182 protein-coding genes, 1 tRNA gene and 1 pseudogene are annotated in these 193,650 nt (G+C 43.0%); 93 read left to right on the top strand and 91 right to left on the bottom strand.

Annotated elements, in window-relative coordinates; all coding sequences use genetic code 11:
• The first annotated feature begins 242 nt into the window (after positions 1-242).
• Entirely contained in the window at positions 243-713 is a 471-nt protein-coding gene (tnpA, locus tag RB622_RS14790; protein WP_308047338.1) for an IS200/IS605 family transposase, read from the top strand.
• A 59-nt stretch (positions 714-772) separates the two neighbouring features.
• Here tnpA and RB622_RS14785 read toward each other — a convergent pair whose 3' ends face one another.
• The gene (locus RB622_RS14785) at positions 773-1,384 is read right to left on the bottom strand and encodes a hypothetical protein (RefSeq protein ID WP_308047337.1); all 612 of its coding nucleotides are present in this window, start codon (positions 1,382-1,384) and stop codon (positions 773-775) included.
• Between the two features lie 84 nt (positions 1,385-1,468).
• Between RB622_RS14785 and RB622_RS14780 the strand changes: the two genes are divergently transcribed.
• Positions 1,469-2,242, top strand: a complete 774-nt coding sequence (locus RB622_RS14780; protein WP_308047336.1) for a glucose 1-dehydrogenase — start codon at positions 1,469-1,471, stop codon at positions 2,240-2,242.
• A 47-nt stretch (positions 2,243-2,289) separates the two neighbouring features.
• Positions 2,290-3,672 carry an aldehyde dehydrogenase family protein gene (locus RB622_RS14775; protein ID WP_308047335.1) on the top strand — a complete coding sequence of 461 codons (1,383 nt, stop codon included), beginning with the start codon at positions 2,290-2,292 and terminating at the stop codon, positions 3,670-3,672.
• Between the two features lie 108 nt (positions 3,673-3,780).
• Here the strand turns inward: RB622_RS14775 and lysA are convergent, their stop codons facing one another.
• Together lysA and pyrF are read right to left on the bottom strand one after the other, a co-directional pair.
• Entirely contained in the window at positions 3,781-5,016 is a 1,236-nt protein-coding gene (gene lysA, locus RB622_RS14770) for a diaminopimelate decarboxylase (RefSeq protein WP_308047334.1), read from the bottom strand.
• Positions 5,017-5,069: 53 nt separating this feature from the next.
• Positions 5,070-5,897 (bottom strand): orotidine-5'-phosphate decarboxylase, encoded by an 828-nt coding sequence (gene pyrF / locus RB622_RS14765; RefSeq protein WP_308047333.1) that lies wholly within the window; start codon positions 5,895-5,897, stop codon positions 5,070-5,072.
• A gap of 109 nt (positions 5,898-6,006) precedes the next feature.
• Between pyrF and rfbC the strand changes: the two genes are divergently transcribed.
• The gene (gene rfbC, locus RB622_RS14760) at positions 6,007-6,549 is read left to right on the top strand and encodes a dTDP-4-dehydrorhamnose 3,5-epimerase (protein WP_308047332.1); all 543 of its coding nucleotides are present in this window, start codon (positions 6,007-6,009) and stop codon (positions 6,547-6,549) included.
• 61 nt (positions 6,550-6,610) lie between these two features.
• On the opposite strand, the gene RB622_RS14755 is transcribed toward rfbC, so the two are convergent.
• The 4 genes from RB622_RS14755 to RB622_RS14740 all read right to left on the bottom strand — a co-directional run bounded on the left by RB622_RS14755 (position 6,611) and on the right by RB622_RS14740 (position 10,110).
• Positions 6,611-7,291, bottom strand: a complete 681-nt coding sequence (locus RB622_RS14755; protein ID WP_308047331.1) for a type 1 glutamine amidotransferase domain-containing protein — start codon at positions 7,289-7,291, stop codon at positions 6,611-6,613.
• A 202-nt stretch (positions 7,292-7,493) separates the two neighbouring features.
• Positions 7,494-8,150, bottom strand: a complete 657-nt coding sequence (locus RB622_RS14750) for a response regulator transcription factor (RefSeq protein ID WP_308047330.1) — start codon at positions 8,148-8,150, stop codon at positions 7,494-7,496.
• 4 nt (positions 8,151-8,154) lie between these two features.
• Positions 8,155-8,955, bottom strand: coding sequence for an ATP-binding protein (locus RB622_RS14745; protein WP_308047329.1), 801 nt, complete (start codon positions 8,953-8,955; stop codon positions 8,155-8,157).
• A gap of 765 nt (positions 8,956-9,720) precedes the next feature.
• Positions 9,721-10,110 carry a hypothetical protein gene (locus RB622_RS14740; protein WP_308047328.1) on the bottom strand — a complete coding sequence of 130 codons (390 nt, stop codon included), beginning with the start codon at positions 10,108-10,110 and terminating at the stop codon, positions 9,721-9,723.
• A 1,032-nt stretch (positions 10,111-11,142) separates the two neighbouring features.
• On the opposite strand from RB622_RS14740, the gene RB622_RS14735 reads away from it, so the two are divergent.
• The 3 genes from RB622_RS14735 (at position 11,143) to RB622_RS14725 (ending at position 12,767) form a co-directional block, all read left to right on the top strand.
• Positions 11,143-11,418: a SelT/SelW/SelH family protein gene (locus tag RB622_RS14735; RefSeq protein WP_308047327.1), complete on the top strand. Its 276-nt coding sequence runs from the start codon at positions 11,143-11,145 to the stop codon at positions 11,416-11,418.
• Positions 11,419-11,747: 329 nt separating this feature from the next.
• Entirely contained in the window at positions 11,748-12,152 is a 405-nt protein-coding gene (locus RB622_RS14730) for an Hsp20/alpha crystallin family protein (RefSeq protein WP_308047326.1), read from the top strand.
• 279 nt (positions 12,153-12,431) lie between these two features.
• Positions 12,432-12,767, top strand: coding sequence for a hypothetical protein (locus RB622_RS14725; protein ID WP_308047325.1), 336 nt, complete (start codon positions 12,432-12,434; stop codon positions 12,765-12,767).
• A 95-nt stretch (positions 12,768-12,862) separates the two neighbouring features.
• Here RB622_RS14725 and metG read toward each other — a convergent pair whose 3' ends face one another.
• The gene (gene metG, locus RB622_RS14720; protein WP_308047324.1) at positions 12,863-14,935 is read right to left on the bottom strand and encodes a methionine--tRNA ligase; all 2,073 of its coding nucleotides are present in this window, start codon (positions 14,933-14,935) and stop codon (positions 12,863-12,865) included.
• A gap of 329 nt (positions 14,936-15,264) precedes the next feature.
• Between metG and RB622_RS14715 the strand changes: the two genes are divergently transcribed.
• The 11 genes from RB622_RS14715 to RB622_RS14665 all read left to right on the top strand — a co-directional run bounded on the left by RB622_RS14715 (position 15,265) and on the right by RB622_RS14665 (position 27,279).
• A complete protein-coding gene (locus RB622_RS14715; RefSeq protein WP_308047323.1) occupies positions 15,265-15,771 on the top strand; it encodes a hypothetical protein in 507 nt (168 codons plus the stop codon).
• Between the two features lie 203 nt (positions 15,772-15,974).
• Positions 15,975-16,514 carry a peroxidase-related enzyme gene (locus RB622_RS14710; protein ID WP_308047322.1) on the top strand — a complete coding sequence of 180 codons (540 nt, stop codon included), beginning with the start codon at positions 15,975-15,977 and terminating at the stop codon, positions 16,512-16,514.
• A gap of 43 nt (positions 16,515-16,557) precedes the next feature.
• Positions 16,558-17,118: a peroxidase-related enzyme gene (locus tag RB622_RS14705; protein ID WP_308047321.1), complete on the top strand. Its 561-nt coding sequence runs from the start codon at positions 16,558-16,560 to the stop codon at positions 17,116-17,118.
• A gap of 32 nt (positions 17,119-17,150) precedes the next feature.
• Complete coding sequence (locus RB622_RS14700; RefSeq protein WP_308047320.1) at positions 17,151-19,919, top strand: TonB-dependent receptor; 2,769 nt, start codon at positions 17,151-17,153, stop codon at positions 19,917-19,919.
• A 19-nt stretch (positions 19,920-19,938) separates the two neighbouring features.
• Positions 19,939-21,189, top strand: a complete 1,251-nt coding sequence (locus RB622_RS14695; protein WP_308047319.1) for an MFS transporter — start codon at positions 19,939-19,941, stop codon at positions 21,187-21,189.
• Between the two features lie 87 nt (positions 21,190-21,276).
• Positions 21,277-22,428, top strand: a complete 1,152-nt coding sequence (locus tag RB622_RS14690) for a DUF3179 domain-containing (seleno)protein (RefSeq protein ID WP_308047318.1) — start codon at positions 21,277-21,279, stop codon at positions 22,426-22,428.
• A 102-nt stretch (positions 22,429-22,530) separates the two neighbouring features.
• Complete coding sequence (locus RB622_RS14685; RefSeq protein WP_308047317.1) at positions 22,531-23,100, top strand: peroxidase-related enzyme; 570 nt, start codon at positions 22,531-22,533, stop codon at positions 23,098-23,100.
• 81 nt (positions 23,101-23,181) lie between these two features.
• Positions 23,182-24,294, top strand: a complete 1,113-nt coding sequence (locus tag RB622_RS14680) for an AAA family ATPase (RefSeq protein WP_308047316.1) — start codon at positions 23,182-23,184, stop codon at positions 24,292-24,294.
• Positions 24,287-24,778 carry a hypothetical protein gene (locus tag RB622_RS14675; protein WP_308047315.1) on the top strand — a complete coding sequence of 164 codons (492 nt, stop codon included), beginning with the start codon at positions 24,287-24,289 and terminating at the stop codon, positions 24,776-24,778. Before RB622_RS14680 ends, RB622_RS14675 begins: the two co-directional genes overlap by 8 nt.
• Positions 24,779-24,795: 17 nt before the next feature.
• Positions 24,796-25,794, top strand: a complete 999-nt coding sequence (locus RB622_RS14670; protein ID WP_308047314.1) for an NAD-dependent epimerase/dehydratase family protein — start codon at positions 24,796-24,798, stop codon at positions 25,792-25,794.
• Between the two features lie 78 nt (positions 25,795-25,872).
• Positions 25,873-27,279 (top strand): tetratricopeptide repeat protein, encoded by a 1,407-nt coding sequence (locus RB622_RS14665; protein WP_308047313.1) that lies wholly within the window; start codon positions 25,873-25,875, stop codon positions 27,277-27,279.
• Positions 27,280-27,320: 41 nt separating this feature from the next.
• On the opposite strand, the gene RB622_RS14660 is transcribed toward RB622_RS14665, so the two are convergent.
• Positions 27,321-28,316 (bottom strand): glycosyltransferase family 9 protein, encoded by a 996-nt coding sequence (locus RB622_RS14660; RefSeq protein WP_308047312.1) that lies wholly within the window; start codon positions 28,314-28,316, stop codon positions 27,321-27,323.
• A gap of 185 nt (positions 28,317-28,501) precedes the next feature.
• On the opposite strand from RB622_RS14660, the gene RB622_RS14655 reads away from it, so the two are divergent.
• Both RB622_RS14655 and RB622_RS14650 read left to right on the top strand, forming a co-directional pair.
• Complete coding sequence (locus tag RB622_RS14655; protein ID WP_308047311.1) at positions 28,502-29,791, top strand: pitrilysin family protein; 1,290 nt, start codon at positions 28,502-28,504, stop codon at positions 29,789-29,791.
• Positions 29,792-30,323: 532 nt separating this feature from the next.
• Positions 30,324-31,256 carry a glycosylase gene (locus RB622_RS14650; RefSeq protein ID WP_308047310.1) on the top strand — a complete coding sequence of 311 codons (933 nt, stop codon included), beginning with the start codon at positions 30,324-30,326 and terminating at the stop codon, positions 31,254-31,256.
• Between the two features lie 22 nt (positions 31,257-31,278).
• On the opposite strand, the gene RB622_RS14645 is transcribed toward RB622_RS14650, so the two are convergent.
• Complete coding sequence (locus tag RB622_RS14645; RefSeq protein WP_308047309.1) at positions 31,279-31,599, bottom strand: hypothetical protein; 321 nt, start codon at positions 31,597-31,599, stop codon at positions 31,279-31,281.
• 77 nt (positions 31,600-31,676) lie between these two features.
• A complete protein-coding gene (locus RB622_RS14640) occupies positions 31,677-32,921 on the bottom strand; it encodes a pitrilysin family protein (protein WP_308047308.1) in 1,245 nt (414 codons plus the stop codon).
• 95 nt (positions 32,922-33,016) lie between these two features.
• Between RB622_RS14640 and RB622_RS14635 the strand changes: the two genes are divergently transcribed.
• Positions 33,017-34,186, top strand: a complete 1,170-nt coding sequence (locus RB622_RS14635; protein WP_308047307.1) for an ABC transporter substrate-binding protein — start codon at positions 33,017-33,019, stop codon at positions 34,184-34,186.
• An 85-nt stretch (positions 34,187-34,271) separates the two neighbouring features.
• Here the strand turns inward: RB622_RS14635 and RB622_RS14630 are convergent, their stop codons facing one another.
• The 4 genes from RB622_RS14630 to RB622_RS14615 form a co-directional block, all read right to left on the bottom strand.
• Positions 34,272-35,417 (bottom strand): amidohydrolase family protein, encoded by a 1,146-nt coding sequence (locus RB622_RS14630; RefSeq protein WP_308047306.1) that lies wholly within the window; start codon positions 35,415-35,417, stop codon positions 34,272-34,274.
• 87 nt (positions 35,418-35,504) lie between these two features.
• Positions 35,505-35,996, bottom strand: a complete 492-nt coding sequence (gene ispF / locus RB622_RS14625; protein ID WP_308047305.1) for a 2-C-methyl-D-erythritol 2,4-cyclodiphosphate synthase — start codon at positions 35,994-35,996, stop codon at positions 35,505-35,507.
• 286 nt (positions 35,997-36,282) lie between these two features.
• On the bottom strand, positions 36,283-36,759 hold the full coding sequence (locus tag RB622_RS14620) for a hypothetical protein (protein WP_308047304.1): 477 nt from the start codon (positions 36,757-36,759) through the stop codon (positions 36,283-36,285).
• A gap of 10 nt (positions 36,760-36,769) precedes the next feature.
• A complete protein-coding gene (locus RB622_RS14615; protein ID WP_308047303.1) occupies positions 36,770-37,231 on the bottom strand; it encodes a hypothetical protein in 462 nt (153 codons plus the stop codon).
• 364 nt (positions 37,232-37,595) lie between these two features.
• Here RB622_RS14615 and RB622_RS14610 point away from each other — a divergent pair, with 364 nt between their 5' ends.
• Entirely contained in the window at positions 37,596-38,252 is a 657-nt protein-coding gene (locus RB622_RS14610; protein ID WP_308047302.1) for an HAD family phosphatase, read from the top strand.
• A gap of 127 nt (positions 38,253-38,379) precedes the next feature.
• On the opposite strand, the gene RB622_RS14605 is transcribed toward RB622_RS14610, so the two are convergent.
• The 3 genes from RB622_RS14605 to RB622_RS14595 all read right to left on the bottom strand — a co-directional run bounded on the left by RB622_RS14605 (position 38,380) and on the right by RB622_RS14595 (position 42,011).
• Positions 38,380-40,038, bottom strand: a complete 1,659-nt coding sequence (locus tag RB622_RS14605) for a hypothetical protein (RefSeq protein ID WP_308047301.1) — start codon at positions 40,036-40,038, stop codon at positions 38,380-38,382.
• A complete protein-coding gene (locus tag RB622_RS14600; RefSeq protein WP_308047300.1) occupies positions 40,035-41,258 on the bottom strand; it encodes a hypothetical protein in 1,224 nt (407 codons plus the stop codon). Before RB622_RS14600 ends, RB622_RS14605 begins: the two co-directional genes overlap by 4 nt.
• Positions 41,259-41,393: 135 nt before the next feature.
• The gene (locus RB622_RS14595; protein ID WP_308047299.1) at positions 41,394-42,011 is read right to left on the bottom strand and encodes a C40 family peptidase; all 618 of its coding nucleotides are present in this window, start codon (positions 42,009-42,011) and stop codon (positions 41,394-41,396) included.
• A gap of 325 nt (positions 42,012-42,336) precedes the next feature.
• Between RB622_RS14595 and RB622_RS14590 the strand changes: the two genes are divergently transcribed.
• From RB622_RS14590 to RB622_RS14545, 10 genes are all read left to right on the top strand, one after another.
• Positions 42,337-42,948 carry a fumarylacetoacetate hydrolase family protein gene (locus tag RB622_RS14590; protein WP_308047298.1) on the top strand — a complete coding sequence of 204 codons (612 nt, stop codon included), beginning with the start codon at positions 42,337-42,339 and terminating at the stop codon, positions 42,946-42,948.
• A 30-nt stretch (positions 42,949-42,978) separates the two neighbouring features.
• Positions 42,979-44,931 carry a M23 family metallopeptidase gene (locus RB622_RS14585; RefSeq protein WP_308047297.1) on the top strand — a complete coding sequence of 651 codons (1,953 nt, stop codon included), beginning with the start codon at positions 42,979-42,981 and terminating at the stop codon, positions 44,929-44,931.
• A 2-nt stretch (positions 44,932-44,933) separates the two neighbouring features.
• Positions 44,934-45,392, top strand: a complete 459-nt coding sequence (gene bcp / locus RB622_RS14580) for a thioredoxin-dependent thiol peroxidase (protein WP_308047296.1) — start codon at positions 44,934-44,936, stop codon at positions 45,390-45,392.
• A gap of 132 nt (positions 45,393-45,524) precedes the next feature.
• On the top strand, positions 45,525-46,382 hold the full coding sequence (locus RB622_RS14575; protein ID WP_308047295.1) for a transketolase: 858 nt from the start codon (positions 45,525-45,527) through the stop codon (positions 46,380-46,382).
• Positions 46,383-46,446: 64 nt separating this feature from the next.
• Positions 46,447-47,403 (top strand): AAA family ATPase, encoded by a 957-nt coding sequence (locus RB622_RS14570; protein WP_308047294.1) that lies wholly within the window; start codon positions 46,447-46,449, stop codon positions 47,401-47,403.
• Positions 47,397-47,969 (top strand): hypothetical protein, encoded by a 573-nt coding sequence (locus tag RB622_RS14565; RefSeq protein WP_308047293.1) that lies wholly within the window; start codon positions 47,397-47,399, stop codon positions 47,967-47,969. The genes RB622_RS14570 and RB622_RS14565 overlap by 7 nt, the downstream gene beginning before the upstream one ends.
• A 21-nt stretch (positions 47,970-47,990) precedes the next feature.
• Positions 47,991-48,947 (top strand): transketolase C-terminal domain-containing protein, encoded by a 957-nt coding sequence (locus RB622_RS14560; protein WP_308047292.1) that lies wholly within the window; start codon positions 47,991-47,993, stop codon positions 48,945-48,947.
• Positions 48,948-49,185: 238 nt separating this feature from the next.
• Positions 49,186-49,728, top strand: coding sequence for a sigma-70 family RNA polymerase sigma factor (locus tag RB622_RS14555; protein WP_308047291.1), 543 nt, complete (start codon positions 49,186-49,188; stop codon positions 49,726-49,728).
• Positions 49,729-49,783: 55 nt separating this feature from the next.
• Complete coding sequence (locus RB622_RS14550; protein ID WP_308047290.1) at positions 49,784-50,224, top strand: hypothetical protein; 441 nt, start codon at positions 49,784-49,786, stop codon at positions 50,222-50,224.
• Positions 50,225-50,244: 20 nt separating this feature from the next.
• Positions 50,245-50,724 (top strand): hypothetical protein, encoded by a 480-nt coding sequence (locus tag RB622_RS14545; protein WP_308047289.1) that lies wholly within the window; start codon positions 50,245-50,247, stop codon positions 50,722-50,724.
• 73 nt (positions 50,725-50,797) lie between these two features.
• On the opposite strand, the gene RB622_RS14540 is transcribed toward RB622_RS14545, so the two are convergent.
• From RB622_RS14540 to hisB, 4 genes are all read right to left on the bottom strand, one after another.
• A complete protein-coding gene (locus tag RB622_RS14540; protein ID WP_308047288.1) occupies positions 50,798-52,375 on the bottom strand; it encodes a SulP family inorganic anion transporter in 1,578 nt (525 codons plus the stop codon).
• A gap of 44 nt (positions 52,376-52,419) precedes the next feature.
• On the bottom strand, positions 52,420-53,064 hold the full coding sequence (gene can, locus RB622_RS14535; protein ID WP_308047287.1) for a carbonate dehydratase: 645 nt from the start codon (positions 53,062-53,064) through the stop codon (positions 52,420-52,422).
• A gap of 137 nt (positions 53,065-53,201) precedes the next feature.
• On the bottom strand, positions 53,202-53,477 hold the full coding sequence (locus tag RB622_RS14530; protein WP_308047286.1) for a hypothetical protein: 276 nt from the start codon (positions 53,475-53,477) through the stop codon (positions 53,202-53,204).
• A gap of 369 nt (positions 53,478-53,846) precedes the next feature.
• The gene (gene hisB, locus RB622_RS14525; RefSeq protein WP_308047285.1) at positions 53,847-54,971 is read right to left on the bottom strand and encodes a bifunctional histidinol-phosphatase/imidazoleglycerol-phosphate dehydratase HisB; all 1,125 of its coding nucleotides are present in this window, start codon (positions 54,969-54,971) and stop codon (positions 53,847-53,849) included.
• 206 nt (positions 54,972-55,177) lie between these two features.
• Between hisB and RB622_RS14520 the strand changes: the two genes are divergently transcribed.
• From RB622_RS14520 to RB622_RS14505, 4 genes are all read left to right on the top strand, one after another.
• Positions 55,178-55,771 (top strand): riboflavin synthase, encoded by a 594-nt coding sequence (locus RB622_RS14520; RefSeq protein WP_308047284.1) that lies wholly within the window; start codon positions 55,178-55,180, stop codon positions 55,769-55,771.
• Positions 55,772-55,841: 70 nt separating this feature from the next.
• Entirely contained in the window at positions 55,842-56,639 is a 798-nt protein-coding gene (locus RB622_RS14515) for a PASTA domain-containing protein (protein ID WP_308047283.1), read from the top strand.
• Positions 56,617-58,497, top strand: coding sequence for a T9SS type A sorting domain-containing protein (locus RB622_RS14510; protein ID WP_308047282.1), 1,881 nt, complete (start codon positions 56,617-56,619; stop codon positions 58,495-58,497). Before RB622_RS14515 ends, RB622_RS14510 begins: the two co-directional genes overlap by 23 nt.
• Positions 58,498-58,528: 31 nt before the next feature.
• Positions 58,529-58,834 carry a rhodanese-like domain-containing protein gene (locus RB622_RS14505; RefSeq protein WP_308047281.1) on the top strand — a complete coding sequence of 102 codons (306 nt, stop codon included), beginning with the start codon at positions 58,529-58,531 and terminating at the stop codon, positions 58,832-58,834.
• Positions 58,835-58,877: 43 nt separating this feature from the next.
• Here the strand turns inward: RB622_RS14505 and miaA are convergent, their stop codons facing one another.
• The gene (gene miaA / locus RB622_RS14500; protein WP_308047280.1) at positions 58,878-59,801 is read right to left on the bottom strand and encodes a tRNA (adenosine(37)-N6)-dimethylallyltransferase MiaA; all 924 of its coding nucleotides are present in this window, start codon (positions 59,799-59,801) and stop codon (positions 58,878-58,880) included.
• 50 nt (positions 59,802-59,851) lie between these two features.
• On the opposite strand from miaA, the gene RB622_RS14495 reads away from it, so the two are divergent.
• Positions 59,852-60,517, top strand: a complete 666-nt coding sequence (locus tag RB622_RS14495) for a DUF4230 domain-containing protein (RefSeq protein WP_308047279.1) — start codon at positions 59,852-59,854, stop codon at positions 60,515-60,517.
• 124 nt (positions 60,518-60,641) lie between these two features.
• Positions 60,642-61,238, top strand: a complete 597-nt coding sequence (locus RB622_RS14490; RefSeq protein ID WP_308047278.1) for a hypothetical protein — start codon at positions 60,642-60,644, stop codon at positions 61,236-61,238.
• 278 nt (positions 61,239-61,516) lie between these two features.
• Here the strand turns inward: RB622_RS14490 and gldN are convergent, their stop codons facing one another.
• The 8 genes from gldN to sucD form a co-directional block, all read right to left on the bottom strand.
• A complete protein-coding gene (gene gldN / locus RB622_RS14485; RefSeq protein WP_308047341.1) occupies positions 61,517-62,557 on the bottom strand; it encodes a gliding motility protein GldN in 1,041 nt (346 codons plus the stop codon).
• A 54-nt stretch (positions 62,558-62,611) separates the two neighbouring features.
• On the bottom strand, positions 62,612-64,204 hold the full coding sequence (gldM, locus tag RB622_RS14480; protein ID WP_308047277.1) for a gliding motility protein GldM: 1,593 nt from the start codon (positions 64,202-64,204) through the stop codon (positions 62,612-62,614).
• A gap of 88 nt (positions 64,205-64,292) precedes the next feature.
• Entirely contained in the window at positions 64,293-65,108 is an 816-nt protein-coding gene (gene gldL / locus RB622_RS14475) for a gliding motility protein GldL (RefSeq protein ID WP_308047276.1), read from the bottom strand.
• Between the two features lie 116 nt (positions 65,109-65,224).
• Positions 65,225-66,295: an SUMF1/EgtB/PvdO family nonheme iron enzyme gene (locus tag RB622_RS14470; protein ID WP_254561961.1), complete on the bottom strand. Its 1,071-nt coding sequence runs from the start codon at positions 66,293-66,295 to the stop codon at positions 65,225-65,227.
• 376 nt (positions 66,296-66,671) lie between these two features.
• On the bottom strand, positions 66,672-67,646 hold the full coding sequence (locus RB622_RS14465) for a type IX secretion system membrane protein PorP/SprF (protein WP_308047275.1): 975 nt from the start codon (positions 67,644-67,646) through the stop codon (positions 66,672-66,674).
• A gap of 135 nt (positions 67,647-67,781) precedes the next feature.
• Complete coding sequence (locus tag RB622_RS14460) at positions 67,782-68,564, bottom strand: uroporphyrinogen-III synthase (protein ID WP_308047274.1); 783 nt, start codon at positions 68,562-68,564, stop codon at positions 67,782-67,784.
• A 42-nt stretch (positions 68,565-68,606) separates the two neighbouring features.
• Positions 68,607-69,788 (bottom strand): DUF4271 domain-containing protein, encoded by a 1,182-nt coding sequence (locus tag RB622_RS14455; RefSeq protein ID WP_308047273.1) that lies wholly within the window; start codon positions 69,786-69,788, stop codon positions 68,607-68,609.
• Positions 69,789-69,846: 58 nt separating this feature from the next.
• Positions 69,847-70,725, bottom strand: a complete 879-nt coding sequence (gene sucD, locus RB622_RS14450) for a succinate--CoA ligase subunit alpha (RefSeq protein ID WP_308047272.1) — start codon at positions 70,723-70,725, stop codon at positions 69,847-69,849.
• A 104-nt stretch (positions 70,726-70,829) separates the two neighbouring features.
• On the opposite strand from sucD, the gene RB622_RS14445 reads away from it, so the two are divergent.
• The gene (locus RB622_RS14445; protein ID WP_308047271.1) at positions 70,830-71,432 is read left to right on the top strand and encodes a hypothetical protein; all 603 of its coding nucleotides are present in this window, start codon (positions 70,830-70,832) and stop codon (positions 71,430-71,432) included.
• 24 nt (positions 71,433-71,456) lie between these two features.
• Complete coding sequence (gene azu / locus RB622_RS14440) at positions 71,457-72,029, top strand: azurin (protein ID WP_308047270.1); 573 nt, start codon at positions 71,457-71,459, stop codon at positions 72,027-72,029.
• Between the two features lie 67 nt (positions 72,030-72,096).
• Here the strand turns inward: azu and RB622_RS14435 are convergent, their stop codons facing one another.
• A complete protein-coding gene (locus RB622_RS14435; RefSeq protein ID WP_308047269.1) occupies positions 72,097-72,642 on the bottom strand; it encodes a TlpA disulfide reductase family protein in 546 nt (181 codons plus the stop codon).
• A 199-nt stretch (positions 72,643-72,841) separates the two neighbouring features.
• On the opposite strand from RB622_RS14435, the gene RB622_RS14430 reads away from it, so the two are divergent.
• Positions 72,842-74,188 carry a tetratricopeptide repeat protein gene (locus tag RB622_RS14430; RefSeq protein ID WP_308047268.1) on the top strand — a complete coding sequence of 449 codons (1,347 nt, stop codon included), beginning with the start codon at positions 72,842-72,844 and terminating at the stop codon, positions 74,186-74,188.
• A 63-nt stretch (positions 74,189-74,251) separates the two neighbouring features.
• Here the strand turns inward: RB622_RS14430 and RB622_RS14425 are convergent, their stop codons facing one another.
• The 3 genes from RB622_RS14425 to RB622_RS14415 are packed head-to-tail and all read right to left on the bottom strand — an operon-like array spanning position 74,252 to position 75,914.
• Positions 74,252-74,962 carry a superoxide dismutase gene (locus RB622_RS14425; RefSeq protein ID WP_308047267.1) on the bottom strand — a complete coding sequence of 237 codons (711 nt, stop codon included), beginning with the start codon at positions 74,960-74,962 and terminating at the stop codon, positions 74,252-74,254.
• Positions 74,963-74,988: 26 nt separating this feature from the next.
• Positions 74,989-75,603: a recombination mediator RecR gene (recR, locus tag RB622_RS14420; RefSeq protein WP_308047266.1), complete on the bottom strand. Its 615-nt coding sequence runs from the start codon at positions 75,601-75,603 to the stop codon at positions 74,989-74,991.
• Positions 75,604-75,638: 35 nt separating this feature from the next.
• Positions 75,639-75,914, bottom strand: coding sequence for an ATP-dependent Clp protease adaptor ClpS (locus tag RB622_RS14415; protein ID WP_308047265.1), 276 nt, complete (start codon positions 75,912-75,914; stop codon positions 75,639-75,641).
• Between the two features lie 106 nt (positions 75,915-76,020).
• Between RB622_RS14415 and RB622_RS14410 the strand changes: the two genes are divergently transcribed.
• The 4 genes from RB622_RS14410 to RB622_RS14395 all read left to right on the top strand — a co-directional run bounded on the left by RB622_RS14410 (position 76,021) and on the right by RB622_RS14395 (position 79,584).
• Entirely contained in the window at positions 76,021-77,478 is a 1,458-nt protein-coding gene (locus RB622_RS14410; protein ID WP_308047264.1) for a sodium:solute symporter, read from the top strand.
• Between the two features lie 109 nt (positions 77,479-77,587).
• On the top strand, positions 77,588-78,076 hold the full coding sequence (locus RB622_RS14405) for a GtrA family protein (RefSeq protein ID WP_308047263.1): 489 nt from the start codon (positions 77,588-77,590) through the stop codon (positions 78,074-78,076).
• Positions 78,077-78,376: 300 nt separating this feature from the next.
• A complete protein-coding gene (locus tag RB622_RS14400) occupies positions 78,377-78,955 on the top strand; it encodes a hypothetical protein (RefSeq protein ID WP_308047262.1) in 579 nt (192 codons plus the stop codon).
• A gap of 230 nt (positions 78,956-79,185) precedes the next feature.
• Positions 79,186-79,584 carry a hypothetical protein gene (locus RB622_RS14395; protein WP_308047261.1) on the top strand — a complete coding sequence of 133 codons (399 nt, stop codon included), beginning with the start codon at positions 79,186-79,188 and terminating at the stop codon, positions 79,582-79,584.
• A gap of 65 nt (positions 79,585-79,649) precedes the next feature.
• On the opposite strand, the gene RB622_RS14390 is transcribed toward RB622_RS14395, so the two are convergent.
• From RB622_RS14390 to galE, 7 genes are all read right to left on the bottom strand, one after another.
• Complete coding sequence (locus RB622_RS14390; protein WP_308047260.1) at positions 79,650-80,015, bottom strand: MGMT family protein; 366 nt, start codon at positions 80,013-80,015, stop codon at positions 79,650-79,652.
• Positions 79,966-80,568 (bottom strand): DUF3109 family protein, encoded by a 603-nt coding sequence (locus RB622_RS14385; protein WP_308047259.1) that lies wholly within the window; start codon positions 80,566-80,568, stop codon positions 79,966-79,968. Before RB622_RS14385 ends, RB622_RS14390 begins: the two co-directional genes overlap by 50 nt.
• Before the next feature lie 13 nt (positions 80,569-80,581).
• Positions 80,582-82,780: a LysM peptidoglycan-binding domain-containing protein gene (locus RB622_RS14380; RefSeq protein WP_308047258.1), complete on the bottom strand. Its 2,199-nt coding sequence runs from the start codon at positions 82,778-82,780 to the stop codon at positions 80,582-80,584.
• Between the two features lie 35 nt (positions 82,781-82,815).
• The gene (locus RB622_RS14375; RefSeq protein WP_308047257.1) at positions 82,816-83,460 is read right to left on the bottom strand and encodes an O-methyltransferase; all 645 of its coding nucleotides are present in this window, start codon (positions 83,458-83,460) and stop codon (positions 82,816-82,818) included.
• 105 nt (positions 83,461-83,565) lie between these two features.
• Positions 83,566-84,432, bottom strand: coding sequence for a glucose-1-phosphate thymidylyltransferase RfbA (gene rfbA, locus RB622_RS14370; RefSeq protein ID WP_308047256.1), 867 nt, complete (start codon positions 84,430-84,432; stop codon positions 83,566-83,568).
• A gap of 81 nt (positions 84,433-84,513) precedes the next feature.
• On the bottom strand, positions 84,514-85,569 hold the full coding sequence (gene rfbB / locus RB622_RS14365; RefSeq protein WP_308047255.1) for a dTDP-glucose 4,6-dehydratase: 1,056 nt from the start codon (positions 85,567-85,569) through the stop codon (positions 84,514-84,516).
• Complete coding sequence (galE, locus tag RB622_RS14360; protein ID WP_308047254.1) at positions 85,566-86,585, bottom strand: UDP-glucose 4-epimerase GalE; 1,020 nt, start codon at positions 86,583-86,585, stop codon at positions 85,566-85,568. Before galE ends, rfbB begins: the two co-directional genes overlap by 4 nt.
• A gap of 214 nt (positions 86,586-86,799) precedes the next feature.
• On the opposite strand from galE, the gene RB622_RS14355 reads away from it, so the two are divergent.
• A complete protein-coding gene (locus RB622_RS14355) occupies positions 86,800-87,636 on the top strand; it encodes a transglutaminase-like domain-containing protein (protein ID WP_308047253.1) in 837 nt (278 codons plus the stop codon).
• Positions 87,637-87,643: 7 nt separating this feature from the next.
• Here RB622_RS14355 and RB622_RS14350 read toward each other — a convergent pair whose 3' ends face one another.
• On the bottom strand, positions 87,644-88,279 hold the full coding sequence (locus tag RB622_RS14350) for a 4'-phosphopantetheinyl transferase superfamily protein (RefSeq protein WP_308047252.1): 636 nt from the start codon (positions 88,277-88,279) through the stop codon (positions 87,644-87,646).
• A gap of 235 nt (positions 88,280-88,514) precedes the next feature.
• On the opposite strand from RB622_RS14350, the gene RB622_RS14345 reads away from it, so the two are divergent.
• The 3 genes from RB622_RS14345 to folB all read left to right on the top strand — a co-directional run bounded on the left by RB622_RS14345 (position 88,515) and on the right by folB (position 90,866).
• Positions 88,515-89,417, top strand: a complete 903-nt coding sequence (locus RB622_RS14345; protein ID WP_308047251.1) for a WD40 repeat domain-containing protein — start codon at positions 88,515-88,517, stop codon at positions 89,415-89,417.
• A gap of 102 nt (positions 89,418-89,519) precedes the next feature.
• Positions 89,520-90,509 carry a DivIVA domain-containing protein gene (locus RB622_RS14340; protein WP_308047250.1) on the top strand — a complete coding sequence of 330 codons (990 nt, stop codon included), beginning with the start codon at positions 89,520-89,522 and terminating at the stop codon, positions 90,507-90,509.
• Positions 90,510-90,515: 6 nt separating this feature from the next.
• The gene (gene folB / locus RB622_RS14335; protein WP_308047249.1) at positions 90,516-90,866 is read left to right on the top strand and encodes a dihydroneopterin aldolase; all 351 of its coding nucleotides are present in this window, start codon (positions 90,516-90,518) and stop codon (positions 90,864-90,866) included.
• 91 nt (positions 90,867-90,957) lie between these two features.
• Here the strand turns inward: folB and RB622_RS14330 are convergent, their stop codons facing one another.
• Complete coding sequence (locus RB622_RS14330; protein ID WP_308047248.1) at positions 90,958-92,175, bottom strand: saccharopine dehydrogenase family protein; 1,218 nt, start codon at positions 92,173-92,175, stop codon at positions 90,958-90,960.
• A 232-nt stretch (positions 92,176-92,407) separates the two neighbouring features.
• On the opposite strand from RB622_RS14330, the gene RB622_RS14325 reads away from it, so the two are divergent.
• Positions 92,408-92,890, top strand: coding sequence for a DUF456 domain-containing protein (locus RB622_RS14325; protein ID WP_308047247.1), 483 nt, complete (start codon positions 92,408-92,410; stop codon positions 92,888-92,890).
• A gap of 164 nt (positions 92,891-93,054) precedes the next feature.
• Here RB622_RS14325 and RB622_RS14320 read toward each other — a convergent pair whose 3' ends face one another.
• From RB622_RS14320 to RB622_RS14310, 3 genes are all read right to left on the bottom strand, one after another.
• Positions 93,055-94,455 carry an efflux RND transporter periplasmic adaptor subunit gene (locus tag RB622_RS14320; RefSeq protein WP_308047246.1) on the bottom strand — a complete coding sequence of 467 codons (1,401 nt, stop codon included), beginning with the start codon at positions 94,453-94,455 and terminating at the stop codon, positions 93,055-93,057.
• A 65-nt stretch (positions 94,456-94,520) separates the two neighbouring features.
• Entirely contained in the window at positions 94,521-96,017 is a 1,497-nt protein-coding gene (locus tag RB622_RS14315) for a TolC family protein (RefSeq protein WP_308047245.1), read from the bottom strand.
• A 112-nt stretch (positions 96,018-96,129) separates the two neighbouring features.
• The gene (locus RB622_RS14310; RefSeq protein WP_308047244.1) at positions 96,130-97,365 is read right to left on the bottom strand and encodes a nucleoside recognition domain-containing protein; all 1,236 of its coding nucleotides are present in this window, start codon (positions 97,363-97,365) and stop codon (positions 96,130-96,132) included.
• A 253-nt stretch (positions 97,366-97,618) separates the two neighbouring features.
• On the opposite strand from RB622_RS14310, the gene RB622_RS14305 reads away from it, so the two are divergent.
• Positions 97,619-98,092: a hypothetical protein gene (locus RB622_RS14305; protein ID WP_308047243.1), complete on the top strand. Its 474-nt coding sequence runs from the start codon at positions 97,619-97,621 to the stop codon at positions 98,090-98,092.
• Between the two features lie 18 nt (positions 98,093-98,110).
• Here the strand turns inward: RB622_RS14305 and RB622_RS14300 are convergent, their stop codons facing one another.
• Positions 98,111-98,464 carry a DsrE family protein gene (locus tag RB622_RS14300; RefSeq protein WP_308047242.1) on the bottom strand — a complete coding sequence of 118 codons (354 nt, stop codon included), beginning with the start codon at positions 98,462-98,464 and terminating at the stop codon, positions 98,111-98,113.
• Positions 98,465-98,826: 362 nt separating this feature from the next.
• Between RB622_RS14300 and RB622_RS14295 the strand changes: the two genes are divergently transcribed.
• The 3 genes from RB622_RS14295 to RB622_RS14285 all read left to right on the top strand — a co-directional run bounded on the left by RB622_RS14295 (position 98,827) and on the right by RB622_RS14285 (position 100,632).
• Positions 98,827-99,282, top strand: coding sequence for a DUF1569 domain-containing protein (locus tag RB622_RS14295; protein ID WP_308047241.1), 456 nt, complete (start codon positions 98,827-98,829; stop codon positions 99,280-99,282).
• 113 nt (positions 99,283-99,395) lie between these two features.
• The gene (locus RB622_RS14290) at positions 99,396-99,833 is read left to right on the top strand and encodes an Rrf2 family transcriptional regulator (RefSeq protein WP_308047240.1); all 438 of its coding nucleotides are present in this window, start codon (positions 99,396-99,398) and stop codon (positions 99,831-99,833) included.
• A 556-nt stretch (positions 99,834-100,389) separates the two neighbouring features.
• Positions 100,390-100,632: a hypothetical protein gene (locus RB622_RS14285; RefSeq protein ID WP_308047239.1), complete on the top strand. Its 243-nt coding sequence runs from the start codon at positions 100,390-100,392 to the stop codon at positions 100,630-100,632.
• Between the two features lie 306 nt (positions 100,633-100,938).
• Here the strand turns inward: RB622_RS14285 and RB622_RS14280 are convergent, their stop codons facing one another.
• From RB622_RS14280 to RB622_RS14245, 8 genes and pseudogenes are all read right to left on the bottom strand, one after another.
• Positions 100,939-101,259, bottom strand: a complete 321-nt coding sequence (locus RB622_RS14280) for a BclA C-terminal domain-containing protein (protein WP_308047238.1) — start codon at positions 101,257-101,259, stop codon at positions 100,939-100,941.
• Positions 101,259-101,432 (bottom strand): hypothetical protein, encoded by a 174-nt coding sequence (locus RB622_RS14275; protein WP_308047237.1) that lies wholly within the window; start codon positions 101,430-101,432, stop codon positions 101,259-101,261. The genes RB622_RS14280 and RB622_RS14275 overlap by 1 nt, the downstream gene beginning before the upstream one ends.
• A 33-nt stretch (positions 101,433-101,465) precedes the next feature.
• Complete coding sequence (locus RB622_RS14270) at positions 101,466-101,618, bottom strand: transposase (RefSeq protein ID WP_308047236.1); 153 nt, start codon at positions 101,616-101,618, stop codon at positions 101,466-101,468.
• Between the two features lie 467 nt (positions 101,619-102,085).
• Positions 102,086-102,256, bottom strand: coding sequence for a helix-turn-helix domain-containing protein (locus RB622_RS14265; protein ID WP_308047235.1), 171 nt, complete (start codon positions 102,254-102,256; stop codon positions 102,086-102,088).
• A pseudogene (locus RB622_RS14260) lies at positions 102,232-102,599 on the bottom strand (recombinase family protein). Before RB622_RS14260 ends, RB622_RS14265 begins: the two are co-directional and overlap by 25 nt.
• 125 nt (positions 102,600-102,724) lie before the next feature.
• Positions 102,725-104,092, bottom strand: coding sequence for a hypothetical protein (locus RB622_RS14255; protein ID WP_308047234.1), 1,368 nt, complete (start codon positions 104,090-104,092; stop codon positions 102,725-102,727).
• A gap of 359 nt (positions 104,093-104,451) precedes the next feature.
• Entirely contained in the window at positions 104,452-104,616 is a 165-nt protein-coding gene (locus RB622_RS14250; protein ID WP_308047233.1) for a helix-turn-helix domain-containing protein, read from the bottom strand.
• Positions 104,597-104,941, bottom strand: coding sequence for a recombinase family protein (locus RB622_RS14245; protein ID WP_308047232.1), 345 nt, complete (start codon positions 104,939-104,941; stop codon positions 104,597-104,599). Before RB622_RS14245 ends, RB622_RS14250 begins: the two co-directional genes overlap by 20 nt.
• A gap of 424 nt (positions 104,942-105,365) precedes the next feature.
• Between RB622_RS14245 and RB622_RS14240 the strand changes: the two genes are divergently transcribed.
• Complete coding sequence (locus RB622_RS14240) at positions 105,366-106,391, top strand: DUF4238 domain-containing protein (protein ID WP_308047231.1); 1,026 nt, start codon at positions 105,366-105,368, stop codon at positions 106,389-106,391.
• A 354-nt stretch (positions 106,392-106,745) separates the two neighbouring features.
• Here RB622_RS14240 and RB622_RS14235 read toward each other — a convergent pair whose 3' ends face one another.
• The 6 genes from RB622_RS14235 to RB622_RS14210 form a co-directional block, all read right to left on the bottom strand.
• On the bottom strand, positions 106,746-108,203 hold the full coding sequence (locus RB622_RS14235) for a TlpA disulfide reductase family protein (protein WP_308047230.1): 1,458 nt from the start codon (positions 108,201-108,203) through the stop codon (positions 106,746-106,748).
• Between the two features lie 164 nt (positions 108,204-108,367).
• A complete protein-coding gene (locus RB622_RS14230) occupies positions 108,368-109,027 on the bottom strand; it encodes a glycosyl transferase family 90 (protein WP_308047229.1) in 660 nt (219 codons plus the stop codon).
• Positions 109,028-109,461: 434 nt separating this feature from the next.
• A complete protein-coding gene (locus tag RB622_RS14225) occupies positions 109,462-110,412 on the bottom strand; it encodes a HipA domain-containing protein (RefSeq protein ID WP_308047228.1) in 951 nt (316 codons plus the stop codon).
• Complete coding sequence (locus RB622_RS14220; protein WP_308047227.1) at positions 110,405-110,737, bottom strand: HipA N-terminal domain-containing protein; 333 nt, start codon at positions 110,735-110,737, stop codon at positions 110,405-110,407. Before RB622_RS14220 ends, RB622_RS14225 begins: the two co-directional genes overlap by 8 nt.
• Complete coding sequence (locus RB622_RS14215; protein WP_254562007.1) at positions 110,734-110,964, bottom strand: helix-turn-helix domain-containing protein; 231 nt, start codon at positions 110,962-110,964, stop codon at positions 110,734-110,736. The genes RB622_RS14220 and RB622_RS14215 overlap by 4 nt, the downstream gene beginning before the upstream one ends.
• Before the next feature lie 458 nt (positions 110,965-111,422).
• A complete protein-coding gene (locus tag RB622_RS14210; protein ID WP_308047226.1) occupies positions 111,423-111,758 on the bottom strand; it encodes an XRE family transcriptional regulator in 336 nt (111 codons plus the stop codon).
• Between the two features lie 640 nt (positions 111,759-112,398).
• On the opposite strand from RB622_RS14210, the gene RB622_RS14205 reads away from it, so the two are divergent.
• Positions 112,399-112,554: a hypothetical protein gene (locus tag RB622_RS14205; RefSeq protein ID WP_308047225.1), complete on the top strand. Its 156-nt coding sequence runs from the start codon at positions 112,399-112,401 to the stop codon at positions 112,552-112,554.
• An 11-nt stretch (positions 112,555-112,565) separates the two neighbouring features.
• Here the strand turns inward: RB622_RS14205 and RB622_RS14200 are convergent, their stop codons facing one another.
• The 3 genes from RB622_RS14200 to RB622_RS14190 all read right to left on the bottom strand — a co-directional run bounded on the left by RB622_RS14200 (position 112,566) and on the right by RB622_RS14190 (position 113,997).
• Complete coding sequence (locus RB622_RS14200) at positions 112,566-113,486, bottom strand: site-specific integrase (protein WP_308047224.1); 921 nt, start codon at positions 113,484-113,486, stop codon at positions 112,566-112,568.
• Positions 113,476-113,808, bottom strand: coding sequence for a hypothetical protein (locus RB622_RS14195; RefSeq protein ID WP_308047223.1), 333 nt, complete (start codon positions 113,806-113,808; stop codon positions 113,476-113,478). The genes RB622_RS14200 and RB622_RS14195 overlap by 11 nt, the downstream gene beginning before the upstream one ends.
• 115 nt (positions 113,809-113,923) lie before the next feature.
• Positions 113,924-113,997 (bottom strand) — tRNA-Ile (locus tag RB622_RS14190).
• A 122-nt stretch (positions 113,998-114,119) separates the two neighbouring features.
• Between RB622_RS14190 and RB622_RS14185 the strand changes: the two genes are divergently transcribed.
• From RB622_RS14185 to lpxA, 4 genes are all read left to right on the top strand, one after another.
• Positions 114,120-115,352 carry an HD domain-containing protein gene (locus tag RB622_RS14185; protein ID WP_308047222.1) on the top strand — a complete coding sequence of 411 codons (1,233 nt, stop codon included), beginning with the start codon at positions 114,120-114,122 and terminating at the stop codon, positions 115,350-115,352.
• 92 nt (positions 115,353-115,444) lie between these two features.
• A complete protein-coding gene (lpxD, locus tag RB622_RS14180; RefSeq protein WP_308047221.1) occupies positions 115,445-116,482 on the top strand; it encodes a UDP-3-O-(3-hydroxymyristoyl)glucosamine N-acyltransferase in 1,038 nt (345 codons plus the stop codon).
• A gap of 96 nt (positions 116,483-116,578) precedes the next feature.
• Positions 116,579-117,970, top strand: a complete 1,392-nt coding sequence (locus RB622_RS14175) for a bifunctional UDP-3-O-[3-hydroxymyristoyl] N-acetylglucosamine deacetylase/3-hydroxyacyl-ACP dehydratase (RefSeq protein ID WP_308047220.1) — start codon at positions 116,579-116,581, stop codon at positions 117,968-117,970.
• Positions 117,967-118,779, top strand: coding sequence for an acyl-ACP--UDP-N-acetylglucosamine O-acyltransferase (gene lpxA / locus RB622_RS14170; protein ID WP_308047219.1), 813 nt, complete (start codon positions 117,967-117,969; stop codon positions 118,777-118,779). The genes RB622_RS14175 and lpxA overlap by 4 nt, the downstream gene beginning before the upstream one ends.
• A 61-nt stretch (positions 118,780-118,840) precedes the next feature.
• Here the strand turns inward: lpxA and RB622_RS14165 are convergent, their stop codons facing one another.
• From RB622_RS14165 to tsaD, 3 genes are read right to left on the bottom strand one after another with little or no spacing between them, the layout of a single operon-like run.
• Positions 118,841-119,704: a hypothetical protein gene (locus RB622_RS14165; protein WP_308047218.1), complete on the bottom strand. Its 864-nt coding sequence runs from the start codon at positions 119,702-119,704 to the stop codon at positions 118,841-118,843.
• 10 nt (positions 119,705-119,714) lie between these two features.
• Complete coding sequence (locus tag RB622_RS14160) at positions 119,715-120,512, bottom strand: MOSC domain-containing protein (RefSeq protein ID WP_308047217.1); 798 nt, start codon at positions 120,510-120,512, stop codon at positions 119,715-119,717.
• Positions 120,513-120,531: 19 nt separating this feature from the next.
• Entirely contained in the window at positions 120,532-121,530 is a 999-nt protein-coding gene (gene tsaD, locus RB622_RS14155) for a tRNA (adenosine(37)-N6)-threonylcarbamoyltransferase complex transferase subunit TsaD (protein WP_308047216.1), read from the bottom strand.
• A gap of 72 nt (positions 121,531-121,602) precedes the next feature.
• Between tsaD and RB622_RS14150 the strand changes: the two genes are divergently transcribed.
• On the top strand, positions 121,603-126,186 hold the full coding sequence (locus RB622_RS14150; RefSeq protein WP_308047215.1) for a translocation/assembly module TamB domain-containing protein: 4,584 nt from the start codon (positions 121,603-121,605) through the stop codon (positions 126,184-126,186).
• Here the strand turns inward: RB622_RS14150 and RB622_RS14145 are convergent.
• On the bottom strand, positions 126,176-126,703 hold the full coding sequence (locus RB622_RS14145; RefSeq protein ID WP_308047214.1) for an acyl-CoA thioesterase: 528 nt from the start codon (positions 126,701-126,703) through the stop codon (positions 126,176-126,178). The two genes, RB622_RS14150 and RB622_RS14145, sit on opposite strands and share 11 nt — an antisense overlap.
• A 79-nt stretch (positions 126,704-126,782) precedes the next feature.
• Entirely contained in the window at positions 126,783-127,175 is a 393-nt protein-coding gene (locus tag RB622_RS14140; protein ID WP_308047213.1) for a hypothetical protein, read from the bottom strand.
• A 341-nt stretch (positions 127,176-127,516) separates the two neighbouring features.
• Here RB622_RS14140 and pafA (RB622_RS14135) point away from each other — a divergent pair, with 341 nt between their 5' ends.
• Both pafA (RB622_RS14135) and pafA (RB622_RS14130) read left to right on the top strand, forming a co-directional pair.
• The gene (gene pafA, locus RB622_RS14135) at positions 127,517-129,190 is read left to right on the top strand and encodes an alkaline phosphatase PafA (protein WP_308047212.1); all 1,674 of its coding nucleotides are present in this window, start codon (positions 127,517-127,519) and stop codon (positions 129,188-129,190) included.
• 105 nt (positions 129,191-129,295) lie between these two features.
• Positions 129,296-130,930, top strand: coding sequence for an alkaline phosphatase PafA (gene pafA, locus RB622_RS14130; RefSeq protein ID WP_308047340.1), 1,635 nt, complete (start codon positions 129,296-129,298; stop codon positions 130,928-130,930).
• 80 nt (positions 130,931-131,010) lie between these two features.
• Here pafA (RB622_RS14130) and RB622_RS14125 read toward each other — a convergent pair whose 3' ends face one another.
• The 3 genes from RB622_RS14125 to RB622_RS14115 form a co-directional block, all read right to left on the bottom strand.
• The gene (locus RB622_RS14125; protein WP_308047211.1) at positions 131,011-131,454 is read right to left on the bottom strand and encodes an NfeD family protein; all 444 of its coding nucleotides are present in this window, start codon (positions 131,452-131,454) and stop codon (positions 131,011-131,013) included.
• Entirely contained in the window at positions 131,454-132,368 is a 915-nt protein-coding gene (locus RB622_RS14120; protein WP_308047210.1) for a stomatin-like protein, read from the bottom strand. Before RB622_RS14120 ends, RB622_RS14125 begins: the two co-directional genes overlap by 1 nt.
• Positions 132,369-132,487: 119 nt before the next feature.
• Positions 132,488-133,648, bottom strand: a complete 1,161-nt coding sequence (locus RB622_RS14115) for an acyl-CoA dehydrogenase family protein (protein ID WP_308047209.1) — start codon at positions 133,646-133,648, stop codon at positions 132,488-132,490.
• Positions 133,649-133,864: 216 nt separating this feature from the next.
• Between RB622_RS14115 and RB622_RS14110 the strand changes: the two genes are divergently transcribed.
• Positions 133,865-135,175: a UDP-glucose/GDP-mannose dehydrogenase family protein gene (locus tag RB622_RS14110; RefSeq protein WP_308047208.1), complete on the top strand. Its 1,311-nt coding sequence runs from the start codon at positions 133,865-133,867 to the stop codon at positions 135,173-135,175.
• Positions 135,176-135,301: 126 nt separating this feature from the next.
• The gene (locus RB622_RS14105; RefSeq protein ID WP_254563162.1) at positions 135,302-136,303 is read left to right on the top strand and encodes a UDP-glucuronic acid decarboxylase family protein; all 1,002 of its coding nucleotides are present in this window, start codon (positions 135,302-135,304) and stop codon (positions 136,301-136,303) included.
• Positions 136,304-136,394: 91 nt separating this feature from the next.
• On the opposite strand, the gene frr is transcribed toward RB622_RS14105, so the two are convergent.
• The 4 genes from frr to dusB form a co-directional block, all read right to left on the bottom strand.
• Positions 136,395-136,955 carry a ribosome recycling factor gene (gene frr / locus RB622_RS14100; RefSeq protein WP_308047207.1) on the bottom strand — a complete coding sequence of 187 codons (561 nt, stop codon included), beginning with the start codon at positions 136,953-136,955 and terminating at the stop codon, positions 136,395-136,397.
• A 27-nt stretch (positions 136,956-136,982) separates the two neighbouring features.
• Complete coding sequence (gene pyrH, locus RB622_RS14095; RefSeq protein ID WP_308047206.1) at positions 136,983-137,702, bottom strand: UMP kinase; 720 nt, start codon at positions 137,700-137,702, stop codon at positions 136,983-136,985.
• 63 nt (positions 137,703-137,765) lie between these two features.
• Positions 137,766-138,287, bottom strand: a complete 522-nt coding sequence (locus RB622_RS14090; protein WP_308047205.1) for an acetyl-CoA carboxylase biotin carboxyl carrier protein subunit — start codon at positions 138,285-138,287, stop codon at positions 137,766-137,768.
• Positions 138,281-139,270, bottom strand: a complete 990-nt coding sequence (dusB, locus tag RB622_RS14085; protein WP_308047204.1) for a tRNA dihydrouridine synthase DusB — start codon at positions 139,268-139,270, stop codon at positions 138,281-138,283. The genes RB622_RS14090 and dusB overlap by 7 nt, the downstream gene beginning before the upstream one ends.
• A 142-nt stretch (positions 139,271-139,412) precedes the next feature.
• Between dusB and RB622_RS14080 the strand changes: the two genes are divergently transcribed.
• From RB622_RS14080 to RB622_RS14065, 4 genes are all read left to right on the top strand, one after another.
• Positions 139,413-140,345, top strand: a complete 933-nt coding sequence (locus RB622_RS14080) for a CPBP family intramembrane glutamic endopeptidase (RefSeq protein WP_308047203.1) — start codon at positions 139,413-139,415, stop codon at positions 140,343-140,345.
• A gap of 68 nt (positions 140,346-140,413) precedes the next feature.
• The gene (locus RB622_RS14075) at positions 140,414-140,635 is read left to right on the top strand and encodes a DUF2007 domain-containing protein (RefSeq protein ID WP_308047202.1); all 222 of its coding nucleotides are present in this window, start codon (positions 140,414-140,416) and stop codon (positions 140,633-140,635) included.
• Positions 140,607-141,440 carry a phosphatidate cytidylyltransferase gene (locus RB622_RS14070; RefSeq protein ID WP_308047201.1) on the top strand — a complete coding sequence of 278 codons (834 nt, stop codon included), beginning with the start codon at positions 140,607-140,609 and terminating at the stop codon, positions 141,438-141,440. The genes RB622_RS14075 and RB622_RS14070 overlap by 29 nt, the downstream gene beginning before the upstream one ends.
• Before the next feature lie 182 nt (positions 141,441-141,622).
• Positions 141,623-142,372: a carboxypeptidase-like regulatory domain-containing protein gene (locus tag RB622_RS14065; protein WP_308047200.1), complete on the top strand. Its 750-nt coding sequence runs from the start codon at positions 141,623-141,625 to the stop codon at positions 142,370-142,372.
• 95 nt (positions 142,373-142,467) lie between these two features.
• Here RB622_RS14065 and RB622_RS14060 read toward each other — a convergent pair whose 3' ends face one another.
• The gene (locus tag RB622_RS14060) at positions 142,468-143,277 is read right to left on the bottom strand and encodes a UDP-2,3-diacylglucosamine diphosphatase (protein ID WP_308047199.1); all 810 of its coding nucleotides are present in this window, start codon (positions 143,275-143,277) and stop codon (positions 142,468-142,470) included.
• A gap of 170 nt (positions 143,278-143,447) precedes the next feature.
• Here RB622_RS14060 and RB622_RS14055 point away from each other — a divergent pair, with 170 nt between their 5' ends.
• Positions 143,448-144,806 (top strand): OmpA family protein, encoded by a 1,359-nt coding sequence (locus RB622_RS14055; protein ID WP_308047198.1) that lies wholly within the window; start codon positions 143,448-143,450, stop codon positions 144,804-144,806.
• Between the two features lie 58 nt (positions 144,807-144,864).
• Positions 144,865-145,602 carry a hypothetical protein gene (locus tag RB622_RS14050; RefSeq protein ID WP_308047197.1) on the top strand — a complete coding sequence of 246 codons (738 nt, stop codon included), beginning with the start codon at positions 144,865-144,867 and terminating at the stop codon, positions 145,600-145,602.
• A gap of 12 nt (positions 145,603-145,614) precedes the next feature.
• Here the strand turns inward: RB622_RS14050 and RB622_RS14045 are convergent, their stop codons facing one another.
• The gene (locus RB622_RS14045) at positions 145,615-146,115 is read right to left on the bottom strand and encodes a DUF4494 domain-containing protein (RefSeq protein WP_308047196.1); all 501 of its coding nucleotides are present in this window, start codon (positions 146,113-146,115) and stop codon (positions 145,615-145,617) included.
• Between the two features lie 350 nt (positions 146,116-146,465).
• Between RB622_RS14045 and RB622_RS14040 the strand changes: the two genes are divergently transcribed.
• From RB622_RS14040 to RB622_RS14015, 6 genes are all read left to right on the top strand, one after another.
• Entirely contained in the window at positions 146,466-147,101 is a 636-nt protein-coding gene (locus RB622_RS14040; protein ID WP_308047195.1) for a hypothetical protein, read from the top strand.
• A 21-nt stretch (positions 147,102-147,122) separates the two neighbouring features.
• A complete protein-coding gene (locus tag RB622_RS14035; RefSeq protein WP_308047194.1) occupies positions 147,123-147,887 on the top strand; it encodes an exodeoxyribonuclease III in 765 nt (254 codons plus the stop codon).
• A gap of 124 nt (positions 147,888-148,011) precedes the next feature.
• Positions 148,012-148,596: a Uma2 family endonuclease gene (locus tag RB622_RS14030; protein WP_308047193.1), complete on the top strand. Its 585-nt coding sequence runs from the start codon at positions 148,012-148,014 to the stop codon at positions 148,594-148,596.
• A gap of 72 nt (positions 148,597-148,668) precedes the next feature.
• On the top strand, positions 148,669-149,229 hold the full coding sequence (locus tag RB622_RS14025) for a pseudouridine synthase (RefSeq protein ID WP_409021447.1): 561 nt from the start codon (positions 148,669-148,671) through the stop codon (positions 149,227-149,229).
• A gap of 95 nt (positions 149,230-149,324) precedes the next feature.
• Positions 149,325-151,946: a DNA mismatch repair protein MutS gene (gene mutS / locus RB622_RS14020; protein ID WP_308047191.1), complete on the top strand. Its 2,622-nt coding sequence runs from the start codon at positions 149,325-149,327 to the stop codon at positions 151,944-151,946.
• 54 nt (positions 151,947-152,000) lie between these two features.
• Positions 152,001-153,191, top strand: a complete 1,191-nt coding sequence (locus tag RB622_RS14015; protein WP_308047190.1) for a nucleoside permease — start codon at positions 152,001-152,003, stop codon at positions 153,189-153,191.
• A 1,692-nt stretch (positions 153,192-154,883) separates the two neighbouring features.
• Here the strand turns inward: RB622_RS14015 and RB622_RS14010 are convergent.
• The 7 genes from RB622_RS14010 to RB622_RS13980 all read right to left on the bottom strand — a co-directional run bounded on the left by RB622_RS14010 (position 154,884) and on the right by RB622_RS13980 (position 165,343).
• The gene (locus RB622_RS14010; protein WP_308047189.1) at positions 154,884-155,387 is read right to left on the bottom strand and encodes an RNA-binding protein; all 504 of its coding nucleotides are present in this window, start codon (positions 155,385-155,387) and stop codon (positions 154,884-154,886) included.
• Positions 155,388-155,432: 45 nt separating this feature from the next.
• Complete coding sequence (locus RB622_RS14005; protein WP_308047188.1) at positions 155,433-156,266, bottom strand: ATP/GTP-binding protein; 834 nt, start codon at positions 156,264-156,266, stop codon at positions 155,433-155,435.
• A gap of 147 nt (positions 156,267-156,413) precedes the next feature.
• On the bottom strand, positions 156,414-159,863 hold the full coding sequence (locus RB622_RS14000; protein ID WP_308047187.1) for a family 16 glycoside hydrolase: 3,450 nt from the start codon (positions 159,861-159,863) through the stop codon (positions 156,414-156,416).
• 81 nt (positions 159,864-159,944) lie between these two features.
• Positions 159,945-161,219 (bottom strand): Gfo/Idh/MocA family oxidoreductase, encoded by a 1,275-nt coding sequence (locus RB622_RS13995; protein WP_308047186.1) that lies wholly within the window; start codon positions 161,217-161,219, stop codon positions 159,945-159,947.
• A gap of 310 nt (positions 161,220-161,529) precedes the next feature.
• Entirely contained in the window at positions 161,530-162,537 is a 1,008-nt protein-coding gene (locus RB622_RS13990; protein ID WP_308047185.1) for a ScyD/ScyE family protein, read from the bottom strand.
• A gap of 100 nt (positions 162,538-162,637) precedes the next feature.
• Positions 162,638-163,510: a cytochrome c gene (locus RB622_RS13985; RefSeq protein WP_308047184.1), complete on the bottom strand. Its 873-nt coding sequence runs from the start codon at positions 163,508-163,510 to the stop codon at positions 162,638-162,640.
• Positions 163,511-163,783: 273 nt separating this feature from the next.
• Complete coding sequence (locus tag RB622_RS13980; protein WP_308047183.1) at positions 163,784-165,343, bottom strand: acyl-CoA carboxylase subunit beta; 1,560 nt, start codon at positions 165,341-165,343, stop codon at positions 163,784-163,786.
• A gap of 104 nt (positions 165,344-165,447) precedes the next feature.
• Here RB622_RS13980 and porQ point away from each other — a divergent pair, with 104 nt between their 5' ends.
• From porQ to RB622_RS13965, 3 genes are all read left to right on the top strand, one after another.
• Entirely contained in the window at positions 165,448-166,485 is a 1,038-nt protein-coding gene (gene porQ / locus RB622_RS13975; protein WP_308047182.1) for a type IX secretion system protein PorQ, read from the top strand.
• A gap of 161 nt (positions 166,486-166,646) precedes the next feature.
• Positions 166,647-168,125: a hypothetical protein gene (locus tag RB622_RS13970; RefSeq protein ID WP_308047181.1), complete on the top strand. Its 1,479-nt coding sequence runs from the start codon at positions 166,647-166,649 to the stop codon at positions 168,123-168,125.
• Positions 168,126-168,216: 91 nt separating this feature from the next.
• Positions 168,217-170,049 (top strand): cytochrome c peroxidase, encoded by a 1,833-nt coding sequence (locus RB622_RS13965; RefSeq protein ID WP_409021476.1) that lies wholly within the window; start codon positions 168,217-168,219, stop codon positions 170,047-170,049.
• Between the two features lie 417 nt (positions 170,050-170,466).
• Here the strand turns inward: RB622_RS13965 and RB622_RS13960 are convergent, their stop codons facing one another.
• From RB622_RS13960 to clpB, 3 genes are all read right to left on the bottom strand, one after another.
• Positions 170,467-171,969, bottom strand: a complete 1,503-nt coding sequence (locus tag RB622_RS13960; RefSeq protein ID WP_308047179.1) for an ATP-binding cassette domain-containing protein — start codon at positions 171,967-171,969, stop codon at positions 170,467-170,469.
• A gap of 178 nt (positions 171,970-172,147) precedes the next feature.
• Positions 172,148-172,699 carry a type 1 glutamine amidotransferase domain-containing protein gene (locus RB622_RS13955; RefSeq protein ID WP_308047178.1) on the bottom strand — a complete coding sequence of 184 codons (552 nt, stop codon included), beginning with the start codon at positions 172,697-172,699 and terminating at the stop codon, positions 172,148-172,150.
• Between the two features lie 234 nt (positions 172,700-172,933).
• Positions 172,934-175,540 (bottom strand): ATP-dependent chaperone ClpB, encoded by a 2,607-nt coding sequence (clpB, locus tag RB622_RS13950; protein ID WP_308047177.1) that lies wholly within the window; start codon positions 175,538-175,540, stop codon positions 172,934-172,936.
• Between the two features lie 273 nt (positions 175,541-175,813).
• Here clpB and RB622_RS13945 point away from each other — a divergent pair, with 273 nt between their 5' ends.
• Both RB622_RS13945 and RB622_RS13940 read left to right on the top strand, forming a co-directional pair.
• The gene (locus tag RB622_RS13945) at positions 175,814-176,521 is read left to right on the top strand and encodes a glutamine amidotransferase-related protein (protein WP_308047176.1); all 708 of its coding nucleotides are present in this window, start codon (positions 175,814-175,816) and stop codon (positions 176,519-176,521) included.
• 115 nt (positions 176,522-176,636) lie between these two features.
• Complete coding sequence (locus RB622_RS13940) at positions 176,637-177,158, top strand: phosphoribosyltransferase family protein (RefSeq protein ID WP_308047175.1); 522 nt, start codon at positions 176,637-176,639, stop codon at positions 177,156-177,158.
• 134 nt (positions 177,159-177,292) lie between these two features.
• Here RB622_RS13940 and RB622_RS13935 read toward each other — a convergent pair whose 3' ends face one another.
• On the bottom strand, positions 177,293-179,236 hold the full coding sequence (locus RB622_RS13935; protein WP_308047174.1) for a KUP/HAK/KT family potassium transporter: 1,944 nt from the start codon (positions 179,234-179,236) through the stop codon (positions 177,293-177,295).
• Between the two features lie 94 nt (positions 179,237-179,330).
• Positions 179,331-180,680: an Nramp family divalent metal transporter gene (locus tag RB622_RS13930; protein WP_308047173.1), complete on the bottom strand. Its 1,350-nt coding sequence runs from the start codon at positions 180,678-180,680 to the stop codon at positions 179,331-179,333.
• Between the two features lie 150 nt (positions 180,681-180,830).
• On the opposite strand from RB622_RS13930, the gene RB622_RS13925 reads away from it, so the two are divergent.
• The 11 genes from RB622_RS13925 (at position 180,831) to RB622_RS13875 (ending at position 193,372) form a co-directional block, all read left to right on the top strand.
• Entirely contained in the window at positions 180,831-181,493 is a 663-nt protein-coding gene (locus RB622_RS13925) for a metal-dependent transcriptional regulator (protein WP_308047172.1), read from the top strand.
• Between the two features lie 19 nt (positions 181,494-181,512).
• Positions 181,513-182,589: an LptF/LptG family permease gene (locus RB622_RS13920; RefSeq protein WP_308047339.1), complete on the top strand. Its 1,077-nt coding sequence runs from the start codon at positions 181,513-181,515 to the stop codon at positions 182,587-182,589.
• A 115-nt stretch (positions 182,590-182,704) separates the two neighbouring features.
• Positions 182,705-183,655, top strand: coding sequence for a glycosyltransferase family 2 protein (locus tag RB622_RS13915; protein ID WP_308047171.1), 951 nt, complete (start codon positions 182,705-182,707; stop codon positions 183,653-183,655).
• A complete protein-coding gene (locus RB622_RS13910; RefSeq protein WP_308047170.1) occupies positions 183,648-185,063 on the top strand; it encodes a DUF6056 family protein in 1,416 nt (471 codons plus the stop codon). Before RB622_RS13915 ends, RB622_RS13910 begins: the two co-directional genes overlap by 8 nt.
• Entirely contained in the window at positions 185,056-186,756 is a 1,701-nt protein-coding gene (locus RB622_RS13905; protein ID WP_308047169.1) for a hypothetical protein, read from the top strand. Before RB622_RS13910 ends, RB622_RS13905 begins: the two co-directional genes overlap by 8 nt.
• Before the next feature lie 21 nt (positions 186,757-186,777).
• A complete protein-coding gene (locus tag RB622_RS13900; protein ID WP_308047168.1) occupies positions 186,778-188,238 on the top strand; it encodes an MBOAT family O-acyltransferase in 1,461 nt (486 codons plus the stop codon).
• Between the two features lie 162 nt (positions 188,239-188,400).
• Positions 188,401-188,781 carry a co-chaperone GroES family protein gene (locus RB622_RS13895; protein WP_308047167.1) on the top strand — a complete coding sequence of 127 codons (381 nt, stop codon included), beginning with the start codon at positions 188,401-188,403 and terminating at the stop codon, positions 188,779-188,781.
• Positions 188,782-188,852: 71 nt separating this feature from the next.
• Positions 188,853-189,875 (top strand): aldo/keto reductase, encoded by a 1,023-nt coding sequence (locus tag RB622_RS13890; RefSeq protein WP_308047166.1) that lies wholly within the window; start codon positions 188,853-188,855, stop codon positions 189,873-189,875.
• A gap of 81 nt (positions 189,876-189,956) precedes the next feature.
• Positions 189,957-190,430, top strand: coding sequence for a hypothetical protein (locus tag RB622_RS13885; protein ID WP_308047165.1), 474 nt, complete (start codon positions 189,957-189,959; stop codon positions 190,428-190,430).
• A 45-nt stretch (positions 190,431-190,475) separates the two neighbouring features.
• Positions 190,476-191,798, top strand: coding sequence for a DEAD/DEAH box helicase (locus tag RB622_RS13880; RefSeq protein ID WP_308047164.1), 1,323 nt, complete (start codon positions 190,476-190,478; stop codon positions 191,796-191,798).
• Positions 191,799-191,950: 152 nt separating this feature from the next.
• Complete coding sequence (locus RB622_RS13875; protein WP_308047163.1) at positions 191,951-193,372, top strand: DUF4173 domain-containing protein; 1,422 nt, start codon at positions 191,951-191,953, stop codon at positions 193,370-193,372.
• Positions 193,373-193,650: the final 278 nt, after the last annotated feature.

Raw genomic sequence — 193,650 nt, 5'->3', positions numbered from 1 at the left:
CTAAGGAGTCGGTAAAACGATTGAGAATTCTTTTTGCTATAAACAGGGTGCTCCTAAAGGGGCGTGGTAGCAAAAAGGAATATGTTTTAATGAATTGTTTTTGTTTGGATGTTTTTGGCCACGTCGTGGCTACCTGTTTATAGAAGAAGCTTGGATTTATAGATGATTTTGGCTCCATAGGAGCCTCCTGTCAGATTTTAGAAAAAATAATATGCATCATTCACACACTAACCATATAAAAAATGCCAAATACTTATTCCCAGATTTATCTGCAATTCGTGTTTGCGGTAAAGAACAGAGAAAGTTTAATACCGAAAATGCATAAAGAAGAGTTGCAGAAATATTTCACCTCTTTGGTTCAAAATCGAAAGGCGAAAATGTTAGCCGTTAATTGTATGCCGGATCATGTCCATATTTTCGTTGGTTTTAAACCCGTGACATCAATTTCAGATTTTGTAAAAGAAATAAAAGTAGAAAGCAATGAGTTTGTTAATGCGAAAAAATGGACCAATTTTAGATTTGGATGGCAGGAGGGATATGGAGTTTTTTCTTATTCACATTCCCATATCGATGTGGTAGTTAAATATATTTTGAATCAAGAGGAACATCATAGGAAAAGAACATTTAAGGAAGAGTATTGTGATTTTTTGAAAAAATTTAATGTCTCTTTTGAGGAGAAGTATTTGTTTGATTTTTTCGATAGTTTGCCTTAGGCGACTCCTAAGAAGTCGGTGGGTTGTTGAAGTGTTTTTTTGCTATAAACAGGGCGCTCCTAAAGGGGGCGTGATAGCAAAAAGGAATATGTTTTAATGAATTGTTTTTGTTTGGATGTTTTTGGCCACGTCGTGGCTACCTGTTTATAGAAAAAGCTTGGATTTATAGATAATTTTGGCTCCGTAAGAGCCTCCTTTTGGTCGAGGCTTGGGAAATATAAAAATTTGAAGGGCCCTAAAGAGGCGACTCCTAAGGAGTCGGTAAAACGATTGAGAATTCTTTTTGCTATAAACAGGGTGCTCCTAAAGGGGCGTGGTAGCAAAAAGGAATATGTTTTAATGAATTGTTTTTGTTTGGATGTTTTTGGCCCGGTCGTGGCTACCTGTTTATAGAAAAGGTTCAGATTTATCAATGTATTTGGTTCCTTAAGAGCCTCCTTTTGGTCAAGGCTTGGGAAATGTAAAAATTTGAAGGACCCTAAAGAGGCGACTCCTAAGGAGTCGGTAAAACGATTGAGAACTTTTTTTGCTATAAACAGGGCGCTCCTAAAGGGGCGTGATAGCAAAAAGGAATATGTTTTAATGAATTGTTTTTGTTTGGATGTTTTTGGCCACGTCGTGGCTGCCTGTTTATAGAAAAAGCTTGGATTTATAGATAATTTTGGCTCCATAGGAGCCTCCTGTTCTTGTCAAAAAATTGAATTACAGATATATAAACTCAATTACTATTATTCAATCCCTTAATACATTAACCAATGCGTTTAGAAAATAAAGTCGCCCTCATCACGGGTGGAAGTGGCGGAATCGGGCGGGAAACTGCTCTTTTATTTGCCAAGGAAGGAGCTAAAATTGTTGTAACGGACGTGAATGACGCAGCCGGACAGGAAACGGTAGATTTGATCACCGCTGAAGGTGGTGATGCTTTTTATCTTCATGCAGATGTTTCGAAAGCGGCTGATTGTCAAGCCATGGTTGCTTTTACAGAAGAAAAATTCGGGAAACTGAACATCTTGTTCAATAACGCCGGTATCATGCACAGTGATGATGACAACGCCGTTACAACCGAAGAATCGATCTGGGATCTGACGATGAACATCAACGCAAAAGGTGTTTTTCTGGGATGTAAATATGGTATTCCGGCACTTCAGCGCGCGGGCGGTGGGTCGATCATCAATACGGCATCTTTTGTAGCTATTCTTGGAGCGGCTACGCCACAGGTTGCGTATACGGCCAGTAAAGGGGCTGTTTTGGCATTAACACGCGAATTGGCGATCATCCATGCACGTGAAAATATTCGCGTCAATGCCTTGTGCCCGGGACCTTTGCGTACGGAATTACTGATGAAGTTTTTAAATACCGAGGAAAAAAAACAACGTCGTCTGGTACATATTCCAATGGGGCGTTTTGGAGAAGCGAAGGAAATGGCGTCCGCTGTTTTGTTCCTTGCTTCCGACGAGTCATCATTTGTAACGGGCACTGACTTTTTGGTTGATGGCGGTATAACGTCTGCTTACGTGACACCGCTTTGATAAAAGTCGGGGTGAGGTTTTCCTGAATCTTTTCTAACTTTTGATTTATGCAAACAACAATAAGCCCGGTTGATGGGTCGGTATATCTGGAACGGCCGCTGGCATCCAATGAAATGATTGAGAATGCTTTGGCCAAAGCAACCGAAGCGCAAAAAGAGTGGAAAAAAACGACAGTTGCCCAGCGCGCAGCTTTTTGCCATAAAGCCGTTGAGTATTTTCTGAATAACGCCGACGAAATTGGTTTGGAACTTACCTGGCAAATGGGAAGGCCGGTCCGTTATACCGCCAACGAAATCCGGAGAGGTTTTCAGGAGCGGGCAAAATACATGATCGGCGTAGCGGAACAGACTCTGGCCGATGTGGAAGTAGAGGAAATTGAGGGTTTCAGGCGGTTTATTCGCCGAGATCCGGTTGGCGTTGTTTTTGTCGTTGCGCCCTGGAATTACCCTTATCTGACTTCCGTCAATTCGGTGATTCCTGCAATCATGGCAGGCAACACCGTTATTTTGAAGCACGCGCAGCAAACACCGCTGTGCGCGGAACGTTATGCCGCAGCTTTTGCTTATGCAGGTTTGCCGGAAGGCGTTTTTCAATATTTACATTTAAGTCACGAACAGGTGGCTCGTGTCATTGCTGATGAAAGAACTTCCTATGTTGCTTTCACAGGTTCTGTGGAGGGCGGTCATGCCGTGCAGAAATCAATCAATGAGCGGTTTATCGTAGGCGGACTAGAATTGGGCGGGAAAGATCCTTCTTATGTGCGCGCTGATGCGAACCTCGCGGATGCGGTTGAAAATCTGGTGGATGGTTCGTTCTTTAATTCCGGGCAGTCATGTTGCGGGATTGAGCGTATTTATGTCCACGAAGATGTGTACGATAAGTTTGTCAAGGAGTTTGTTGCGATGACAAAAACCTACATCCTGGGCGATCCGTTAAACGCCGATACGACTTTGGGGCCTATGGTCCGGACTTCGGCGGCTGTTTTTGCACAGAAGCAAATCGACGAAGCCGTAGCGCAGGGAGCGAAAACATTGATAGATCCGGCACTATTTCCTGCACATAAAGAGGGAACGCCTTACATGGCTCCTCAGGTTTTGGTTGATGTAGACCATACCATGCAGATCATGACGGAGGAGAGTTTTGCTCCGGTCGTTGGGATTATGTCCGTGAAAAGTGATGAGGAAGCGATTAGACTTATGAATGACAGTCAATATGGACTGACAGCGTCTATCTGGACGAATGATATTGACGCGGCGTTAGCCATCGGTGAACAGGTGGAAACGGGAACCTGGTTTATGAACCGCTGCGATTATCTTGACCCCGCTTTGGCCTGGACAGGCGTGAAAAATTCAGGAAGAGGTGTTACGCTTTCAAAAGTAGGTTACGAAGCATTGACAAAAGCAAAATCTTTCCACTTGAAAATTGGGTAGGTTTTTTTAGGTTACACAGAGCGGACGCCGCGCGGAACCACAGAGGTAAAAGGAGGTGCACAGAGTTTTATGAAAATAAACTCAGTGCACCTCTTTTTTGTCTCCGCGTTACTCTGCGAAACCTACCTGCGTGCGTAACAAGTCTTCCAGAGTCTCGCGCCTTCTCACCAGTTTGGCCTTGCCGTTATCGACTAAAACTTCAGCCGGACGGAAACGAGCGTTATAGTTGGAGCTCATCGTGTAACCATAAGCGCCTGCATTCAGAAACGCAAGAACATCCCCCTGACGAACTTCGGGCAAAGGACGGTCGGTCGCGAAAGTGTCGGTTTCGCAGATGTAGCCAACGATTGTATATTCTTTTTCAACGCCTGCCGGATTGGATACATTCAAAATATGATGGTAGGAGCCATACATCATCGGTCTGATCAGATGATTTAAACCTGAGTCGATGTGGACAAATGTACGGGCCGGGTCTTCCTTCACCACGGTTGTATTTACTAACAAATTTCCGCACTCACTTACCAAAAACTTACCTGGCTCAAACCACAATTGCAGCTCACGGCCATATTTTGCACAGAAGTTTTTGAAACGTTCAGAAATCTTGTTTCCCAAAAGCTCCATGTCTGTGATCGGGTCGTTTGGTTTGTAGGAAACTTTAAATCCGCCACCCAAATCAATAATTTCGAGGTCAGGAAATTGTAAAGCGGCTTCAAAAACGATATCGGCCACCTGTAAAAAAGGCTCTGCATCTTTAATGTCTGATCCTGTGTGCTGGTGCAATCCAATCACTTTGATGTCGTATTTTTTTACCACTTCAAGAATCTGATCCAGCAGCAAAACAGAAATTCCGAACTTGGAATCTGCGTGTGCCGTCATGATCTTGATATTTCCACCCGCGGCCACATTCGGTTTCAAACGGATCAGACACGGTTTTGTATTGCCATACGTCTGTCCAAACCATTCGAGCAAAGGAATACTGTCGATATTGACAACAGCACCTGCTTCTACGGCCGTTTTTACTTCGTGAAAAGGTACACCACTGGGTGTAAAAGTGATATGCTTGGTATCAAAGCCGGCCAGTTTTCCTATTTCCAGTTCTCCTGGGGAAACAACATCGAGCTCCACACCGATTTCGCGCATCAAACGCAAAATGGCAAGGTTGGTATTGGCTTTACACGCAAATTTGATCTTCATGTTAACACCGGAAAAAGCATGCTGCAATTCCTGTACTTTCCGGCGGATGGTGCCGCCATCGTAAACATAAAGCGGACTGCCGAACTCTTCAACAAGCTGGACCGGGTCGATATTTTGTATGGTATATGTACTTTGTTCTGAAAGCTGCATTGGGAATAAATTGAATGGATTTGTAAAAATATTCAGAAATGACCGGTCTTAGCCTACTTGCAATACTGATCAAGATAAACCGCCATTTCTTTTTGTAAAGCCTGTGCCTCTTCCTTCGCTTTTTGAGCAAAATCAAGTCCGTTTCCGGCATAAATAATGCTTCTGGAAGCATTGACCAGTAATCCGCAGCTTTTATTCATACCATAACGCGAAACCTCTTCCAGATTTCCGCCCTGTGCGCCTACACCGGGTACAAGCAGGAAATGATCAGGGACAATGGTTCGGATATTGGCCAGATCATGTGCCTGTGTTGCGCCAACGACATACATCATCCGGTCTGCGCCGGCCCATGTTTGCGAGGTTTTTAAAACCTGCTCGTATAAAAATCCGTCTTTGGTTTCGATCCTTTGAAAATCGGCCCCACCGGAATTCGAGGTTAACGCAAGCAAAATCACCCACTTGTCCTCAAAATCAAGAAACGGCGTAACGGAATCACTCCCCATATAAGGAGCGACAGTCACAGAGTTAAAATTTAACCCGGAAGAAGCGGGATCGAAGAAAGTACGCGCGTACAGACCCGAAGTATTTCCGATATCACCTCTTTTGGCATCTGCAATCGTAAAATGACTTTTTGGAATATATTCCATCGTCTTTTGCAGACTTTCCCAGCCTTTTGCTCCCAGCGCCTCATAAAAAGCGATATTGGGTTTATATGAAACGCAGTAATCCGCCGTGGCTTCAATAATCTGTTTATTGAATTCAAATACGGGATCGCTCTCTTTTAACAAGTGAGCTGGGATTTTACGTATATCTGTGTCAAGTCCTATGCAGAGATAAGATTTCTTTTGGGAGATGTGGTCAAAAAGCGCTTCGTATGTCATGTTATTTCGAAATAATGTGCCGAAATTACAACCTCTGCAAATAGATTCATAAATTTGGGGGCACATTAAATACTATGGCTCTTTAAAAAAGAAAATTCAAACAATCATTATGCAGATCCGAGAAACATCCATTGCCGGTTTAGTTGAAATTATCCCACGTGTTTTTGAAGACGACAGAGGATTCTTTTTTGAATCTTACAATGAGGAATTGTTTAGAAAATTAGGCTTGCCAACAAACTTTGTACAGGATAATCAGTCATTTTCCATAAAAGGAGTTGTCAGAGGTCTGCATTTTCAGAACGCACCTTTTGCGCAGGGAAAGCTGGTCCGCGTGATCTCGGGAAGGGTTTTGGATGTGGCCGTCGATATTCGTCCTGATTCGCCTACTTTTGGAAAACACGAGGTTTTTGAATTGCGCAGCGATACCAACAACATGGCCTACGTTCCGGAGGGATTCGCGCATGGTTTTGTGGCTCTGGAAGATTCTGTATTTAGTTATAAATGTACCAATGTCTATAACAAAGGCGCTGAGTCGGGTATTTTATGGAATGATCCTGATTTGGGCATTGACTGGGGAATCGAAAATCCGATCGTTTCGGAGAAAGATCTGATCCTTCCAACACTGAAGTCTTTGTTTGAAAAACAATTGTAAGAGATTTTATATTGGGAGAAAAAAGCAGATCGGGTATATTCTCTGTCTGCTTTTTGCTCCTTTATTTTTCAAAAAGCTCTTCAAGAGCCTTTGAAGCTACTTTTTTGGCCGAATTTGGATTTTGGCCTGTAATAAGCCTTTCGTCCATTTCAATAAATTCGACGAACGGGATCATGGCCTTGGTGTAATGCGCCCCTCTTGCTTTTAGCAGGTCTTCCAGGTAAAAAGGAACTTCACTTACGAAGCTCATCAGGGTATCTTCCACATGTGCGTATCCGGTCACGTATTTGTCATGGATCAGGTAAGAGCCGTCGGAAAGTTTTACGTTTAAAAGGCCGCTTACGCCGTGGCAAACTGCCGTGACCATGCCATTGTTCTCATAAATTGACCTCGTTATTTCCTGTAATTCGGTGTTATCGGGGAAGTCCCACAGACCGCCGTTTCCTCCTGTAAAATAGATAAGCCGGTAATCCTTCGGGTTTATATCGGATGGTTTTAACGAATTCTCAAACTTTTCCAGAAACGTACTGTCGGCCAAATACTTCTGATTTACCTCGTCTTTTAAATCCATACTTCTTTCATCCACGGGAATTTTTCCGCCTTTCGGACTCACAAGGTCTATCAATACTCTTCGCCTGGTCATTACTTCATAAAAATGCGTCAACTCGCTCAGCCATAACCCTGTTTTTCCCGACTTGGTTGGATAACTATCGTGGTTGGTACAAACAATAAGTACTTTCATTTGAGCAATGATTGAATGAGAGAATGACAGAATTAGCCGAAAGTTCTGATTTTCAAGACATACCAAACTTTTTTTTTTATGGTTTGGAAAGATAAAAAAAAAGGAAGTAATATGTTGATAAAGGCAAAGATTTCCAGCAGAAGGCTTGCGTGAAAATTTTTGACGGGCAGTCTAAACACTAACTCCTAATCGCTAAAAGCTATCAAAGCAGCTGATTTTTGTAGGCAAAAGCTACGGCGGCGGCGGTGGATTTTGTGCCCGTTTTTTCAAGCACACGCAGGCGGTGACCTTCAACGGTGCGGACACTGATAAAAAGTTTATCGCTTATTTCAGTGGTTGACAGCCCGTCACAGATTAACTGAAGCACCTCTTTTTCACGGGCGGAAAGGGCCACGTTGCATGAATTCGGGAAAAACGGATGTTTATTGGGTTGGCGGTTCACCATTTTGCGGTGCATCGCTTTGGAGACAAAATCATTGTAATAAAAACCTTCCTCGGATACGCGGCGGATTGCTTTTTCAACTTCGTCCGGGCTGGTATCTTTCAATAAATAACCCTGAACGCCTTTTTCAAGCATGTGAATAACGAAACGATCCTCGTTGTACATGGAAACGACGATGATCTTGATTTCAGGGAAACGCTCAAAAGCGAGCTCTGTGGCCTGAATTCCATCCATAACGGGCATTTGCAGGTCCATGAAAACGATATCGGGTACGTTACCCGGCAACTTGTCCAGAAGTTCCTGTCCGTTGGCCGCTTCGAGGACGAAATCAAAGTCAGGAATGTTACTCAGCATGGAAATAAATCCTTTTCTGAATAATTCGTGATCGTCTGCTATGCCCAGTTTCAAGGTTTTCATGGTGTCAAATTGTCATTCGCTCACGGCGAAATGGATGTAATGGCTCTGGTTTGTTTCCGGACGCGTGAACCACCGGTATCTGAGCAAATGCCCGACAGCCACCGGATTTCGGTTTTTCATACGCAATGGTGCCGTCCACAATAGCGAGCCGGCTTTCAATACCCAACAGTCCGAGGCCAGCCAGATTGTTTTCTTTGATCATTTCAGGATCGAAACCGATACCGTTGTCCGTTACAATAAGACCAATGAATTTACTATTTACCTGCAAGTTAATTTCAATCTGTGAACATTTCGAATGCTTGATCGAATTGTTTACAAGTTCCTGCATAATCCGGTAAATGGTGAGCTCAACTTTCTGACTCTGACGCGGCGCATCCTCGGTATTGGCACGAAAAGAAAGTCTGAGGTTATTATCTTCTTCCAGTTTGTTGATAAATTCTTCAATCGCTGCTGCTAGACCAAATCGTTCCAGCGTGGTTGGTACCAGATCGCGGGTGATTCTGCGGACATGCAATATCGTCTCCTCCACCAGCGACTGCGATTTTCGCATAATCTGATCTTCCTTGATGTCAGATTCTGCTACCAGCTTACTAAGCTGATTCAGACTCAGCTTAGTAAGTGATAACATCGTTCCAATATCATCGTGAAGATCCTGTGCAATGCGTCTGCGTTCGTTTTCTTCGGAATTCAGTGCGGTGTCAAGGAGCTTCCGCTGATGATCCTTTTCAATTTCACGAAGTTTCTTTTCCTGATGTAGTTGCCGTTTTTGATAAAACATGACGAAGAGGATGACAAAAAATGCCATTGTTAACATAGCTATTATAGATATTATAATAGCTAATTTGAGCTCTTCAATGTTCTGCATAATATCTAGGCGAAAAAAAGCTTACTCCGATACAAAGAAAAATATTAGTTACTATTTCAAAAACGTACGGAACATAACTTACAAAACCAATATTTAACCAGTTCTCCCATTTGAACACATATGTCAAAAATGGTGCAACAAATGCAAAACTGGCGTAAAAAAGTAGCAACCCAGAGCAAATCCAAAAAAAAGGGAATGACAGTAGATTCGGAATTTTTAGTGATCTGATAGTCTCGTAAAAATAAATAAGGATCCAGAAAAGCATTAACAAACTTTCTAAGGTAGTAGCATATGCTACCATTCTATGCCCGTGTAGATCTAAAATATCCGGATTAACTGAAACAATATCCCAAACTGAAAAAATCAAAAATACTATCATTATATTTAGAATCCACTTTCTCAATATTTTAGATTCGAATTTATAATAAAACATTCCACTTAGAAGCACGTAACGAACTGGAATGCCGACGTTATAATAGATGATATTGTTCCATCTAAATGTGGCGTAATGTAACATTATAATATCGGTAGAAATCTTGAATATCAAGAAAATCAATAATAAACGAAATGACGGATCTACACCTGCTTTACGGTAACAAATAAATGCTAATGGCAATAAAGTACTGAAAACGGTTATACATGCAAGAGGTTGATGGGCAAAGTAAGAGATGTATTTTTCAACCATTTTGCAATGTTGTTTTAATTTTAGCAATGATTTGGACAAACAGGACCTCCTGTCATTCCATCATCATCACCATTAGGCATATCTTTCAATCCCATACCCTTTGTGATGTCTTTACCGTCTGCGGATACAGGGACAATAATCAGTCGGGATGTTGGTTTCCCTTTTCCGATTACCGGCTCATCTCCATTATGGTCTTCCTCTCTGTTGCCGTAATATACGCGAAAACCGACACAACTTTCACCGTATGATTGTATTAATTTGTTGAATGTGTGGATACCGAAAAATTCAGCTTTGATGTAATTTTCACCTCTGGATGCGATTTCTTTTTCTTTCGCATGGTGTGGTTCTGTTAGGGATTTAATCTCCAATGAGGAAATAAGCCTGCCTTCGTGACCTGTAAACTTTGCCATAATTGTACTTGAAAAAGGGAGAGAGTTAATAAATAAAATTAATGATACGCAAAATTAGTCCGAAGCAAAATGATTGGCAAGACGAGCAGAAATGTCTAGTTTGCTATCTGATTATAAATATCTGATTGTTAGTATTTTATATGGTTTTCCTAAAATAAAACACGTAATTCTACTTACTAGATCAGGGATAATTACCAGTTTCGGCAATAGGATTTACGCGATTGAAAAATCAGGGATAATCACGCTAAAATGCAAGCCTGGCGCACTGTACTTTTGTATCAGTCATGAAAAATACATTACCAGAACATACTTATTAGGGTTAAAAAGGTTAGGCTAGTACAGAAATCCGGGATGAAAGTTCATCCCGGATTTTTTGGTTTAGTGTTTGTAAAGCTGGAACGGGCCAAAATCCCGAAGGGATGGATTTATTGTAGCAAACAAATGTCGCCGCCCCAATCAAAACCCCATCGGGGTGGCAGATGGGGTGGAATACTTATGTCACCCTTTCAGGGTTCTGATCCGGATCTTAGTACGTCTTTTCTACAATAATTTCATCCCTTCGGGATTGTTCCTGATCTGAGGACATTGGACGGATAGAAATGATTTTTCGATGTTGTCTGTTTGTCATTTTTATTTACCGCGTAGGGGTTTCTTGTTTTAGCGTTTGCAACGCTAGAATAGGATACATAAGTAAAGCTGGAACGGGCCAAAATCCCGAAGGGATGGATTTATTGTAGCAAACAAATGCCCCTTCTCAATCAAAACCCCATCGGGGTGGCAGATGGGCGGGAATATTTATGTCACCCTTTCAGGGTTCTGATCCGGATCTTTGTACGTCTTTTCTACAATAATTTGATCCCTTCGGGATTGTTCCTGGTCTGAGGACATTGGACGGATAGAAATGATTTTTCGATGTTGTCTGTTTGTCATTTTTTATTTACGGCATCGTTAGTCAAAAATCCGAAGAGACCGAATGAGAGAAATCTTTTTGATAAAGAACCTTTGTTAACTTTATCAAAAAAATAACCCAAAATGAAACCGACAATAACCATAGAATATTGCCCTAAATGTGGCTGGCTTTTACGTGCAGCCTGGATGGCGCAGGAGTTGCTTACCACTTTTGCAGCGGATGTGCATGCCGTCACACTGGTGCCTTCGGAGGTTGCAGGCCGCTATACCGTGAAGGTGGATGACCATCTTTTGTGGGACAGGAAAAGAGAGGGACATTTTCCGGAACCGAAGGAAATGAAGCAGCGCGTCCGTGATCAGATCGCTCCTGCGCGCGATTTAGGTCATAATGATCGTTGAGGATATCATTTTCGTATATCCGGTATAATCGATTGAAAATATTATTAATTGAAGATTAAACCTTTATGATCTTTCGGAGTCTATGAATCAGATAGGTTTAAAGACAGAATGGCATTTCATGCAATTGTTGACTGTAAAAATGGCAGTAACTATAATTTTGATAGTGGTATAATCTTATTTTATTATCGACTTATTTTGTTAATGATCTGATTAATAGTTGTTTAGTTTGGTTTATTGCATTGTCAATACTTGTTTTAACACCAATTGGGAATTTCTGGTACGGATTTTTTTGTTTGATGTATAAATGTGAATACAAAACGCTAAGCACCATGGAAAACAAGATAAAAATACCGCGGGAGATGTTGATGCATATTGATTTTACCAATACCATCAACGGAGGAAACAGCGAACCGGTAGTAAACCTCAAAAAAGGTACTGATGGTTATGAAGTAACAGTAAAAGCGCCGGGCATCGAGTCCGAAGATTTAGAGCTTGAAATTGTTAAAGACAAAATGCGGTTATACCACCTTTTGCCAATATTTGCTCAGCATGAAGGGCAAGAAGAACAATGGAAAACGATCCGTTTTATCAGCACACTGACTATTCCGGACGGCGTAGACGCTGATAACATCACGGCAAGATATGATGCCGTCAAACGTCATTTGGTCCTTTTTCTTCCATTTAATCACCAACAAGATGATTTTCGCAGAAAAGTGGATATTGAGCGCTGGTAGGCGGCCCGGGATAGGGATTTCTATAATATAAAGGCCTTGCAATGACGAATTGCGGGGCCTTTATTTTTCGGTAATTCCGAAATATTTGGATGTTTATTTTTGTAAATAATAACCTGGTTTACAGGTATTAAGCGTTATTTTACTCTTTAAACCAGAAATTATTGCATCCTGCCAATACTTCATGTTAAGATATAGTAAACCTGAAATTTTTATTGAAAAAATAAGGTGACATATCTGTATATTCGTGTACGTATTACCTCCTATATTCAAGTTAACGTTATGAAAAAGTCAAACATCTTTGCCTATATTGAACTTTCAAAGTTGGCAGACGGTCTCCGCGTATCCGGCTCCGGTGCAAAACCGAAGGAGCAGCTCAAATCTCAGGCAGCCTATTTTAACATCATTGAGCCTAAATATTTTTCGGACGAGCTTATCGGCGAATGGGAAAATATTCTCGGGCACACTAAAAAACTCGGCGCAAAACTGAATGCAGAAGGACGGGTTATTTCCAACGCTGTAACGCACACGATTGAAAACATGACAGAGTCAGAATGCCGGGTTCTGGTGGACCGGGTGAACGCTTTGTATGACAAGCTGAAAAAAGAATTTGAATAGAAATCAGTCACTACTGACCTGATCTACCCTATTTAAAAAGGAAAACCCTGATGTAGCAATACATCAGGGTTTTCCTTTAGACTTATATTTCCGGACTAGTTAACCGTTCCTCCGTTCCAAATCTCTTTACCGGGTTGAACGAAAGCCAGGCTGCCGTCTTTGTCTTCTGCCATCAGGATCATGCCGTGACTTTCCATGCCCATCATTTTACGGGGAGCGAGGTTGGCCAGGTATAAAACTTTTTTACCGATTATTTCTTCTGGTTTGAAATGTTCTGAAATTCCGCTGAGTACCGTACGCTGTTCGCTGCCGATATCCACTTTCAGTTTCAAAAGTTTCTTGCTTTTGGGCACACTTTCCGCCTCCACAATTGTAGCGACGCGAATATCCATTTTAGCAAAGTCGTCGTACTGGATTTCAGCTTTCACAGGAGCGACCACTTTTCCTTCCAGTTCATTGGCGCGTTTTGCGTCATGCAGTTTCTGGATTTGTTTTTCGATGACATGATCCTCGATTTTTTCAAAAAGAAGTCCCGCTTCGCTGATCGCTTGTCCTGCCGCTAATAAGTCGGCTTTTCCTGCATCGGCCCAAGTTTTATTTGCAACGCCCAACTGCGTACGAATTTTTTCAGCAGTAAAAGGAAGCACGGGTTCGGATACGATCGATAAGGAAGCAGAGATCTGAAGGGCGATATTCATGATCGTATTGACACGTTCCGGATCCGTCTTAATCGCATGCCATGGCTGGGTATCGGCCAGGTATTTATTTCCCAAACGGGCCAGGTCCATTATAAAGGTAAGCGCCTCACGGAAACGATAGTTTTCCATCGCGTCCCCGATTTTTGCCGGGAATGCCGCCAGTTCAGCCAAAACAGCCTGGTCAGCCTCGGTCAATTCACCAAGTGCAGGCACTTTGCTGTCGCAGAATTTCTGGGTTAGTACAACGGCACGGTTGATGAAATTACCAAAAATACCGACAAGCTCACTGTTGTTACGTGTTTGGAAATCTTTCCAGGTAAATTCGCTGTCTTTCGTTTCAGGCGCACTGGCAGTAAGCACATAACGGAGGACATCCTGTTTGTCAGGAAGTTCTTCAAGGTACTCATGAAGCCACACAGCCCAGTTTCTGGATGTCGAAATTTTATCGCCTTCCAGGTTCATAAACTCATTGGCAGGAACATTATCCGGCAATATCAGATTACCTTCAGCAATTACTGTTGCCGGGAAAATGATGCAATGGAATACAATGTTGTCTTTCCCGATAAAATGCACGAGTTTGGTCTCCTCGGCGCCTTCTTTATTTTTGTTCCACCATTTTTTCCAGCCTTCATCCGTGCCATTTTTCTGGATAAGCCAATCTTTGGTGGCCGAGATATAGCCAATAGGCGCCTCAAACCACACGTAAAGCACTTTTCCGTCGGTGTTTGGCAAGGGAACCGGAATACCCCAATCCAGATCGCGGGTCATGGCTCTTGGCTTCAGGCCTTCTTTAAGCCAGGACTGGCATTGTCCCAGTACATTCGTTTTCCATTCAGGATGGCTGTTGATGAATTCTTCCACCTGAGGTTGTAATTTGTCAAGCGGCAAGAACCAGTTTGTAGTCGGGCGCATCACAGGTTTGGCACCTGAGAGCATGGAATGAGGCTCAATAAGTTCCGTAGGACTTAATGCTGAACCACAACGTTCGCATTGATCGCCGTAGGCATTCGGATTGGCGCAAACCGGACAAGTGCCAACGATATAACGATCTGCTAAAAACTGCTGGGCCGTTTCATCATAATATTGTTCAGTGGTTTCTTCTATGAAAACACCTTTGTCATGTAAGTCTTTGAAAATTTCCTGCGAGGTCTCGTGGTGGACCTTTTTGCTGGTGCGTGAGTAAACATCGAAGGAAATACCCAATTGTTTGAAAGACTCGTCAATCTGGGTGTAATATTTATCAACAACCTGCTGAGGCGTCATGCCTTCTTTTTTTGCACGAATGGTAATGGGAACACCATGTTCGTCGGTCCCGCTTATAAATGCCACGTCTTTGCCGTTAGCGCGCAAATAACGCACGTAAATGTCGGCTGGTATGTAACATCCGGCAAGGTGGCCAATATGAATAGGTCCGTTGGCATAAATCAGTGCCGCGGTGACGGTATAGCGTTTAGGGTCAATAATTGCCATTAATTTTTTACTCTTATTTAGTTTATTGTACAAAGTTAGTGAAATCGGCTTGAGAGCGGTTACGTTATAAGTAAGAAAGTATGAAGTGGTGGTGGACTAGAAGTCAAGACTGGGCGTCCCCGTTTTTAAAACGCATCTTGTTTAAGTAACAAACGGTTATAATTTGGAAGCGCAAATACCTCACTCAATTAAATTTGATTTCTGATATTCCTGTTACTTGCAAATTCTATTCATTCTGATATATTTGTATAATTATAAGGAATAATTTTACTTTTGTAATTTTGGGCCGGATTCTATCCATATTGCTTTGCTGCCTTTTGCTATATAACATGATGGGCTACTCCGTGGTTTATCTGTTTGAGGAAAAGTATGCGGTAAGCACTGGAAATGAAGATCATATTGAGCGGCATCCTTATTCCAAAGACATTGTTATCAAGGTTCCTGTATCGATTCCTTACCAAACGAACTGGGATAACCCGGAACCCGCAGAAGGCAAAATTCAGCATGGCGGTGAATATTATCAGATGAAAACAAAGCAGCTGATCAATGACACGATGTATGTGCACTGCGCGTTTGACCAGAACGCCCGTGACCGGTTTATGACCCTCGTTTCCCATATTAATGATGAAATCGCCGGAAATAGTGCCGATACACATAAAAAATCACCTTCAACCGTTTTAAAAAGTTTTCTTAAAGATTATATGGCTTCCACCCGGAAACATATTTTCTATGTTATGGAATGGTCTGCACCGGCAACAATTGCCGCGGATCAGTATCATTTCACTGTGCAAAAAACCTCCCTCAGTATCCCTTCACCGCCACCCGATCTGGCGTAATTTTTCTTTTTCTCATATAACCAGAGCCGATCTGTTTGCAGATTGTGAATGAGCAGTATTGTTGCTGTTTTATCATTCGCTGCTATACGATTCGCGGGAAAATTTATATAAATAACTATTTTATTTTGAGCTAGTTGTCGTAGTTTTTGCTGCGATGATTCATCCGTTGGCTGTTTTCCGGCGGGCTAATTTCACATTCTCAAATGGCACATATATCCTTACCAAACGAAGAACTGCCTGGTATTGTAGGATTGTTCGGTTTTAAACCTGAAGCAGCAAAAACACTTTGCGCGCTTGCGGAGGTACTTTTAAGAGGACCTTCTTCTTTAACCAGCGGAGAGCGTGAGCTGATCGCGTCTTACGTATCCAATCTTAACAATTGCCATTTCTGCCATACGTCACATGGCGCGGCGGCGATGGCTCATTTGTCCTGTGATGTAAATCTGCTGGATGACATCAAGCAGGATTTTATACAGATCCCTGTTTCACCAAAATTACGTACACTATTATCGATCGCTGCAAAAGTACAGAAAGGCGGAAAGCATGTTTTGGAAGAAGATGTAAAAGTGGCCCGTGAAGAAGGGGCGACTGATCAGGAAATCCATGATACCGTATTAATAGCGGCTGCTTTTTGTATGTTCAATCGGTACGTGGATGGTTTGGGAACCTGGGCGCCAAAGGAAAACGAAGCGTACCGCGAAATGGGTGAGCGCATGGCTTTTGTAGGTTATGACCGATATTGATTTACTCCATTTGCAAAACATTTAACATAAAATAATAAAGACGATGCCTCATATTCCCTTGCCATCACATTTGCCGGGTATTACAGGTTTACTGGAATACAGGCAGGACACGGCCGCTCCCATTCGTGAACTTACCCAGTTATTGCTTCGGGGCGATTCGACGCTTAGCCAGGGCGAACGGGAGTTGATCGCAACGGTGGTTTCTTTTAACAATGAATGTGTTTTTTGTACCACAGCACATACAGCGGCGGCCGATCTGCTTTTGGGAGAGTCGGAAACTTGTGAAATGGTCAAGCAGGATATTGATACGGCGCCGGTAAGCAGCAAAATGAAAACGCTGCTGAAAATTGCCAAACTGGTCCAAAAAAGCGGAAAAGAGGTTACGCCCGAGGCTGTTGCGGCAGCAAAATCAGAAGGCGCAACGGATGAGGAAATTCATGATACGGTATTAATCGCTGCGCTTTTTTGTCTGTACAACCGCTACGTGGACGGACTGGCGAGCGTTACACCGACAAACCCGGAGTTCTATGAATATTTGGGAGAAAGAATTGTCAACCATGGCTATAACCGTTTGCCGCAAGGCTACGAACACTTGAAAAACTAATAAATTATAACCAGCATACTCACCCGGATTTTATGAAGAGAAACCTCTACCTGAATGTATTTATCCTGATCCTGTCAGTCATATCTATGGCAAATGCCCAAACCATTAAAATTTCCGGATTTGTCCAGGATTCGGAAACCAAACAGCCACTGGCGGGAGCCTCGGTTGTGGTGAAGGGAAATATTGCCGGAACGATAACGGACGCTACTGGAAAATTTGAAATAACAACCGCCGCGTCAACTTCCCTGGTGATTTCTCTGGTGGGATATGAACGTCAGGAGCTGAAAGTGAGTAACCAGTCTTCGGTGACGATTGCGTTGAAATCGTCGGCAGAAGAACTGGATCAGGTGGTAATTTCGGCCTCACGGGTTGAGGAGAATATCTTGCGGTCGCCGGTGAGTATTGAGAAAATGGATTTGAGAGCTGTGCAACAAACACCTTCGGCAAATTTTTATGACGGATTGGTTAACATGAAATCCCTGGATATGGTGACAAGCAGCCTCACCTACAAGCAAATCAATACCCGCGGATTTAACACAACCGGCAATGGGCGCTTTTTGCAGTTGGTGGATGGCGTGGACAATCAGCCGGCGGGTTTGGGCTTTGCCATGGGAAATTTATTTGGCCCGCATGATATCGACGTTGAAAGCGTCGAGCTGATTCCGGGTGCTGCTTCTGCGCTTTATGGGCCGGTCGCATTTAATGGCATGTTATACACACGCACGAAAAATCCTTTCGATTATCAGGGTTTAAGTGTTCAGACAAAACTCGGAGTAAACCATCTGAGCGATGGCACAGGTCTTGGCGCCAAACCGATGTACGATGCAGCGCTTCGTTACGCCAAGTCGTTCAATAACCGCCTGGCTTTTAAAGTTAATGCTTCTTACCTCAAAGGAACGGATTGGTATGCCAATGATTACACCGATATCGACCCCAACACATCGGTTGAAAACAGAGGCCCTAATAATCCGGGTAAAAATGCACTGAATATTTATGGTGACGAAGTGGCGCAAAGTCTGGTGGGTATCGGACGCGTGTCCAGAACGGGCTATGAGGAAAAAGACCTGGCAACCTACGGTGTTTACAGCCTGAAACTGAATGGCGCTTTGCACTACCGTATAACTGATAAAATAGAAGCCATTTATCAGGGGAATTTTAACCAGGGAACGGCGCAATACACAGGCAGCAACAGATTTGTGATCAATGATTTTAAATTGATACAACACCGTCTGGAATTAAAAGGGAGTAATTTCTATGTCCGTGCTTATTCCAACAAAGAATTATCGACGAACTCCTATAACACGCGGGCACTGGGACAGCAGATCAACCGTACCTGGGTTCAGGATTTGAATGGTGCTACCGTGACACCGGATAAAGCCGATGCGACCTGGTTTACGAGATATGCCGCTGCTTTTAACGGAACAATCAATGGCGTTACCCCAAAGGACAATAGTGCGGCGCGCGCCTTTGCTGACCGGGGAAGAGCATTACCAGGCAGTGCCGAATTTGACAATGCAAAAGACAGACTGATAAAAACCAGAGGTTTGGCGGGAGCGGGGATACTGAGCGAAAGCAAATTGCAGCATATCGAAGGGATGTACGATTTCAGCTCTTTTTTGAAAGTTTTCAATTTACAGGTAGGGGGGAATTATAGGAAATATTTCCTGAATACGGGCGGGACGTTATTTGATGATAAAGATAAAAACCTGACCAACGACGAGTACGGCGCCTTTGCACAAGCCTCCAAATCGCTGCTGAAAGATCATTTGAAGCTGACTTTATCGGGGCGTTATGATAAAAATGAAAACTTTGAAGGAAGATTCACGCCACGCGCTTCGGCAGTGTATTCGGTTGGGGATCATAATTTCAGGGCTTCGTATCAAACCGGTTTTCGTAACCCGACGAGCAGCGATCAGTATATCAAGTTAAATGTCGGCCCAATCATTATTCTGGGAGGGGCTCCGTCCAACGCGGTGGGACTGAATGCTTATGAAAATTCATTTACAGCGGCATCGGTGTCGGCATTTGGGGCAGCTTTCGGAAAAGAAGTGCAGCAAGGTGTTCCTTTCCCGCAGGCGGTCGCGAACAATAAGGATAAATTGGTGAAGTCCAATGTGCCTTTTATTAAATCGGAAAAAGTAAAAAGTTATGAGGTAGGTTATAAGGGTTTGTTTGGAAAAAAGCTGCTGGTCGATCTGAGCTATTATTACAGCCAATACACGGACTTTATTATCAATACCGTGGTTATTCGTCCTAATTCCGATGTTTTACTGGCTGATGGATCTGTAAACGTGGCCGCAGCGGGAGATATTCCTGCGGGTAAAATTCAGGCATTTCAGTTGTATACCAACGCTGCTGATAAGGTTTCGATTCAGGGAGTAAGCGCAGGGTTGACTTATTCTTTCCCAAAATCTTACCGCGTTAATGCCAATGGAACCTGGGCAGGGTTTAATATTCTGGATGCAAATCCCAACAATATCCCCGCGTTTAATACGCCAAAGTGGAAAACAAATCTGGTGCTGAGCAATTCGAGATTGACTGAAAATTTAGGTTTTAGCGTGGCTTGGCACTGGCAAAGCGCATTTGACTGGTATGGCAGTTTTACGGAATTGCGTCCTGGCAAGATAAACGCATACAATTTGCTGGATGCTCAGGTCAGTTATAAAATTCCGTCGTTAAAAACGACCGTTAAACTGGGTGCAGCAAACCTGACGAACAAGTATATCATGCAGGCTTATGGCTCACCGGCTGTTGGTGGCTTGTATTATGTGAGTTTGAATTTTGATCAGATGTTCCGATAGCCTAACCAACCCCCATGATATGGAAACGCTTGAACTACACAAAGTGAATAACCCGACGCTGACCAGAAACTGGATTGCATTCGGGTTATGCATGCTGAGTTATATACTTTGCGGGACGGTTTCTACACTGATGTCGGTTTATCTCCCCGTTGCAATTCCCGACTTGCTGAAAAGAAAGGTTTCGCAGGCTGAACTTGGAGAGATCGGTGCTTTTGTTAACGCTACCTTTCTGTATGGCTGGATGTTTGGCGGATTACTTTTCGGCGTGATCAGTGATCGGATTGGAAGAACAAAAACCCTGGCATTAACAACGGGACTTTATGGCGTGGCCACCTGTCTTGTTGTGATTGTACCCAACTGGTATTCGCTCATGGGGCTGAGATTTGTTGCCGGTATGGGTGTTGGTGGCGTATTACTGGTATCAACCGTTTATATCTCCGAGATCTGGGAAAAGCGTACGAGGCCCGTGATGCTTGGTATTCTGGCGGTGTCTTTCCCAATCGGCATTGTGGCGACAGGAAGTTTGAATATATTTTTTGCTGCCTGGCGCCCTGCCTTCGGGCTGGGGATTATTCCGGTTGTTGTGGCGCTGCTGATACTGTTTTTAACGCCGGAATCCAATTCGTGGCAGCTGACTAAAACACAGCTGGTGCTTGATCCCGAAAATATTTTTGATAAAAGAAATCGCCCGAATCTCATTGCCGGATCGATTATTTTTGGATCGGTACTGATCGGACTTTGGGGGATATTTTCATGGTTACCTACCTGGGTACAGTCGCTTCTGGCTGCCGGCGAAGACGGTCAGAAACAAAGAGGCCTTACCATGGTACTTCTCGGACTTGGCGGCATAACCGGAGGAATTCTTTCCGGTTTTCTGATCCGAAATTTCGGGAGCAAAAGAACGCTGATGTTTACTTTTTCCGGTTGCATCGTGATCTGCGGATTGTTATTTATTACCAATCACACATTCAGCAACGTCATCTATCTTGAAACGGCCGCGCTTTCGCTGTGTTTTGGCATAAGCCAGGGAGCGTTATCAAGTTACATTCCTGAACTGTTTCCGGTCATTATCCGGGCGACGGCCACAGGATTTTGTTTCAACATAGGTCGTTTTTTTACTGCTACTGCTGTCTTTTTTATCGGGGCTTTGGTTACAATCCTCGGTGGTTTTGGTAATGCATTAATGGTCTTTTCGATACCATTTCTCATTGCTCTGGCCGCCGCCTGGCTGATCAAAGATCCTGATACGAATATAAAGAACTTATCATAGGTTAATTAATTCAAGCAAACGGGCTTGTCATTTGACGAGTCCGTTTCTCTAAATTACATAAACTTATGAATATCAACATGATTTACCATGAAGAAACTATTTTACCTGGGTGTTATTGGCCTTATTTTGTTCGAAATAGCCAAAGTATATTTCATCATGCCCATGCCCGGTGCAAGCCAGCATGTGAACAGTATTGATCTTGCTTATTTCCTCCATAATCAGCGATGGATTTTTAGGGGTTTATTTGTCCTGTTGATTGTCGCAGGTCTTGCCGGTGCTTTTAAAACCAATAAAAAGTGGCTGCCGGTGCTGATGATGCTATTGGTCGCCGCTATAACCTACGGTACTAATTTTGAAATGGCTGCCGACACCATGTTTTATCAGCCCAAAACTTTGCTGCTGAAAAACGGTAAAGAAAATAAAGTGGATAAGGAACGCCTGGTAATCGGTGTTGAGGAAAATGGGGAAGCCAAAGCTTATCCGATCCAGTACATCGGTTATCACCATCAGGTTCAGGACCAGCTCAATGGTAAACCTATTATCGTTACTTATTGTACCGTTTGCAGGACCGGGCGGGTTTTTGAACCTGTTGTAAATAACAAACCCGAACTTTTCAGACTGGTAGGGATGGATCATTTCAACGCGATGTTTGAGGATGGTTCGACGCATAGCTGGTGGCGGCAGGCGAACGGCGAAGCCATTGCAGGCCCCTTAAAAGGACAAATTTTACCGGAACTGCACAGCATACAAACGTCGCTTGAAGAATGGATCAAATTACATCCGAACACATTAATCATGCAGCCTGATCCGGATTTTCAAATGAAATATGACTCGATGAGCAGGTATGAAAGCGGAAAAGGTAAATCTGCACTGACGAAAACGGATTCTCTTTCCTGGAAGGAAAAATCGTGGGTTGTCGGTATTCAGGTTGGTAAACAGAGCAAAGCTTTTGACTGGAATCGTTTGAAAAAGGAGCGTGTCATTAACAGCGAAGTGGGCGGCAGTCCGATGGTTTTGGTTTTGGCGACGGATAATAAAAGTTTTTTTGCTTTTATCAGACCGACGAAAACAGAAGCCTTTTCAATTAAAAATGACACGCTTTTCAGTAATAACCGGCCATATAATTTGCTTGGGAAAAGTCTTGCAACGGAATCGACAGACGCGCTTACGCCAATCAATGCTTATCAGGAATTCTGGCACAGCTGGCAGACTTTCCATCCCAACACAGAAAGATATTAAAGAGATGAAGGGTTATTAGCCATCATTTTTGCTTCCGGCGACGGCTGTTTAATGCATGACAGCCGTCGCTTTCAACGTTCAACCTTTACATTTTTAACTGACATGGCGTACATTCAAATCCCTGAAGAAAACCAGCTTCCCGGCATACGCGGCCTGATGGCATTTAGTCCGGAAACTGCGAAACCATTGAACGATCTGGCCGAAGCATTGTTGAGAAAAACGGATAACGACTTGTCCAGAGGAGACCGGGAGCTGATCGCCACGTATGTTTCTTATCTTAATGAGTGTCTTTTTTGTCAAAGTGTGCATGGAGCCGCGGCGCAGTGTTATCTGGGAGATGATGGGTCGTTGATTGGGGAAATAAAGGAGGATTTTAACAAAGCCTCCGTTTCGAAAAAAATGAAAACCTTGTTGTCGATAGCCGGAAGTGTTCAGAAGGGCGGTAAATATGTAACAACACAGCAGATTGAAAAAGCAAAAAGTGCAGGTGCAACAGATTCGGAGATTCATGATACCGTGTTAATTGCAGCAGCCTTTTGTATGTTTAACCGATACGTTGATGGTTTGGGAACCTGGGCTTCGTCCGATCCTGAAAGTTATATGCCACGCGGCCTCCGAATCATGGAGGAAGGATATGCCGGGTATGATCCGATGAAGAGTTTGGTGAAATAGGAGGGCTTTCTGCGAAGTTTAAAAAAGAAGGATTTTACGTATCTTTCGCTGGTTAAGAAAAATAATGTAAGAGACTTTCTCATGAATAACTTTATCAGTCAACTTGAAATTAAAAACTTTAAATCAATCAAAGAGCTTAAACTTGATTGCAAAAGAGTCAATGTTTTTATTGGTAAACCTAATGTAGGGAAGTCGAATATTTTAGAGGTAATGAGTCTTCTTAACCCTAAAAATTTGAGTACGGAAAATTCAGAAGGTGCCAATATTAGATTCGAGAACTTTAATGAGCTTCATTACGATAATGAAGAAAAAAATAATGTGCAGATGAGTATCCAAATGAATTCTCATTCTGAATACAAAATAGATCTTTTCAAGCTAATGAAGGATTATTCTGAAATAGAAAAGGGGATTTATCTTACTTATCAAGACATCACCAAATTAAAATCTGGGTCAGATATTAAATCTAATTCTCCCAATGAACGAGATATAATTAAGTCCTTTTGGCATTACAAACTATCGGATAGAGGAATGGAATACCAAAAAAATGGCTATTCAAAGAGCTTATTTTCTGAAAAACAATTAAATGATCTTTTCTCAATAAAAAAATATGAATTCAGAGATTCTGCCGACAGGACATTGGAAACCCTGGATGAAAACTTCCTTTTACCACTCGGTCAGAATCTTTTCGATGTCGTAACTAATATTGAATCACTCAAACAAAAAATCGTCGAACTGTTTAAAAATGACTACGGCTTACAATTCGTTTTCTCTAAAATCGATAAGAAATTTTTTGTTCAAAAATTAATAGACGGATACATTTATCAATATCCATATTCTTCGGTTGCAGACACTTTTCAGAGATTCATATTTTACCTTGCCGCAATAGAATCGAATACGAATTCAATCCTGATTTTTGAAGAGCCCGAAGTGCACTCCTTCCCGCCATATGTTAAGGAACTTGCAGAACGAATTGTATCAAAAGAAGATAACCAATTTTTTGTAAGTACACACAGTCCGTACATGCTGCAAACGCTTGTAGAGGAATTGGATGATACAGAGTTAAATGTTGTGCTGACCTATTATAAAGATTACCAAACACACGTTAAAGTATTGTCCGCTGCTGAGCTGCGTGAAGTGCAGGATTATAGTATCGACATTTTCTTCAATCTGAATAAATTTGAACCTAATGCCTGAACTTCGATTTATTCCCGAATGTTATGCGGATACTACTTTGGTTCGGTTTTTAACAAAAAATGATACCCGTGTTATTCATGCATCGGGTTATCCGGAAGTGGGAACGACTATGCGTAATGCCCCTGCTGATACCATGCTTATAGGGTTTGTCGATGATGACAAAAGAATACCTCCATATTTTGGCGATTTCGAAACTATTGACATAGGCGATAGAGTATTATTTAAGAAAAAAGTGGATATGGAAAGATACCTGATCGTTGTTCAAAGAGCGATTGAGTCCTTTCTTCTTTGGAATGCGGAACAAGTTGGAATTGATTTGGGGGATTTTGGGTTTCCTAGAGATATTAAGCCGCTGGGTAATCGCCTAAAAAGTATACAGATTGAAGGCGACGAAAGTTTCCAGATGTTACTTGCTGCTTTAGATAATAACAATGCTCCGGGTTTTGTTAGAATCAGATTCATTTTAGGCCAACTTATCGGTTAGAATTAAAAGAATTCCGAATGAAAATCCTTATTACCGGTGCCACAGGTTTAGTTGGAAGTACTGTTGCGAGGCAGTTTCTCGCAGAAAATCATACTGTTTTTGCCCTTTTTCGTCCGGGGTCAGACAGAAGCCTGTTAGCTGATATTGAGAACAAAATACAATGGGTTGAAGGTGATGTGCTGGATATCAGTTTCTTGGAAAAATACATTGAAGACGTTGACTATGTAGTGCACACCGCAGCGGTGGTGTCTTTCGTGCCACGCGACCGGAAAATGATGTATAAAGTCAATATGGAAGGGACGGCCAATGTTGTGAATGCCTGTCTGAAATATGGGATAAAAAAACTTTGTCATGTCAGTAGTATTGCCGCGCTCGGTCGCCCTGACTCCCGTAAAATAATTGGAGGCCAGGATCTTGTGATTGATGAAGAGCAGCGTTGGGAAGAATCTCCGGAAAATTCTGAATATGCAAAATCGAAACATCTTGCCGAGCTGGAAGTATGGCGTGGCATGGCCGAAGGGCTGAATGCCGTCATCGTAAATCCGACACTTATTCTGGGTGAGGGCGACTGGTCCAAGAGCAGCACCCAGATCTTCCGTTATGTGTATCAGGAAAAACCTTTTTATACGGAAGGAATAGCTAATTACGTTGATGTGCAGGATGTAGCCCGGGCGGTTGTGCAGCTGCTGTTTTCCGATATTGCCGGAGAAAGATTTTTGCTGAATGCGGGGAGCATTTCCTATCAATCCTTGTTTAATACTATTGCCGATGCCATGGGTAAAAAGCGGCCTTCGTTTAAAGTGGGCCCGGGTTTGGCAGCGATAATCTGGCGGGTTGAAGCTGTGCGGACCTGGCTGATGGGGACAAAGCCACTGATTACAAAGGAAACGGCACAATCGAGTGCAAGGCGTTTCCGTTATGACAACGGAAAAATAAAAAAAACGATCGGGTTTGAATTCCAGCCTATTGAAAAGACGATCGCGCGGGTAAGTGAAAGTTTGGTTGGCAAGATTTGAATAGACCGGATTTATTTTTAACTTTCTTTTATAATAGTTAGTGGTAAATTTACCCTCAACTCTAACCTACTGATCCGTATGATGGAGAAAAACTTCGGGGAAAGAAAAGATTACATGAAAGAAACACTGCTCAGGTTTGAAAGAATGCTAAAAACCAATGAGTCAGCGTTTTTTGACTTGGATACGTACGAAAAGGTTACAGAATACTATCTGGAAAAGGGGGATTGGGATAAGGCTTATCAGGCTTGTGAGCTGGGTTTGACAGATTTTCCATATTCCCTGGATTTATTGCTTAGTAAAGTACAGCTTCACGCCAATCGTGGTGAACATGATCTGGCTATGGAAATATTGGAGCGGGCATCTCTTTTTCATCCGGGAGACCTTGAAATTTCTTTCATGCAGGTTGGAATTGCCAATATGATGGGAGAATATGAGGAGGCGATTTCGATCCTGGAAGGCTTGCTGAACAGGGTAGAAGATAAGGATGAAATTTACTTCCAGATTGGCCAGACTTATCAGAATTGGGGTAAATATGATGAGGCGATTCTAAACTATAAGCTGTCGCTTCGCAACAACCTGAACAATGAAAGTGCCTTGTATGAACTGGCACATTGTCTGGATTTGATCGGGGAACTGGAAAGTCACCTGGCTTATTATCACGAACTGGTCGACAGGGATCCTTTTTCGCATCATGCCTGGTATAATCTCGGGATTGCATTCAGCAAACTGGAACGTTTCGAAGATGCCGTACATGCTTACGAATACGCCACGCTGGTTAAAGACGATTTTGCTTCTGCGTATTTCCAGTTAGGGAATTCGTACATGAGCCTGGAACAATATGAACTTGCAAAAGTACAGTACCTGAGAGCGATTGAACTCGAAGGCAAGCAAACAGAAACCTGCTGCTGCCTGGGAACCTGTTATGAGAAACTAGGTGAATTTGAAACAGCCATAAAATACTATCGTGAAGCCGTCAAACTGGATAGTCAGTGGGACGACGGGTGGTATGGGCTTGGCATTTGTTTCAGTGAGCTTGGACGTTGGTATGAGGCGGTTGGGTTTTTAAGAAAAGCAATCCAGATCACGGAATTAAATCCAGATTACTGGCTTGCTTTGGCTGAGACCGAATTCAGGGTAGGCAATGTGATTTCTGCTTTTGAAGCTTTTGAAAAAGCCGCAGAAATAGAGCCTTCTAACCCGGATATCTGGCTGAAATGGTCTTTTGTGCTTTTTGAACAAGGCAATTATGCACGTGCCTGTGATTTGATACAAGCGGCCATTGAGGAAATGCCCGAGGAGGCCGATCTTTATTACCGGATGGCCGTTTATCAGATACATTCCGGAGATTACCGGGAGGCTTTGATAAACCTGGAAGTGGCATTGACGCTGGATTACGATGCACATTTGCAGCTATTTGAATTTTTTCCTGACCTGGAAAAACAAAAAGCACTTTTCAGAATTATTGAGCAATACCGCGAGAAATAAAATCTTGTCGGAAAAATAGATAAGCAGTTTCCTGAATCCCGCTATGGTAGGACTTCAAGAAACTGTTCCGTTTTTATATCCACTGCACATTTGAAATGTCCTTCCGGACATGTTTTATGGCCATGAAGGCCGCAGGGACGACAGGTTAATTTTTCGAGCACTTCAACAATATGTGCGTCATCTGAAAGTGGGCCGAAGCCGAATTCCGGGACTGTGGAGCAATAAACCGCCGTGACAGAAGCATTGACGGCAGAACAAATGTGCATCGGTGCAGAATCATTCACGAAGTTCATAACGGACGATTGCATCAGCGCCGCAGATTGCAGAAATGAAAGTTTTCCACAAAGGTTTTGCACATTTTCCTTGGACGAAACCTGATTTTGAATGGTACCAGCCAGGTCATTATCTCCCGGTCCTCCAAGCAGCAAAATCTGATACTGAGCGGTCAATTGATTGATCAGCCTGATCCATCTTTCGGCAGGATATTGTTTTGTAAACCAGACAGAAGCAGGTGCTACACAGATATAGGGTTTCGATTGATAGGGTTTAACGAAACCATAGTCGCCGGAAGCAGGGTAAAGGCGGGGTTTCAGAAGCGCACCGGAAATTTCATTTTTTACCAGTTCGTAATTTCGCGTTACCTCATGCACGCCGTTTTCAATCTTATGCGGAAACTTGTTTGTAAAAAGAAATGAAAGGGGATTTTTATCGAAGCCTGTGGTTTTAGGTGCTTTTGAAAAGGCCGTCAGCATACCGGTCCCGGCAAACCGCTGTAAATTAATGACCCAGTCGTACTCCGTTTGTCTGATTTGTTTCAATAACTGCCAAAGGCTTTTAAACTTGCCATCCTTTTTTTTCCAGATCAGGACATTGGATAAATAAGGATGATTGTCGAACAGCCCTTCATTCCCTTTTCTGACCAGGAAGTCGATTTGAGCATCCGGCAAACCCTGATGCAGGTTTTCCAATAAAGCGGTCGCAAGAATTACGTCACCTATAAAAGCAGTTTGAATAACAAGTATGCGCCTGGGAATCATCTTATTGGAATTCTGAAATTAAAATATTTAATCTTTTTAGTAACGAGCTGTTTGTTAACTGATTATCAATAGGATATCCGATCGTAGACAGCCGACAGCCCTAAAAAAAATGTCTTTCAAACAAAAGTCTGTAATTTTGCAGACATCACCGAAAATTATTGACAGGTAATTTGTGTTCATAAGGAATGAAGAGAAATAATATGCGTAAACATGTGAATGCCGAAGCTCCATCATTAGCACTGACAGAAGAATATAAGTTACATACCCTGGCTAACGGAATTCGCATTGCACATAAACAGGTTCCTTACACGCAGATTGCGCACGTAGGAATTATGCTGGATATCGGAAGCCGTGATGAACAGCCTCATCAGCAAGGTCTGGCTCATTTTTGGGAACATATGGCTTTCAAAGGAACAGAAAAACGCAGTTCATACCACATCATCAACCGTCTTGAAAATGTGGGTGGTGAACTTAATGCGTATACAACCAAAGAAAAAATCTGTTTTCACGCATCGGTCCTGGATGATCATTTTGATAAGGCACTGGATTTACTGGCGGATATCGCCTTCCATTCGGTGTTTCCTGACAAACAGATTGAACGTGAGAGAAATGTAGTTATTGAAGAGATGTCGATGTATAACGACTCTCCGGAAGATGCCATCCAGGATGATTTTGACCAATTGGTTTTTGCAAAGCACGCGCTTGGCAATAATATTCTGGGAACGCCTGAAACGGTGAATTCATTTGGACGTGAAGAGCTTTTCCAATTTATAAATGAAAATCTGGATACGGAACAGATCGTTGTTTCCTCGGTCAGCCGTCTGCCATTTTCCAAAGTGATTCGGGTTGCGGAGAAATATCTGGGTAACATTCCACATAAAAAAACAGCACGTATTCGCCAGGCTCCGGGGATTTATTCGCCTCTTATCCAGGAAAAGGAGCGGTCGATCACGCAGGCGCAGTGTGCCATGGGGCAGCCGGCTTATGCCCTGGCGGATGACAAACGTTTGCCGTTTTTCATGCTGGTTAACTTGCTTGGAGGGCCGGGAATGAACTCGCGTTTCAATTTGTCGTTGCGCGAAAAATATGGTTTTGTGTATTCGATCGAAGCCAATTATACGCCTTATCTGGATACCGGATTTTTGGGGATATTTTTTGGGACAGAACAAAAACAGCTGGCGCGAAGTATTTCGTTAATCAACAAAGAGCTCAAACGCATCCGTGAAATTCCTTTGACAACCATGCAGCTGCACCAGACCAAGGTTCAGCTCATGGGGCAGCTTGCGATGTCGGAAGAAAGTAATATGAGTTTCATGCTGATGATGGCGAAAAGTTTGCTGGATACCGGCCGGGTTGATTCTTTGCCGGAGATCTTTACGGAAATTCAGGCCATAACGTCCGAGCAATTACAAAGCATTGCACAGGAAATGTTTAATCCGGAGAATTTTAGTTATCTGACTTTTATACCGGAATAATTTCGGGTTTTGAAAATATTAGTTTTAAAAGTCATTCGCTTCGGCGGGTGACTTTTTTTATTTATGGAAGCCAAAGTTGCGGGGCGACTCCCACGGAGTCTTGGACGATGTGGCTGATTGAATGGCTATAAACAGGATGCTCCTAAGGGAGCAATGTCTAACAACTCATCGGCAATAACCACAACGTGGTCTCCTGCATATAGCACCGGGAAAACGAGTAGATTATGTCTACTCCTAATAGATTGAACGGGATTGAATATTTCTTTGCGTAACCACAACGTGGTTTCCTGTTTATAGCATCAAGAGGAATAGGTGGATTCTGGCTCCGTAGGAGCCCCCTCGTGTACGGTATATTTTGAGATTGAATAAACCAATAGCCCGAAATTGATGAAGTATGGTACTAAGTGTAGTGAAAAATTAGTTTATATTATTGATTTTTATAATAAGCTATTAATCATCCGGTTACTGTGCTAATCGCATATAGCTAATTACCAACAGCTCCTTAATTACAAATACATGATTCGCTATCGATATGACACTGTTTAATAAATTCTGTTTGGTTTTATTTTCGATTCTGATTTTTGCTGGCTGGATTAATCGAGACAAAACTCCGAAAAATACGCCCATCAACGAATTCCCTTCCGAAATCGTAAACTTCACGCCCTATAAAAATAATCCGTTGTTCAAAGGTACTGCCGATACCGCGACCTGGGACGAGCAGATACGGGAAAGGGGTTTTATTTTGAAAGAGGAGAATACCTACTACATGTGGTATACAGGCTACACCAAAAAAACGGGCAAGCAAATCAAGTATCTGGGTTTGGCGACTTCCCCTGACGGATTGAAATGGACACGTTATCCCAAAAATCCTATTCACAAAACCCATTGGGTTGAAGATGTTTTTGTATTGAAATCGGCTGGGACTTATTACATGTTTGCAGAAAGCAAAGATGATATTGCTCGTTTAATGACCTCAAAAGACCGGGTTCACTGGGATGATAAAGGTGCGTTGGATATCCGTTTGAAAAACGGCAATCCAATCTCAAAGGGCCCATACGGTACCCCGACGGTTTGGAAAGAAGGGGATACCTGGTATTTATTTTATGAAAGGAACGATGCGGATGTCTGGCTGGCTACTTCGAAAGATTTGAAAACCTGGACAAACGTGCAGGATGAGCCGGTACTGAATGCCGGGCCGGAAGCGTATGATAAATTCGCGGTGGCTTTTAATCAGGTGATCAAATACAAGGGATTGTACTACGCTTATTACCACGCCTCCGCTTTTAAAGACTGGCGGGAATGGACAACCAATGTGGCTGTTTCCAAAGATTTAATCCATTGGAAAAAGTATGGAAACAACCCGATCCTGAAAGAAAATAAATCAAGCGGCTTTACGGTTGCCGACGGAAATAAATTTCGTTTTTATACGATGCACCCGGAAGTGAATGTATATTTTCCTAAATGAAAATAGCCGACTGTAACCGAAGCTATTTTGCTTTTAAAATCGACTGGACCTGCTCAAAATCTTTCGTTAAAAATATTTTGTAAAGTGCTTCGATTTCGGCCCAGTTGTCAAATTTGGCTTCGATTTTCTCTTCCTCGGTGTCATTAAAGATGCCAAGGACAGTTAGATTTTTATGACTTTCCAAAACGATCTCACTGTCGCCGACAAATATCCCAACCCAGAACCTCGATTCGTCGTCGTTTATTTCTATTGTCTCTTCAATGGCTGACTGGACGTCTTCCATGGTTACATCATCGTAAGAATCGCCCCAGGAAGTTTGTATATATGTTTCAGGTATGGACATGGTATTGTTTATGTTAAAAGAAAGACGATTGAGTTAACGTAAATTATCTCAATCGCTTGACTTGATATGATAAAATCTTATGCGTTTTCTTCTGCTCTGTAATAAAGCGTCGAGCCATTTTCAGGGCTCAGAATATTCCTTGCCGCTTCGTGCAGATCTTCCGATTTTAGGTTTCTGATAATTTCTGCATCGTCATTTGCCCAGTCCGCATTACCGGCATTGGCCGCAAAAGCCAGGTTCATGGCGCGGTTTAAGAGCTCAACTTCGGAGAACGCCAGCGTTGCTTCGGTTTGGTTTTTAACCTTGGTTACCTCATCATCCGTTGCTCCGTTTTTTACAATTTCCTGCAAAACTTCTTTCACCGCTTCGTCGGCCTCTTCCAACGTGATGCCTGGATTCAGGTTTCCTTTGATTAAAAGCAATCCTGGATCAAGGGACGAAGTTGTGCTGGCGCTGATGCTGTTGAAAAGTGGTTTGTCTTTCAACAACGCCTGATACAACCGCGATGATTTACCTCTTCCCAAAATATCGCTCAGCAAGTCGGAAGCATAAAATGCGTCTTCATAACGACCCGGCATGTGGAAAACCTTGATCAAGGAATTCAAGGGAACGGCAGCGGAAGTTTCTAAATGACGGGCTTCATTTTGCTTTGGTTCTTTGGGGATATTACGGACATAAGGCGCTCCCGCAGGAATTCCCGCAAACCATTTTTTAGCGAGCTGTTGTATCTGCGCCAGTTTTACCGCTCCGGCAACGACCATCACAGCGTTATTGGGTCGATAAAAACGGAAGAAAAAGTCCTGAACATCTTCCATGGTTGCACGTTCGATGTGTTCAATATCTTTTCCGATGGTAGCCCAGCGGTATGGATGTTTCTGATAAGCAAGCGGTCTTAACTTCAACCACATATCTCCATAAGGCTGGTTGAGATAACGCTGTTTGAATTCTTCGATCACAACCTTGCGCTGTACTTCCAATACGTTGGGATCAAACGAAAGGCTTAACATGCGGTCAGATTCAAGCCAGAAAGCAGTTTCTACGTTATCAGCAGGCAGCGTGATGTAATAGTTCGTAACGTCGGGGGAAGTAAACGCATTGTTTTCACCGCCCACCGTTTGAACGGGGATATCATAATTGGGGATGTTTTTTGAACCGCCAAACATCAGATGTTCAAAAAGATGCGCAAAACCGGTACGTTCTTCATCCTCATCTCTTGAACCTACATTATATAAAATATTGACCGCCGCCATTGGGGTCGAAAAGTCTTCGTGAACATATATTTTCAGACCATTGTCCAACGTAAAGTGCTCGTAGCGAATCATAAGTAACTAAATAAGTGATGGGTGCCGGTAATTCTCCAAAATAAACAAAATCGGGAGAAACCTGTACGCAGGTTTTGTGGTTATAAGCAAAGCTAATGCTCAGGTGGGACTCCACCAAACCATTTATATCGTTATCCCAGATCGTCATGAATTTTACTTTGCGAATTTTCTTTTTCATTGCATTATTTATAGTGTCGTCAAGGCCTTCTCGGGCACAGTTATTAAATGATCCTTCCACAGTTAAACTGATTCAAAAAGGACTTGATCATATTTACAACACGGAATACGCCGAGGCGAATTCCGTGTTGCATCAGGTAGAGAAAAAGTATCCAAATCATCCTGTGTCCTATATTCTGGACTCTTTTGTGATGTACTGGCAATATCTTCCGATCAAGGATAATGCGGCCAAATCGAAAGAATACATCAATAAACTGAACCAATGTCTGGATGCGATAACTAAAAGATACGGCAAGAACAGCACGGATCCCGAAGCGGTTTTTTATACCATCGTTGCGCGCGGATACATTGCGATGATGTACAATTATAACGGGGAGCTGATAAGCGCGGCGGGCGAAGCCAAAAAGGCCTACAACGCGCTGATCACCGGTTTGAAACTGACCGAGAAAAACCCTGAATTTTATTTTACATCGGGGATGTATAATTATTACGTGGAGCTATATCCGGAGGATCATGCGATTGTGAAACCGCTGATGATTTTCTTTAAAAACGGAGATAGATCATTGGGGTTGAAACAGGTGGATATTGCTACACGCCAGGGCGTGATCACGAGGGCAGAGGCTTGTTTTTATCTTTCGCATATTTATCTGGAACATGAAACCAACTTCGCCAAGGCCCTGACTTACACGCAAAAACTGGTCAACTGGTATCCGCAAAATCAGATTTTTAACATGGTGAATACGGAAGCACTGATTTTGAACGGAAAATTTGACGAAGCGGAAAAAGGAATGCACATGTTGAAAGCCAACACAAAAAGTTTTTATCCTGTGGCCTACAACACTTTCCAGGGACTGATTTATGAGAAAGATGCTAAGAATGACAGCGCGGCGCAAAAGTCATATCTGACGGCTTTGCGAACCCCGCATGACGATCAGTATACCAGAGAATATTATGCGATGTCTTACGCCGGTTTGGCACGTATCGCCAATCGCGCAGGGAATAAAACCAAAGCAAAAGAATATTATAAGAAGGTTCTGGAAAAGGCTGAGTATAAATCAATCGTGAAGGAAGCGAAAGCTTTTAAATAGTTGAAAATGGAGCGTTGAAAGTGCGCCTATTGGGCTTTCAACGCTCCATTTTCAACTGTGCGGCGGACCGCTTTCAACTAAAAAATCATTTCGGGAATAAGGATTTGTCCAGTCCGGGAATGATGGTCAGGGCGTTTTTGTAATATAATTTCTTTAACACTTCGTCGGAAAGTCCCATGCCATACATGCGCCAGAAAGCGTGATATTTTTTGTGGTAAGGGAAATATTCATCTTCCGTTTCCAGAACGCGGAAATACGTGCTGTATTCAGAAGGAATCCAGCTGTCTTTACCAAAAAGAACTTTGTCCTGCCATTTGTCAAAAAACTTTTTGGCGGCTCTCGGTTGTCTGCCCAACTCCGCAATCACGGCTCCGATTTCTACATACATGTTTGGGAAAACCGTCATCAGGCTGTCCAGCTTTTTCAGATTATTCGGATACCATCCCATATGGGCATTAATAAACGTCGTTTTTGGGTTATTCCTGAAAATCGCGTGCTGCTCAGCAATTAGTGAATCAAACGGCACTGGGTCATTTGGGCCGCGGCGGCGGTTGGGGTGTGTTTTCAGTTCCAACCAGCGTTCGTTATAGCGATCCATCGGATCCCAAAACGACGGTACGTCGGCCGTGTGGATCAATACCGGGATTTTCAGCTCTCCGCATTTTTTCCAAACAGGGCCCAGTCGCGGATCACTCACCGCCACGCGATTTCCCTTATCATCTTTAATTCCACTAAAACCAAGACTTTTGTAGATTTTAAGGCCTTTTGCACCCATTTTTACATCTTCCTCCAATTGTTTTACGGCTTTTTCTGTCCAGTCTTTATCGCCAAAACCCTTGAATTGAAGGTTTGTGAAAACAGCAAGACGTTTGGATTGGTTTTTGGCAATATTTTCCAGAGATCCTTTCAGTGTGGCTGTTCCCTCGCTCCATTCCTGCGACCATCCGCGTCCGCTGAGATTCACCATGATACCCATATTCAGGCTGTCCATCTGCGTTACAAGATATTTTAAATCCTGAGTTGGCATTTGATACTGATGGTTGTGGACGTCAATAAACGGGAATTTAGCCTTTCGTACGGGATGTTCTTCCACTTTTAACGTAGATACCGGGTCATACTCCTCAAAACCCAGCGGCTGTGGAATATTTTGTGCTTTTGAAAACTGCGGTTCCAGACTGAATATGCTGGACAGTGTTAAGGAAAACAGGAGTAAAGGTCGGGTTAATCTCATAGTGAACACATTGGCACGGATTTTACCGCATGGGTGGAAAACTGGATTTGTTACGACTATTGGATATGGAGTGAAAACCGGGTTGGATTAGTCACTTTCAGGCCGGTATATTAAAGCTACACAATGCGCGGCAATGCCTTCTTCCCGGCCTACAAAACCAAGGTGCTCCGAAGTGGTTGCTTTGATGGATATATCTTCTTCCAAAATATTCATGACCTTGCTCAGGCAGGTTTTCATTTCCGGAATGTGCGGATTTAATTTTGGTTTTTGAAGGACAATGGTCACATCCACGTTGCCGACTTCATAACCTTTTACACGTATCATATCTAAAACTTTGGCAAGCAATACTTTGCTGTCGGCACCCTTCCACTGCGGATCCGTATCGGAAAAATGATAGCCGATGTTGCGCATATTGGCAGCACCCAGTAATGCATCGCAGAGAACGTGGCAAACCACGTCGGCATCCGAGTGGCCCTTTGCTCCGTGTGTGTGGGGGATTAAAATGCCGCCAAGCCAGAAAGGCCGGTCTTCTACGAGCTGATGAACGTCATAACCTTGTCCTATTCGAAAGGGAAACATGCGAAATCTGATTAATAAATAGTAGACGCAAGTTGGTGATTGAAATCGTGAAAGACAACAGTGGGTGGGTTTTCTATCCGATTTTCTCAGCCGGTTTTATTCACTGCAAGGAGGCTGGCGCAAGGAGACCGGTCGGACGGTTTTTTTACCGTCCGACCGGTAATAAAAAAACGATAGCCTGAATGTGACGCATTTATTACATAGATAAAGCATATCATAAAAAAAACCTGTAATCCAAAATAGCAAAGCTATCCTGCATTACAGGTTTTTTTTATGATATCAGCACTTATCGCTGCCGGGACATAATTTCTGTTTTTAACTTTTCGATTTCTTCCTGCTGGCTGGAAGTTTTAAAATAATAATACAAGCCGGCAATTAAGAATATTTTCGACAACACAAAGACCGCAATGAAGGCCGGACGCCACCATTTATGCACTTTGATGTACGTGTCATTAACCTCAATATCAAGGAAATCGTCTTTCTTTTCAGCATCGACCGGGATATCATAAAAGGTATGTGCACCAGCCTTTTGAATCTCAGTTTTGGCGGTGCGCAGCTGGATAAGTTCTCGGACGGCCGCCGGTGGCGGAACAGCATTGTGAAGAAAATAACCCTGTATTTTTTTTTCAAAATCAACCAGGTAATCAGCGAATCCTGAACTGGTCAGAATCCTCTGGTTTACGTCGTGCTGCTCTTCCTCAGTGGCTAGTCCCAACACATAAGACTCCAGAATACCACTTTCAATAAATTCTTGAGTATTCAAATTTTACAAATTAAGAGTGAGGGAAAGATTTGAAAAAATCATGAAATGCTTTCAGCACTTCTGATTTTGAAATATGTAATTTTTCGGCCACCTCTTCCGGTGAAAATCCCTGCCTAAAGGCAAGGTCAAAAATAAGTTCTGGGGTGCTCTCCTGCGAAATGTTCGTTTGTTCGGTGCTGACTGTGCCGATGGTCATCAGTTTTCTTTTGGCCTCCACTGCCTTGGCCCGTGCCAGTTTTATCACACAAACGGCAAACGTAAACGGGTAACTGTTGCAGGACTGTAAAAGTGGCGAAGAAAATACATTGACAAGCACTTCCTGGGCCAGATTAGGTTGTGGAACTATTTGTAAAATAATTCCGTATGCCATGGCGCCATATTTGTCGTAGACTTCCAGAGATGTTAGTGGGCCTGATGGTTTCGATACAGACTGGTGACCAGAATTATCATTTAAACGTTCAAGTTCATTCATATTACGCTGTTTTTAGCGGATAGAGATTTTAGGGTAAGGTTTGTCTTTGATGATTAAGGCAAAGAGAATCAAATCTTTATACGGGTGAGAAAATATTGTTTTGGTACTGTTGATCGTTACTTTTGATTATAAATCATATCAAGGCTAAATTAAAAAGTTCTATTGATATATCATTATTTAATTCGTCAATTTTACAATTAATATTAATAAATGCGACAGCCTTTGATTTAAAGGTAATTTATAAAATCAAAAGTAGTTCTACAAAAATTGCACTTATTCTATTTATTGTCGATAGAATTTTGTTTTTATTACGAAAATAGTTGCTAAAATACCTTCGCAACCGCCTGATGATTAACTTTGCGGGATGAAAAACGAAATTGCAGTTATCTTTGATATGGACGGTGTTATTGTCCATACCAACCCATATCACTCCAGGGCCTTCCGGGAGTTTTTTTCTGTCCGTAACCTGGCTCCCACCGACGACGAGTTTGCACAGCATATGTTCGGGAAGAGTAACAGTTATATCCTGACTCATTTTTTACAGCGTAAAATCGAAGGAGAGGAACTACGTCTGCTAGAAGATGAAAAGGAGAGCTTGTTCCGTAAGATTTACGAACCTTTCATAGGTCCGATTGCAGGAATCATCCCATTCATTGATGATTTGTATCAAAATGGTGCGAAACTTGGTGTGGCTACGTCCGCTCCGTCGGCCAATCTTGATCTGATTTTAAGCAAAATTCCATTGCGTAAAAAAATGGGCTCCGTGCTGGCCAGTGAACACGTGAAAAAACATAAACCTGATCCGGAGGTTTATCTGACCTCAGCGAAAAATCTGGGGTTAAGTCCTGATCAGTGTGTTGTTTTCGAGGATTCGTTTTCAGGGGTATCTGCCGCCTTAAACGCCGGAATGAAAGTCGTGGGTGTGCTTACTTCGCATACGGAAGACGAGTTGCCACCGTGTAATTTTTATATCAGCGATTACACGGAATTATCGTTTGCGAAGATTAAAGCACTGTTTTGATAGAGAAGGCAAGTTTTTTGAATAATAAAGAAGTCAAGACTGGGTGTCCCCGTTTTTAAAACGGGACACCCAGTCTTGACTTCTTGCTTCTTTTCTCCCAAAGTTTGCCAAATGAGATTGATTCAATTTACAAAGTAGTCGTATCCCGCACCTGGGCATCAAACGCGCCGGTTAATACCTGTCCGTTCCTTTTAACCTGAAAAAATATCCTGTAACGACCGCTTTTCGGGAATGAATAGGGGAATGAGATCCGATTGCCGTGTTCCATATTATTCATCGCGCTGCCGTCGGTTTTGTACATCCCCATCTCTGTCATTAATAGCTCTTCTCTTTCCAGCGTCGACATGTTTTTTAATTTGTCAAGATAACGATCAATGCTGTCGCGGAAAACTTTGGGTGACGGACGTTTTATTAATCTGGTCGTATCACTTAACCGGTTTTTTAGCGTTTGTTCGGCCGCCATGGCAAATGTTCCGGTAGGATGTAAATGGATATAAACGGAGCCGTCGGAGCGCAATACCGCCACGTGCCCCATCATACCCAGATAAGGCTCCGGAAAAGTCGGTGTTCCGTCCGGATTGAAAACTTCAAAATTGAGCAGATAAGGCTTTCCTGCTTCCAGCGGGCGGTCCGGTTTGCCTTCCCATATGGCATAAGAACTATCTTTAAAAACGGTTTTCGTTCCCGGTTTTCCGCAAATGACAACGTTGTCGTCAATCGGGATTTTTCCCGGCGAATTCAGTGCATCTGTGATCACATAAGTATCTTCTTCCGCCGTTTTTTTCAAATTAGCATTTTTCAAAACATGTTCGGGAATATCCAAGGTATCGACGATCGTTTCAGCAAAGCCGGAATATTGTACGATATCAGCATAAACAAGATATTTTCCCGCCGGTAAATTCGGCAGATATGATTGAAAAGTCGTGCTGTCCTTTCTTTCGGGATGTATATGCGCAAAGGCGTCCAGGCCAGGCGTGCGCACCAGAAATACGTGCATCAGTTTTCCGTGATCAGGAATCAGTGTGCTTAGCATGCTGCCTCTTTTCCGGTCCTCCCACTTTGTTGTATCAATTTTCAGTTGAAAAACCCGCTGATCTCCGTCCTGTTGAATACTGGAAAAACCCGTTATTGGTTTGTACATGAACTCCTTGTATTCGTCCGCCCAGCTATTCCACCAGCTGCTTCCGCCATAAAGAATAAGTCCGCATACCAATGTTGCGATTCCCATATTGACCCCGCGTTTTCTTTTTTGTCTGGCAGACAACACCTCGCCCGGGCGTAAAATACCGTCGCTGACACTGGCGCCAATGGCGGTGATCATGAGTAAGAAAAGCAGAAGTCCCAAAATACTCAGCCCGATGCCAAGACTTTTCGGCATTGCTCTCTGGGCGGTGGAAACAGCGGCGATCGGCACGATGAATTCACCTTTTCCCTCTTTTCCCGAGATCTGGATCTGTACGCTCGACGATCCTCTTTCCATCAGCCAGATATCTCCCTGAAATTGTCCTGGCTGCTCTTTAACAGGCTGAATTTCGTCGGAAGAAGGGGCCCCCTTGTCACCGGACCGGAAATAGATTGGCCGTACGAATATTTTTTCTGCGTTACCCGTTTCTACAAAAACAGTGATTTTCGCCGTTCCGGGAATAACGTCAGGTGGTTTTACGTCAATTAAAACTTTATACGGACCGGCTTGTCCCTGCATCAGTACACCCGAGCTGCCAACGTGTGCGCTGGCGTTCTGGATCGTGATAAGAACTAGAATAAGAAGATAGATTAGCTTTTTCATCGTTGAATTTTGTTCATCCAGTTTCCCCATTTGAGACCGATACGTGTGGAAATCAGGCAGACGACCCATGCGATACCCATTCCTTTTAACCGTTCAGGCATCGTTTCCAGTGCCCACGGCGGGAATTTGTAACGGAATTCCCAGTTAGGATTGCTGCCGAAGTACCAGTAATGACTGCCGAAAAACCAATTTCTGGCATAAGGCGATTCAACCAGAAATGTGCCGGCATTCCATTGGGCAAGAAAAAATACGATTAGAAAGCTTGTCCCGAGAATCAAGGTTAGCATCCAGTCATTCAGGTAGGCGTAACGGTTTCGAAGTATGTCCGTAACAAAGGCAGGTAGGATCAGTAAAAGCGGAAATTTGAATCCCTGATAATGGTCGATATGGTGAATGATCGGGCCAAGCTTTGGTTCAGCCGGAAACAAAGGAATGATCCAGAGTGTTACGAGAAGCAAAATACTGTATACAGCCGTAACCGCGGTGATCGTCCATTTGTTTTTGACAGCCTTTCCCAAAGCGATCAGAAAAAGCGGAAACACGGCACTTGCGACAACATAGAATCCTGATTGATGCATTTCCCGGTTTCCGAGATTCTCTGAAAGAAGGGTAAACCACATGGTTAATAAAAATCCTGCTGAAAGTGCGAAAAGCCAGAACAGGACCTTATTGAGCATTTTCTTCCGGGCTGTTGTTCCGTTAAAAAACAGTTTAACATGATTTTTTAATGAGATCACGCTGACCATCGCGCCAAACTGAACACTGATAATACCCAGCGCCAGCACCGTATGGGGCGGTGAAAGAATCGTTATGTCAAGTCCGTAGGTGTTATGCCACCAATCGTCAAAAGGGGCGGAGGTTAACATAGCCAAAGCACCCCAAACACAAAACAGTGCACCTAATGAGCTGTAAAAGAAGCCCCAGACTTTAACGCTTTTTGTCTTTTCGACGGGATTACCCCAAAATGTAGTCCGTAATATTTCATAACCTGAAAATAAACCCGATACAATGGCGCCGAGATAAATGATCAAATGCGGGGGAGATAAAAGTCCGTCACGTCCGATGCTCATGTGCCAGCAGATATCCCAGATTAAGCCGGTAATGACGCAAAATGATGAAAAGACGGTCGCATAAACGTAGCGCGGGATTTCAGCGCTGCTTCCATGCAAAGGAATGACACGGCCGGGAGGCACCGTTGGCGGACTTATCGTAGTTTCCATTTATTTAAAGGGTTTTTGAGGGGTAACGCGAACAGAAACGGTTTGTCATATCAATGATAGTAAGCCGCTGTTTCTGATATACTTGAAAGATGCAGATGCTGTACTACTACTTGACTAACACAATGATAATTATTTTTAAAACGGGCGCATAGCCTTGACGAATCGTCCTTTAAAATAGGTTGAGAAAAGATTGTCTTCGCGAACGCCTTTTGATGTTGAAGCATGGATGAAAAAAATCTCCTGTTGGTTGCGTACGTCCGTAACAATTCCTGCGTGGGATACGTAACCTTCTTTGCCGGCTTCGGGGACGAAAAACACCCAGTCGCCCGGACGGATTTCCTGGATACTGCCAACTTCGGTCCCAAACTCGGATTGCTGCCAGGATATCCGGGGCACCTTTACTCCGATTTCTGAATAAACCGAGCAGATCAGCCCAGAGCAATCGATGCCGCTTTTGTCATTGCCGCCAGAACGATAAGGAGTACCCGAATAGGTTCTGGCAACTTCCACAACCTGAGGTATTTCTTTGGCATAATTGCCTGAAGTGCGCGAGTAGGTTGGTCTTGCCGGTTGGTTATTGGCCGGGCGTCGTGTTGGTGCGGAGCCGGGTTTTCTGTTGGCAGTGGTATTGGGTCTGCGGGACTGCGCCGTTGGTGCCGGTTTTTTGCGCAGCGTGTCGCAGGAAAATAAGGTGACGGTTAAAACGAAAAGGCAAATCGTTGTGGCTAATGAAAAGGAAATCTGCTTCTTCATGTATTAATTTTGTTGATTTACAAAAGCGGTAAAACTGGATTTTTGACCGATCGGGTATGCCGGAACACCCATTTTTTCTGCATGTTCCCGCCTTTATCACGTACAAATAACGACACTTCCTTTAAAAATTGTAGAGCCAGCCTCGGAAAAGGTGAGAAAGAATTATTTAAGGCGTTGAGCTTCAAATTTCATTCATGATTTCGCAGATGAAAAAATGAATGAAATATTATGTGGCTGTGTGCTTTGTCAGTAGTTTTGTCTTTGTTCAGGCCAATGCCCCGCGTGGATCCTGACATTGTTATCTATAAATCTCAAATCATTTTTAATGAAAATTATTTGTGTAGGCCGTAATTACACGGAACATATTGAAGAACTTAATAACGCTCGGCCCGATGCTCCGGTGATTTTCCTGAAACCGGAAACTGCCCAGGTCCGTGCCGGAGAGCCGTTTTTTTACCCTGATTTTTCGAAAGATATTCACCACGAAGTGGAGCTGGTTGTTAAAATAAACCGGGTTGGAAAAAATATCGAAGAGCGTTTTGCACATAAATATTATGACGAAATAGGCGTTGGAATTGATTTTACCGCCCGTGACCTGCAATCGGAGCTGAAAAGCAAAGGTTTGCCATGGGAACTTGCCAAGGCATTTAACGGCTCTGCGCCCGTTTCGGAATTTGTACCAATTTCTGACTTTGAAGACATTCAGAACATCAATTTTAGTCTGGAAGTGAATGGGGAAACGCGCCAGAGCGGAAATTCTTCCATGATGTTATACCGTATCAATTACCTGATTTCCTTTGTTTCAAAATATTTTATGCTGAAAAAAGGGGATCTGATTTTTACAGGTACTCCGAAAGGGGTTTCTTCGGTACAGATCGGAGATCGTTTGACAGCTTATATTGAAGGTAAAAAACTTTTGGAATTAGCAGTGCGGTAGAGGGAAGTTCATTTATCAGGATTTAAGTTCATGCAATATAACAATCTGGTTATCAGACATACCGGTTTATTACTTTTATTTTCTTTGTGCTGTATTTTTTCGGTTTCAGCACAAAAGCAATCTTATCCCAAAGGATATTATCAATTTCCGATCAGACCCGGACTTTCCAATTCGCTTGCGGGCGTGCTGGGCGATTTACGCAGTAATCACTTTCACGCAGGGGTAGACATACGTACGCAGCAAGTGGAAGGTTTGCCGGTCTATGCAGCGGCCGAGGGATATGTTTTCAAAGTGGCCGTGCAGCGCAGCGGATATGGGAATGTAATCTATCTCCGACATCCGAACGGGCAAACGACCGTTTACGGACATTTACAAAAATTCAGCGATTCGCTTGCTGCTTATGTGAGAAGTGAACAGTACAAAAAGCAGACTTTTGAAATCGATTTGTTCCCGGAGCCGGGTAAATATGCTTTCAGAAAAGGACAGTTAATTGCCCTTTCAGGAAATACAGGTGGGTCGGCCGGACCGCATTTGCATTTTGAAATCCGAGATGCGCAGGATAATTATCTGAATCCGTTGTTTTTTGGTTTCAGTGAAATAAAAGACGTAACGCCTCCAAAATTTGTCAGTCTGGCCGTTCGTCCGATGGATATCAACACCAGAGTAAATGGCAGGTTTGACAGGCAGACTTATACACCGGTTCGTCAGAAAGACGGTTCGTTCCGGATTCCGGGTACGGTTACCGCCACCGGAACTGTGGGACTGGAATTGCTCGCCCACGATATGATGACCGGGACCGGCTTCCGGTATGGTTTGCAATGCGTGGAAATCAAGATGGATGATGAGGAAGTTTTTGCCTACAACATGGAGGTTTTCCCGAATGCTGCAACGCGTGATTACAATAACCTGATCGATTACGAAACGGAACAGGAAACCGGCCAGCGCTATCTCAGATGTTACGTGCCGGATGGAAACCAGTTTGATCTGTATAAAACGGGCGCTTATAAAGGAAAAATTTTTATCAATGACACACTGACGCATGAAGTCAAAATCAAGGTTTTTGACTCTTATGAGAATTCTTCTTTGCTGACATTTAGCATCAAAGGAGAAGCTGCCAATCCGCCTTTGCCTGTTTATGATGTTGAAGTCAAACCTGAATGGATACAGACGGAGATCGTGGGCAACACGCTGAAAGTTCGCGCGAAATATTATCGGAGTTCCCTGCCGCTGGCTACCTTTTTCGTGGCTGGTAAAGAGGTTAAAAAGGTACCGGATTTATATGAAAATGAGTCGGCGGTATTTCTTGCTGATTTGAGACAGTATATTCCTGATTCGGTTCGGATTGGAAATACTACGGCCCGGACCTATTTAAGGACGAAGATTGCGCCGGGTAAAATGGCAGTGTATAAGTCAGACCGCTGGTCGGTAAATTTTGAGGCGACCAGTTTGTTTGACACGCTGTATCTGACGGGCCAGCAGAATTACAACGCGCTGACCATTAATGACAAAGGAACCGCACTCCGGGATTATGTAACGGTCACGTTCCGACCGGAAGAAACACCGGCTAATAAGGAAAGAAGCGGAATTTACCGGTATTCCGGATATAGTTACAGGTTTATCGGAGGGCAATGGAAAGGCGATGAAATCACTTTCAAAACGCGGGAACTCGGAACGTTTGTAGTGCAAACCGATACAATTCCGCCAAGGGTTCGACTGGTTGAGCACAGCAAAAAGCGAATCCGGGCTTATATCAGCGACGGCATGTCCGGCATTGATCGTTTCAGGGCATTGATCAACGGAGAATGGATATTGATGAACTACGAAGCAAAAACAGGATATATCTGGTCTGAAAAAATGGATGCGTCCCAACTTTTTGAAGGAGAACTCACGCTTGAAATTACAGACGGCGCCGGAAATAGTACTATCTTGCAGACGGATTTGGTCGAATTGGTTTCTACACCCAAAAAACGAAAAAGAAAATAAATATGGCTCTTCAGATTGGCGATCCCGCACCGGAAATTTTAGCAAAAGATCAAAGTGGCAATGAAGTAAAACTGTCTGACTACAAAGGGAAAAAGGTTATTTTGTACTTTTATCCCAAAGACGATACACCCGGTTGTACTGCCCAGGCATGTAACCTTAGGGATAATTATGGTGCGCTTTTGGATAAAGGTTATGCCGTGTTAGGCGTAAGCGTTGATGATGAAAAGTCGCATCTGAAGTTCATCAAAAAATTTGATCTTCCCTTTCCATTGCTGGCTGATACTGACCATGCGATCGTTGAGGCGTATGATGTTTGGGTAGAAAAAAACATGTATGGCAGAACTTATATGGGGACAGCACGCACAACTTTCGTCATAGATGAAAATGGTGTTATTTCTGAAATTATTCAGAAAGTGGATACTAAAAACCATACTGATCAAATTTTGAGTAAAAATGACTAATTAAAAGTCATCCATTACTGGTTTTTAATCCGTAATTCGCATCGCGTTTATGATGTAAATCATGGGAGAAGCGCCGAAATGCTTTGTCCACTTGTATTACACTCCAAAAAATAATAATAATAAAATCGAGAAATGGAAATTGAACAATTAGAAAAAGTAGCAGCACAAGTTCGCCGGGATATCGTTCGCATGGTACATGGCTGCCAGTCGGGGCATCCGGGAGGATCTTTGGGTTGTACTGATTTATTAGTAGCGTTGTATTTCGAACGCATGAAACTGAATGAAAAGGGCGGCAAAGTCGTTTTTGAAATGGATGGGCAGGGTGAAGATTTGTTCTTCCTTTCTAATGGCCACATTTCTCCTTTGTTGTACAGCGTTTTAGCCCGCAGAGGATATTTCCCTGTGGCGGAAATGGCAACATTCCGTAAACTTAATTCAAGACTTCAGGGACACCCGACACCGCATGAGCATCTGGAAGGTATTCGTATCGCTTCCGGTTCATTGGGACAAGGGATGTCTGTGGCGATCGGAGCGGCACTTTCCAAGAAACTTAATAATGATAATAGTCTTGTTTACGTCCTGATGGGCGACGGCGAGCAGCAGGAAGGTCAGGTTTGGGAAGCAGCGATGTTTGCTCCTCACCACAAAGTAGACAACCTGATTGCAATCGTTGATTTAAACGGTCAGCAAATCGACGGACCTACTGCGAAAGTAATGGACAACCGTGATCTTGCCGCTAAATATGAAGCATTTGGATGGGAAGTAATGACGGTGGAAGAAGGTAACGATATGGCTTCGGTTGTAAAAGGACTTTACGAAGCGAAAAGCAAGGCAGGACATGCCAAGCCGGTGATGATCATCCTGCACACAGGCATGGGTTATGGCGTAGATTTCATGATGGGAAGCCACAAATGGCACGGTGTTGCGCCAAATGACGAGCAATTGGCAGCAGCATTGGCTCAGTTGGAAGAGTCGATGGGGGATTATTGATAAGGCAGTCAGCTTTCGGCTGTCAGCAATCAGCTTGCAGTTTAGATAATTTGTTACCTGATAAGTGAAAATAAAGAAGCTACATATTAAGAATTTCAAATCTCTAGTCGATCTCGAAATCGTCGAGCCAAATCCCTTTACGGTATTTGTCGGCGCGAATGGGGTAGGGAAGTCGAATATTTTTGAGGCTTTGGAGTTTTTTCTCTGGAGTGAGGAATTAGATAGATTAAGAACTTTTGGCTCGGCTGAAAATATCCAAAACAAAAGTATTGATGATCTATATGGAAAGTTCATAATACAATCAGATGAATTTAGTTTAAATACAAAGGTCAAGTATTACTATTCCGATGAATTTGCTGAGGAGGGGTCTCTTAATTCGTTTGACAGAAAGGATATATTTAGAAAAATTTCTAGGTCATTTTCGAGGTATTTTGTTGGTAAAGTAGATTACCAGAAAATTAATTATTCGGATTCATCGAAACTAAATTTTGCTTGCACTAATCTTGAAAAAGTTTTGAAACGCTTATTGCAAGAAGAGAATGAAGAACTTACAGAATATCTTCAACTTTTCGTTCCGGAGTTTGAAAAAGTAGAAATTCACTCTGATAACATCGGTGGAACAGACACTCTTTTGATTTATGAAAAAGGTTCGAAAAAGCCTTTCAATAAAAACCTAATTTCCGACGGAACATACAATATCCTTTGTCTATTAACCGCAGTTTATCAATCGGATGAACCTCAATTTCTTTGCATTGAAGAACCTGAGAATGGTCTTAATCCTTTTGTCATAAAAGAATTGGTGACTTTATTTAGAAATGCTTGTGAAGAAAAGGGACACTATATCTGGTTAAATACGCATTCTCAATCATTGGTTGAGGCGTTGACGCCGGATGAAATTATTTTGGTTGATAAAGTAAACGGCGAGACAAAGATTAAACAGACAAAGGGTATGAACCTTCATGGCTTACCAACTGACGAAGCCTGGCTTTCGGGCGCTTTGGGAGGAGGAACGCCGTGGTGAAAATTGGGTTTATAACGGAAGGGCATACCGAAAAGATCATTTTAAAATCGGATGGTTTTCAGGAATATCTCAAAGTTCATAACCTCGAATTTGTACACGAAGTAATCGTAGCAGGAAGCAAAGACAATCTTACCCGCGATAAAGTAGAAAGTAATGTCAGGATATTAAGGGATAAAGGTGCCGAAATTATTTTGATATTAAGGGATCTTGATGATTGTCAGAGTATTGAAGAAGCAAGAACGAAAATTATGTCGGATGACGATATTGTAAAAGTAATTGCTATTCAGGCTATTGAGTCATGGTTTCTGGCGGACACGGATACCCTGGGTAAAATATTAGAATCAAAAGATTTCTATTTTGATAAACCCGAGGAGGAAATGTCCCCTTTCGAGACGTTAAAAGGATTACGTCTTCATTATACCAAAAGAGGTATTGGGGATAAGAAAGTTTTTGCAAGAATTATGATTAGCAATGGGTTCACAATTAGAAATGCTTCCGGGCATCCGGATTGTCCCAGCGCAAAATATTTTACAAATAAATTAGAGTCTTTAACAGTCATTAATTAAGAATTCGCAAATAAATTCATAATGAAAAAATACACCTTCACCGAAAAAAAAGATACCCGTTCAGGCTTTGGTGCCGGAATGCATGAACTTGGTCAGAAGAACCCTAACGTGGTTGCACTTTGTGCTGACCTTGTTGGCTCTTTGAAACTTGAACCTTTCATTAAAGAAAATCCTGAAAGATTCGTTCAGTGCGGTATCTCTGAGGCAAACATGATCAGCGTTTCAGCTGGTTTGACCATCGGTGGTAAAATTCCTTTTGCAACTACTTTTGCCAACTTCGCTACGGGCCGTGTTTATGACCAGATCCGTCAGAGCGTTGCTTATTCAGGCAAAAACGTAAAAATATGTGCTTCGCACGCGGGTCTTACTTTGGGAGAAGATGGTGCAACACACCAAATCCTTGAAGATATCGGAATGATGAAAATGCTTCCGGGTATGACTGTAATCAATCCTTGCGATTACAACCAGACTAAAGCTGCGACGATCGCTATCGCTGATTACGAAGGACCGGTTTATCTTCGTTTCGGACGCCCTGTTATTCCAATTTTCACTGACGCTGATCAGAAATTCGAAATCGGAAAGGCATGGATGGTAAGTGGAGGAACTGATGTAAGTATCTTCGCAACAGGCCACATGGTTTGGGAAGCAATCCAGGCTGGTGAGCAATTGGAAGCAGAAGGTATCAGTGCTGAAATTATCAATATCCACACCATCAAACCACTTGATGAAGAAGCGATTCTTAAATCTATCGCGAAAACACGTTGTGCAGTTACGGCTGAGGAACACAACCGTCTGGGCGGATTGGGCGATAGCGTTGCGCAGGTAATTGTTAAAAATGACCTGGTTCCTCAGGAATATGTTGCTGTCAACGACAGCTTCGGTGAAAGTGGAACACCGGCACAATTGATGGAAAAATACGGCTTGACGGCTGCTGACATCGTTGCTGCTGCAAAACGTGCCATTGCCCGTAAAAAATAATATGAACGGCATGGTAAATTAAAGTAGCCATGGGAACCGGAATGCCTTTGAGTCTTGTATCTAAGTAAGATAACGTTCTGCTTATGTACAAGACTCAAATTTTATTTGCCCTGGACAAAAAAATAGACTATTATTGATTCTTTAGAGTAGAATCGATAACCACCGTTGTATTTTGAAAAGGTAGAATCAATTTCGATTTGGCCTTTTATGAAACAATCAGACTAGGACTGAGTATTAAATGTCTGACGAAGAATTATTAGCTTTATTTGAAAACCCCGAAACGCGGAGAAACGCTTTCAATCAACTGGTGCGTAAGTACCAGCAAAAGGTGTATTGGCTGGTGCGGAAAATGGTGGTCGACCATGATGACGCTAATGATATCACACAGGATGTGTTTATAAAAGCATGGACGGCGCTGGATAATTTTAGAAGAGACTCAAAATTTTATACCTGGTTATACCGCATTGCAAGCAACGAGGCGATTAACTTTTTGAATAAAAAACGCAAGCGGTTTTTCGTGCCTATTTATGATGTTGAAAATGAATTAAGTGAAAAGCTGGAAGCGGATCCGTTGGTAAGCGGGGATGTAATTCAATTAAAGCTGCAAAAGGCGCTATTGAAATTACCGGAAAAACAGCGGCTCGTATTTAACCTTAAATACTATGAGGAGCTGCCTTATGATGAGATATCAGAGATTACGGGTACGTCGGTAGGCGCGTTAAAAGCATCGTATCACTGGGCCGTAAAAAAAATAGAAGACTTTTTAAACGAAACAGATTAAACCATTTGTAAGTCGTTAAGTCAAAGATTAGTAAGACAAAGAAACACGTATAGTCATGGACAAAAAGCACATACGGTTAGACGATCTAAAAAAGGAAACGCCTTTTGTAGTACCTGATGGCTATTTTGAAAATTTACCTCAACAAATTCAGTCAAGAATTCCTAATGAGGCAGTTCGCAGACCGCTGATCCGTTGGACCTGGCAAAGGTCGGTCGGACTGGTTGCTGCGATGAGTTTTTTACTCGTTATGGTTTGGGTAACATTTCCGGAACGTCAGGGATCTCTGGGGCAGGAGCCGCTCAGCAAAATCAGTGACGCCTCGATTATCAATTATCTGGAAGATCAGAACATCAGTTATTATGACTTAAGCGAACATCAGGTCGTGCAAAAAGCTTTTGATACAGATTCAACTGTGTTGTATTATCTGGATGGCCTGGACGAAGATTTTATCCGTCAGCAAGTCCTTGAAACGGTTTCCGGCTCTGAGCAAATTTGACGTTTAATGACCTAACAAAAATGAACCCATTACAGAATAAGACCAACGTTAAGAGAATAAGTTTGATGCTGCTGTTTACGCTTATTACAGCGGCAGCCGCCTGGGCGCAACGTCCGTCGGGTGAAGAGATGCAGCGGATTCAGGATGCAAAAATAGCCATTATTACAAACAGGCTTAATTTAACACCTGAGCAGGCGACCGGGTTTTGGCCGGTTTACAATGAATATTCCCAAAAAAGGAGAGAAATTCATCGTGCTCAGCGTAAGATTATCAATGATAAAAAGGCCGAAGGCAAAACAGATGAACAGGTATTGAATAACCTCAAGGAAGTCCAGGAACTGAAACAAAAAGAACTGGATCTTGAAAAGGAATATCAAACCCGCTTTCTAAAAGTTGTTTCCGCCAGCCAGGTTATCGAATTGTATAAAGCCGAACGGACATTCAACGACATGCTTATTCAGCGTCTGAAACAGCGCAAGGAGCAAAAACCTAACGAATAACAGGTCTTCATGAAACGAAAAATCCCCGCAGAATAATTTCTTGCGGGGATTTTTCATTTATATGTTGCTGGTCTTAATGTCCGCCGACAGACGAAACAGATCTGATACCTTTTGTTTCCACAGTGATATTCTTCATCGGAGCAGAATGCTCTTTGAATTCCTGGATAATTTCCAGTACATCGTAGTCGATATTCAGAGACTTGGAACCATCGATAATAACTTTCGAATTTTCCGGTAAGTGATCAAGCGTAAGCCCGATACTTCCTTTGTTCAAAAATGTCACCTCTTCTGAAAGAACCAGTGTAATAACTTCTCCGTCTCTGTGTTCCTCTTTTTTATAATGGTAAGAATGTTTGTAGTTCTTTCTCAGGATAAAATAGATCGCCACAACCATACCAATCGCAATTCCTTTTAGCAAGTCGGTGCTCAGGATGGCAATAACGGTCACGAAAAATGGAATAAACTGTTCTCTCCCCAACTTATACATGCCCTGGTAAAGGGAGAACTTGGAAAGCTTATAACCAACCATCAAAAGAATGGCGGCAAGGGAAGCCAACGGGATAAAATTCAGATATCGCGGAATTAACATGGCAGAAACCAAGAGGATAGACCCATGCACCATGGTGGCCATTTTGGACCTTCCTCCGGATGCAATATTGGCAGAACTCCGTACAATCACCTGGGTAATCGGAAGTCCGCCAATCAGCCCGGAAAGCATGTTTCCAACACCTTGTGCTTTCAACTCACGGCTGGTAGGGGTATTTCTCTTGTACGGATCCAGCTTATCCGTCGCTTCCACGGACAAAAGCGTTTCGAGACTGGCCACAATAGCCAGTGTGAAAGCCACCGTATATACTTCTATCTTGGTAAATGCACTGAAATCCGGTGTCTTAAAGAAACTCAGGAACTCGGATGGATTTGAAGCCACCGGCAGCTGTACCAAATGTTCGCCGCTCATAGCAATTTCGGGATAAAAAGCGCCAAAAAGCAAGTTGAGCACAATACCGATGATTACAACAAACAGTGCCCCTGGCAAGAATTTAAACAGCTGAATTTTTTTCATGAATGGCCTGTCAAAAAGAATGATCAAGCCAAGTGAAATGACCGAAATGATGATCGCCCCGGTACTGCTGTATCTTATCGCGTTATATATTTCTGTAAAAGTATTTTGACCATCCTTCTGCGCGAATGCTTGGTCACCCATGAAATCTGCATCGTATCCGAATGCATGAGGTATTTCCTTTAAAATTAAAGTAATACCAATGGCTGCCAGCATTCCTTTAATCACAGAAGAGGGGAAGTAATAACCGATAATTCCTGCATTCAAGAACCCTGCAATAACTTGTATCAATCCGGCAATGACGACGGCAAGCAAAAATGCTTCAAAGCTGCCAAGCGTTTCAATTGCGGTGAGTACAATAACCACCAATCCGGCGGCAGGGCCCGCTACGCCGAGGGCTGATCCGCTGAGAAAACCTACCACGATTCCACCGATCACGCCGGCTATGATGCCGGAAAAAAGGAGGTCGGGTCTACCGGTTGAGGCCAGTGCAACGCCAAGGCATAACGGCAAGGCAACAAGATATACGACAAGCCCGGCGGGAAAATCGTATTTAAGATTTGAAAAAAGATTTTTCTTATTGTCTGACATGGGAGCTATTCAAAAAATGAATTACGGTTACTTGATATTTTAGATTACACGTCCACCGTTTCTAACTTGTACACGCCTACGATTTCTTTCGAATCTTCAACGGTGATGTCGAGATCCTTGAGAATACCGTTGGCGATGTCGTACACAAGTCCGTGAACCTGAAGAGCCTTACCATTGGCCCAGGCATTCTGAACAATAGAAGTTTTGGTTAAATCATAAACCTGCTCCTGAACATTCAGTTCTACCAGTCTGTCGCTTCTTTTGGCAGGGTCTGTAATTGCGTTCAATTCAGCCTCGTGGAAGCGATACACGTCTTTGATATGGCGAAGCCAGTTGTCGATCAGGCCGACCTGCTTGTTGCCCATGGCGGTATTAACGCCCCCGCAGCCATAGTGACCGCAAACAATAATATGTTTTACTTCCAGCACATTAACCGCGTAATCCAGCACGCTAAGCATGCTGATATCCGTGTGGATCACCATGTTGGCAATATTCCTGTGTACGAATATATCTCCCGGCATCGTGCCGGTAATTTCATTGGCAGGAACACGGCTATCGGAACAGCCTATCCATAAAAACTTCGGTGATTGCCCTGCGGCAAGATTCTTGAAGAAATCAGGATTTTGGTCTGTGGTTTCCTTTACCCATTTTTTGTTATTGCTGAAAAGCTCTCTATATGAATTGATCATGATCGTCTAAATTATTTATCGTTGGAAGAAAATAAACAGCATAAAGCTGAATAAAAGTGGTTAGTGCCAATTCGGAACGAAATGGGACATAATCCTGCCTGGCATTGAAATGTCAGTACAAAAAATCGATAGATAACTTAGGCAAATTCGGGAGGGGGTGAGACAAGATTTCGGTAAATCTCGTTTTCACAAACTACGGTGTAGGAGAATACAGTTTTTAGAATAACTGAAACTGCAATTTTATTATAAGAAAGATGTGATTCGATCATAAGCTGATCATCGACCATCTTTTCTGTTTCTTCGGCATTTTCATTATCGCAAGTACCGGTGTTACAAACAACCTTTGCCTTATCCTTAGCCAACAGAAGACTTGCTACATCTGCGGCTTTGCAGATGAGGAAGGTCGTAAGCAATATCAGGCAAAGTGTTTTAAACAAAACGCAAATGGTAATGGTGAATGTTAAAATTAACAGGGAATACCGCTAAAACGTTCGATTTTCCCCTATTAGTATGCCAAAATTATAGAATTGGTATTTTTTAACAAAGCCTTATTTGATGAACGGTAAAAAAAAGGGAAGTAAAAACTTCCCTTTTTTTTAAGACTTGTAGCTTTTTTCGTGGTTCTCTAACCAACGTCCTACTAAAAAAGCAGAAGTTAAAAGAACCAGGTAAAACGCTATCATAATGATCGTCATATACATAATGATATCTGATTAGGTCTTGTTTGAATTTCGACAAAAATAAAGAAAAAAAGCGAACGCCTGTCCGCCAGCTATAAAAAATTATAAAACCCCTTTGGTAGAAGGCATAAAATCAAGTGCTTTAAGGTCACGGCGGACAGCCATTTTTATGGCTTTTGCAAAACCTTTGAAGATTGATTCAATTTTATGATGTTCGTTCTGGCCTTCAACTTTTATGTTCAGGTTGGATAATGAGGTGTCAGAAAAGGATTTGAAGAAATGGTAAAACATTTCCGTTGGCATTTCTCCAATTTTCTCTCTTTTAAATTCTGCATCCCATACCAGCCAGGGCCGGCCGGAGAAATCGATCGCTACCTGCGCAAGGGCTTCATCCATGGGTAATAAAAATCCATAACGGCTGATACCGCGTTTATCGCCGATGGCAATCCGGTAAGCGTCGCCCAGTGCCAGGGCCGTATCTTCAATGGTGTGATGTTCGTCAATATGCAAATCGCCTTCCACATGAATCGTCAGGTCGGCTCCTGAATGGCGCGCCAGCTGGTCAAGCATGTGGTCGTAAAATCCTAGTCCGGTATGAATGTCGGATCTTCCGCTTCCATCCAGGTTTAATTCAATTTTGATCTGTGTTTCCTTGGTGTTTCTTTCCACCGAAGCCTTTCTTGCAGGCAGTTTCAAATGCTCATAAATAGCATCCCAGTCTTGCGAGACAAATGAGACGGCAGCGTTCATTTCTTCCGAAACACCGTCTTTGGCAAGTTCGGAGCCGATAAAAATGGCTTTTGAACCCAGATTAACTGCCAGCTGGACATCCGTCAGTCGGTCTCCGATCACATAACTGTTGGCCAGATCGTATTCATCCGAAAAATAAGCCTGCAACAATCCTGTTCCGGGTTTTCTTGTCGGAAGGTTATCCTCGGGAAAACTTCTGTCGACATGGATCGCAGCAAAGTCTATATTTTCCCCTTTTAAAGTCTGAAGCATTTTATTTTGCGCCGGCCAGAAAGTGTCTTCAGGAAAAGAACTTGTACCAAGTCCGTCCTGGTTGGTTACCATGACCAGTTCGTAATCCGTTTCTTCCGCTATTTTGCGAAGATTGGAAATTGCTTTTGGTAAAAATTCTAATTTTTCAAGAGAATCAACCTGAAAATCTGTTGGCGGCTCGACGATGATCGTTCCGTCGCGATCAATAAATAATACTTTTTTCATTAAAATAGGACACTTAGGCTCAAACTGTTTATACAAACTTGGGTACAGGAGAAAGGCGAATGCCAGTTAACCGGCACAAAGTTCGTAAACTATATGGGATTGAAAAGCGATAAGGGAAGTAAATAATAGGAATAGGGCCTGCGGCAACAAAAAGGTGTGTAAAGAAGTTGTACATTTACGGGAGAAATCAATTCATTTTTTGCAGGATGTTTACAGGTATTGTAGAAACAATAGGAGAGGTTATCAAAGTTGAAACAGAAGGTACGAACAAAACTTTCACATTACGTTCAACGTTAACTCCGGAACTGAAAATTGATCAGAGCCTTAACCACAATGGTGTTTGCCTTACGGTTGTGTCGATTAAAGAAGATACTTATCAGGTTACGGCCGTGGAAGAAACTTTGAAAAAGACCAGTCTGGGAAAGTTGGCAGAAGGAAGCAAAGTTAATCTGGAACGTTGTATGCCGGCAAACGGCCGTTTTGACGGACATATTGTACAAGGGCATGTGGACCAGGTAGGTACGTGTACGCGCGTGGAAGAAAGAGACGGCAGCTGGTTGTATGACTTTACATACGATGCCACATTAGGGAATGTAACGGTCGAAAAAGGCTCCATCTGCATTAACGGGGTTAGTCTTACCGTTTTTAATTCAGAGAACAATGCTTTTCGGGTTACCATTATTCCGTATACCCATGCGTTTACGAATTTTCACCAGTTAAAAGAAGGCGATACCATAAACCTCGAATTTGATATTCTGGGGAAATACATACAAAGGATTCTGGGGGCACATACCGCATAGGTTATTTGCATCTTGAAATATTCCTTCTATTTTTACCGTTTTTAAGAAATTACCCGCATCATGTATTTCCATGGCAAAAATTAGCACACAATCCCGTAAGGATCTTTTCATACATATAGGCATTGTAGTATCACTTATCCTGGTATTTTTTCTAGGATTTTTCTTTATTTATTTACCGTTTACGACCAATCACGGCGAAGCCATCACGGTGCCTGATTTGCGTAAGAAAAATCTGAGCGAACTGGAAGATTTCCTGGATGCCAGAGATTTGCGTTATGAGGTCGATTCTGCGTATGTAGCCAATATGCCGCCTTTGACCGTTATCCAGCAATATCCCAAACCGGGTGCCAAAGTAAAAGAGGGGCGCAAAATATACGTTACCGTTGTTTCGCTCACGGCGCCGCTTATTAAAATGCCCAAGCTGACTGATATGACTTACAGGAGTGCGCAGATGCAGCTTAAAAGTCTTGGCCTGGAAGAAGGAACAATTTCTTACGTTCCGGATATGGCGCAAAATGCTGTTTTGAGACAAATGTATAAAGGTGCGGAAATCTTGCCCGGACAACCGATTGCCAAAGGATCAAAAATTGATCTTGAATTAGGCGAAGGCTTGGGAACGGCTCAGTTTGAATTGCCCTCTGTTATTGGAATGCCCCTGGATGAAGCCAAAATCCAGATTGTCGGTGCAGGTTTAAAGGTTGGTCAGGTGATGGAAGTTACGGCTGAGGAAGGCCAGGCTCCCGGCAGCGTGGTAAGACAAAATCCTGAATCAGGCAATAAAGTTCGTATCGGCGATGTAATTGACCTGTGGGTTGTTCCTGCGGGTGCGGAACCAAATGCCTCAAATGAAGATAGCACACAACCTTAAATCAGACATTGAAAAGAATTTTAAATTTTGGACGATAACCTTATTGCTGCTGGCAGTTTTTCAGTGTGGTAATGTTTTTGGGCAAATCGAGCTGGTTCCCATAGGTACCGGTCCCTACCCGGAAAACCGGGATCTGAAATCTGCCCGAACCCAGGCTACGCTCAGTCTGCCGTTTTTTGATGATTTTTCTACAACCGCCACCCGATATCCCGACCCCGCTTTCTGGATGTCGGGTGGTGGCGTTTATATTAATAATACGATGGCAACCACACAACCATCGGTGAATATGGCAACCTTCGACGGATTAAACGCGAACGGAACCCCGTATGAATATCTGAATCAGCTGTCATCGGGATTAACCGATACGCTGACGTCGGTGCCTATTAATCTGGGAGGCTTAACAGCCGCTGACTCGGTCTATATAAGTTTCCACTGGCTTGCGAAGGGATTGGGAGAATTACCGGACAACGATGATAGTTTAACGCTTGAATTTCTTGATAAAAACAATCAGTGGCGTTATGCGTGGAGCCAGAAAGGTATGGTGTACGACAGCTTGTTTGCACAGAAACTGGTTCCTGTGCAAAAGCCTGATTTTTTCTATGACGGGTTTCAGTTTCGTTTCAGAACTTATGGCAAACGGTCGGGTAGTTACGATACCTGGCACCTGGATTATATTTATCTGAATAAAGGGAGATCTGTAAATGATCGTTATGTACTGGATTTAGCGGTGCGAAAGCCGCTCACTTCCTTTTTTAAGCAATACACGGCCATGCCATTGAAACAATATTGGGTTAATCCCGGTCTTGCAACGGCTGCGCAGGTGGAGACGAATATTTATAATTTTGCCAAAAACCTGAATACTACGACTTATACCTTCACGGTAGCAAATGAAGTGACCGGGGAGGTTTATCAGCTTTACACATCGCCCACGACGGATATTATTGGCGGGAATGAGGTGCAAACCAAGCGGGTTGCACTTAATCCGAACATTAAGCAAAATAGTGCACTCAAAGAATTAAAGCTTAAGTATACGTTTAAGCTGAACACATCAGACCAGCAAACGACAACGATTCCTTCAGTAGATTTAAGAAGAAATGATACCATCAGTGCGCGGGCGATTCTGAGTGACTATTATGCCTACGACGACGGTACCGCCGAATATGGTGTGCAGATTAGTCAAAGACTGGCACGTGTCGTGCAGCGTTTTGCGCTTGCAAAACCTGATACATTGGCCGGACTCAATATGTCGATTGTGCCTTTCAATAAAGATGTTTCAGGACAGTCTTTCACCATTCAGGTGTGGAATAATAAAAACGGGAAGCCGGATCAGATGATTGTTCAAAAATCGGTCACGGCTAAATATCCCGAGCAAAGAGACGGCTTCGTTCAATATGCATTTGACAGTCCGGTCGCCCTGGCTGATACTTTTTATGTGGGATGGATCCAGATTAATGAGCAACCATTGAGTATAGGTTTTGACCGGAATTCTTTACTTGGGAAGGAAAACGTGTTTTTCAATTTGAGCAATGAATGGGTAAAAGAAACCGGTTTAAAAGGCAGCATCATGATTCGTCCCTACATGGGAGGAAAAGCGGCAGGCGTTGTGACTGGCAATGAACCGGCGATAGATCAGGATGCGTACTTTTTTCCTAATCCTAATAAAGGTTTGATCAACTGGAAAAGCAGTCAGGTTAAAAAAATTGAAATTTATGCTTTACAGGGTCATCTGGTGAAAACAATTATTCCTGAAACAGGAAGTCAATCGGCCTCCCTGGGAGACCTTGCTGACGGTATGTATATATTTAAAGCATCGGATGGGAAACGATCTTTGGTACAAAAAATGTTGATAGTAAAATAGACCTAAAACAGAATTATATAACTTAATGATCATGGATATTACAGTAGAAGAATTAAAAGAACGTCTGGATAACGGTGAAGAATTGAATTTCTACGACGTACGTGAAGAACATGAATTTGAAGAAGATAATCTGGGTGCAATCCTGATTCCACTTGCCGAATTGCCAGATCACGTGGCGGAACTTGAACCGTTGAAAGATTCGGAAATTATCATCCATTGCCGTTCAGGTGCAAGAAGCGGAAAGGCTCAGAAATACCTGGAATCGTTGGGTTTTACCGATGTTCGTAATGTTTTGGGAGGAATCCTTGCTTACAGAGCGCTGGAAGAAGAAGCTTAAGGTACCGATATTTGAACCGGCTCTCATGAATGACCATACCAGCTCATTCATGAGAGCCGGTTTCTTCTTTTACATAGGCAAGGATGTCGTCAAATTCATTTGCCTGAAACCATTTAAAATCTCCCTGATGCCTGAACCAGGTTAACTGACGTTTGGCATATCTTCTTGAGTTTTGTTTTAAAAGCCTCACCATTTCCTGTTCGTTGTAGCGTCCGTCAAGAAATCCGTACACTTCTTTGTAACCCACCGTTTGCAGTGCGTGGCAATCGCGGAATGCCATAACACTTTTGGCTTCGTCAACCAGTCCCTGTTTAAGCATGATGTCCATACGGGAATCAATCCGGTGATAGAGTGTGGCGCGATCTCTGTCCAGCGCAATGAGTATTTGCTTGAAGGGCCTTTTCTGGCTATTTTTTTGCTGATATTGGGAAATCGGGATACCCGTTGTGTGAAAAACTTCCAGTGCACGTACGACCCGCTGCGGATTGTGAATTTCTTTTGTCGCCGAAAAATCCGGATCGATTTTTTTAATCTCCTCCTGCAAGCCTAATAATCCTTCATTTAAGAGACGATCAGTCAATAGCTGCCGCAGACCTTCCTTTGGGGCTGGGAGGGCGTCCAGTCCTTCGCAAACAGCCTTGATGTATAAACCTGAACCACCTGTCATGATCACATGGTCGTGTTCTTTAAAAAGTACGTCGAGCAGCGTCAGTGCGTCGCGCTCAAAATCTCCGGCACTATAAGATTCCGTTATGGAATGCGAATTGATAAAGTGATGTGTTGCCTGTTGTAATTCATGGGCATCGGGTTTTGCCGTGCCGATGGATAACTCGCGAAAGATCTGGCGGGAATCGGCCGAGATAATTTCTGTTTTAAAAGCCCGGGCAAGCCGGATCGCGAGCTCAGTTTTCCCGACCGCGGTTGGACCGGCAATGATAATCAGGTATTTTGCCTGGCTGTTTGGCATTCTGGACTTTTTATGTGATTTTAGTAAACACAAAAATACACATCATGGACATGAGCACACTACTTTTTTTTATTTTATCATTGTTATTGGGAGGAAGCCTGGGTGCGGGGACCTATTATTTTTTATCCGGCAGGCATTTGACACGTTCTGAACCGGAACGTGAAGCGACCGTGTTATTGGAAAGAATCGAAAAAGTTTTTAAGGTTGTGATGGCAGAAGGTTACTTCACCGAAATTTATAATTACCAGCACGACAAAAATATCTGGAACTTGATAAAGGATAAAAAAAAAGCACTGGTTATTGCCAAGGCGAAGGTGCTGGTGGGATATGACTTTGGAAAATTACGTTACCACATGGAAGGAGCCGAGCGGAAGATGGTGATTGATTTTTTCCCGGAACCGGAAGTACTTTCGATGGACACGGATTACAAATTTTATGACATTGAGCAAGGCTGGCTTAATCGTTTTCAAAGTGACGATTATACTTCTATCCTGAATGAGGCAAAACAAACCATGAATGAAAAGGCGCTGCAAAGCGATTTACCGAGGATTGCAACGAACCAGGTTCAGTTGATGATGTTTCAACTGGCGGCTACGATGAATTGGAAAGTAGATATGCAGCTGCCGGAGGCGAACAAAAATCTGTTGGAAGAATATTCGACGTATAAACCCATTGAAGCGGGCGTGGATTCTTTGAACAGGAAGTCAGATAGCTAATTTTTGTGACTGTTATTTAAAATAATGTTTCGCAAGATCATCATTTCCCAGTTTTACAGCGTATACCATGTAAATTCAATCTTTTTACTTTATATCTATTTCTCATTCTTAAACTTTTACGGTCATGTTTAAAAAACTATTATTTGGAATCTGCGTATGCTTTGTGGCATTGTTGGTAAGTTGTAAAGGTGATGATGGTGCAGTAGGACCGGCGGGTGAGAAAGGAGCTAAGGGAGATACGGGAGCGGCCGGGCCTGCTGGACAGGATGGTCAGGGTGGAGGTGCTGCGGGTATCATCAGTGTTGGCTCCGTAACCGGGACCGGGACCGGGGATTTGTCTTTTGGTATTGACAATCTGACTGCTGCTCAGCAAGCTTTGTATGACACGAGTGTGGTTGTAATGGTATACGCGAAATCGCTCGGTGCCTGGTGGCCGCTGCCTGGTTCGGTTCAATTTGACGGCGATAAGGTAAGTAGCTACACTTTTGTGCATGGCGTTGACAAAACATCATTCTTTGTTGAAATTATCGCGACGGGTTGGTCGGAAGATCAGGCTGCGCCGCCGTCGCGTAAATTTGATGACATTAGAATTGTATTGATACCGGCAGCTTCATTGAAATTGTCCGCAGAAGTCAATTGGAAAAGTTATGAAGAAACTATTAAAGCGCTGGGATTGACCGATCGCACCGTGAAAAAGGCGTTTTTGTTCAAGAGGAAATAGATCTGATGCAGAGATAGCCAGAAGCCCCGCTTATGCAATCGACTGCGATTGTATAAGCGGGGCTTCTGTTTTATCATCAGCTCGGGTGTGCAGTTAAAAGAAATATCTGCTTTACGGATCGCTGGATATCTTTCTTGAGGCCTCGTTCATGCGAGTTGGAAAATCATTGCCGGTATCAAGCCTGTGATGAAAAATCAATTGTGTTTCGGAAACTTCGGGTAACAAAAAAGCGAAAGTACCATCTGGCACTTTCGCTTTTTTGTATTGGGTGATATCGATTAATATTCCCAAAGACCGTGTTCAAGCTCCATTAACTCCTGTTCGTAGTTGAGCGATTTAATCAGTGCTTCTTTGTCTCCTTTGTAAATATCGATAAATGACTTATCCGATGCGTTGGAGTATTTGGTAATACGTCCGTAGAACAAGCGTAAATCAAAGGCATCTGCAAGATTTTTGTTTTGCGCGGTGTTATGCGAGTTGTACCAGATATATTTCTTAGGATCGCTGCGGAACAAACGTTCAACATCTTTGTATCTGAAAGAAGCAACGGGTAATTCTAATCCTGTTGCAGCATTTTGATCGGAAGGGATCAAAAGCGTCAGGGTTTGAATATCCATATACAAGCGTGAGCGTTTTTTATCAAACGTCCAGTCTTCCTTAATCTCCATCAGACTGATCTGATCAGCGAAATATTCTTCTTCGACGACCGAAGTTGCGGCCAACTGAAAAGTATCAACGGGCGCTGCCTCAACTACCGGAGGCTCTTCTTTAATAGGCTTAGCTCCTTTTTTAGTTGATTTTTTTGGTTTTGGAGCTCCCCATCCGTCATCTTCTACGGCTGCTGTTTTTTTTGCAGGAGCCCCCCATCCGTCATCCGCAGTTGTTTTATCTGCTTTTTTCGCAGCGTCAGCTTTCGGTTTATCTCCAAATCCATCACCGGCGGCAGGTGTACCAAATCCGGCAGCAATCTCTTCTGCAGATAAGCCAGCTGTCTGGTTTGGAATAAGCATCTTCTTATGGATCTGTTCTCCCGTCAATTTTGTCGTACAAGAGTCATTCGCATAAGCTTCTATCAAACCGGCTTTTGCTGCTTCCAAAAGGTATTTTGTGATCTCATTATTTTTTGAGAACATTGCCGTATTCTGCTTCTCCTTAAGATCCACTCTTCTCCACAAGGTTCTTTTCATCATCACATCACCATCACTGATTGGATGTGACGAAAATTGATTGGCGGTAGAGTCTTCCTTCTCCTGAGCAAATACCATGGTAGTGCCCAGCGTAAGGGACAATATTGACCATGCAATTGTTTTTCCGTTCATTCTTCTCATTGCTTATATTTTTATCTTATCCAATCAGCAATTGTAAGGTCTTGTTTAGTTTAGCGATATCGGTCTGATTTGCTGACCCATTTCTACCTCACTAACATTGCCTTTGAAATTTTGACGCTCTACTTTTAAGATCTCGATCACATAACGATCACCTGGCTGTGCTTGTTGTGCCAATGATGAAATTGATCCACCACCATTTAAGGTAATTGGATTTCCAATCCGTCTGGCGCCTCTTGCCAATGAAACCTGTATTTGTGAAACACGGAATCTTGCATCTTCCGGCGAGAAGGTTTTAAAACTTTCATCTGATATGGCAACAACCTGTACACTTCTTGCAGCCGTGGCTGCAATACCTCTACGCTCGTCAAACGGTGCACCGTTTACCCGGATTTCAAGGGATGGCTTTGGTACAAGCCTAACACGGAAAGGTTCTGATCCTAAAACATTACCCTGGTTGCTCACCGTCAGGTTTAACTGTGCTCTGTTCGGCACAATGGTAAATTTACCTTTCTGACCGCTGTTAATGATTTCGCCGCCATCTGTTGTAAAGCTTGGAGCCCAAAGAGCGCCCAAGGCAGGGCTTTGAATACTTAGTTTATTAGCGCACCCCAAATACAAGGGAGGTAAAGTTCCTGTTTCAATCTGGTAAGTAGGTTTTACGACGAAATATTCCTGTTTCAGGTTTACTGTTGTGTCGCGGCCCGAAGGAGTAGGGAAGGAGATCGTTCCAGACAATTCACGGCGCACAACGCCTTCTGCATTGTAACCACCGCCTTGTGCCGTAAATTCTATTTTACCAACACCATTTTCAACTTTTACGCCTGCACCGTTAAGGCTCATGCGTGGTGTGATACCGCTGGCAGATGCCGCGATAAACATATCACCTTTGAATTTAGTACCCGCAACAACCGTTTTGGCATCCGCACTGATCATCGCCAGAATTCTGTCAAATTTAATATCGGCTGCCCCTACTTTACTGGCAAGATAGCTCAATACTTCACTTTCCATTCTGCGGATGTCCGTTTGCTTCTGGCTTAAAACTGCCAAAGCAGCTGCAACCGGAGTTTGTGCAAAATTCAATTCGGCAAAATCCTTATTTTTCTGATCCACACTCGTCTTGGTGATCGGATCTTCTTTTCCATCCAAAGCCAGAGACTGGAATTTAGTTGGGGCAACCTGGCTCAGTTGATCGGTATAGCTGTTCAGCGTTTGTTTCAGTTTGTAAGCTTTACCATTCTTCTTACCACCGATCATCAATTCCGCAACCTTTCCCTCTTCCTGTGGATTTTTAATTCCTCCCTGCTCATTTAATCCGCCACCGGCACTGGTGATAATTTCCTGTTTAAGGGCATTGATTTCATTTATTACAGTAGCCGAATTTTTCCGTACTTCATCAGCTTGTTTCAATACCGCTACGTCCGCAGCACGGTTTCCCGATTTTTCAACAGCAGCTTTAATTTTAAGTACGGTTTCCTGGTTTATTTTATTGGCTGCTCCTTGTGAAAGTTCCAAGGAATTGTTCAGTAGCATGAATTTTTCTATAATGGCTGAACTTACCTGCAATGCGAGCATTGCTGTAAGAACCAGATACATCATTCCAATCATCTTCTGACGGGGTGTTTCTTTTCCACCTGCCATATTGTTCAGTAATCAGTTATCAGTGATTAATTTGTTTAGATAACAAGCTTAAATCGCCTGCTAGGGTTTATAACTCCGTTCGTCTGGATTATGCATTGCCACGCATCGCGCTCAGCATGTTACCATAAATACCGTTTAGAGAAGAAATGTTGGTTGTTAGTTTCGACATTTCGTTTTTAAACACCTGTGATTCTTTGGTCGCATCAGCCATATTTTCCATAGCAGCGGTAAGGTTACCATAGAATGCGTTCATGGCCTTAAGGTGTTTGGTTGTGTCCTGAAGTTCGAGTTCATAAACAGCGTTCAAAGCACCCATATTTTTAGTGATCAGCTGAAACTGGTCACGATAGGATTGTGCATCTTTCGTCGCGTCGGCCATGGAGCTCATCGCGGTGATCGCAACACCATAAGACTTGTTCATATCTGTCATAGCCACCGATGCTGATTTCACGTTTTTCGCGTAATCATTCGTTGCCACGGTTGCGTCCGTCAAATCAGTGATTTTACCAACGGTGTCAGAAAGCGTTTTGAAACCTTTTCCTAAACTGTCAAATACATCTGGAGAGATTTTGGCATTGTCCAGCATGTTATCCAATTTGGCCGTGATACCACTTCCTGCCGCAGAACCACCACGGTTGATAGCAGGACCATTATAGTCGTCAGCTAGTTCCGGATAAACACGCGTCCAATCCGGGTCAGTATTGGAAGATTGGGTAATCGTTTGCAGTGCATATAGTAAGAAAATACCAACTTCTGTTCCAAGACCTAACGTAAGCATTTCACTTCCACCGTCCCAGTGTTGGATTTTAAACAAAGCTCCTAAAATAACAACTGCAGCACCCGCGCTGTATATTGTTGGTACTAGTTTATCCCATAAAAAACTAGATCCGTTACTCTTAGCCATACGAATTGAAATCGGTTATAGTGAATAGTGATTAATAAAAATTTGTTGAATTGTCAAAATAATGACGCAAAGAAGGCGCAGCAACTTAGTACTGCATCTTCTTTGCGTAAGATTTTTTAGCGACGGGCACGTCCACCGGCACGGCCGTTAACATTGTCCATCACGCAACGGAATCCGATAAAAGCTCTGCGTTCTGTTTCGTATTCGAAGGTACGTGTTCCTGTTTGCAGGAAGTAAGCCACATCTTTCCATGATCCGCCTTTCACAACTTTGCGAGGCTCGTCCGGGTTGTCATATCTTGGGTTCATATCCCAGACAATCGCAGTTGCGTTGTCGGTGAAAGCGTCAAGTGTCCATTCTGCTACGTTTCCAGCCATGTTGTATAAACCAAAGTCATTCGGATTATAAGCATTAGCCGGGCCTGTATAAGGATAGCCGTCGGCGTCATAGTTACCACGCTGTGGCTTGAAGTTTGCAAGGAAACATCCTTTGGTATTCATGGTGTAAGGATTTCCCCATGGATATTTTGCTACGGCACGTCCGCCGCGGGCTGCCCATTCCCATTCAGCTTCGCTAGGAAGACGGAATGCTGTGGAGTTGAACATACCTTCTTTGTTCTGATAATCGTGGTAAAGGTTGGTACGCCATTTTGCAAAATACTGAGCGCCTAACCAGCTTACGCCGACAACCGGGTAAGTATCAAAGCCAGGGTGCTGATAGTAATACTCAACAAAGGGATCTCCGTTGGAGTAGGCAAAATCTTTTTTCCAGGCAGTCGTGTCAGGATAGTATTTTGTCATAATTTCTTCCTCGCCCAGTACTGAAACCGAGTCAACCAGAAGCGCATTGACAAATTGACGATACTCATTATTCGTGATCTCGGTGTCATCCATAAAGAAGGAACTGATTGTCACGCGTCTGTTCATGTTGTTCATAGACGAAGCAATATCCTCATCCGCCTGTCCCATGGTAAAAGACCCGGAAGGGATCATCACCATGCCTGCAGGTGTGGTTTGTTTAAAACCTTTACGCGCAGTCGCCGTAATTTCCCCATTCGAAATACCGACGTCTTCTTTTCCTCCCTTGCCAAATTTATTTTTGATAAACCCGCAACTCTGCATCAGCATGAGCGCAGCTATCAAAAGCAAACTTTTGACTCCATCCCGATAGATCACTTTAACATTCATAGTGGTTTTTGATATTTGAAAGAATAAATGTTAGCCTAAAAACGTCAACCGATTAATATATAGTATACTAAAAATAAAAACAAAAGTAACGGCAACCAAAAATGAATTCCACAGGAAGTTTGAGCAGACTTAAAAGAAGTCTGAGTTAACCTTATTCATTTTATTCGACTTAACGTAAGAATGATGGTTGTTGGTATAGCACCCGAAAATTTTACAAATATAAATCAAAGTTTTGCAAACTGAACGACATGTGACTAACCGTATTTTTAAAAAAATGAGAAAATAAATGCCGATTATTTGATCAAATAGCAATGTTTCGCTTTTTGATTGGATATAATGGAGATAACGTTACGTGGTTGACTTTTTAGTTTACGGCTCAAAATCTGAACCTTGGAGTACGGATAATCGTTTTCTTTCCAAATTTTGGTGACGGTAGGGCATAGGATAACATCACTTCAAAAGAAGACGGTGATTTAGCCTTATTCCCTCCGATAACCATGTCGTAAGCCCCTGATAAACGTAGCGACTGGTCAGGGAGCAGGTATATACCACCCATGATGATGAAATAAGTATCCTGCTGTCTGTATGTGGCTCCGGCCCAATATCTTTTGTTATAAGTCACGGTTGCTCCCCCTTCTACGGAAACCGTTGAGATATCCGATTTTACTAAAACAATAGGCTGAACGTCCAGTAAATAGCCTAGTTCTATATTTACACCGGCGTTTAAGTAAACTGTTTTTGGCAATGGATTCGAGGCTGTTTCCGAACCCAGTTTATATTTGGGTTCAAGCAAATGGTTCAGAGACGCGCCGACGTAAAAGGCATCGGCAACATAACGTACGCCAACGGCGAAATCCGGATTTATTTCAGAAATTGTTCCGGTTTGAATTAAAGGATCATCCGGGTCACGCGCACGGAGTTTGCCATAATCAAGCGATTGTCTGAAAAGGCCTGCACTTGCGCCGATATGGAGATTTCCACCGGCTAACGGGAAATGATAAGCGGCAGATAATTTAAAATCCTGGTCATTACGCGGGCCGCTTTTATCGTTTAGGGCGTAAAAGCCAATCCCGAAATTTTTAAACGGCATACTGAACGAAAACATTTGCGTCGAAAGTGCGCCTCCTTCATCTTCATTTGTTGACTGATAGCCAACATATTGTGAACGGTGTGTAAGCTGGAATTTGGTAAGCCCGTCCGCACCGGCAGCAGCCGGGTTAAGATAAAGTTGGTTTAAGGAAAACAAACTGAATTGCGCATCTTTTTGAGCGGATGCACTATGAGATATAAGAAATATTATACCTACTAAACAGCTCCATGGTGTGTTACGGTAGATAAACGTCAAGGTCATGCGTATAGATTTTGTTTAAAGAACACTTGAGTGCTTCAGAGGTTTATTTCAATAACGCATATTCAGGAAAAAAATTGATATAATAATAAAAAAGGCCGGGAAAATTTCTCGGCCTTTTTTACACGTAAGATTCTGTTAAATATTATTCGCCTTGCGTATGTACAACTCCAGCGCACCGGTCATCGAAGGTGCATTCGGAAGAGGGGCTTGAATATCAAGAATTAAACCTGCATCCTCTACTGCTTTGGCCGTTGTGGGCCCAAAAGCGGCTATACGCGTAACGTTTTGTTTGAAATCAGGGAAATTGTCAAACAGTGATTTTATTCCCGAAGGACTAAAGAAGGCGATAATATCATAATACACGTCTTCGAGATCGGAAAGATCCGAGGAGCCTGTCTGATACATCGTCGCCTCTGTAAACTGAAATTCTTCTGTATCCGCGAATTCAGGAATTTCATTTTTACGGACATCCGAACAAGGGTACAAGAATTTTTCTTTCTTGTGTTTGCGGATCAGTTCGATCAGCTCAACCGCTGTTTTTGTGCCGGAAAAAATTTTGCGTTTACGAATCACTATATATTTCTGCAGATAGTTTGCTGTCTGCTCGGATATACAGAAATATTTCATAGTAGCCGGGACCTCAATGCGTCCTTCAGTACAAATTCTGAAGAAATGGTCAATGGCATTACGACTTGTGAAAATCACTGCCGTGTGATCCAGGATATTAATCTTTTGTTTACGAAACTCTTTGTAAGAGACTCCGTCTATCTGGATAAATGGCCGAAAATCCACTTTAATACCATACTTCTTAGCTATCTCAAAATAAGGTGAATTTTCGTCGGCCGGCCTTGATTGGCTTACCAGAATACTGGTAACCTTTTTGAGCCGATCCTGATCAAATTTGATGGTCTCACTCATGTATAATTCTCATTAGTTTAATTTCAAAATGATCCCTGAAACTTAAATAGCGAACTTTATGCCGATAATCAACGGGATTATTTCGATGACGCAAAGGTACGAAAATAAATAGAGATTAATAAATGATGTGGGAGGCTTCGTCACAACATATAGCGTTACGAACCGGATGATATAGAAAATCAGGAAGGGAAACATGATGTAGGGACGCAGCGGAACGAGCCACATGGCATTGTCTGTACTCAGCATAAAAATAAGGAGAAACAAGGCCACATAAAAGAAATACGAGGATTGTATTATTTTGAGGAACAGCGTATCAACAAGTTTGTCAAGATTGAGCATTTGGCCAACCAAAACCATGAAAACGTACTTCCCGTAAATCAGGAGGAGAAAGATTGTGGAAAGAATAAAAAAATCGGCAAGAAACTCTAAAACGTTAGATTCTTCGGACAAAATGGAGGCGACTGAAAACAGATTTAGCTTGTTGTGGGCAAAAAATATCAGCAGGAAACTCATCAGCATGGATACAATAATGACCAGAAATATCACATTGTTGCTGTATGGTTTATTCAATTTTGAAAGTTGCTCTCTGGGGTCATTATTGAAAAATTCCAGCGGGTTGATGACCCTCGAAAAAGCCAGCGGATTCAGGTTAAATATCCAGACATTTAGTATCAGAATAATTAACATAGCAAGTACTGAAAAATTACCAAAAGGTGAAAAATTAATTGGTTTTATATTAATCAGTGTGGAGGCCGTTTTCTCTAATATGCCTACTGCACCGGATTGTTTCTTATGACAGATCAAGACTGTTTTGTCTTCAATCCCCGAATTTCCGTAGATAGAAAGCAGTAATTCTTCCTTTTTGTATGTCCTGAAAAGGCTGTCGATGTTCAGTTCCAGCCATTCATCTTTATTTATTTTTTTTTGAAGGGCGCCTTCCAGAAAGAGATAACTTTCGTTTTCCGCTTTTACAAGGAGAAAATATCGTCGATTTTTAAGTAAGTCGACATATAAACTTACTGAACGGGTGCCTTCATTGATCCCCTTGGAGAAAGGGACATAGTTTTTGTACTGGCCGCTGTAAACAAGCCAGTCGTTCTGATAGTCATAAACAGGAAAAAACTGCTCGGGTGGCAATGCCTTGGTGGCGCCCCGTGCAACTGTGTCGGCGAAAAGAGATGCCGTAATAACGAGCAGAAAAAGCAGTGAATGAATTGACTTCATTGCTACAAGAAAGGGCGGGGTTTCCCCAGCCCTTTCATAAAATATTAAGATATCGTAATTATTTTCTTCCTAATGCCATAAGCATGGTTTCGCCGATCAATGCAGGAGATTCTGCAACGAAGATACCGGATTCCTCCATGATACGGATTTTAGCTTCTGCTGTATCGTCAGCGCCACCGATGATTGCACCCGCGTGCCCCATCCGACGTCCTTTCGGAGCCGTTTTTCCAGCGATGAAACCTACAACCGGTTTAAGGTTACCGCTTGCTTTGATATAGTTTGCAGCGTCAGCTTCCATGCTTCCGCCGATTTCACCGATCATAACAATGGCCTCAGTTTCAGGGTCATTCATAAGCAATTCAACAGCTTCTTTGGTTGTTGTTCCGATAATCGGGTCACCGCCAATACCGATTGCTGTGGTTTGTCCAAGACCTACACGTGAAAGCTGATCTACGGCTTCGTAAGTTAATGTTCCCGATTTGGAAACGATACCCACGGTTCCTTTTTTGAAGATAAAGCCTGGCATGATACCTACTTTACACTCTCCGGCTGTAATAATACCCGGACAGTTTGGGCCGATCAGACGGGTGTTTTTACCTTGAATATATTGCTTAGCCTGCATCATATCTTTGGTAGGGATTCCTTCGGTAATACAAACGATTACGCCAATACCCGCGTCAGCAGCTTCCATAATAGCGTCAGCAGCAAAAGCTGGCGGTACAAATATAATCGCTACGTCAGCTCCTGTATCGCGAACAGCCTGATCTACGGTATTGAATACAGGGCGGTCAAGGTGGAAAAGTCCTCCCTTGCCTGGCGTTACACCGCCAACTACATTAGTTCCGTATTCGATCATTTGCTGGGCATGAAAAGAACCCTCAGAACCCGTAAATCCCTGAACTATAATCTTAGAATTTTTATTAACTAAAACGCTCATGTTGGTAAATCAGTTTTTTTGGTAAAAGTAGGACGAAAAGCACGAAGTAGCAAAATGAAACTATAATTTGTAAATTGCTTTATCGATAATGTTTAAAATTGCCCATGAATATACTGACGAATTCCCACATCTTTTCCAATCTTGTTTTGAGTACGGCCGGTGTCTTTGTTTTTTTGAAGTATTTTAAGTCCCAGAACTTGCAGAGCCGCTTGTTATGGGGCATTTTTTTGTTAAGTATATCATTGAATGCGGGTGTGGAATTGCTGGTATTTGCCGGTTGGGAAGACCTCCGGTTTGTGCATACCGTCACAACAGTTGCCGAAACTACCCTGGGGGCCGTTTGTCTGGTTGTGGCGTCTTACAGTCTGATCATGCGTTATCAGGTAAGCAACATGGTGTTGGGGGCTACGATCTTGTTTGGGATGGCACTTTTCCTCAGTATTCTTTTTTATAAGGTTGAATATGTCGGCTGGATCATCCAGCCGTTTTGCATTGTCGTGACGCTGTGTACTTCCTGTCTCGGGTTGGCTTATCGTCAGAAGAGCGCCTTATGGGTTGTATTCGCCATGACCCTTTTGGCTTTGTCGGCCAAATCCCAAAAAATACCGTTGCCCATGCATCCCCTGGATCTCAGTCATTACATCGTGGTTTTGTCTATAATTTGCGTTGGGAAGGCCGTGCGGGATCAGTATAAAATCCTTTTCTGACATTTTATATTCAAACATTTGTTAATGGATTGTTTTTTTATAAATCCATATACTAACTTGCGCCAGTTAATTTTCAATAATAAAGTTTATCCATATCCTAATATGAAAATGATTAAGTCCAGCGCATTGCTTCTTGCCGCAGTTATGGCTTTCGGAGCGGTATCTGTTAGTCCATTACACGCAAAATCACTTAGCACTTCTGAAGTACGTGAGGTTAAGCAAGCAAAAACTATCGTGATTAAAGGTAGTGATGCAATGCAGTTTGATGTTAAAGAAGTTAAGGTAAAGGCAGGACAAAAAGTGAAACTTACACTTACGCACTCTGGTAAACTAGCCAAAGCTGCTATGGGGCATAACTTCGTATTGCTAAAAACCGGAACTGATGTTGCTGCATTTGCCGGAAAAGCTGCTGCTGCAAGAGAAACTGAATATATTCCTAAGTCTGAAGAAGCAAGCATCATCGCACATACCAAATTGATAGGCGGTGGTGAAAGCGATACTATTGAGTTTACAGCGCCTAAAAAAGGAACGTATACTTACATTTGCAGCTTCCCAGGTCACTACGCGTTGATGAAAGGTACTTTCATCGTAGAATAGTCCTTAGCTAATGCATAAAAAAGCGATCCAAATTCCGGATCGCTTTTTTTATGTATTAAGGGCAGATTTATATTTCAGCCAGTTGTTTCTCGATCAACTCAATAACTTCCGGGCGGTCCCACTGGGAAGCCCCGGTTTCCTCTGCAATAATTTTACCCTTATATATGATGTAAGTTCTCGGGATTGCATTGCCGTCCAAAGCAGGTGGGTAGGCGCCGGTGAATTGGTAAAACGGAAGCTGATAACCTTTCCGGGCGATAAATGGGTTCACAGTTTCTGCATCTTCGTCTGAAACGATATAGAAGTCAATCTTTTTGTGGTCCTTATACTGATTGTATAATTTTTGAATGCCCGGCATTTCCATGTTGCAGGGACCGCACCATGTCGCCCAGACATTGAGAAAGATCAATTTATTTTCATCCATCGTGACTGCTTTTCCTTCCAGATCGGTCAGAGCGGAAAGGTATACAGACGAGTTTGTCGGAAGAGCCGATTCCGGATTTTCAGCCGTTTGGGGTGAATCTGTTTTTGGAGCAAACAACGCGAAGTAAACAGCAATAAATGCAAGAATAGATAAACCGAAAATTAATATTTTTTTTGGAGTACTTCCCATGGTAAAAATTGTAATGGTTTAAAATTGGGCGAGTTAGAAAAATTTCTATAAGCAAAAGTAGGAATTTTATCCAAGATATTAATTCTATGCCAAGACTTCAAAAAATACATCTTCGGTTTGCTGTGCTCAACCAGAATTTGAATACTTTTATGCAAAATTAGATATTTTTAAATCCTTCGTGTTGAAAAATTATACATTCATGAAACTAAGACAATCCCTGTTTTTACTCCTATTTGCTGTTTTATTTCTACCACACCTATCCGTTGGACAACGTTCCGCTGCGGAATATTTTGAAGAAGGGAACAACAAGGCCAGAGCCAGTGACTTTGCCGGCGCACTTCAGGCTTACAGTGTAGTCGTCTCAATCAATGCTGATCACGCACCCAGTTATTTTAACCGGGGATTGGCCAAGGCAAATCTCAAAGACCATCGCGGTGCCATTCTTGATTATGACCGTGCCATTGAAATTAATCCTAAGGAAGCCCTGTATTATCAAAGCCGTGGCGTGAGTAAAAGTATGCAGGATGATTACCGTGCGGCCATTCAGGATTACACAAGATCCATCGAACTAAGTCCTGAGGATGCAAAATCTTACTACAACCGGGGCGTGAGTTATGCCAAACTTGAAAACCACAGAAGTGCGATGGTTGATCTTGATAAAGCGCTGGCACTGGATCCGGCTGATGTAGCCGCTTTGTATGCAAGAGGGAATTGCAAGCAGCATTTGCATGAGTATGCGGGAAGTTTAGCCGATTTTTCACGCGTGATTGAAATAAGTCCCAAACGTGCGGGCGCTTATGCGGGAAGAGGAAATGCTAAAATTGAGCTGAATGATTTCCAGGGAGCGTCAGCGGATTTTACGAAAGCCATTGAGCTGAGTCCGAATGAAAGTAACTATTACGACAAAAGAGGTTTCGCAAAAAATAAAATTGAAGATTATCAGGGAGCCATTTCTGATTATGATAAAACTTTGCAGCTAGAACCTGAAAATTACAAAGCCTACTACGGTCGCGGTTTTTCCAAAAGCAAACTAAACGACCAACGCGGTGCGATCGCCGATTTGACAAAGGCCATTGAGCTGAAAAATACCTATGTTTCGGACCCTAAGAAAATCCAGTACACAGGCCCAATCAATAAGGGAATACTGGACGAATTACGCAATCAGGTGAAAGAACACATCAAAATTGATGACCTTACTTCGGAACGTTCGGAGGCTTATTACATCCGGGGCTTGAGTAAATCCAAGAGCGGAGACAGTAAAGGTGCTTTGCTGGATATCAGCACGGCGGTGGAATTGAACCCTACTTATTCAGTTGCTTATTTTTCAAGAGGATTAATTAAGTCATCCATTGGAGACCAGATGGGGGCGGTGCTGGATTTCAGCAGTTCCATCAAATTGAAATCAAATTTCCCGGAAGCCTATTACATCAGGGGCATTATCAAACACAGTCTCGGGGAAGTGAACGAGGGCTGTCTGGATCTGTCGAAATCAGGCGAGCTGGGCTACATGGCTTCTTACAAGGTGATCAGTACTTATTGTAATTAGCATTTAGTGGAGCGTTGAAAGTTCAAAGTACTGCACTTTCAACGCTCCACTTTCAACTAAAAACTAAGCTTTCTTCAAATTCTCAGCCACTTTATCCCAGTTTACAACATTCCAGAATGCAGTGATGTAGTCTGCACGTTTGTTTTGGTAATGCAGGTAATAAGCGTGTTCCCAGACATCCAGCCCTAAAACCGGCGTTCCTTTCACTTCGGCAATATCCATCAGCGGATTATCCTGATTGGGTGTAGAGCTCACCGTAAGTTTCCCGTTTTTGGCAGTCAGCCATGCCCATCCCGAGCCGAAACGCGTGGTAGCAGCTTTACCAAATGTTTCTTTAAATTTATCGAAAGAACCGAACTGTGCGTTGATCGCATCCGCTACGGCACCTTTGGGCGCCCCGCCTTTGCCGGGTGCCATAATATCCCAGAAGAACGTATGGTTCCAGTGCCCGCCGCCGTTATTGCGAATGGCAGCCGGAGCCTTTCCTGCTGTTTTTACAATTTCTTCAAGCGTTTTTTTCTCGAATTCAGTTCCTTTTACTGCGTCATTCAGGTTTTTTACATAGGCAGCATGGTGCTTACCATAATGTATTTCCATCGTCAATTTATCTATGCTAGGTTCCAGCGCACCGAAATCGTAGGATAGCGGTGTTTGTTTGAAAGGTGCACTCTCAAGCAAAATTCCGGATGAAGTTTCTGCGAATGCGTAATCAGCCATCGCACCAACGGCCAAAGTACTGCCGGCCAGGGTGCGCAAAAAATCTGTTCTATTCATCGTTGCTATGATTTTAAGATAAACAATCAATCGTAAGCCACCCGGCTAACGATACTGCGTCCAAGTGTTATTTCATCAGCATATTCAAGGTCTCCCCCGATAGGAATCCCACGGGCGATCGTACTTACCCTGACTTCGCTTGGTTTTAGTTTTTTTTGCAGATAAAAAGCAGTAGTGTCGCCTTCCATCGTCGGACTAAGTGCCAGAATGATTTCCAGCACGCGGGCGCCTGGCGGGGCTTCCGCAATCCTCTTAAGTAAAGAATCAATGTTTAGATCCGATGGGCCTATTCCCTCGAGCGGGGAGATAATACCTCCCAACACGTGATACAAACCCTTGAACTGGCTCGTCGCTTCAATGGCTAATACGTCACGGGTGTCCACAACGACGCAAATAATGGAAGTATCCCGTTTGGGGTTCTTGCAGATATTACAAAGTGCTTCATCGGAGATATTGTGGCATTGGCTGCAATAGCAGGTCTGGGTCCGCATTTTCATAAGCGCCTCGGATAGTCCGCGGGTTTGCTGTTCATCGCGTTTCAGCAAATGTAAAGCCAGACGTAGGGCTGTTTTTTTACCGATTCCTGGAAGCCGGGAAATTTCACTGACTGCATCCTCAATAAGACGGGACGGATAATTCATGTGTAGCAATAAAGTAAGTAACCGTCGGTTGGTAATTAATGAATTTCTGCTGAAATACCTCTCCTGCAAATTTCATTCCTCATGCCGGCCAGTTCATCAAATTCTCCTTCCTTAACAGAGCATTTTCCTTTGTAGTGGATAATAATCGTACATTGCTCCGCCTGTTCGCTCGTATGTTTGCAAACATCTATCAAAGTGTCTATAACCCAATCAAATGTATTAACGTCATCGTTATAAACAACCAGTTTTTTTAGATCCGTTTCGACCGTTTTTTCCAGAATTTCCGTTTCTGTATCTATAAGCACTTGCATAACAACCAAATTTCTGTTTGTTTAGCAAATCTAATCAAAAGTGAAGATTTTTCGAAGCCTTTTATTACCTCTTTTAATATCTACCGTTCTTAAAACCCGCTGGTGAATGAATCCTTACGTTTCTTTAATTATTCTAATTGTATATTTTGCAATGCTGATCACAGTGTCGGTCTACACATCACGTGGGGCGGACACGAATACCTTTTTTACGGCTAACCGTCAGTCTCCCTGGTATTTGGTTGCTTTCGGGATGATTGGCACGTCCTTATCCGGTGTAACATTTATATCGGTTCCCGGCGCGGTGTCCAATATCCAGTTTTCTTATTTTCAGGTGGTTATCGGTTACATTTTAGGTTACCTGATTATCGGTACTGTTTTAATGCCGCTGTACTACCGGCTAAATCTGATTTCCATTTATTCATATCTGGAACAACGTTTTGGGTTCTGGTCGTATAAGACAGGTTCGGCCTTTTTTCTTTTGTCAAGAACAGTCGGTTCGGCGGTGCGTTTATATGTGGCCGCGCAGGTTTTACAGATTGCATTGTTCAAACCACTCGGCGTTCCTTTTGAAGTTGCCGTTGCGATCACGATTTTGCTGATCTGGATTTACACGTTTAAAGGTGGTGTGAAAACGATTATTGTTACGGATACTTTGCAGACTTTTTTCCTGATAACGGCTGTCATTCTGACGATTGTATTGGTTTCAAGAGAACTGGACCTGCATGGTATTTCCGATGTCTGGAATACGGTTCAGGATAGCGGCTATGCGAAGATTTTTTATTGGGATGTTAATGATTCGAAGTATTTCTGGAAACAGTTTTTCGCGGGTGTTTTCATTGCAATCGTCATGACTGGCATGGACCAGGATCTGATGCAGAAGAACCTTACCTGTAAGAATATCGGTGAAGCGCAAAAGAATATGTTCTGGTTTACCGTTGTTTTGGTGATCGTGAATTTCATGTTTTTATCGCTTGGTGCGCTGCTTTACGTATATGCATCTGCGAAAGGAATTCCAACGCCGGTGAAAACCGACGAGTTCTATCCCATGCTGGCATTGAACCACCTGGGGATTGCCGTAGGCATCACGTTCCTGTTGGGGATTACGGCGGCAACCTATGCAAGCTCGGATTCGGCTCTGACAGCGTTGACAACGGCATTTTGTATCGATTTTATGGAGATTGAAAAGAAGCCAGAGGCGAAAAGATCCAAGATCAAGTTCTGGGTTCATGTGGGTTTTTCAGTGTTGTTCTATCTGGTAATTCTTTTGTTTAACAAGATGAATAATAAAGAGGTGATCACGGCTATTTTCGATCTTGCCGGGTACACCTATGGTCCTTTGCTTGGATTGTTTACATTCGGGCTTTTCCTGAAAAGGCCTGTCATGGACCGTTGGGTTCCGTTGGTTTGTATCGTGGCACCTGTGGCAACTTATATCATCAATGAACATTCCGTGGAATGGTTCAATGGTTATAAATTCGGTTTTGAAAGATTGATTATCAATGGGCTGATCACTTTTATCGGACTTTGGCTTCTTACCGATTCCAAGGCGAAGAAGATCGCTTAAAAATAGATTGAACTGAATTTGTCCGAAGTGTCGCTGTGATCCCGGACAAATTCAGTTTTCCCGTATTCCACCTATCAACTTGCTACAATAGCACACGCTTGCACCTACCATGGAAAATGAATTGTTAAACAAACGGGATATCTTCGCTTATTTCCTCGTGGCGGCTACCGGTGCGTTGATCCAGCTGATCATCGGAACATTGGCGCAGGACTGGTTTTCGATAAGTTATCGTCAGTCGCTAACGGGGGGTTATCTGGTTGCATCCGTTGCCGGCTTTTTTCTTGCTAAAATATTCGCCTTCAATTCGAAAAATAAATCGAAGAACCATCGGGAAAAGATTAAGTTTTTCTTCGTTACTGTGCTTTCCTTTTGCATCACCGTGTACGGCTCTGATGCGCTTTACCGGTTAACGTTAATTGTGGTCGGCGAATGGAAGTTTACCATCCCGTTTTCAGTAAAACTGGTCGATATCAACAAGCTGTTCAGCCAGCTGACCTGTATGGCGCTGAGTTTTATGAGCAATTACATTCTGCACAAAAGATTTACTTTTAAGGACACCGGTTTTTACGGCCGGTTGAAAAGTTTATTGGCTCAATAACAGATCTATTCAGGTTTCTTTTCTCAAAAAATAACAAAAGCGGCATCCAAAATCCGGGAGTCTGCTGTTGTTGGGATTTCCACGTCTTTCCGAAGTATTTTATTTCGAAAATAGTCAAATTGAGACTGTTTTTTAGATTAAAATAAGCACTCTTTATCTTGTTTTAATTTTATATATATTGTAACTTTCTTTCGTTGAACGGTTATAAAATGACTGTATTTTATTAAAAAATATTGAACGATAATGCAACGAACAAGAGAACCATAATTTTTACAATCTATCAAACTAAATATCAAGACAATGAAATCACTATCATTATTTCTTATCGGCAGTTTGCTCTGCGTATCCTGCGCAAAAAATGAAAAACAGGATGAAGCAACTCAGAGTGCAAATATTGAAAAGGAAAAAAAAGCCATCGCCGCAACCATAGAAAAGGAAACGCAGTCCTTTTTTGCCAGAGATTATGAAGCATGGAAATCAAACTATGCACAAACCGATTATGCATTTCAGGCATGGAGTAATGACGATGGTACCTTCGATTCCAACGTAGGTTGGGAAGACATCAACAAGCAAATAGGAAAATATATAGCAGAAAATCCTGAGCCCGTTTCCAGTCACCCCAAAGTGGAACGGAAAAATATGCTTTATAAATTTTACGGGGATAATGTTGCCTACCTTACCTGGGATCAATTTAACAGCGATAAGCCCGAAAAATACTTTCACCACAGCAAAGAAGTCAGGCTTATGGAGAAGATCAACGGAGAATGGAAAATCGTCTGTGTGTCGGCATTTTGGGATTATAAAAACCTGATCCCGGCAAGTAAACTTCCAATGATCCAGAAAATAGCAAATGAGAGCCGAGGCAAAAACAAAATATAAATACCTATGAATCAGTGTCCGGTATGTTCGCTATCGAAAAATAATGTTCGGTATTGAACACAAGAATCGGACACTGGTTTTTAAATGTAATTTCATTAATATGCTTAAAATTAATTAGTTATGTAATGAATCAGCATTTATTTGAAACGTGTTTCTGATTTGGCACAGGCTTTTTTAGTAAGAGGATATCCATGTTATATGGAATGTTCAATCTTATAAAATATATAGCCATGAAAATTACAAACATTTCAAAATTAGTTTTGTCCCTTGGACTAGCCTTGTCAACTTTATCTTTTAGCTACGCAAAAGAAGAGGGAACCGAAAAAAAAGAAGCCAAAGCGGCGAAGGCCTTTGATGCTTCGTTGTACAGAGTGGCAAACACCAATAAGGTGAAGCTGGCGATCGATAAAATTCCGGATGCCAACGTGACCATTATTTTGAGAGACAATCACGGTAAGATTATTTATCAGGAAGTACTCAGAAAAAACAGCGAAGACCTGTATCGCCGGGTTTTTGATCTTGAAGAGGTAGACGAGGGGACGTATTACTTCGTTATGATGGGGAAAAATACTAAAATCACTAAAAAGGTAGAGGTATCTTCTTCCACTACCAAAGTGATCCTTTTGTAAGCACCCCGATACGAAAAAGAGCTTTGTCATATCAATGGCGGAGCTCTTTTCGTATTTTAACGGGATTATAATAATTCTTTTTCCGGATCCCAGAAGCGGGTTGCCCAGTCCTGGACCACATCATTTTTTACAACCACACCTTCACTTTCCAATCTTTCCTGCATGGTTGTTGGGGTTTCGAAAAGATGTTTTGCACTCAGCAGCCCATCTCGGTTTACTACCCTGTGGGCCGGAACATTGTGTTGGGTGTAGCTATTTCCCATTGCCCAGCCTACCATTCTTGCTCCGCGTTTTGAACCAAGATAGGAGGCAATGGCTCCGTAAGACGTAACCCTACCTTTTGGTATCATGCGGACCACATCATAAACATTTTCAAAAAAATCATTTTTGGGTTTCAGATCCTGAATTTGTTCTGGCTTCTTTGCGCTCATTGATTTCCCGGGTTAATTCTCTATACCATTTCGGTCCGTATGCGCGGATCAGCGGTTCTTTCAGGAACTGGTATAGCGGAACACCTAATTCCTGGCCGAAACTGCATGCCGGACTGCATATTTCCCAGCGGTCGTAATTAAGCGCATGGTATTGCTCATATTTCGTCACGCGAATGGGATACAAATGGCAGGAAATTGGCTTTTTATAGTCAATTTTTCCGTCGTTGTACGCTTGTTCTATGCCACATTTCAGAATTTTCCGTTCATCATAAATGGCATAGGCACATTCTTTTCCGTTGATAACCGGCGTTACATAGTCTCCTTCGAAGTCTGTTGTGTAAGTACCTTCTGCTGCAATAACTTTTTTCCCTTCTTCGGTCAGATACGGCTCCACATATTTATAAATGCTTTCCAGTATCGGCAGCTCCTCAGCGTCGAGCGGAGCACCTGAATCTCCTTCTACACAGCATGCACCCATACATTTATCAAGGTTACAGACAAAAAGCTGGTCCTCGATGTCATCGCTGATGCATGTATTATCAATCAGTATCACAGTGAATTTTTATTTATTGTTGTGGTATTTTTAACTTCTGGCCAACTTTTACGGTGTTACCCGATAAATTATTCAGCTTTTGAATATCTTCTACGCTAACCCCATAATTCTGGGAAATACGGAAAAGTGTTTCTCCCGATGCAACTGTGTGCGTTTTCGTACCGGATCCCTGAGCTGTTTTTGGACTGGAAGCGGTTTTGGGAGTACCAGAATCGCCTGCCTGTTTCTGAACAATCAGTTTCTGACCAACACTTAATTTAACAATATCATTCAAATTATTGAGCGAAAGCAGTTCTTTCACACTCAGACTGTACATTCTGGAAATACTGTAAAAGGTCTGACCTTGCTCCACAGTATGGAATGTATTGGACGCTTTAACAGCCGTTACTGCTGGTTTTTCCTTCACCGGCGGGAGTGGATTGTCAAAAGCAGTGGGCTGGGTATTGGCAGGCGTTCTTGACGCATTTTCCGACGGCGTTGAAAATAAATTACTATCAGATCTGCGGGCTACTGGTTTTGCAGCTGTTGCCGGTTTGCTCACCGTTGCCTTTGGTTCTACGGACGGTTTAAAAGAAGTGTCGTCATTGTCCTGTGTGATGATCACAACGCGGTCGTTTGTGTTTTCGGTAGAAGGTTTGGCCGCAACAACCGGGATTTCTACGTTCGCTGGTGTAGCAACGGTTGGGGTAACGCCAGGCTGAAATTCCTGATTTTCCTTTGCTATGCTGCTTTGGCTTTTGTCAACCAAAATGGGTGTATATTTTTTACGACCCGATGCGTTTGCCGGAATTTCATTTGACGTCGCAGACTGAGGCTGCGTAGGAACAGAAGCCACCATGGGGTCTGTAACCTTATCCTGAGGTTTCGGCGTGATAATTTCGATCGGCTGATTTCTCGGGCGCTTTTTGTTAAGCCATACAACCTGTCCGGTTTGCAAAGGATAATTCCGGCTGATCGTGCGGTTATATTTTAAGAGATTAACCAAACGCAGACCGTATTGCTGGGAAATGCTCTGCCAGCTGTCTCCTGTCTGGGCCGTATGGAATGGCGTCGCCGCTTTTTTATTTTTTCTTGCCAGGTAATAAATGTTTCCCGGAATGACCGGCATTTCGGCCGTTAGGTCATTGTATTTGCGAAACCGTGTACTTCTAAGATTTCCGGCTGAGGCGATAGATTTGGCGTCGTCACCTGCACGCGCTTCAATACCCGGAAGGCCATTTATTTCGTAGAACGTATTGCCGTTTTTTCCACTTGGCTTAACATTTGATTTCTTTAATATGGGAAATCCAGTTTCGTCCGGCGTGTTGTTGGATGCAGTAATAACGGGCTGACTTTGAGCAGGTAATGATAGTTTGGAACGTACCGAAGCAACCTGATTTGTTGGGACCGGAAGCGTGATAAGGTATTCACGGTCGGTTGGAACTCGGTTGTCGCTTACCCAGCGGTTATAATTTCTAACATCGGTTTCTGAAATGCTTAGTTCACGGGAAATGTCCGAGAAGGATTTGCCCTTACCATATTCAGATTCAATCAGTACCAGATTATTTGTCGTGCGATGTCTTTCTATGCCAGCCTCCAGTGCAATTTTGTGGGCAAAAAAGCGAAGCATGTAACGGTCTGTTTTGCTGTTTAATACAATTTCACGAGCATAGGACCAGCTGGCTGGAACCAGTTTTTTTACCCCGCCTACACCCTGATAGTAAGAATACAATGCAGAAACCCAGTTGTTGAGCTGCTGGTTGTTCTTTTTTAGATACCAGGCCGCCGCATGGGTTGAAGAACTGATATTTTTTCTTTCATCAACATCTTTGTCTACACGGAGGTTAAGCTCTATCGCTGTTTCCGGTTTAAACTGCCAGAAACCAACGGCATTGGAACTCGACACAACATCCGGTTTGAACGAGCTTTCCTGAACGGCAAGGTATTTAAAATCAATAGGTACCTCTTCATCCATCAGAATACTTTCGACGATCGGGAAATAAAGTATCGCCCGGTCCATTTTTTCTTCCCAGAATTTCCTGTTTGACATCAGGCTTTTTATATCCTCTTCAATAAGATTTTGTGCCGATCTGTCAAATTTTACTGTAATTCCTCCAAAAAGGACACTTACCGGAATTTCCGGAGCACCTTGTGCTTTTGCCAGGTTTAACTGAACAAAAAATAAAATTACGAATGAGGTAAATTTTAAGTATTTGTTGGAAATTTTGTTCATAAATAATAAAAGCTTGGCTTGTTTGATATTTTGAATTACAATTTTTGGAGCATCATCAATCCATCCCGGATCGGCAGAAGAAGATTGGAAACCCGACTGTCCTCGTGTACCATGCGGTTGAAATCCATGAGTGCCTGCGTATCCTTATCAATTTTCTTCAATTCCTTATCGAAGACTTTTCCGCTCCACAATACATTATCGGCAAGGATAAATCCTCCCGGCCGGACCTTATCAAGACAAAGATTAAAGTATGAAACGTAGTTAATTTTATCTGCATCCATAAACACAATGTCAAAAGTGTCCTGTAAAGTAGGAATAATATCCAAAGCATTCCCTATTCTGTAATCAATTTGATAGAGAAAATTCGATTGGCTGAAATATCGTCGGGTGAGGGTTTCTAATTCTTCGTTGATATCAATGGTGATAAGTTTACCATTGGGCTGTAAACCTTCGCACAGACAAAGTGCCGAATATCCGGTGTAGGTACCGATTTCTAAAATTTTCTCGGGACGCAGCATGCGGGAGATCATGGACAAAAAACGCCCCTGTAAATGCCCCGAAAGCATGCGCGGATTGAGCACGTTTGCATGTGTTTCCCGGTTAAGGGATTTCAGTAGTTCGTTCTCGTCCTCGGTGTGCGCTTCGGAATACGCTTCTATTTCTTCCGCCAGAAACTTCATTAAGCAAATGAATGGTTAGTATTATGAATGGTAAAGCAGTTGGTATTGAACCGCGCGGCGGCCGCTATTTACTCTTTCTCAATACCAACCGCTCATTTCAAAAAATTACAGGTGGGCAACAAGTCCCTCCAGATATTTGCCATAACCACTTTTAACGAGCGGTTTGGCGATTTCTTTCAGCTGGTCGGCTGTGATGAAGCCCATCCGGTAAGCGATCTCTTCAATACAGCCTACTTTCAATCCCTGGCGCTCTTCGATCACCTGAACAAATTGTCCGGCCTGCATCAGTGACTGGAATGTTCCCGTGTCCAGCCAGGCTGTTCCGCGGTTCAGAACACCCACTTTTAACTGGCCTTTTTCAAGGTAAACGCGGTTAACATCTGTTATTTCCAATTCGCCACGTGGTGATGGCGGGATATTTTTTGCAATTTCAACAACCTGATTGTCATAAAAATATAATCCGGGAACAGCGTAATTCGACTTTGGCGTTTCAGGTTTTTCCTCGATCGAGAGCGCGTTGAAATCTTTATCAAATTCAACTACACCATAACGTTCAGGGTCATGGACCTGGTATGCGAAAATAACGCCGCCTTCAGGATCATTATTGGATTGAAGCAACTGCGAAAGACCAGAACCATAGAAAATATTATCGCCCAGGATCAATGCTACTTTATCATTGCCAATAAATTCTTCACCAATAATAAATGCCTGTGCAAGTCCATCCGGACTTGGCTGCACTGCATAACTGATGGCACAGCCCAAACGGCTTCCGTCACCCAGTAATTTTTCGAAATGAGGCAGGTCATGCGGGGTGGAAATAATAAGGATTTCACGAATCCCGGCCAGCATTAATATGGACAGAGGGTAATAAATCATTGGCTTGTCATAAACAGGCATAAGTTGCTTGCTGACGGCCAATGTAAGCGGATGAAGCCTTGTGCCGGATCCACCAGCTAAAATAATTCCTTTCATTTGTTAACTTTCGATGGTTGTATAGTTGGTGTTCTTAGTAGTTTGGAGCGGTTTTGAAAAACTGAAAACCACCCCAAACGATTATCTGGCTGCGTACATTCCTTCGTAATATTTCTGGTATTCGCCGGATGTAACATTATTTAACCAATCCTGATTTTCAAGATACCAGGTTACCGTTCTTTCCAGTCCTTCTTCAAACTGAAGGGATGGTTTCCATCCCAGTTCTTCTGAAAGCTTGGTGGCATCGATCGCGTAACGCAGATCGTGTCCGGCGCGGTCTGTTACGTAGGTGATCAGTTTTTCTGTTTCGCCTTCCGCACGGTCTAGTTTTTTATCCATCACGCGGCACAAAAGCAAAACCAGATCAAGGTTTTTCCACTCGTTATGCCCGCCGATGTTATAAGTTTCGCCGTTTTTACCTTTATGGAAAATGGTATCGATCGCAATGGCGTGATCTTCCACGAAAAGCCAGTCACGAACATTTTCCCCTTTCCCGTAAACAGGAAGCGGCTTGCTTTGCAAGATGTTGTGGATCATCAACGGAATAAGTTTTTCCGGGAAATGATTTGGTCCGTAGTTATTCGAACAGTTTGAAATAACAACCGGAAGGTTATAGGTATTCTGGTAAGCCCTTACAAAATGATCGGAAGAAGCTTTTGATGCCGAATACGGAGAACGTGGATCGTAACTGGTTGTTTCGGTAAAGAAAGTCCCCGGATCGTGCAGTTCACCATACACCTCATCGGTCGAAACATGATAGAACCGGTGATCAGCCAGGTTATCTTTCCAGGCTTTACGCGCCGCATTAAGCAAATTGACGGTTCCTACGACGTTCGTCATCACAAATGACATCGGGTCGGAAATGGAGCGATCCACATGACTTTCTGCCGCCAGGTGAATAATTCCATGGAAATCGTTTTCCGAAATCAGTTTGTCGATAAAGGCTGCGTCAACGATATCTCCTTTTACAAAAGTATAGTTCGGCGCATTTTCAACATCACGCAGGTTTTCCAGGTTACCTGCATAAGTTAGGGCATCCAGGTTGTAAATGTGGTATTCCGGGTGGTGTACAACAAATCTGCGAACGACGTGTGATCCTATGAAACCGGCTCCACCGGTAATTAATATCTTTTTCATTGTTTGGGAGTAATTTTTAATTGCCAATTCCATGCATCAAGAAGTGCATCTGCCATTGTTTTCTCTGCTTTCCATTTCATAATGGAATTTACTTTATCCGACTGCGCATAAATTTTTTCTACATCACCTTCCCTGCGTGGTCCGATTGAATAATTAAGCTTTACGCCGGTAACTTTTTCAAATGTATTGATCAGTTCAAGAACGGTGTATCCCTGACCTGTTCCCACATTAAATATGTCATAATAATTTTTTTCTGTCTGGCTATCAAGCAAAATAAGTGCTTTCAGGTGCGCTTTTGCCAGATCAACCACATGGATGAAATCGCGTACGCAGGTTCCATCGGGCGTATCATAATCATTGCCAAAAACAGTCAGTGACTTACGCAGGCCAGCGGCGGTTTGTGTGATAAAGGGCACAAGGTTGCTGGGCACGCCATTAGGCAATTCCCCGATTAATGAAGTTTTATGCGCCCCGATCGGGTTAAAATAACGCAGAGAAATTGCTTTGATACCCGGCGCTGCATGTACATGATCCCTGATGATATCTTCTGCCATGGCTTTGGTATTGCCGTATGGAGAAGTAGCGGGTTTACGCGGTGTGGTTTCAGTAACCGGAAGCGCATCAGGCTGTCCGTAGACGGTGCAGGACGAAGAGAAGACAAATTTATCAACATTGTATTCCTTCATGACCTTTAATAAGGTAACGAGCGAAAAAATGTTGTTCTCATAATAATCGAGTGGTTTGTCAACGGATTCTCCAACCGCTTTGTAGGCTGCAAAGTGAATAACGCCGTCGAATTTTTCTTTTTCAAAAACAGCTCGTACCTGCTGTATATCATTGCAATCAATCTCATAAAAGGGAAATTCTTTTCCCGTAATGCCTTTAATTCCGTTGAGTACTTCGCGATTTGAATTGTAGAGATTATCAAGAATAACAGGTTCGAATCCGGCTTCATGCAGTTCTACAACGGTATGTGAACCTATAAAACCGGCTCCGCCGGTAACAAGAATTTTCATAGGAATGCTCTTAAAAAGAATAGGTGGCCAGTATGTGAATTGTTTTGAAAAGTTTCATTTTTCGCTTTCAAAAACTGAATTTTAAAGCGATATTTATTGTAAAACCAGGCTTCAAAACACAAATTTTTTCCGGGCAAAAGTAGAAAATTTGACGTCCATAAAAAAAAAATGTTTTTATTTATCCGTTGGTTGTTAAAAGCTGATTCGACAGAAAATGAACAAGAGAGAAATAAAAGCGCTGATATCCTTACTTGATGACGAAGATCATGAAGTAACTCAGCACGTTGAGGGGAAGATCTTATCATTAGGAGGAAACGTGATCCCTTTTCTGGAAACAGAATGGGAGGAAAGCTTTAACCCAATCCTTCAGCGTAAACTGGAAGAGCTTATTCATGAGCTTCAGTTAAACATCATGAATGAAAGGTTACAGGCCTGGAAAAATGGTGGCGGCCTGGATTTACTGGAAGGTATGTGGATACTGTCGACGTATCATTATCCTGAACTTTCGCTGGATAATCTGAAAACTACGATTGAGCAGCTTTACTATGATATCTGGATACAGTTTCAGGAGGAAATGAACCCGATTGACCAGATCAAACGGATCAACAGCATCTTTTTTGGGGCGATGAATTTTGCGGCCAATACCAAGAGTTTTCACTCGCCGTCGAACTCAATGATCAATGTGGTGTTGGAAAACCGCCGGGGCAACCCGATCACATTATGTGTGATTTATTTGCTGATCGCCAGAAAACTCGGGTTGCCCGTTTATGGGGTAAACCTGCCAAACTTGTTTGTGCTGACCTATAAAAGCGACAATACACAATTTTATATCAATGTATTCAACCGGGGAATCATTTTCTCTAAAACCGATATTGACCACTATATCGCGCAGTTGAATATCAAGCCGAAAGAGATTTTTTATCATCCTTGTACAAACCTGGAAATTATCCAGCGTGTGCTGCGGAACCTGATTTTATCTTACGAAAAAACAGGGGAGCAGGAAAAAATCAAGGAGGTAGAAGATATTCTCCGGTCGACGCTGGAAAGTTAGGCGATATTTAAACAGACACGGCCAGACAGTAATCTTCGAACCAGCGGATATGGATTGGAGAATTGATCTGAAGGTCTTCCTCGTCGTCTGTCAGGATGCCCTGGATAAGGCGTTGCGATTTCGTAAACGGTTGGATATAAATCGAATTTCTAAAGCTAATTTTCTTTTTTCCGTATAATTTGTAGATCGCCTCCTTGGCGCACCAATACATGCAGAGTGTGGCAAGTTCGTTTTCGGCGTGCGTAAATTCCGGTTCCGAAAGATATTTTCTGGAGGTTCTCTGAAGTTTGGGATCAGTCTTTTCCATATCGATGCCAACCGGTGCGGAAGGGTTGATCACTGCCGCAACATAGTCGAAGGTGTGTGTGATTGAAATGTGCGAAGCGTTATTGACCAAAAAAGCCTTCCCATGCTCATCTTTGTGGGTGCCCTCATATAGAAGCCCGAATTGTTCAACGAGTATTTTAATCAGCAGACGGCTGGCCAGCCATTCACGTTGTTTTTGTGGATGGGAAATGGTGTCAAGGTCTTCCGAATTATAGGAAGAACCTAAAATCGTATGAAGTTCATCTTCGGTTTCTGTCAGTTTCCAGAGTAGCAGGGTACTAGTCTCTTCAATCTTTTCGGAATGAACGAGGGGCATAATTATTCTGTTTAAGATTCGGTCCAGGCTTTTTGCTGCGGGGCATTACCTTTAGTTTGCGCTGACCAGTTATCGTTATTTTAAAGGGGATTAATTTCCAGCGACTTATTTGATCGTAAGATAACGTCCCGATATTTATTTAAATTTACAAAGGCAATTTAATGGTTTATTTACCAGTAATTTTTAATTGCCCAATACTAACCGCCAATAGCTAGCTGCTAAGAGCTATCCAAAAATGATTATTCGCAAAGTAGACACTTTTTCCGGTCATCGCGACAGCGTTTATACAATTATTTCTAATAATTCATCCCATGGCTTTTATTCTGCGGGCGGTGATGGTTTTGTGATTGAATGGGATTTGAAAAAACCGGATCTGGGCAAACTGGTCGCGCGCGCAGGTGTTTCGGTTTATGCGCTGTGTTTTGACGAGGCCAGCAAATTTCTCTGGATAGGACAAAATTTTGAAGGGATTCAGGTGCTGGACACCGTTAACAATAAAATAGAATATTCGTCAAAGGTGACCGCATCCCAGATTTTTGATATCAAGATCTGGGATAATAAGGCATTGCTTGCTTTGGGTGATGGCGTAATTGCCGTGATGGACGTGGCCTCACTCGCCATTCAGAAATATATCAAGGTGGCCAACAACAGTGTGAGGTCCATTGCTGTGAATCCTGGCACGGGAGAATTTGCAGTGGGCGACAGTGATTTTAATGTTCATATCTTCGATTTTGAAGGTTTTAAATTAAAAAAGACAATTTCCGCACACACAAATTCTGTTTTTTCCGTTCAATATGCTCCGGATGGAAATTATCTTTTCTCAACCGGTCGTGATGCGCACCTGAAAATCTGGGATGTCAATAGCGGTTATGCGCCGGTAACAGACATCGCGGCACACATGTATGCGGTGAATCATGTGACGTTCAGTCCGGATGGGAAATTTTTTGCCACCTGCAGCATGGACAAGTCCATTAAGTTATGGGACGCGGAGACATTCAGGCTGAAAAAAATTATTGACCGGTCGAGGCTTGCGGGGCATGCTACTTCGGTCAATAAATTGCTCTGGACAGACTATGAAAATCAGCTGGTATCGTGCAGTGACGACCGGATGATCTCCGTTTGGGAAGTAGCCATATAATATGGCTTAAAAGTGTAATTGTAGCAAATACTTTGAAATGTACAGGATATGTCTTTATCTTAGACGACTGTTACGAATTAAAAATTAAAGCATATATCCATCATGAAAATTTCGGCAATAGACATACGTAAACATACGTTTGAAAAAATTTTCAGAGGTTACAATCCTGATGAAGTTGATGCATTTCTTAACTCTTTATCGCAGGAATGGGAGCGCTTTTCGAGTGAGAACAGCATGCTGAAAATGCAGTTGGAATATGCAGAAAAGGAACTTAGTAAATTAAAAGATATCGAATCAACACTTTTTCGTACGCTTAAATCCGCGGAGGATGTCAGCAGACAGATTGAAAAAGAGGCGATTGAGGCGGCTGATAAAAGGGTTGAGGAGTCGAAGGTAAAAGCCGACAGCATGATTGAAGAGGCGGAGCAAAGGACGAATCAGGTCATCCTGGAAACGGAGAACCGTCTGAAGAAATTTAAAGAAGATTTTGCACTTGAAATTAAAAATCAGGAGCGTGATTTCCGCGCTATTGAAAATTTCAGAGACAATCTGGTCGTACAGCTTTCGTCCCTGGCTAATAACACGATTGAAACCGTTGGACGTTTCGAAAATAAATATGACAAGGAGTCTGTTCTGAATAAGATGGAAGAGATCAAGCAACATGTGGCTGAGATTGAAATCCCTAAAAAAGGAACTCCGATTAGTCAGTATGTCGCTCCTGAACCTGTTGAGGAAGAACTTACAGAAACTGAGGAAGAAATAGTTCCGGATGTTGCCCTGGAAATCGTTTCAGCGCCGGAAGAAGAAGCAATACGGATAGAAGAACCGGCTGCCGAAGAGATAGAATTGGTTGAAGAGGAAATTTTACCCGTGGTTGAAGCCGTCGTTGAAGAGGAGCCGGAACCTGTTGCGAAAAAAGAAGAACTGAGTGCGGCGGATGCGGCTACGGAAGCTTTGGCTGAAATGCATAAGTCTGCCGAAAGAGCGCGTGAAACTGCATCACCCCGTGAAGCTCAAAATACGTTTAAGGAGAAATCTCAGGAACCGGTTTTGCCCAAAAGTACAGGCGGATCATTTTTTGACCAAATATAATTTACATTGGGTACGATCTCATTAGAAGGGTTAGAGTTTTTTGCTTACCACGGTTATTATCCCGAAGAGCAGAGAATTGGTAATAAATATGCGCTGGATATCACAATCAATACTGATTTCATAGAGGCTGCGGTGAAGGATAAGTTAAGTGCGACGGTTAACTATGAAACATTATATCAGATCGCGGCAAAAGTGATGCAGGAACCGGCCAAGTTATTGGAACATATCGGTTTCAAGGTGATTGCCAGCGTGAGGGAACATTATCCGGATGTACAGCAGGTGATTGTGCGGGTATCCAAGTTTAATCCGCCGATAGGAGGGGTTTGCACCCGGGCTACGATTACGATGGAAGGATGAGTTTAAAGGAGAAGTCAAGACTGGGCGTCCCCGTTTCCAAAACTTGACTTCTCCGGCTTTAGAGCATTTGCTCTTTATTTATTATTTTTCCTTATGCAGGATATTCGTGCGGAAGCGAAACGTTATTCTGTTCGTTCCACGGCAAGCCCTGTGTATTTAAATGCGCCATGAATGGATCCGGGTTTAATTCCTCGCAGTTCCAAACACCTGGCTTCATCCACTCTTCGTTGGTCAGCATCAGCATGGCACCGATCATCGCCGGAACACCTGTTGTATAGCTTACAGCCTGCGCTTTCACTTCTTTGTAACATGCGGCGTGGTCACAATTATTCCAAACGTAATAAGTGGTTTCTTCACCGTCCTTAATCCCTTTGATTTGGCAGCCAATTGAAGTTTGTCCTGAATAATTTTCGCCCAGCGAATCAGGAGCAGGAAGCACTGCTTTCAGGAATTCCAGCGGAACGATATCCATTCCGTTGAATTTAATCGGCTTGATACTCGTCATGCCCACGTTTTCAAGCACGTTTAAGTGCGTGATGTACGCTTGTCCGAATGTCATCCAGAAGCGCGCACGTTTCAAGGTTGGGAAGTTTTTTACCAGCGATTCAAGTTCTTCGTGGTAAAGCACATAACTTTCTTTCGGCCCGATTCCAGGATATTCGATGGGTTTATGAATCGACATGGCTTCTATTTCAACCCATTCTCCATTTTCCCAGTAGCGGCCTGGCTGAGTGATCTCGCGGATATTGATTTCCGGGTTGAAATTGGTAGCAAATGCTTTTCCGTGGTCACCGGCGTTACAGTCGATGATGTCCAGATAATGCATTTCATCGAAATAATGTTTGTTGGCATAAGCAGTGAAAACCTGGGTAACGCCCGGGTCAAAACCACAACCCAGCAAAGCCATCAAGCCAGCATCTTTAAAGCGCTGCTGATATGCCCATTGCCAGCTATATTCAAATTTGGCAACATCTTTTGGTTCGTAATTGGCGGTGTCCAAATAATGCACTCCTGTTTCCAGACAAGCCTCCATGATCGTCAGATCCTGATAAGGAAGGGCAACATTGATAAGCAATTTTGGCTGGAAGCGCTTGATAAGCATCACAGTTTCAGCAACGATATCAGCATCAACCTGTGCCGTTTCGATATCAACTCCGTGCATTTCCTTGATTTCACCAGCTATTTTGTCGCACTTTGATTTTGTACGGCTGGCTAGCATGATGCTTGTAAATACATGGCTGTTCAATGCACATTTATGCGCCACCACACTTCCGACGCCGCCGGCACCAATAATAAGAACTTTGGACATGTGTTTTTTTAATGAATAATTGGGTGAATGTTTGAATAAGTGAGTCAGTTTTATCTGCAAAGAATCCTGAATGGTCCGTGCCGGATAACGACTTGCTCCCAAATTTCTAACGATAAGGCTCAGATCGGTTTATGCAAAAGCACAACATTCCGGACGAATCGTCTTTTCAACCGCAAAGATAGGACGACCAAATGTTTTTTTGTTAATTCATTATTAATTTAACCGACCCACCATGGATATTTTGCTTTTTGTTGCCGGTATTGCCTGTTTGTTAACCGGTTTGGCCGGCGCTATTCTTCCGCTTCCCGGACCTCCGCTGAGTTTTGCCGGACTTATCCTTTTACACATCAGCAAATTTGCCGAGTTCAGCAATACCGTATTGTATAGTTTGGGGTTTGTAACCATTGTGATTGCTGTGCTGGATTATTACATACCGATCTGGGGCACGAAGAGATTTGGTGGAACGCGCTATGGGGCCATTGGCGCAACGCTCGGTTTGCTGGTTGGGTTCTTTTTTATCCCGGCCATAGGAATGTTTGTTGGGACGTTTTTGGGCGCGTTGCTGGGAGAACTTATAGGCGGCTCAAAAATCAAAAGTGCGTTGAAATCTGCGGTTGGTTCCTTTGTCGGTTTCCTGACCGGCATTGTGATGAAGGTAATCCTTTGTCTGATAATGATTGGTTATGCAGTTATTGAAGTCTGGGGTAATGTATAACTGTAATATTTACAGTTAGTTATGTGAATTATTTCCTGGGCCACTTCGAGAGTTTTTGATTGAAATAGCAAGGGCCAAATAAAAAATCCTTGCAGCAAAGCCGCAAGGATTTCTTTTTAACCTAAACTAAATCGAACTTATTACATAGTTGTAACGTAACCGTTCTAGTTTTCATTTGATTTTTTTTCGTCTTTTTTCACTTCTTTTTTCTTTAACTCAACTAAGTCTCCGTTTTTCAGTGTTTTAGACACAACAATATATGGACCAGAGATTATTTCGTCACCGTTTTTCAGACCGGATAAAATCTCGATATTTTCGAAGTCACTGATACCCGTTTTCACCTCACGCATTTCTGCTTTTCCGTTCACTCTTACAAAAACAACTTCTTTGATAGCTTCCTCTTTCTTTGGTTTTTCGGGTTGTGAACTTTCCGGTTTTTTATCTTTTTCATCAGGAGCCGGTGTGTTGCTGCGTGTCGTTACCGCTGCGATCGGAACGGAAATAACCTTGTTTTTTCTTTCCGTCGTAATTTCCACCGAAGCAGTCATACCCGGTTTGAACGGATAGGATTTTTTATTCTTCTGAGCCATTAAGTCACTGAATGACTCGTTAAGGATTTTTACCTTCACTTCAAATTCCGTTACCGCATCAGAAGAGGCGCTGCTCAGGGCAGTGGATGACGAAGAGGCGAGTCCGGCGGCGGTGTTGGCAATTTCTTTTACGACACCCTTAAACTTGCGTCCTGAGGCACTGTAAGCGTCCACATCAATTTCAGCCGTGTCGCCCAGTGTTACACGTACAATGTCGTTTTCATTCACATTCACTCGAACTTCCATGTTGCTCAGGTTGGCAATACGCATCATTTCAGTTCCTGCCATTTGCGAGGTACCAACCACACGTTCACCGACTTCTACATTAAGTAAAGAAACAATTCCGCTAACCGGTGCGAAAATGGTCGTTTTACGCAAGTTTTCAGCGGCATCGCGAAGACTGGCTTCTGCGCTTTTGATATTGAATACGGCTGCCGAAACATTAGCCTGCGAAGAAGAAAGGTCTTGTTTCGCTATATCATAATTAGAACTGAACTGCTCAAAATCCGAGGCTGAGATAACTTTATCGCTATATAGCTTTTTGTTTCGTTCAAAAATCAGTTTTGATTGTGTCAAACGGGCTTCTGCCTGCAAAACCAGCGCTTTAGTCTGCTCGTGGTTTGCCTTGCTGGAATTGACAGCAGCCTGGGCGCGGGCCATTAACGACTCGTAGTTATCCGGACGTATCTTTAACAAAAGCTGGCCTTTCACAACCGAGTCGCCTTCGGCAACGTACAAGTTGGTGATCTCTCCCGAAACGTCCGGGCTTAACTTAACCTCCACTTCTGGCTGTACTTTTCCGGACGCGCTTACGCGCTCAATGATGTCAGCTTCCTTTACTTTGGTAAATTCTACTTCGGTGGCTTTTGGCTGCCCAATCCACCCGGCCTGTTTTGCACCGACTAACCCGGCAATAAGAAGTACAACAATACCTCCTGCAATCCACCATATTCCTTTTGAAGATTTACGCGCCATAATGCATTATTTGGTTTACGGTTGTTATATTTTTTATGATATCAGAAACTCCGTATCAATTAAATTTAGAAATCAGACAAGGGACGGTTCATGTAAAAATCGAGGATTTTTGTTCTGAACACGTAATCATATTTTGTTTGGATCAGGTTGCTGTTGGCCCGGTCCAGATTCGCTTTCGCAATATTGTACTCAACCGAATTGATCGCGCCCACATCGAAGCGCACTTGCGCGACACGGTGTGCTTCCGTTAAGGCCCGCACCTGATTGGCCGTTGCCGAATAACGTTTGGCCGAATTATTCATGTCAATATATGCCTGTTCCACATTTTTACGGATGGTCAGCTGAACCTGCTGTGCCTGATACTCCGTATTTTTTTGCTGAATTTTGGCATTGGCAACATTATATTTTACCTGGAAATTAGTGAAAATAGGAATACTCAAACTCAGTCTGATAGAAGGGTTTCTGTTAAAGTTCAGTTGGTCGAGGTATCCGAAATGCTGAATCGCTCCGTTTGGCGTCGTAATTTTCTCAATAACCGGGACTGTTACACCGCCGTAACTTACGTAAGAAGTTGTAGACGGAATGTCATAGGTTGTGCTTCCCGTTCCGTTGGCAACGAATCTTTCCTTTGGCGCAGCGCTTGAAAAAGCCGTACTGAATCCGCCGTTTAACGATAACGTCGGCATGGCTACACCCCGTGCAATCTCGATTGATTTTTTAGCAGATTCAACACGCAGATTCGCTGCTTTCATCTGTGGCAGATTGGTCATTGCTGTCTCGTATATTTCCTGAATTGTCGCATCGTAAGCCTGAAGTGTCGGGTCGGCAACCGGTATTTTTACGACGTTAATCTGATTGGCACCCGGCAGGTTCATGTATTGTTTCAGATTAAGTTTTGCGGTTTCCAGGTTGTTTTCCGCGTTGACAAGTGAAAGTTCATCGTTTGCCAGCTGTGCACGAAGGTCAAGCAGGTTGCTTTCTGCCAGCGTGCCGGCGGCTACCAGTTTGGCTGTGCGTTCCACCTGCAGGTTCGAAGCATCTACCTGGCGCCTGGCCACTTCAATGAGTTCTTCGTTGCTGATTACCTGAAGATAGGATAAAGCCACGTTCAGCATCAGATCGTTACGTGCCGCATCCAGGTCTTTCTGGCTGGCCTTTAGATTGATGTCATTTCTGACAATATTGTTTTTAGTCTGGAATCCGTTAAACAGGACTACACTCGCACCAAGCTGAAAGCTGTTTTGGCTAATATTTTGCTGAACAAACTGGTTGGTAAAGGGGTCAATGTTACGGCCGAAACTGAATCCCTGTCCGGCACTGAAATTCAGGCTCGGCCAACGCTGCCAGCGCGACTGCTCGTAGGTATTTCCGTTGGTCTGAACTTGTAATTCAGACTGTTTAAGCTGAGGATTGGATTCCAGCGCGATTCGGATACAGTCTTCAAGGGAATACGTGTTTTCTGCTTTTGGAGGAGCCGTTGTCTGCCCGTAAGCCGACTGGAACAAAACGAGTCCACAAACCATCATGGCTATAAATGCAGATTTCTGTAACGAATTTATCATATGTCCATACTGTGTTAGATGTTCAATATTACATGATGCTATAAAAAACAACCATCCATTTAGTACGGACGGTTGCATAAGTAGGTAAATGGGTATTTTACAATATTTTGATTTAGTGGAAAAATAAATATCCCAGCCAGATCCCGGCCAGCACACCGATTAAGTCGGCAATAAGGCCAACTACAATGGCATAGCGGGAGTTTTTGATACCAACCGATCCGAAGTAAAGCGCTACGATATACAATGTAGTGTCCGCTGATCCCTGAAAAATGCAACCCAGCCTTCCTACAAAGGAATCAGGGCCGAATTTTGTCATTCCCTCAATCATCAGCGCACGGGCTCCGCTGCCGCTTAGTGGTTTCATCAAAGCCACCGGCAAGGCATCGGTAAAATCACTGTTGATACCTGAGCTGATGATAACATACCGAAGGCCGTTCAGTAAATAATCCATAGCGCCGCAGGTACGGAACGCGCTGATTGCAACGAGCATACCAACCAGATAAGGCATGATTTTAACAGAAGTTTCAAAGCCCATTTTGGCACCTTCAATGAAGACGTCGAAGACATTCACCTTTTTGTAAAGCGCTCCCAGCAAAAAAGAAGTGATAATGAAAAGCAGCAGCGAGTTGCCGACCACGATCGAAATCGTCTCAATTTGTTCTTTAGGCAAACCGGTCAGGTACCAGAGCAAAAGTGCAAGAACGGCTGTAACGCCACCCAGACCGATCACAACGGTGCGGTTAAAAAGATTTATTTTTTGCCAGGCGGCGGTGATGATCAAACTGACGACCGTGGTAATGTAAGTTCCGATCACACAGGGGATAAAAACGTCAGACGGGTCAGTAGCGCCCAGGATGGCACGCTGTGCAATGATGCTTAACGGAATGATCTGAAGACCGGATGTATGCAAAACCAGAAACATGATCTGGGCGTTGGAAGCTGTGTCTTTGCTGGGGTTAAGTTCCTGGAGGCTTTGCATGGCTTTCAGTCCGAAAGGTGTGGCCGCGTTGTCAAGTCCTAACATATTGGCGCCAAAATTCATGATCATCTGACCATTCGCCGGGTGATTTTTAGGGATTTCAGGGAAGAGTTTGCTGAAAAAAGGTCCGATAATTCTGGCAAGAATATTGATAGCCCCTGCCTTTTCGCCCACATTTAATATCCCAAGGAAAAACGTCATAACCCCGGCGAGTGGCAAAGCAATGTCCACCACCGCAACTTTGGAAGCGCTAAGAATTCCTTCTACAACCAGTTTTAGCGTTTCTGTATCGCCAAAAAGGATAAATTTAGTCAGGGCAACGAAGAAGGCAATTGCAAAAAACGCAATGAAAATATAATTAAGGGCCATTAGATGAGGTAGTGGTTTATCAAAATGAAAGCCGAAAGCGGGTCGGAATATTTTTGAGGTCGAAAATAAATTAAATTCCTGAGAAAGCAGTAATCATGTGACGGGCGCCATCCGGATTTGCCGGACATGTGTAAATCATTTGCGGATTTATTCAAATTTTTAGGATTACGTAATCTTAATCCGGTTTTGAGATGATTTTCAAGATTCATTCCCTATCTTCCACTTCAAATATTTCTGAATTGAATCCCTGGCTATGAAAAAGTATTGTTACCTGTTATCCCTTGTTTTATTATTTTCCTGCAACAAAACGAAGGAGACGGAAGGAAAGAAGGAGTCTTCAATGACCATATTAAATGATACCATTCCGACGGTCAGAAAAGTGGTAAGTAAAGCCGCCGTTGCCAGTTACAGCGAAGTCGTAAAAGATAAGGATAACCTGAATGACTGGAAGTTTGCCGTAGACGTGTTCGAAACGGAGGAAACTTTTAAGTATAAGGTTAAAATAAAATACAAGGAACTGGACGCTGATGATCATTTAACTGTGCCGAATTTTGGGATTCAGCCCACGGTGAAAATTGAAAAAGGAGAGGAGGAACTTTCCTGCATCATTGGTTTTCTGGATAAGGACGGCGCGTTTAAAGAATTTAAAAGGGTGGAAGTGATCGGTGATCAGTTGAAAATCAAGCAAACCAAGGGATATGGCCGCAGCGTGGTGCGGGCAAAATAGTTGGTTTTTACGTTGATCTTAAAATCCTGCCTTGATATAACTCCATCCTTCCTGTTGCCGGATCACCAGTTCGGCAATGCCCGATGGTATGATTTCAATTCCCGCTATCAGATCCTTCGGTAGGATATTGTTGGAAATCAGCATGTTATTACAGATTTCAATTTTTACGTTTTTTCGAAGCAGGGCAACGATTTCTTCGGTAAAAGGATTCTGGTCTTTAAGACAAAATGGCCCCGAAGCGCCGTGGCATACGATTTTCACTTGTACGTTGTCATTGAAATAATCAAGCAGATTGAAAATCTGTCTGATCGTACTTTTGTAAACTTTGGGCTCGGGAGATGTTAACTGGATTATCGCTTTGTAAGCATTCATCAGGATATCGTTACTTATACAATTAAGGTAAATGATTTTTTTGATAATTCCCGGTTCAGGCAATGAATTGGTGTTTCGCCTGAAATATTTGTCAATTTCAGGTTTCCTTACGAGATTAAAAATACGGATTTTAGCAATCTCCCGGATACTGCTCTTTGATGATTACACGGATCAGTCCCAACAGAATTATTCTTTTTAGGAATTTTCCTGATGTTATCCTTTTCAGTATGCAAAACGATCCGGAGAAGCGGCGAAAAGTTTTGTTGTTATTTTGTAAATAATTTACGATATTTTTGGATAAATAGGCTCTGATCAGGTATTTGAATAACCTAACTGAATGTTATACTTTTAATAAGAAAAAAATGCTTCCTGATATCTTTTGTAAGGCAGTTTCCCGCGAAGTAATTAACCGGATTGAAAAACTGGATAGTCATACCCAGCCCATTTGGGGGAAAATGAATGTAGCGCAAATGCTTGCGCACTGCTGCGTCTCGTATGAATACGTATATGAAAATAAATATAAACCACCGGGGTTTTTAATGAAGCTGATCCTTAAAAACATGGTTAAAAACACGGTCGTAAACGAAACCGCGTATAAAAGGAATAACCGGACTGCACCGGATTTTCTCATTACTGACGAAAGAGATTTTCAGATTGAAAAGGAAAGGTTGATCGCTTATATTGAGAAAACGCAGGAATTGGGCAAAAGCTATTTTAAGGACAGGGAATCACATTCATTTGGGAAACTGAGCTGTACTGAATGGAATAATATGTTTTATAAACACCTGGACCACCACTTAACCCAATTTGGGGTGTAAGGCTGAGACGGGTAAACCGGTTGGCAATGAAATATATAACCAATTTTAGAAGAGAAAAAACTCTTTTATTTGGTTCTTAGAATAACTAAGTTTGTAAAAAAATCCAAAGAGGAATGGTTTTTTCCAAAACGTGCGAGTACGCAATCAGAGCGGTGATTTATATTGCCCAGAAGTCGGAAGACGGAACAAAGGTAGGGATTAAGGAAATTGCCGCAGGTATTGACTCGCCGGTTCATTTCATCGCGAAAATTCTTCAGGATCTGAGCAAACGGGAAATCGTGCAATCGGCTAAGGGGCCAAACGGCGGATTTTATATCAATAAGGATGCCCGTCAAAAATCTCTGGCTGACATCGTGATGGTTATTGACGGCGACAGGATATTTACAGGTTGTGGGCTGGGGCTCAAAAACTGCTCCGAAAGTAAGCCATGCCCATTGCACTCGGAGTTCAAAATCATCCGTGACAAAATAAAAGTAACGCTGCATTCGGCCACGATCGGAGATTTCAATAAAAGCCTTAATGCAGGATTGAGTTTCATTAAGGAAAGATAAGCGCCGAACCGGATCGATATTGTGTTTAGAACTTAATAAAACAATTTTGAGAAATTTGTTTTATTAAGTAACTTATAAACAGCGCTATATTTTATTTTTACACGATTGAATATTGGACAAAACTGCTAATTTAATACAATGAAAATTACCTTTTTTTTGACGTATATAGGATTGGGTTTTAGGTTGGATTTATAGTCTGATGTCAAGATGAACGTTAACGTAGCGGTGGCCTGAAAATTACTTTCGCAAGATTTTTTGGACATGTTTTATATAAATTGTGAGAAAATTTAGGATATTTATAAAAAATCGAACAGGTAGTAGGTATTGCTATCTGAGACAGACAGGAAACGAAAGCAAGATAACCAGGCTGTAAGAATAGAAAAATTCCATAGATTAAGACCGATTTGAGCAGTTGCAGAGGATAGATTTCGTGAATCATCTTCGGGACTCGTGGAGACAAGGCGCATTGATTAACCGGCGAAACAGGGATTTTTTTGATAAGATTACATTTCTAAACTTTATTGTAAAAATAAAAAAGGTTTATAATCTGATAGTTATGGGAAAAGGAAAGGATTTGTTTGGTAAGTACAACGATTTAGCGAAGGAGAAAGGTGTTGGAAGTGAGGAGTATCGTTATGCCTGTGTTCTGTTTCAGGCGCTGTTGATGCTTGGCGAACGCCGGGTTTTTGAGTTATTGGAAGAAGCCGATGTTACCGGGAAAAAATTGGCGTTGGAATATGCCGTCCATGCGGGTGGGGATGATGACGATGCCGTGCCAAGTGATGTGATACTGGTGTAAATGTGTGAATGACGAGTAAGCTTTTAGAATTTTTGTAAGGCCCGGGGGGTACCGGAAGATTGAAGTTGTTTTCAGTCGTTAAGTGCTCGGTTTTTTTGTTGCCTGATGTAGAATTTTTAACAAAACGGGTAATTACCACCTGTAAATTTAGCTCTAGCAGTTATGCTTAAAAAATTCTGAGCCCACATCTGTGAAATAATTTCCTAATTTATTTCACTCAGAGCTATGTTCTGGAAAACGATAACTCCGGGTGAAACAGCGGTTAAGATGCCGCTTTTTTATTCGGGTGATTAATATCAAAACACATTATTGAAGCCGAATGATTGAAACATACGCGTCTCCGGCCAGTACCGCTGCTCCGAGGATTCCATAGAGCTGATGGCTAATTGTTGATCCCGCTTCTGCATTTGTAATTACGCCGGACTGAAAGCTGTTTATGGAAACTGACGGAGAAACAATAGAACCCGGGAGGGATGAATCGTTTAACAAAATTCTGCTGGAGATCAGCAGACTAGCCGTTGTGTTTAATCGATAGGATATCTGATAACGGCCGGCATTGGCAATAGTAATGACGGTATTAGTGCTGTTAATCGTGACACCCGAAGCGAAAGCTCTCAGCAACCGCATTATCCCAACGGTCCGCCGCCGCGGCAATTCCCTTTTCTGCTCATGCTTCTGATTACCAGTGGATAAATGCCGCGCGGTGGACCGCCGACAGCCTTTTTTAATATATCTCGTTCAAGTTGTGTGTCGCGGAGTTCTTTCCTTAGCCGGGCCAGTTCCTGTTTCGTTTCGCTCAAAATCACTTTTCCATTGCCGGGAAAACTACCATTCTATTTCGCAGAAAACTCTCTGCGCCAGCGGTATAACATCGCCGGTGGGACATCTAATTCTTTTGCCAACGCACTAAGGTCTGTGCGGGTGTTGCTTAGTTCGACGCTCATCAGTTTGAACTCCTTATCAAATGCTCTTCTTTCTCCAGACATGGGTGTTAAGTTATAAAAGTTTCACTTAACTCAGTGTCCGCTTAAATATAGCAGGTCCAATAGTGTTCTACCAAAAAATAAAATTTTGTTTAATGGCAATGGAAACCAACTCGCTGATGCCTTCAAGCAGCTCATTGAAGCAAATCTGATTGTTTCTTGTAGTAAAGCTGAGCTTGAAGGATAACTTCCAGTACGTATCAAATTCTCTTGTTAAGCCATTCACAATTGGCTACCTTAATAGTATCATTTCGTCCGATGTCAAGATTTGCAAGTCACCCATTTTTAAGATTTTGAAAGATAGGTCAGAACTGGTTCCATTGGCGTGGAGTAAGAAAGGTAAGAATTCATAGTTTGTTTAAGTATGTAGCTCACAATATTGGCATTCATTAAAGAAATGGGGCGAATGTTCCACGAGATTGAATTAACTATTTGTAATATAGTGCACTACGCAAAAAAACACTTTTCTTTTATAAATTCCTTTTTTGACCCATTGCTTCCAGGTAACAGTAAACCGTTGACCGGCCTACACCAATGATCCCGGCTATTTCTTCGGCAGTTTTCTTTTCCTTGTATAGCATCACTGCGGTTTCCGCTTTCTTAATAGCTTCCTGACTTAGTCCTTTCTTTTTCCCACCCATGCGACCTCGTGTGCGTTCGGCAGAAAGTCCTGCTTGGTACGCTCTCGGATAATATCCCGTTCAAATTCAGCTAAGGAAGCAAAGATGTTCAGAAAGAAGCGGTCTTGGGCAGTTGAAGTATCAATTGCATCCTTTAAGGAAATGAATTCTATTTTCTTTTCTTCCAGCTGTGCAATCAGATTAACCAGCTCCCGCAGCGACCTTCCGAGCCGATCAAGCTTGTAAACCACTACCGTATCACCCTCCGAAGCATTTTTGAAAGTTGTGGCCGTTCTTTACCAGATGAAACTTTCTCTTGAAATATTTGCTGGCACTTCGCAAGTTTTAACTCGTCAATTTGCATATCCAGTACCTTGTCCTGGGTTGAAACTCTGGCATATCCTATTTTCATCATTTCAGATGTTTAGCTTCTCCTCTTACAATCAATAGATAAGCTGGGTAACTGTTCGGAGTAGAACTAACGCAATCCTATTTGTTCAATGGAGGAAGTATCCGTAGCAAAGCGGGATTGTCCAGCATTTGTTGAAGGCGTTCAGGATTGGGATATGGAATTTGCGTTCCGGTCTTTTGAAGTGCTGTCTTATCCCGGGTCTTCAAATAAAGAGATACATTCCGTGTCTGAGTCAACCTGGTTTCGTGATTTTCTCGCATTTCCCTTAAGTCCGGATCAACACGTTTTGTATAGCTTACAAAAATGGCCAGAAAAAATGTTAAAGCCACTATCTGGAGGCCAATTCTCGTTCTTCGACTACTCCCCAACCCTTCTGTTGATCTCAAAATAAACCAAGCATTAGCAGCCAAGCCTAAATGCAAAACCTCTGTGTATCTGGAACCAACTTCATACATATTATGGCCCCTCCCATAAGCAAGTGCTACAATCTGAATACCAGCCCAGGCAAAACAGCCTGTCATTAGGAGATCGCAACGACCGAATTTTTTATGAATTAAACGTGTAGGTATTACAATTAAAGCAGGCAGCCAAACAAGACCAATATATAACTTGCGCGCAGTCAACGGCCAACCCATTACACGGATTGTTGCTTTATACATCTCCGTTATATTTTGTGCATGCAAAACATTATGCGCTTCAACATACGGCATCGTCAGATATCCTGTTACTGCGATCGTCAGTAATGCCGGAATAACCAACAGTGTTTTAATTGGCCACTTCTGACAAATATACCCATCAAGAAAGTAAACAACAGCCAAGGCTACAGGAGTGAGAAGGCCGGAAGCCATTGTGAGTACGCTAAGTATGCAAAATGCTATTACGATCAATATGGCCCATGTACTTGTTGGGCGGTATACTGCCAATGCAATAGCGGACAGAGCAAATAGATTGAGGAAATAAAACTGGCTCTGGAATCCTATTAACATATTTTCCCATGAGAAAGGCAATGCGGCTCCGGCAACAACAACCGGGACAATAATCCACCGGGTACCACGCAACTCTCCCATTCGGTGTAAAAGCCAGATCAGCAAAAGTGGTGTGGATGCACCAAGCGGAATATTTAGCCGTGCTTCGGTCAAATTACTCCAGGTACCGGTAAGTTCGAAACTCAGCAATGTCATAAGTCGCGTAGGAAGTATCCGGTGCTCATTATTTGGTTTCCAAAAGTCCGAAAAACGCAATTTCCCTTCGATCCAGGGATGTAGTAAACCGTCCCATTCGGAGTCCCATTGATCCCAGTAAGGCAATGCGACTGCAAAATTTTCTACATAATACCATCTTGGGATAATAATCGCTGCAGAAAGGAGAACAAATATTAAGAACCATTGCTTGTCAAACGCAACGACTTCTGCAACGGACTTTGAAGCAGGTTGAGATTTTATCATTGCCTACACATGCTAAAACACAAATAATTGCGAACGGAGCAAATACCTGAGGCAAAGACAGGAGTAATTACCTCGCGGAGTTTTGAAACAAATATCATCTGAATAAAGAAAGTTTGTTGACTATCGCCAATAAGAGCGAATGAATACATGCCGTATACTAACATTAGTGCAAAAGAGATTATTTTTTAGCCTATATCCAAAAACCAGTTTTATGCTCTTCTGTAACAGGGCTTTTGAAAATTGCCTTTAGGCTAATTACAAAAGTCAGGATTAAAACTATTATTATTTGTGAGGCCATTTGTTTGCGTTGTTATCAGCATAATTATTATACGTGTAATATTTTGATACGAATGTCTAACTTACAAACTCCTCTTTTGTCCCATCGCTTCCAGATAACGGTACACCGTCGAGCGTCCTACGGCAATGATGTCGGCAATCTCTTCGGCAGTTTTCTTTTCCTTGTATAGCATCACCGCGGTTTTCGCCTTTTTAAGGGCATCCGGACTAAGTCCTTTTTTTGCCACCCATACGTCCCCGGGCACGTGCAGCTGAAAGTCCTGCCCTGGTGTGTTCCCGGATGATATCCCTTTCGAATTCGGCCAATGAAGCAAAAATGTTCAGAAAAAACGTTCCTTGGACGGTCGAAGTATCAATGGCATCCTTTAAAGAAATAAACTCAATTTTCCTTTCTTCCAGCTGAGTAATCAGGTTAACCAGCTTCCGTAATGATCTTCCGAGCCGGTCAAGCTTGTAGACCACTACCGTATCGCCTTCCCTGAGTATTTCCAGCATCTTCAAAAGTTGTGAGCGCTCTTTGCTTGATGAGTCTCCTGAAATATCTGCTGGCATTATGCAAGCTTCAACTCGTCAATCTGCATATCCAGTACCTGGCCCTGGGTTGAAACTTTTGCGTATCCTATTTTCATATTGGGATCCCACTAATCTGGTAACTTTCCAAAAGTAGGATTTTATGTAATGAGATGACAATTTGGTATTGGTATTTGATACGAATGCGATACATTTCGCGGTCATTAAAAAATCCCGTAGAACGTCCGTTTTTGCGGACATTTTAATTCCAACAATTTTCACAATTTAGACGATCATCTTCAAGTTGACGAATTGTGGAAAGCTGATGCCATCCGGTTTCGTTGAGTTTGTATGAGCTTTGCTAACAGGTCCGATAACGTCAATAACCTTTCTTTCACAATTTTAGAATGTAAGTGCTAATACTTTTAATAACGAATAATTTTCACTTATTTGAAGTATGGCGGAAATGGAATTAAGAGTAAAAAATCACTACATTCAAGAAGCTTATTTACGGAACTGGGAATCAACTCCTGGCAAGGTCTTTCTTTATCAAAAACTTGTCTCTCATGAAAATGTTCCATTATGGAGCGAAAGACAAATAAATGGAATAGCTTACAGAAAGCAACTTTATTCTCGACCATTTTCTGAAAATCGAGAAGATGAGATCGAACGATGGTTTGCGGATGAATTCGAATCCCCAGCTTGGCCTGTTATTCAGAATGTTATTAATGAAGAACGACTTACACCAGATAACTGGACCAAATTGGCACTTTTTTTGGCTCTGCATGATCTTCGTACTCCAGCTCGTCTGCTGGAACATCTCGATAGGTATACAAAATTTGTAGATAAGGAATTTTATAAAATTCTGTTAGATGCTACACAGAAGATCGAACAGGGACATCAACGTAATGTGCCCATTAATGACGCTAGCCTAACTCTTCCGTTGAAGATCACCACAGAAATAAAAGAGGATGAAGAATTTGGCATTTTAAAGGCGGAGACTGCTGCTAGCAGAGCATCCTGGCTTTGGGCGATTGAACATCAGTTAAGAAACACTGTCAATATTCTACATAAGCACAAGTGGCGGATAATGCACTCAGCGAAAGGATTGTGGTGGTTCACTACTGATAAACCTGTTATCAGATTAAATTTCTTTTCAAAGGAAAGGTATAATTTCAATGGTGGATGGGATTGTAAAGGGTCAGAGATTTTAATGCCTCTTAGCCCTGAACACATGTTATATACGAAAGTTGGCCATTACCCACCTCCAAGAGGCAGTCGATTTTCTGAGGAACAAACCATTCTCTTGCGTCGCATCATTGCCCAACATGCACATAGATATGTCTATGCCAATACAGCGGATGATGAAGTAACCAGGTTAGTAACGAGAATTGTTGATCGAAAAAAATTCAAATATGAAGAAGTGCAATGGGAACGTTGGCACTCTGAACAGACTGAATCAGAGAAGTACTTCTTTAGAGGAAATGACTAGCTAACCAGCTATCTAATTATAAAAAAGCTAGAGAAGCCGGGATACAATAATAGAATTGGTCCTAGAAACGATAATTTCTTGGTTCATAAGCTGCCTCTACCTCTCTCACAAAACCACCATTTTCAGGCACATCTATAATGACTAGTGTTTATGCGAACTACATTGGTTAAGCACTACCCGGTTTTTATGGGGGGAGGTTTAACTCTGAATTTTAAAATTGAAGGATTGCAATTAATTACAATCCACTAGAACAACCAACTATCTGATGAAGCTCAGCCGCTCTGGACACGGGAGCCGAATTTCCCCTGCTGGACTGGAATTCGGTTGGCGACGGTATGCTAGTGGCTCGTATCCCTACTTCTGCGCAAAACTGCTTGCTGCCAACACCTTCCGCAGTTTTTCCTGGGCATTGCCGGTCGACGGGTGTGCTGCGTGCGTGGCTACCATCCGGCCACGTTCGTCTATCAGCAGGTAGCGCGGAATGCCCCAAACATGGTAAAGGTTCCAAACGGATTCGGGCTTATCGGTTCCGCTAAGTATATGTATCCCATCGGGCACTTTACCGCCGACCACCATTTTCTTCCAGGCCAGGGTATCGCGGTCTACCGATACGTACAGAAATGCGATCCGGTCGTTGCCTTTAAACGCTGCCTGCACTTTTTTGGAATCTGGGAACGCGCTTATGCAGGGTCCACACCAGGTCGCCCAAATGTCGACATATACCACTTTTCCTCGCAAATCCGACAGCGCCAGTTGCTTACCATCCGGGGTTATGCCAGAGAAATTTGGGGCGGGTTTGCCGGGGCCAATTTTTTCCCATCGGTCCACATCTTCACGGAGCACACTTTTATATTCCTTGGAAGGCACTTGCTGTTCTAGTGTTTTCGCAAGCATACGCAGATCAGGTGTTAGACCATTCAATGCAATTTGAACACTGGCACTTTTGACGCGCAGAAAATCTTCGACGGACTTCGGATAATGGCTGGCTTTTATTTTGTTTTCAACCAATGCTGGAAAAATAGCATCCAGGGTATCGGCCCCTACTTTCTCATTCTCTTCATAAATAGCATTACTGATCTGGTTATTATAAAAAAAGCCACCAATTAGTCCATAGTCGAACACACCGACTTTCAGCGCTATTGTATCAACCGGAAAATTTTCAACTACTTCCCTTACTGAAAGCGGAATTTCTGCGAAATCCTTCCCTGCGGCAAAATTATATTGGTAGAAAATTACATGCATATCAGCATGCCGTTTAAGCAGGTCCAGCTTTTCTGCAGATATTTCCGGATCGGTTTTAAGTTTGCCCAACAATTGATCATAACTTCTTTGCAAGGAATCTTTTGCTTTCAAAAATTCATTCGCTTCAAGCCGGAAAGAATAACTACCATTCCATTTATTGAAAACAGAACTTACTTGCTGCATCTCATAATAAACCTGATTGACCGCTGCCCCATCACCCTCAAAACGTAATGAAAGCTTTGTTCCGGCTTCATCAGACCGAATCTGAAAATTCTGTCCCGGTAAGATCAAAATACCTGCCGCTATGTTTTTACCGTTGTTTATAAAAGCAAAAAACGGCTCTTTCACTGCCACTTCTACCACGCCTTTTCCTGTACTATCCAGCCGTACTTTCGCCAATTCGATACTGGCTAGACTTATCATATTCGTTCTTCCCACAATGACAGTATCCCCCGCAGCCTTCGGAAAATTAATGAATATTTTAACTGAGTGCTTAGCATTCTTCTCACAACCGGTAGTTCCGATGAACACTGTCGAAAAAAGCATTACCAGATAAATATAATAGCGCATTTAATTGAAGTTTTGTAAATAAAAAGTAACTCAAATTAATTTACGCTAATAAAATGTATTCTGTGGAAATCAAGACTGATTCTTTTAAAAATTTAAATTTTTGTGCCGGTCGAGACGAGGCTGTAAAATGAATTCTGATGTACTATTTTGGGGCACTTTCCAATTCAGTTAACCGGTGTGCATTTAAAATATTTTTCTAACACGAGTAAAGCCAACAAATCCTCCGTCTTCTTATCCTGAAATTCCTGAACAAAATTATGGGCATTTTTAATAATAGCTTCTGCCTTATCAGTATGTTCTATAAAGTAGGAAAGCTTTTGCTCTAAATTTGAATAATCGTCCTCAATATGAATATAATGAAAGTCGGGGATCAGTTTTCCTTCCATAAACCAGGTTTCAAATTTCGGAGTGGGCATGACTGCTATCGAATTGGAAGACATAATCCATTTTAGATTGGTTGCAACGTCGTTACCTTCAAGGCTTAAAATAAATTTATACTTTAAATGTTCAACAATAGATAGTTTAGGCTTTAACCAATTAGCATTACTATTATTTTTACCAACATGGCCTAAGTCACATATCGGATTACTGAAATACATATCCATAAACTTCAATCGATGGGGTTGTGTCATTGCACCTCGTCCTATTAATTTATTGGACTTGTCCCTGAATTTTATTTTATCGTCAATGAATACAAAATGCCGTTTTTTATCCAGTTTTAACAATATAGAATTGTTATTGTGTTCAGAAATAGGTCGACTTTTCAGTATAGAAGGAACGTCAGGAATGTAAGTGATACCCCCAAAAAGGAAATTCGCTTTCAAGTTTTTATCAAAATATCTAATGTATTCGAATAAGTCGAAGTTGTATGACTTCGGAGATTTGAGAATTTTTAATTTGTGTAGGGGGGGCGCTCCAATGCCAAGGTTCACATTTCCGTCAAGCTTGTTATAGTAGTTTAACCGATCATTTATTTTGCTTTCATTGTATTCTTGAATACTGGATAATTTTCTTTTAAGATTAATCCTCTACAATTTGGAAGGGATCAGTTGTCTTGCTAGATTCTTTATGTAATAAAGTGCCTTATTTCTGCGAAGCTCAATCAAAAATTGGTTGTAATACATCTATACTGCAATTGTTTTCAAGTAAACGAAGAGTTATTTGATTAGAGTATGTTTTGGATTAAACTAATAATGAGAACCAGTCGTTATTAGTTTAATCCAAATCATACTCTTACACTCCCCAATTAATTCACCAATCACATTTTCAGAATCGAATATCTGTGATGCATAACGTCTTTATAGGATTGCTTGTATTCATCTGAGAGGAATGAATTATCCAGCCACTTGAAAGCAACGTCTTTTTTGTTTTGAAATCGTTTAAAGGTATTCTGTATTTGTCGCTCGTTTAGGCCCAATCCTAGTCCGAACTGGATAAAATGATCCAGCTTTAATTTTCTTTTTTTGCCATCCAGCGTTAACGCGAGCTCTTCATTATCATCCGGATTCGCGATACTCACATTTAACAGATCATAAGCAGGAGCCAAAGTCCAGTCATTACCACCATTGATCATTGAAAAGTTCTTTAGGTGCATATCGTTGTTGCCGGTAAGGAAGCTGAAAACCGACAGTTCAAAGTAATACAACAGATCAAGTAGCGTGTTACTGGAGTAGGCGTTTATAGCCTTCCCAACACGTTCCATCGAACTTTTGTATTTATCAAAAGCTTCAAGGATCTGAAACATATCGAGCATGTGGATTTTGTCTCCATTGTCAGTCCGGTCTATACGTTTGGTAATATATGCGAGTTCACCAGACTGCAATCGGATCAGACTCGAAGGAACTGTACGCATGCCAAAAGCCTCTTCGGCGATACGCATAGTTACATGCTCGTTCTGAGGCATTTCAGGGTAATTTTCGGAAGGTGGTTTCAAAATGAAATTACCGCCAAGTGCTCCAACGATTGTCAATCTTTTTCCACGCCCGGTTTCCAGTGCCTCACTAACAATCGTTAAAGACAATTTTGGTTGCACACCTGGTACTGTAACGCTGCGCTCCACTACATCTTTGGCCAGATCTTTCATCTGAGCAAGCGAATAATCAAAAACAGGCGGCGTTTTTGTCCTAAAAAACTTCATACTGCAAGCCTCGTGAAAATCGCCTGATGCTTGTTTATCCAACGGCTTGTAGCAATATAAACAGTTATTCATGATCGTCTGCAATTGGTATTACACTCACAGCGCCAATACAATTTTGGCAACAAACCAACAGAAGTCCCATACGGTCATTTAAGTTTATTTTCCAGCTTTTTGACGCAATATCCAAAAGCCATCCTTCAGGAATAAGTCCGTCAAAAAAAGGGAAAAGGCGTTTATCCGTATACATGGCAGAGACTACCGGCATTGAAAAACTAATAAATTGATTCGGGTAGTTCTGTACGTATTCGTCCAGATACCGAAACTGGTAAAGACCGTCGTCTGTCTCAGTAAGGTGTCCTGCTTCTACATCCTTGTAAAATATTTTTGCCTGTCTCATAGCGGCTGCTCCTGGTTTGTTGGGTTTAGATCCTTACTACTTACCGGAGCTAGCTCGTGTCCGAACATTCGGAGTACCTGATTCACTTTTTCAAGATTCAGATTTCCTTTATTCTGCTCAATTTTTCGGATTACCGTAAGTGCGACTCCGGCCCTGGACGCCAGGTCTTCCTGAGTCAATTGGGCTAGTTTTCTTTTTTGCTTAACGAATTCTGCTAATCTTTCCATTTTATACGTTTAAGCATATAATTATTTAAATATAATAAATTTTATATGTAAAAGCATACAAAATGTTAATGGTTAATCAGAATTATATTCTTTTACATATAATATTCATGTTTTTGATCCTATAAATGAGTATTCTGTTTCTAAAAGATAAAATGACTAAGGTATGTGGGGAAATCTTGTTCTGTGTTCGCAAACAAAGAACAAACCTGCTGTAATAGGTATTAAAAAGAAGATCTTTTTGTGGAGTAAATGTTCTAAATTTTGCCTCGAATCTAAACCAAGGTAGTTCGTTAGTTTAGATTTGAGGCAAAAAACTAAACTAACTGAATTGCAAGTTCAGCTTTTGTGCCATTTTCTAGACTTATATTGGGAGTTTAAGGCTTACGACCTTCCGCAACGGTAATTCAATGGAAATAGGTGGCTTCAAGAAACTGTTTCCCGTCGGGACTGGTGTAAGATTATTTTTGATTTAGTTTTCCTTCCACTATCTTGGTTAGCAGTTCATTTTTATCTTGCTCTGCTTTTAGAAGACGCTCGTAAAGTTTTTTGTTTTCTTCAAGTGCTTCAACCCATTTATCAATTGGATTTATATTGAATGATGGATTGTAATTTACGATACCATTTGTATCGTGGAATGTATTAGATATAATATTTATGGCTTGTTGTTCGTCAAAGTTCTTAATGGCATCGGCTGGAACTTGTAATATTTTCGCCACTTGATCTAAAATGTCCTGTTCTATGGTTTCTTTTTGTTTCAGCAGTGATACCCGTTTCTGAGTCCAATCTTCACCCAATTCATACGCAAGCCCTTCTTACTTAATTCCAAGCATTTCCCGGAAACGCTTTACATTTCTGCCTTGATGTATGTTTTTGGTCGTGTGAGAAGATGCGTGCATACTGTAAATGTAAGAGCTTATTGGTAGATATTAAAGTTCTAAAATAGTCGTTTCTGACTAAAATTCCCAATCCTTGAATTTTTTAGAAATCGGGAATAGTTCAATTTTAGGAATGGGTTATCATAAAAGACAAGGTTATGAGATTCATTTCAGAAGATGACGCAGATGTCCGCCCACTTTGGATGTCACCACAGGAAATTAACGATCCATCAGAATTTATTCGTCAGTTTTGCAGGAGTAGCGATATCTGAATTGTTTAACTTTACTGATTTTTCTGGCTCATTCAGTGACTTCGAAGAAAATGCTGATCAAGGGTACAGGTTCGAAAAAGACGGTCAAATAATTTACAAAGCATTAAATACTGAAACCGGAGATCATGAGCTAATTTTCATAGAAAACGGGGAAATATCTCAATATTAAAAAAACATCCCCACCACTTGGTATGATTGAAAAATGTCAAGTTAATCAGTCACAATTCCTTTGGTGGTGGGGATAAGCAAATTTAAGAATTATGGACTGGAAAGAAAGATATGATAGGATGAAAAATCACTATCATTGGACTGACATTAATGTAGCCGAAATTATAGGTAATACGCCTGGTAGTGTAAGAACGGTATTAAACAGAGAAGATTTTCCGAGATGGATCAGGCTGGCCATTGTTGTTTTTGAAAGGGAGAATAAAATTATTGATTGAACCGGAGCCCGTTATTTTACGGGTTCCTTTTTTGTGTTCATAAATGCCAGATATCCACGTGAGAGTGATATCATATCTTCATCCGTATCTTCTTCTACAATATGGACATAGCGCATGGTGGTGTTGATATTGCTGTGTCCCATGATGTATTGCAAGTTGGTAACCTTGCCGCCAAAGCGGATGTAGTTAGTAGCAAAAGTGTGTCGGCCCATGTGGAAGCCGGCAATTTCCATGCCCAATTTGTTTGAAATTGTTTTAAGCGCCTTACGTCCGTATGGTTCCGATATCTTTAATCCGCGTTTTATAGCTTCGATTTGAAGCTCAACGCAATCTTCCATGTACTTCATGGCGTATTCGTCTATATGGACGTAGACGGTTTTTAGCTTTTTGGTGAGCTCCTGTTTTTGTGGATGGAAAATTAATTTACCGACAGCCTTATAATATTCCAGCTTAGATTCATTCGGTTTGAGTATATCCGATATCCGAAGTGAAAGATGGCAGGCTATCAGGAATCGACATAACGTTAATTTTTCTCCGATCGGAATTTCCTGCCGGTAATACTTTATCAGCTTGGCTACATCCCTGGGACGAAGGTGTTCGATCATTTTTACATCCTGAACTGTTTTTACGTCGGCCTTCACGAACGGATTTTCGATCGGAATATGATCATCGATAGCCAGGTTAATGTATGCTTTCACATACTTCATCACGTTGGCGATCGTGTTGCCATCCAGTTTCTTTTTCTCCTTTGTCCTTTTATTGTTTTGCTTCTGCATCCAGGATTCGAAGCCCTCGATGAATTTTTTGTTAAGGTCCTTAAAGGGGATCTTCTTCCGGTAGTCGGACAGCCAGAGCAAGGCGGTTGTCTGGGATTTTTTTGTGTTCTCTGATATTTTCTTTCTCCTGTACCGCTCCTTTATCTTATCGCTCATATATAGCACGAAGTCTTGCAGCCGGAGATAGTTGTAATACATATCCTTTAATTCGGATATTTTGCAAACGGGCGGTCATGAAAATGTCATTAACCTTCGCGTACGCCTGACGGATCATGAGGTTATTGTCATTGCATTCCGTGTCGTTTTTATCCCTGGCCAGAAGTTGGAAATTTTCTTCATCAACCAGGCAGGGAGGCCAGTCGACGTCAAGCGGAATTTTGTCAAAATCGGTATCGATTCCCACCAGGATGTACAACTGAGATCGCCCGTTTTTCTTCACATAACTCTTGTTGTACCGCAATCCAATGAATGTTTTCACGCAAAAACTATTTGAAAGTAGAAGGCAGTTTTCTGGTCGAAAAAAATCTTTAGAAGTGATTTGAAAGTAGAAAAACCCCTCATACGTGGTGTATAAGGGGTTTTTTGAGAATGTGTGGGCCCACCTGGAATCGAACCAGGCACCTACTGATTATGAGTCAGTTGCTCTAACCGAATGAGCTATAGGCCCGCTCTGTAAAAGAGTTTGGAGTGCAAAATTAGTCAAAGAGATCAAATCTCCAAATGATTATCATAAGATTTCATTCTTTTCTGCGTTCGTAGTTTACTATTTTTGTAAAAAAAAGCTACGTTTTGAACAAAAGAAAGATAATCAACGATCCCGTTTACGGTTTCATCACCATTTCCTCAGATCTGCTCTTTGACCTGGTCGAACATCCGTATTTTCAGCGTCTAAGGCGGATCAAGCAGTTGGGACTGGCTGATTTTGTCTATCCTGGCGCGCTCCATACCCGTTTTCACCATGCCCTTGGCGCAATGCATTTGATGAGCCAGGCTTTGCGGACTTTGCAGGAAAAGGGGCATTTGATATGGGAGCCGGAAGTGGAAGCAGCCCAGGCTGCTATTCTTTTGCACGATTTGGGGCATGGTCCTTTTTCCCATGTGCTGGAAAAAGTGCTGATGCCGGGTGTGGCGCACGAGTCGATTACCCTGGCGATGATGAAACAGCTTAACCGACAAATGAATGGAAGGCTTGATATCGCAATTCAGATGTTTGAAGGGGTTTATCCAAGAAAATTTTTTCACCAGATGATTTCGAGTCAGTTGGATATGGACAGGATGGACTACCTGAACCGTGACAGTTTTTATACCGGCGTTGTTGAAGGTTCCATTGGTGCAGACCGCCTGATAAAAATGTTTGAGATCAGTCAGGATCAACTGGTGATTGAGGAAAAGGGGCTGCTGAGTATTGAAAACTTTTTGCACGCGAGGCGGCTGATGTACTGGCAGGTTTACCTGCACAAAACGTTGCTAAGTGCGCAGGCGATGCTGACGCAAATTTTGAGACGCGCCCGGGAATTGACGGCCAAAGGAGAAAATTTATTTGCGACACCTGATTTTTTCCGGTTCCTTGAAAAGAAATTTACACTCGCCGATTTTGAATTTAATCCGGATTTATTGGAATCTTTCAACAGTTTGGATGATAACGACGTATGGGCTTCAGTCAAGGGGTGGACCAAGCATCCGGACGTCATTTTATCCACCTTGTGTAAAGGCTTACTGGATAGGCATTTATTTAAAATCAGCTTTTTTGACACCGTTCCCGGAGAAGAAATTTTGGCTCCTTTGCGGGAAAAACTTTTATCCGAAGGGGTTTTGGAAAGTGAGTTGTCATACTTTTTAGTGACCGGTGAAACTACGAATTGGGCATATGAAAAGGAACAGGACCCCATAAAGGTCAAAATGAAAGATGGTACTTTGCTGGATATTGCCGATGCTTCTGACATTCCAACGATCGAAGCACTCACTAAGATTGTCCGCAAGTATTATGTATGTTGGGGTAAAAATGTATCTTTGCGTGGTTAGTCAGGATGTCAATTCTTTCACCGACGAAAAGAAGCCTTTTTTAGAATTCGCTTTATTACTTACAAAGACGTTACCAGAAATTAGCCGAGAATATGAAATTTACTGTCAGCGAGATTGCAAAGATGCTTGATGGAACTACCGTTGGTGATGATACACTTACAATTGATTCGGCCGCCAAAATCGAAGAGGGGCAGCCAGGATGTATATCTTTCCTGGCCAATAGTAAATACGAACCTTATATATACACCACACAATCCTCGGCTGTAATTGTAAATAAAGATTTTGTTCCCAAGCAGGATATTGGTGCTACATTAATTTATGTAGACAATGCTTATAGTGCCTTTACAGTACTGCTTGAAGAATATCAAAAACGTATTGCAACAGGGAAAAACGGCATTGAACAGCCAAGTTTTATTGGTGAAAACAGCGAAATGGGCCCCTTTGGGTACCGTGGTGCGTTTTCTTATATCGGTAAGAATTGTAAGATAGGAAACAATGTAAAAATATATCCTAATGCTTATTTAGGAGACACCGTGGAGGTGGGGGATAATACCATCATTCATCCAGGTGTAAGAATTTATGATAATACGATTATCGGTAAAAACTGCTGTATTTTTGCAAATACGGTGATCGGAAGCGATGGTTTTGGATTTGCCCCGCAAAAGGACGGTTCTTACAAAACAATACCACAGCTGGGCAATGTAATTATTGAAGACGATGTGAGCATCGGATCCAATACTACGATCGATTGTGCGACGATGGGATCAACAATTATCCGCAAAGGTGTGAAAATTGATAACCTTGTTCAGATCGCGCATAATGTGGAGATTGGAAAAAATACCGTAATTGCAGCGCAAGCTGGCGTTTCAGGTTCGGCACGCATTGGTGAACAATGTGTTATTGCCGGTCAGGTCGGTATTGTGGGCCACATTACGCTGGCAAATAAAACCAAGGTGGGCGCCCAGTCGGGAATAGGGAAATCAATCAAAAAGGAAGGTTTATCACTTTCTGGCTCACCTGCGAGAGATCTTACCGAACACCTCAGAGCCATGGCCTTTACGAGAAGACTGCCGGAGCTGGAAGACAGGCTGAAGGAACTGGAACGCAGGCGTGAAGTTTCGGAACATTAAAAAAAGAAAGGAATTAAGTAATAGAGCGTTGAATAAGCGCATATTTTTTGCAAAAATGCAAAGCCCCGCAGCCTTTTAGTAGATTAGGAGAATATAATGAACGAAAAACAACAGACCATAAAAAAATCCGTATCAGTTACGGGAGTGGGTTTACACACAGGTGTGGTAGCAACGATGACATTTGTTCCTGCTGCAGCCAATCACGGTTATAAATTTCAACGTGTTGATTTACCAAATCAGCCCATTGTTGATGCCGATGTAGATAATGTAGTGGATCTGTCTCGTGGTACAACCATTGAGCAAAACGGAGCCCGCATTCATACCGTTGAGCATACACTTGCTGCCCTGGTTGGATTGCAGATCGATAATGTTTTGATACAGCTGGACGGGCCGGAACCTCCGATTATGGACGGAAGCTCAATCAAGTTTATCGATGCATTGATTGATGCCGGTATCGAAGAACAAAATGCATACCGAAACTATTTTGAAGTTCCGGAATATGTTCATTATAAAAATAAAGAAAACGATATCGAAATGGCTGCCTTGCCATTGTCTGATTATCGATTAACGGTGATGGTTGACTACAATTCAACCGTGATCAGCAGCCAGCATGCCTCACTTAATGACATCACGTTGTTTAAAGATGATATTGCAAAGTGCCGTACATTTGTTTTTCTGCATGAGTTAGAATCTCTATTCAAGCAAAATCTGATAAAGGGTGGTGATCTTACCAACGCCATTGTGATCGTTGACCGCGAGGTTAAGGATGGTGAACTGGACCATCTTTCACAACTTTTAAATCAGCCAAAGGTTAGTGTAGACAAGTCAAACGGCATTTTGAATAACGTTGACCTGCATTATCCCAACGAAATGGCAAGACATAAACTGCTTGACCTGATCGGAGATTTGGCTTTGATCGGAAGACCAATTAAAGCTCAGATTCTTGCAGCGCGCCCAGGCCATGCGGCTAACGTGGCGCTTGCCAAAAAAATCAAGAAACTGATTAAATCGGGTAAAGGGGATATCCCTCAGTATGATCCGAATAAAGCACCGGTATTGGATATCAACCAGATCGGGCAGCTTCTTTCACACCGTTATCCTTTCCAAATGATCGACAAAATCATTGCATTGGATGAAAACAGTGTGGTGGGTATTAAAAATGTAACCATCAACGAAGAATACTTCCTGGGACATTTTCCGGGAAATCCAGTAATGCCAGGTGTTTTGCAGTTGGAAGCCATGGCGCAGACCGGTGGAATCCTGGTATTGAGCAGCGTACCGGATCCGGATAATTACTGGCCATATTTGATAGGAATTGACGCTTGCCGCTTCCGTAAGAATGTTTTCCCTGGCGATACCGTAATTTTCAAGTGTGTTTTTACTTCACCCATGAAACGTGGCATTGTAAAAATGAGCGGTCGGGGATATGTGTCCGGACAGCTGGTGTGTGAAGCAGATATGATCGCAAGTCTAGTAAAGAAAAAATGACACAACAGTTAGCATATATCCATCCTGATGCGAAGATCGCGCAGAATGTAGAAATTGAACCGTTCGCCATGATACATGCAGATGTAGAAATAGGCGAGGGGACCTGGATTGGCTCACATGCCGTGATTAATGCAGGAGCGCGTATTGGTAAAAATTGCCGTATTTTCTCTGGTGCCGTTATTTCATCGACGCCGCAGGATTTGAAATACAATAATGAATACACACTGACGATCATTGGTGACAATACAACGGTTCGGGAATACGCCACCATCAGCCGCGGTACGGAAGAGCACTGGAAAACAGTGGTTGGATCGGGCTGTCTGATCATGGCTTATGCACACGTTGCACACGATTGCCGTGTGGGGAACAATTGTATTATTGGAAACAATGTACAAATGGCCGGACACGTTCATGTGGACGACTGGGCTATTGTAAGCGCGATGAGCGCGGTGCATCAGTTTGTTAAAATCGGCGCGCATTCTTTTGTGTCCGGTGCTTCACTGGTGCGTAAAGACGTTCCGCCGTTTACCAAAGCAGCGCGGGAGCCTATTTCTTATGCGGGTATCAATTCCGTGGGATTGCGCCGCAGAGGATACAGCAATGAGAAGATCATTGAAATCCAGAATATTTACCGGTACATTTATATGAGAGGCCTTAACAATGCGGAGGCTTTACAGAAAATTGAACTGGAATTGCCGCCTTCCGACGAACGGGACGAGGTTGTTAACTTCATTAAGAATTCTGAAAGGGGGATTATGAAAAGTCCTTTTCAGACTTATGGATCGGGAGAAACAGAGTCTCAGGCTTAATCGATACAATTTTATATAAAAGGCTTGTTTCCCATCGGGAGGCAAGCCTTTTGTTTTGTTGTTATAAAACCAGAAACGGCAGGATAAGTACCAATGTGATCAGTACGCCTTTATAGATCGTCTGGTTGAGAAACTTTGTCTTGTGCAAAATCAGTGATTGCAACACGGACATGCTTAACAGAATAATGGACAGACGCTGGGGATAACGAAATTCTGTTTTAAGGCAAACAACGATGCACCCTGCCAGTACGATCAGGGTGATGCAATGCAACATCTGTTTTGCTAATGGCGCTTTTAAAATCGTAGCCATATTGCATGTACCGGGATATTCCACAGCATCAAAATAAGAGGCCAGCAAAAAGTTCTGAAATACGGTCAGGAAAAACAGAACGCTGATATATTTAATTTCTATTTCCGGATCCGGGGTATTTAAATAAGTATTGCCAAGAATAGCTGCCGTTAAAATAACGGCATAAAAAGGTTCTCTCAAAATTTGCAAAGGACTTTTATCCGGCAGGCGTGAAGTGAGCCAGAGCGCCAATCCTGAAAAAACCGTCAAGCCAAGGGCAAGTTTCCATAGATTTCCTGGCAGAGAAAATGCTGTTCCGGCTGCAAAAACCAAAGCCACCGCGATGATTTTTAGAAAATAAATCCGCTCCTTTTGATTCGCTAAAAACCTTTTCGTTTCTGTTTTGGCTGGTTTTCTGTTATCCAAAAGCCGGTTTAGATTGGAGAGGATGAAGACGCCCAAGCCCAAAATAATTGTTACAGGATAACTAATTGCGGCTTTTCCTAGCGGGATACGGCTAATGGCCAACTGTGAAATCATGGCAGCTGCGGCCATATCAAGACCCATCCAGTGCAAATGGATCAGTCGGGAATTTCGGATGGTATGTAAAATAAAGCTGAGTAAATTTCCTTTCACAAAAGATTTTTTATTCTGTCAATAAAATTTCATCGCCCTGTTTTACAAGGCCATGTTGTTTTGCCACCACGTTCTGGCCAAAAAGAATTTTGTTGTTAACTTTCCTGTAAGTGGCTAATGTTTTAAGCGGCTCTTTGCCTTTTTCTGCCGTCTCCGGATCGATCGTTGTCAGCACGCAACGGGCGCAGGGTTTTACGATAGCAAAGGACAATGCCCCGATCTGAATGGATTTCCATGCATCTTCCGCAAAAGGTTTTGTACCGGTTACGACAAAATTGGGACGAAAACGCTTCATCACAATCGGTTCTTCCAGCCGGGCGTTCAGATCGTCCAGGGAAGCCTGTGATATTAATAAAAACGGGAAACCATCTGCAAAACTTACGTTTTCGTTATTTTTTGCATAGCGGGGATCTGCTTTTCGTTTTGTTGTTTCGGGCATAACCACCAGTTTTACAGCCATTTTCATTTGCCCGCTTAACCAGGCATCCACTTCGTTACTAACCGTGAGCGCGGGAACCTCATCATCCCAGACTGTTACCGCCATAGCATCGGCACTGACGGGTTGAAAAGGAACTGAAATATTTTCTTTCGGATTTAATTTATTTGTAATCAACAGGGAGTTTTCCTGGATGGCAACTTCCAGCATCGCCATGTTGGGGAATTCTCTTTGTGACAGAAAACGTCCGAACTGGTCTACAATCATCCAGCGACGATCATATTGGAGGCCTTTTTCCTGCACCTGCGCCTCTGCAAGGCGAATGCCAGCCAGCGATTTTACGGGGTAAATCCAGATTTCCGAAAGAATCATGAGATAACTTAATTACAGTTTAGAACTCCATCCTCGCCATCGGACTTACGGTCTGATCGCAAAAATCATTTTCAAGAAATTTATAGTGCGCTGCCATGGCAATCATAGCCGCGTTATCGGTACAATATTCAAAGTCAGGAATATAAACTTTCCAGTGAAGTTTTTCCCCTAATTCCAGCAATGAAGTACGCAAACCTGAATTGGCGGAAACCCCGCCCGCGATTGCAATTTCTTTAATTCCGGTTTCCTTTGCCGCTTTTTTTAGTTTTTTCAAAAGAATATTGACGAGCGTATACTGGATGCTGGCACAAATATCTTCAATATTTTCCTGAATAAAATTCGGATTTGCACGTACCTGTTTTTGTAAGAAATACATAAACGAAGTTTTGATCCCACTGAAAGAAAAATCGAGTCCGGGCATTTCCGGCAAAGGGAAACCATAAGCAAGCGGATTTCCCGTTTTAGCATATTGGTCGATCAATGGGCCGCCGGGATAGGGTAGGTCCAATAATTTTGCCGTTTTATCAAAAGCTTCGCCGACAGCATCGTCCCGCGTCTGGCCAATGATTTCCATGTCCAGCGGACTATTCACTTTCACGATCTGGGTATGACCGCCGCTCACGGTAAGGCACAAAAACGGAAATTCAGGTTTGGGCTCTTGTATGAAATGCGCAAGCACGTGTGCCTGCATGTGGTTTACCTCAATAAGGGGCAGGCCAAGGCCCAGTGCCATGGATTTGGCGAAGGACGTGCCTACCAATAAGGCGCCTAATAAACCAGGTCCTTTTGTAAAAGCGATGGCATGCAGGTCTTTTTTTGTTACTTTTGCATCGTTCAATGCTTTATCCACAACGGGCAGAATGTGTTGCTGATGCGCTCTTGACGCCAATTCAGGGACTACACCGCCATATTGGGTATGAATGAGTTGCGTAGCAACAACATTGGAGTAAATTTTGCCGTTAGATAAAACAGCGGCCGAGGTTTCGTCGCAAGACGATTCTATCGCGAGGATGTTCATGAAATTTGAATAATATTCGCAAAAATAAGCAATTAACGATAAGATACGCAGGAATCTGCTGCGAAGCTATATATGTTGAAATCCCTGAAGGCGATCATCAATGTCCTGGTTGTGCTAATGATCTTTGCGCTTTTAGCGCTGGGAATCGTTACCGTCGCCGTGCAGTTCCCTTCAGTCCAGACTTTCCTGGTCAAAACGGCTACCGCAACCATTTCCGAGAAAATGGGTTATCCCATTCACATAACACGGGTTAACATCAAATGGTTTGACGTGGTATCGCTGGAAGGAGTTTCCGTGAAGGATACTACCCAGCGGCAGATGATCGACGTCGGAAGGATTGATGTGAACCTGAATGTGCAGGATATCATCGACAATTCCTCAAAAGAAATTCACCTGGACGAGGTGACGCTGTACCAGCCGAATGTCCATTTGATTGTCGTACCTAAAACCGGTGATTTGAATATTGATGGTTTTATCAACCGAATTGTCGAACTTACTTCTTCCAGTACGCCAAGGCCGGCCAATGCACCGGAAAATAACACACCTTTTACAATTGGAAAGTCCCGGATTGTCGATGGGACGTTCCGCTATGACGACCCGAGGAGGCCGCGGTACAAGGGCGCGCGGATTTTTGATTATTCTCACTTCGAGCTGAACAAGCTTAATGCGGATCTGAAAGATTTCCTGGCGCAGGGTGACACGATCTCGTTTCTTGCCAAAAACCTGAAAACAGTTGACCTTCAAACGGGTTTAACGATGCACGATCTGGATACCCGCTTTCTGTTTTGCCAGAAAAAAATGGAGCTGAAAGAGCTGAGTGCGCATATCGGTAATTCTTTCATCAGCAATGACATCAGTTTTCATTACAATCGTTCGGGAGATTTGGGTGACTTTAACCATAAAGTTTTTCTCAGAGGACATTTCGTCGACAGCTATATTCATTCCTCAGATCTTGGTTTATTTTCGGAATATGTGGACAGGCTTAGTGAAACCTGGAAAGTTTCGGGTGATTTTGATGGCCGGGTTGATGATTTTGAACTGTCTCATGCCGATATCCGCTTCGGCCAGGGAAGTCGTTTACTGGGTGATTTAGGTTTTAAAGGGTTGCCGGATAACAACCCGGTTATGGATATTCAATTATCATTGTCCAAAGTACTTCCGGTTGATCTGGTCCAGTATTATCCCGAGTGGAAATCGCATGAAACATTGCAGAAATTTGGTGTGACGTTACTGGATGGAACCTTTAAGGGAACAATCGGCGACTTTGACGTGAAGGCTTCGGCTTCTTCTGAGCTTGGGAAAGTGTCCGGAGACTTGTTGTTTCACATTTCGGACGAAAAAACGACTACTTATTCTGGGGATATTTCTACAACGGATTTCGAGCTTGGTAAGCTGATCGACTTGCCGGAAACCTGGCAAAGGCTGGATTTTTCGGGGAATATTCATGGAAAGGGACTTGATCTTGCTAACGCTTCGACCAATATGGACGCGATGGTGACCCGGATCGGTTTTAAAAATTACGATTACAGAAATATTGGTTTAAAGGGAAATTTGCAAAATCAGTATTTCAGTGGATTGGTCAGTTCGCGGGATTCCAATCTGGTTGTAAACCTGGAAGGCGAATTTGATCTGTCCAAACCTAAAAAGTCTTTTGATTTACAGGGTGTTATTGAAAAAGCCAATCTTTTACCGCTTGGTTTTACCAAAGACGCCATTACACTTCGGACGCAGCTTGATGTAAAAGTCGCAGGAAACACACTTGACGAACTGCTCGGCGATGCCAAATTGCTGAATACTTTTTTGATCACCTCGAAAAAGGAGCGGAATCTGGTTATTGATACGTTGCTGTTTTCTTCCCGCCAAAAGCTTGATAAGCGTATTTTAAATCTCGAAAGTGAATTTTTGACGGCCCGGGCGGAAGGGGATTTTATTCCGACGCAGGCCTGGAAAGACATCAATCAGGTGTTGTCTGAGTATCAGCTTTATTTCTTTGAGAATCTTTCAGATCGAAACGCTTATTATGCGAAAAAGGAGAAAAAGACAATCTTACGTAAATATGAAATTGACTACGAAGTTGAAACTAAAAACATCGGACAGTTTTTGGCCTTTTTAAGTCCCGATGTATACGTGTCCCATGGTTCGAGAGCGGAAGGTAAATTCAAAATGGATAACACTGCATTTGTCTCTTTAAATGCTGTGGCCGATACGGCTCGTTATGGGAAAAACCAGTTCATTAAATCCGAAGTAGACGTGACAACTTCCAAGTTTGTCAACAGCGCGGAGGTTCTGGCGTCGGTGCTGGTGATTTCTGATAAACAGCAAATGAGTACGCTGGTTCCTACGGAAAAACTGGAACTGGAAGGTACCTGGGACGTGGATCACATTGATTTTAATGGCGGTATAAGGCAAGTAAGTAGTACAAACCGGGCAAATTTGACGGGAGAAATACGGTTCTTACCCGCCGGTCTGGATATTGGTTTTAAAAATTCCCGACTGAATTTACTGGATGAAGCGTGGACTATGCCGGAAAACAGCCTGATTTCGATTGTTGGCAAAGATATTACTTTCAGCAATCTTGGTCTGATAAACGGGAGACAACGACTGACGCTGAACGGAATTTTGTCGTCGGATCCGGATAAGACGCTGCTTTTGGATATCAAGAATTTCAAACTGGGAACGCTGAATCCGGTTTTTACAACGCAGCTTTCCGGTATCATGGATGGTTCCGCAAAAGTACGGGACGCTTACAACAGCGTGGTTTTGGATGCCAATTTTAATATTGAAAGTCTGGGTTATGCGAACTACGAATTTGGAAACTTTTCAGGAACAGGAGAGTGGGAGCAGTTTGATAGCCAGTTGCAAATCGATGCGGAACTGAACAAGGACGCGAGACGGATTTTTACGCTCGTAGGATCTTACCGTCCTAAATTGAATTCGAATACGTTAAACCTGAAAGCGAATTTTAATGATATGGATTTCAAAGCATTGGAGCCGTTCTCTCAGGAACTGGTTTCGGATGTCAGCGGAAAAGCGCACGGTACGGTATTGATCAAAGGTACGCTGAATGCACCGGTATTGGACGGCTCGTTGATGGTGGAGAAAGGGCGCATGAAATTCGATTATCTGCAATCGGTGTTTACTTTTAGCGATAAGATTAATTTTACCGAAAGTGAGATCACCGTAAATAATATTACGCTGACGGATCCTGACGGCAATACAGCGTCGCTTCGTGGCGGTGTTTTTCATGATGGTTTCAAGTATTTCAGTTTAGGTTTTAATGCCGATCTGCACAATTTCAAGATCCTGAATACGGCCAGTAAGGACAATGATATGTTTTACGGCACCGCCTATGTAACAGGTCCTGTCAATATTTACGGCCCGATCGATAATATGAACATCGAGGCGAACGTGACCAGTAATAAAAACACCAGGATACATATTCCGCTGGATGGCGCTACCGAGGTGGCAACGCAGGATTATATTCAGTTCGTCAGTCAGATGCCCAAAGAAGACAGCACGTCTTCGTCAAAAGATTTGCAGCAGGGCAAGGTTGCGGGAGGTATCAAAATGAATTTTAATTTCAACTTAACCCCGGATGCAACCTGTGAGATCATTTTTGACCGGCAAACCGGTGATATCATCAGGGCGAACGGAAGTGGCCGTTTGAATCTCAATATTGATACCAAGGGTGATTTTACGATGGTTGGGACCTATGAAATTGATAAGGGCGATTACAATTTCACGCTGCAAAATATCATTAATAAGAAATTTACGATCAAGCCAGGCAGTAAGATTGTCTGGTCGGGCGATCCTTACGGGGCACAGCTGGATGTGAAAACCGGTTACAAACAACTTGTTTCATTAGCAGGCGTACTGCCCAATACCTCTACGACCAACAGCGCGGAAGCAGCGATATTATCCCGCCGCTATCCTGTGGAGGTGACAATTGCGCTGTCTGACCGATTGATGTCTCCTCAAATTAAATATGACCTTCAGATCCTTGACAATCCGTCGTTAAGCAATTTGCGCGGGCAGCTTGAAGCTTTCCAGACCAAACTGAAATCGGATGAACAGGAACTAAGTAGACAGGTAAGCAGCTTGCTGGTTGTGAATCAGCTATTGCCGGAAGCTAATGTTGCCACCAACCAGAATTTTGTCGGTAACAGCATCAGTGAACTCGTTTCAAACCAGATCAGCCGTTGGGCTTCCACCCTGAATGAGAATCTGGAAGTGGGTGTCAGTGGTCTTTCGCTGGATCAAAATGCACTTAACAATTTACAGCTTCGTTTTTCATATCGGTTTCTCAACGACCGTTTCAGGATTACAAGGGACGGACGGATCAGTTCCGGAAGTACGGGTGCCAACCAATACGATGCGACAAGCATCCTGGGCGAATGGACGCTGGAATACTGGCTTACGCCCAATGGCTCCGTTCGTGCGAAAGCTTATAACCGGAACATTCAAAACTCGCTTTACCTGAACAACACCTTAACAACGGGCGGTGTCAGCATGCAGTTTACACACAGCTTCAACCGCTTCAAAATGATGCCGAAACCGGTGGCTCTTCAGATTCCTTATACCATTCCGGTCCCGGATTCTTCCGAAAAGGACACAAGCAACAACAAACTGATTTCAAGAAAAGAACTTATGCGTTAGCACCTGTTGACAGTGCGTGTTTAATATGGTGTATGCGCGCGTTGAATTCCAGATTTGGGAAATCAATACCCGGCACGCAGGTAGCCGCCAGATAATCCATAACCTCCTGGTGGTGCGGCACCCTTTTCCCGGTGACAATGCTGATATGTTTTGAAGTGGTCCAGAGCATGGTTTTCAATTCAGTCCGCTGGTCATTGGTCATGAAATATTCCGTTACCATGGTATCCTCATTGTAATGAATAACACGGGAGGTGATCCGGGTCCACTCGCTGATCAGTGCCGGACGCACGTAGGCGATCTGATGCTGATAAACCACCCAGCTCGTTTTCAACTCCCTGAACATCGCTTCAAAACTGAAACCGTATAATTTTGAAACCTGGTCTTCCCGGGCGTTGAAAAAATATTCAAAATATTTCGAGTTGTTCAGATGCATTAACGGGTCACAATCCTGAAACCGGACGATTACCCGCGATTCTGCTTCAACGGGCATATTGGATAGGTCGGCTGTGAAAAGCATGTCAAGAATGATGAATTAAGACCGGGTCACCGGTGCGATGAAAAATTTATAATAATGATTGAGGTATCTGGGTTTTGCCTTATTCTCCACGATACCTCACGGCAAGGCCTTTCATGATATATCCTTCCTTTTTTACCGAAGTGTAATATTTATATTGCACGTTAATGAGTGCGTTGGCTCCGATTTTCTGTGCTTTCATAACCAGACGGGCCGCAAGAAGTTCTTTGGTATCCGCATCATTGCCGCGATACATCATTTTTTTATTCTGTGTTTGTCTTGCCGTCAGAGAATCTTCGCTGCTGATCTCTACCCAGCCGATTTCGGAGTAAGGGCGGTCGAGCGACTGATTTTCATAAAGTACTTCAATGGGGTATTTCTTGCTTGTCGAAATGGGGATTCCTGAGCTGCATCCTGCCAGAATTCCGAAGACTACCAGAAGTAAAACCTGGCCGATTTTTGGGTTACGCGTCATTGGATTATTTGTGATTATACGAACAAAACTGAGAATCGGGGTGATGAATTCCCATAGGTTAAAAAAGAAATGAATATAGCGGTTTGCTTTCAATTTATGAATACATCAATTAACCCGCTGGCGTTGCGGGAAAGTCTGATTTAAAACTGTCGCGTAATTTTATCATTTCAGAAGGTAAAGAACCACGGTTTTATCTTTTGATAGGGAGATAACGATTTGTTAAACTTAAATTAGCCTGAACAAATCTTTCGGGCGTATACATTGGGAGTGAGGAAATATATTTTTCCTACTTTGCGATCCGAATTAAACTGCGTCAGGCATAATCTTCTTAAACCTTTTCTATGAAATATATATCCAGACTATCGCTGCATGCTGTTTTGCTGGGCTGCATGCTGAGTTCTTTGGTTTATGCGCAACATTCCCCAAAAGCATCGCAAAAGGCAACCCCACTGGCCCGACCCAAACTGGTTGTGGGCATCGTCGTAGACCAGATGCGTTATGATTACCTATACCGTTTTTATAATAAATATACCGAAGGCGGGGTCAAAAGACTTATCAATGACGGCTTCAATTGCAGGAATAACCATTACCATTATGCGCTTACGGTAACGGCAGCGGGACATTCGGCTGTATACACGGGATCTTTGCCAGCGATTAACGGAATTGTGGGAAATGACTGGTTTGACACGGCTACCGGGCAAAAAGTATATTGCACCGATGATCACAACGTTGCGACCGTGGGTAGTACGAATGTCACAGTCGGTAAAATGTCCCCGAAAAATTTGCTGACGAGCACTGTTACCGACCAGCTTAGAATTGCTACGAATTTTCGCTCGAAAACAATCGGTGTGGCCATCAAGGACAGAGCATCGATTCTCCCGGCGGGCCATGCGGCAAACGGGGCTTACTGGTTCGATTCCAAAACCGGTAATTGGGTAACGAGTACTTATTACACCAATGAGCTTCCGAAATGGGTTCAGGATTATAATGCGAAGAAAATGCCGTCCGAATATTTGAAACGCGGATGGAAAACGCTGTTGCCTATCGAGCAATATGTGGAAAGTACGCCGGACGATGAACCCTGGGAAGGAAAATTGCCAGGGACTGCCAAACCGGTTTTTCCGTACGAGCTGGCAGGATTGTCTGGCGATGCTTTTGGGGTGGTAACGACAACGCCCTGGGGAAACACGATGACGAAGGATATGGCACTCGCAGCGATCAAAGGCGAGAATCTTGGAAAAGGGAAGGATACCGATTTTTTGGCTGTGAGTTTTTCTTCACCGGACAGAATCGGTCACGCTTTTGGCCCGACTTCCGTTGAACAGGAAGATAATTATCTGCGCCTGGATATGGAATTTGCCGAGATGTTTACTTTTCTGGACGGCTGGGTTGGCAAAGGCAATTATACGGTTTTCCTCACTGCCGATCACGGAGGGATGGATGTTCCCGCTTTTTGGCAGGAACATAAGCTACCTGCGGGTTTATTGAATGCAAGACAAATTGAAGATCTTGTCAAAAAATCGTTGTCGGATGCTTTTGGAGCGGGTGATTATGTGTTGGCCAGCGAAAACTACCAGTGGTATCTGGATCATAAATTATTGAAATCAAAAAAGATATCGATGGCGGATGCCGTTGAAGTGGTCAGAACTGCTTTGCTGCCCATCAAGGGCATTGCCGATGTGCTTAATTTGCAGGATATGAATAAAGCACCTTTGAATACATACCAGCTCGAATTGTTTAAAAATAATGTGAACGCAAAGCGGAGCGGAGACCTTCAGGTGGTGGTGCAGCCCGGATGGTTTGCCGGCGGCGCTACCGGCACTGATCACGGAACGCCTTATAACTATGATACCCATGTCCCTTTTTTACTGTACGGCTGGGGAGTTAACAAGGGGGAAACGCTCAAGAGGACGACGATTGCGGATATAGCCCCAACGGTCTCCTCTCTGCTGCATATTCTTCCACCGAGTGGTAATGTCGGGAATCCCGTTGAGGAGGCACTGAAAAAGAACTGAGGCCTTAAAATCCCATTAAAAGCATGCCCTGTTCTAATTTTTAATATACTTTTGACATCAATTAATAAATATTCCTGACACGTGAGAAAACTATCTTTCTGGCTTATGGGACTTTTTGCAACTTTTTCAGTTGCTGCCCAAACACCCAAAAAAACAAACGTTACAAATGCCAAAACGCTTGCAAGACCTAAATTGGTTGTAGGTATCGTTGTGGATCAAATGCGTTATGATTACCTGTATCGCTATTATGACAAGTATGTCGAAGGTGGGATCAAACGCTTTTTGAATGAAGGTTTTAACTGTCGTAATAATCATTACAGCTATGCCTTAACGGTAACAGCGGCCGGTCACGCCTCGATTTATACAGGTTCGGTACCGGCGATCAATGGAATGGTCGGAAATGAGTGGTATGACCAACATGCAGCAAAAGGCGTTTATTGCGTGGAAGACAGTACGGTCAAAACGGTGGGCAGCAGTAATGTAAGTGTGGGTAAAATGTCGCCACGGAATTTACTGACGAGCACGGTAACGGACCAACTGAGAATTGCTACCAATTTCCGTTCAAAAACCATTGGCGTAGCCATCAAGGACCGCGGTTCTATTTTACCGGCAGGACATACCGCCAATGGCTCGTACTGGTTCGATTCCAACACGGGAAACTGGGTGACGAGTACTTTTTATATGGAGGAACTGCCGCAGTGGGCAAAGGATTACAATGCAAAAAAAATGCCTTCGGAATATTTGAAGAAAGGCTGGCAGTTGTTGAATCCTATTGAGCAATACACGCAAAGTACGGCTGATGATGTGCCTTGGGAAGGAAAATTACCTGGTGCGAAAAAACCTGTTTTTCCTTATGAACTGGCCGGTTTTGCCGGAGATGCTTTTGGTACCGTAACCGGCACGCCCTGGGGAAACACCATTACGAAGGAAATGGCGATTGAGGCCGTAAAAGGCGAAAAGCTTGGAAAAGGTGCTGAGACAGACTTTTTGGCGATCAGTTTTTCTTCTCCTGATAAAATCGGGCACATGGCCGGACCTAATTCGGTGGAGCAGGAAGATGATTATTTGAGACTTGACCGCGAATTTGCCGAACTGTTTTCTTTTTTAGACAGCTGGACAGGCAAGGGGAATTATACCGTTTTCCTTACAGCCGATCATGGCGTTGTCGATGTTCCGGGATTTGCAAAAGAGCATAAGTTACCAGCGGGCCTTGCCAGCAGAACTGTGTTGGCAGATATCATGAAAAAGAATTTAAATGAAACTTTCGGTGAGGGTGCTTATGTGACAAGAAGTGAAAACAACCAGTTGTATTTGAATCACGCTTTGCTGAAAAAGAAGAAAATCACGGCAACCCAGGTTTTTGAAGTAGTCAGAGAATCACTTTTGCCGGTAGACGGTATTGCCGATGTATTGAATCTGACAGATATGGGAAGGGCGCCTTTGAATACGTATCAGCTTGAATTGTACAAGAACAATGTGAATGCGAAAAGGAGCGGAGATATCCAGATCATTACGCAGCCAGGCTGGTTTTATGGCAGTTCAACAGGTACTTCCCATGGAACGCCTTACAACTACGATACCCAGGTTCCATTCGCGTTATTCGGTTGGGGAATCAATAAGGGCGAGACTTTGAGACGCACTTCGGTATCTGATATTGCGCCGACAATCGCTTCTTTGCTACACATTTTGCCGCCAAGCGGAAACATTGGAAATCCGGTTGAAGAGGCTTTGAAGAAATAAGTTTTTTGAATTAGTACAAAAGTGGCTGGGTTTTGGAAATATGATTTCTGAAAATCCAGCCACTTTTTATTGGTATAAGATTAAGACTCTTCCACAATCAAAGTAATGCCTTCTGTCCGTTGAATAATGACTTTACTGCCTGCGTCAATGGGATTGTGGTTATTGGAGGTGGCACTCCATTCTGCACCCCGATAGTATATTTTCCCGGAACCGTCCGAGGGAATATCCCGGATGACCATGGCTGTTTCGCCTATAAATTCTTTGTATTCTTCCTGTTTGCCACGCCTTGTCTCCAGTAATTTCTTCGCATGTTTTCTGAAAAGTATTAATGTGAGCATAGAAATTGTCGAGAAAGCTACAATCTGATATTCCAGCGTTGGCAATATGCCCAGAGCGGCCAACAAGGCAGTAACCAATCCGCCAACGGCGAAAAATATAAAAACCAATACGACGCTCACCAATTCTGCTACCAGCATCAGCAGTCCGATAATCATCCATATTTGTGGCAACGACAATTCCATCATTATTTCTTTGGTTCGGATGATTTTACAATAGTCATGGCTGTGGCAATCATTGAGCCCATGTCGGCGAAGTTGGCCGGAAGAATAAGTGTATTTCCTGCTTTCGCCAGTTTTCCGAACTGGTCGACAAAATTCTGCGCCACTTTTAACTGAACGGCTTCAATGCCACCTTCATTTTGAATGGCCATTGCAACCAGTTTGATACTTTCGGCAGTAGCCGCCGCGACAGATTTTAAAGCCGCGGCTTCCCCTTCTGCTTCGTTGATCTGCCGTAAACGCAAACCTTCCGATTCCAGAACAACCTTTTGTTTTTGTCCTTCCGCCACATTGATAGCGGCCTGTTTTTCACCATCAGATTGCAAAATAACAGCCCGGCGTTCCCGTTCAGCCTGCATTTGTTTTTCCATGGCGATCAGCACGCTTTGGGGCGGTGTGATATTTTTTATTTCATAGCGAAGCACTTTTACGCCCCAGCCTATCGCGGCGTCATCAATGGACTGTACTACGGCGCGGTTAATGGTCATACGTTCTTCAAAAGTCTTATCAAGATCCAGCTTTCCGATTTCACTACGCATGGTGGTTTGGGCAAGTTGGATCACGGCAAATGTATAATCAGCAATGCCGTAGGCAGCTTTCTTAGGGTCAATTACCTGAATGAAAATAACCCCGTCCATGCGCACCTGTACATTATCACGCGTGATACAGATTTGTTCGGGAATGTCAATGGCAGATTCTTTGAGTGTGTATTTATAAGCGATTCGGTCGAAAAAGGGAATGATAAAATTAATACCCGGTTGCAGCACCCCATAAAATTTACCAAGTCGTTCCAGTACATAGGCAGTCTGCTGCGGTACAACTTTCACCGTCATCAGAATGGTGAGTACAACAAGGGCCAGAAGTACTAATAAAGGAGTCATAGTATTTGAGATTATGGTTTAGTACGAAAATAACTTTGTATCTGACGGATTCCTAACGATCTGTTACCAACGAGCCGCAAACGAGCCTGTCGGTAATAGATCGTGATGGATGGCATCGTTTAATCTCTTAGAATTTCTTTTGAGATAACCATTTTTTGAATTTCGCTGGTCCCTTCACCGATCGTACAAAGTTTGCTGTCCCTGTAAAATTTTTCAACGGGATAATCTTTGGTAAAACCATAGCCGCCAAAAATCTGTACCGCTTCATTGGCGACCCGAACGGCGGTTTCTGATGCATGGTATTTGGCAACCGCGCTCGGAAGGGTTACTTTTTCCCCCTGGTCTTTCAGAGCCGCAGCGTGATAGGTCAACAGCGAGGATGCCTGGATATCGGTATACATATCTGCAAGCTTGAAAGCAATAGCCTGGAAATCACAAATGGCCTTGCCGAATTGTTTTCTCTCTTTGGAATAGGCCAATGCAGCTTCGTAAGCACCCATTGCGGTGCCAACGCCCAGCGCAGCGATCGAAATTCTTCCCCCGTCCAGTACTTTTAAAGACTGAATAAAACCATCTCCGACTTCACCCATTCTTTGGCTATCGGAAATAAAGCAATCCTGGAAAATAAGTTCTACCGTTTCAGATGCGCGCATGCCCAGTTTGTTTTCCTTCCGGCCTGCCGTGAAACCGGGTGTTCCCTGAGGGATAATAAATGCGGTGGCGCCGTGTTTATCACCAGGCTCACCGGTCCTAGCGATCAGCACGGTGAGGTCTCCGCTTTTGCCATTGGTAATAAAATTTTTAGATCCGTTAATAAGCCAGCCGTCACCTTCGCGGACGGCGACGGTACGCATGTTTCCGGCGTCAGAACCCGTATTGGGTTCGGTCAATCCCCAGGCACCAAGCCATTTTCCCGAAGCGAGTTGGGGTAAATAATTCTTTTTTTGCTCCTCACTGCCAAACATCAGAATATGATTGGTACAAAGTGAATTATGGGCCGCCATCGACAGGCCAATGGAAGGATCAACTTTGGAAAGCTCAATAATAGCTGTCACGTATTCGTCATATCCCAGGCCGGCGCCGCCAAATTCTTCCGGGACGAGCATACCCATGACGCCAAGTTCACCCAGTTTATGGAAAACATCTTTTGGGAAAAACTGCGCCTCATCCCATTGGTTCATGTTTGGTTTTAGTTCCCTTGCTGCGAAATCACGTACCGACTGCTCGATAAGGGAACGAATTCCGGACCCAGGGTTTTCAGCTGTGCTGGAAGTGTCCATGATGATTATTGTTGATGATGAAATTTGTTTTGTTCAATTATAAGAAGAAATCAACATATTTCATTGACCGAATAAAAACAAATGATGGTAAGAAGAAGCGGGATTCGTTTAAAAAAATTACTTTTGTTCTGGTCGGATTTTGTCTGGCTTAATAAAGTGCAATTTTTGCGTTAACTGAAATCTAATTCATCGCAGCTATATTATTATTACAATTTTATGAAAATAGCAGTAGTAGGAACCGGTTATGTTGGTTTGGTAACAGGAACTTGTTTTGCCGAAACAGGTAATCAGGTATTTTGCGTAGACATCGACGCTAAGAAAGTAGAGCGTATGTTAAACGGTGACATTCCCATTTATGAACCGGGTTTGGACGTACTTTTCGACCGTAATGTTGCCGAAGGCCGTTTACAGTTTACAACCAATCTAGCCGAAGGAATTAAGGGTGCAGAGGTAATCTTTTTGGCATTGCCTACGCCTCCGGGTGAAGATGGGTCTGCTGATTTGAAGTATATCCTTAAAGTGGCAGATGATCTGGGCCATATTTTAGAACAATATGCGGTGATCATTGACAAAAGTACTGTTCCTGTTGGAACCGCTGAAAAGGTACATGCTGCGATCGCCAAAAATGCGAAAGTTGAGTTTGATGTCGTTTCAAATCCTGAGTTTTTACGTGAAGGTGTTGCCGTTGAAGATTTCATGAAGCCTGACCGCGTTGTGGTAGGAACAACTTCTGAGAAGGCCAAAAAGGTTATGGAGAAACTTTACGCGCCGTTGGTTCGTCAGGGGAATCCTGTAATTTTCATGGACGAGCGTTCCGCTGAAATGACGAAATACGCTGCGAATTCTTTCCTTGCCATGAAAATTACGTTCATGAACGAGATCGCAAACCTTTGCGAAAAGGTAGGTGCGAACGTGGATGACATTCGTCGTGGTATCGGAACCGACAGCCGGATCGGAAAACGTTTCCTTTTTGCAGGTATCGGTTATGGTGGAAGCTGTTTCCCGAAGGATGTTCAGGCTTTGGCTAAAACATCAGAAGACTATAACTATGATTTCAGAATTTTGAAATCTGTTATGCAGGTCAATGATGATCAGAAGAAAAAGCTTTTGCCGATGGTAAATAATTTCTTCGATAATGATCTGAAAGGAAAGACGATAGCCGTTTGGGGATTGGCTTTCAAACCTTATACGGACGATATCCGTGAAGCGCCGGCTTTGGAGAATATCGAGGCTTTGCTTGAAGCAGGTGCCATTGTAACGGTTTACGATCCGGAAGCGATGGACAACGTGAAAGGAGTTTTGGGAGAAAGAGTTACTTTCTGCCACACGCCTTATGCAGCCCTGGATGATGCCGATGCTTTGATGATCTTTACCGAATGGCCTCAGTTCCGTACGCCTGAATTTGAAAAAATGAGTAAATTACTTAAAAATAAAGTAATTTTTGACGGACGTAACCTTTACGAATTGAGCACGATGCGTGAAATGGGTTATACTTATTTCAGTATTGGTAGAGAAAAAGTATCATAATTATAGATTTTGAGATAGAGATTTCAGGAATCAGATTATGTTTGAACGCATAATTTTATCCCTGAAATCTCAATTTTTAATATCTCAGATCTGCCATTTTAATCTCAAAATCTAATTACATAATTCATGAAGCGTGTATTAATAACCGGAGCGGCAGGTTTTTTAGGGTCGCATCTTTGTGAGCGATTTTTAAAAGAGGGGATGTATGTTATCGCAATGGACAACCTGATCACAGGCGACCTGCGCAACATTGAACATCTGATGCCTAATCCAAATTTCGAGTTTAATCATCACGACGTTACCAAATACGTGCATATTCCCGGAGATTTGGATTATATCCTGCATTTCGCCTCTCCGGCCAGCCCGATTGATTATTTGAAAATTCCTATCCAGACCCTGAAAGTGGGTGCCATGGGAACGCATAATTTATTGGGACTTGCGCTTGCAAAAAAAGCACGTTTTATCATCGCTTCCACTTCTGAAGTGTACGGGGATCCTTTGGTTCACCCGCAGACAGAAGAATATTGGGGCCACGTAAACCCGATCGGGCCAAGAGGCTGCTACGATGAGGCGAAACGTTATCAGGAAGCGATCACCATGGCTTACCACCGTTATCATGAGGTTGAAACACGTATTGTTCGTATTTTTAACACCTACGGCCCGAGAATGCGATTGAATGACGGACGTGTATTGCCTGCATTTATCGGACAGGCGCTTCGCGGTGAAGATATCACAATCTTTGGTGATGGCTCTCAAACACGTGCATTCTGCTATGTGGATGACCTGGTTGAAGGAATTTACCGTTTGTTGCTGAGCGATTATTCATTGCCAGTTAACATCGGAAACCCGGGTGAGATTACAATTAAAGAATTTGCAGAAGAGATTATCGCTTTGACGGGCACAGACCAGAAAGTGGTTTATAAAGACCTTCCACAGGATGATCCGAAACAACGTCAGCCTGATATTACCAAAGCAAAAGAAATTCTTGGCTGGGAGCCGAAAGTATCCCGCGCAGAAGGTCTGAAAATCACTTACGATTATTTCCGCAGCCTACCTAAGGAAAGATTGTATGAAGAGTCAAACCACCGCGGTTTCGAGAGCTTTAAAAAAGAAGACGAGAAAATATAATTTAGGATTTAGCTGTTAGCGATTAGCAAAAAATCCCGCAGAAATTACTTCTGCGGGATTTTTTGCTAACAGCAAAAGGCCAACCGCTGGATTAAACTTCCATAATCTCTTTTTCCTTGGCAGCAAGAATTTGCTCCACTTTTGAAACAAAGCTATTGGTAAGCTGCTGAACACGGTCCTCACTAAGTTTTACCAAATCTTCTGCAACGCCTTCTTTCGTTAATTTACGAAGCGCATTGTTCGCATCCTGACGAATGTTACGGATATTGATTTTGGCTGTCTCAACCTCGTTTTTCGCACGTTTTGCAAGCTCACGGCGGCGTTCTTCGTTAAGTGGCGGAACGGAAATACGGATCATTTCCCCGTCATTAGAAGGAGCGAAACCTAAATTTCCGTTACGGATCGCTTTCTCAATGTCATTAATAATTTTTCTTTCAAACGGCTTAATGGCAATAGTCCTGGCATCCGGGGTGTTGATCGTCGCGACGTTGGACAAAGGGGTCATTGTGCCGTAATAATCAATCTGGAGGCCGTCCAGCATTTGAGGAGATGCCTTGCCGGCGCGTATTTTTCCCAGTTCAATAATAAGGTGTTTGATGGCACCTTCCATGGTGTCTTTGGCGTCGTCCAGATATAATTCTATTTCTTCCATGATTTACTTGGTGGTATTGTTTTTCTATTAATTCGATATCAAAGTCCCAACTTCTCCACCCATCACCAGGTCATAAAGATTACCAGGTTTGTTCATATCAAAAACGATGATCGGGACATTGTTTTCTTTACAAAGTGTGAATGCGGTCAGGTCCATGATCTTAAGATTTTTGGACAATGCTTCATCGAAAGTAAGCTGCGTATACTTGGTCGCCGAAGGATCTTTTTCAGGATCGGCCGTATAAACGCCGTCTACACGGGTACCTTTTAATACAACTTCCGATTCGGACTCAATCGCGCGAAGACCGGCTGTGGTGTCGGTTGTGAAGTAAGGGTTTCCTGTACCGGCACCAAAGATGACGATACGGCCTTTTTCCAGGTGACGTACGGCCCGGCGACGGATCAATGGCTCGCAAACCTGCTCCATTTTAATCGCTGACATGAGCCGTGTACGCATGCCGTGTTTTTCAAGAGAACTCTGAATGGCCATCCCGTTAATAACAGTAGCTAACATGCCCATATGGTCGCCTTGAACTCTGTCAATACCGGATTTTTCCACCGACGCTCCCCGGAAAATATTTCCTCCTCCAATAACGATTGCTATTTGTACACCTGCATCCGCAATTTTTCTGATCTCACTTGAATAGCTGTCCAGAATATTAAAGTCGATTACTTGTGTTTTATCTCCACCGTTGAGTGCTTCTCCGCTAAGTTTGAGAAGGATACGTTTGTATTTTGGTTGGGGCATGATTTGTTTGTTGGTGTTTTATTTTGTAAAAATAAGCGTAGGTAGTTCAGATTACCAAGGAATTTATTGAAACTCTATCAATACCTGGTTTTTTTCTACAATCTCGCCCGGTGTAACTTTTACGGTTTTCACAATACCGCTGCCGGCAGACTTTATAATATTTTCCATCTTCATCGCAACCAAAACCAGTAAGGTGTCTCCCTTTTCCACTTCCTGGCCCGGTGTTACCGCAACAGACTGGATAAGTCCGGGCATGGGTGCTTTAAGATTGTTGATTTTTTTTGTGGCTGTTGCCTGCATACCAAGCCCTTCCAGCAACAGATCAAACTGATCTTTTGCAGAGGTTTCATAAGGCTGCCCGTTGATCAGCAATTTGAAAGTTTTGTCGGCGATATTGGATTCCTCCACTTCCACAGTGAAAGAACGGTTTTGCCAAAGTACGTGAAAGAGGCTGTCATTCAGCTTTACAATGTCTCCGTCAAAAATATCTGTACCGATCAGCCACTGATTTTCCTTCTGGGTTATTTCAAAAGATTCATCCTGCGTCGCGTCGCCGCTTTTATCACCTACTTTAATTTTTAACATAAGGCTTCGCTGTATTCCAGTACGACTTCATTGAGTATTTCATCCAGTTCTTCAAAAGTCATACCCTCTACCAGGCGCATACGGAAAGGTTTGAAATGTTCCAGTCCCTTAAAATAATTGGTATAATGACGTCTCATTTCGAAAACGCCCGCGATTGGTCCTTTCCAGCGAATGGAAAATTCGAGATGGCGGCGGCAAACGGCCACACGCTCAGCCAGGGTAGGAGGAGCAAGTTTTTCGCCTGTTTTTACAAAATGCTTAATCTCATTAAAAATCCACGGATTGCCGATGGTCGCCCGGCCGATCATGATCCCGTCGACGCCAAAGCGGTTTTTATACTCCAGTGCCTTTTCAGGACTGTCCACATCGCCGTTTCCAAAAATAGGAATCGTGATGCGCGGATTATCCTTTATTCTGGAGATCAGGGTCCAGTCTGCTTCACCCTTATACATTTGTACGCGCGTTCTTCCATGTACCGAAAGTGCCTGAATACCGATATCCTGCAATCTTTCTGCAACTTCCTGAACATTTTTCGTGCTTTCATCCCATCCCAGCCTTGTTTTTACCGTTACCGGCAAATGCGTGGATTTAATGACGGATTCGGTCATGCGTACCATTTTAGGGATATCCTGTAACAAGGCAGCACCGGCACCGCGGCAAGCTACATTTTTTACCGGACATCCATAATTAATATCGATCAGGTCCGGATTTACTTTCGAAGCAATTTCTGCGCAGGATCCCATCGTTTCAACATCGCTGCCAAAAAGCTGGATGCCCACGGGTCTTTCATATTCAAAAATGTCCAGTTTCTGCACACTTTTTGCTGCATCACGAATTAATCCTTCCGAAGAAATAAATTCCGTGTACATCAAATCCGCACCGTTTTCCTTGCATACAGCCCTAAAGGGCGGGTCGCTCACATCCTCCATCGGAGCAAGCAGCAGCGGGAAATCGCTCAGTTCTATTTTACCTATTTTTACCATTTATGATGTGTCAGGATATGCCTGGGGACAGAATTTATCAAGGTTTCAACGACCTTTTCTTATCCATCAACAGTCCCCCGATATTTTTAAATTCATAATTAGCTGTAAATTTACACCAATTATGCAAAAAAGTTATTCAAATTTGGTACATACACGAGTGCCCGGTACATTGGGAGGTTTGTTGGTCTTGGTTGGTTTCGTGCTTATTGGAATGGCTGTGGGTAATGTGTTGGCAGTTCTCATCCTTGCCTTGATAACTGGTTCTGATGCAGATAGTATCACGGGTTTGATGACAGAATTGTTTATTCATCCTGAAAATATTCCCAACGGATGGATCGCCATGATGGTTTTGCAGGGTATAGTACACTTTTTTTCTTATCTGCTGCCTTCGCTGCTGTATTGGTTTTATATGGAGCGTAAGGATTTGCAGGATTTTAATTTCAGGAAAAAGCCTGCCCCGATCACCTGGTTTCTTGCGGCGATTGTCGTTCTGGTTTTTATTCCGATCAACAGCCAGTTTATTACGTGGAATTCCAACATGGTATTTCCCGAATCCTGGTCGTGGCTGGAAACGTGGATGCGTGACAAGGAGGACCAGAATGCGATGCTGACAAAGTTTATGACCAATTATCAGGAGATTGGCCAGTTGCTCGTTGCACTGACTGTTGTGGTGCTTCTTCCTGCTTTAGGTGAGGAGGTGTTGTTTCGTGGCATTATACAACGTAAACTTGCACAACATTGGGCCAATGTACATATTGCAATTTGGGTTTCGGCTGCGATTTTCAGTGCTATTCACTTTCAATTCTACGGATTTTTGCCACGGATGATACTCGGGGCGTTGTTCGGATATTTGTATTATTGGTCTGGGAGGTTATCAGTGGCGATACTGGCACATTTTGTCAACAACGGATTCGTATTGGTGATGATGTTTTTGTACAACACCAAAGTGCTGAAAGTAAACATCGAGGAAATCAAAACCATGCCGTTGACAACAATTCTAGTATCGATTGTCTTGACGACAGCGATTTTATTCGAGATTAGAAAAACAGGGCTGAAGCAGAAAACTTTGGCTTAGAAAATTATAAATAACAATTAAAAACACTCAGCATAGCAAAGTCACAGGACTTGCACAGAGTAACATCTATGGACGAAAATTGGGGAAAGGTATATCATACCAGGCAGATGATTCGGGCGGAAATAGCCAGAGAAATATTGGAACAAAATGGAATTGCAGCTGTCATTGTAAATAAACAGGATAGTAGCTATCCAATTTTTGGTATGTGCGAAGTGCACGTTCCTATGACAGATCTTGTTCGGGCTCAAACCATTTTATCTAATGAAGAATCCCTTGCAGAATCTGAGTAATTTACAACAGCGCACCATCACCGGACTCATAGGATTCGTCATCATTCTTGGGTGTATACTTTACAGCGAATGGAGCTTTTTACTGCTTTTTTGCACGATCAGTTCTTTAACGCAGCTGGAATTCTATAAGCTTTTAGGCCTGGACGGAAATCAGCCACTGACTTATTATGGCACGTTCTGTGGCACAGTTATGATGTTATTGGCGTATCTGATAGAACAGGATCTGGTTTCTTTTGAAAACTATTTCATTATCAGTCCTTTATTGTCGATGATCTTTTTTATCAAGCTTTATAAAAAGAATGATTTAAAACCATTTACGAATATTGGCTTTACTTTTTTGGGGATAATTTACGTGGCGCTGCCTTTTTCATTAATCATCGTGATGGCCATGCGCGGCGGGATTTATAACTATGAGATCGTACTGGGCAGTTTGCTTTTGCTTTGGGCTTCGGATATCGGTGGATATTTTGCGGGAACAAAATTTGGTAAACGTAAACTCTTTGAACGTATCTCCCCAAAAAAATCCTGGGAAGGTGCGATGGGCAGTGCATTATTTGCTGCGTTGGTCGCTTTTGTCCTCGGGCATTATTTCCGTACATTCGAACCCTGGAAGTGGTATTGCATAGGCGCTATCATTGTGGTCGTTGGTACTTATGGAGACCTGGTTGAGTCATTGTTCAAACGCAGTATTGCCATTAAGGATTCGGGGAATAGTATCCCGGGGCATGGCGGGTTTTTGGATCGTTTTGATGGATTACTGCTTTCGGCACCTTTTATCGTGACATTCCTTAAATTGTTTTCGTAACAAACGGATTAAATCTTTATTCGGGCAATGCATCCAAGGTTCAACCGTTTTTGAATAATAGGAATACTTTTTTACATAGTATTGAGAAAATTTTAGCATATATTAAAGTCGACTTTAATCAACTATAACCCTTACAGTGCCTGAAAATGAGGATGCCGGTACTGAATAACGACCTGTAAAGAATGAAAAAAGGATTTTTAATATATTTTGTAATACTTGCAAGCGTACTATGTGGGCAGAAAGTTTTTGCACAGGGTGAGCAGAAGGCGATTATCTTTAACGGGGTTGTTGTGGGCGGAAAAAGTACCGACAGATTGCCGGGGGCCTATATCTTTATCCCCAAAGCAGGAAAAGGGACGCTGGCAGACAGCAGAGGTGATTTTCACATCCCGGTTTTTCCCGGCGATAGTATCATATTCAGCTATGTAGGGTATAAAAAGCAGTACCATGTCATTCCCCGCAATTATAATGCGGATACGTATTCGGCAATTGTAGCGATGCAGGAGGATGTGACCATGCTTTCCGAGGTGAAAATTTATCCATGGAAAACCGAAGAAGAGTTTAAAAAGGCTTTTTTGGCGCTAAAATTACCGGATCAGGCCGATCGTGATGCCCTGGCGCGCAGTACCGATCCTGACTATATCAACCGTATGGCGGCTCAGGTGCCTAACAACGCGCAGACCAATTATCGTTATACCATTGATCAGCAACTTTTTGGCCGGGAATCAGCGGTGGGAAAAGGATTTGCCACGACATTTCCATTCCTGAACCCTTTCGCCTGGGCAAACTTTATCAAATCTGTTAAAAATGGTGATCTTAAACAGAAAGAATGGAGGAAAGAACTGAACCAGGCGCCCCGTGAAAGTATAACGAGACAAGACATTCTGAGGAAAAACGAAGAGTTTGAGAATCCTAAGAAGGACGAAAAATAACGTTGAAATGTTAAAAAAAGTAAAAAATCAGCTCCTCTGGGCTGATTTTTTTTGTTCTTTATTTCTAAAATGAAGCAATTTTTTGCAGGAATAAATTAGCGGGTTGTTTTTAATGCCAATCGTTCACCGTCGAAAACGGCATAAGCCTGTCGGGAATGCTTGGTCACCCATTCCCCTAAATTGATGTACCGGCTGCGTTCATTGACGGCCAGATCCAGCATCAGGTGACGGTGTCCGAATACATAATAATCGTGATGTTGCTCCTTTTCCACTTCCTTGCAATAGATCAGGAGCCATTCGTGATCATCACCCATGAATTGTTCCTCGCCTTTATTAATATTGGCAATGCGGCTTCGTTTTGACCACTCAGAAGCGATCCACATGCCCACATCCGGATGTACAATTCTGAATACCCACTGGAAGAAAGAATTTTCGAAAATGCGTTTTAAGATTTTGTATACCTTATCACCGGGCCCCAATCCATCGCCGTGCCCCACAAGAATTGATTTTTTTAAACCTGTACTGCTTGTAATTTCAAAATTTACAGGATTACGATAAATCGTCGCGCCGATTTCATCTTTGAGATAACCGAACATCCACATATCATGATTGCCGGTAAAGAGGATTAGTTCAATGCCCCGATCGGAAAGTGCTGCCAGTTTTCCCAGAAGCCTCGTAAATCCTTTCGGAATGACGTGCCCGTATTCAAACCAGAAATCGAAAATATCCCCCACCAAAAAAATGATCTGGGCATCATGTTCGATGGTTTCCAGCCATTTTACAATCAGTCTTTCGCGGTCTCTGCTTTTTTCAGCCGAGGGAACGCCAAGATGGAAATCTGAGGAAAAATAAACACGCCGACCTTCGCGTAGTGTGACTGACTTGGTTTCGAAATTGAAATTCATGCGATGTATACAAATGCGCCGCAATTTACAATCTTCCGCGTAAATGACACGCCTGTATGTCTGTGAATATGTGTTTGCCGGTAACTCAGTTGATGTAGTATTCAAGGAAGTTATTTTGTAATTTTATATAAGACGGATTCAAGGATCAATCACTTAATTTGCTGACAGTCATGTATAAAAAAATATCGATTTTGATTGTTTTAACGTGCTTTTCATGGGTGTCGAAAGCGCAGATTCGTATCAATGACCCCGGAAAAGTTGCGGAAAGGCAGGCGGAGAATCGTGCAAACCGGAAGGTTGACCAGGCTGTGGATAAGGGTTTTGATAAAATGGAAGAAGGTATCGGCAACCTCTTTAAGAAGAAAGACAAGAAAACAAAAGAAGAGCAACCGGCGGATAAGGGTGAAAAACAAAGTAACGGCAGTAACGAAAGTGCCGATGCAGCAGGTGAAAACACGGCCGTCAAAGCGGGGAAACCTACATTACAATCATACAGCAAATTCGATTTTATTCCGGGAGACAAAATTGTCGCCGTGGAAGATTTTTCGCAGGACGCCATAGGGGATTTTCCTGCGAAATGGAATACCAATTCATCGGGTGAGATCGTGACAATTGCCGGAACAGAAGGGAAATGGCTGATGTTGGGGCCCGAAGGCGTTTTTTATCCTGAATTTATCACGAAGCTTCCCGAAAATTTTACGCTAGAATTTAACCTGGCGACTACTTCCGAGTTTAGTTTTTATTCCGGCGCATTGCGCACGGTTATTGCCGAACTGGCGGATCCTGCTAAAAGTTTTTCGAATTGGAAATGGTATGATGGCAATAAAGCCAAGGGCCTGGAATTGGGCCTCCATCCTTATTCTGCGGGCGGGAAACAAGGTTCTGCTACTTTTGATATTTTTGAAAATCAGGCAGAATCGATCATGAAAAATGAAAAGGAGATTCCGGCATTTCACGTTCCCGAGCACAATGTTGTCAAAGTTTCGATTTGGAGACAAAAATCCAGGCTGAGATTGTATGTGGATGACTATAAAGTGTGGGATTTGCCAAGAGCTTTTAACCCCGTAACAAACTATAATTTCATCGCTTTCAGTAATCAGGGTTATCATAGAGAGGCAGACCGGTTTTTTGTTTCGAATCTTCGGCTCGCGGTGGGCGCACCTGATACCCGTAACAAACTAATCACAGAAGGGAAGTTTTCGACCAACGGGATATTGTTTGACGTAAATTCTGCGACAATAAAACCGGAGTCCTTTGGCGTACTGAAAGACATTGCGGCTGTGTTAACTGAAAATGCCTCGGTTAAGGTTAAAATTATCGGTCACACGGATGCTGATGGCGAGGACGGTAGCAATCTGGCCTTATCGAAAAAAAGGTCGGAATCTGTAAAAGAAGCGTTATCCAGGGATTTTGGCATTGACAAAACCCGGTTGGAAACAGATGGGAAAGGTGAAAGCGAACCGGTTTCTCCGAATACCTCTGCCGAAGGGAAGGCCAATAACCGCCGGGTTGAGTTTGTCAAATTATGAGCTGGTCATGGTTTTTCGACAGTCTCTTTTTAGCTTGCAGGCATTAATTATTTATGTTATGCTAAGAAAAATATCCAGTTATCTTTTCCTTGTTTTATTGGTCTCAGGAACCAATGTATTAATGGCTCAGGCTGCTAAAAAGCCGGTTTTACAAAGAGCTACGCAATGGAAACCTGAAAAAGGTCAGTATTATTTTACCCATGCGCTCACTTTCGAATACGAAAATAAATCGGATAAGAAGAAAGGTGAAATTGTTATTTACGTAGATCCGGTGACGGGAACGATGTGTTTCAAGCGTGAGGACAGTTATGGGCAAACCGGAAAAAACTTCGATTTTATCATCGCGTTCCAGGATGGAAAGTACATTTACTGCGGCGCTGATGAGGCGGGTAAAAAGATGAAAATTACCGAAAAGGTGGAAGAGGTAAAGCCGGATGCTGAAACAATTAAACAGCAGACAGAAGATTTTAATACCTATTGCATTCCAACAGGTAATAAACGAAAAGACTTTGGTTGGGAAAGTATCGAATACGAGCTGTCTTATGCCAGATCGGAAGAAAAAGATAAGTTGTGGCTGACCACGCCTCCCTTTGGTATTTATCCTTTGTACGGTTTTGAGCTGATTGAAAACGTAGCCAGTCTGCCTGTCTCGTTCGACTATACTTACATTTTCGGAAACCGCCAGTTGTTGACAGAAATGAATTCGAAGGATGCCGTGCTCAAACTGAAAAGTTATGAGCCTAATCCCTTTCTGGCCATTACCCGTGGATATCCAGAGGTAAAAGTGGGGGATTAGACTCGAAAATATCTATTGTAACGCTTCTCTTTCCGCCATTACTTCGGAAAGAGGGCGTAAATTTGCAGGAATTTCAACTTCTTCCTCTTCCGCCGTGTAAGGGAATACATCCAGAATAGGCGTTAGGTTCATGTCCGTCGTTTCGTAAGGAATCAGCATGGTGCGCAGGCTTTCTGTAATTCGCTGCAAAGCCTGATCAATTCCATCGGCGTTTACCAGCATATAGTTCACGACTTTTTTCTCTTTGCCGCTTTTTTCGTCCACAGAGAAATAAACCACTTTGGCTTTAAACCACTTTTCTCCGTCTTCATAAGAAAACAAATCGGCCAGACGCATTTTCGAAATCGCCATGACACTGAAATCACTGGCGCCGGTGACGATCTGCTTGTAAAGCCTTGCTTCCGACTCGGTGTAGGAAATGGCATCGACAAGATATGTTTCATTAATTGTTTTAAGACTCCCTGCTTCGTCTTCCTTTTGGTAACGTATTTTTCCTAAATACCAGCTTGCCATTGTAGTTTGTTTTTGAATTAAAGTGGTTGTAAAAGTCTGCAAAGGTAGGTGCTGGAAGTAAGGCTTGCAACAAGATTTTTATCAAAAAGGATTATGGTTTGTTATCCGTCCGACGGTAGAAAAACCGTCGGACGGAATCGCCCGTCTGATGGCTTTTTCGCCATCAGACGGGTAACAAAAAATATTTAGGCTAAATAGTTTCGGATCAAAGCCCGCTCATTTCCTGTTTAGAAACCAGAGAACCAGTAAATAAGGCCTTTCGCAAAAAAGTAATAACAAAAGAATAATGCTGAACAGGTATGCACGTTGTAGTAGCTACTGTTTATCTTGCAAGAAATTTTTAACACACGATGAAAAAACAAATTTGGGTTATTGCGATTTTGGCTTCGGTTGGGTTATTTACGAGCTGTGGTGTAAGTCGTCAGGTTTCGGAAGCGAAAGCGTTCGGTGATTGTAAATATAAAATTGCCTCGGCCGACAGCATTTATCTGGCCGGTATTGATGTCAGTGAGTTCAGGAATATTAAAAGCATCAGTGATCTGGATCTGGCCAGATATCCCCGGTTAGGGCTTGCGTTCCTGCGTAAAGATGTACCGCTTGATTTACGTGTAAATCTGGATATCAAGAATCCTACCCGTAAAAAGGCGGCTATTAATCAGTTGGAATATAAAGTTTTGTTGACCAACAGCGAGATTTTTAACGGTTTTTTGAATGAAAAAATTGAGGTTTATCCGGGCAGCGGCAGTACACGCGTTCCTGTCAAACTGAGCGCCAATGTGTATAAGTTGTTAACAAATGACGCTACACGCGACGAGTTTATCAACATGGTATTGGCTTTGTCGGGAAAATCAGGTTCAAAACCGACTAAATTCACGGTGAAAGTTAAACCAACGCTGGATCTTGCCGGAAAGCAGATCAATTATCCGGGTTATCTTACTTTCGATCAGGAAATTACTACGGATATGATTTTAGGTATCAACAAATAAATATTAACGGAAAAAATCAGCATGCAAATCCTCACTTATAACCTCAACGGAATCCGCGCAGCCTTGAAAAATGGCTTGCTGGAATGGTTAAAGGATAAATCTTTTGATGTACTATGTTTTCAGGAAGTGAAGGCGACACCGGATGTGGTGGATTTGTCAGGATTTTCGGAGCTGGGTTATGAGCTGATCGGTTGGCATGCTGCCGAAAAAAAAGGATATAGCGGTGTAGCCATTTTTTCTAAAATCAAGCCAGATCTTGTTTCGGTTGGTCTGGACCTCCCGGTTTATGACACTGAGGGCAGGATTCTCCGCGCTGATTTTGGAAATATCACTTTGTTGAATTGTTATTTCCCTTCGGGAACGAGCGGAGAAATGCGTCAGGGCGTAAAAATGAGCTTCCTGGAAGACTTCAATAACTGGGTAAATACACTCCGTATCGAACGCCCCAACCTGATTATTTGTGGAGACTATAACATTGCGCACACCGAGATTGATATCCACGACCCGAAAGGAAACAAAAAGTCTTCAGGTTTTTTACCGGAAGAAAGAGAATGGATGACAAAATGGTTTGGAAGCGGTTATACGGATGCTTTCAGGTTTAAAAATCCGGCGTTACAGGAATATTCCTGGTGGACATACCGGTCAGGCGCAAGAGCCAATAACAAAGGCTGGCGTATCGACTACATTTCCGTTGCCGATACACTTAAAGACAGAATCGTGGGCAGCAGGCAATTTAATGATGCCGTCCATTCGGATCACTGCCCGGTTTGGCTGGAAATTGAATAGGGTAACAAATCCGAATCATATCTGTTATCCGCTTACTGAACTAATCGCATATAGCTAATTGCCAACAGCTAGTTATCAATAAATATTTTGTATTTTTGATAGAGACGGAAAATAAAAATAAGTTATGAATATCTCCATGCCTGTAACTTTGAAAATGGGAGAACTGATGAGTGATGAAGATTTCTTTCAGTTTTGCCAGATGAACGACACATTAGAGTTCGAAAGAGACTCGCATGGAAATATTATACTTATGTCACCAATAGGTTCTTTTACTGGTAATTTTAATTCTCAGGTCTTAGGAAAATTATTCATTTGGAATGAAAATTCGGGTTTAGGGGAAATATTTGATTCTTCAACGGGCTTTACATTGCCGAATGGCGCAGTTCGGTCTCCTGATGTTTCATGGATTGAAAAAGAGAAATGGAATTTTTTAACAGACAAAGAGAAAGAAATGTTCGCGCCGATCTGTCCAGACTTCGTTGTGGAAATTCGGTCAAAGTCGGATGATATTAAGTATCTTTTGAAAAAGATGGAGGAGTATATTGTAAACGGAGCCAGGCTGGCTTGGCTGATAGACCGTTTCGATCATATGGTTTATATTTATAAAGCAGATAAATCCATCGTAACTCTAGATTCTCTAAAAGTAAAACTGTCAGGAGAGTCTGTACTTCCCGGATTCGTCCTCGATCTGGAATCAATTATTAAATAAAATTTGGGCTTCTCATTGTCCATAATCAGCATACCTTTGTTTCGCTATTTCTTAATTTACAAACCTTTTGGAATGCTTTCACAATTCAGTCGTGAAGGCGATCATACTACTTTGGCTGATCTTGATTTTAGTTTTCCAAAAGATATCTATCCCGTTGGCAGGCTGGATGCTGACAGCGAAGGACTGCTTTTGCTGACCAATGACAACTACCTCAAAACAAAATTGCTTGAACCCCGAAACCGGCATAAGCGAACTTACTATGTGCAGGTGGAAGGGGAAATTACTAAGGAGGCGTGTCACCAGCTGGCAGAGGGTGTGAAAATTTCGATCAATGGGAAATCATATCAGACTTTGTCCGCATCAGCTTCCCAATTGAACGAACCTACACTTCCGGAGCGAAATCCACCCATCCGTTTTCGTAAAAATATTCCCACTTCCTGGCTATCGGTGACATTGCATGAAGGTAAAAACCGGCAGGTTCGGCGCATGACGGCAGCTGTGGGATTTCCAACCTTGCGTCTTGTGCGCTGGGCGATTGGAAAAATTAATCTCGCTGATTTTAACGCCGAAGGAGCTAAACCGGGGGACGTATGGGAAGTTACAGAAAAGGAAGTCAGGCAGCTTACACTTTGACTCCGGATCTTACTTGATAAAACAACTATTTGGACTTGCCAAACCGGATAGAAGGGTTAATTTTGTAGTTATCCTGTTTTCAAAATCATCATTAGTTGGCAAAGGAACAAAAAGAAACTCCGCTTAATAAACAGTATAATCAGATAAAGGCCAAGTACCCCGGTGCATTGCTGCTGTTTCGGGTTGGCGATTTTTACGAAACATTCGGAGAAGACGCTATTCGCGCATCCAAGATTCTTGGTATTGTACTTACACGCCGTAATAATGGCGGATCGCATGAGGAGCTGGCTGGTTTTCCGCACCATTCACTGGATAACTATCTTCCAAAATTGGTTCGTGCCGGAGAACGCGTCGCGATTTGCGACCAGCTGGAAGATCCTTCTCAGGCAAAGGGTATTGTAAAACGTGGCGTTACAGAGCTGGTAACCCCTGGCGTTTCCATGAATGACAATGTCCTGGACACGCGGAGGAACAATTATCTGGCGGCGGTCCATGTCGGTGCCGATGATTCATACGGTATTGCCTTTCTTGATATTTCGACCGGAGAGTTCATGACTTCTCAGGGCAATGCGGCTTATGTCGACAAAATGCTTCAGGGTTTTACACCGTCTGAGGTTCTTTTTTGTAAAAAACACAAGCAGGAATTTAATCAGCTTTTTGGAGGCAAATTTCATACGTTTCAGCTTGAAGACTGGTGTTTTGGTTATGACTACGGTTACGAACAGCTGACAACGCATTTCAATACCACCACGCTAAAAGGTTTTGGTATTGAAAACCTGCGCCTGGGAATCGTCGCTGCGGGTGTTATTTTGCACTATCTAAAAGAAACGGAACACCGGGAAGTAAGTCATATCAGCCGGGTTACACGGTTGGAAGAGGAAAAGTATGTCTGGCTAGACCGGTTTACGGTCCGTAACCTTGAGCTCGTTTTTCCACAGCAGGAAGGTGGCGTGCCCTTAATCCAGATTCTGGACCAAACGGTGACGCCGATGGGCGCGCGGTTATTGCGGCGTTGGGTCGTGTTGCCTTTAAAGGAAAAATTACCGATTGAGGAGCGATTGAATACCGTTGAGTTTTTTCTTCAGAATGATGAACTTCACGAATCAATCTCGCAACATCTTAAACAGATCGGCGACCTTGAACGGTTGATTTCAAAAGTAGCGGTTCGCAGGATCAGTCCGCGCGAAATGGTACAGTTGAAAAAATCGCTGAAACAGATCGGACCTATCAAGGAAATTTTGGGTAAGATTTCTTCGACGGACAGCAGTTATGCGGTTTTGAACAAATATGCTGATCAGCTTAATCTGTGTACGTTTTTAGTTGACAAAATTGAAAACCAATTAAGAGAAGATGCGCCGTTGCTGATTAACCAGGGCGGTATGATCAAAAGCGGTATTGACGCCGAACTGGACGAACTGCATGCGATTTCCCGTGAAGGAAAGGGGTTTTTGTTAAAACTGCAAAATGAGGAAATGGAGCGCACCGGTATTCCTTCACTCAAAATTGCCTATAACCGGGTTTTTGGATATTATCTGGAAGTTACCAATTCGCATAAAAACAAGGTTCCTGAGGAATGGATCCGTAAGCAGACACTTGTAAACTGTGAGCGTTACATAACGCCTGAACTGAAAGAATACGAAGAGAAAATTCTGAATGCAGAGGATAAGATCTCTGCAATCGAATTCCGTATTTTCTCAGAACTTATCCTGACGGCAGCTGAATATGTTGGTACGATCCAGCAAAACGCGGTAGTTATTTCTACTCTGGATGCGCTGGGTTCTTTCGCAACCACGGCACGGAAAAATAATTATGTCAAGCCGGTTATCAACGATGGCAAGATACTGGATATCAAGGACGGTCGTCATGCCGTTATTGAACAGCAGTTGCCTTTGGGAGAAAGTTATGTCCCCAACGACGTTTTTCTTGACAATGAAACCCAGCAGATCATTATCATTACCGGGCCCAACATGGCTGGTAAGTCTGCCCTGTTGCGTCAAACGGCGCTAATCGTGCTCATGGCGCAAATGGGAAGTTATGTGCCCGCCAGCGCTGCCACACTGGGTATTGTTGACAAAATATTTACAAGGGTAGGGGCGAGTGATAACCTGAGCAGGGGAGAAAGTACGTTTATGGTCGAAATGACCGAAACGGCCAGTATTCTCAACAATTTAAGTGACAGAAGTCTGGTTTTGATGGATGAAATTGGCCGTGGTACGAGCACGTATGACGGTGTTTCGATAGCCTGGGCGATCACGGAATATCTGCACAATCAGCCTTCGTTAAAGCCTAAAACGCTTTTTGCTACGCATTATCATGAATTAAATCAGCTTGCTGACGACTTCCCGCGCATCAAAAATTTTAATGTTGCCGTAAAGGAAGTTGACAATAAAGTGATATTTCTGCGCAAACTGAAACCGGGCGGCAGTGCACACAGTTTTGGTATCCATGTGGCGCAAATCGCGGGGATGCCTCAGCCGATCGTCTTGCGCGCAAGCGAAATTATGCACCATCTGGAAAAGGATCATGTCGCAGAAAAGCACAATAAAAAGGTGAAGGAAATGCCTAAGAATAACTTTCAACTGAGCATTTTTGAGCCCGCCGATCCGAGACTTGAACAACTAAAGGAAAGTCTGTCGATCCTGGATGTGAACACCTTGTCGCCGATTGAAGCACTTTTGAAACTAAACGAGTTTCAGAAGATGGTTCAAAAAAAATAATAAACCTGCAGTGCTAACTGCACCTTTTTGTATTAATAACTCCTAATCTTTTTTATGAAAAATCTGACGCGTTATCAGTTAATGGCCATGATGTTTCTCCTTTATTTTATATGGGGATCGTGGTATGGCCAAATGAGTAAGTACATGTTTAGTGAGCTGCATGCCACGGGCGTACAGGTGGGTAGTGCGTATGCGGCATTTTCAATCGCGATGATTATTGCACCGTTTTTTGTGGGTTTAATTGCGGACAGGTACTTCGCTGCTCAGAAGGTTTTGGGCATTTTAAGTTTGGCCGGTGCCGTGTTGTTATACGTCCTTACAGGTGTTAAGGATGCAGATACCTTCTTTTGGGTGATTCTGGCCTATTGTATCACTTTTGCGCCAACCATGGCATTGACGACTTCCATTGCGATGTCTCACGTAAAGGATTCGGAAAAAGATTTTCCAACCATTCGGGTAATGGGAACGGTTGCATGGATTGTGGTTTCCAATATTATCGGTTATTATGGCTTGGGTAACAGCGTAAGGATTTTTGAAATTTCGATGATTACCGCCGCTATTTTGGGCGTTTATTCTTTTTTCCTTCCCAACACGCCTCCGAAGCCAAGTACGAATACTTCTTTCTCTGCGATTCTAGGTCTGGATGCTTTTAAGCTTTTTAAAGACCGTTCTTTCGCTATTTTCTTTATTTCGTCGTTGCTGATCTGTATTCCTTTGTCATTTTATTATGCGATGGCCAACCCGTCTCTTACGGATTCCGGAATGACCAATGTTGAGAACAAAATGTCACTTGGGCAGGCTTCCGAGGTTGTGTTTATGTTGCTTATCCCGCTGGCGTTCTCTCGTTTGGGCGTGAAATGGATGCTTATTGTGGGACTTATTGCCTGGATTGTCCGTTTTGTGGGCTTTGGTTACGGCGATGCTTCAAGCGAATGGTTATTGTATATGGCAATCGTTTTACACGGTGTTTGTTATGATTTCTTTTTTGTTACCGGACAAATTTATACGGATAGCAAAGCAGGAGATAAATATCGTTCATCCGCACAAGGTTTGATTGCCATCGCAACGTACGGTATCGGTATGGGTATTGGTTCCTGGATTGCCGGTATCGTGGCAGATATGTATACCGTAGAGGGCATAAAAAACTGGACAAGCATCTGGATGGTACCAGCGGGTATAGCCGGGGTAGTTCTTGTATTGTTTATACTTTTCTTCCAGGATAACAAAGTTAAAGCGGAGGCGTAAAAGGAATATTGATGTTCCGGAAGTTTATTTCATTTTTGGGAATACCGCTCCGGATTTAAGCAAAAGTAAAAAGACAGAGAGGTCGCAAAGTTGATTTGCGGCTTCTCTGTTTTTTATAGGAACGATATCATAAATTGTTCGTTGGACGTAATCTAATCGTCGTTTTTTTGTCAGACATAGTCTGTTTCGCGGGGGATATAGTCTCCCGACCACCTCTAACATCATCCAATCTCTAAGGATAGATATTATGTTGCTTTGCCTGACGGCGTAGCCGTACCCTGTTGATAGCCAGTTTATATGTTTAAATTTCCCGACTTCATCGGAGTCTCCGATCCTTTACGAGTGGCAGTTTAAAAATATTCAGGACGCGCCTACGGAGCGAAAATTTACATTAGACTCATTTTGCTATAAACAGGATGCTCCTACGGAGCGGGATTTTGAGTAGCAATGTTGGGTATAACTTGTTTTGCAAGGGGAGTCTCCCGACCACATCTAACATCATCCAATGTTTCAGGACAGATATTAGTTTTGCCTGACGGCGTAGCCGTACCCTGTTTATAGCCAGTTTATATGTTTAAATTTCCCGACTCCATCGGAGTCTCCGATCCTTTACGAGTGGCAGTTTAAAAATATTCAGGACGCGCCTACAGAGCGGGGATACTCAGGTTAGACTCATTTTGCTATAAACAGGATGCTCCTGCGGAGCGAGGTTTTGAGTAGCAATGTTGGGTATAACTTGTTTTGCAAGGGGAGTCTCCCGACCACCTCTAACATCATCCAATGTTTCAGGACAGATATTAGTTTTGCCTGACGACGTAGCCGTACCCTGTTATAGCCAGGTTTATGTTTATATTTCCCGACTCCATCGGAGTCTCCGATCCTTTACGAGTGGCAGTTTAAAAATATTCAGGACGCGCCTACGGAGCGGGGATACTCAGGTTAGACTCATTTTGCTATAAACAGGATGCTCCTGCGGAGCGAGGTTTTGAGTAGCAATGTTGGGTATAACTTGTTTTGCAAGGGGAGTCTCCCGACCACCTCTAACATCATCCAATGTTTCAGGACAGATATTAGTTTTGCCTGACGACGTAGCCGTACCCTGTTATAGCCAGGTTTATGTTTATATTTCCCGACTCCATCGGAGTCTCCGATCCTTTACGAGTGGCAGTTTAAAAATATTCAGGACGCGCCTACGGAGCGAAAATTTACATTAGACTCATTTTGCTATAAACAGGATGCTCCTACGGAGCGGGATTTTGAGTAGCAATGTTGGGTATAACTTGTTTTGCAAGGGGAGTCTCCCGACCACATCTAACATCATCCAATGTTTCAGGACAGATATTAGTTTTGCCTGACGGCGTAGCCGTACCCTGTTTATAACCAGTTTATATGTTTAAATTTCCCGACTCCATCGGAGTCTCCGATCCTTTACGAGTGGCAGTTTAAAAATATTCAGGACGCGCCTACGGAGCGAAGATATTCACATTAGACTCTTTTTGCTATAAACAGGATGCTCCTACGGAGCGGGATTTGGAGTAGCAATGTTGGTACAACTCGTTTTGGAGGGGGAGTCTCCAGGCTACGGCTAACAGCAGCAAATTCTATATTTTACTGAAAAGGCCACGAAGCTAACTCCATGGCCTTTTCCGTTATTAATTTATCTTTAAAGCATTAGCTATTTTCGAAAACTTCTCACCAATCATCTCGGTCTCTGGAATCACCTCTTTTGGATCCGCCGCCCTTTTTGTAGTCGCCATCTCGGCCGCCACGACCGTAGTCAGATTTTGGCTTGCCGCCGTAGCCGCTATTGCCTCCTCCGTAACCGCCACCGCTGTTTCCTCCTCCGCTATATCCGCCGCCGCTGTAACCACCACCGGCAGGTTTGTTTCTTCCAAAGCTGGAACTCCTGTCACCTCCGCCACTATTTGTTCTTGGCTGATCGCCGGGTGTTCTTTCTTTTTTCTGTGATTCGTTAACAACTAAAGGTCTACCGTACATTTCAACCCCGTTCAACTCACTTATGGCTAGTTTAGCCTGTTCCTCATCAGGCATTTCTACAAACCCAAATCCCTTGCTTTGACGTGTAATTTTGTCAATAATGATTTTTGCGGAGCTTACTTCACCAAATTTCTCAAAAGCTTCACGCAACTCGCTTTCCTTTAACTTAAAAGAAAGACTCCCAACAAAAATGTCCATAGAAATGCCTGTTTTTTTAATTTTGTTTTGTTCTGTTAAATATATTTATTTTAACTGATATGCTACCACACTATTTTTGAAAAATGTTGGTATATATACAATCTTTTTTACCGGGTCATAGCCAATATCCGCTGTGTTGCTCGTCGCAGGGCGTGTATCCAGTATCAATTCTTTCGATCCGTCCGATTTTACATAGTAAACGGCACCAGCCCAGGAAGACACCACATACTCGCCTGGTTTCACCTGCTCGATACCATCCGTGCTTTTGTCCATACCCTCAGCAATTGTCGTTGGCTTCTTGTTCGCATCCAGTTTGATCAATGATCCGCTGTCGAGAATCAGCAAATCCGAGCCAACTGCCAATAACCCGTTTGGGCGCGTCAGTGCTTCGTAATAGGTAGAAATTTTACCGTCTTTTAATAAATGAACTTTATGCTGATCGGAGTCAGACACGTAAATGTTTCCCTTCGCATCAATCGTCAGGTCATTTAAGAATTTGGATCCTTCAACCGGATATTTCTTTAAAATTTTTCCGGTTTTAAAATCAATTTCTACGATATCCGTAATATCGGCAACATAAAATTTAGAGCCTAACTTGCCCATTCCTTTCGGCGCATTAAGTCCCGATACCCAGTTTAAATCAACAATTTTTCCATCCAGTCCTACTTTTCCGATTCCGCCTTTTCCATCCTTTTCGCCGCCTTTTCCGTCAATTTGAGCTACATAAAGCATTTTATCCTTTGCGCTGTAAAACACAGATTCAGGGACGGGGATTGTGGCTTCTGTTGCCCAAATTTGCGTCAATGAATTTTGAGCCTGTGCCGTTAAAGCAGCTGAGGTCGCTAATAATGCAGTTAATAAAATGTTTTTGGTTTTCATCCGGCCTTTGTTTTGGTTAGCGTTAGGGAAAATAGATAGGTGTATTAACTGATACCTGAAATTGTTATACCAAAGCTAAATAAAAAAACACAAAAAAAGTCCGGTCAGAAAGAACCGGACTTTTTTAAATTTTTTGCAAAAAGAGTACTACTTCTTCTTTTTGGCTTTTTTCTTGCTGGTTGCAGCAGGTTCCTCAACCACTTTCGTTAAGTCTTTGATACGAATATTTCTGAATTTTAATGGAGATCCGTGTCCAAGGAAGCCCAGATATCCTGAGGTATTTTTCAAGCCAGGATGTTCACGGTGGTCCGCTGTTCCGTTTTTACTCGCTTCTGCAAGATCGCCTTCCAGGATTACGGTTCCGTTCAGTGTCACCTTGATTTTAGAACCTTTCAGATAAACTTCTTCGTAGTTCCATTCACCCAATGGTTTCAAATATCCGCGTTTCGCAGGAAGAATTCCATAAGCCGAACCATGGTACTGGTATTCTTTCAAATCTTTATAGATGTCGGCATCGTTGTCCAAAATCTGAATTTCAGTGCCTACATAAGCCGCGTCGCCCTGCATCGGTGTACGGATACCCAAACCGTTGTTAGCTCCCGGCGTAAGTTGAAATTCAAAACGGAAAACGAAGTCGCTATATTCGTCTTTTGAGTAAAGATTGCCCTTTCCTCCGCCGTTTGGATTCAATACCATTTCGCCGTTTTTGCTCGTGTAGTCGGTTGTATTACCAGCCCATTCGTGCATGTTGGTACCGTCGAAAAGGATTTTATAACCTTCTTTCTTTTCTTCTTCTGATAGAACAAACGGCTCAGGACGAGCGATTTCGCGGACATAGACATTACGGTAATAAATGATATTGCCATGCGCCTGCAATTCCAATTGCTCTTTCACAAAAATCGGCAGTTTACGGTCCCAGTAGTTTTCAAGAATTACATTGTCTACTACTTTTTCTCCGTTTAGCTCAACCGTCACACGGTCACCGATCATGGTAATGTGGAAATTATTCCAGTCACCGATGGCGTTGTCAGCAAGTTTGGTCGGGTTTTTAGGATTTTTTGTATTGTTATACAAACCACCTGAACCTACCTGCGCACCCACTTCCACACGCGAAGTATCCCAGATCTGCACCTGCGGTGTTCCGCGAAGATAGATGCCGGCATCACCTTTTGATTCAATTTTCCAGTCGACAAACATTTCGAAATCTCCGTATTGTTTTACCGTACAAAGGTTATCGCCGTGTCCTGAGAAAACCAGCTCGCCATTTTTAGCGGCCCAGCCGGAACGCATTACGTCATCCGCTTTTTTCTGTTTGGCAGCCAAAGTGTCGGCGTTCATTTTGCCGCGCGCAATCGGGTTTTCTACCAAACCCTTCCAGCCTGAAAGATCTTTTCCGTTGAACAAAGAAACAAATCCCTCGCCAGCTGGCATTTCGGATAAATGCTTCCGAATTGATTCCTTCTGGTACTCGCTGTCCTGGCCCTTAAGTGCCGCTGAGGTTTTTGTTAGCAATGAACGAACTTCTTCACCCGTAAAATTTTTATTGGCCAGGCCAACACTCATCACAGCCTGTGCCGCAGCTTGCTGCACAGCACCGGTTGCATCAAGATACTTACCAGCCAGAAGCAAAGCGCCAAAGGTTTTATATTTTGGCAATTCTTTCAATATCAATTCCTTTTGCGCATCCGTTTTTGCAATGTCAAGCGCGTTGTGCAACATCAAAACCTTATTAACCGGTGTTTTAGGCGATTTTGTAATGCCTGACACATAACCCGTTAAAGCAAGATTGAAATCCTCTGAATCCGTTGATTTCTTGGCAATCGCCAAAAGTTCATTGGCAGCGCTTGCATCCGTCCAGTTGGAAAGTGCAGCGATGGCCGCTTTTTTAGAAACCGCATCGCCCGAATTGTACGAAGCAACAACAGAAGTTAAAGCTTTGGTGCCACCGATACTTGCCAAAACCGCAAGATAGCGTGATTGTTTATCGGCAGGAGAAGTCGTGATTTGTTTCAGGATCAGGTCGCTCTGGGCAGAAGTATTTCCGGAACCTTTTACACCCGTGATCACGGCTTTCTGAACGGCAGAAACTTCATCAGCATTGCTTACAGCGTTTAAAAGTGTAAACAACTGAGGCAAATCATTTGAAGTAGCCAATGATTTCAAAGCGCTGAAAGCCGCCGATTTTACTTCCGGATTTGCACTGGTCAGCAACGCCGAAACAGTACTCATTTTAGCACTTGCAGCTCTTGCAGCCAACACATCAATAACGGCAGGTTGAGCCGTTGCAGGCAAAGCAGGCAATGCGGTAGCAAGCTGATCCACCACAGTATTTCCTTTCAAAGTCAGAAGCGTATTTTTAACGGATTTGATTTCGTCCGAAGTTCCTTTTTTCAGTATTGGAAGCAATGCAGGCAAACTGCTCTCACCGCCAATTTTTCCGACAGCCCAAATCGCAGCCGCTTTTACTTTTGAATCTTTTGATGCCAAAGATTTGGTAACCGCTGGCAAAGCGTCTTTTGACTCAGTACGTCCAAGCATGTAAATAATTTCAGACTGAACTTCCGGTTTTGCTTTTTTCAAAGCGTTCAACCAAGGTGTGGTTCCGTCCGCCATCGTGTATTTTTGACCCAGTTTCAGAGCCGCAGCGCGATACTCAGCATCTGTACTTTCCATTGCTTTTACCAAAACAGGAACACTTTCACGTTTTTTGCTGTCTGCATAAATTTTCAAAGCAGAAGAACGGGTGTCCGTTTGTTTCGGATCTACCAGCGTTGTTGTAAGTGCCAGCGCAGCTTTTTCTGCAATGGGCGCATTGCCTGTTAATGACAAACGGGACAAGTAATTCAGATAGGCCGCAGTCGAATTAGCTTCATCGTAACCATAACTGGCTTTTTTAGCAGCAGCAGCCAATATCGCTTCCGAAGAAGGTACGCCGATTTCAGAAAGCGCGAATAAACTTACTTTACGCAGGTTCAGCGCTTCGCTTGCAGCCGTTTTTTCAATCGCTGAGGCAGCATCTTTATAGCGGCTAGCACCCAGTGCTTCGGTAATTGAAATCTGAGGATTACCTTTTGCATTGGTCAAACCTTGCAGCAATGCCTTTCCGGCAGCCTCTGATCCTATTCTTGCCAATGTTCTTGCCGCTGGTCCTGATAATTTTTCGTCCGTCAGAAAAGTGGCCAATGCCGGTACAGCTTCGTCTTTACCAATCGTTTGCAGCTGATAAATCAAAAATTGTTTGTTTTCCGATGCTTCTACTTTTGATAAAGCTTCCACATAAGCTTCGGCGGCCGTTTTACGCCATGCTTCTTTTCCGGCTTGTGCAGTATAGTAAGTAAAACCAGCCAAAGCATATTGAACTTTGGTATCGTCTCCTTTGCCCGGTGCAGCCAGCATCGTCGCAATCTGAACCAGACCTGGTTTCCCAAGTTCGCCCAGCTCGTCCATGTTTTTCTTTAACTGTGTTGCATTATCAGCCGGCAGCTGTGCCAGTAAGTCGGCAATCCGGGTTGATAAGGTTCTGTTTTTATCCAATTGAGCCATTGCACCCGTATTCAGCATACAGCAAGCAAGCAGCGCATATATAATTTTTTTCATGATTTATTTTAAATGAATGAAACGGTTTTGGATTTTCTCTTCGCCGTTGGTCCGGTTAGGAGATTTTTACGTCCATGATATTTACATGGTCCAGGGTCCACGCATAGGCTGGTCGATCAGACGGTTTGCGCCTTCGTCGTCGATAAATTCTTGCTTGACAGGATCAAATTTCAACGAGCGGCCCAAACGAAGCGCGATCAGTCCCATGTTCACCAATGTACATGAACGGTGTCCGTTTTCTTCATTCAATGCAAATTTCTGACGGCTTTTTACCGCTTCAACAAAATCTGTAACCTGCGGCTCAGGGTCCGGGAAGGCAGCCAGTTTCTTTTCAAGATCCTGAATATCCGAACGGAAATTAGGATAAAGTTTGCCTTTAGGTCCCTCGATATAAGCAACGTTTTCATCTTTTGCCTCACCATCCAGCACGATCTGGCAGCCATCGGCGTAGGTATATGTGATACGTCTCCACGTGCCAACGGCTTCCGAGTGCTGCTGCGGTGCATCCACTTCAACACTTACCGGGCTGGTATCGTCTTTACCAAGAAAATACTGGATCGGGTCAATATAATGTTGTCCCATATCACCCAATCCGCCTCCATCATAATCCCAATAACCCCGGAAAGTCTGGTGAACGCGGTGTGCGCTGTATGGTTTGTACGGTGCTGGTCCGAGCCACATGTCGTAGTCAAGTTCGGCCGGAACAGGCTGAGGCTCGTTAACCGTTTTTCCAACCCAGTAAAACTTCCAGTCGAAACCGGTATGCTTGCTCACCGTCACTTTCAACGGCCATCCCAACAATCCGCTCTGAACCAATTTTTTGATTGGCTTCACGGTTGTTTTCATACCATAAAAATTATCCTCAAAACGGAACCAGGTATTCAGACGGAAAATTCTTCCGTGCTGCTGAACTGCTTCTACCAAACGTTTTCCTTCGCCGATTGTCCGGGTCATTGGTTTTTCACACCATACATCTTTCCCTGCACGTGCCGCATCGGCGGCGATGATTCCGTGCCAGTGCGGCGGAGTCGCTACGTGAACGATATCAACTTCCGGTAATTGGATTAATTCGCGGTAGTCTGAAAAGGTTTTTACCCCTTTGTCTACCAGGTCAACGGCTTTTTGAAGATGGGTTTTGTCAACATCGCAAAGTGCTACTACCTTGGTGCCGGCATAAGGAATGTGGCCGCGGCCCATGGAACCTACGCCCACAATGGCTTTGGTAAGCTGGTCGCTGGGCGCAATAAAGCCTTTGCCTAATACGTGGCGGGGTACGATGGAAAATGTGACGAACGTCGCCAGCGAACCTTTGATAAAGTTACGCCTGGACGAAGAAGTGCCTTTCTTTTCTTTCATTAGTTAAGGGATAATTTAGGAAATTGAAAAGTATAGGATTGTAAATAATATTACTAAATACGTGTGAAATTATGACATTATTTAGAATGTAACAAAGGGAGTTATGTGATTCGGGATAATATTTCAATTTAACTTCTTATCCGACAATTATTTGGATAAGTATTTCAGCAGCTGATCACGCACAGGAATATGGCATGTATCCGGGTGATCCGAAAAATGACCGAACAAATACATTCACGCAATGAACAACAAAAGCGTAGCCTTTATTAAAAGACCACGCTTTTGGTTTTGACCGGCTTGTTGTATTTTATCAATAAGTCAGCTTGAAAATTTTTCCGAGTGCCATCGATAAAACAACATACGTTTTATCGTCAGTACGTTCTATATCGGTTGCCATCATGATGCCGTCCATGATTGTGGTTCCATCTTCATTGGAAATTTTACCGGTATTAGGTACAAAACCCGGAGGGGGAGGGGAAAAAGAAAACTGAGCGAATGAAAGCACCAAAGGTTTATTGGTAGGGGTCAGTACAATGTCAACCAGGGTGGTAAATCCGCTTTTGTAAAGTGATACATTGCCAGCTTTGTCAACCTGCTGAATCGTTGCCAGACCGGGAACGAAAGGAAATCCGCTCAGGGAAGATACCAGAAATTTTGTCCCGTCATACACGATACCGGTTGGTACGAAATCAACTTTTTGTCCCTGATTGTCGTAAGGCGGGAATTCGGCAAAAATAGCCAGCGACTTATCCGGACTGCGCTTTACGATGGCGTTGGCGGCAGCGTCCGTTATGTAAAGATCGCCGTTTGGTCCCCAGGTCAGGTTATAAATATTGGACTCGTGTTTGTGCACCTTGAAAGCTGAACCCAACACAAACAGATTAATGGTCTCATTAGGTAAAGCAGCGGCATCCATTGCAGGCGTTACGCCCGGTTTAAAATTAGATACATCGGCAATAAACAATTTGCCCAATACACCGTGCAGAATGTAAAGTTTTCCATCCTTGTAGCTCAAATGGGTAAGGCCGCTTGGCGTTTGCTCAGGACTGATGTCGGATTTAAAACCCGTGATGGCAGGCCAGATTTTTCCATCAGGCGTAATCACCGAAACTCTTCCGGAATTTCCCTGTCCGGTTCCTTGTTCGGTCACCCATAAATAGTTGTTTGCCCCCTGGGTTATTCCCAACGGTGCCATAAGACCGCTTGAAAACTCAGCGGATTTGAATTGCAGCGGATCCTCGATAATCGCGTGATCGGTACATCCGGCGGTAAAAATCAGTAACAGAAGGGTGAGCATTAATAGAAATGATGCTTTCATAATGGTAATATTTATGTCGTTGATAAGCAAAGTATTACGCGATATTAATAAACAAATTGCTCTCGTCGAAAGACGATGTAATATTGTTATTATTCGGTCATCAGGGGAGCTGATGCAGGTAGGCATAAACCGCTTTCAGCTCATTATCGGTGTAGGTGAACTCCCGCCAGGGCATCGCGTCGCTCAACTGCCGGCCTTCGGGTGTTTTACCGGTACGTAAAGTCTTGATAAAGCCTGCTTCTGTCCATTTTCCGAGATTGGCGGTGGAGCTTATATTTGGAATTGGCGGTTCATCAGGGTTATGGGCCGGTGCTCCTTTAAAATTATCACCGTGACATCCTTTACAGGTCAACGTCAGGTATTTGCCATATTCTGGCGCTGTACTGGCAGTCACAACATCGGGATAAACGGCATTGTGGTCAATTTTTTCAGCTGGGAAAAGCGGGAATTCTCCCAGAAATGTCAATATCCGGCCCAATGGTTTCAAAGATTTTTTATGATTGGCCTTATCAACCGGCGGGCGGGTTTTTACATAACTGATCAGACAGGCCATATCCTGATTTGAAATCTGGTAAATTTCATGGGAAGGCATAAACCAGAGGGAACGGTTGTCTTTTCCCAGGCCGTGGCGTAAAGCCCGGATCCAGTCTTCATCGTCATATTGGATGCCGCCCTTACCGGAAGTAATGTTGGCGCTGTACAAGATGCCGATCGGTGATTGTTCATCGGCGAAAGCACGGCCACCGGAAAGGTCATGTCCATGACATCCCTTACAGCCGCGAATCTCTGCAATATGTTCGCCTTTTGAGCGGGAAAGGCTATCGTCCGGGATGGTTATTTTCTGAAGTTTTGCTTCATAGACTTTGTCGGCTCGGGCTTCTGTGCTGTAATAAACATAGAGATAAGCAATCCCCAGCAGAACCAAAATACTACCTAACGTAATACCGGTCCATTTCAGTATTTTTCTGATCATAGCTGTACACTTTAAATGTAAATCAATAGCTAACGCCTTGCTTGGGCTTTTTACAAAGCATTTGCAGGTGCCGTGGCGGTTTTTTGTAGAGAATAACGTAGCAGATTTAACTTAGTGATAAAGTTATAATGTGTCTGATAATCAGTCAACTGAATTTTATCGAATGGTAACGGATTTGAGTAAACGGTTGTGCCCTGAATATACTTATCAGTGCTTTCTGATAAACATATTCAGGGGCAGTATGTTTGGATGGAATAAAGTTGAAAAGTGATTTTACAACGGGATATTACCGTGTTTTTTTCTTGGCAGGGTGGCTACCTTATTTTCAAGCATCGCGAAGGCGCGGATCAGCTTTTCCCGGGTTTGTTCAGGGTAAATTACTTCATCAACATAGCCGCGATGCGCTGCCCGGTACGGGTTTGCGAATTTCCTCGTGTACTCTTCTATTTTCTCCTGCAACTTTTCGGCCGGATTTTCTGCTTCGGCAATTTCTCTTTTGAAAATGATCTCAGCTGCGCCACTGGCGCCCATCACGGCGATTTCTGCGGTTGGCCAGGCAAAATTCATATCGGCGCCAATGTGTTTGGAGTTCATCACGTCATAGGCGCCTCCATAGGCCTTGCGGGTAATGACGGTAATACGCGGGACAGTTGCCTCGCAAAACGCAAAAAGCAATTTAGCTCCGTTGGTAATAATACCATTCCATTCCTGATCGGTACCTGGCAAAAATCCGGGGACATCTTCCAATACGAGCAAGGGGATATTAAAACAATCGCAAAACCGGACAAACCGTGCCGCTTTCTGACTCGCATTGATGTCCAGAACACCCGCCAGTACGGCAGGCTGATTCGCCACAACACCAATACTTCTTCCGGCAATACGCGCAAAACCGACGACGATATTTTCAGCGAAATGTTTATGCACTTCAAAGAACGTATCGCTATCCGCGAGCTCTTCGATAACCTCACGAATGTCATAAGGCTGGTTCGGATTTTCGGGAATGATGTTGTTGAGTACCGGCCTGGATTCGTTGGCAGGATGATAGGGCAGACGGGGTGCGTCATCTTCGCAGTTTTGCGGAAGATAACGCAACAATTTTTTGATGTATAACAAACATTCCACTTCGTTGGGCGCTACAAAATGCGTCACACCGGATTTGGTTGCATGCGTCATGGCTCCGCCCAGTTCCTCGGAAGTTACGTCTTCATGCGTAACCGTTTTGACCACATTAGGTCCGGTCACAAACATATAACTGCTGTTTTCGACCATCAGAATAAAATCCGTAATGGCCGGAGAATAAACTGCGCCGCCGGCACAGGGGCCCATGATGGCAGAAATTTGTGGAATAACGCCGGAAGCCAGCGTGTTTTTATAAAAGATGTCGGCATAACCCGCCAGCGAAAGCACACCTTCCTGAATACGTGCACCGCCTGAGTCATTTAAACCGATAACCGGCGCCCCGTTTTTCATCGCCAGATCCATGATCTTGCAGATTTTTTCGGCGTGTGTTTCAGAAAGCGACCCACCGAAAATGGTAAAATCCTGTGCAAACACATAAACCAGTCTGCCGTTGATTGTACCATATCCCGTCACCACGCCATCGCCCAGATAATGTTCCTTATCCAGCCCGAAATCCCGGCTTCTGTGCATGACAAATTTGCCTATTTCTTCAAAAGAACCTTCGTCCAGTAAAATCAAAACTCGTTCGCGCGCGGTAAGTTTTCCTTTTGCATGTTGGGTTTTAATCCTTTTTTCGCCTCCCCCAAGGTCAGCTTCTGCATTTTTTTTATCTAAAAGGTCTTTTTTCGAAGTCGCGGCAAATCTTGATTCCATGTAATACGGACGATATAGTTACATTTGTTATTAAACAGATTCATAAATATAATGTCATTTTAACGGAATCGGGAAATTTTTGCATTTCTATGAGGCAGAATGGTATGCGCTTTACTTTTTGGATGGTGATTCTTTGCCTTGTTCAGGTAAAAGTTACGGCACAAACAACCGGCGGAAGGAGCGGACTCAATTTTCTGCAACTTCCGGCGCAGGCAAAAAGTACGGCGCTGGGAGCGAACCATATGACCATTGCCGGTAACGATCCGGCTCTGTTTTTACAAAATCCTGCACTACTGGATTCCACAAAAGAGGATCAGGTTTCATTGAATCTGATGCCTTACCTGGCCGATACCAAATTTTTGAATCTTGCCTATGCCAACGGCGTAAAGCGTACGGGAGGAACCTGGGGCGTAGGATTGCAATATCTTAATTATGGCAACATGACCGAAACCGATGACATTGGTAACGTGATCGGAGAATTCAGGGCGGCGGATTATGGTTTATCGGTCGGTTATGGGCAAACCATTGGTGCTTTTACCCTTGGCGGCACGGTGAAAGTGGCCGGTTCTTCCATTGAATCTTATCATGTTTGGGGTTTGGCGGTTGACTGGGGAGGTGTTTTCAAGCATCCAAAGGAGGATTTTACCGTTGGTTTTGTTGTTAAAAATCTCGGTTTTTTAAGACAAAATTTTGTCGGGGCTAATGACCCGATCCTGCCGGTGGACCTCCGGGTTGGGACTACATTTAAGCCTAAGTACATGCCAATTCGGTTTTCGGTAACCATCCATCATCTGAACCGTTTTGATATGGTTTACAACGATCCGAACCTTTTTTTTACCTACGATTTAAGCGGTGCCCGAACTCCCCGTAAAGTGGGAATTGCCGAGAAGTTAGGGCGCCACGTGTCTTTGGGTGCCGAATTGTTACTCCATAAAAATTTCAGAATATTGTTAGGTTATGATCATTTGCGCAGGCAGGAACTCAGGTTGAATGAGGCCGGTGGACTTGCGGGATTTTCCTTTGGCGCATGGCTTCGGGTTAAACGATTTGAGATCAGCTATGGCCGGGCGCAATACACACCCGGTTTCGGGAGCAGCTCTTTGTCACTTGTGATGAATTTGAAAAAGACTGCAAAACAGTAACGTATGGCTTCTTATACCAGGTTTTTCTTCATTAACGGACTTTAATGATTTGTTAATCAGCTTTTAATCTCATCTTAATTATAATAATCTGGTAATAGTGGCTTCATATTCAAAACATGGTAAAAGGGTTTATTTGTGCAAATTATTCAAACACCATGACCATGTTGAGCAAAAAACTTTTACTATCATCTTCTTCTCTTTTGAGCCTGCTTTTGCTGGCAGGCTGTGAGGACCACCGCATGTCCGATAGTCCTGACATTACAGTAACAAACCGTTCGGTTACGCCTGTTCTGGCAAAATTACTGCCCGGTGCGACGAACGGACGTATTGGTGCGAGCGGCGTTAAAATGTATTCGTTGTTAAGCAGTGATGATGTGTTGGAACAATCGCCAAATTTTGTTTTTGGTGGTTCCGCCGATGGGGCCGGTCTTTTCCAGAACCCGGATGGAAATTACACGATTCTTGTCAACAATGAGGATAATTTTGCAGTTTCCCGTATCACACTGGACAAGACTTTCAAGCCGGTAAAAGGAGAATATGTATTGAATTCGGATGGCGGAACCTGGCGTTTATGTTCGGCAACGCTGGCTACTCCGCTGGAACATGGTTTTGGCCCGGTTTTCCTTACGTCGGGTGAAAGCGGACTGGAATCCAGAACCCATGCACTAAAAGTTGATGCCAATGTAAGCCAGGCGAATATCTCCCGCGAGATGGCCGGACTGGGCCGATGGAGTGCAGAAAATGCGCTTCCTTTGCCTAAAACAGCATATCCTGGAAAAACAATTATCATGATCGGTGACGATGATTCGGACGTAAATGGCGGGCAGCTGGCGATGTATGTTTCAAACACGGTCGGTGATCTTGACAATGGTTTGCTTTATATGCTGAAACGCACGGATAACAACCAGAAAGAAATGGATATGAAAGTAGGTTCAATGTACGATGTTGAATTTGCTAAAATAGAGAACCACAAAACGCTTACGGGAGCGCAGATCAACGCGAAAGTAAATGACTTGAAAGGCATGAAATTTGGCCGTGTAGAGGATGTAGATTACCGCAAAGGCGGTGGAGCAAATGGCCGCGAAGTGATTTTCGCGGTAACCGGTCAGGATAACTCAGGTGCAAATGCAGACTATTCCCGTTCGAAATATGGCCGCGTTTACCGTTTGGTGATGGATGAAAAAGATCCGACAAAAGGTAAACTTGAAGTTTTGCTGGATGGCGATGATCGTACAGGTATTGCTAAAACTTTCCAGGATCCGGATAACGTTTGTGTTACAACAAATTACGTGTATATCATGGAAGATCCGAATGGCTATGGTGATGAAAAACATGACGGTTATGTTTATCAGTTTAACCTGAATACGAGACAGTTGACACCGGTTATCGAAATCGATCACCGCAGAACAGAAGCGGATGCTGCAAAATACAATGTTGGTGGTACGTCAAAACTGGGTTCGTGGGAAAGCAGTGGTATGATCGACGTGTCTGATGTGACGGGCCGTCCGAATACGTTCATGCTGGGCATACAAGCGCATACATGGAGAGGAGCAAGATATAAAGGCGTTGACGGCGGTTCGGTGCGCAAGTCCGAAGACCAGGCTAGTCAGCTGATCCTGATCGAAGGTTTACCTCGTTAATTTAATATTTCCAAAACGCCTGGCGGGTGCAAAATTCCTGTCAGGCGTTTTTTGCATGAATTATCATCTGCTTTTCTGCATCCATACTGCTATGTTTTCTGAGCAAAAATCAAATATCGTTACCCGCCCGTCCGGACGGAAAAATATGTTGTGGTTAACCTTGTCTTCATTGGTTCTGCTGACGGGTGGTTTGTACTCGTCTTGTTCCAAACCGGATACTCGGCCTGTTCAAATCGTGAAACAAGCTTTTATGAAGGATATTGACGGGTTGGATAGTGCCGTGAGCCAGTTGCAGCGTGACTTAAAGGCGAACAAATCTGCGTCTACCATTCAATCGTCATTTTGTAAAGCCAGACTGGCCTATAAACGTGTTGAATTTATTTCGGCTTATTATAGTCCCGAGACCACCAAAGCGCTTAACGGACCCAATATTCCGGAAGTAGATGACGATTTAAGGGTTAACCCACCGCAGGGATTTCAGGTGCTGGAAGAGTTGGTTTTTCCTGAAATTGATTCAGCTGGACATGAGGAAGCGATGGAGCTGGCGGCTGTGATCCGCTCTAATGTAAATCGCCTGCGAAAAATTTCTGCCGGTAATGAACTTACCGACAGTCATGTTTTTGACGCCATGCGCCTGGAAGTATTTCGCATTGTATCACAAGGAATTACGGGATTCGATTCACCGGTTGCATTCCATTCTTTACCGGAAGCAGCGAGTTCACTGGAAAGTTTGCGGGAACAGTTGACGTATTATGATTTGAAGGAACGTGATCACACGCTTGCGCAGAAACTCAATCAGTCGTTTGATAAAGCCATTGATAAACTGAAACAGGGAAGCGATTTTAATGGATTTGACCGTCTGGAATTTATCCATCAGGATGCCAATGTATTGAGTAGTTTGCTGCTTGATGCTCAAAAAACATTAGCGATTCCGGTTTTTATAGAGAAACGCTTGTTGTCGCCATCTGCCCGAACGTTAACGGATTCGGGAGTTTTCAATCCCGATTTTTATGTAAATCTTGATGCGCAGCAGTCCACCGCCGACCGTATTGCGTTGGGCAAAATGCTGTTTTTTAATCCGGTTTTGTCCGGGAATGGAGACAGAACCTGCGCCACCTGCCATCAACCCGAAAAAGCGTTTACGGATGGCGAAACGAAGAGTTTTGCCGTTGGTCTGGATGGTAGTCGGATTGGTCGGAACGCACCCACGCTTTTGAACGCAGCTTTTCAGGCCGTTCAATTTGCCGACTCCCGTGTTGCTTTCCTGGAAGATCAGGCGAGTGATGTTATTGAAAATCAGCAGGAGATGCACGGTTCTTTACCCGAAGCAGTGAGGGCTTTAAAACGGCAGCCGACGTACCAGAAGTTATTTGCCGGTTCGTACCAGGAAGGGATTACGGAGCATACGCTTAAAAATGCCATTGCGAGTTATATTCGTTCCCTGAATACTTTGGATTCCAAACTGGACGGATATTTTCGTGGTAATACGCAGGCCCTGACGGTTGAGGAAAAATTTGGATTTAATGTATTTATGGGAAAAGGAAAATGTGCGACCTGTCATTTTTTTCCTTTGTTCAACGGCACGGTTCCACCGGCTTATCAGGAAACTGAAAGCGAAGTACTGGGTACCCCGGCAACAGTTGCGGGCAAGAAAGTTGACCCGGATGTTGGCAAGTTTATCCTTACCAAACGCGAACCGCATCGTTATGCGTTCAAAACGCCAACCGTTAGACATATTTCTCAGACAGCACCTTACATGCACAATGGTGTCTTTAAAACTTTGGAAGAAGTTGTTGATTTTTACAACAAGGGTGGAGGAAATGGGCTTGGTTTTAACCTGGAAAATCAGACATTGCCATTTGATAAACTGGATCTGACAGATCGTGAGAAAAAGGCTTTGGTGGCGTTTATGAAGGTGATGTAATCCTGAATATTGGCGATGCTGTTAGGAGATGCCAGATGAGCAATCAGCAAAGTGTTATCATCCGGATAGGTAAACGTTTCTTTCGGGGAAACCTTGGGTATGTTGTCGCTGCCGGAAGTTGCGAGTCAGCATAAAACACTTTTGTCGATGTATTGTTTTACTTCTAGGGTAAGCATCATTCGAATACTACTTTTTATACAGTTGCAAAACAAGATTGACGGTCATAGCTTAATCGAAAGTTGTAAATGCCCATCCAAACCGAGCTCAACTATTTTCTGCAAAGTGGAGATACGAACCTCTTTGACGTTATTTTCTATCTTGGAAATATATGAAACAGTAAATAGTCGATCAACTATTTACTGTTTGTCAGACGTTTACTTGCTGGTTAAGTAACTTTTGAAAACCGCATGTCGGGAATTACCTGTTCTCCAAAACCTCTCCTTTTTCCAGTTTCAAAAATCTGGTCACACAGGAAGGAATTTCGTTCAGATAGTGCGAAACGTATATCAGCGTCCTTTCGGGTGTTTTACAAACTGAATCGACAACGGATTTGAAATATTCGATGGATACGGTATCCAGTCCCTGGCAAGGTTCATCCAGAATTAATAGCGGAGGGTTTTTAACCAAAGCCCTTGCCAGTAAAACGAGTCTTTGTTCTCCTTTGGACAATTGTGAGAAATCTTTTTCGATCAACGGATGAACATGTAACAATTCGGCAACTTCATGCACCCGCTCAATCTGGATTTCTGTCAGTTTCTTAAAAAATATGCCTGTTGCATCAAAAAAGCCTGATGCGATGGTTTTAAAGACCGTGGTGTTTTTCGGGAAATACAAATGTAGCTCTGGTGAAACGTGCCCGATTTTTTGCTTGATATCCCAGATAGAGGCACCAGCTCCTCCGCGTTTTTTATCAAACAAGTCGTAATCGTTGGCAAAACGCTGTGGGTTATCGGCGGTGATTATGCTTAACAAAGTAGATTTTCCGGATCCGTTTGCCCCCGATAGCGCCCATTTTTCCCCTTTTTTAATCGTCCAGTTGATGTCTTTTAAAATCTGATCCTCATTGTATTTTACCTTAATATTCCGGAGGTCAATCGCGGTTTCGAAATCGCTGAAATTGGGTTCTCCGAAATGTTCGAGTTTTTGAGGATCGGGTTGTGGGAAGGCTTCCGGAGTCTGATTTGTTATCTTAAAATCGCTGATTGGAGCCAGTTTTTCTATATTGCCATGATTCATTTCCAGCACATGCGTAATGCAAGACGGAATTTCCGTTGCGATTGTGCCAATAACGATCATTACACCGGACTGTGAGAGCTCGCTTAATGCATTTCTCAAAACCTCACGCGAATGTACATCCAGTCCGCTGAAAGGATTGTCCAGTAAAAGTATTTTCGGGTGTTTTAACAGCGATTTAGCCAGCAGCATTCTGCGGGTTTCTCCATTGGAAAGTGTTACAAAAGGGTGATCCAGCAAATGGGTGATGGATAGCAATGTACTTACTTTTTCCAATTGCGCATGATCTACCTTAGATGGCTCCAGATGCACAGAATTCTCATTGACCGTCCCCACCGGTTTCAGCTGATCGGTTAAAATAGCACGGACGGTAGGGGCGCGTTCCGCTTCGTAGGCATGAAAACGCTGCTGGTAATACTCTGCACCGGCATTGACGATGCGGTTAAATGAATAATCATTCGGCACAAATTCGATTGTTTCGCGAACGGGTTCGGTAAATCCATAATGCAATTTTCCCTTCGATACCGGCCATTTTCCCGCGAGAATGTCAAGTAATGTTGTTTTCCCTGAGCCGTTCGGGCCGATAACTGCCCAGTGTTCTCCAGAATTTATTTCCCAGTTTATTCCGCTTAAAACGGTTGTATCGTATTTTTTGACAAAAACATTTTCTAGTGCTATCTGAATCATACTCATTTACGCCATCGGTGTTACTAAAATCGCCGGTATAAGCCGCCGGTTACATTTATTTGACAAAGATTGTGAACTTTGACGGGAATCAAAAGGTGGCAACGAGATAAAAAATACGCCTGTCATTCGGTTTAATCCCGACAACAGGCGTATAAATAACACTATTCTTTATGAAATATTATTGATGAAGTTCGAGATTAAATTCTTTCATCATTGAGCTGATAAAAGACGGAAGGTCTTCTGTTTTTCTGCTTGTTATCAACCCATTGTCAGTAACCACATCCTGATTGATCCATATTGCCCCGGCATTTTCAAGGTCTGTTTTGATTGCGATGTTCGAAGTTAAAGTCCTGCCAAGTACTACATCGGAATCAATTAATATCTGCGGGCCATGGCAAATGGCCGCAACAGGTTTATAATTTTTAAAAAATGAACGTACAAACTGTACCGCTTTGGGATTGGTACGAAGCACGTCGACATTCATTACCCCGCCTGGTAAAAGCAGGGCATCATAATAATCGGCTCTTGCGTTATCTAACGGCACATCCACCCTGTGTGTTACGCCCCAATCTACTCTGTTCCAGCCTTTAACCGAATCTTTATTTGGAGAAATTATATGAGTTGTCGCACCATTTTGATTCAAAGTTTCACGTGGGCAAGTCATTTCGACCTGCTCAAATCCATCTGCTACTAAAATAGCCACCCTCATTGCATTTGATGTCGAGTTCATATTGTGGATAGTTTTTGAATTATGACTTGATATTCTTTAATAAAATACAGAAATACAAATAATATGCCAATGCGAAAGGCTCCCCAAAAAGACTTAATAGAGATCGAAACGTGGTGAAGAAACCACAGTGTGGTGCAGATTTTCTCTGTTGTTAAATTACAAATTTTTCAGGGTAAAACAAAGCGGACAGCCAAAATTTTTTGGCTGTCCGCTGCAAGGCATTTTGACTAGAAATTAGATCTCTACACTCCCGACATTTTCAAAAATCAGCTCGCCATTCGCATTTAATTCCATCATAATCACAGAATCCTTGGCAACCTGGCCACTTAAAATGCCTTTTGAAAGTTCATTTAGTATTTTACGCTGCATGACACGTTTAAGCGGACGCGCTCCGAATGCCGGATCAAAACCGTCTTCTCCTAGTTTTGTCAGTGCTTCATCCGTTGCATCCAGCGTTACGCCTTGTTCCTGCAACATTTTCTGAATTCCTTTGAACTGAATATCCACGATCTTGCGAATATTTTTCATTGAAAGCGGTTCAAATAATACGATCTCGTCAATCCGGTTCAGGAACTCAGGACGTACCGATGCTTTTAAAAGATCCAGAACGGCCTGTTTTGCTTCTTCCACGATCAGCGTATGATTCCATCCTTCATCCTCGGCAAACTTTTCCTGAATGATATGACTTCCGATATTCGAGGTCATGATGATAATCGTATTCTTGAAATTCGCAACACGGCCTTTATTATCTGTCAAACGACCTTCATCCAAAACCTGCAAAAGTATGTTCCAGACATCCGGATGGGCCTTTTCTATTTCGTCCAAAAGAATAACGCTGTACGGCTTGCGACGAACGGCTTCGGTTAATTGTCCGCCTTCATCATAACCCACATAACCCGGAGGTGCCCCAACCAGACGGCTTACCGCATGGCGTTCCTGATACTCACTCATATCGATCCGCACCATGGCGTTTTCGTCATTGAACAAGTATTCAGCAAGTGTTTTTCCAAGTTCTGTTTTACCGACACCCGTCGGGCCCAGGAAAAGAAAACTGCCCAGCGGACGTTTGGAATCCTGTAAGCCAGCCCTGCTGCGACGAACCGCATCGGAAACAAGCGTGATCGCTTCTTCCTGTCCGGCAACACGCTGATGCAGATGGTCTTCCAGATGCAAAAGTTTTTCCTTATCACTTTGCAGCATTTTACTCACGGGAATACCCGTCCATTTTGCCACAACTTCCGCAATTTCTTCCGGTGTAACTTCCTCCTGCATCAGACTTTCCGCATTTTCAGAAGCCTGTAATTCTTCCAGTCGTTTGTTCACTTCCGGGATTCGACCATATCGGATCTCGGCAACTTTTCCGAAATCACCGGCGCGTTCAGCCTGTTCTGCTTCCAGACGTAACTGTTCCGTCTGTTCTTTTAGCGAACGCACTTCGTTTACTTTCCCTTTTTCATTTTCCCAAAGCGCTTTCAGACTATTTCTTCTTTCACTCAGGTCGGCAATTTCCTTGTTTAATATAGACTCTTTTTCCTTGTTATTTTCACGGCGAATGGCTTCGCGTTCAATTTCCAGCTGCATAACCTTTCGGTTCAGCTCATCAAGTTCTTCGGGAACACTATCCATTTCGAGACGAAGTTTTGAGGCAGCCTCGTCCATTAAGTCAATCGCTTTGTCAGGCAGGAAGCGGTCGCTGATGTAACGTGTAGAAAGCTCAACGGCCGCGATCACGGCGTCATCCTGAATCCTCACACCGTGGTGCAGCTCATATTTCTCTTTGATACCGCGCAAAATACTGATGGCATCGGGAATCGTCGGTTCATCCACCATAACGGCCTGGAAACGGCGTTCCAAAGCTTTATCCTTCTCCATGTATTTTTGATATTCTTTCAGCGTGGTTGCACCAATCGCATGCAATTCACCACGGGCCAAAGCTGGTTTTAGCAAATTGGCAGCATCCATCGCGCCTTCACCACCGCCACCGGCGCCGATAAGCGTGTGAATTTCATCGATAAACAATACGATTTCCCCTTCGGAATCTGTCACTTCCTTGATAACGGCTTTCAGACGTTCTTCAAATTCACCTTTGTACTTGGCACCTGCGATCAGCAGACCCATATCCAGGGAAGCGATAATTTTTGATTTAAGGTTTTCAGGTACGTCGCCCTGAACAATTCTTTGGGCAAGTCCTTCGACGATCGCCGTTTTACCAACACCCGGTTCACCTAATAGAATCGGGTTGTTTTTGGTCCTACGACTTAATATCTGCAAAACACGCCTGATTTCTTCATCCCGGCCGATCACAGGATCTATTTTTCCGGCTTTTGCGAGTTCATTTAAATTTTTGCTGTACCGTTCCAGAGAACGATATTTTGCTTCTGCGTTTTGATCTTTCACGGGGTTATTTTTTCCTCTAAGTTCTTTAATGGCGTTAATAAGCTCTTTCTCCTTAAACCCAACTTCCTTCATCATGGCAGCTGTGGAATCTTTTCCACTTACAATCCCCAGTAAAAGAAGCTCAATACTGATGAATTCATCACCGAACTCTTTCAGATACTGCTGCGCTTTGGCTGTGGCCGCGGCCAGGTCGTTTCCAAGAAAAGACTGGCTTGAACCCGTCACCCTCGGATAACTGTCAAGAATTTTTTGCAGACGGTTATTTAAAATGTCTGCACTTATATTTAAATAATTAAGAATAAACTGTGACGTATTTGGATCTTCTTCCAAAATGGACTTAACAACGTGCCCCGTTTCAATGGCCTGCTGCTGGTTTCCCTGGGCCATTTGCGCGGCGTGTTGTATAATTTCCTGCGCCTTGATAGTATATTGGTTGAAATTCATGGCGGTATTTAGTTGAAATTTGGTAACATACATTCTTTCCTCAAAACAGTATGCCGGATCGTAAAATCGGAAATTATGTCGCGATCCGGGGAGTGTTTTGATGAATATACGTCAAAAAGTCATATTTGGGTAAGGATTTTTGAAAATATTAACCAGGAATGGCTGAGAACCCACCAGCGGCTTTCGTCTATTTATTAGGTTTAAATGTTTAAATTTAACAAAAATATTGGAGCCTTGAATTGCGGGAAAAGTTAATTTTTAAGATAAATTTTAATGAAAATCGGTCTTTTGGAATGCGACCATGTTCGCGAAGAATTAGTGCATATTGCGGGAGATTACCGGCAAATGTTTCCTGCCTTGTTTGCGGCGATAGCCCCACACTGGGAGTTTGAATTTTTTGATGTTTGCAATGGTCATTTCCCGGAATCCGTAAACACCTGTGATGTTTACATTTGTACGGGTTCAAAGTCCTCGGTTTATGATGAGGAAATATGGATTGATAACCTTAAAGCCTTTGTTCAGGATTTACATAAGTCGAAAAAAACTTTTATCGGGGTGTGTTTTGGACATCAGATGCTGGGGGAGGCGCTGGGTGGAAAAGTGCAAAAGTCGGCTGTTGGCTGGTGCGTGGGCGTTCACCCTTTTGAAACCCTGGTACATACAAACTGGATGCGTCCGGCGATGACATCCTTTAATCTTTTGATGATGTGTCAGGATCAGGTTTTGACCTTGCCGGCCGAAAGTATTTTACTGGCCCAAACCCCTGACTGCCCGCACGCCATGTTTCAAATCGGGGAAAATATGCTGGGTATTCAGGCGCACCCGGAATTTCCTAAAAGCTATGATAAGGCTCTGATGGAACTGCGCGTGGACAGGATTGGCGCACGGAAAGTGGAGCTGGGCATCATGAGCCTGGAATTGCCGACTTCGGAAAAAAACATAGCGCAATGGATTGTAAACTTTGCGGAAGCGAATAAATAATGGCGAAACATGCTATAATTTTTTGTTGTCACCTAAGATTATAGGATTTTTACAAAAGAATAGACAAACAGTAACAAGTTTTAGTACGATCCGAGATTTAGAACCCAACATTCACATGATAGATACGAACGAAATCACACGCCGACAGATATTGACTTCGTTACAGACGCAGCAGAAAATTCGCAGGATTGCTTTTGAGATATACGAACAGAATTTTGAAGAGCGCAGTATTATCCTGGCCGGGATTGCTGGTGAGGGCTATGAATTTGCCAAAAAATTGAATCAGGAGTTGCGGGCAATATCGCCGCTTGAAGTCAAACTTATTGAATTGAAATTTGATAAATCGCTGAACCATCAAAGTGAGATCCATTTTGATGATCAGTCCGTTCCGGTAGAAAATCAGGTCGTCGTCGTTGTGGATGATGTGCTGAACACGGGCCGGACCCTGGCATTTGCGTTGGAACCGTTTTTGAAAGTACAGATGAAAAAGGTTCAGGTGGCAGTCATTGTTGATCGTGAACACCATAAGTTTCCAATTTCGGCGGACTACGTGGGCTATTCTTTGAACACGACTATCAGCGAAAGAGTAGAAGTGATTTTAAGCCGTCCGTCGGAAGAGGGGGTTTATTTAAAATAACAAAATCGTTGAAGCGCGTTGCAAACGCGAAACCATTTTCCCTCGATTGCAAATCGGGAGAAATCAAAAAGGGACAATATTCTCGATCAAAATGAGAAATATTGTCCCTTTGTCTTATCAATGGGTTTTTAAAATTAACTGTATACCCGTCTCAATTTTACATTTTCGACCGGACGGATGATCAACGGTACTTTTTCGATTTTAACCGAACTGCTGTCCAAACCAAACCATTTGTCTTCCGGAGTCGTGAAATCTTTCACGAAGAAATACGCTTTCATGATCATTTGCTCGATGAACGGCAGGTCGTTTTCAAAGGAAAGGAAACGTTCCAAAACGACGAAACGGAAATCACCGGTAACATTTTGACGGCTCAGAGATTCATAACGGCTCGTGATATCCACTTCCTTATTCATCACCATGTCTTCTACAACTTTCCGGAAGAAGAGATTAATCCGTTGTTCGACCCGGAAACCAAGCTTGAAATTAACTTTAATAACCGTTTCATCATCGTCGATCGTGTTCACCTTGTACTCCATAGTGTACGGATCATCGGTGGTATCGACGTGGATAAACCAGTAAATATCAGCCCGTTTCGGGCGTTTCTGGAAGATCGAATAAATCACTTTGGTTTCAATTTCCGAAACACGCGATGCGTTCGTCATAAAAACCAAATGCGTAGTATACTTTGGGATACTGATGTCACGGCTTAACTCACGCAAAGCAGGCAGATAAGATTCCAGTTTTGTGTATTCCGTTAAACGTAATTTAATATAAAATGCTCTTAACCAAACCGTCATCAAACCGGCAACCAATACCCCGATCAGGATCGTAAACCAGCCTCCGTGTGAGAATTTCAGTAAGTTGGCACCAAGGAAAAGTCCTTCGATGGATAGATAAAGCAGCATGAAACCGATAACGATCCATAGATTTACCCTTTTTAAATAAAGGTAATAGGAGAAAAGAAGGGTGGTCATGATCATGGTCAGGGTGATGGCCAGACCGTACGCCGCTTCCATGTTGGAAGATTCTTTGAAATAAAACACAACAACCATGCATCCCAGCCACAAAAGCCAGTTGACGCTCGGCACATATAGCTGGCCTTTTTGATCACTCGGATAAACCAGGCGAACTTTTGGCCAGAAATTTAAACGAATTGCTTCCGATATTAATGTGAAAGACCCGGAAATTAAGGCCTGACTGGCAATAATAGCCGCTGATGTCGCAATGGTAATACCCGGAAGCAACCACCAGTCAGGCATTACTTCGTAGAATGGTTTACGTCCGTCAAGCAGATTGCCAACTTCCGAAAGCAGCCAGGCGCCTTGTCCGAAATAATTCAGGACCAGGCATATTTTAACAAAAATCCAGCTGATCCGTATGTTTTCACGGCCGCAGTGTCCAAGATCCGTATAAAGTGCTTCTGCACCCGTCGTACAGAGAAAAACGGCACCAAGCATCCAGAATCCGCCCGGATGTTTTGTAAGCAGGTCGTAACCGTAGATCGGGTTCAGGGCTTTGAAGATTCCGGGATGATCCAGAATCTGATACAGTCCTAAAACGCCCAGCATTGAAAACCAGGTGATCATGATCGGCCCGAATGCACGTCCCACGATTTTGGTCCCGAAGGCCTGGATCATGAAAATCAGCGTAAGGATCGCGATTACGATGGGAATAGTCTGAATGTTCGGGTAAAGAATGCGGAGTCCTTCGACGGCGGATGAAACCGAAATAGGCGGCGTAATAATACCATCGGCAAGCAATGTACTTCCCCCGATAATAGCCGGAACCGTAAGCCAGCGGGCATGTTTACGAACAAGCGCGTATAAGGCGAAAATTCCTCCTTCACCCCGGTTATCCGCACGAAGAATCAGGATAACATATTTTACAGTGGTTTGCAGGGTCAGTGTCCAGACGATACAGGAAAGTGCACCGTAAATAATTTCTTCCGTGATTACTTCTTTGCCAATAATGGCCTGCATTACATAAAGTGGAGATGTACCTATGTCACCATAAATAATTCCGAATGCAATAAGAATACCGGCAGCAGAAATTTTGTCAAAATTGTGTTTGGATTCCATTCATTTCGTTTCTTAAAATCGGCGAAAGTTAGGAAACCGCAGGCAAAGTAGATAGGTATAAGCCGAAATTTAATTTAACCCAAGTTACGTATACTTAAAAAAACGTCCGAAAAAGCAGGTAACCGTTTAAGGATATGATGATTAGCGTTATAACCCAGCTAAGGATTGTGAGGTTTCTCGAATTTGCAAAATTCCCCATAATGGAGCGGTTTGAAGTAAAAAGTACCAAAGGCACTACCGCAAAGCTCAATTGAAGCGACAGGATGACCTGGCTGAAAACGAGCAGTTCGGCCATGCCTTTTTCACCATAAAAGGAGGTTATGATCAACGCCGGAACGATGGCAATTCCTCTCGTGATCAACCGCCGTAGCCATGGTTTCAGGCGGATATTTAAAAATCCTTCCATGACGATCTGCCCGGCGAGTGTTCCCGTTAATGTGGAGCTCTGGCCTGATGCCAATAATGCCAAAGCGAAGAAAATTCCAGCCAGACTAACCCCTAAAAGCGGGTCAAGCAGGTGATAGGCGTCTGTGATATCCGCTACTTCTTTATGGCCGTTTTCATGAAACGCGGCGGCTGCAAGAATTAAAATGGAGGCATTGATAAAAAATGCAAGTCCGAGCGCCAGAGTAGAATCAATCGTTGCAAACTTGATTGCGCTTCTTTTGCCGGTATCGTCCCGTTTAAAATTTCGGGTCTGGACGATGCTGGAATGCAGATATAGATTATGGGGCATCACTGTGGCTCCAAGAATACCAATCGCGATGTAAAGCATTCCGGGGTTGGTGACAATTTCTGTTTTGGGCAAAAGTCCCGTTAAAATATCCGGAAGGGAAGGTTGTGAAACGATCATTTCATAAAAAAAACTTAACAAAATGATGCTCATCAGTGCTGCTATGATACTTTCAATGATGCGAAAGCCTTTTTGCTGAAAATATAAAACGAGTAGTACGTCGAGTGAAGTAAAAACGATTCCCACGGTCAAGGGCAGACCGAATAATAAATTTAACGCAATGGCAGAACCGATTACTTCCGCAAGATCTGTCGCAGCGATGGCAATTTCAGACAACACCCACAGCACCAGTGAAACGGGGCGGGAGTAATAATCACGACAAGCCTGGGCAAGGTCACGACCGGAAGCAATCCCCAGTTTTAGTGCCAGATGCTGCAACAACATGGCGAATAAATTGGAGATCAGGATAACCGTTAGTAAGGTGTAGCCAAAGCGGGAACCTCCCTCAATATCCGTAGCCCAGTTGCCCGGATCGATATATCCGACTGCGACCATGAGCCCTGGCCCCGTGAAAGCCATTAACTTTTTCCAAAAACCGGCACCTTCGGGTACATGGATTGAAGCATGTACTTCTGGTAATGAAGCAAGCTTACCGGAGTTGTCCGTGGTGTTTTTAGGCAATGAATCCTTGGCTGTTAAATTGTCAAACATTTTTCGAATGTCAAAAATAAACAATTTGGTTTATTGAAAACAAAGATATGTAAAACTTTAAATATATTTTTAGGTTAATCTAAATTTTTTTAAATACGATTAGTAAATTGTACTTTTGCTGAAATATTGAGGTTTTGGGATAAACATACGATGCAGAACTCCTTCACAGAAGAAAATTATTTGAAAATTATTCACGCCCTTTCAGGACGTGAAGGGCATGAGGTGAGTACAAACGCTTTGGCGGAAAGTACGTCGACCCGCGCTGCGTCCGTTACGGATATGCTGCGTAAGCTTGCAGAGAAAGGATTGATACATTATAAAAAGTATCAGGGCGTAAGACTTACGGAGTCGGGTGAGAAGGTTGCCATCAACGTAATCCGGAAACACCGGTTATGGGAAGTGTTTCTGGTTGAAAAACTGGGTTTCGGCTGGGATGAGGTACATGACATTGCAGAAGAGCTTGAACATATTCCGTCGGATCATCTGGTGGAACGCCTCGATGCATTCCTTGGCCATCCGAGATTTGATCCGCATGGAGACCCGATTCCTGATGCAAAAGGGAACCTGACCGAACCGGATTATTTTATACTGACCGAGGTCCAGATTGGTGAGAAAGTAAGGATGATGGGCGTGCTTGATCATGCGCCGTCGTTTCTTCAGCATTTGGACAGAGCCGGTATAACGCTTGGCTGTTTGATCGAAATTAAAGAAATTAACGAATATGATAAGTCAGCATCTGTACAGATTAATGAAAACCATACGTTGTTTATAAGTCTTGAGGTTTCCAAAAATTTATTAGTACAACGCCGATGAGACCTACCCAGCCATGAGATTGAAAATATTGGATCGTTATCTGATCAAGAATTTCCTGATTACTTATTTCTTCGTTGCTTTTGTGATCGTACTGATCATTTGTATGATCGACTATACAGAAAAAGTAGATGATTTTCTTGAAAAAAAGGCGCCTATTAACGAAATTCTGGTTGATTATTACCTTAATTTAATACCGTACTGGATCAATTATATCAGTCCGCTGATGGTATTTATCGCCACGGTTTTTTTTACATCGCGGATTGCCGCCCGGACAGAAATCGTTGCCATGCTGAGCAGCGGGATGAGTTTTAGCAGAATTTTGCTACCGTATCTGGTGGGTGCCACGGTGCTTGGCGGCATCACTTTTCTTCAGGTAGGCTGGGTGCTTCCCAAGGCGAATAAAATCCGGAACACGTTCGAGAAGGCCTATGTGAAAAATGAATTTACGTTCAGCGGACGAAATGTGCACATCACCATCGCACCGGATGTGTACGCCTATCTGGAAAGCTATAATAATGCTACGAAAACGGGGAATAAGTTCACGATGGAAACCATCAAAGGCAATCAGCTTTTGCAGAAACTTTCAGCGGATAAGATTGTCTGGCAGCCAAAAAAGCAGAAGTGGACCCTTCAGAATATCCAGGTAAGGACGATTGACAGCCTGAGAGAATCCATCAGTTATCCCAAAGATATTGATACAACGATCAATTTGTATCCCAAGGATTTCGAAAGTAATTACAATTTGTACGAGACGTTCACCCTGCCTGAATTAAACGAATACATCGACCTTTTGAAAAGCCGGGGAGCGGATGGACTCGAAGTCTATCTGATTGAAAAATACGTGCGGTTCACCCAGCCTTTTGCCATTCTGATTCTCACGGCCATAGGTGTCATTGTCTCCGGGCGAAAAAGCAGGCGCGGGGTAGGCTGGCAGATTGCCCTCGGTTTTATGCTCGCATTCGTTTACATCCTGTTTTTCTTATTGTCAAAAGGCGTTGCGGAAGCCGGAACGGTAAGCACACTGTTTGCAGTTTGGCTGCCTAATATGGTCTTCGCAGGCATTGGGATTTTACTCTATAAAACATTGCCGCGCTGAGGTTATTATTGCGATGCCCACGCCGGGATTCAATGGGATAATTTTTCAAAAACAGCCAAAAACTACTTAATTAACTTATTACTACTATTTTTGTCGCGCCAACAAACCACACAATATGAATCCATCTCGTCTGCTTTTAGTAGTACCATGTTACAATGAGGAAGCGATTTTGAATCTGACCTATTCGACGCTCAAAACCTATTACACTGGTATTAAAGAACGGGGACTTATTGCTGCAGACAGCAAAATCTGTTTTGTTAATGATGGAAGCCGGGATAAAACCTGGGATATCATTGAAGACTTGTGCCAACAGGACGATACGATCATTGGTGTTAAATTGTCAAGAAATTTTGGTCACCAGAGTGCGATCATGGCCGGTCTTGAAAAACATATCGATAACTTTGATTGCTTTATTACCATTGACGCCGATTTGCAGGACGACATCAATGCGATTACTTCCATGATCGAAAAACATCAGGAAGGTGCTATGGTGGTGTACGGTGTGCGCGGCGACAGAAGCGCTGACAGCTGGTTCAAACGTTTTTCGGCAGAAGGGTTTTATGTACTGATGCAGAAAATGGGCGTTCCGGTTGTATTCAATCACGCAGATTTTCGTCTGATGGATCGCCGCGTTCTTCAGGAACTGGGCAATTTCAGGGAAATTAATATGTTCTTGCGCGGTATTGTGCCGCTGATCGGTTTCAGGAATGACAAGGTGGTTTACAGCCGTCTGGAACGTGTAGCCGGAGAAACCAAGTATCCGTTAAGTAAGATGTTGCTTTTTGCGTGGAACGGGATTACTTCCTTTTCTACCTTTCCAATGCGGTTGGTGCTTTATTTTGGCTTTTTCAATTTTATGGTCGCGATGGTGATCGTGGCTTATATCTTTTTATCATTTTTAATCGGGCATACTGTCCCGGGCTGGACGTCAACCATGCTGCCTCTCACCTTTTTCAGCGGTTCCAATATGATGGCCCTGGGTTTGATCGGAGAGTATATCGGCAAAATTTACGAAGAAGTAAAGGGCCGTCCACGTTACATTATTGAGAAAACAGTTAATGAATAGATTTTATAAGAAATACCGAACCGTTGGTAATTACATCAACACGCTGCTTTTATTGAGCGTGCTTTTGCCTTTGCTGGCACTTTCCTATTTCAACCATCCTTCCCCTGCCGACGACTATTGTTATATCGATACGGTTTTCAAATACAGCTGGCTGGAAGCGATGAATTTTTACTATTCGGGATGGACCGGAAGGTATTTTGGTATTTTCCTGAACCATTCAAACCCGTTGCTGTTCCATTCGGTTACCGGGTTTAAGGTCATTCCGGTGGTTTTATTTACCGGTCTGCTGTTTGCATTGTATAACCTGTTCCGGCATTTAACGCCCACCTTGTCACGGATTGCGCATTTAGGTTTTGCAGGCGTAATCTTTTTCCTGTACATCCTGAAAATGGCCAGCATCGTGGAAGGATTTTATTGGATGGCCTCCTTTGTTACTTACACCGTTCCTAATATTTTCACGCTTTTGTGGGTGGCCGTTGTTTTGGATTGGTACCGTCAGGATACCAAAAAGACGTTGCTGGCTATTTTGGCCAACTTTTTCGTTTTCGCCATCATCGGAAGCAGCGAAACCAACCTGTTGATTATTCTTTTACTGATTGCAGCCCTATGGTTTTACAAACTGGTATTTCATAGAAAAATCGATGGCTTAATGGTCAGCATGCTCATCGTAGCGGCTGTATCCAGCTATTTCTTTTTTACCGCGCCCGGAAATCAGGCACGTTTGGACGGTAATCCTTTAAGTAGGAATATTGTTTTTTCGGTCGTTTCTTCATTTAAAAAACTGGCTTTCCTAAGCTTCGACTGGACTTTTAAAACACCTTTATTGATTTTCTCACTGGCCTGGATTATTGTACTTTCCAAGGTATCTGTTGGCGCCCGAAAATATTTTTCCATGCCGGTATGGTTTGCCGTGCTGCTTTACATTGGCGTATTGTCTGCGCAAATATTTCCTTCCTATTATGGTATTGGAATTGAACCTTCGGCACGCGCTCTAAACTGCGTGTACCTGTTTTTCCTGATCGGCTGGTTCTACGTCGTCGGGGTAATATTTCACTATTTGCATACACGTTATACGGGGCATTTCCCATTGTCGTTTCTGCGTTACGGCGTGTTGTATTCCTTATTGGTGATCTCGATTGCATTTTCGTTTTTCCGCAGCAGCAATGTGAAAATGATTTACACCGACTTATTGAAAGGAAAAGCCGCGGCTTTTAGCAGGGAAACGGAAGAACGTTATGCAATGATCCAGAATTCAAAGGATCCCGTCGTTTACTTGCCGCCTATCCGGACAAGGCCTATGTCCTTATATTTTGATGATATCAGTGTCAACAAAGATCACTGGTGGAATAAATGCATGGCGGGTTATTTTGGTAAAGAGGCTATCATTATGGTTGATAAACATGAATAGTCAGGAAAAAAACATACCGCTTCCCGTTCGATTTTTCCTTGGATTGTTACCACTGGCTGTGATCGTCGTATTTTACTATTTCTGTGTAAAATACAGCATCAACATTCCCTGGTTCGACGATGTTGAAAATATCCCTTATTTCCTGATCAACTGGATTGAAGCGCCTTTGCTGATCGAAAAATGGCAGACCATTATTTTTCCGAACAACGAACATAGGGTTCTGGCTGCGCGTCTGATTGTTTTGGGGCAATATTTTTTAACGAATAAGCTTAATTTCCGTGATCTGGCATTTTGTGGAAACCTGAGCGTTCTCGTTTTGTTTGGATTGCTTGCTTACAGTTATCTGCGTCAGGGCGGCAAATGGGTACTGGCTGTGCCAATCGCTTTCTTCATCTTTAACTTTCAGTCCTATGCCGGTACTTTCATGACAATCATGTCATTGCAGTATCAGATGGTGATTTTGTTATCTGTTGCCAGTTTGTATTTTCTTGCCAAACAGAAGACGTTTCCGTTGTTTCTGGCATTATTGCTGGCTTATATTGATACGTTCAGCATGGGCAACGGCATGATGGTCTGGCCTTCAGGACTGGTGCTTTTGCTATTTCAGGTGCGTTGGCGCGATGCTGTGCTATGGACAATTTCGGGTGCCGTTGCCATTTATCTTTATTTCCATGGTTTCGATTTTGTGCAGGGAAATGATAAGGCTTTCGATTACATTCTGCAATATCCTTTCCGCACCTTCCTTGCGTTTTTCACCATGCTGGGAGGAGATTTTGATATCATCGCCAATGCCGCATTTGCCAAACGAATGATCATTCCGACGCTGGCCGGACTGGCGTTATTTGTGGTTTTTTCGACCTGGCTTATCGGTATTTTATCCACATCACCTTTCTGGGGGCAGTGGATTCCTGACCAACTTGCAAAAAGGTTTAAAGGGCTGCCCAAAGTACAGCATGATAACAACCGCTGGAACGCGTTCTGGCTTGGGACATTGGTGTACGTCCTGATCAGCATGATTCTCGTGGTCGTTTTCAGGACCCGATTTGACCCGCATATTATCCTTTGGAGCACTTATAAAATGTATCCCGCGGTAATGACTTCGGTTATTTACATCATCGTCGTGCAGTCATTCGAGGGCAGAAACCAGATTTTGGTTTTTGTACTGATGTTATTGGTTTCCATTGGTGTCTGGGCATCGACGTTCGTAAACTATTTGCCGATCATCGAGGAGACAGGCGTGGTACGTACCGCTTTTGCGTTCAACCAAAAGAGAAACGGTGTCGGTTTAGGTGCTACGAAAAACAGTGCCTTTGAAACCATGCTGGCGACGACCCTATTAAAGGTTGATAAAATGGGCATTTATTCTTTACCGAAGCCGCTTATTCATGCAGATGAAGATAAAATCTCACTGGCAGATTCGTCAGGGATGACCTCTGTAAATGTTGTGCTGAATAATTCCTCGCCGGATGTTTTGAATATCGGTCATGATTTTCAAACGGTTTCAGGCGAAAGGAATTATGCTGTTTTAGAATCAGAAAACAACCTGTATTTGTTTTCCTTTCCTTTAAATAACACCGGCGCGATTTGTCCCAAGGGTACGATCCGGGCCGGAGAATATAAAATTGGAGTCTGGAATGTATCGAAAAATGGTACCAGGGTTTCGCAGACCAACCAGAAGGTAATTATTCAATAACACTATGCGCGTTCGTTACTGATGCTTTTTAATTCAATACAGTTTCTAATCTTTTTTATAGTGGTTACGCTGGCATATTTCTGCCTGTCGTGGCGGGGACGGTGGATGTTGCTGCTGGCAGCGAGCTGCTATTTTTACATGGTTTTCAAACCGGTTTTTATCCTAATCCTGTTTGCTACCATCGTTATCGATTATTATGCTGGGATCTGGATTGCCCAGACAAAGGATCAAAAACAGAAGAAGCTCTTACTGATCATCAGCCTTATTTCAAATATCGGTATTCTCTGTTTCTTTAAATACTACGATTTTCTCGAAAATTCTTTTAATAATTTAATGGAAAGTATTGGGTTTCACCCGATGATCCCGCACCTGGAAAGGGTGATTCCGCGGCCAATCCTTGCCTGGATGGTGGACAATGCGGGTCACATTTTACTGCCGATCGGTTTGTCGTTCCACACGTTCCAGGCCATGAGTTATACCATTGAAGTATATCGCGGAAACCAGGCGCCTGAGCGTAATTTTGGTATTTATGCGCTCTATGTGATGTTTTATCCCCAGCTGGTGGCCGGTCCGATCGAGCGGCCGCAGAATATGCTTTACCAGTTTCATTCCTATTTTAAGTACGATTTTGAAAAGGTAAAGTCGGGTTTGATGCAGATGGCATTTGGCTTCTTTAAGAAACTGGTGATTGCCGACCGACTTTCTATGGTTGTGGATCATGCCTATCTGGCTCCGTCGGACCAAAATGGATTAACTTTGGTTACTGCGATGGTCTTTTACTCATTCCAGATCTACTGCGATTTCTCAGGATACTCTGACATTGCCATTGGTGCGGCGCGCGTGATGGGTTTTACATTAATGGATAACTTCCGTTCGCCTTATGAGTCAAAATCGGTAGCCGAATTCTGGGGACGCTGGCATATTTCGTTATCTTCCTGGTTTCGGGATTACTTGTATATCCCGCTGGGCGGTAATCGTAAAGGTGAATTTAACAAATACCGCAACCAGTTCATCGTCTTTCTGGTGAGTGGTTTATGGCATGGTCCATTCTGGCAATTTGTGATTTGGGGAGCTCTGCACGGTACGTATCAGGTTACGGCATCCCTGCGCGATAAGTGGTTGAAAAATGCCGGAATTTCGATTCCTAATAATGCGATAGTCCGGACATTTAATGTTTTAATGACCTTTATTCTGGTAACACTTACATGGGTGTTTTTTAGAAATAACATCACCAAGTCAGTCATTATATTCAAACAAATTACAACCTTATCATTGAGTGACAAAATCAATACACCGTTCAATCACGTTGAAATGTGGTTTTGCGTCTTTCTGATTGTTTTTCTTTTGGTTAAAGAACATTATTGCCAGCATATCCCGACGAAAAATACGACTGTTTTTGTGTTGCTTTTCATAACGATTTTGTCCCTGGTTTACTTTCTGGGTGTGGTCATAAAAAATCAGTTTATTTACTTCCAATTCTGATCACGGGAAATCATACAATGTCAGATTTTCAATGGATAATTTGAAAATCAGGTTTTCTATATCCCGATTTCTGCCAACCTGACAGTGAAACCGCTGAGTATTATTTTTTAGGTAAGATTTTATAAAATTAACCATAACGTCGCACCGCGACAGAATTGATATATGTACGAAGTTACAGCAGATAACCGATTAAGAAGATTGATCATCGTAGGAGACCGCGTTTTGATTAAACCCAAAAGTCCTACGGACCGCACGAACACCGGCCTGTATTTGCCGCCCACCATCACTGAAAAGGAACAGGTGCAAAGCGGTTATGTGATCAAAGTGGGGCCGGGTTATCCAATTCCGTCTGCGTCGGAGGATGAGTCCTGGAAAGAGGTGGAGGAAAAGCTGAAATACATGCCGTTGCAGGCCAAGGAAGGCGATATTGCGATTTATCTGCAAAGAAATGCCATCGATCTGGAATACGATGGAGAAAAATATGTTATCGTGCCTCAGGGCTCCATTTTGATGCTGGACAGGTCGGAAGATTTGTTTGAATAATGCTCTTTCCCTGCTGAAATAAACCTTACTTTTAAGGACGGTTATAGTATTCATTAAAAACAGACTATTTTATGAAGTATAAGTTTTTAGGAAATACGGGTGTCCTGGTTTCAGAACTTTGTTTTGGTACGATGACATTCGGTGGAGATGGATATTGGGAAGCCATTGGAAAGCTTCAGCAGGAAGAAGGCAATGCATTGATAAAAACGGCTTTTGATAGCGGGATTAATTTCTTTGATACCGCGAATGTCTATTCTTATGGCAAATCCGAGGAAATACTGGGGAAAGCTTTTAAAGATTTAGGTATTAGCAGAAGCGAGGTGGTTGTCGCTACTAAAGCCAGAGGTAGAATGGCGCCCGGTGCGAACCAGATTGGCTTATCGAGGCTGCACATCATGGATTCCGTAGAGGATAGTTTGCGCAGACTTGGCACGGATCATATTGACTTATTTTATATTCATGGCGTAGATGCTTACACGTCGCTTGAAGAAACGATGCGCGGTCTGGAAGATATCGTCCGTTCGGGAAAAGTACGTTATCTCGGCGTGAGCAACCATGCGGCGTGGCAGATCATGAAGGCGAATGGTATTGCCGAGAAAAACGGATGGACGAAATTCGTGGCTTGTCAGCATTATTATTCCATCGCCAACCGCGAGCTCGAACGTGAGCTGATTCCGATGATGGAAGATCAAAACCTTGCTTTAATGCCATGGAGCCCGCTGGCGGGTGGTTTTCTTTCTGGAAAATATACAAGAAACAATAAAACTTCGGGCGATAATCGCCGTGACAGTTTTGACTTTCCTCCGATTGACAAGGAGAAAGCATACGATATTATTGAAGTTATTCAGCCGATTGCGGAAGCCCATGGCGTATCAGTCGCACAAATCGCGCTGGCCTGGGTATTGAGTCAAAAAAGCGTGACGAGCCTGATCATTGGCGCGAAAAAGCCGGAGCAATTGAAAGAAAATATCGCAGCAACAACCATTTCGTTGTCGCAATCTGATCTTGCCCAGTTGTACGAAGCCAGTTTATTAAGTACGGAGTATCCGCAATGGATGTTTGAACGGCAGGGCAGGGACAGGATCCCGCAATAGCCGGATTGATTACAAATTAAAATAGAAAAGCAGCTGGAATCTGGCTGCTTTTCTATTTTTCATTCAACTTAAAATGCAAAAATGAATTATCTTTTATGGTCTTTGCTGAATCTGGGCATGCTGGTCTGGTTCCTGCTGATCGTGTTCAGTGTATTGAAATTGGTGTTGAAAAATCTCGGAATGCTTTCTGCGGTTGTATTTATTGTCGGCATTTTGTCTTTTATGCGCAGTGCCGTTGTTAACAATCAAAGTCAGGCCAATCAGTTGAGGGCGCATGAAATAGCCGGTACGGAAAATCTGGAAGAGTCACTCTCTTATAACCTGGACCTGATGTATGTGTATCGTAAGGATTCTATTTACAGCGGACAATTGTCTGGTAAGGTATTGAAGTCAGGAACGGTAATTGGGCATGAATGGGCGCCCGGGCTGACGTATACCTATTTGAACAACGGTGTAATACATTATGATGTGGCCGGAGATCATCAATGGAAATTACTTGGACTGGTTTTATACAATCAGCCAAAGCGGTTTAAAGGGACAATAAAGATCAAATAATTTCCGGTGCACGGTTTTCGTCGCAGAACAGAGTACCTTTGTCCCATGTCAAATCAGGAAAACTTAGAGACCACGCTTTCAGGGCTGGGTATTGTTGCATTGAATGAAATGCAGCAGCAAGCAAATACAGCGATTCAGGAAAATTCAGAAATACTTTTACTATCGCCAACAGGTTCAGGTAAAACACTGGCGTTTCTGCTGCCGCTTTTATCCATTTTGCAAAAAGATATCGCGGACGTGCAGTGCATGGTTGTTGTACCGACAAGAGAACTGGCATTACAGATTGAGCAGGTGTGGCGGAAAATGTCAACGGGTTTTAAGGTTACCTGTTGTTATGGCGGTCATGATATGCAGACGGAAATCAGAAGTCTGAGTGAGGCGCCTGCCCTTTTGATTGGAACGCCCGGCAGGCTGATGGACCATATTTTCCGCAAAACTTTTACAACCAGAAAAATTACGACACTGATTCTCGACGAATTTGATAAGTCGCTGGAGCTTGGTTTTCAGGATGAAATGGGGGAGATCATGGGCAATCTTCGCGCATTGAAAAAGACAATTCTTGTGTCGGCTACGGCAGGGACAAAAGTACCGGCATTTACCAGAGTGAAAAATCCGGTCGAACTGGATTTTATCGGAAACAAAAAACAAAATAGCGGCTTAACGGTTAAACTGGTTTTGTCCGAGAAAAAGGATAAAACCGAGAAGCTTGTGCAGCTTCTTAGTTTCCTGGGGGCGGAATCAACATTGATTTTCTGCAATCTGCGGGAATCGGTGGAAAGATTAAGCAGTATATTAAAAGAAGAAGGTATCGACTGTACCTATTTTCACGGCAAGCTTGAACAAGAAGAGCGCGAGCGTACCTTGATTCGTTTTCGGAATGGATCGGTCTTATACCTGGCTGCAACGGATTTAGCAGCGAGAGGTCTGGATATTCCTGATATGAAGCATGTTATCCATTTTGAGCTTCCGATGAAAGGGGATGAGTTTACGCATAGAAATGGTCGTACGGCACGGATGTTATCTGAAGGTACGGCTTATATCCTGCTGAATGCTGATGATACTTTACCGAATTATATCGACAGAAAGCCGCCGGTCCTTGACCTGCCGGCCAAGCTGACTTTGCCGGCTCCCTCGGACTGGACGACCATTTATATCAGTGGTGGTAAAAAGAACAAATTGAACAAAATGGATATTGTCGGGTTTTTATTGCAAAAAGGAAAACTTGAAAAACAAGATCTTGGATTGATCGAGGTGAAGGACACTATATCCTTCGCAGCCGTAAGGAAAAGCAAGGTAAAATCGATGCTCAGCCTGATTTTCGAGGAGAAAATGAAGGGGAAGAAGTTCAAGATTGAAGTGGCGCGGTAAGGAAATTAATAATCATTTAAGTATAGAAAGCGGGTAACCTCTCAGAGGATTATCCGCTTTTTGTTTTACCGAAAAAAAACACGTTTTCTTTCTCTTTCTAATTTTAAATCTATTTACTTTGTAATACAAAGTACTTTTAAAATATAAAAACCATGATCAAACTTCGTACTTATCTGCTCTGGTTCGCCATGACCGCTGTTCACACGTATTTGTTTTACAGCAATGCAACCGGCGTTAATGCGCTTGTATTTTCTTTATTGAGTGTTGCGGTTATCACCTGGTACCACGGTCTTTTAAACGAAAAATTCTGGCTGCTGGCTGCGACCGGGCATCTGATCATTGCTACAGGCACCGCCTGGCATGCAACGTTCAGCGATATTGCAGCTTATAATATCTCCTTCATTGTGCTTGCCGGATTTGTATTTTCAGTACGGAGTAGTTTGTGGGTGGCTTTTATGAATGGCCTTACCGGTAGTTTTTTATTCAGCTTTTTACAGGCGATTATTAGCGGGATAAAACTCATCCATGAAATGTTTCTAAAGCCGCAGCGATCGCTTTTTTTAATAAAAAAAATGCCTTTGTATGTGGCTCCGGTTTCGGTTACCCTGATATTTTACATGTTGTACGGTGCATCCAATCCTGATTTTTTTCTGAAAATCACCTTTCCTGCATGGGAATTTAACTTTGAACTGATCGCCTATATCGGTTTTAGCGCCATCATTATTTGCCCTTTATTTTTTTCATGGGGTATCGAAAAATTAACGGATTGGGATATTAAACAGCCCGACATGCTTTCCAGAATCCGTGTAAAAAGACACGCAGGAACGCCGATGGGGCTTTATTATGAGAATAAACAGGCGGTTGTTATGTTTATTATGCTCAATGCCCTGATCGTGATATTTCTGGTTTTTAATATTCTTCAGATATTTCTGCCTGCGCTTAATCATTCGGCTGCGGATTTTTCCGAGCAGGTGCATCAGGGACTTGAAGCTTTGGTTGTCAGTTTAATCGTGGCCATTTTATTAATTATGTACTATTTTCGGGCAAATCAGAATTTTTACGTCCGCAAAGAAAGGCTTGTTAAGCTGGCTTCACTCTGGATTGCACTTAACGGGATGCTGATTCTCTTTACCTGTTATAAAAATCTCCTGTACATCGATGCATTTGGCTTAACCTACAAACGGATCTGGGTATTTATTGGTATGCTGTTATCCGGCATTGGCCTTTATCTTACTTTGCTTAAAATTTATCGGATACGGACAAACTGGTATTTATTACGGCAAAACGCCTGGGTACTATATTTTGTCATTTCATGTTATGGCATGATCAATTGGGACCGGCTAATAACCTGGTATAATCCTAATTATGCCAATCACCTGGATATGCAGTACATCATGAGCCTGGGCAATAGCCAGCTGCCGTATTTAAATGAACTTTTGGCTGCCAATGATCCGAGAATTATGCCATACGAAAAACAGATCCGGGAGAAAATAGGGTCTGTAAAAGTTTCGTCAAAGTGGCAGGAAAGGACCTGGGATGGTATTTGGCTGGAAAAGCAACTCGCAATAAAATAGTCTTGGAAGCGTATCAGATTCTCAATTCAGTGAATCTGGTACGTCCGTTCTTTGGGAAATTATATATTATCAGTTGATTTTTTCCAGATGCATTCTGGATATTGCTATGAGCCGGAAACGATTGAGAAGTGAGCCTTCGAACCATTTTGGTCAAAAAACGGAACAAGCCAAATTCTTGGGGGGAATTGAATCGGGACTTCATGCGTAGAGTTTGGATAGTCTGAAAAGGAAGAATGAAATATCCCTGACACCCCGTGAGGTGGAACGGAACGCTTTTA

The organism is Dyadobacter sp. LHD-138 (assembly GCF_030929615.1).
Classification (GTDB): domain Bacteria; phylum Bacteroidota; class Bacteroidia; order Cytophagales; family Spirosomataceae; genus Dyadobacter.
The sequence above is the reverse complement of the archived record's forward strand: the minus strand, read 5'-3'. Positions and strand labels throughout refer to the sequence as shown.

What these genes read in the sequence shown, in the direction of transcription:
- tnpA (WP_308047338.1), top strand. Translation starts at nt 243, where the DNA reads ATGCCAAATACTTATTCCCAGATTTATCTGCAATTCGTGTTTGCGGTA.
- RB622_RS14785 (WP_308047337.1), bottom strand. Translation starts at nt 1,384, where the DNA reads ATGGAGCCAAAATTATCTATAAATCCAAGCTTTTTCTATAAACAGGCA.
- RB622_RS14780 (WP_308047336.1), top strand. Translation starts at nt 1,469, where the DNA reads ATGCGTTTAGAAAATAAAGTCGCCCTCATCACGGGTGGAAGTGGCGGA.
- RB622_RS14775 (WP_308047335.1), top strand. Translation starts at nt 2,290, where the DNA reads ATGCAAACAACAATAAGCCCGGTTGATGGGTCGGTATATCTGGAACGG.
- lysA (WP_308047334.1), bottom strand. Translation starts at nt 5,016, where the DNA reads ATGCAGCTTTCAGAACAAAGTACATATACCATACAAAATATCGACCCG.
- pyrF (WP_308047333.1), bottom strand. Translation starts at nt 5,897, where the DNA reads ATGACATACGAAGCGCTTTTTGACCACATCTCCCAAAAGAAATCTTAT.
- rfbC (WP_308047332.1), top strand. Translation starts at nt 6,007, where the DNA reads ATGCAGATCCGAGAAACATCCATTGCCGGTTTAGTTGAAATTATCCCA.
- RB622_RS14755 (WP_308047331.1), bottom strand. Translation starts at nt 7,291, where the DNA reads ATGAAAGTACTTATTGTTTGTACCAACCACGATAGTTATCCAACCAAG.
- RB622_RS14750 (WP_308047330.1), bottom strand. Translation starts at nt 8,150, where the DNA reads ATGAAAACCTTGAAACTGGGCATAGCAGACGATCACGAATTATTCAGA.
- RB622_RS14745 (WP_308047329.1), bottom strand. Translation starts at nt 8,955, where the DNA reads ATGGCATTTTTTGTCATCCTCTTCGTCATGTTTTATCAAAAACGGCAA.
- RB622_RS14740 (WP_308047328.1), bottom strand. Translation starts at nt 10,110, where the DNA reads ATGGCAAAGTTTACAGGTCACGAAGGCAGGCTTATTTCCTCATTGGAG.
- RB622_RS14735 (WP_308047327.1), top strand. Translation starts at nt 11,143, where the DNA reads ATGAAACCGACAATAACCATAGAATATTGCCCTAAATGTGGCTGGCTT.
- RB622_RS14730 (WP_308047326.1), top strand. Translation starts at nt 11,748, where the DNA reads ATGGAAAACAAGATAAAAATACCGCGGGAGATGTTGATGCATATTGAT.
- RB622_RS14725 (WP_308047325.1), top strand. Translation starts at nt 12,432, where the DNA reads ATGAAAAAGTCAAACATCTTTGCCTATATTGAACTTTCAAAGTTGGCA.
- metG (WP_308047324.1), bottom strand. Translation starts at nt 14,935, where the DNA reads ATGGCAATTATTGACCCTAAACGCTATACCGTCACCGCGGCACTGATT.
- RB622_RS14715 (WP_308047323.1), top strand. Translation starts at nt 15,265, where the DNA reads ATGATGGGCTACTCCGTGGTTTATCTGTTTGAGGAAAAGTATGCGGTA.
- RB622_RS14710 (WP_308047322.1), top strand. Translation starts at nt 15,975, where the DNA reads ATGGCACATATATCCTTACCAAACGAAGAACTGCCTGGTATTGTAGGA.
- RB622_RS14705 (WP_308047321.1), top strand. Translation starts at nt 16,558, where the DNA reads ATGCCTCATATTCCCTTGCCATCACATTTGCCGGGTATTACAGGTTTA.
- RB622_RS14700 (WP_308047320.1), top strand. Translation starts at nt 17,151, where the DNA reads ATGAAGAGAAACCTCTACCTGAATGTATTTATCCTGATCCTGTCAGTC.
- RB622_RS14695 (WP_308047319.1), top strand. Translation starts at nt 19,939, where the DNA reads ATGGAAACGCTTGAACTACACAAAGTGAATAACCCGACGCTGACCAGA.
- RB622_RS14690 (WP_308047318.1), top strand. Translation starts at nt 21,277, where the DNA reads ATGAAGAAACTATTTTACCTGGGTGTTATTGGCCTTATTTTGTTCGAA.
- RB622_RS14685 (WP_308047317.1), top strand. Translation starts at nt 22,531, where the DNA reads ATGGCGTACATTCAAATCCCTGAAGAAAACCAGCTTCCCGGCATACGC.
- RB622_RS14680 (WP_308047316.1), top strand. Translation starts at nt 23,182, where the DNA reads ATGAATAACTTTATCAGTCAACTTGAAATTAAAAACTTTAAATCAATC.
- RB622_RS14675 (WP_308047315.1), top strand. Translation starts at nt 24,287, where the DNA reads ATGCCTGAACTTCGATTTATTCCCGAATGTTATGCGGATACTACTTTG.
- RB622_RS14670 (WP_308047314.1), top strand. Translation starts at nt 24,796, where the DNA reads ATGAAAATCCTTATTACCGGTGCCACAGGTTTAGTTGGAAGTACTGTT.
- RB622_RS14665 (WP_308047313.1), top strand. Translation starts at nt 25,873, where the DNA reads ATGATGGAGAAAAACTTCGGGGAAAGAAAAGATTACATGAAAGAAACA.
- RB622_RS14660 (WP_308047312.1), bottom strand. Translation starts at nt 28,316, where the DNA reads ATGATTCCCAGGCGCATACTTGTTATTCAAACTGCTTTTATAGGTGAC.
- RB622_RS14655 (WP_308047311.1), top strand. Translation starts at nt 28,502, where the DNA reads ATGAAGAGAAATAATATGCGTAAACATGTGAATGCCGAAGCTCCATCA.
- RB622_RS14650 (WP_308047310.1), top strand. Translation starts at nt 30,324, where the DNA reads ATGACACTGTTTAATAAATTCTGTTTGGTTTTATTTTCGATTCTGATT.
- RB622_RS14645 (WP_308047309.1), bottom strand. Translation starts at nt 31,599, where the DNA reads ATGTCCATACCTGAAACATATATACAAACTTCCTGGGGCGATTCTTAC.
- RB622_RS14640 (WP_308047308.1), bottom strand. Translation starts at nt 32,921, where the DNA reads ATGATTCGCTACGAGCACTTTACGTTGGACAATGGTCTGAAAATATAT.
- RB622_RS14635 (WP_308047307.1), top strand. Translation starts at nt 33,017, where the DNA reads ATGCTCAGGTGGGACTCCACCAAACCATTTATATCGTTATCCCAGATC.
- RB622_RS14630 (WP_308047306.1), bottom strand. Translation starts at nt 35,417, where the DNA reads ATGAGATTAACCCGACCTTTACTCCTGTTTTCCTTAACACTGTCCAGC.
- ispF (WP_308047305.1), bottom strand. Translation starts at nt 35,996, where the DNA reads ATGTTTCCCTTTCGAATAGGACAAGGTTATGACGTTCATCAGCTCGTA.
- RB622_RS14615 (WP_308047303.1), bottom strand. Translation starts at nt 37,231, where the DNA reads ATGAATGAACTTGAACGTTTAAATGATAATTCTGGTCACCAGTCTGTA.
- RB622_RS14610 (WP_308047302.1), top strand. Translation starts at nt 37,596, where the DNA reads ATGAAAAACGAAATTGCAGTTATCTTTGATATGGACGGTGTTATTGTC.
- RB622_RS14605 (WP_308047301.1), bottom strand. Translation starts at nt 40,038, where the DNA reads ATGAAAAAGCTAATCTATCTTCTTATTCTAGTTCTTATCACGATCCAG.
- RB622_RS14600 (WP_308047300.1), bottom strand. Translation starts at nt 41,258, where the DNA reads ATGGAAACTACGATAAGTCCGCCAACGGTGCCTCCCGGCCGTGTCATT.
- RB622_RS14595 (WP_308047299.1), bottom strand. Translation starts at nt 42,011, where the DNA reads ATGAAGAAGCAGATTTCCTTTTCATTAGCCACAACGATTTGCCTTTTC.
- RB622_RS14590 (WP_308047298.1), top strand. Translation starts at nt 42,337, where the DNA reads ATGAAAATTATTTGTGTAGGCCGTAATTACACGGAACATATTGAAGAA.
- RB622_RS14585 (WP_308047297.1), top strand. Translation starts at nt 42,979, where the DNA reads ATGCAATATAACAATCTGGTTATCAGACATACCGGTTTATTACTTTTA.
- bcp (WP_308047296.1), top strand. Translation starts at nt 44,934, where the DNA reads ATGGCTCTTCAGATTGGCGATCCCGCACCGGAAATTTTAGCAAAAGAT.
- RB622_RS14575 (WP_308047295.1), top strand. Translation starts at nt 45,525, where the DNA reads ATGGAAATTGAACAATTAGAAAAAGTAGCAGCACAAGTTCGCCGGGAT.
- RB622_RS14560 (WP_308047292.1), top strand. Translation starts at nt 47,991, where the DNA reads ATGAAAAAATACACCTTCACCGAAAAAAAAGATACCCGTTCAGGCTTT.
- RB622_RS14555 (WP_308047291.1), top strand. Translation starts at nt 49,186, where the DNA reads ATGTCTGACGAAGAATTATTAGCTTTATTTGAAAACCCCGAAACGCGG.
- RB622_RS14550 (WP_308047290.1), top strand. Translation starts at nt 49,784, where the DNA reads ATGGACAAAAAGCACATACGGTTAGACGATCTAAAAAAGGAAACGCCT.
- RB622_RS14545 (WP_308047289.1), top strand. Translation starts at nt 50,245, where the DNA reads ATGAACCCATTACAGAATAAGACCAACGTTAAGAGAATAAGTTTGATG.
- RB622_RS14540 (WP_308047288.1), bottom strand. Translation starts at nt 52,375, where the DNA reads ATGTCAGACAATAAGAAAAATCTTTTTTCAAATCTTAAATACGATTTT.
- can (WP_308047287.1), bottom strand. Translation starts at nt 53,064, where the DNA reads ATGATCAATTCATATAGAGAGCTTTTCAGCAATAACAAAAAATGGGTA.
- hisB (WP_308047285.1), bottom strand. Translation starts at nt 54,971, where the DNA reads ATGAAAAAAGTATTATTTATTGATCGCGACGGAACGATCATCGTCGAG.
- RB622_RS14520 (WP_308047284.1), top strand. Translation starts at nt 55,178, where the DNA reads ATGTTTACAGGTATTGTAGAAACAATAGGAGAGGTTATCAAAGTTGAA.
- RB622_RS14515 (WP_308047283.1), top strand. Translation starts at nt 55,842, where the DNA reads ATGGCAAAAATTAGCACACAATCCCGTAAGGATCTTTTCATACATATA.
- RB622_RS14510 (WP_308047282.1), top strand. Translation starts at nt 56,617, where the DNA reads ATGAAGATAGCACACAACCTTAAATCAGACATTGAAAAGAATTTTAAA.
- RB622_RS14505 (WP_308047281.1), top strand. Translation starts at nt 58,529, where the DNA reads ATGGATATTACAGTAGAAGAATTAAAAGAACGTCTGGATAACGGTGAA.
- miaA (WP_308047280.1), bottom strand. Translation starts at nt 59,801, where the DNA reads ATGCCAAACAGCCAGGCAAAATACCTGATTATCATTGCCGGTCCAACC.
- RB622_RS14495 (WP_308047279.1), top strand. Translation starts at nt 59,852, where the DNA reads ATGAGCACACTACTTTTTTTTATTTTATCATTGTTATTGGGAGGAAGC.
- RB622_RS14490 (WP_308047278.1), top strand. Translation starts at nt 60,642, where the DNA reads ATGTTTAAAAAACTATTATTTGGAATCTGCGTATGCTTTGTGGCATTG.
- gldN (WP_308047341.1), bottom strand. Translation starts at nt 62,557, where the DNA reads ATGAACGGAAAAACAATTGCATGGTCAATATTGTCCCTTACGCTGGGC.
- gldM (WP_308047277.1), bottom strand. Translation starts at nt 64,204, where the DNA reads ATGGCAGGTGGAAAAGAAACACCCCGTCAGAAGATGATTGGAATGATG.
- gldL (WP_308047276.1), bottom strand. Translation starts at nt 65,108, where the DNA reads ATGGCTAAGAGTAACGGATCTAGTTTTTTATGGGATAAACTAGTACCA.
- RB622_RS14470 (WP_254561961.1), bottom strand. Translation starts at nt 66,295, where the DNA reads ATGAATGTTAAAGTGATCTATCGGGATGGAGTCAAAAGTTTGCTTTTG.
- RB622_RS14465 (WP_308047275.1), bottom strand. Translation starts at nt 67,646, where the DNA reads ATGACCTTGACGTTTATCTACCGTAACACACCATGGAGCTGTTTAGTA.
- RB622_RS14460 (WP_308047274.1), bottom strand. Translation starts at nt 68,564, where the DNA reads ATGAGTGAGACCATCAAATTTGATCAGGATCGGCTCAAAAAGGTTACC.
- RB622_RS14455 (WP_308047273.1), bottom strand. Translation starts at nt 69,788, where the DNA reads ATGAAGTCAATTCATTCACTGCTTTTTCTGCTCGTTATTACGGCATCT.
- sucD (WP_308047272.1), bottom strand. Translation starts at nt 70,725, where the DNA reads ATGAGCGTTTTAGTTAATAAAAATTCTAAGATTATAGTTCAGGGATTT.
- RB622_RS14445 (WP_308047271.1), top strand. Translation starts at nt 70,830, where the DNA reads ATGAATATACTGACGAATTCCCACATCTTTTCCAATCTTGTTTTGAGT.
- azu (WP_308047270.1), top strand. Translation starts at nt 71,457, where the DNA reads ATGGATTGTTTTTTTATAAATCCATATACTAACTTGCGCCAGTTAATT.
- RB622_RS14435 (WP_308047269.1), bottom strand. Translation starts at nt 72,642, where the DNA reads ATGGGAAGTACTCCAAAAAAAATATTAATTTTCGGTTTATCTATTCTT.
- RB622_RS14430 (WP_308047268.1), top strand. Translation starts at nt 72,842, where the DNA reads ATGAAACTAAGACAATCCCTGTTTTTACTCCTATTTGCTGTTTTATTT.
- RB622_RS14425 (WP_308047267.1), bottom strand. Translation starts at nt 74,962, where the DNA reads ATGAATAGAACAGATTTTTTGCGCACCCTGGCCGGCAGTACTTTGGCC.
- recR (WP_308047266.1), bottom strand. Translation starts at nt 75,603, where the DNA reads ATGAATTATCCGTCCCGTCTTATTGAGGATGCAGTCAGTGAAATTTCC.
- RB622_RS14415 (WP_308047265.1), bottom strand. Translation starts at nt 75,914, where the DNA reads ATGCAAGTGCTTATAGATACAGAAACGGAAATTCTGGAAAAAACGGTC.
- RB622_RS14410 (WP_308047264.1), top strand. Translation starts at nt 76,021, where the DNA reads ATGAATCCTTACGTTTCTTTAATTATTCTAATTGTATATTTTGCAATG.
- RB622_RS14405 (WP_308047263.1), top strand. Translation starts at nt 77,588, where the DNA reads ATGGAAAATGAATTGTTAAACAAACGGGATATCTTCGCTTATTTCCTC.
- RB622_RS14400 (WP_308047262.1), top strand. Translation starts at nt 78,377, where the DNA reads ATGAAATCACTATCATTATTTCTTATCGGCAGTTTGCTCTGCGTATCC.
- RB622_RS14395 (WP_308047261.1), top strand. Translation starts at nt 79,186, where the DNA reads ATGAAAATTACAAACATTTCAAAATTAGTTTTGTCCCTTGGACTAGCC.
- RB622_RS14390 (WP_308047260.1), bottom strand. Translation starts at nt 80,015, where the DNA reads ATGAGCGCAAAGAAGCCAGAACAAATTCAGGATCTGAAACCCAAAAAT.
- RB622_RS14380 (WP_308047258.1), bottom strand. Translation starts at nt 82,780, where the DNA reads ATGAACAAAATTTCCAACAAATACTTAAAATTTACCTCATTCGTAATT.
- RB622_RS14375 (WP_308047257.1), bottom strand. Translation starts at nt 83,460, where the DNA reads ATGAAGTTTCTGGCGGAAGAAATAGAAGCGTATTCCGAAGCGCACACC.
- rfbA (WP_308047256.1), bottom strand. Translation starts at nt 84,432, where the DNA reads ATGAAAGGAATTATTTTAGCTGGTGGATCCGGCACAAGGCTTCATCCG.
- rfbB (WP_308047255.1), bottom strand. Translation starts at nt 85,569, where the DNA reads ATGAAAAAGATATTAATTACCGGTGGAGCCGGTTTCATAGGATCACAC.
- galE (WP_308047254.1), bottom strand. Translation starts at nt 86,585, where the DNA reads ATGAAAATTCTTGTTACCGGCGGAGCCGGTTTTATAGGTTCACATACC.
- RB622_RS14355 (WP_308047253.1), top strand. Translation starts at nt 86,800, where the DNA reads ATGAACAAGAGAGAAATAAAAGCGCTGATATCCTTACTTGATGACGAA.
- RB622_RS14350 (WP_308047252.1), bottom strand. Translation starts at nt 88,279, where the DNA reads ATGCCCCTCGTTCATTCCGAAAAGATTGAAGAGACTAGTACCCTGCTA.
- RB622_RS14345 (WP_308047251.1), top strand. Translation starts at nt 88,515, where the DNA reads ATGATTATTCGCAAAGTAGACACTTTTTCCGGTCATCGCGACAGCGTT.
- RB622_RS14340 (WP_308047250.1), top strand. Translation starts at nt 89,520, where the DNA reads ATGAAAATTTCGGCAATAGACATACGTAAACATACGTTTGAAAAAATT.
- RB622_RS14330 (WP_308047248.1), bottom strand. Translation starts at nt 92,175, where the DNA reads ATGTCCAAAGTTCTTATTATTGGTGCCGGCGGCGTCGGAAGTGTGGTG.
- RB622_RS14325 (WP_308047247.1), top strand. Translation starts at nt 92,408, where the DNA reads ATGGATATTTTGCTTTTTGTTGCCGGTATTGCCTGTTTGTTAACCGGT.
- RB622_RS14320 (WP_308047246.1), bottom strand. Translation starts at nt 94,455, where the DNA reads ATGGCGCGTAAATCTTCAAAAGGAATATGGTGGATTGCAGGAGGTATT.
- RB622_RS14315 (WP_308047245.1), bottom strand. Translation starts at nt 96,017, where the DNA reads ATGATAAATTCGTTACAGAAATCTGCATTTATAGCCATGATGGTTTGT.
- RB622_RS14310 (WP_308047244.1), bottom strand. Translation starts at nt 97,365, where the DNA reads ATGGCCCTTAATTATATTTTCATTGCGTTTTTTGCAATTGCCTTCTTC.
- RB622_RS14305 (WP_308047243.1), top strand. Translation starts at nt 97,619, where the DNA reads ATGAAAAAGTATTGTTACCTGTTATCCCTTGTTTTATTATTTTCCTGC.
- RB622_RS14300 (WP_308047242.1), bottom strand. Translation starts at nt 98,464, where the DNA reads ATGAATGCTTACAAAGCGATAATCCAGTTAACATCTCCCGAGCCCAAA.
- RB622_RS14295 (WP_308047241.1), top strand. Translation starts at nt 98,827, where the DNA reads ATGCTTCCTGATATCTTTTGTAAGGCAGTTTCCCGCGAAGTAATTAAC.
- RB622_RS14290 (WP_308047240.1), top strand. Translation starts at nt 99,396, where the DNA reads ATGGTTTTTTCCAAAACGTGCGAGTACGCAATCAGAGCGGTGATTTAT.
- RB622_RS14285 (WP_308047239.1), top strand. Translation starts at nt 100,390, where the DNA reads ATGGGAAAAGGAAAGGATTTGTTTGGTAAGTACAACGATTTAGCGAAG.
- RB622_RS14280 (WP_308047238.1), bottom strand. Translation starts at nt 101,259, where the DNA reads ATGCGGTTGCTGAGAGCTTTCGCTTCGGGTGTCACGATTAACAGCACT.
- RB622_RS14270 (WP_308047236.1), bottom strand. Translation starts at nt 101,618, where the DNA reads ATGTCTGGAGAAAGAAGAGCATTTGATAAGGAGTTCAAACTGATGAGC.
- RB622_RS14265 (WP_308047235.1), bottom strand. Translation starts at nt 102,256, where the DNA reads ATGGGTGGGAAAAAGAAAGGACTAAGTCAGGAAGCTATTAAGAAAGCG.
- RB622_RS14255 (WP_308047234.1), bottom strand. Translation starts at nt 104,092, where the DNA reads ATGATAAAATCTCAACCTGCTTCAAAGTCCGTTGCAGAAGTCGTTGCG.
- RB622_RS14245 (WP_308047232.1), bottom strand. Translation starts at nt 104,941, where the DNA reads ATGCCAGCAGATATTTCAGGAGACTCATCAAGCAAAGAGCGCTCACAA.
- RB622_RS14240 (WP_308047231.1), top strand. Translation starts at nt 105,366, where the DNA reads ATGGAATTAAGAGTAAAAAATCACTACATTCAAGAAGCTTATTTACGG.
- RB622_RS14235 (WP_308047230.1), bottom strand. Translation starts at nt 108,203, where the DNA reads ATGCGCTATTATATTTATCTGGTAATGCTTTTTTCGACAGTGTTCATC.
- RB622_RS14225 (WP_308047228.1), bottom strand. Translation starts at nt 110,412, where the DNA reads ATGAATAACTGTTTATATTGCTACAAGCCGTTGGATAAACAAGCATCA.
- RB622_RS14220 (WP_308047227.1), bottom strand. Translation starts at nt 110,737, where the DNA reads ATGAGACAGGCAAAAATATTTTACAAGGATGTAGAAGCAGGACACCTT.
- RB622_RS14215 (WP_254562007.1), bottom strand. Translation starts at nt 110,964, where the DNA reads ATGGAAAGATTAGCAGAATTCGTTAAGCAAAAAAGAAAACTAGCCCAA.
- RB622_RS14205 (WP_308047225.1), top strand. Translation starts at nt 112,399, where the DNA reads ATGAAAAATCACTATCATTGGACTGACATTAATGTAGCCGAAATTATA.
- RB622_RS14200 (WP_308047224.1), bottom strand. Translation starts at nt 113,486, where the DNA reads ATGAGCGATAAGATAAAGGAGCGGTACAGGAGAAAGAAAATATCAGAG.
- lpxD (WP_308047221.1), top strand. Translation starts at nt 115,445, where the DNA reads ATGAAATTTACTGTCAGCGAGATTGCAAAGATGCTTGATGGAACTACC.
- RB622_RS14175 (WP_308047220.1), top strand. Translation starts at nt 116,579, where the DNA reads ATGAACGAAAAACAACAGACCATAAAAAAATCCGTATCAGTTACGGGA.
- lpxA (WP_308047219.1), top strand. Translation starts at nt 117,967, where the DNA reads ATGACACAACAGTTAGCATATATCCATCCTGATGCGAAGATCGCGCAG.
- RB622_RS14160 (WP_308047217.1), bottom strand. Translation starts at nt 120,512, where the DNA reads ATGATTCTTTCGGAAATCTGGATTTACCCCGTAAAATCGCTGGCTGGC.
- tsaD (WP_308047216.1), bottom strand. Translation starts at nt 121,530, where the DNA reads ATGAACATCCTCGCGATAGAATCGTCTTGCGACGAAACCTCGGCCGCT.
- RB622_RS14150 (WP_308047215.1), top strand. Translation starts at nt 121,603, where the DNA reads ATGTTGAAATCCCTGAAGGCGATCATCAATGTCCTGGTTGTGCTAATG.
- RB622_RS14145 (WP_308047214.1), bottom strand. Translation starts at nt 126,703, where the DNA reads ATGCTTTTCACAGCCGACCTATCCAATATGCCCGTTGAAGCAGAATCG.
- RB622_RS14140 (WP_308047213.1), bottom strand. Translation starts at nt 127,175, where the DNA reads ATGACGCGTAACCCAAAAATCGGCCAGGTTTTACTTCTGGTAGTCTTC.
- pafA (WP_308047212.1), top strand. Translation starts at nt 127,517, where the DNA reads ATGAAATATATATCCAGACTATCGCTGCATGCTGTTTTGCTGGGCTGC.
- pafA (WP_308047340.1), top strand. Translation starts at nt 129,296, where the DNA reads ATGGGACTTTTTGCAACTTTTTCAGTTGCTGCCCAAACACCCAAAAAA.
- RB622_RS14125 (WP_308047211.1), bottom strand. Translation starts at nt 131,454, where the DNA reads ATGATGGAATTGTCGTTGCCACAAATATGGATGATTATCGGACTGCTG.
- RB622_RS14120 (WP_308047210.1), bottom strand. Translation starts at nt 132,368, where the DNA reads ATGACTCCTTTATTAGTACTTCTGGCCCTTGTTGTACTCACCATTCTG.
- RB622_RS14115 (WP_308047209.1), bottom strand. Translation starts at nt 133,648, where the DNA reads ATGGACACTTCCAGCACAGCTGAAAACCCTGGGTCCGGAATTCGTTCC.
- RB622_RS14110 (WP_308047208.1), top strand. Translation starts at nt 133,865, where the DNA reads ATGAAAATAGCAGTAGTAGGAACCGGTTATGTTGGTTTGGTAACAGGA.
- RB622_RS14105 (WP_254563162.1), top strand. Translation starts at nt 135,302, where the DNA reads ATGAAGCGTGTATTAATAACCGGAGCGGCAGGTTTTTTAGGGTCGCAT.
- frr (WP_308047207.1), bottom strand. Translation starts at nt 136,955, where the DNA reads ATGGAAGAAATAGAATTATATCTGGACGACGCCAAAGACACCATGGAA.
- pyrH (WP_308047206.1), bottom strand. Translation starts at nt 137,702, where the DNA reads ATGCCCCAACCAAAATACAAACGTATCCTTCTCAAACTTAGCGGAGAA.
- RB622_RS14090 (WP_308047205.1), bottom strand. Translation starts at nt 138,287, where the DNA reads ATGTTAAAAATTAAAGTAGGTGATAAAAGCGGCGACGCGACGCAGGAT.
- dusB (WP_308047204.1), bottom strand. Translation starts at nt 139,270, where the DNA reads ATGGTAAAAATAGGTAAAATAGAACTGAGCGATTTCCCGCTGCTGCTT.
- RB622_RS14075 (WP_308047202.1), top strand. Translation starts at nt 140,414, where the DNA reads ATGGACGAAAATTGGGGAAAGGTATATCATACCAGGCAGATGATTCGG.
- RB622_RS14070 (WP_308047201.1), top strand. Translation starts at nt 140,607, where the DNA reads ATGAAGAATCCCTTGCAGAATCTGAGTAATTTACAACAGCGCACCATC.
- RB622_RS14065 (WP_308047200.1), top strand. Translation starts at nt 141,623, where the DNA reads ATGAAAAAAGGATTTTTAATATATTTTGTAATACTTGCAAGCGTACTA.
- RB622_RS14060 (WP_308047199.1), bottom strand. Translation starts at nt 143,277, where the DNA reads ATGAATTTCAATTTCGAAACCAAGTCAGTCACACTACGCGAAGGTCGG.
- RB622_RS14055 (WP_308047198.1), top strand. Translation starts at nt 143,448, where the DNA reads ATGTATAAAAAAATATCGATTTTGATTGTTTTAACGTGCTTTTCATGG.
- RB622_RS14050 (WP_308047197.1), top strand. Translation starts at nt 144,865, where the DNA reads ATGCTAAGAAAAATATCCAGTTATCTTTTCCTTGTTTTATTGGTCTCA.
- RB622_RS14045 (WP_308047196.1), bottom strand. Translation starts at nt 146,115, where the DNA reads ATGGCAAGCTGGTATTTAGGAAAAATACGTTACCAAAAGGAAGACGAA.
- RB622_RS14040 (WP_308047195.1), top strand. Translation starts at nt 146,466, where the DNA reads ATGAAAAAACAAATTTGGGTTATTGCGATTTTGGCTTCGGTTGGGTTA.
- RB622_RS14035 (WP_308047194.1), top strand. Translation starts at nt 147,123, where the DNA reads ATGCAAATCCTCACTTATAACCTCAACGGAATCCGCGCAGCCTTGAAA.
- RB622_RS14030 (WP_308047193.1), top strand. Translation starts at nt 148,012, where the DNA reads ATGAATATCTCCATGCCTGTAACTTTGAAAATGGGAGAACTGATGAGT.
- RB622_RS14025 (WP_409021447.1), top strand. Translation starts at nt 148,669, where the DNA reads ATGCTTTCACAATTCAGTCGTGAAGGCGATCATACTACTTTGGCTGAT.
- RB622_RS14015 (WP_308047190.1), top strand. Translation starts at nt 152,001, where the DNA reads ATGAAAAATCTGACGCGTTATCAGTTAATGGCCATGATGTTTCTCCTT.
- RB622_RS14010 (WP_308047189.1), bottom strand. Translation starts at nt 155,387, where the DNA reads ATGGACATTTTTGTTGGGAGTCTTTCTTTTAAGTTAAAGGAAAGCGAG.
- RB622_RS14005 (WP_308047188.1), bottom strand. Translation starts at nt 156,266, where the DNA reads ATGAAAACCAAAAACATTTTATTAACTGCATTATTAGCGACCTCAGCT.
- RB622_RS14000 (WP_308047187.1), bottom strand. Translation starts at nt 159,863, where the DNA reads ATGAAAAAAATTATATATGCGCTGCTTGCTTGCTGTATGCTGAATACG.
- RB622_RS13995 (WP_308047186.1), bottom strand. Translation starts at nt 161,219, where the DNA reads ATGAAAGAAAAGAAAGGCACTTCTTCGTCCAGGCGTAACTTTATCAAA.
- RB622_RS13990 (WP_308047185.1), bottom strand. Translation starts at nt 162,537, where the DNA reads ATGAAAGCATCATTTCTATTAATGCTCACCCTTCTGTTACTGATTTTT.
- RB622_RS13985 (WP_308047184.1), bottom strand. Translation starts at nt 163,510, where the DNA reads ATGATCAGAAAAATACTGAAATGGACCGGTATTACGTTAGGTAGTATT.
- RB622_RS13980 (WP_308047183.1), bottom strand. Translation starts at nt 165,343, where the DNA reads ATGGAATCAAGATTTGCCGCGACTTCGAAAAAAGACCTTTTAGATAAA.
- porQ (WP_308047182.1), top strand. Translation starts at nt 165,448, where the DNA reads ATGCGCTTTACTTTTTGGATGGTGATTCTTTGCCTTGTTCAGGTAAAA.
- RB622_RS13970 (WP_308047181.1), top strand. Translation starts at nt 166,647, where the DNA reads ATGTTGAGCAAAAAACTTTTACTATCATCTTCTTCTCTTTTGAGCCTG.
- RB622_RS13965 (WP_409021476.1), top strand. Translation starts at nt 168,217, where the DNA reads ATGTTTTCTGAGCAAAAATCAAATATCGTTACCCGCCCGTCCGGACGG.
- RB622_RS13960 (WP_308047179.1), bottom strand. Translation starts at nt 171,969, where the DNA reads ATGATTCAGATAGCACTAGAAAATGTTTTTGTCAAAAAATACGATACA.
- RB622_RS13955 (WP_308047178.1), bottom strand. Translation starts at nt 172,699, where the DNA reads ATGAACTCGACATCAAATGCAATGAGGGTGGCTATTTTAGTAGCAGAT.
- clpB (WP_308047177.1), bottom strand. Translation starts at nt 175,540, where the DNA reads ATGAATTTCAACCAATATACTATCAAGGCGCAGGAAATTATACAACAC.
- RB622_RS13945 (WP_308047176.1), top strand. Translation starts at nt 175,814, where the DNA reads ATGAAAATCGGTCTTTTGGAATGCGACCATGTTCGCGAAGAATTAGTG.
- RB622_RS13940 (WP_308047175.1), top strand. Translation starts at nt 176,637, where the DNA reads ATGATAGATACGAACGAAATCACACGCCGACAGATATTGACTTCGTTA.
- RB622_RS13935 (WP_308047174.1), bottom strand. Translation starts at nt 179,236, where the DNA reads ATGGAATCCAAACACAATTTTGACAAAATTTCTGCTGCCGGTATTCTT.
- RB622_RS13930 (WP_308047173.1), bottom strand. Translation starts at nt 180,680, where the DNA reads ATGTTTGACAATTTAACAGCCAAGGATTCATTGCCTAAAAACACCACG.
- RB622_RS13925 (WP_308047172.1), top strand. Translation starts at nt 180,831, where the DNA reads ATGCAGAACTCCTTCACAGAAGAAAATTATTTGAAAATTATTCACGCC.
- RB622_RS13915 (WP_308047171.1), top strand. Translation starts at nt 182,705, where the DNA reads ATGAATCCATCTCGTCTGCTTTTAGTAGTACCATGTTACAATGAGGAA.
- RB622_RS13910 (WP_308047170.1), top strand. Translation starts at nt 183,648, where the DNA reads ATGAATAGATTTTATAAGAAATACCGAACCGTTGGTAATTACATCAAC.
- RB622_RS13905 (WP_308047169.1), top strand. Translation starts at nt 185,056, where the DNA reads ATGAATAGTCAGGAAAAAAACATACCGCTTCCCGTTCGATTTTTCCTT.
- RB622_RS13900 (WP_308047168.1), top strand. Translation starts at nt 186,778, where the DNA reads ATGCTTTTTAATTCAATACAGTTTCTAATCTTTTTTATAGTGGTTACG.
- RB622_RS13895 (WP_308047167.1), top strand. Translation starts at nt 188,401, where the DNA reads ATGTACGAAGTTACAGCAGATAACCGATTAAGAAGATTGATCATCGTA.
- RB622_RS13890 (WP_308047166.1), top strand. Translation starts at nt 188,853, where the DNA reads ATGAAGTATAAGTTTTTAGGAAATACGGGTGTCCTGGTTTCAGAACTT.
- RB622_RS13885 (WP_308047165.1), top strand. Translation starts at nt 189,957, where the DNA reads ATGAATTATCTTTTATGGTCTTTGCTGAATCTGGGCATGCTGGTCTGG.
- RB622_RS13880 (WP_308047164.1), top strand. Translation starts at nt 190,476, where the DNA reads ATGTCAAATCAGGAAAACTTAGAGACCACGCTTTCAGGGCTGGGTATT.
- RB622_RS13875 (WP_308047163.1), top strand. Translation starts at nt 191,951, where the DNA reads ATGATCAAACTTCGTACTTATCTGCTCTGGTTCGCCATGACCGCTGTT.